The following is a 230,686-nucleotide window of genomic DNA, read 5'->3' on the forward strand; positions in this document are numbered from 1 at the left end:
ATCGTATTGTCCAGTTTCTATTAAGGCCTGAATCAGGATTTTCACATCCTCTTTTTTAATAGCAATCATTTCATCTGGACAAGGTGGTAAATCGAAGTAATCAATATTCGAATCACTGTCATATTTCTTTAAAGCTTCAATTTTTGACAAAAGCTGAGATGGCTTCGCTTTCAGATAGTACAAAATTTGCAAGGATGGAGAATCCTCATTTGAGTGAAAGTATAGTGATGTCGAATTAAATAATTCAAAATTTAAATAAAATACTTTATTTCCTTTTTGCGCCAGTTGTCTACCGATAGATGCAGCAAAAGTTGTTTTTCCTGTTCCTCCAGCAGGTGAGTATACGGATACAACCTTTGTTTTACCCGCATTACCAGCTATACCTGTTAAGCTTGCGTGATGTTCATAATAAGCTGACAAGGTGGATGATAAGAGTTGGTTTAGAGGTTTATATTTAAAAACCCCTTTTCTGTCTTTATTTTGTGCACTCTCATCTTCTAGTAAAAACAGGACTATACCCTTATATTCTAAAAATTGTTCCCTATCAAAGAGATTAGGTTGAATAAGGATTATATCAATTGGCTGTTCTGACTCTATGTATTGTTTTAAACTATCGGAATTTGAAAAAAGTTTAATATCAAACTTCTGATTCAATTTAGAAGATAGAATATACTCCCCGAATGACCTTAGATATAAGGAATCGGTATCTGCAATAATCAGCTGAAGCTTTTTCATTCTATTCACCCACTCCTTTTATCATAGTAAAATCATACCTTAATGTAGTATCGACCCATGAAACTGATTACAATTATAACAATATTATCCATAAATCAACTACAAAAGAATAAAAAACAGTAAAATATGTCTATTTTTGAATAATTATGTATAATAACGAATGAGTTATTAGGTAATTTGACTTATTTTCATTTTGTTTCAAAATAATTCAGGACAATAATTTATAGCTAACTAATAGAATAAGAGCACTAATAACTATAATAATAGGCCCAGTATCGATGAGTTTGTTTTTGTCCGTTATATAATCTCTTAACCTAAGAAACAATTGAGGTGTTTTATGGCTTGAGCTATTTAATATAGTTGTGTCATCATGTTTATCCATCCTTCTCCCTCCTACACTGGAAAAAACAAGACCTCTTTTAATAGGAATAATAACCCAGGAATTTTTTCTTATGTTTTATTACAAATAATATGGTAATCTATACCTGTATTTACAATAAACTACTTCTTTTTTACCGTTTTTAATATATCCCCCAATTAAAGGAAAAAATAACCTGTTTTTGTTAAAATTTTAAAAAAAAAAAAAATAAACTAACGAGGTGGAATTATGAATTGTCCAAATTGCGGACAAACAACAGAAAAGCATGCTGAATTTTGTCCAGCATGCGGGTATAAATTAAGTAATCAAAGACGAAAAGGAAGATTACCGCTCCGTAAAAACGGAATTATTATCATTTCAATTTCTTTATTCCTCATTTTGGCCGCAGTGATTGCTTACCAAACTGGTAAAAGTGCATCTTCTCCAAGTAAGGTTGTCGATTCTTTTCATAAAGCACTAGATGCGGAAGATAGCACTACAGTAACAAAATTATTGGTTTCTGATGTTGATGGATGGAAAGTTAAGAATAAAGATTCTCAAAAACTTTTAGATTATTATAAAGAAAATTCTTCTGACAAGGATCAATTAATCAGGCAATTGAATGAACAGGCAGAATCAGCCGAGGCTGGCCGGAATACTACTATTTATCGAGACGAAGATTATGCGGTCTTTTCTCTAAAGCAAGACGGGAAGAAATGGCTTCTATTTGATCAATATGTTATTACAGTTACCCCAGTGTATTTAAAAGTTAAGGTAGATCAAGATAATGCTCGAATCTTGGTCGATGGGAAGGAACTAACAGCAAAATCCACAAAAGATAAAAACTATAGCTCAGGACCAATAGGACCTGGAAATCACGAAATAAAATCTGTCCTTCCCGGAAAATTCGTCTCTTCCGAGAAGAAAGAAGAAATCTCTATTTATAATGAAAAATATGATGAGGTATTCAAAGAGATTACATTCGACGTAGATGCGATTAAAGTGAATTCTTTTTACGAGGACTCTATTTTATTCATTAATGGTAAACGTACTGATATTGTACTTAACCCTGAATTTACTGACCTTGGCTTGCTTCCAATAGACGGTACGGTCAAACTCCATATTGAAAAGGAACTTCCATGGGGGAACTTTAAATCCGATGAAATAACAGTGAAGGAAGACAATTATATTAAATTTGATGACCTTGCTGTGCTAACGGAGGCAGAGCAAGAGCCCATTATGAACATGCTCAATGAGAATTGGAAGCAATATACAGAAACGCTCAATACTTTGGATGAAAAGAATATGAAGCTCATGCCAGAAAAATCAAGAAAAGGTGTAATGAAGTATGCCAAACGGCTTAAAGGTTTGTCTGGGGGGTATGAGGCCGAATTCGTTAAGGCGGTTTACGTTGTAGATTCATTAAAGATGCCTGTATATAATGCGGATCAAAACCGCTTCGAACTAAAGGTAAAGGCAGAATATACATTAAATGAGCCTCTAAATCATGGCTACTGGGTGCTTATCGATGGAGATAAAGCCACGACAACTTACTTTTTAGACCTCTATTATGATGAAGATGATAAAAGTTGGAAGATTGAAGAGTATAAAGATGGTAGTTTTTATATAATCAGCAGCGATGTTACCAAAACTTATGAATTTTAATCAAACTATTAAAGGAGGCATCTGATGGTTGAGACTCTTTTAAACTATGGACTTTTCTTTATTGGATTTCTCTTATTTATCATATTGCTTGCTGCAGCAAAAAAGTTTCCCATTCTCGGTTATTTTCTTTCTGCTTTAAAATGGATATTTATCGTCGGCTTTCTACTCATATATGGATTGCTCATCATCTTCAGTGTTTCCTTTCTTGCCGCACTCTATATTTCGCTCATCTCTTTATTCGTTACTGAACCTCATTTCTTTGCAGAGGGAAAGCGGCTGGATGTTTTATTGGGTGACCCTATAAATATGTTAGCGTTAGTACGTTTTTCAATTATGTATGGTGTCCTTTATTTTGTCTCTTACATGGGGGCTGGCTTATTTTTGGCATCTTTCAAACTGAACGTATGGGTTTACAATGGCCTCACCTATCTCATTACGATTTTAGCAACCATCTTCGGGTATCCATTGCTCATTCATACTTTCTTCCCTACTTTAGAGGTTACTTATTTAGGGGTCACTTTTCTATTGGCTTGTATCTTTACCATTATGATTAAACAGTTTATTAGAAAAGAATACCGTGCATACCAACGAAGTAGACCGATTTACTACATTATCTACAGACTGATTCCTTGGATAAAAAAAGGGAGTCCTCCTGATAATGAACCATATTTAGATAACTGAAACGGGGAGTTATAAAGATGCGTGGAGAGTTTGTGTATTTAAGGCCTGTTGAGAAAGTGGATATGGATAGTTTTTACCAGGCAGTCCATGACCAGGAAATAAGGTATATGACCGGTACCAGGAATACCTTCACTATGGAACAATTGTATGCACATTATGAAGAAATCACCACTGATCCAACACGTTTTGACTTTGCCATTTGTTTAGTAGAAAGTCAGGAAATTCTAGGTGACCTATCCATTTTAGAAATAGACAAAATTAATCAAAAAGCAGGATTTAGAATATCCTTACATAATACAAACTATTTAAATAAGGGGTATGGCACAGAGGCTGTTCAATTGGCCCTGCAATTTACCTTTGAGGAGCTTAAGTTAAATCGGTTACAATTAGAAGTTTTTTCACATAATAGTCGCGGCATTAAATCTTATGAAAAAGCAGGATTTAAACAAGAGGGGATTATTAGACAATCGATTTATTTAAACAATCACTTTTCAGATGAGATTATAATGGGGATGTTACAAAAAGAATATTTTGACCTTATTCAAACTTTTGATAAAAAGGACAAGGAGTAAATCTCCCTTGTCCTTTTTACTTTTTCGAGAAAAAATAATACCTCAATCTTTTTCCCTTACTCTTTGTGTGTCTCTTATATTCTTTTGAACCGTTATAGCTGCAAATAAACTTAGAACGAATGCCATACCATAAAATCCTTTTTCGCTTAAAATTATACTTCCTGCATTGTATAAACCAATGGCCATTAATGCAATAGATACAATAAGTGCGAACCAACTAATCCCATAATAAATAGTAGTAACTGGCAGTCCTTCATCTTTATCCCTAACTGCTTTTTGTAGAGATATTGCGGCATAAAGTCCGAATACTAACACGGCAAAGTAATAGCCTTTTTCGTTCAATTGCATATTTGCGTTAAATAAACCGATAAGATAAGATGCAACACCTACTAATAGCGCTGCCCAAGAAGCACCCTTGAAGGCTGCAGTCGGTTCCCCTTCTCTCCTTTCTTCTTTTACTTTCAAATCATTTCGTTTTTCTTTTTCTAACGAAACTTCATTATCAATGGACATTAATGTTTTGCCCCCTTTCTTTACAATATAAAATGGAGCACCAGAGAAGTGTAGTACCCCCTTCTTTTATACTATCATATAGAAATAAATGGCAAAATAGATTAAAAATTATTAATTTCTATTTATTTTTCTAAACTGGTAATTTGCTTACCTGTTCGTAGTTGAATAGAGATCTAACAATGAACAGAGGTCGAATCGACCTGAGAAAGGGCCGAATGTTTACCATTTTGGGCCGAATAATCTGGGTTTTGGGCCGAATCATACCGAATTTGGGCCGAATAAAGTGGGTTTAGGGCCAAATGCCAGCCCGAATAGAAAAATAAATCATCAATCCGAACAAAGTAAGCAGGGTTTGTCCAAAAAGGTGTCACTACTAGGCAAAAGCGTATTCAGCTAAGTCAAAAAGAGAAAGATACTCTATTTTCCAAGACCCAACCCGAAAGCCGTCAGTATGGCGATGGCAGCAAGGGTCGAATATTATCGATTTTTGGCTGAACGCCAGCCCGAATAGAAAAATAAATCATCAATCCGAACAAAGTAAGCAGGGTTTGTCCAAAAAGGGTCACAAATAGGCAAAAGCGTATTCAGCTAAGTCAAAAAGAGAAAGATACTCTATTTTCACAAGACCCAACCCGAAAACCGTCAGTATGGTGCTGGCAGCAAGGGCCGAATCAGCTGCAGAATCAGCTGAATCATAGCCCCATAATGAAGGAATATACTCCGTTTTCAGGTCCTTACAATCCAATTCGATAACTAAAAAAAAGACTGTAATCAAACTCCATGATCACCCGAGTTTGATTACAGTCTGAAAGCTTTATTTGATAGATTTTAAGTAGTTCTGCGCATGCTGCTGGAACTCCGCATATTTAATGATTTCATTTGTGTAGGGTTGTTTCTCGAGTACATGATAACTGCTGTCTTTCTTGATGTCGACAGATGCCTGATAGATATAGCTGCCATTTCCAATGAGATCAATCCACGTTTTTGATTGATTATTATGAACAACACATTGTACTTTTCCACCATTATTGTAAACGGAGATTGGCGTTTCAGATTGATTAAGACCCAGCTCACAGGTTACAAGACTTGAGGCGGACATGGCGGTACCACAGGCATTGGTAAAGCCTACACCTCGTTCGTAGGTCCGTACAAAAATTTCGCCTGCTTTCAGCTGTTTAACAAAACTCATGTTGACACCATCTGGGAATAAATCATTTGGGCCGTTTACCTGTGAGGCCAGTTCCTCCTGCAGGTTAGAGTCTATTTCACTCCAGTCAACAAGTGCGATCGCATGTGGATTAGGGACTGCTAACGCGGTGAACGCTATCGTCTCTGACAACGTTGGAAGTGTTTCATTCCGTAATGTATCTTTATCAATAGAAAGCGGCAAATCTGACGCTTTAAAGCTGATTGGTGAAATTTCCACACTGAACGTCGGTATACCTTCATAGATATCAGCTGTTTTTGCTGCAGCTAGGTTCGCTTTCATTGTTTCGATAACCATCTGTTCAATGTTTAATTTCTCATAAACAAATCTAGCCACACAGCGAAGTCCGTTACCGCACATGGAGGCTTCTGTGCCGTCTGAATTGAAAACTCTCATTCTTGCATCAGCTGTATCACTTTTCATGACAAACAGGATTCCATCTGCTCCAAGTTCTCCATCACGTTTACATAATGTTAATGCAAGCTCGCTTCTTTCTGTTTCTGAGAAAGAAAGATCAGTCGTTAATTCATCAATTAAAAGAAAATCATTGCTCGAACCATGGCATTTGAGAATGTCGAGTAACATCGCTGCACTTCCTTTACGAATAATATAAACAATTGTGATAATATATTGGTATCATAGCATTTCAGAAAAGGAAGTGCCACAATTGAAAGTGAAATCCGCCTTCAAAAAATATACTTGCTGGTTTGAGTTTTTTATTAATCCTGATGAACTTTTTCCTGAAATATTCCCTGGGACTAAAAGTGTGGACGTTCGTGCAGCCATTTTATCCGAGCAGCAAGTTGTGTTATGGTCAGGTGTTGTGTCTGTTAAAGTTAATGAATTTGGTATCTTCCCAGAACCAAAACAAGCACGTGAGCTTCCTGTACCAGATACGATTAAGAAAATGTTTCTACTCGAACTCAGACGCTATATTAAACCACAAAAGGCGTTTTTATAAAGAAAGGAGCATTCAACAGTTTCCTGCTGAATGCTCCTTTTTCTATTTACGAGATAAAACTAAAAGAAAGATAGGCCAAGAAGAGTAGTCCAATTACGTACATTGGGACACTGACCTGTTTTCCTTTACCAAGTACTATTTGTATAAATGGATAGAGAATAAACCCAAAAGCCATACCGTCTGCAATGCTGTATGTCAATGGAATCATCGCGATGGTCATTAATGCAGGAATGCTCTCTGAAAGATCACTAAGATTCAAGTTCCGGAGATTTCCGAGCATTAAAAGACCGATCATAATGAGAATAGGTGCTATGGCACTATCAGGAATAATCTGAATGATTGGAAGCAAGAAAATGGAGAGTCCGAATAACACCCCAGTTACTACAGCCGTTAAGCCTGTTCTTCCACCTGAAGCGATGCCGGCAGCTGTCTCAACAGTCGCAACCGTCGGACTGGAGCCGAATAGCCCTGAAAGCATCGTTGAAATACTGGTTGCCTGTAAGGATTTCCGGTATTTGTCCGGACGATTTATGCTTGAAACATGGCCGTGTACTAGTCCGATATTTTCAAACACTAGTACCATGGTCATCGCAAAAACAGCCATCCAAAAATTCAACTGATTGATATCAGCAAATGAGAAGGCAGCGAAAACGCCCGCGTACGATCCCATATCGACCCGGCTAAAAGTGATTTCTGATACATCCAGTGTACCGAAGCAAAATGCAAGAAACGTTCCTCCAACAATCGTCAGTAAGAAGTTCCCTGGGACATTTTTCAGAAATAAGCCAATTGCCAAAAGAAGAGTCAAGACCATCACCAGCACTTCAGGATCATTTAAGTGACCCATCGCTAAAATCGAGCTGGAACCGCTGACGACTAGACCGCCTTTTTCAAGACCTAATAGAAGTAAAAATAGTCCAAGACCAATGGATATCGCTTCTTTTAGTGAATCCGGAATGGCCTCATTAATAATTCGGGCAAATGGAGTAAAAGCAATAACCACAAAGATAGCTCCTGAAAGGAACACAGCTCCTAAAGCTGATTGCCAAGTTAGCCCCATCGTTTGTACCATCGTATAAGCAAATAGAGCATTAACGCCCATTCCTGGTACAAGAATAATCGGCATGTTTGCCCAAAATCCCATTAGAAGACAACTTGCTGCTGACAATAAAACTGTCGCTGTGACTGCTGCTTCGAGCGGAATACCTGCTTCTGCAAGAATCATTGCATTCACAATCATGATGTACACAATCGTGAAATAACTAACTGTACCGGCGAGAACTTCACGTTTCGTTTTCGTCTGGTTTTCAGTCAGCTTAAAGGTCTTCTCTAAAAATCTGTTCTGTTTCATAGTAGTTCCTTTTTACTAGTATCCCTCGCCCGCCCGTTTGTTATATGTGACAAACTACACTCTGTGATTTTACCAGAAAATCTGAACTAATCAACTATCTTTTCTAAGATTTATACAATTTAGACAGATATAGGCTGCCAAATATTTTTGGCAGCCTGGTTGGTTCTATACAATTTATTTTTGTGTCAGCTCATATCCATCAACGATGACATCTAATTTTCCTGTATCAGGTGCAACTACCAGCCCATGAATGGGAATTTCCTTAGGAACAAGTGGATGGTTTCTAATCACACTCACACTATTTTTGATACTCTCTGAAACATCATCGAACCCTCTTAAAAAGTTGCGTAAATGAATACCCGAATGCTCAATTGTTTCAATTGTTTGTTCAGAAATTCCACGATCAGTCATCTTACTGATGATGGAATCCACATTTACGGATGACATGCCGCAATCATGATGACCAATAACAAAAATCTCATCTGCATGTAACTCATAAATAGCCACAAGTATACTACGCATCGCACTGCCAAATGGATGTGACACAATAGCACCAGCAGTTTTAAGGAATTTTACATCGCCATTTCTAATATTCATAGATTTAGGAAGCAGTTCAACCAGCCGTGTATCCATACAGCTTAGCACCAGCATCCGTTTATCTGGGAACTTATCTGTTTCATACTTCACGTATTCTTCGTCATTGACAAACTTTTTATTAAAGTCAACAATTTCATGTAACAATGTCATCTTACTCACCAGTCTTTCTATGTATTTTTTATTTAGTAAACATTATACTAATATTTAATTAATATTGTTCACATTTTGCTCAAAAATAAGTCTTTAGTTGGACCGGTGATTATAAACAGATGCCACATACCCGAGTACCACTATTTTATCATTGTTCTGCGCTGAAGAATGAAAGGTAAGAATAGGTGTGTTTAATTCTTTAAAAATCGCGCTCCATTCTCTTGGCATCCAGCCTTTTTGAAAAGTAACAATGTTAACGCCTGTCTGATTTTTTATTTCGAAATTTGAAAAGAACTTATTAGGATTGACAGTCATCCACTCACTTCCATTTTGCCCACTTATCTCACCTTTAAATGAAAACAAAGCTTCTTTATATGTTTGCCGAAAGGTTCCTATCGCTTCACCATTTACGATCATCGTTACACCCTGTTTGATTCCTCCCCTTAGGTTATATTCAGCCAACATTTCCCCATCCGCTCCATAAAGCCCATACTTTTTCGGTAAAATAATAGAAAGGGCGCTGGGAATTAGCCATAAATACCATTTCATGTTCTGATCGCGAACTTCTCCTACCAGATTGCCATTTGGCGCGAAAAGCAGCATTCGTAACGTTGGAGCTGGTAGAAAGGTTACAAGCAGGTTTTCTTCTTTAAATAAATCACTATTTTTTTGAAAAATCATTTCTGGAAAATTAATCAGCCGATTTTCATAAACTCGATAGCCAATGAAGTGAAAGATAGAAAGCAAAATAAAAGGTCCAGTAATGAAAAACACATTTGTATCGAGTACTTTCATGACCTTTAAAAGAAAAAAAAGAAAGGCTAGGCCTGTACAAGTCCAAGCTGCATAGAAACACATTTTAGCGATTTGATTATAGTAGGTTCGAATATCCATAGCAAACTCCCTTTGGACGTGTTTTTTCCTAAATGGATTACTCTATTAAAACTACTATATTCCTATAAGCACAAAGATAGAAGTATTTACTGTTTATTCGGACATTTTACCTAACAAGGTTCAACTGGGCAACTTTCAATCTGGTTGCTTAATTTCTTTAATTTCAACATTATTTTCCTTTGCCTGGGTAAGGATAGCACGTCGAATGCTCTTAATATAACCGTTCTCATTAACCTGTATTTGGTTTTTGTCATCAAAGGTAATCACGTACGCTCCAGTCTTTTTTTCTGTTTCTAGTGAATACGTTAATTCTTGTATATCGCTCCACTCATAACGATGCGTATCGTTTGAGAAAACCGTTTTATAGACAATCCCAGTTGTAGAAAATGACTGAAAGGTTTGTGAAGCACTATAGAACAGCCATAGACCAACACAGACACATATAAAACTAGCAGTTTTAGACCAATTGCTTCTGTCAAACCAAAATAGGAGAAATAAAGACATAACCAGCAGAAGAAAACCTGCTCCACACACAAAGTAGTTAACACGAGTTGCGACTGTCACCCAGGTATCTGTGGATTCTTGGAAGAGGTTGATCAAGGTCTGAGGAAGAATAAAAAGCAAAATAGGAGAAATAAACAGCAGGCCGACCGATAGAGCTAAGTAAATATGTCTCGGTTCTTCATTATACATCTTACCCCTCTTTTCTCAATTATTGGAGAGAAAAAAATGTCCGCAACTAGCCGGACATTTGAATTTTATAGAATTCGGAAAATAAATGGGATTCGATACTCCGTTCCCTCGTATGCTTTAACTGCGGCAATAATCGTGAAAACGATTTGAGCAATACATACGATAGGCAGCAAAATAAAACCAACTAAGAACAATAGTGACACCCCTGCCACTACACCATAAATCACATAGGAAATTAAGAAATTTAAATACTCTCTCCCATAATAATCTACATACTTTGAAGAATCCTTTTTTAACAGCCAGATAATTAACGGTCCTATAAAAGCAGTAAAAAAACTGGATACATAAATCAACATAGACAAAACCCGTTCGTCGTTACTAGGCATAAACTCCGCCTCCTTTTTAGCTAGTATAACTATTATACGATACATAGTCCTTAAGGTTTCAAAAAACATAAAAATAATGTATGTTCCTCTTTCACCAGCATACATTTGAAAACATGGTCAAGCTATTTAGATCGGAGATGAATTCTCATGTTAACTGAATTACAGGCATTTATACTTGGAGTGATTCAAGGATTAACAGAATTTTTGCCTATATCAAGCACAGGTCATCTATATCTTGGCAGGCATTTATTCCATCTCGATGAAGCAGGAATATTTCTTGATACCATGCTGCATATAGGAACACTGATTGCACTGGTTGTCGTTTATAAAGCTGAACTTGTTAAGATCTTGAAAAATCCTTTTTCAAAATTAACACTTTTGCTCATTGCCGGAACGATTCCTGCAGTCATCGCTGGCCTATTATTAAGTGATTGGTTTGACGATCTTTCAAAAAGCGGAGTAACAATCGGCTGGGAATTTCTAGCTACAGGATTCATACTTTGGTTCGCTGATCAAGCTGGTTCTGGAAAAAAGTCTCTTGAAGAGATCTCTGTCAAAGATGCATTAATCATTGGGAGTTTTCAAGCAGCAGCAATCATGCCTGCATTATCCCGATCGGGGCTGACCATTGCTGCAGGTTTATTTTGTAAACTCGATCGTGCCACAGCTGCTTATTTTTCTTTTCTATTATCTATTCCAGCTATTTCAGGGGGAATTATTTTTCAACTTAAACCGGTTCTAACCGGCGGTGCTGAAACTCTTCCCTTTTCATCGATGCTGATTGCTACTCTTGCATCTGCCATCTTTGGCTATATTGCAGTAGTGTGGATGATTAACTATTTAAAAAGCCGCTCCCTGAAAGTTTTTTCTTTCTATGTTTGGGGACTGGGCAGCTTAGTTCTCATCCTCCAATTTACCGGAGTCTTTTAACGAGTTCACTCTTGTCTCTAATCATTTTTTTTCGACTATTTTCGAGATTAGACAAGACGCTGTTTCTGACTGGTATGCCTGACTTTCCCGTACCTTTTACCCATATTTTTTCATGAAAGAAATAGAAATAAAAAAAAGTAGAAAAATGACGAAAAAATAATTAAAAAAACTATTTCCATTTTGGTTTTTTTTTAGTATTATACCTTCGTAAGGATATTTTATTTTGTTAATATTGCTTAAAAATAAAATAGGGAAGGCAAATGGTGCGCCACCGGTTTCCGGTTCTAGTGGGTTCGATTCCCACCCCGAAATTTTTTGATGCAAGACTAAAAAATTTCGAGGGTGGGCAGAGTTTACACACTACAACTGCCCTCAAAGCGGAGGGACGGAAATGTTAAAAAAGAGAGATTTTACCGATTGTTATCCTCTTTATGAGCTAATGACGCATCCAGATGTCTTCCCTTTCGTGCGCCAAAAAGTCCAATCATATGAAGAATATGTATTTGTTACTAAGACAACGCTCGAAGAAGAAGACCAAGGAAAACTAATTTCACGTACAATTACTGATGAATGGGATATGCCGATTGGGACTATATCATTGTTTGATATCGAAGACAATGCTGGTTTCCTTGGGACCTGGCTTGGAAAGCCATACCATGGTAAAGGCTATAATTCAATTGCTAAGGAAGCCTTTTTTAATGAATTGTTTTTTGATTTAGGCATTGAAACCGTCTATATGAGGATCCGCAAAACCAATTTACGGTCTTTGCATGCAGCTGAAAAATTGCCTTATGCTGTTCAAGCTAATGAATCAAGAAGATATATCTACGACCAGCTGAACGAAAAGGAAGAAATCTACGACTTATACGAAATTTCCAAAGATTTATATACCTTATATCTGCTTCGTAAGGATGATGAAGCAGGAGAACAGCTTCTTGAAGCCTAATGTGGACCGTATTCATACGGTCCCTTTTTATTATGTTCAAAACTAAAGGCAGCCCATTATGGGCTGCCTTTGAAGTGATCAAAGTATATTTTTCGAATTACATGTGTTCGATATAACTCAAGCTTCTTCCGCTCAATTGGGTGTTTCGTTATCCCAATCGTCTTTAACTGCTGGATAAACCAGCCCTTTGAATACGTATGCGCCACCTACTCCGCCACCTTTTTATATTGATTCCTTCAATATATGCGGTTAAAGCCGGGAGAATGATGCGGTAGACTGGGTTTATTTTTGCAGATCAATCAAAAGCTGATACATTTCTTCCGCCGTTTTGAATGGACGTTCTTGCTTCATTTTTGTTTTAAATGTAATTGAATTTTCATTCAGCTGATTTATGGCTTCTATAAACGCTGGATAGTTGATATCTTCTTCTTGAAGTACTTTACAAAAGCCTTGTTTTTCAAAGCTATTTGCATTTAAAATTTGATCGCCTCGGGAAGCATTGGCACTGAGCGGAATCAAGAGCATTGGTTTTTGCAGTCCAAGAAATTCAAAAATCGAATTCGATCCAGCTCTTGATACCACCAAATTAGCGGCTGCTAATAAATCAAAGAGTTCATCATGAACATATTCAAATGCCTGATATCCCTTACGTTCTATATCTATCAAGTTCCCTTTACCACAGATATGAATGATTTGATATGACTTTAGCAATTCATCAAGAGTCTCATGTATAACGTTATTAATTCGAACCGCTCCAAGGCTTCCACCCATTACAAGCACTATTGGTTTCATATCTGTAAACCCACAAATTTCTCTTCCTTTTACTGCATTGCCATGAAAAATCCCTTCCCTTAGAACAGCTCCAATATACAGTGCCTTTTCCTTAGGTAAAGAGCTGGCTGTTTCCGCGAAAGTCGTAAAAATCTTCGAGGAGAGCGGCATCGCAATTTTATTTGCTAATCCAGGTGTATAATCCGATTCGTGAATGAACACAGGGATTTTAAGCATTTTGGCTGCCAATACGACTGGAACCGAGACAAATCCCCCTTTTGAAAAAATAAAATCAGGACGGATACTTTTTAATATTCTTCTTGCATCAAAGATCCCTTTTACAACACGGAATGGATCCTTCATATTCTCTAATGATATATATCTCCGCAGCTTACCAACCGAAATGACACGGTAACTGATTTGTGGAAATTCTTTTTGAATAATTGTTTTTTCGATTCCTTTTTCAGAACCAATATAAGTAACATCCCAATTATTTTTAATAAATTCAGGAATAATTGCCGCGTTCACAGAAACGTGTCCCGCTGACCCTCCACCAGTAAATACGATTTTCTTTTTCAAAATAATCACCTTCCAAACAAAAAATAAGTTCCCCTCATCATACCATAGGTAAACGCAGATACTAGATAGGAATAGCTGAAATCATAAAAGAGATATCCTTTACCCCTACTTCATTTAGGAAAAATAATTTTTTTATATATAAATGCACTATTTTCGAACGAGGAAGATGAACAAAAAGTTATTCTGTGATAATATAATCCTTAATTAGGGGGAATGATGCTTGACTATATTATCATCGCTGTATAATTGGGAAATTTGGCTTCAGCTTGGAATATCAGCTGCCATATTCCTATTCTTTTTGGCCGTACGAAGTGCTTTTACTCGGTACCTATTTAAATACCTGCTCAGCTTAGCTAGAAGACGCAATATTACATTTGCTGCTAATTTAATGACTGTACTTGAAAAGCCTTTACGCTGGTTGATTGTTTTAATCGGCTTTATTATAGCCAGTCGATATTTTCCCTTTGAGGTTGTATCGCATGAAATCAGAATTCGGTTATTCCGTTCTGCTTTCATTATTCTTGCTACCTGGGCCCTTTTAAATATCAGTACGATCCTCACTTTGTTGTTTCCACAATTAAACAGCAAACTTGATTTAGGGGTCGATCAAATTGTTATACCATTTATTACAAAAATAATTAATATTATTTTTATTGCCCTTGGTGTTAGTATCGTAGCCGAAGAATGGGGATTTAATGTAAACGGATTTGTCGCCGGTCTAGGACTGGGAGGACTAGCCTTTGCTCTCGCAGCCAAAGATACGATCAGTAATCTATTTGGCGGGATTGTGATCATTACAGAAAAGCCATTTACCATCGGCGATTGGATTAAGACTCCAAGTGTTGAAGGTACGGTTGAGGATATCACTTTTAGGAGTACAAAGGTCCGAACGTTTGCACAAGCACTTGTAACGGTCCCTAATGCAACGTTATCTAACGAACCAATTATCAACTGGTCGAAGATGGGTAAACGTCAGATTGCCTTTCATCTGAGAGTTTCTTATCAAACATCAAGGACAAAGCTTGAAGTACTTACGAAACAACTTGAACAAATGCTTCAGAATCATGAAGGGGTTCATAAAGACACAATCATGGTAAGGTTTGACCAGTTCAGCAGTGCAAGTCTAGATATCTATTTGTATTTCTTTACTACTGTCACTGATTACGCTGGCTATTTGGAAACCAAAGAAAATATTAATTTTAAAATCATGGACATTCTAGAACAATATGATGTGGAAATGGCCATTCCAGCCCAAAATCTAATTTTCAAGAATGAATCGGCACTGCACGAAATGACTGATTTTAACACCTAATCAACTGCCAAGCTACCTTGGCAGTTTTTTTTGCATGCAGAACCTTCTGATTATGTTATACTACTTTCATTCGCAAAAAATAGTTCAGGAGTATGATATGATTCAAACTTACACAACACCACAGAAAATACGACAGCTTATTTTTATATTGGCACCCATTCTCATTACTCAATTAGGCATTTATTCCATGACATTCTTTGATATTATGATGGCCGGTAAATATCGGACCACAGATGTTGCTGGAGTATCAATAGGAAGTTCACTCTGGATGCCTGTTTATACGGGAATAAGCGGTATATTATTAGCCCTTACACCAATTATTTCTCAAAAACTTGGAGCGAAGGATACAAAGTCGATTCCACATTCCGTCATTCAGGCGTTATATTTAGGCCTTGTAATGGCAGCCGTCGTCATGCTCATTGGCTCCATTGTTTTAAATCCTATATTGGAACTTATGAATCTTGAGCAATCGGTCCATAATATAGCCCATGACTATTTAGTCGCTCTATCCTTTGGAATGATTCCTCTCTTCTTATATAATGTCCTCCGATCATTTATTGATTCTCTTGGACAAACCCGTATATCCATGTTCATCACCTTACTTGCTTTACCGATTAATGTTTTATTCAATTACTTATTAATCTATGGAAAATGGGGCTTCCCCGAGCTTGGAGGCGTCGGTTCAGGGTATGCAACGGCTATCACATATTGGGTCATTATGGTGATTGCCATCTTTACGATCGTAAAGGTTCAACCTTTTGCCGGCTATAACCTATTTTCTAAGCTGTATCGTGTTGCATGGAAAGAATGGCGGGAGCTTTTAATGATTGGACTGCCTATCGGCTTAACGATATTTTTTGAGACTAGTATCTTTGCAGCCGTTACCCTTTTCATGAGTAACTATAATACACTGACGATTGCTTCCCATCAAATTGCCATGAATTTTGCTTCATTCCTATATATGATTCCTTTAAGTATCTCGACGGGCCTAACCATTGTTGTTGGCTTTGAGGCTGGTGCAAAACGGTATAAGGATGCTCGGATTTATAGCATACTCGGAATTTCTGGAGCAATTGGTCTATCCTTACTCTGTGCCTCCGTTGTCTTTTTCTTCCGGGAGCAAATCGCTTCGATTTATTCGGTTGATTCAGACGTGATCCAGCTTACGGCACATTTCTTGCTATACGCAACCTTCTTCCAACTATCTGATGCGCTTCAAGCACCCATTCAGGGGATACTGCGCGGCTATAAGGATGTAACCATCAGCTTCTTCATGTCGTTTATTTCATATTGGATTATCGGACTGCCTATGGGGATTCTCCTTTCTAAGTATTCATCATTGGGACCCTTTGGATATTGGATCGGATTAATTGCGGGTCTCGCAATAGGAGCAGTCGGCCTTTTCATTAGACTCCTCTATGTTCAACGTTCGCATGACTCTAAAAGAATACAGCATCAAAAAAAGACAAAGAATCTCCTCATATAATGGAGATCTTTGTCTTTTTTATTGGAGAAATACTTTTCGTAAAACATCTTTTCCGCCTGTAATGGGAATCACGCTGCCTGTAATAAAATCAGATTTACTATCACATAAAAACGCAATCACTCTTGCCACATCTTCCCCTGTCCCAGGACGTCCTACGGGAACATCCGTGTCCTGCTCTAGTTGTGCTTCACTAATACTGCTTTCTTTCCATTCGCCGATAATATCACCGGGACAAACCATGTTGGCAGTAATTCCATAGGAAGCTTCTTCAAGTGCAAGGGTCTTAGTTAAGGAGGTCAACCCTGTTTTGGCTGCAGCAAAGGCAGAGCGGTAAATCCAACCAGGCGCCGTTTCCGAACGATCAAATCCTAAGGTAATAATTCTCCCCCAGCCATTATTCCTCATATGCGGCACAATTTCCTTTGCCATGTAGAAAAAACCCGTTAAATTACCATTCATTAAGTAATTCCACTCTTCACTCGAATACTCGAGCATCGGTTTTCGTTCATGAATATAAGGACCTGCGTTGTGGATAAAAACATCAATTCGCCCAAATGATTGAATGACTGTATTCACCACTGAATGACAATCCTTTTCGTCTGCTGCATCACCACGAATTGCAATTGCTTGTACACCATAAGATTCAATTAGTTCAGCTGCTAATTGCTCAGCCTGAACCTTGCTTTCTTTATACGTTACCGCAATATTCATTCCCGTTTCTGCAAGTACACAGGCGGTTTTCCGTCCAATTCCAGTTGCTCCTCCAGTTATAACAGCTACTTTTATCTTCACAAAATTTTACCTCTTCATATAAAGTATTTAGATACAGTATATTATACATAATTATTCTTCAGACACTAAATTTAAGAATTATCCGGCTTCCCACTCATTAACGGTCAGTGGGGCAAATGCATACAATGGTATGACTTGAAACCTAACGAAAGGAGGAAGAAATGATGTTTCCCTGGAATATGCTTTTTTCCAAAAATAAGCAAACAGATTTTACAAATAAGATGAATCCCAATGACGTTCAATCGTTTATTAATCAATTATTTTCTCAGGTCATTCCAGAAAACATGCAGCAAATGATGAATCAGAAGCAAGCGGAAGGTTTCCCCTCTTTCCAGGGAGCTGAGCAGGCTGCAAAAGAACAACAACAGCAACCTTCCAATCCCCTTCAGGCTACCGTTTTCGAAACACATACAGACGTGTATGTACGTATTCCATTAAAAGATCCAGCTTCAGTTAAACAGATGAAAATCTATCATACATCTAATCAATCAATTGTTGAAGGTTTCCCAGAACCAGGTGACCGGCATGTCATTACCCTTCCTGCTACCGTGAAGAAAAAAGGAGCTTCCGCTCACTATAAAGATGAAACATTGGAAATAAAACTACAGAAGAATAATGATCTTCAATATTCTGAAATTGATGTGTCAGGATTATAACCCTATCCAGCTGTCCGTTTAGAGTGAGAACAGATCGGAAACATCAAAAAAAAAAGCCAGACCAATTTGGCCTGACTTTTCTAACTTTCCAAGCATTATTTTCCGATGAACATTTGAGTCCAGTAGTTTCCTGATTCTACGTGTCCAACACCAATGTGAGTAAAGTTTGCACTTAAGATGTTCGCACGGTGACCTTCACTATTCATCCAAGATGTTACTACTTGTTGAGGTGTTGTTTGTCCCATTGCAATATTTTCTCCTGCAGCACTATAGTTGATTCCGAAAGACTTCATCATATCAAACGGAGAACCATACGTTGGGCTTGTATGATCAAAATAATTCTTATCTTTCATATCTTGTGATTTGATGCCTGCAACTTTACTAAGTTCAGTATCCATTTCTAATGCTTTTAGCCCTTGTTTTGACCGTTCAGCATTTGTCAATGCAACAACTTCTTTTTCAAATGCACTGATTTCAGAATTCACAGCTTCCTTAGGAGCCGCTTCTTCTTTAGTTGTTTCTTGTTTTGCCGGTTCTTGTGTTGTAGTTGTTTCAGGTGTTTCTTCTTTTACCGGTGCTTTTACTTCTTCTTTCACTGGTGCTTTAACTTCTTCTTTCACTGGTGCTTTTGCTTCTTCTTTCACTGGCGCTTTTACTTCTTCTTTAACTGGTGCCTTAACTTCTTCTTTCACTGGTGCTTTTGCTTCTTCTTTCACTGGTGCCTTAACTTCTTCTTTCACTGGTGCTTTTACAGATGGTTCTTCTGCTTTTACTGTTTGTTCTTGTGCTTTTACTTTTTTCATTACTTTAGTGATTGTTTCTTCTGGTGATACGTTGAATTGATGTACAAGAACTTTAAACTGTTCCGGTGAAAATGTTTTAGTAGTTTTTGCAAAATATTGTTCGATCAACTTTTGCATTTCTTGATTCGTTGCATTCTGGATGCAGATTGACTTGTATTCTTTGTTTACACTAGCAGCCTCAGTTGTTTGAGCCCCAGTTCCTGTAAAGATTAGAGCAGCTGCTGCTGCAACAGTAATGATTACTTTTTTCATTTAAAATTCCTCCTTGTTTCTAGTAGCCTTGCCTCTGAAACTATCATAGCATGGCTTTTTCTGTAACATTTGGACCAAGAATTCCCTAGAAAACAAGAATAAAATCTTTCGCTTCTTCCTCTGAAAAATGAGGCGAGAAATCCGCTGTTTATCCAATTTTTATGTAAAAGTAGCTTGTTCAATAAATAATCTTGCCGATTGTCAATGGTAGTTGCCACCTATAGAAGAAATAAACAACCAGTATTCTAGTATTGACAACTCTTAAACTAGCTTTCTTATGTAACAGATTTTACGTATATATTACGACTATTAAAAATTATTAACGAGATAAATGAACATAAAAAAAAACACTTCGCGAAGGTTGTTCCGCAAAGTGTCATGCTTGATTAATGATGCTCTGAACTGTCGTGTTCACTCGAATCCTTGTCTTTCTCCATATTCTCCATTTGACTGTTGCCGCCATCTTCCGGGTCACTTGGCTTGCCGACGATAAATTCCTTTTTCGGCATACTGTGCATTCCGCGGGCAGTCACATGTGCGTATACATAATAAGTTCCCTCTTGGTCAAATGTTTTTTCTATTTTATAACTGCCATCCTTATTATGTTTGGCAGCTATCATTTCGTGCTGTTCATCTTTTGACCGCCATATTTCAAATTTCACTTCATCTGCATCCGCAACGGCTTCATCCCCTTGGCTGACCCTGGCATCAAACGTAATGGATTGATTTACCTCACTTTTATCAGGAGTTAGTGAAAGTTCAACTTCTAACAGCTTTGGAATTTCCGTTTCTTGGGTATCTTCTTTTCCACAGCCTGCGATAATGGCAGTTACTGCTAGCAGTATAAATAAAACTCGTTTCATCATCATCATTCCTCTTTCCTGCTCTATTAGCTTACACTCGGAAAAGACAGCCGTACGGTTGTACCTTTTCCTACTTCACTTTCAATTGTAGCTGTGCCTTTTTGAAGAACAACCATTTGCTTTACAATGGCTAAGCCTAATCCTGTTCCACCGTCATACCTGCTTCGTGCCTTATTTACTCGATAAAAACGGTCCATAACGTGCGGGATATCTTCTTTAGGAATCCCAACGCCTGAATCTTTAATCTTCAGGACTACCTGTTCACTCTCACTGGTTAGCTGGACATCGATTACACCGCCAGAAGGGGAATACTTCATTGCATTGTCCAATACATTATAAAGGATTTGCTTTAGCTGACTTTCATCCGCAATAATAATTGAATCTGGGTCAAGGGATAAGGAGAGGCTAAGTCCGCTTTCCTCCATCTTCAAAGAATACTGCTCAAAGAAATCTTCTAAAAATTGCGCTAAGGCAACGGGCACCTGATTAACAAGTTTTTCATTGTTCATTTTTGCTAAATCCATTAAGTTTGTAACAAGTTTTTCTAAACGATTGCTTTCAGACAAAATAAGCGTAAGGTATTTATCTTGATCTTCAGCTTTCACTACATCATCGAGAATGGCTTGCGTATAGCCGGTCACATAACTCAAGGGTGTTCTTAACTCGTGTGAAACGTTCTCAATGAATTCCCTTTTTTTCGCTTCTTCTTGATAAATGGAACTGGCCATTTCATTAAACGCTGCAGCGAGGTTTCCTATTTCATCTCTGCTGTTTACCTTCACTTTTATAGAATAATCACCATTTGATACTTTTTTGGCCGCTTCCTCTATTTCTTTTATCGGTTTATACAGCCGTTTTAGCCACTTTGTACCAAGAAAAATAGCAGCGATGACAAAGATAAGAGCCGCTGCCAGCCATTTATACGCAAACTCTTGTAAAACTTCTTTTATCGAATCGACTGTAACATATGTATAAATGATTCCCTCAAGTCTTCCCTCATCGACAAGCGGCGTAACCGCAGCGACTATTTTACGATTAAACCGTTCTTCATATTCCTCTTTTTGAATCACTTCTCCATTAATTAATTGCTGTCTTTCTTCCTCAGATATAAGGGAATCATAATCGATTTCGAAGGGTAGACAGGCACTTAACTCTCGAGGGTTGCTGACAATAAAAATTTCACTGTCTATTTTTGTATTTAACCATTCTATCTGCTCTTTATATGCTTCAGAAATTTCTCCGCCTTGATACTCTGCAGCAAGCTTGCCAGCAACTTCGACCATATTCGTCTTTAACTTTTCAACATATAAGTGCTTATAATAATACTGTGACAGGGAGTATGCAAATACGATGGAGAAAACAATAGTTATCAGAATCGTGATCCACAGTTTAAAGGATAGAGAAAAGAAATTACGCTTCATATTCTTCTTCAATCTTATAACCGATTCCCCAGACAGTTTGAATATAATCTGCACTTTTTAACTTCATCCGTAGTGTCTTAATATGCGTGTCAACCGTTCTCAAAGAACCTTCATAACTCACGCCCCAAACATGAGCAAGCAACTGTTCTCGGCTCAACGCCTGTTTTTTATTTGTGATGAGGTAAATCAGCAATTCGTACTCCTTTAATGTCAGATTAACTGCATTTCCTCCAATCGCTGCCGTTCTCGATCTTAAATTCATCTTAATTTTTCCTAAAGAAATGGTTTCATTTTCTCTTTGTTGTTTTTTCCCACTGCGGCGCAGGACTGCTTCGACCCTTGCCACTAGCTCGCCCGGATGAAAGGGTTTTACAACAAAGTCATCGGCGCCTAGTTTAAGTCCCTTTACTTTGTCCCATTCTGCGCCCTTAGCACTGACAAATATAACAGGAAGATCCCATTTTTGATGAATTTTTTCACATACAGTAAATCCATTGTCACCAGGCATCATAATATCTAAGAGAATCAAATCGACCTCATGTTTTTCCAATAAGGAAATGGCCTGCTTACCATCAGGTGCTTGGAGACAGTGATAGCCTGAATTAAGTAAATACATTTCCATCAAGGTCCGCATATTTTCTTCATCGTCAACGATCAAAACGGTACAATTCTTCATTTCCTCTACTCCCTAATCATCAATTGAAATGGACCCTTGCCAGTTTTTACAGTGGACAGCACCTTTCCTGATGTAGAATTGACTACATACAGTTCATTACTATCATAGCCTGCCACTAATAAATCACCATTAAATAGCTTCATTTCAAAGGGATTTGCTCCAATAATGGAACTTGCTGTCTGCTCATAGCTGTGATTGAATGTATAAATCATGCTGCTGCCATGACTGGCTATAAAAATTCCATCCTCATTTTCTATAAACTTAATAGGCATGGTAGGAGCTTTCAATGTTTTTATCAGTTTTCCTGATTGCGTAGAATAGATATGAATTGTATCTTCCACCTCACTGCCGCTTCCGTGGCCGCCTATCCAGATTTCAGATTCTTTTTCTCTCAATAAGCCGCCTGATGACGAAGATGGAATCTCAATTTCTTTCTCGACCTTCATGCTGGACGTGTTAAGTACCGACAATTTAGCATCACCAAAATTAATAACATACAGCCTTTCACCACTTTTATCTGTAATTAAAGATTGGGGCTGCTTACCGACCTTCACTTTTTTTTCAATTTCGCCGGTCGATGCTAAAAAATAGACCTCGTTGGACTCTTGATTGACAGCTGCCAGTTCACCTGTCTGTAACTGAGTCATGCTCACAATACCGCGTCCCACATTCCAGCTCTCCAGCTTTTTTCCTAGACTCAGGGAATAAACACTGATTTTCTCCATGTCCTTCCCATAGATGAGCATCGTATCTCCGTCATCTACTAACAGCCCGCCTAGAAATGGATCTGATAGATCCCATTGTGCAAACTTCTGATACTGCTTATCTATAAAACTAATGGTTGTATCTTTTAAGTTAAGTGTTGCTGCAAATGATTGATTGGCAGGGATCTTAGAATAGGATTCTTCACTGCAGCCCGTTACAAACAATAGCAGCAGCACAATGAATGCTTGTTTCATCTCTTATCCCCTCTGTTCTCTATACTAACCAGAATTGTATACTCTTTCTGTGAAGATTGTGTGAATTTAATAAAAGAAATTACATTATTACCCTATGTTAACTGTTCCATTTCAGAAAGATACACAATGGTTAACGCGTGTATTTTATCGGTGGATAGGTCAGATTCCGCCAGTCTTTTCATACTATAATAAAATTTTTCGAATACTGATTTTCGTAAACGGGGATGAGTATTTTCATCAAGAAGCTCTCTACGAATCAATTCTGAAAGGGTTCCTTCTTTATCCTGTTGGTGTACAGGTTGAACACTTCGGTTATTCCATATGCTTAAATAAGCCTGTAGGAGCTTCTCAGAGGTATCATTTTCAATCATTGTATCCCCTTCTTTCTTTTACATAAATTGGTGAAAAAGAGACATCCTATTCTATAAAACGAAAGGAGTGAATTACATGTCCCAAGTATATCGATGCCCTAACTGTAAAACGAATAAAACGCGCTTTAATCTCATTCAACAAATGGCTACCTCAGTCAAAATGGATCCAAATACAGGTGACGTTGTCGAGGAATATACCAATGAGACACTTGATGCCTTTCATCTTCCTTATCAAGGTCCAGAAGTCCGAGTGCAATGTGCCGCCTGCGGTTTAATTGAAGACGAAAAAACATTCGCTGCGTTCGGTGACATGAACACGAACTGACCGTTTTTAGTATAAAGCTTATTTATGAAGAAAGGTAGACAAAAAACAACACCATTCCACTTCGGGAAAGGTGTTGTTTTTCCAATTTCATCTACTTTTCTTCATTAAGAGCCTTTTTCGCGGTGTCTATCGCGATTGGGATTGCTTTGCCTTCGTCATTCCCGTCATCAAGCAACGCATTAGCAATTTCGATTGCCTTCATTCTGACATCTTCGTCTAAATTTTTCATAGCGGGTGGATAATCATTTTTTGACCAGGGCAAATCATTACCTCCTTATTGATAATGAATTGTCTTATTTTTACCCGTTACGAGAAAAAGAAAACGTATTATTGTTTCTCTAGGGCCATTAGTTGATCATGAATCAGCCCTTCATCCAATTCTTCGCCAATAATCACCATATTTAAAGGCATTTTCATCATTTCATTCATAAACAACGGCATCCCATAGGAATATTGAAAAAGACAGGGATAAGGAGAATGTGTAAAGGAAACATAGCCCTTCATTCGGTATACCGTTTCTGGAAGACTTCTGAGCCAGTCTTCAAATTCATTTTGATCTACCTGATTTGTAAATGTATGGACAATCGCTTGTAGATGTAGATGATTATGGACGTCCAGTTTTTGGTGAATACCCTTTGCTTTCATTTTCAACTTTCGAATGCTTGCTAAAGATACTTTTGCTTGAGTAGTCAAAAGGATGACTGCACCAGAATTAATGGCTTGCACAGAGTATAGAAGTTGACTGGCTTCCATTTCAGTGACTAAATCCTGCTTATTCAATAAAATAAAGTCAGCATGCTGAATTTGTTCAACCAGCAGGTGACGGAGCTGTGGGGAGAGTTCACTCCGATCCTTCCAGCGCAGCAAATCTAAAACCGTGATGATTCCTTTATATTCAAGACGTTCAGCAAATAATGGGGACATAATTCCGTCCAGTACTTCAACAGGATGTGCTGCACCAGTCGTTTCAATGTAGATCGCATCTAAATCCTCAATCAGTAATTCTTGGAGCTGTGCCTCAAGCTTGTCCTGAATGGTACAGCAAATACAGCCGCCAATTAATTCTTTAATAGGGACTTCATCACCTAGAATTGAAGTATCAACAGAGACACTACCCAGTTCATTCATTAATACTGCGGTTTTTCTGCCGGCCTCATTTTCTTGATTAATAATTTGTTTCAACAGGGTTGTTTTGCCGCTTCCAAGAAAGCCCCCTAAAATATATATTTCCGTTCTTTTTGTCATTTTTATAACTCCCATTTACAATAGTCTTCTTATGAGTGTATCATATGATAAACACATCATATCATGTTAAATTCCTTTTATAAAAGGATAGCTTAACTATACATATCCCAGTAAGGCATCTGGAGATTTCAAATAGGAGAATACTATATGTCAATTGGACACGTACCAGCGGATCTCGAATTTACAGATATTCTTGAACACATTGATGAGACCATAATTATTGCAGATCTTTCTCATACAATCATTTGGATGAACGAGGCTGCAGTAAAAACCTTAGGTCCGTTGTATCCTTTATTTGGTGTTGCAGAGAATGAAAATCTAATCGGAAAGCATATGGACTTTTTTCATAGCCATCCAGCGCATCAAAAAAAAATTATGCATGAATTAAATCATACACACCGTACAGTGATTACCATTAAAAATTCCTATGTAGCTGAAACAGTTATTGCGCCTATCTATAATAAGCAACAAGTAAAACAAGGGTATATCCTTATGCTTTTGGATGTAACAGAAAAAGCCCAACAGGAAAAAGAAAAAGAGCAAACCATTGCTCTATTATCTACTCCCATTCTTAAAATATGGGATTCAGTACTCGCCATACCCATTTTAGGAAATCTTACGAACGAGCGTGCAGATCGGTTACTTGAAACGATCTTAAAAAAATGTGTGGAAGAAAGAGCCGAATTTTTCCTGCTCGATCTTTCATCATTGTCCAAAATTGATGAAAGCAGCGGCTATTATATTAATAAAATAGGTCAGTCCTTACGGTTAATTGGAACTGAGTGCTTTGTTGTAGGTGTTTCTCCATCGCTGGCATCGTCGATTTCAAAGTCTAATTTCCATTGGACAACTTATTTGCATGTTCAGCAGGCTATTCAGGAAATCATGACTCGTCGAGGAGTCTCTTTCTCCTATACCACCTAAAGTCTAAAGGCGTCCTAGGAAGGACGCCTTTTTGTATTTATGTAGGTGCTTCTCATCGTGTACGTCCTCGTTTTATCTGCTGTTTGTTTTCGGTCTAGAGGTATTGATTTTAATAGGAGACCGATTATTACCGAATTCAGTAGTCGCTGCTTTTTTCACCGTATTCGTCACTGCGTGGATAGCTTCCCCCACATCTTGAGCAGAATCGAGCAGCGGGTCTACCGCCTTCATTTTACTTTTAACATCTACCGTTATCTCGTTGGCTGTTCGAAGGAGTTGCTTGGATTCGTCTGAAAGATCGTGGATAGCGTTTCTGACATCTGCTAATGTTTTATTCGCTTCTCCTAAAGTAGTCATCCCTTTTTGAAGAGTCGTAATTAAATAGACAACTAACCAAATAAAAGCAAGCGCGATCGCTGCGACACTATATTGAATAATCATGTTTTGCTCCCCCTCAGTATTAAAATCGTTGCACTATACACAGTAGAAAACAATGATGAATTCCCGGGGTGTCTAGACATGGTTTTATTTTAGTTTTATATGGACTCCCTCTTGCTGTACCAATGGAGCTGATGGCTTTGATGGAACTGTCGGTGTACTTGGTACACTTGTTGAATCTGACGGAGTCTTCCCGCTCTTACTAGCTTCCTTAATCGAATGAGTCACATTATGAATCATCTCTCCAACATCCTGTGCAGATTCTAATAACGGATCGACATTTCTAATTTTCCCCTTAACATCAACGGTAATTTGATTGGCGGTATGAATTAATTGTTTCGACTCCTCTGTTAATCCATGAACGGCATTTCTAACTTCAGCGAGTGTCTTATTGGTTTCTTCGAGTGTCCCCATCCCCTTTTGCAGTGTCTGGTTTAGCGTATAAATTAAATAGACTACTGCCCCTGATATCGTGCCAATACTTATTTTTTTTAACATGTCCTACCCACTCCTCTCCATAAAAAGTATGCAAAAGAGGCTGATTTGATTCCCTGTAAGCAAAAAAAAAACAGCACCATTAGTAGAATGGAACTGCCTGTAACCCTTATAAAGGAGTGGTTTCTATGCCATACTGATCAGCCAGCTCCATTAGCTTCTCTTCATATTCCTGGTATTGCTCTTGAGATTGTTGAAAATCATTTTGGGCTTCTTGAGCAAGACTTTGGTCGTTTGTTTCGATGGCTTTCACATCTTTAGTTAACGCTGCGGTCTCACTATTTAAATAGCCGAGAAATAGTTTATGTACATCTACAATAGACTGTGATTTCGGATCAATCGCTTTTGCTTCATTGACCTTTTTCGCGAATTTTGGATTATAATCATCTTCCAGATAGCTCAAAGCTGCATCACTATCCGTTTCCTCCATATATTTAGTCCTATATTCTTCATCAAGAGAATTCATTTCCATAATCACTTCATTAACTGTCACCATATAGGAGGCTAATTCAGCTGCTACTGGATCTGAAGTCGTTTCCTTTTCTTTAGTTGTTCCGTCCGTTGCTGTTGTATCCGTACTTTCATCTGCTATGACTTCCTTTGTTTCTTCTGTATTCTCTTTTGCTTCTTTCTCTTGGCAGCCTGTTAACATCAAGAATGCCGCTCCTGTCAATAACCATATTTTTCTGTTCATCACTACGATACATCCTCCTTAATCCATTACCACCTAACAAAGAACTCCTTCCCTCTAATTAGAAAAATAAAACATTTAAGGAACATGGTTACACTTTACTTCTACTCTTGAAAGTTTGTTCCGTTCTACGAAATTCAATGAGCAAAAAGGTCTAATGCTTTTATTCTTTTTACTGCTTCTCTCAGCCTGTCTTCAGAACAAAGCAGTCCAACTCTCACGTAGCCCTCGCCGAATTCTCCAAACCCATTCCCTGCAGCAACTGCTACGTGTGCTTTCCTGAGAAGAAGATCAGCGAATAGCTCTGAAGTATAAGGCTTAGGAACTTTTAACCAAGCAAAAAAAGATCCTGCTGGTGCAGTTACGTTCCAGCCAAGTGATTGTAGTCCATCGATTAATACCTCGCGCCTGGCTTGGTAACGATCTATCATTTCCACCACACATGTTTGTGAGTCAAGTAGTGCAGCGGCGGCTGCTTCCTGAATAGCAGGAAACAAACTAACATATAAATGATCCTGCAGTAGATTAATAGCTTCAATAACGCTTTTATTGCCTACAGCAAAGCCGACACGCCACCCAGCCATATTATATGTTTTTGATAATGTATAAATTTCAATACCGATTTCTTTTGCTCCAGGGGTTTGAAGAAAGCTGAGCGGTTTATTTCCATCAAATCCTATCGCACCATAGGCAAAGTCATGAACCACACAAATAGAGTGTTTCTTTGCTAATTTCACAGTTCGTTCAAAAAAGTCGGAAGTGGCTGCTGCACCGGTAGGATTATTGGGATAATTTAAATACATCAGCTTAGCAAGATTCAACGTTTCTACTGAAAGAGCCTGATAATCCGGGAGGTACTGTTTCTCTTCCAGAAGAGGCATAATTGCCGTATTCACTTGGGCCAGCATGATTCCAGATAGATAATCCGGGTACCCTGGGTCTGGGACGAGTACGGTATCACCGGGGTTTAACAGGCATTGCGGAAGCTGCACCAATCCTGCCTTCCCTCCGAATAAGATGGCTACCTCTGACTCCGCATCAAGCTCGACTCCATATTCTCTTTGATAATAAGCTGCAGCCGCCTCTTTTAAATACGGGTATCCTCTAAACGGGGAGTACTTATGGTTCTTAGGATTCTTGACCGCTTGCTGAAGCTTTGCGACAATATGAGGAGGAGTTGGTTAATCAGGATTTCCTTGTCCTAGATTAATGACATCATGACCTTTTGCCTTTTCAGCTTCTACTTGAGCCGCAAGTGAGGCAAAGAATTGTTTGGGAAGCGAGTTTAGTAAGTTCGATTTAATAAAGTCAACCATATAAGCACCTTCTCTGAAATTTTTATGTAACAAGTTTACTAGAAATGAGGGATGATCATGAAATGGAAAATCGCCTGCATTCAAATGGACATTGTTTTTGGTAACCCAGAAGAAAACTATCAACGAATAAGGCATCAAATAACAATGGCTGCAGCATCAAAACCTGATATTGTCGTCCTCCCCGAGCTTTGGACTACTGGTTATGACCTGACGAGACTAGATGAATTAGCCGATCATGAAGCGGATCGAACCATTCGTTTTTTACAGGAATGTGCATTAGCTCATTCCATCCATCTTGTCGGTGGATCTGTTGCTCGGTCTACACCGGAGGGCATATATAATACCCTCATTATTGTTTCCAACAAAGGAAAAGTAGTTAAATTGTATGACAAACTTCATTTGTTTCAATTAATGAATGAGCATCATTTTCTATTGCCTGGACAGAAAGATGGTGCCTTCACTTTGGATGGACAACACTGTGCCGGGTTCATTTGTTACGACATTCGTTTTCCTGAATGGCTTCGTGTTCATTCAGCTGGCGGAGCTGGTGTCCTATTTATTGCTGCAGAATGGCCGGAACCTCGGATTTCTCATTGGCGCGCGTTATTGATTAGCCGAGCAATTGAAAACCAGGCCTATATTGTTGCTGTCAACAGAGTTGGGTCAGATCCTGCAAATAAATTTGGCGGACACTCTATGGTCATCAACCCCTGGGGAGAAATTATCGCTGAAGCCGGAGAACAGGAAGAAATACTTTTAGCAGCGATTGACCTAGAAATCATCGATCGTGTGCGAAAACAAATACCTGTTTTTCAGGACAGAAGACCAGAATTTTATTAATAAATCAAATAATTCGATTATTTCTGTATTTACTATATCATGATTTTCTGCCTTGAACTCAAAGTCCCTTTCTAAGGAAGTAAAAAAAACAGGCTGCATAAGCAATTAATTGCTTGTGCAGCCTGTTTAGGTTAGTTGATTTCTTTTTCTAAAATGCTTTCTGCTTTTTTCACTTGCGTATCATTATTGAGAATTTTATCACGCAGCATTTCCATTAATGCTAACGTGGTCTCCCCTTCTAATACACCAGTTACTTTAAGATTTTTTTCTTTTTGAAGGTCAGAAACAGCTTTTTTAGTTGCTTCATCGTAAAAACCATCCGCTTTACCAGGGTCGAATCCGGTTGCTTCAAGCATTTGTTCTGCTGTTTTAATCTCAGTAGAAGTATCTGATTCCTTCATCTTTTTATCTGGAGAAATATACGCAAGGCTGGCATATTTCGGTAATGATACTTTCACATCAGGCTCGATGCCTTTACCATGAATCCAATTACCATCTGGTGTCAGCCATTTGTATGCAGTGAATTTAAAATTAGAACCATCATCATATTCATCTGCAGTTTGGACTGTCCCCTTACCAAATGATTTCTCACCAACCAATTGAATGTCAGCTGACTCACTTACAGCTGCAGCGACAATTTCAGATGCGCTGGCACTACCGCCGTCAATTAAGACAACGACAGGTTTATCAAAAACAGTTTTATTATCTGATTTTGTAATTTCTTTTTGACCGGCACGATTTTCTACCTGGTAAATATTCTCACCCTTAGGAACAAAGAGGCTGGCAATTTCCTGTGCTTTGTTTAATAAGCCGCCTGGATTTCCACGAAGATCAAGAATAACTCCCTTCATACCCTTTTCTTCCATCTCAGATAGTGCTGTTTTTAACTCTGCTGTCGTGTTATCAGAGAAACTCGTAACCTGTATTTTTGCAATTTTACTTGGAAGCAATTCTGCATATACAGTTTCAATCGGAATCGTATCTCGAACAATCGTAACTTTTAGAGGATCTGATGTTCCGCGGGATATCATCAACTCTACCTTTGTCCCTTTTTTTCCTCGAATTTTCATAACCGCTTCAGTTGAGCTCAACCCTTCTAGACTGTCTCCATCAACGCTCAAAATAATATCATTTGGCTTAATCCCAGCCTTTTCTGCTGGAGCGCCCTTAATCGGTGATACGACCATGATTTGTTTATCATGTTCTTGGATTTCAGCACCAATTCCCTCAAACGAAGATGAAATGCTTTCATTAAAGCTCTTAGCTTCCTCTTCATCCATATAAGTAGAATACGGATCATCCAATGCTTGAATCATGCCATTGATTGCCCCATCAACAAGCTCATTATCATCGACATCTTTATAGAAGTTCTTTTTCAGGGTATCGTATGTATCATACAACTTTTGGAATTCCGCATGTTCTGTTTCTTCAACAGGTGCTAGGGACTCTACCTTTTCATCGCCAAAGGTTAAGGCGATTGTGGTTATACCTGCTGTTAAGAAAACAATTAAAAATATCCCCATAATAAACGGAAACTTTTTCATTTTAATCAATTTATTTTCTGTTTTCGGTTCTTGCTTATTATGATCTTCCTCCACTAATTGTTCACCACTTTCATGTATCCTATCTCCTAAATGAATATTTAGGAATGTTTTATCTATTTTATCAGGTTTACACCGAAACGAAAATAAAAAGTATGTCTAACGAGTAAGAACCTAGTGAAAATCATATCTAAAAATCCCTATATTTAAGCCTGTATCAATGAAGATACAGGCTTACCTTTTTATTCTTGTATGGCTGCTTCGAGTGCTACTTCAATCATTTCACCAAACGTTGATTGACGTTCTTGTGAAGTTGTCTCTTCACCAGTTAGAAGATGATCACTTATGGTTAGAATAGACAGCGCCTGACGATCAAACTTCGCTGCGATGGTATATAGTGCAGCGGATTCCATCTCGATTGCAAGAATCTTATATTTAGCCCATTTTTCAAGCTCGCTGTTGTCATTATAGAACTGATCGGCTGTAAAAACGTTTCCAACTTTCAGCTTCAATCCTTTTTTCAATCCAGCTTCATAGGACTTTAATAATAAATCAAAGTCAGCAGTCGGTGCATAATCCACGCCGCCAAAAGTCAGACGATTCATTTGAGAGTCTGTTGATGCACTCATTGCCAAAATCACATCACGAACTTTAACATCCTTTTGAATAGCACCTGCTGTTCCTACACGAATCAGCTTTTGAACATTATAGCTGCTAATTAATTCGTTCACATAAATAGAAATCGAAGGAACACCCATGCCTGTACCTTGTACAGAAATACGTTTACCTTTATAGGTTCCAGTATAACCAAACATGTTTCTAACATCATTATATTGAACTGCATCTTCTAAGAACGTTTCCGCAATATATTTAGCCCGCAGCGGGTCTCCTGGTAATAATACCGTATCCGCAATTTCATTTTCTTTTGCATTAATATGTACACTCATTTAAATTTCCTCCTTAAAAAGACTGTGAAATATTGACACAGTTTACTATACCATACTGACCATCCTAAAGGGAACCATCCACAAAAACACGGTATTTATTCCATGAAAAAACGACGGGGGTGTCCGTCGTTTCTTAACGCTTATGGGTGTGCAGGGTCCGTTGTTACCGGGCGTTTATTCATCCGTCTCTTCATCGATGATACACTTCTCCAATAAATAGTCGAATGTGATATCTGCAAGATCTTCGAGTTCAGATTCAGCCGGAATATATCCCCGTTTCATCAGCTCTTGATAGAAAAATTCTGCAATTTCTTCCGTATCAATAAAAACCTCAATCTCCCGCATATCATCGCCCCCTTGTTACAGGTGTATGAACAGCTTTAGACAATTATGCCTGTATTCCAGCTGTCATCAGGTTTCGGCCTATATTCTACTGTCAATTTGCTAACTTTTTATTTGAATAGAGTTCACTCGCCGTTTTTTTTATCTTCACCATGGCAACGCTCATCACATGTTTATAGTCCTCATCGCCAAAGAGAGTGAATAGAATTTGATAGTCATTGTATAAATCGAGCAGGCCATCGATCAGCTGTTTTTTTTCCTCCATATTTTTTCGCCTTTCCCCTTCTGTTATAGCAGGTTTTTTTGATAAGGCGTCAGGATCAAGAACCACATTTTTCTTTGGGCTGCTAGCATGCATTCCCATATTTTTTATGAAGCTTTCTGCTTTTTCAGCATCTGCTATCAATTCCATTTCTTCTTCATGTGTTTCCAGCCACTCGCCATCGGAAATCCGTGAAAGTTCATAGATGACATCTTCCCATGCATGCTCTTGGTAACGCCAGATCTCAGTACGAAATCCGATAACCTTAAAATAGTCCTGCTCATATCCCTCTACCTTTACCAAATCTCCAAAGATAAACTTATACTCAATATCGATTTGTTCGGCTTCAGTATGAATTTCACCCTCATATTCAAAGATATGCTGCAAAGTCGTTTCTAAATATAACCCTTCGCTATGGTTAACTTCATAAATAAATACTCCATCCAAATACTTAACATCTGTTATATTCCCTACTGTGCCGTACATTGAAATGACGACTGTGTCGCCTTTCTTAAATTTCGGCTGTTTTTTTTTCCCCATAAGAGACATCCCCTCAACATAGGTCCTAAATGTTTATTACTAAAGTATATGCATATCCAAGCCATATGGTTAAGAAACATTGAGGATATATGATAAATCCCGCGCGGAAATATGGAGGAGTCGAACATGTATCTCAAGAAGACCTATTTTCAGGGATGATTAATGAAGAAACGCGGGTAATCAATAATATCGTTAGAGACTTTCTTGATAAATTTCCCACGCTTCGTCAAAGACGGCCATATTCGGTAAATAACTTCCGTTCATTTCAAGGTATCTGCTCACTTCATCATAATCAGTTGATTGTTTTGGAAACTCGTGATCTTTAAAGGCTTCATTGGCAAATCTAGTGATTTCATCTATAATTTTCGGTTGTCTGTATGTCATCAAAAACAAATAAAAAGGTTTCATGGTTCCTCCTATATATAATGCGTCATTTATTGTGTACTAAATATAACGAAAGTTCCGGAAGACGTCAAAAAACAACACAAAAAACGCACCATTATAGGTGCGCCAATTTAAGATAACTGTTCAATTCGTCCAACGGCCTGTTTTCGCCATTTCCAGCAAGGCCCATATTACATTAAACATTAAGAGTGCAATCGTAATCGGGATGGCGTGCAGCCATGATCTACCGTATTTCCTATTGATGACTGCTACGAAGTATCCACAGCTAAATAAGCCACACATCGCCGCTATCATCATGATTGTTAATGCCCAGTACATTGTCCTCTCCCCTTTACCCCTTACTCACTTTATTGTAAGTGAACCACCTTGAGCAGCGATGGAGAAGAATGAACATTTCGTGAATAATTGGAGACTACTATCTGATTTCATTATGTGTGAACTGGCTGCTGTACAATTGATTATAAAAACCATTCTTCGATAGAAGTTCCTGATGGGTCCCACTTTCAATGATTTCTCCGTGGTCAATAACTAAAATTCGATCGGCATTCTCAACTGTTTTTAAGCGATGGGCAATCACAAAACTTGTCCGTCCTTCTGTTAATCGATTCAAGCCTTTTTGGATTTCTATTTCCGTTCTCGTATCAATACTCGATGTCGCTTCATCCAAAATCAAAATATCTGAATCTGCTAAGATGATTCGCGCTATCGCAATTAATTGACGTTGTCCCTGACTTAAATTGGACCCGCTGGACGTGATGATTGTTTGATATTGGTTAGGTAAATGCTTGATGTATCCATGGGCTGAAGCCAATTTCGCCGCTGCGATGACTTCTTCATCACTTGCTTCTAAACGGCCATAACGAATATTCTCCATGATCGTCCCGGAAAAGATAAAGGTGTCCTGAAGTACAATGCCTACTTTTTTCCTGATTGCACTGATTTTATACTCCTTAATTGACGTATCATCAATTCTTATCTCCCCTGAATTACTATCATAAAACCTCATTAACAGATTAATTATAGTCGTTTTACCTGAACCAGTTGGACCTACCAAGGCAACTTTTTCTCCTGCTTTTACATGAAAATTAATATTTTTCAAGATGGTTTTATGATCGTCATAGCCAAAGTACACATTAGTAAATTCTACATTCCCTTTTAAGGAGTCTATGTCTTTTGCGTTTTCCTGATCCTCTATATCCGGAGTTTCATCCATAATTTCAAAAACCCGTTCAGCACCAGCTATGGCAGACTGAAACATATTTAATAGACTTGATAACTGGTTAATGGGCCGAAAGAATTGACGGGAATAGGCGACAAAAGCTGCGATAATCCCTACCGTTGCACTACCTTGAAGCGTCATAAATGCACCTGTTCCAATTACTAATCCAAGCCCCAAATTATTAATAAAGTTGTTGATTGGACCGAGAAATCCTGAAACGGTATCTGCTGCAATGCTAGAGGTACGTAGTCTTTCATTGACCACAGAGAATTCAGTAAACATCTTCTCTTCTTTTCCAAAAAGTGAAATGACTTCGTTCCCCGATATGGACTCTTCAATAAAACCATTCAACTCACCCAAATCCCGCTGGCGTTTAATGAAGTTACTGCTGCTGTATGTAATGATTTTCTTGGTCGAATAGACCATCACAGGGATAATCAGCAGTGTCACAATAGCCAGCACCCAATTTAGTGAAAACATGGCGATGGTCACCCCAGCGACCATTAAGATGGACGAAAATAATTGAATGACACTTTGGCTGAGTGCATTGTTCAAGCTGTCGATATCATTTGTTACCCGGCTCATCAAATCACCATGTGAATGTTTATCAAAAAACTTGATCGATAATGTCTGAAGTTTGGTAAATAAATCTTGGCGTATGTTCCGAATTGTCTGTAAGGAAACTCGAACCATCAAATAAGTTTGCAGCCAAGTAAATATGGATGATGCCGTATAGACTACAGCAAGAATGATTAAATACCGAAATGTGCCTGCCATATCTTTTGGAAGAATGTATTGATCAATAATTAGTCCAATTAAATAAGGTCCAAGTAACCCTAATAATGTAGAGATGATGACAAAGATAATGGTTGCAATCAGTGCTGCCTTTTCCTTCGCCATATACCGCCATATCCGCTTCATGGTTTGTTTTTTATCCTTTGCTTTAACGACCGGACCGCCAAAACCTCTTGGTCCGCGAGCACGACCAATTACATCCGGAGCCTGCATAGTCGTTTTACTCATAGGAGACCTCCTCCTTCCCGTTTTGTGTGGCAAAGATATCCCGATAAATGCTGCTTTCAGCGAGTAAATCTTCATGGTTTCCTTTTGCTGCAACCATTCCATCATCTATAACGAGAATCTGATCAGCATCAATTAGGGATGAAATTTTGGCAGAGACGATGAACACCGTGGTATCCGGATGATTTTGTTTTATTGCCTGTTGCACCGCTGCTTCTGATATGGCATCAATGGCTGATGTTGAATCATCTAAAATCAATATTTGAGGTTCACGAATAAAGGCCCGAGCCATTGATAAACGCTGTTTTTGCCCGCCAGACAGATTCGTTGCGTCTTGCATGATTTCATGATTATATGTATCTTCAAATCGTTCAATAAATTCCAGTGCAGACGCAGACCGTGCTGCCTGTTCCATTTCTACATTTGTTGCCTGTTCTTTCCCAAAAAATAAATTCTCTTCAATGCTTCCAGAAAACAGCGTGGCATTTTGCGGCACAAAACCAATCGCCTTACGCAGTTTGTCTAAAGGGTATTCCTTAATGTTTACGCCATCAATAAGAATCGCTCCAGAATCAGGGTCATATAGACGGGGAATCAATTTTACGAGTGTTGATTTCCCACAGCCTGTGGACCCAATAATACCGATTTTCTCACCTGATTTGGCTGCAAATGATATATTCTTCAACACATATTCTCCATTTTTACTATAACTGAAATTGACATCTTTGAATTCCACCTCACCTCGAATACCAGGCAGTGAAGCAGGATTTGCAGGTTCTGTGATATCAATGTTTGTATCAAGCACCTGTCCAATCCGATCCGCTGATGTGAAGGAACGAGTTATTTGCATCAATACATTGCTGCTTGACATCAACCCATTCATCATAATATTCAGGTAATTAATAAACGCTAAAATCACACCAATTTGAAGAGCACCTGCATTAACTTTTATTGCTCCCATCCAGATCCCCGCAACCATGCCGATGTTCACCACGAACAAGATTATTGGCATTAGAGAAAGAATAACTTGCTCGGCTGAGAGATTTCTCTCCATTAAGAAATCATTCATACTTTTAAACTGTTTTTTTTCATACTCCTCATGATTAAATGCTTTTATGACACGAATCCCTGCCAATGTCTCCTGAAGCTTTATATTAATCCGGTCCATCCCTTGTTGCACTTTTATAAATAATTTTCCCGATCTAGAAGAAAAATAATAAATACAAACAATAAGAATCGGGATCGTAAGGAGTAATACAGGGAATAACTCACGAGCAGTCAACCAGACAATAACGACAGATCCGATAAACATTAACGGTCCTCGCACAAAAATCCGCAAGATCATCATGACTGCCTGCTGAACGGCTGCAATATCGTTCGTCACGATGGTGATTAATTTCCCAGTACCAAAAGTATCTGTATTTTGGTTAGAGAATTGTTTTGTTTTCCTGAACACATCCCGGCGTATATCTGCTGCGAAATTTACAGCTGCCTTCGTACTATAAATCGAACTTCCCACCCCGCCGATTAATCCAACAAAAGCAGTCAATAACATGAGCAGTCCGAGTTTCAAAACATAGCCATTGTCATTTTCAGCAATTCCCACATCGATTATATGCTGCATAATGGTCGGCTGCAGTAAATCCATCCCTACTTCTATACACATTAGTAACGGTCCCAAAATGGCAAAAAGCGTATAGGGTTTTATATAAGGAAGCAGTTTCCTCAAAGACTTCATGGAAATCCCTCCTCTCTATCTGTTAGCTATCTTCAAACGCTCTGTCATTTCAGTTAAAAAGGCACTCATTTCTGCAGCGATGTCCGGATTACTTCGTACTCGTTTCATCGCTTTATGCATTTCTTCTTCCCACTGATCAACAGCAGTCTTTAACTGAACAAATTCTTTTGAGTTCCGCCAAATCATTCGTTCCTTCCAACTTACCCAGAAATCTCCCTCTTCTCGTTTCCGAAGCTCCTTTAGACGTTCCTTTCCTTCTTCCGTAATAAAATAAGTCTTTTTCTCTAAACCAGACTCAAGATTTATCAATTCCTTTTCCAATAATTCCTGAAGGGCAGGATAAATCGTACCCGCACTTGCTGAATAAAGTCCGTCAGAACGACTCTCTAATTCCTTCATAATTTGATAACCATGCATTGATTCTTCTTTAAGCAAATGCAAGATCGCTGACTTTATAAACCCTCTTCTCTTTTTCATAAATCTCACCACCTATCTATATCGAAAATTTTAACCGATATAACGGTTAAAAACAAGCGATACATCTATCATAAGTATCCATTTCTAGAAACTACAAACAAAAAAAAAGAAACACTCGTAATGTATCACTTTAAGTGCTAGTTTGGACATGCAAAATAACCCAGCTACCTTAAAAGAAGCTTAGCTGAGTTTCTTCATTAATCAAATAGTATGATAGGAGTAAATTAACTTCTAAAGTGATACCCAGTAGTGAGAAGTCTTTTTCTTACGTTATGTTAACTTACCCCTTGAAATCGGAAGGTGACCTCCTGCCGGCTTTTTAACGTGAATAAAAAAAAGAAAAATAAATGGATATTTATGTATAGTAAATATAAAATTGTTACTGGAGGTGAAAAACTTTTATCTCGGATTTTTGGAACTCTCTTATTAGTGGCGGGAACTATAGTTATCCTATTGCCATTTTTAATATCATAATTCTACGTGAATTTGAATGAATGATTTGTGTAAGAATCATACATTCAGAGACCCCCTCATTTTTCCCTTTGAGGATATTTTCATCATGCTTTAATTCTTCGATGATTAACTCTAAGAAGTGTTTCCGAAAAGCAAAAGCTCCTTTCCCTATTAACATTTTGATTATTGATAGTTACGAACTTTAAAAGGTTTAGTATCAGTCTAAAGGAAGGAATCGTGAAAAAAATATGAGCTCTTTATTCATCTTCTTATTTGCTCTATGTGTTGTAGTAACATTGTTTATAAACTTGCATCCAGGATTCGGTGGAAACCCAAATAGCGAGCAGAATGAACGATACAGTAAGTTTGATAATTACGTTAATGGGAAGTTTGTTAATCAGGTGCCGACCAAGATGGACATGAGTGCATCTGATTACTTCTCTATGATTAAGGATTTTATTTCAGGCGCAAAAGACCGCAAGCCTGCAGATCAATTGCCTGTTTCCAAAATTGATTGGCAAAAAATCGAAGGTGAGGAAGATAGTTTAACTTGGTTTGGTCATTCAGCATTTTTACTAAGTATCGATAATAAAAAGATACTTGTAGATCCCATGCTAGGTTCAGTTTCTTCACCTGTTTCTTTCGTAGGAAGCAAACGTTACAGTGAAGATATATTGCATCTTATTGATAAAATGCCGCCAATTGATGCTGTTTTCATTACTCATGATCATTACGACCACTTAGATTATCCATCGATTAAAAAATTAAAGAACAAGGCCCGCCATTTCTTTGTTCCTCTTGGTGTAAGCGCGCACTTGATTAATTGGGGAGTTAAAAAAGAAAAAATAACAGAACTAAATTGGTGGGATGAAACAAAGTTTCAAGGATTAACTGTAGCATTCACTCCTTCAAAACATTTTTCTGGAAGAGGACCGTTAAATAGTAATTCCACCCTTTGGGGCGGTTGGATGATTCTTGGAGAAAAGACACGTTTCTATACAAGTGGAGATGGTGGTTATGACACACATTTTAAAGAAATTGGGAAGAAATATGGACCTTTGGACATTACTTTAATGGAAGGTGGACAATATGACCGACGTTGGTCCTGGGTTCATATGACACCTGAAGAATCTGTTCAAGCTCATTTAGATGTAAATGGTAAGAATATGATGTTAATTCACTGGGGAGCCTTTACCCTTGCTTATCATGGTTGGACAGAACCTATAGAAAGAGCATTTAAAGCGTCTGAAAAATCTGGAGTAACTATGATAGCTCCTACTATTGGCGAAACAGTTCTGTTAGATGGAGATTTTTCCATTTCTACTTTATCATGGTGGAAATGATTGGTCTCAAAATACTAAAACTAGTGGCATTAATACATTCAAATTAAATTTAGAAAGACAGTTGAAGTGGAGGGCGTGAAGACTCCTGTGGGAATAGCGGGACAGGCGAGACCCCGCAGGAGCGTAAGCATTGATGCGGCTCACCGCCCGCCTGCGGATAAGCGCAACGCCTGGAACGGAAATCAACACCCATTTTTAAATTAAAATAGTAGATAAAAGAGGTACGGAATGATTTTATTCCGTACCTCTACTGGTGTTTTGAACACATTTCATGTCATATAATAAAAAAGAAGACTGTAGATTGTCTACAGTCTAAAACACGCGTTAGGAGTGTTTCTTTAACTAAAATCAAAATAATTTCGTTTCAACAAACGCTTCATATTCATCAGTTCATCATAAGTGGTCTTTTTTTCAAGAAGCTTGGTATCGATTAGAAATAGTTGATTTTCAATTTCCTTTACAGTTTCGTCACTTTGAAATCTTGCCTGACAATTTGTACAGGCTAACGAAGGGGTTTCGGTGATTTCCACTGCTCTTGTTCCGTCTGGTAATTCCCAATAGACCGTGTCCGCTACAGAAGTAATCGTTCCTGCTTCACACCAAGGACAAATGGCCATCCTATTCCCCTCCCTCTGTAAATGAAGTGAATTTTTTCTGCTGTGCTTGAAATTTCTTTTCTTTTAGCTGATCTCGTTTTTCACGTTGATTTTTTAAGGAAGCATGTTCGGGATTTGTGACATATTCCTCACGGCGATTCATCCGTTTTAAGCCCTTTGGAACGAGATTCAATTGTTTATCATTCATGATCCCTGCAATTCCAATATCAGACTGTTTATCCACGACATCTGGATAAAGCCCTTTAAAGTATTCATCGGCACGGCCTGGTGTATAGTGTTCCGGTTCAGGATAGGTGGTAATGACACCTTCGAAATTACGAAGTACCGTTTTAGTAGGCGATTGAGAAAGAATATAGTTAGGCTGCAGTGTAATTTTACCGCCGCCCCCTGGCGCATCGACGACGAAAGTTGGCACAGCATAGCCCGAAATATGTCCCCTTAGTCCTTCCATAATTTCGATCCCTTTGGAAATAGGTGCTCTAAAGTGGCCAATCCCTTCTGATAGATCACATTGATAAATATAATAAGGACGGACTCGAATTTTGACCAGATCATACATCAATTTTTTCATAATCGGAACGCTGTCATTAATACCTGCTAGAATAACAGATTGATTGCCCACAGGGACCCCAGCATTTACGAGCATTTCACAGGCAGTTTTAGACTCTTCTGTGATTTCAACACTCGTGTTGAAATGGGTATTAAGCCATACTGGATGATATTTTTGTAAGATGGTACACAGATCCTCCGTAATTCGCTGTGGAAATACAACAGGAGCTCTCGTACCAATGCGGATAATTTCTACATGGGGAATGGCTCGCAGGTTTTTAAGAATATACTCTAAAATCGTGTCATTGATTAGTAAGCCGTCCCCACCGGAAAGGAGTACATCTCGAACAGCCGGTGTTTCCCTGATATATTGGATGGCTGCATCCAGCTGTTTCTTAGGAACGCCCATACCTATTTGGCCTGAAAACCTGCGTCTTGTGCAATAACGGCAGTACATGGAACATTGATTCGTTACTAAAAACAAAACCCGGTCAGGATATCGATGAGTCAGACCAGGCACAGGCGAATCTTCATCCTCTTCAAGCGGATCTTCCATATCATATTTCGTTTTATGCAATTCATCTGATACTGGGACAGACTGCATTCTGATTGGACAGCGTGGATCATCAGGATTCATTAATGACGCATAGTAGGGTGTTATATTCAGCGGAATGGTCTTGGTGGATATTCGGACGCCTTCTTCTTCATCAGGGGTAAGATTAATGACTTTTTTTAAATCGTCAAGTGTTCTTATCGTATTGGTTAACTGCCAAATCCAGTTTCCCCATTGCTCTTCTGTAACGTCTTTCCATAGCTCAATATCCTGCCATTTTCGATCAGGTACATATAGGTTATCAAACATCTAATTACCTCCAAAAACTTGATAGTAATATTAGATGCAAGTAGTATGCCAAAGTTAACCCAAAATCGTATTTCCCGAAAATAGTCATTTTTGTCTTTTTTGGATTTTATATTGCAGAGTCTGTCTGGGGATATCCAGCAGCTTAGATGCCTGAAGGACGTTCCCATTAGCTTGGAGAAGCGCTCTTTGTATATACGTTTCCTCCATCTGATTTAATGCATCCCGAAGTGGTTGAATGCCCTGGTTGCGCTCGCTATTTTTCTTTAGAAATACCGGTAAGTCTGTAGCCTGAAGCACAGTACCCTCGGTATGATTCATCATAAACTCAATCGTATGTTTTAGTTCTCTAACGTTCCCTGGCCAGTGATGGGTTAAAAAAATGGCTTGGACTTCTTCACTAATCCCTTCCACGACTCTCCCTAGTTGTATGTTGAAGTGACGAATGAAATGAGTAACTAAAAAGACGACATCTTCTGGACGTTTATGAAGGGGCGGCAGTTCATAGCTCAATACATTCAGCCGATAAAATAAATCGGGCCGCAGGGTCTTTTCCTGAATCGCTTTTTCAGGATGAGTATTCATCGCCGTGATAATTCGGGCATCGACAAACGTACTTTTCGACCCGCCTATTCGTCTGACTAACCCATCTTCAAGCACTCTCAGCAATTTTGCCTGAAGCTCGATAGGCATTGATTGCAATTCATCCAGAAACAAGGTTCCCCCGTTTGCAAGTTCAAATAACCCTTGCCGTTCAACTGCACCCGTGTAGCTGCCCTTAGCTGTTCCGAAGAGTAAACTTTCGAGAAGAGATTCAGGAAGAGCTGCACAATTTTGGGCAATAAACGGTGCCTTCCGGCGTGGTGAAGCATTGTGGATCCCTTGAACGAACAACTCCTTACCGACTCCGCTTTCGCCAAAAACCAGGACGGCTGATTCCGATTCTGCCGCTCGTTTTCCCTGACGAATGATTTGTTGAAAATCAGGATTCTTAGTCAGAATGTCATTAAAGGTGTAGACCGCTCCATTGTTCACATTTTTTTTAGAGATCTTCGGCTTTTTTACCGTCGTTTCTAAATCGAGTAACCGCTCTGACAGGTTCTTCAAACGCGAATAATCCTTGGCAATTTCTATTGCGCCAATCATCTGGTTCTCCACATGAATCGGCAGAGTCGTATTTAGGGTTTCAATCATCTTGCCATGAAGATTGAGATAAGACTGCCGTTTATCAAAGATGGGCTGTTCCGTTTCAATCACTTGAAGCAGGGTAGAAGACTTCTGATTTAAAGAAGGAAATGCCTTCAGAAGTGGTTTACCGAGTACCTCTTCGACTTTCATGCCATCATGTCCACCCGCTACTTCATTATAAAAAATCGTCCTGCCGCCATTATCGATGACATGAATTCCTTCATCAATACTTTTTAAGATTGCTTCCAGCACTTCACGAGTATTAAAAAAATCTTCCGTCTTCACCCACTCCCTTCTGCCAATAATCAACAAAACCAAAGTGCCGAAAATCCGCACCATTAGTGCCCATTTTCAGGCACCTCAGCAGGTTTTGACCCACATATTCATGTCCTCAAGCTTATCAAAAATATAACAGTTATTGGCCAGCCTCCCTTTATATGTGTAGCCAAGTCCATAAAATGCCGCATTCATTCCATAAGAAAGGCTTCGGGCGATTGAGTATAAACAAAAAATCTGTTCTTTCCGTAAATCGTCTTCAAGCGCCTCAATTAAACGTCTCATTAAGCCGAACTGTCGATGAGCAGCCAAGGTAGCACAATCCGTGATTTCTGCATTAAACTCATTCATATCGATTTCAGCGGACGCTGCACTGACAATTTCTTTTTCATATGTATATACATAGAAGACCGTACCTTTCTTCATGCATTCGGTAATATAGTCGGGATTATTCATCGGTGTCGGGTAAATTTCAAAGACCGTCTCATATAAGGCCGCGAGCTTTTTGGCATCATCTATAGTCGCTTTACGGATTTCATAGTCATGAGGTGGAACAGCTGGGGAACCTTTTTTCTTGAGCGTCGTTACGCTATCAAGAATTCGATCGCCTTCCTCCCAATTTACACTGTTGCGGCGTTCGTTTTGATAAAATTTTGCCATAAAGAAACAGTCGCTTCCTCGGTAGAACCGATCAATGGAAGCTTCATATATAAACCCTTCAGCTATCAGCTTTTGAACATCACCTGCTCTTGCCTTAACAATTAGTTTTTCTGCTTGGATCTCTTGGGCTGCATCTACCGCGATTTGTAGACAGCTCTCGGTATGGCCGCGATAATCTTCCACTCTGACTCGTTTATTAAATGGATCAATTGTTAGCTTCATTGTATAGCGATCTGTTGTTATCTCTTTAACGTGTGCGATCTCTTCCAATTTGATATCCCCCTTTTTTTAAGTATCTCCTCCTTTATTGTACCAAAAGGGCTGAATCATTTGAATCAGACCCATATCCTGAAAATTGTTAGGCATCATCCATTCCACACCATTCCAGAATAGTCAGCGCAATGACATGTGCAGCTTCGGTTATTTTTCTGAGCTCAATATGTTCATTCGCGTCATGGGCCATTTCCGTTATACCTGGTCCAAAGACCATGACTGGAATTTTGCCTACAACTGATAAATAGCCGCCGTCCGTCCCCCATGGTGAGGCCTCAATCACTGGTTCTTTATTAAACACAGTTATAAATTTATCTGTTAGAACCTGCGTGAGCGGATGGTTTTCTTCAAGTTGTCCTGGCAGCCATCTAGCGCCAAACCATTCCCATTCAACTGGTTTGATCTGAAACCATTCATGTTCACTATTTAATTCACTCAAACATTCAGTTAGTGACAATTGTGCCGCTTCAATACTCTCATTAGGTGCTACCCCAAAACGTCCTTCAAGAATAACTGTATCCGGTACAGAAGATGGCCAATCTCCACCTGAAATTTTGCCCAAATTAATCGGTATTGGGATAGGAATGGTCTCATAAAGCGGGTGATCCAGCGCATCATTCCGTTTGGTCTCTAGCTTTCGAATGGCATCCATGACAACCATGGCCTGTTCAATGGCATTCACCCCTGCATATCGAGTACCGCCATGAGCTGATTTCCCTTTTACGGTTATACGAAACCACATCGAACCTTGCTGAAGCGGAAAAAATTTCAGATTCGTCGGTTCAGGAATAATGGCCCCATCTGCCCGATATCCCCGCAATACAGCAGCAAGTGTGCCGGCGCCCCCGCTTTCTTCTTCGATAACACTTTCAAAAATTACATCCCCTTTTAACCGAATGCCTAGCGATATAATAGCATCCATGGCCATAAGTAAGGAGACCGTACCGCCTTTCATATCTGTGGTTCCTCGGCCATACATTTTGCCGTCCTTTATGATACCGCTGAAAGGATGTTCTACCCAATCGTGAAGATTCCCCTCTGGAACCACATCAATATGTCCATTAAGTAGAATCGATTTCCCCCCTCCACTCCCTTTTAAAACCGCGGCTAAGTTAGGATTCCCGCTAAAATCACTCCGGTCACAATGAAACTGGGGATGCTGACGCAACGTATCGCCCTCCAATTCCCAGCAATCAATTTCCAGATTAAGTTGTTTGCATTTCTCCTCAATAATAGCCTGTGCCTTCGCTTCGCGGCCGCGTTTACTAGGCGCCTGAACCAGTTTCTGAAGTAAATCTATTCCTTCTTGTTCGTGGTTATACAGCCATTGCTTAATACTCGCTTCAACGTTCAATCTTATCCCTCCCCCTGCTTCTTTATATAGCGCAGATTTTCACTAATGGAAAATGATGCATCTGTATTTTCTCGGATATCGATTAATGTGTAGGGTGCAAACAAATCCGTCAAAAGTAACCCCTCTGCAGTGACTGTAAAGACAGCTTGTTCCGTAATGACCGTATGTACGCATTTTCTCGCTGTCAGCGGAAGTGAGCATTCTTTTACAAGCTTAGGCGCACCTGACTTTTCCAAATGATTCATTAAAACAATTACTTTTTTAGCTCTAGCCGCAAGCTCCATGGCCCCGCCCATTCCAGGCACTCTTTTGCCTGGGACAATCCAATTAGCCAAATCTCCTTCCCCGCTGACCTGCAAAGCACCTAAAATGGTTACATCAATTAAACCGGAGCGAATAATTCCAAATGCCGCAGCACTGTCACAATACGAAGCACCGCCTCTAATAGTGACCGGATAACCTCCTGCATTGCATAAATGAGCATCTTCCTCGCCGGCTTCAGGTGTAGAGCCAATCCCAATAATGCCGTTTTCTGAATGAAACATCACTTGATGATGGTCAGGCAGATGATTGGGAACAAGCGAGGGTATCCCTATTCCAAGGTTCACCAGCATGCCATCTTTAATTTCCTCAGCTGCACGCTTCGCCATTTTATCCCTTATCTCGGTTCCCAAACCCATTTCCAGTTCACCCCCTCCGACTGAACTACATAATCCACAAATACACCGCTCGTAATGATGGCTTCAGGATCCAGTTCCCCAACTGGAACAATTTCTTTTGCTTCAACGACAGTAATTTTACCTGCCATCGCAACTAATGGATTCGTATTTCGAGCACTTTTGTCATAAATTAAATTACCAAACTCATCCGCTTTTTCGGCATAAACGATTGCAATATCTGCCGTCAATGCCGGTTCTATTAAGTATTCGCTGCCACTAACAGTAACCCGCTGTTTATTCCGTTTGACAATGTCCTCATCTAGTCCGATATCACATAGAACTCCGCCGAGTCCCATTCCCCCTGCCCGAATGCGTTCAATCAACGTACCTTGAGGGGAGAATTCGATTTCTAATTCTCCGTTAGACATGAACGTTCCGGCGTTCGGATTAGACCCAATATGAGAGACAATTAGTTTTTTGGCTCGTCTATTGGAGACAAGTTTCCCAATGCCGATATCGGGAAACCCCGTGTCATTTCCTATCAAAAGTAAGTCACGACTACCCGCTTTCATGAGTACATCTACCAGTCCGCTCGGTGTTCCAATACCGCCGAATCCACCAAACATAATACTTTGTTCATCCTGAAACAATGGCAAAATATCATCAAAACTGCACACTTTACTTAATACAGCCAAATTATTACCTCCTCTATCCTAACCCGGCAGTATCTTTAAAGGCCTGTAACGTCTTTCTCCACCTATGTCCCAATTCTATGAGTTCAGCTGGGCGTATTGTAAGCGGGGGAGCGATGATAACGGCTGCTCCTGTAATGCCTTCTTCCCCAGCCGCAGCGGGATAAACGATTAACCCATGTTCCATCCCTTGTTTAATGATCTTATTGGTTACATCCATTTGAATGGGAAACGGCCTCTTCGTTTTTTTATCCATGACAAATTCTATTCCATAAAGCATTCCTTTTCCGCGAACATCGCCAATAAATGAAAATTCCTCTCCAATCTTACTCAATACATTCCCGAGAACTTTCCCTGTTTTCTCCGCTTTTTCAACCAGGTCATTTGTATCGAGATAGTCGAGCACCGCTAGTGACACGGCACAGGATAACGGATTTGCACTAAAGGTATGACCCCCCATAATGGATTTCGATCCATTCATAATCGGCTCAAGGACTTTTTCTGTCACAATTGCTGCTGCGATAGGAGAATACCCGCCGCTCATCCCTTTACCAAGCGTAACAATGTCAGGCTCTACACCCCAATGTTCTGAAGCAAGTACTTTTCCAGTCCTCCCCATTCCCGTCATCACCTCATCAGCAATGAAAAGAATGTCATATTTTTCACATATCTGTTTTAACTTTTGAAAGTACCCATCCGGTGGAACAATAGCTGCACCAGCTGCACCAATGACAGGCTCGGCTATAAACGCAGCAATGTTGTCAGCACCAATTCGGAGAATAGACACCTCTAATTCATTCGCACAAGCAAGCCCGCAAGTACCAGGTTCTAACCGCAGCGGACACCGATAACAATAGGGAGCTGGTATCGAAGGATACGATTCAAGAAGAGAGGTAAATCGCTCTCGGCGGAGTGGATGACCAGACATTGATAACGCACCTAGTGTGATGCCATGATAGCTCATCCATCTCGAGATGATTCGATTTTTTCTTGGCTGCCCTTTTTCCTGCCAATACTGAATCGCAATTTTCAATGCTGTCTCAGTCGCTTCCGATCCACTATTGACAAAGAAGCTCCATTGCAGATTGCCCTTAATTAGCTGAGCTAGTTTATCTGCAAGCTTTTCTGCCGCATCACTTGTGAATTGTGATCGATATACAAAAGAGACCTTCTCTGCCTGTTCAAGCATTGCTTGATTAATTTCTTCCACACCATGGCCGATGTTTGCTGTGACAGCCCCAGAAGATGCATCTAGATAGTCCTTACCGTCTTTGTCATATAAAAAAACGCCTTTCCCATGACTGATGACAGGATACACCGCACTCAGAACCGGTTTAATTAATGATGTGGAATTCACGTTACGCTCCAGCTCCCTTCAAAACATCCATTCTAGTAAAGTGTATGTGCCTTATAGAAGAATCTTTCATCTAAAACACTTAATATACGAATAAAATACTTCTACTGTATTCATAACGTCGTTATTCTTTCATTTATAGAAACAAACAAAATAAAAAAATACCCTATCAGTTTTGAAAGGGTATTATATGGTCCTTCGTAAATTCCTGAAAACCACTCAGAACAAAACAAAACCATCTTCCTGATGCAGAAGATGGTTTGTGTATTACAGCACGTTTATAGTTGCCTTGCCATGAAAAGCTTCAATAATTGCCCTTCCGCCAATTGGGATCGTCGCAAATGGTGATACATGTCCAAAATTAGCATTGGTAATCACGGGAATCCCCTGTAATTCTCGTTTTGTGGAAATAATTTGTTGTAATGCATATTCAGTCATCCCAGATTCCTTTTGAAAGCGTCCAATGACGACCGCTTTTATACCACGTGCACCGGGTTGATGCAGAAGAGATTGTAAATCGCGGTCAAAGGTAAATGGATGAATTTCATTATCATCCTCAATAAATAGAATACTATTATCAAGCGAAGGCATGAATTCAGTACCTTGTAATAGATTCATTGTACATAGATTACCGCCAATGATTGTCCCCTCAGCACGTCCTTCCTGTAGAACACCATAGCCATTATTAACATGAAATGTACGGTTTTCTTGATCCAGGTACCAGGAATCGTCACTCCATGTTTCACTAGGTTCAATGAGATACTCATTTTCTGTCATCGCTGCTTGTTTAAAAGAATTTAACGTATATTCAAAACCTGATTTCATTCCGAATGAAGAAAAATGCGGTCCAGAATAGGTTATTAATCCCGTTTTTTGATAAATCGCGAGTGTGATTGCCGTAATATCACTGTAACCGATTAGGAGCTTGGGATTATTTTTAATTAATTCATAATCAAGATAACCCAATAATTGATTGGCATTGTACCCTCCAATTGCGGTAAATATCGCTTTGACATTTTGATCAGCGAATGCTTCATGAATGTCAGCAATCCGATCTTCCACTGAATTGGAGAAAAAATCATCATGCTCCATTGCTGTTCTTCCATACGTAACGACAAAGCCTAGCTCTGTTAAACGTTCTTCTGCAATCCGCCTTTGCTCCCCCTTAACAATGGCTAAACTTCGTGATGGTGCAAGTACACGAATCTCATCTCCAGCTTTCAATCTTTCAGGCAGCATGTCTCTCCAGCTCCAATTTCTATATGTATTTTTACCATTCCACTATTTCCAAGTTTAGGTTATTATAGCAGAAATCAAGCAGTCAAAAAAGACACACAGATGTGATTTTTTAAAAGAAATAAAGCCAGCACATAGTAAATGGCTGGCCTTAAACCTACTATTAGTTACAGAATGAAGCACCAATGATGATTAAAAGAATGAACAATACAACGATTAAAGCAAAGCCGCCGCCGAAGCCGCCGCCGCCGTATCCGTAGCCACCGCCACAGCCGCCGCCGTATCCTCCGCCGTAACCTCCGCCGTATCCGCCGCCATATCCTCCGTACATATACTTCCACTCCTTTGTTAATATCTCACTACATCCTTACCATATGTAAACACGCCTGCATCGGACTGTGCATTCGCCCATTTTTGTAATAAGAAAAATATGCACCTCTTTAGCTAGGTAGATATTACCAAAGAACTTAATGATAAAAGTACATGTTTACATATACCTATTTTCCTTTTTAAGGTTATAATAGATGGAATAATATGTTGGGGGAAAAATGTTGCCTAAAAGAAAAAGATTACTGCCGCTCGTCTCTTTTGTCATGCTCGTATTTTTATTTAGCTTATTTCTGTTTCAAGATATGGTTGAAACATATGGTTCCAATGGAAATAAGACTGGATACGAGAAACTGCTTAACGGTAAGCCTATACGCTATTTAATTATTGGAGACAGTATTGGACGTAGTTCAGGGGCAGAAACTCCTCAACAAACATGGTTTACCATGCTTGAAAAGAAAATCAAATCGACATATGGTTCTTCTAGTAAACGTGATAAAATCGTCCAAAGTGGTTCAACTGCTTTTGAAGGTTTTTATAAATTCTCAATAAGTGATACCTCTCCTAATCAAGACTTCGTTTTCATTGTTTTTGGTGAAAATGATCGAAAATATATGTCAGCTGATCAGTTTAAGCAGCAATATGAAGGGTTAATCCGACACGTTAAAAAAACCTTTCCACGAGCTGATATCGTTACCATAACGGAAAGCTCTTTGAAAAACGACCAGTTTGCACAAGTAATAAACGTACTTTCCGCTCATTATCACACAACCCATATCGATATGAGACCTATTTTCGCTAATTCAGGCCAAACGGAAAAACAGTTAACTAAAGACGGGATTCATCCAAATAGCGCTGGGTATCAGCTCTATACAGATTCCATTTTTAAAGCGTTAGAAAAAAATGCATCTGTTAATAAACAGATTTCCAAACTGCCAAGTCCGTTAGGCCAGGATGTTGATTTCTCATTCAAAACAGTGGAAAATCCTGACGTCATTGACGGCTTTTTCAAGCATGGGAGCTATTTACAAGGTGAAAAAAAAGCCACTTCCGTGACCTATCACTTTACAGGGACAATGCTTGGTCTACAGGTGCTGCGCAGCCCTGATGGGGGTGAAATCACTGTATTTATCGATGGTAAAAAGACCGCAGAGCTTAGTACGTGGTGGCCGTTTGCCCGAGAACGATTTATATATGTGGCCAGCTCCCTTTCTGAAGGTCCGCATACCGTACGTTTTGAGGTCTCAGGAACACGGTCAGGGTTTAATGAAAGTAATCAATCCGTGGTACGTATTGCTGCCATAATTACAAATAAAAATCCCTGACATATACTTGTCAGGGATTTTCTTTGTACATCTATTTACATAAAGTACTTTTTATACGCACTGTAGCCTTCTTTTTCAAGGTCAGCAACTGGTACAAAACGAATGGCTGCTGAATTAATGCAATATCGCAAGCCGCTCGGACCCGGCCCATCATTGAACACGTGACCTAAATGTGAATCAGCCGTTTTGCTGCGTACCTCTATCCGGCGCATTCCATAGCTTGTATCGCTTTTTTCGATAACCTCTTCGTCTTCAATTGGCTTCGTAAAACTCGGCCATCCGCAGGACGAATCAAATTTATCCTTAGAGGTAAACAGTGGATTGCCGGAAACAATATCTACATAGATTCCTTCACCCTTATGATTCCAGTATTCATTTCTGAAGGCCGGCTCTGTTCCATTATTCTGAGTTACTTCGTATTGGATAGGTGTTAACTTCTGCTTTAAATTATCTTTATCAGTCATTTCATTTCCCCCAATGTCTTTCAATATAGCCCGCTCTGCCTGAACCGATTCGATACGCATTATAATGAGCTGGTTGTTTTTTATAATAATCCTGATGATAGGTTTCTGCTGGATAAAAGACTGAAGCCGGCAAAATAGGTGTAACAATCGATTTTGAGAAACGTCCGCTTTGACTCAATTTTTCCTTAGAAGCCTCAGCCGTTTGTTTTTGTTGTTCAGAGTGATAAAAGATGGCTGTTTGATACGAACTTCCTCGATCCCCAAATTGTCCCCCCTCGTCAGTTGGATCAATCTGCTGCCAAAATAAGTCCACTAGCTTTTCATAGGGAAATACCTCTGGATTATACGTAATTTGTACGGCCTCATAATGGCCAGTTCGATCACTGCAAACTTCTTCATAAGTTGGGTTTTCAGTGGAACCGCCTGTATATCCTGAGTAAACAGCTTCTATTCCTGGCTGTTCATGAAAAGGCTTCACCATACACCAAAAACAGCCGCCCGCAAAGGTTGCTTTTTCTAAATTTGGCAAGAATCTTCATCCTCCATTCCTATTCCCAGCCAATTCTGGCTTTTAAAGCATTTTAACGCTTTTTTACCTGCGTGTAAAATAATCTGCCGTTCCGCTTCTGAGAAAGGCTTCTCTTTGTTCACAACTTTGGAAAGTTGGGCATATGCTGGGTACGAAAAGATGGAAAGATAGGAGCGAGAGTAATGCCGAATAGAAATATGGATGAGTACCTTCATAAAGCTGCCAAATACGATACGCTTTCAAACTATTATAAATACAGTAATCCCAATCTGCATATTCAATATTATTACAAACATTTAGAAAACATCGCTAAGGCTCTTGAACAAGACCGAGACCACATAATGCATAACCCAAACCAACCAGGGAATCTTCGGATTTTACATGCGGCTCCAAACGCAGGCAATGTTGATATTTATGTTAATGAAACAAAGATCTTCAGTAATTACCCTTACCAAAGACTAAGCGAATACTTGTCACTTCCCGCAGGCAAATATCAAGTGGACGTCTATCCTGCCGGTAATCAAACAAGTACGGTTCTAAGCCAACGAATCATGGTAGAGCCCCGTCAATCTGTTACGCTTGCGGTTACAGTGAAAGACAACAAATTCAAACTAGTATCCATACCAGATACCATTCAAGTACCTATGGGAGAAGCCGCACTGCGAATTGTTCACCTTTCACCAGATGCTCCTGAGATCGATATAGGCATAAAAGATGGTGCAGCTATTTTTAAAGAATTAGCTTATCGAAAAAACACAAACTATCTTGCCATCACCCCAACGACAGCAGATTTAGAAGTAAGAGCTGCTGGAACAAAACAAGTCGTTCTACCGCTTAAAAATATAGCATTCAAACCTGGTACACCGTATACAATCTACATTATTGGTCTTGCAAGCGGAGGGACTCCGAATCTCGAAGCTGTTATTACAAGTCCTTAATCCTATACCTAATTAACACCAGTTTTGTTCCCTTTACCCGGCTAAAACAAAAAAAAGAATGCCATCCTCTAGGACAGCATTCTTTTTTTGTTTATTAAACTATCGTCCCTTTATTCTCTTAGAGAGATGGGACAGAAAGAATAAAGGAGATATCATCATTTTCAAGATCAAATTTTTTGGCTTTTACTTTGATATCACTTTTGAGTTTCATATTTTGCAAGGACACATAGATTTGCTTTTGATTCGGTTGAATGGTAACCCAGTCAGGTGTTTTAAACTGTTTGTTAATAAAGTTCATGACATATGAAACTGGCAGTCCCATCTGTCCGAGACTAATTGTTTTTTGAACCAGTACAAGATCGCCATTTTTTTGAGCAATCGGTTCAAAGGTCAGTTTCAGCTCAACATCTCGCCCAAACATCTTTACCGTTCCGAATAACTCTACTTCATCTGTTAATAACACTTCATAATTTATAATACCTGTGAAGCCTTCCTTTTCCAGATACTGAGCAATCAGCAAATTAAGATCTTCTCGATTAGCATGGACCTGAAATTCGATATCTTCGTTCTCTACAAGTTTCTCTGAAATAGGTTCATCTTTTACAGGTAAACTAATTAGCAAGAATACGGTTATGATTCCGATAATATTCAAGGCAGCTAACGTGATAAATAATGTTTTCCATTTTCTAGTTGTCATCGTTCTCATCCCCTTTAGCGCCTGCAGCCAGCGCATCATACCCTAAAGACATGATATCTAAATTTCTGTAAATACGATCAGCAATCAATTGATACCCCAGGTCATTCGGGTGAAAGTAATCTCCTGTATATAATACTTCGGCTGTTGTACCCTTAAAAATATCACCGATATTCACATAATACGCCTCGTCATATTCGTTGACGATCCGTTCGCTGCTTTTATTCCAATCCTCCATAATCGTATCAAATTCACCAAAACCTGTGAACCATTGTGAAAATGGATTATAGACGCCTACTAGATATATATGTGTATCCTGATTATATAAACGAACTTTTTCAATGATTTGTTTTAATCTTAATTCATACCCTTTTCTGGCATCGTTAAACTGAGCCATCTTCAACTCAGAAAAATGGTTACGGACAACCTTCATAATATCATTGCCGCCTATGGTAATCACAACGGCATCCGCTTTTTCAATACTCCCTTTAATAGCGGTTGAATCCAACCGTTCCAAAAGCTGATCAGATCGATTTCCTTTTACACCGAAGTTATCCATCTTTACTGAGGTGATTGTCGGTTCGCTTTCAAGACTTTCTTTCAAATAAGGAAGATACCCGCCTGCATCTTTACTATCTCCAACTCCTGCTGTTAACGAATCTCCCACTGAAACGATTTCAACTGGATCAGGAAAGAATGTAACCGGAATGTTTTTCTTTTCACTTAATTCAAGCTGACTCTTTGGAACATTCTTCTCTGAATCTAATGCAAGCCGATTGTGTGAACAAGCTGAAATCAGAACTAAACTAACTAACAGACTGATGTATTTACTCTTCATCCTCTTCCACCACCCCTTATACTCCTATTATTATATCACGAAAAAACAATACGAACCGCCCATTAACACTGACTTTTCCCAACAAGGCAAACAAAAAAACAGACCCAAGGGCCTGTCCTAATAATTCTGTAAGATCTTAATGTGTTTAATGATCTCTTCGTATGGCACATCCTTCGCCCCTGAATAATCCTGAATGATGGTCCCCTCTTGATCCACCAAATAGAACGTAGTACCATGGATAACTTGATCTTCATTTTCTGGTTTTTTCACCAATGTTTTAAAATTATCCAAAGCAAATTTTTCTATTTCAGCTTGGCTGTATCCTGTGAGAAAATGCCAATTCGAAAGATCCGCATTCATCTTTGTTCCATAGTTTTTTAATACCTCAGGCTTATCCGTTTCAGGATCAACGGAAAAAGAAACGAATTCAACATCCTTAATCCCTTCATCCTTTAATTGCTGCTGAAGTTTAATTAAATTTGCCGTCATCGGCAGACAAATCGTAGTACAGTTTGTAAAAATAAAATCTGCAACCCATACTTTTCCTTTTAAATCCGATTTAGAGAATTCCTCCCCATTCTGATCAACGAAGCTAAAATCTTCCGTTTCCCAGTTATTCGCATTAGGAACTTCTTTTGAACCGCATGCCGACACCAGCAATGTCATCGCAAGTATCATGAGCATTGGGAGCTTTTTCATATTTTCCCCGCCTTTAATAGTCTATATTCTACTATACTTTCTCATTCTATCAGAGTGCTGCACCACAGGAAAGAACAATACAATTACGCTGCACATCTTGCTAATAATAAACAAACATGGCAGTAACTATGATACGATATATTTTCAACAAGTAAAAAGGAGAAAAAGCATGAACATTCAATCAACGATCATTACCAGTTTATTCACAATCTCCATTCTATTAAGCGGCTGTGGAACACAATCAAGCTCTGATTCTACAGATACTGACAGTCACTCTCACCACGCTGAAAATGGAGACCTGCAAGAAGAGACTGCATCCACTACTATACTACCTGCTTTTCTTGAAAAAAAAGATAAAGCAATTAAAACCATCTATGCAGAAGCCGGACAGCACAAACGTCTATTAGAAAACATGCCTTGTTATTGCGGCTGTGGAGAGTCAGCAGGTCATCTGAATAATTATGACTGCTTCGTCTTTGAAAACAAGAAAAATGGCCAGGTAGTCTGGGATGATCATGGCACCCGATGCGGTGTTTGTCTGCAAATTGCTGCTGATTCCATAGCCATGGAAAACGAAGGTATAACCGTTAAAGAGATTCGACAAGCTATCGATAAAAAATATGCTGACGGGTATGCAGATCCGACTCCCACTCCGATGCCAAAATAACGATCAAAAAGAACGTCCGGTTAAGAAACCGGACGTTCTTTTTGAATCAATCCCAATAATACATAATAGCAAAGGCGCCCTCACCTGTATGTGTACTGATTACAGGAGTGGTATCTTCTAGCAAAATCTCACCGAATCCAGATAATTCAGCAACTGCTTTCCTGACTTTATCGGCTATTTCAAATCCATTTACATGGACGATTCCGATTCCTTTAACTACCTTGCCGCTTGTATCTGCCGTGATCTTTTTCGCAATGTATTTCACAACTTGAGCCTGACTTCTTGCTTTTGATACGGGATTCAAGACACCTTCATCAAGGATAGCAATTGGCTTAATATTAAGAAGCGAACCAATAAAAGCTGATGCTTTTCCAATTCGGCCGCCCTTAACTAAGTTTTCCAACGTATCAATGACAATAATTAGGCCTGTCTGATTTCGGATCATCTCTAAACGTTCCAAAATTTCAGCAACGCTTTTTCCTGCCTCTGCCATTTTAGCAGCTTCTATAACCTGGAAGGATAATGCTTTTGAAATGAATTTAGAATCCACAACATGAACAGTTGCGTCTGACATGCTGGCAGCGCTCTCTGCAGATTGAACAGTACCGCTCATACCACCTGTCATGTGAATAGAAATGATTTCACTTCCATCCTGACCTAATCGATCGTAGACTTCCATGAAGACCCCAGCAGGGGGCTGCGAGCTTTTCGGGAGCTCTTTTGATTTTCTCATTTTTTGTAAAAATTCATCTTGTTCTATTTCTATTTTGTCTAAAAATACCTCGTCATTAATAGAAATTGATAAGGGTACCATTTCAACGTCATATTTTTCTAGTTCTTGAGGAGTCATATCAACCGTCGAGTCCGTGACTATTTTTACCTTGCCCACAATTTCACATCCTTATGATAACAATACACTATGTATTATACCTGTTCAGTAGGTCCATTCAAACAAAATGTTAGACAATTGTATGTATTTCGTGTCCATCTTAAAAAAAAGGCCATCGTTCCGTCCAACATAACGGAAAAAAGGAATCAAGATTGATACCTTTTTTCCATTATGAAGGAAAAAACCATGACGTTTCACCTTAAGCATTATGCTGCAGCTCATCTGCAAAGAGCTCTTTGTACTCAGGCCATCTCAATACAGATAACAAGTACTCCTTAAAGGAATAACAGACTTTATATTCTTTCTTCTTATAAATCTCATTCACAAACATTTCAAGACGAGCATTCACCATAAAGCAAGCGCAATTCTCGGATAGTAAAACTGGTATTTCTGTAATAGTCACCTTATGTCCAAGACAATTTCTGAACTCTAGGCTTTTGAACAGCACAGTATCAATCCTCATTTTCTCCCGATTACTCATTATTATACACAATCAAGGAGGACCATTACATGAAATCCGTAATAAAATTCAAAATTTATCGCTTACTATTCCCCAATAACCTCTTGTTCTGCCTTAGCTTCTCGCCTTTGTTTTCGTCTGAAAACAACTTTAGACAGCGATATACTGATTTCATATAGTAATAGCAACGGCACTGTAACAATAAAATCAGACATAAAGTCCGGTGGAGTAATCGTGATTGCTATAAGGACCAACACAAAGTAAGCGTATTTACGCAGTTTTTGCAGAACGAAGGGATTAATAATCCCTATAGATGTCAAGAACATGGTTACAACCGGCAATTCAAATAGAATGGCAAATGGCATCGTCATATTTAAGACAAACCCGAAATACTTTTCTGCAGTGAAGGTAGTCTCGAACATTCCCTCACCTAATTCGAGAAGAAAATCAAGAATCATCGGCAAGATAGCAAAATAGCCAAATGCAAGTCCGCCAAGAAACAGAAGGAACAAAGCAGGTATATAAGCTAGGGTTGCTTTCACTTCATTCTCCAAAAGTGCTGGTTTCACAAAAAGCCAAACCTGCATGGCCAGAAAGGGTATTGTGATTGCAATAGCTATAACGGTCGCCAGCATAAAATAAATCCAGATAATTTCACTAGGTCCAAGCACTAGTAATTTAACGTCTAGGTCTTTGACCAGCCATTTGTATATATCTTCTACATAAATAAAACCGATAATAAAAGATAGAAGAAAAATGGAAACTGTAATAATTAATCTCTTTCTGAGCTCCTCAAGATGTTCAATGAGGTTTAGATCTTTTTCTGCCACATTAATCACGCCTTTAATTAATCTACATTTCATACCATCCAGTAAAAAGGGTGTAAGATTAGTCATCTCACACCACATTATCTATAATTATTTTACTACGTCTTTCTTTTCATCCTTCACATCATCATCATCTTTAGTTAGTTCACGGGTAGACTTTTTGAATTCCTGTAAGGTTTGACCGAAGGCTCGTCCGATTTCAGGAAGTTTTTTTGGTCCAAAAATAATAAGTACCAAAACTAATAGAAGAATCAATCCTGGTATACCAATATTTGAAAACATTCATACATCCCCTTTGTTTCTTTTTAGCATATTCATCCAAAAAAAGAAGCAAAAGCCTGATGCTCCTGCTTCGTATCTATAATACTCTAACTCCAAGATGAATTCCACCTTTAATTAAATGAGCAAGTTAAATAAACGAGTATCATTATTCACATCCACAAAAGGAAAACCCTTCTTTGTCATACGATTGATTAACTGATCATGGTCCTCTTTATGCTTCAATTCAATACCAACCAATGCAGGTCCATCTTCTTTATTATTCTTCTTAGTATATTCAAATCGAGCAATATCATCTTCTGGACCCAGTACTTCATCAAGAAATTCTCGCAATGCTCCAGCCCGTTGTGGAAAGTTCACGATAAAATAATGGAGTAACCCTTCATATAACATCGATTTTTCTTTAATTTCTTGCATTCTTTCAATATCGTTATTGCCGCCGCTGATAATACAAACGATATTTTTTCCTTTTATTTGTTCCTTATAAAAATCCAGGGCTGCCACTGAAAGAGCTCCCGCAGGTTCAGCAACAATAGCATGTTCATTATATAGTTCCAAAATAGTTGTACACACTTTTCCTTCCGGTACTGAAATGATTCCTGAAAGAAGTTCTTTACATATATCAAATGTCTTTGCACCCACATATTTCACGGCTGCACCATCAACGAACGTATCAATGTGTTCAAGACCTGTCGGCTTCCCTTGCTCAAACGAATAACTCATTGAGGCTGCCCCTTCAGGCTCTACGCCTATACATTTCGTACTTGGCGATTTTGCATTAAAATAGGAAGACACACCAGACATTAAACCACCGCCGCCAATTCCGCCTAAAACAAAATCAATCGGTTCTTCGCAATCATTTAAGATTTCAACAGCAATTGTTCCTTGTCCAGCAATCACCATCTCATCATCAAATGGGTGGATAAATGTCCGCTTTTCTTCTTCCGCACAACGTTCAGCTTCTGCAAAGGCATCATCAAACGTATCTCCTGCTAAGATGATTTCAACAAAGCCTTTACCAAACATCTTCACTTGCCCGACCTTTTGACGAGGGGTGGTTGCAGGCATGTATACCTTACCCGAAACCCCCATTTGTTGACAGGCAAATGCCACACCCTGCGCATGGTTTCCGGCACTGGCACATACGACGCCATTTTTTGTTTCCAGTGACGTTAAGGTTTTCATTTTATAGTAAGCCCCTCTTAGTTTAAAGGAGCGTACATGCTGTAAATCTTCTCTCTTTAAAAAAACATTGCATTGATATCTTGCTGATAGGCGCTCATTTTTTTGGAGTGGAGTATGAGAAACTATGTCTTTTAACTCGTGATGAGCAACCAAAATATCCTCAATCTGAACCCATTTTCTGATAGATGTTATTTGATTCATCCTATCTCCTCGCCTCTTCCTAATAGATAATTCATAAATTATATCATTTAATCTATGATTATCAACAGATTTTTCTAAAAATTCTATTTATTTTTCAGAAATAAGTAAGAGTGCATCATAGCCCTGTTCAACTCATGTGCACTCCTGGTTCTAAGTTAGATAGAAACTTGTCTTATTCGATTCTGTAGGTCCGCTGTGAGGTCCTTTAAATCTTGTTTCTCATACTCATGCGGCATAATTGGATCCAAAACCTGAACCTGAACGAGATCAGGTTTTATCCATCCTCCGTTTTCCTCCATGAGCTTTGATGTTCCACGAATGGAAACCGGGACAATCGGAACATTTGAATTCTTTGCTAATCGAAGACTGCCTGATTTAAAATCCCCCGGCTTACCGCCCTTACTTCTAGTTCCTTCTGGGAATACGAGTATAGAGTGTCCGTTTTTTAATAGCGCGGTACCTTCATGAATGGCTGCTATAGCCAATCGCCGGTTAGACCGATCCATAAACACACAAGGCATTATCCTCATCCATTTAGCCACGATTGGGATCTTTTTAACTTCCTTTTTTGAAATAAAACCAAAGGGTTTCGATAAACTCCCAAGTAAAATCGGAATATCAAAGTTGCCTTCATGATTCGCAACCAGTAATACAGCTCCCTTGGGCATTTTATCCGCTCCACTGACTGATACATCTGCTCCTGCAATTCCGTTCAGTTTCCCTGCCCATTGTTTTGGAATTTGATGAATGAGGACATTGTCTTCTTCTGACCTGTCTTGTTTTTGTGCCAGTCTCTTTAATTTCTGTAATGGAAGTAAACTATAAACTAAAAAGCCAAAAAAATAGACATAAAAATAGATTGTACGCATATTCAAGTTGTCCCCCAGTATGTAAAAAAAGCCGTTAGATACAAGGATTCAGATCCCGCTCTAACAGCCGAAATGTAAATATAAAAAATCTAGAGTCGTTCTAGTATGATAAAGTCATGCTGATAGATATTCTGATCGTCTACTATCCCTTTAACAGAGGAACTAACTCGCCACTGACTCGTATCAATTTGCGGGAAATACGTATCTCCCTCAAAGGTTTGATGTATTTGTGTGATATACAATTTGTCCGTTTCCGGAAGAATCTCCCTGAATATCTCGGCTCCGCCTATCACAAATACTTCTTTTTCACAATTGTCGGCGTATTCTTTAATATCAGCGACATTATGCAGCATTACAGCCCCTTTAACTTGATAGCTTGTGTTACGGGTAATAATGATATTTTCCCTTCCTGGGAGCAGACGGCCAATGGATTCATACGTTTTCCGTCCCATAACAATAGGGTGACCCATCGTTACTTTTTTAAAATATTGCAAATCTGCTGGAAGATGCCAAGGCAGCTGATTATTCTTGCCGATTACTCGATTTTCATCCATGGCAAGCATCAGGGAAATCATATACTGACCACTCCCTTGATATGTGGATGTGCATCATAATTTTCGAGTGTAAAATCTTCATATTTAAATGCAAAGATATCTTTCACTTCAGGATTCAGCTTCATGACTGGCAGCGGCAGCGGATCGCGAGTCAGCTGCAGGTTAACTTGATCTAAATGATTATTATAGATATGTACATCTCCAAATGAATGAACAAAGTCTCCAGGTTCTAGATCACATACCTGTGCAACCATCAGGGTTAATAAGGCGTATGAGGCAATATTAAACGGGACACCTAAAAAGACATCAGCGGACCGCTGGTATAGCTGGCAGCTTAGTTTTCCATCTGCAACATAAAATTGAAAGAATGCATGACAAGGCGGCAGCGCCATTTCTGGTAACTCACCAACATTCCAAGCATTCACAATCAACCGACGAGAATCCGGATTGTTCTTTATTTGATCAATGACCTCTGAAATCTGATCTATTTGTTTTCCATCTGCAGTTCCCCACGAACGCCATTGATGTCCATAGATAGGGCCTAAATCACCAGATTCATCTGCCCATTCATTCCAAATTCGTACATTATTTTCTTGAAGGTACAATACATTTGTATCTCCCCGTAAAAACCATAGCAGTTCATGAATAATTGCCTTTAAGCTTAATTTTTTTGTTGTTAGGAGCGGAAATCCCTCTTTAAGGTTAAATCGCATTTGGTATCCGAAGGTACTAATTGTTCCTGTCCCCGTACGATCACCTTTTTCAATCCCATTTTGTAGAACATGATTGCATAAATCTAAATATTGTTTCATAATATCCCACCCTTTTCACTAACATTCGTCTCTATTTTACCAGTTAGCAGATAAATCTACAATTTCCCGATAAAGATGTAAGTGAGCGGGGCTTTACGCTTAAGGAGTTCTTTTTCTTCTGGATTCAGATAATACATTGCAAAGGTTTCTGCAAAATATTCCTCTGGGTAGCTATGAAAATAGGACTGTCCGGGAAATAAGCTAGTAACCTCTTTTTTCCAAGCACTTAAAAAGGCTTCCTTATCATGAATTTCTCCGTACACCATTTTATCAATGGTATGAGCAAGTTCATGAAGTTCTAGGTTAACAGAACCATGCCCCTGACCCTTCCCACTTGCCCCAATTTTCACATAAACGATTCTAGACCCGCCCATTCCAGGTACGTCATCCCAAGTTGTTTCTTGATTAAGGTACCCGCGCGGAGTCGTTCCCTTTAAATAGCGAGCCCCCGAATTATCCGTTAAATCACCTGTAAATAACTGAATCTTAATTCGATCCTGATTTAATTTATTTATTAAATCTTCTGGAAGATAACTGACCCTCTCAACGATGGAAAGCGCTCCCGCTGTATTAAAATTTCCTTTTGGAAATAAAAAAAGCTTCTGAAGTCCAGTATTTCTCTGAAGTATCGGAGAAGTTTTCAAAGCATGTTTACCAGGAAGGTCGGACCAGCTGACGCCATTTCCCGACGCAGAGGTAAAGGAATAGATTGAAAATATTGAAAATAAAATAATGAAAACTGTTAACAAAAAAACAATCAATCTCCTTTTCATACCGGACTCTCCTTAGTATTCTTTAATTCTATAAGTATACCATGGCTGCGGAAGTCCTTAATTCGTGAATTTTTGGAAATTCTCATCTTCGTGTAACACTCCTCGCCTAGTTGACATATGAATGAGTATAACAACGGATGTGGTGATACTATGAGACTATATAACAAACAAAAAATGCTTCAAGACCACCCTGATTTAGCTCAAGAAGTAGTGGATGTCTTTTCATTAAAAATTTTCGTGTTTCTGGATTTGTTTATTTTTTCTATTATTTTAGGATTACTGCTTTATCCATTAGTTGATTCTGTTCGCATTTCTTACATCATTCCTATTACCTTTTTTTTATCATTTACAGCATTATATTTTTACTTTTGCAAACAGCTGCCCGACGACAAAAAGAGCTGATCCACTCGGATCAGCTCTTTCATGTTAGATTGCCTTTTTTCTTTCATTTTTAAAGTGAATGAAGAAAGTAATCCCGAATGTAATAATGAGGAGAATAAAGAAAGCGACATGAGAAATATCAATTCCTACGACAGAAAGCAGCATTTTCGCAGCTATAATGGCAATTAATACATAAGCAGCTGTCTCAAGTTCTGGTATTTTCTCAATTAATTTAAGAAATACACCTGCAATTCCTCTCATCATTAGAACACCAATCATACCGCCTAATAGGAGTACCCAGACTTGTTCACTTACTCCAAAAGCAGCTAAAACACTGTCAACAGAGAAAGCAATATCCATCATTTCAACCATGATCACGGTACCCCAAAGCGCGCCAAATGTACGGATTAAGAACCCTTCCTTACTCATACCTTTGGTTTCATCATCTTCACCGCTGCCATTACGTTTATCGATAAAGTACTTAATGGCCAGCCATGCAAGATACGCTGCTCCCAGTACTTTAACAAACCATAGCTTAATAAGATAAACGCCAATTCCAATCGCAATAAATCTGAATACATATGCGCCCAGTAATCCGTAAAACAACGCTTTTTTACGCTGCTTTTCTGGTAAATGTTTTACCATAACGGCCAGTACAAGTGCATTATCCGCTGAAAGCAGACCTTCTAACACAACCAGTGTTCCTATTAGTCCCCAACTTACAGGGTCAGTTAATACTTGTACCCACATACTCCAGTCAAAAAATTGAGCGTATGTGTCTATAATACTTGATATCATGCCTGCCTTACTCCCTTGTAATAGATTGTCCAGGTTTTATCGAATGTGCGAATTAACCTAGAAGGAATCACAATTATCATACTCCTGCTTAGTTAAAAATTCAAATCGGATTTTTTATTAATCTATTAAGAAAGGATTTTTTCTCTGTTTTCCCATTTCGGAGGCGTATTTTTATCCCAATATATTTTCCCAAGCTCATGGTGCTCCACAAAATTATCATGGTACGTATGGTAATGAAAATCAAACCAATATCCCTCTTGCGGAGGATTCTCCTGCCGTACATGGAAACGAATCGTATCTTCACCGTTTGTTTGGTTATAAATGTGGAAAATCTTTTCCCCTCTTCCGGAAGCCGGCTCTTCAGTTATGGATAAGGCTGTAAGTTTTTCTTCAGGGTATTGCTCAGCCATTTCTTGAATAGCATTCTCTATTTTCGGAAGAATAGCAGACTTAAATTCCAGTTCAATCTTCGGTTTAATCTTTTCTCCAAATTTCATATATGCATTTTCTTCTGCTTTTATCATCATCGATTCAATAAATTGATCATATGGAAGCTCCGTTTGATAATTCTCTATGCTAGCTTCATATTGAAATGTTTGAGATTCCTCTATAGCATCCTTTTTTTGAGCTTTAGCACTGTCATCCTCACCGAACCACGTCAGATCGGCCGGTGAAACCATTCCGAAAGTTAAAACAGAAATGAGAACTACAAGGCTTTTTTTCAACCATTTAGTATTTTTCATAACAAGACTCCTTATGTAGAGGAATATTGAATTACCATATCTACTAATTTTTTAACAATTCTTACAATCTAGTATACTTCGATTTTCGTTAAAAAACGAATATTTTTTACAGAGGTTTTAAATATCTTGTAAAAGGATATAAATAAGAGAGAAAGAAACTGTAATCAGCTTGCGCTCCAGCTGTCTTCGGACAACAGAAATACATACTGCACAACTTCTGCAGTTTTTACTGGCGAACAAGGAGGGGTAGCTATGGACGGGTCTATCATCATCGCAATTTTATGTATTGTTATGTTAATGTATTTTGTTTACTTAACCATTACAGACTAAATTTCAATGTGTGATTCGTACAAAAACCCCTGTCCTCTCGACAGGGGTTAGTTAATTCTATCCTTTCTCGCAACTTACTAACCCAATCGCATCCAGGAGGTTTATATAATGGAATCTAATGAAAAAAAGTATATGGGCAGGTCTACTAATTGCTCTTACGAAAGAGAGACTGATACCGGGAATGCTGGAATGGTTGTTTCCGCTCATCCTGTCGCATCAAAAATCGGAGAAAAAATTCTCCTTCAAGGCGGGAATGCTGTTGATGCTGCTGTCGCTATTCAGTTTGCCCTTAATATCGTTGAACCCATGATGACTGGTATTGGAGGCAGCGGATTTATGATGGTTTACCATCAAGAAAAAGATACCGTAAAGATCTATGACGGTCATGTACGTGCTCCACAGGCTGCTACACCAGATTTATTTTTAGATGAACAGGGTGAAGTCATCCCCTTTCGTGAGCGTTCAACCAAAGCAAACGCAATCGGAATTCCAGGTATTCTGAAAGCGATGGACGCTGCACTAAAAGATCACGGTACGATGTCACTTAAAGATATAATTGAACCATCGATAAAGGTTGCTGAAGAAGGAGTACCCGTTAATTGGGTGTTCTGTGATGCTGTTGAAAACTTTACCTACCGGCTAGGTGACGATGCAAAACAGTTATTCATGCCAGAAGGACGGAAAATGAAAGAAGGCGACGTGCTAAAAAAAGAAAAACTAGCAGATACCTACCGCATACTTCAACGTGATGGGATTGATGCCTTCTATAGTGGGGAAATCGGAAAAGCCATTATTTCAACCATTAAAAAGCATGGCGGAATTATGGAATTATCCGATTTAGAAAATTATCAAATTACGATTGACGATCCCCTTTGGGCTGACTATAAGGGCTACCAAATAGCCTCAACAAATGCACCAAGTGCAGGTGGTTTTTCTGTACTGCAAATCTTGAAAATTCTTGAAGAGTTCAAGATTGAACAATACGAACCTAGATCATGGGAACGTTACTACCTAATTGCCGAAGCAATGCGACTCGCATTCTCCGATAAAAAAGCATTTTTAGCTGACCCTGAATTTGCAGAATTGCCCTTACAAGGTCTGTTTAACAAAGAGTATATTGAAAAACGCCGCAGCTTCATTAACTTTAAAAACCGAAATAACAAAATTGACTTTGGAAACCCTTGGAAATACGACACTGTCACTCAGCGAGAAGTCGTTCCTCAGCCTGACGATAAGGAACAAAGCGAAACCACTCACTTTACGGTAATGGATCGTTGGGGGAATATCGTTGCTTGTACCTCCACTGTTGAACATCCATTTGGTTCCGGAATCATGGTTTCTGATTACGGCTTTATTCTCAATAATGAACTGACTGATTTTGATTCTGTTCCCGGCGGAATGAACCAGGTAGAACCAGGAAAACGACCGGTAAGCGGAAAAAGTCCTACCATAATATTTAAGGATAAAAAACCGGTTCTTACATTAGGTTCACCCGGCGGATCGACCATCATTAGTTCAGTTTCACAGACGATCCTCAATGTACTTGATTTTAATATGGATTTAAAATCAGCAATAGAAGAACCGCGGATCTTTACACCAATGGGCCCGCATATTGAATGGGAAGCAGGAATGGATATGGACAGCAAAGGACATCTTGAAGGAATGGGCTTTGCCTTTAATGAAAAACCTCACTCCATTGGGAATGTTCAAGCAATCCAAATCGATCCTGAAACTGGCCTCATGCACGGTGCAGCCGATTCAAGTCGTGAAGGAACTGCCATTGGTTTAAATAAAGAAGATTATAAATAAGCCCAAACGGCTGTCGAGAAACTCGACAGCCGTTTTCTTTGTATAGCTTGGCGCATATCACTCAAGCTGAAACGATGGCTTTGGCTTTGCACAGAAAAACGCTTGGTTTGCACACGTTTTGGCTTATTTTGCACAGAAATGAGCTGCATCTGCACAGAAACGACTCTGTTTTGCACACTTATCCTACTATTCTGCACAGTTAAGTTTACTAGAGCTGAATATTCAACTTTAACTTGAGCACTTTATCAATCAAAAAGAGGCTGGCTGCATACGCAGCCGGCCTCTCTTAATTGTTCGTTTCTATAAACCCATAATGAAATGTTGATGTTTTTCTTTTCATGACGCTAAAGCCAAATTGATTAAAACGTGTGCTTCTATAATGATCTTTTAACACGACTCTGTTTACGGCCACTCGTTTCGCTTCATTTAACGCAGCTTCAGTTAGATCCTCTCTCGATGCAAAGTGAGTTAATCCTCGGATTCCGTTGGATTCAAGTACACTTTCTTCAAACATTGGATCAAAATATACAACATCAAAACTTTTATCCGGTATAGTTTTTAAGATATCGAGGTGATGACCTGTTTTAATTTCAATTCTTTTCATGGCTTCTTGAATTTCATTTTGAACGTCCTGCCAATGGTTCAAGCCGTTTCTGACAATGCAGGCGATGGCTGGATCCGCTTCAACAGCAACAACTGACCCATTTTCTCCAGCTGCAAAGCTCGCGATAATTGCGTCCGAACCAAGGCCAAGCGTACAATCCAGCACCCTGCTCCCTTTATGTATCCCGGCTGCTGCCAAATAAGGATCTGCTTCTCCTTGCAATAGACGTTTTAAGCGAAGCATTGCGAGGTTAGGATGGAAAAAGAAAGGCTCTGCCGTTCCTAATTTATGAAGTTCCAGCCTGTTTTTCCCTACAACTAAACACTCATCACCATGTTGATGCTGTAAGTCCTTTATCGAACGCTTTTCCCGTTTTATGTACAGGACACTTAACTCATCTGCCAAACTCTTCGCATGGTCAACCATTTCAGGATTTGTTCGCCCAGCGGTCGTTACAAACATATTGCCACTCCTTGCTTCTCTGGCATAGCAAAGGAGAATGGACTCCCCATTCTCCTTTGCAGAATCTTATTTAACTTGATTAAACGCCGTTAGTAAATTCCCCATAATCTCTTCCATTGGTTGTCCTTCAATATCATAACGAGGAATAAAGTGAACTACTTCTTTCCCTTTCAATAATGCCATTGACGGAGAAGATGGCTCGATATCACCAAAGACCTCACGCATTTTAGCTGTTGCTTCTTTATCCTGACCAGCAAAAACTGTCACCAAATGATCTGGTTTTTTCTCTGATTGCAGAACAGCCTGTGTGGCCGCTGGACGTGCAAGACCGGCAGCACAGCCGCACACGGAATTCACTACAACAAGCGTTGTTCCTTCTACACCTTCAATAAAGTCTTCTACAGCTTCAGGTGTTGTCAGTTCCTTAAACCCTGCATTCGTTAACTCGGCACGCATGGGCTTTACGACTTCTTTCATATATTCATCATATGCACTTGACATAATTATTTCTTCCTCCTCAATTCCTACTATATCTTTAGCATACCGTACAACAAGCATGGAATACAAGAAAAGTGCAAGCTCATCTAGGTGTTAAAAAAAGGCGCCCTTTGATTGGACGCCTTGCCTTTACTTAACCTTTTGTGGTTCTGGTGCTGTTTCATCTTCAAAAGCATCTGTTACTGCACCTTTTGAAGCAGAAGAGACTAGACGGGCAAATTTAGCAAGCTGCCCTCTAGCAACTAGCTTAGGAGCTTTCCAATCTAATTTCCGCGCTTGTAATTCTTGTTCAGAAAGATTAACTTCAAGCAATTGTTTATCAGAATCTATTGTAATAATATCACCTGTTTGAATGAGCCCAATTGGACCTCCAACTTGTGCTTCTGGTGCAATATGACCGATAACCAAACCATGTGTGCCGCCTGAGAAACGCCCATCCGTCAACAAGGCAACCGATTCTCCTAACCCTTTTCCAACTAAAATCCCGGAGATTGAGAGCATCTCTGGCATTCCTGGGCCGCCCTTAGGTCCTTCGTAGCGAATGACAACCACATCACCGGCAACGACATCATCATTTAAAATGGCTTCAGTAGCACTTGGCTCGTCATCAAATACTTTAGCTGTCCCCGTTAAGCTTCTCACCTTAAGACCGGAAACTTTAGCAACCGCACCCTCTGGGGCCAGATTCCCTTTCAAGATAACAAGCGGACCATCTGGGTACAGCGGCTGTTCTACAGGTGTAATGATTTTTTGGCCTTCCTCAAAATCAGGGAATTCTTCTAAGTTCTCAGCAATGGTTTTCCCGGTTACGGTTAAACAGTCACCATGAAGTAATCCTGCTTTCAATAAATGCTTCATCACAGCGGGAATTCCACCGATTTTATGAAGGTCTTCCATAACATATTGTCCGCTTGGACGTAAGTCAGCGATATGCGGTACCTTTTTCTGAAGACGGTTAAAGTCTTCCAGTGATAAATCGACTTCAGCAGAATGGGCAATCGCCATCAGATGAAGAATAGCATTCGTTGATCCGCCAAGTGCCATAACAATCGTGATGCCATTTTCAAAGGCTTTTTTCGTTAAGATATCCCGCGGGTAGATGTCTTGCTCAAGCATTCTATACACTGCCTCGCCGGCACGGTAACAATCGTCTTGTTTTTGATCTGTTTCAGCTGGATTAGACGAACTTCCCGGCAAACTCATTCCCATCGCTTCAATTGCACTAGCCATGGTGTTAGCTGTGTACATTCCTCCACATGATCCTGCACCAGGGCAAGCGTTACATTCTACCTTTTTCAATCCTGCTTCATCCAGCTTACCTGCATTGTATTCGCCCACGCCTTCAAAGGCTGAAACGATATCAATATTCTTACCGTTGATAGTACCTGGGCGAATGGTTCCCCCATATACGAAGATGGATGGCAGATTAATACGGGCAATCGCCATCATACAGCCTGGCATATTCTTATCACAGCCGCCAATGGCGACAAATCCATCCAGGCTTTCACCACCAACTACTGTTTCAATTGAATCGGCAATCAAATCACGGCTTGGAAGAGAATATCTCATTCCCTCTGTTCCCATTGATATACCATCGGAAACGGTGATTGTATTAAAGATCATAGGCGCTCCGCCAGCGTCACGCGCCCCTTTTTTGGCTCTTCTAGCTAATTCATCAATATGTATATTACACGGCGTCACTTCACTCCATGTGCTCGCAATGCCAATCATCGGTTTTTTAAAATCCTCATCCGTAAATCCGACTGCTCGAAGCATAGCCCGGTTAGGTACACGGGTTGGTCCTCCCTCACTGATGACTTTACTGCGGATTCTTAGGTCTTTTTTCATTGTGTCTCTCCCCCTTGTTTTCTTATCAATATAGAAAACTTTTCGAAGAATTTCAAGAAAATTCGTATATTTTAGCAAATTATTTTTCTGAATAAATAGAAAACACCGATAATTAAAGCAGATAAAAAAGGACTCCCCTCCCATTTATGGAAAGAAAGAAAGTCCTTCTATTACTGTCGTGAATCCGTCATTTGCTTCCATACAGATCCTTTTGCTTCTTCTCCGTTTTCAATCCGATTAATCGCCATCTTTACTTGCATCGCTACTTCGAATTCAGGATCATTTTCTGCTTCTCTTAACGCTTCAATGACCGATTCATCACCAGATTCATACAAGAACATGGCAGCTCTCCAGCGAACTAGCTTATTTTTATCTTTAAGTGCTTTAGCCATCTCAGTCATAGCCTCAGGGAAACCTAGATCTGATAAGCAGTCTCCAGCCGTTCTGCGTACACCAGAATTTTTATCTGTCAGGCCTTTATAAAGATATGGTAATACGATTGGATCTTCAATCATTCCCAAATAAACTACGGTTTGTCGGCGGATCGATACCTTTGTATCTGCTAAAGCCTGGTTAAGTAATGGCAAATCTTCAACCGTTGGATCTTCCATTTGAACAAGAGCTTGGTAGCGTTTTTCCCAACTTTCATCTTCAAGCATTTCTGCTGTAAGCTTTACCTTTTCCCTCTTTATAGGCGCTGATGTTTTATCTGTACTCTTCTGTCCAATCTCAACCAGTTGATTCAAACGCTCTTGTGGATAAGCAGCGACCAATTCTTCCATCACTTCTGTACCAATCGCATCTAGTTCACCATAGCGGACCCCGTAATCTTTCCACTTTCGGAGCATGACGACATTGTCCTCTAGATTCTGAGCCATCTTTACTGCCACAACAAAGTGTTCAGGCATAGCAAACCTTTTTTCACTGCTGCCATCATTCAGTTTTATTTGCATGGGAATCCCTTTAAATTGCTGAATTAAAACCGATACTTCACCAAAATGATCAAGAATTTTTTGGGCCGATTCATCCGTTATTTCTTCACCAAAGATTTTCCGTATTTGAATTAAGATATCCTGCCAATCATATTTCGCATTGCGTTCTACTGCAAGGAAGTCGGCAACGTGGTAGACGCCCGTAACTCCATCAATTTTTAATATATCCTGAATTAATGGCGGCGCTTGGTCAGCAAAGTTCTTTTTAAAATTATTGCTTCTGCCCGCCGGCAGTTCTTCGGATAAGTTGACTTTCATCGTATTTGGACTTGGTGTTGGTTCAATCGATAATATATTCACATTAATCTCTCCTTTATTGCTTCGAAACATCTATATGTCTCGATTTTAACATACTCCTTTCGTGAACACATATAATCCGCATGAGTTGAAAATATTGTCATTCACCTTGTCTTCAAAAAAAATACGACCTTCCAGAACAAGTCTAGAAAGCCGTTTTCACTTATTGATCCTCTTGCTTCTCAGCTAGGTATTCCCATCTTTCCATCGTTTGCTCTAATTTTTCGGTTAGCTGGGCCTCTTCTTCAAGCAATAGTCGGATTTTCTCAAAGTCACTGCCGGCGACCGCCATTTCAGACGTGATTGCAGCCAGTCGTTCTTCAATTTTCTCCATATCTTCTTCAATGGTTCCCCATTCAATCTTTTCTGCATATGTTAATTTTTTCTTTTTCTCCGTACGTTCTTGAACAACGGGACGCTTCACTGGTGCAGGTGCTTGTTCTGCTTTTTCATCTTCAAGAAAGTCCGTATAACCGCCATAGTAGAAATCTATGGTACCTGCTGCTCTAAATACAAAGAGATGATCACAGGTTTTATCGAGGAAATAGCGATCATGCGATACTGTCACAACGACGCCCGGGAAAGTTTGGAGGTAATCCTCAAGTACGGTCAATGTTTGAGTATCTAAATCATTCGTCGGCTCATCTAAAAGCAGAACATTTGGAGATGACATTAAAATTTTCAATAAAAACAGTCTGCGTTTTTCGCCGCCGGAAAGCTTGCGGATTAGTGTACCATGCGTATTAAGCGGGAACAAAAACTTTTCAAGCATTTGTGCGGCCGTTATAATGCTGCCATCTTTCAACGTGATAGCATCAGCTGTTTTTCGAATGTATTCAATCATTCTCAAACCTGGATCAATCTCTTCGTTCACCTGTGTATAATACCCGATTTTAACCGTTTGACCAATTTCGATTTCACCTGAATCTATTGGAATCGTGCCAGCTAAAATATTTAATAATGTTGATTTTCCCGTACCATTTCTTCCGACAATCCCAATTCGATCGCCTGGTTTAAACAGGAATGAAAAAGACTGAATAAGAGGATCGTTGGTAAATGATTTAGAGATCTCCTTTAATTCAATCACTTTTTTACCTAGCCGTGTTCCGCTGAGCCCAATTTCTAAACTTTCTTGTTTCGTCTTATTTTTCACATTTTCTTCAAGTGTCTCAAACCGTTGAATCCGAGCTTTTTGTTTGGTCGAACGTGCTTTCGCGCCTCTGCGAATCCAAGCAAGTTCTGTTTTAAATAAGTTTTCTTTTTTCGCTCTATCCTGCGATTCGTTTTCTTCGCGGATCGCTTTGGCTTCAAGAAAATCAGCATAATTCCCTTTGTATTCATAAAGACTTCCTTGTTCGATTTCCCAAATCTTCTTAGCTACATTATCTAAGAAGTACCGATCATGTGTAACAAATAAAACTGAACCAGGATACTTTGCCAGATATTCTTCCAGCCATTTAATACTTTCAAAATCAAGATGGTTGGTCGGTTCATCTAGAATAAGCAAATCAGGCGTTTCTATCAGTGTTTTAGCAAGCGCTGCCCGCTTTTTTTGACCGCCTGATAGTTCCGATAACGATCTTGAAAAGTCAGGCAGCCCAAGTTTAGTCAAAAAAGTCCGGGCATCTGCACTGGTTTCCCAAGCGCCCATTTCATCCATCTTTTGCTGTAGATGTAATAGACGATCCTGTACGGCTGAATCTTGAGGATTTTCTTGTAGAACTAATAAGGTTTTTTCGTAGTTCTTAATTAGGGTAAATACTGGCGAGTCACTAGCGTATAGGTACTCCATAATCGTTAAATCTTCATTAAAAACCGGATCCTGATCTAGGTAGGAGATAGAATAATCGTTTGGATGATCTTTCATTCCCTCATCGTAGTCTTCAGTTCCTGCAATGATATTTAATAATGTTGATTTTCCCGTTCCATTAACACCCAAGACACCGATCTTGTCACCTTCTGAAATGGAAAAGGCAATATTATTAAAAATCGTTTTATCACCTTGTGTTTTTTTAATTTTCTCCATGCTGAATACTTTCATAGTAATACATCCCATTCCTTATTAAATTGCTGTAAAAACTCTTCCATATATTGTTGACGTTCCTTGGCTATCGCTACTGCTGTATCGGTATGAAGCATGTCAGACAACTTCAATAGCTTTTCATGGAAATGATGAATGGACGTACTTGTTCCATTTCGATATTCCTCTTTGTTCATTGAATCTCTTACAGAAATCGCTGGATCATAAAGCAGTTGCCCTTTTTTACCCCCATAGGCAAAAGTTCGGGCAATCCCTATGGCCCCAAGTGCATCAATTCGATCAGCATCTTGAACAATTTTAGCCTCTATCGATGGAAGATCCGTCTGCCCTTTGCTATATGAAATACTATCAATTATCTGTTTAATCTCTTTCACTTGGCAGTCGGCAAGATTATTCCTTCTAAACCAACTATCTAAAAGAGCCAGTCCCGTTTCTTCATTGTCATGCAGCTTGTCATCCGGAATATCATGCAAGAGTGCAGCTAATTCAATGATGAAGCTATCACCTAGTTGTTCTTTTTTCGCTATATGTACAGCTATCTTTCTCACTCGATCTGAATGATACCAATCATGACCAGTACTATCTTGACCAAGGTTTTCTTTAACAAACTGTTCGGCATCTCTAATTGATTGATTCATAAGTCTGCTCCTTTTTGATACCTTACCTATTCTACCATGGAAGGCACTTTTTAGCCCAGAACAGAACGATGTCCTTACTTTTCATTGAACCAGCTGATTCCAAGCGTTTCAGCTCCAGTATGAACAGAAATAGCACTGCCTAATGGATAAATATGGACCTTCATATTCGGTGTGATTGAAAGAATTTTCTCACGCCACCGGCCAGCCTGTTCAGGAGTTGATCCGTATAAAATACAGCATTCCCGAATACTTTCACTTGCTGCTCGATACCATTCAAATATAAGGTTCTCCGCTTTTAACTCACTTCTCGCTTTTTCTTTTGTTTCCAAGCTGCCCTTTTGGATAGAAATAATCGGCTTCAACTTTAATAAGCTTCCAAGAATATACTTAGCACTAGACAATCGTCCGCTCCGGTGCAGCTGTTCAAGCGAACCAATTAACACATACGTTTCATGATTGCTTCGATAGGTACGTGCTAGGTGTAAGGCATCTTCAATTGTTGAGCCGTTTTCTATTTCATTGATTAACTTTTTTAAGATCAGTGTCATTGGATAAGAGATTAGTTCTGAATCAAAGACATGTACCGGAATCGAAACAAGTTTTGCCGCTTGAAGGCTCGAATTAACCGTTCCGCTCAAGCGGCCAGAAACATGAACCGAAATAATTCGATCAAAATTTTGTTCAAGCTTTTTATATAACTCAGTAAAGGTTCCAATCGACGGCTGAGAAGTTGTAAGGATAGAAGAAGTATTTTTCATGATTTGAGCTAAATCGTTAGGAAGAATATTAATTCCGTCCTCATACTCTTGTCCATCAATAATAACAACCATTGGAACGATAAATAGATCATTCCTTTTTTTTAGTTGTTCATCTAAACAACCTGTACTGTCCGTTACCCATGCAATCCGTTCACTCATGTTTGTCCCCCCTCGCTCCTATTCACCTAATATGTTCGCTCACGGATTTCTATTTCCTCTAAAAAAAGTAAAAATCCCGATGCACAATGGGCACCGGGATTAAAACTTATTTAAGAAGGTTACTAATCTCATCTTCGAATTCAAATGGTTTTGTTTTTGGTGCGTAGCGATTTACAATATTCCCCTCGCGGTCAACTAGAAATTTGGTAAAGTTCCATTTGATTTTTTTCGAACCAAGCATACCAGGAGCATGTTCGGTTAAATACGTGAACAAAGGGTGTGCATGCTCTCCCTTTACATCTACTTTAGCAAACATAGGGAACGTTACACCGTGATTAAGTTTACAAAAAGCATCAATTTCTAGTTCATCTCCAGGCTCCTGCCCCATAAATTGATTGCAGGGAAAACCTAAAACGGTAAATCCTTGATCTTCATAACGTGAAAATAGTGTTTGCAGTTCTTCGTATTGAGGAGCAAATCCACACTTACTCGCTGTATTAACAATGAGCAGGACATTACCCTTATATGCCTCAAGAGAAATCGTTTCTCCGGTAATTTTTTTCGCTTCGAAATCGTAAATAGACATCAAGCAACACTCCTTCTATGTTTGCTTTAATTTTACTTCATTCCCATTATTAAAACCATTATCAGTGTTCCGAAACAACCCTATCCAGCACACTTTACATAGGGGTTGACGTCTTCAAAAAACCATCCGTTTTCTTTAACGATTCAATTAAGGTATCCAGCATATCCGTGAGATCGTCCATTTGTTCTTCTTTAATTAAACGTCCAAATGAAATTTTACATTCGGTTGTATAGGTTAGTTGACTATTCTTATTATCTCGGTATGTATGATTGATTAACTCTATATGGCGATCGCTTCCCCAAATCCCTTCAATGATCGTAAGAAGCTGCCCGCCTTGAATACCTTCCAGCTGCCGTGCCATTTTTAGAGCCACTGTAATCGTAGAACCTTCGTTAAATGGCGACTGATTTGGAAGCAGTTCTGCACTTAGATTTTCTAAGTTAGCACCTAGACTGACCACTCCTACTACAGGGGTATCCGAAAGAGGGGATTTTAATTCCATTTCCATTATAAATTGCCTGGATAGATGAGCAAGATTAACGAGATCTTGTCGATTTGTGACAACTATATCCCCATAAAAATCATGATCGTAAACAGCTCCTTCTACCACTACTTTCATATTTTCAAATGCTGTTGGATCAAACAACGCACGAACACCTCACATTCTAAGATTTAACTTACATCCATTGGCCCCTATTTAAATTGCGCCTATTTTATCATTTTGCTGAAAATGAGAAAGGTTGGACGCTAACTTTCCCAAAAAAGGTTACAATCGTATGAATTTTCTATATAATACAACTATTGATTTTTCTTTAATTCTAATGAAAAAGGAGGCTTCCCATTGCCTATTAATATACCACCTGAACTGCCTGCTAAGGAAATACTTGAGAGAGAAAATATTTTTGTGATGACGGAAACTCGTGCCACCCAACAAGATATTCGGCCGCTGAATATCATTATTCTCAATCTTATGCCGGAAAAAGAAAAAACGGAAGCTCATCTCCTCCGTTATCTAGGCAACACACCCATTCAAATTAATATTTCCTTTTTAAAACTAACAACTCATGAAGCAAAAAACACCAGTAAACTTCACCTCGACCAATTTTACGAACCTTTTTCAGAAATTAGAAATAAAAAATTTGATGGAATGATTATTACGGGGGCACCTGTTGAAAAGTTGGCATTTGAAGAAGTGGATTACTGGGAAGAAATGATGGAGATTATGAATTGGAGCACAACAAACGTTACCTCTACTCTGCATATTTGCTGGGGAGCACAGGCGGCCCTGCATCATCATTACCAAATTAATAAATATGAACTGCCCAATAAATGTTTTGGAGTATTTTCTCATGAGGTATTGCATCCAAACGAGTTCCTTGTCAGAGGATTTGATGACCACTTTTTGGCTCCGCATTCTCGATACACGGACATCGACTTTAACGCTTTAAAACAACACCCTGAATTAACCGTTCTCGCAGAATCAGAAAGAGCAGGAATTTTGTTGATTGCTTCGAAGGATGGGAAAAGAATTATGAGCACCGGCCATTTTGAATATGACTCTGATACGCTCGGGGCAGAATATGTAAGAGATCACGAACGGGGAGTTCCCACGCAGCTTCCGGAAAATTATTATCCCAAAGATGATTCATCGAAGATCCCATTACATCGCTGGAAAAGCCACTGCAGTCTGCTGTTCTCCAACTGGCTGAATTATTACGTCTATCAACAGACTCCATATGAATGGAAATAGCAAGTAACCGAATAAAATGAAAAATGGCTGTCCGAGCGAATTACGCAAAGACAGCCTTTTTATTTGGTTATGCTTTTTTTAGCTCATCCTCAAAGTAAAAAGTGGAGGGATGTTCATTCACAACATATGAAACCTTCTTCATATTTACAACATAATGCCACTTTTTGATCGTAACTTCTTCACCTGTGCTAGTAATGTTAACCCGTTCTCCAGCCTCGAATTTGTTTTTATTACTCACGATACCACTCCCTCTCAATACTATTATACCACAAAATCTTCTCTTTTCTGCTTACCTTCAAATGGAAAGATACACTTAATTACTTAGTTCCAGTTAATTGGAAGTACCTTCCTGAAATCATGCCATAATTAACCCAGTTTACCGCATAATATACCCATTTCTGTTCCATACGTCCACGGTTCGACTTTTTTCTCAGATTTACTACTGTACTTCATGCCCAGAAATATCAAAAACGTTTGGAAAGATCCAAACGTTTCATTAATCAAACTATTCTTTGCCACACGAATAACACCGGAGATCATGATCATGATCTCCGTACATTCGCAGTTCTTTCTTAAGTCCACACATTCCACAAACCTCAACGTCAATTTGTGGAATAATACCTGCTTCTGCTAACGGAACCCAAGAGTTTGTATATAAATTTTTACTCATACCGTAATCAATAAAGGTAAGTTTGCCTTGTTCATTCATCCCGTAATTTGAACTGTCCTTTAAATCAAAACAATCAAAATCCTGGTCTAATAACTCTAACACTTCTTCATACAAATCCGGAATGAGTTGTGCATCAATGTTCCCATCAATTTCAAATGATTGATGATTCTTTAATTCCAACGGTTGATAATATTTTTGAATCGAAATAGTTTCGTCTACATAATAAACTTTAGCAAACAATTCATGCAGCCCTTTTTTCGCCATTACATTGTAAATATGTAATTCATTTTGGGATTGCTTATAACCAAGTTTATGTAAATGTAATTTAATCACATATTCGTCGACTCTATATACTTTTCTCGTCGAACCAATTCCGATAAAATTTTCTTCACTGCAATACTTATTCCAATTTTCACTTAATTCTTTCAGCATATTCTCTCACACCTACTCACAGCCAAAATAATTTATTGTTTTTCTGAAAAATAGACTTCCTCAAAAGGCTGTACGACAACGAATCCAGATCCTTCGAATTTCATTTGTACGGATTCCCCGCTTCCACGTCCAAAAAATGTCTTTAATGATACGTCAGTTACGAATTCCGGCGTAAGATGGCCTGACCACGCGACAGTTGCATTGGGGTCCGTATAGACGGCATCTCCCGGCTCAACTAATAAAGTGAGCGGTTCATAGTGTGTGGTGAAAGCGACCATCCCGGTACCTTCAACTTTTACGTTGAACAGCCCGCCCGCTAACAGTCCCGCAATTTTCCGCATTAATTTAATATCCCACTTCAGCCTGGATTCAAAAGCCAGCAGATCATTGCCATTTATACAGATTGATTCATCAGCCAAATTTAGAATAGAGATTTTTTTTCCTTGATCTGCAACATATAATTTTCCTTGCCCTGTCGCTTTCATAATGGAAGCCCCTTCACCTGTGAACGCTTTTTTAAACATTTTTCCTAGTCCATGTTCTAGGATTCCCTCACGCTCAAACTTGATATTGCCGCGATAGGATATCATCGAGCCTGTCTTCGCCCAAATTTGATTTTCTAAATTAATTTCAAGGATCCGTTCTGTTTCTAATTCAAACAGGCCCTGCCCTTTATCTTGTTGTTTTGTTTTCGAAATAAACTCATTAATATGAAATTTCTCCACAACTTACATCTCCCTTTATTTGAATTGACTAGGGGGTATCTCCCATCCCCCAAATTGGATTCCATCTAAGGTACTTTTACGATGTCGGCTACTAAATCTCCGCTTTCTTAAGTACAAACAGCCACATAAAGGAGAGTGCTTGTTGTAACTCTTTTGAAAGGTGCGTTAGTTTTGTGTAGTCGACACCTTGCTTGGGTACTCCCGTATCGGCGACGAGTTCCCAGCCGTTTTCCTCTGCTAATTGAAGAAATTCCCAGGCCTGCATCGTGTTCATAATTACTTCTTTATTATAAAGCCGCGGATAGCTGTTTGCTCTTGGGCCGGATGTAGGTCCAAGGATCGCAAAGCATCCGTATCCGCCGGGTTTAAGAATCCGTTTAATTTCCTTTAGAGCATCGATTGGCTTTTCTGTCCATTCGATGGAATTAATGGCCATGACAGCATCCACTTCTTCCGTTTCAAAAGGCAGCGCTGTCAGATCCCCTTGAATAAAGGATAGATTATCTTGGTCCTCCGTTTTCTCCGCTGCTTCTGTAATCATTTTATGTGACAAGTCTAGACCTATCACGGGAAATCCAGCTCGAGCAAGCTTTAATGATCCGTATCCGTCACCACACCCTAAATCAACAACCTTGCCTAGAGGAATATGCTCTTCAAAGAATGGAATAATTGTTTTCCTGCTGCCTTCATCCCACATTTCTTTGGAATTGGCTGCCCAATTCTTTGCAGAATAGTCCCATTTGATTTGTGCTTCCTTATGCCAGCTATGTACCATTTATCGTCACACTCCCATCCATTACTTATTCTTACGAAGAAACAAAAGATAAGTTTCATGATTAAGCTATTTTTCCAAAAAAAAAAGCAGCTTAGGCTGCTTACTTTGTATTTTTCTTTTGTATGACTTCTAATTCTTCGATTCTTTTTGGCGATTCCTCAAAAAATTCGACTAAGTCACCAATTCGATCGATAGCATTCCAACTCAAATGATGTTCAATTCCTTCAACATCATGATAAATATTTTCTTCTTTCACGCCAATTAAGCGTAACATTTTTTCTAATAATTCATGGCGGTACACTAACCTTTTTCCAATTTTCTTTCCATTAGGCGTTAAGATGAGTCCGCGGTATTTTTCATAGACTAAATACTCTTCTTGGTCCAGTTTTTGTACCATTTTCGTAACAGAAGAAGGATGTACGGAGAGATTACCAGCAATATCGGAAACCCTGGCATATCCTTTTTCCTCGATTAATAAATAGATTTGTTCTATGTAATCCTCCATGCTCGGTGTAGGCATCAAGTTATCCTCCCATTCAAACGCATCTTAAAATTTTACTATATTCGTGAACCCGATTCAAGCAGGAGCCTTTTTTTATTGAGCAGATCAGGCCTTTAGGCCTGTCTGCTGCTTGCTTTTGTATTTCGGTCAGGGAATTTCATATTAATTTTCTTACTGTTTTCTTCCCAGGCTAGAATGGCTGCAAAGGTTTTTTCCCCTTTTTTAAATCCTTCGATTACGTCTGTTTCGCCTGTTTGCAGCAGCTTTTTAATATTTGCTTGAGTAATATTTTTTGATAAGATTTTTTTCGATATGGTAAACGAACACTTTGTTTTTGCGTAGCTGGCACACCCATAAAACTTTCCTTTATCAATGACCTTCCCGCCGCAAATGCGGCATGCACCCATTGATGTTGGGGACCTTCGATTCTTCGAAGTACCCTGAATGGATTCTGTATCCAGCCCTTCAAAATTCCAGTCATTTGAAGAAGCAACTGCATCATCAATAATTTTCATCGACAGCTTTTTCACATTTTCCATAAACGCACCTGGGGATGCCTTTCCTTCACCAATTTCCCGCAGTCGCTGCTCCCACTTTGCGGTCATTTCCGGTGAGGCAAGAATCTTTTCACCAATCGCATGAATAAGCACTTTTCCTTTGTCAGTTGCGTATACCAAGTTTTTCTTCACATCAATATACTTACGGTCTTTTAACATCGTAATAATCCCAGCACGAGTCGCTTCAGTACCGAGGCCTTCAGTCTTCATGAGGACCTTTTCAAGCTCTTCGTTATCCAGATGTTTACCAGCAGTCTTCATAAGCGTGATCAGCTGTCCTTCTGTATAGCGTTTTGGCGGCTGAGTTTTCCCTTCTTTGACCTTAACCTTTGCTACCACTCCCTGATCACCTTGGGAAACATTTGGCAGCAAAATATCTTTTTCTTCCTTCTCTTCCTGAAAAATAACCTTTCTCCAGCCGTCTTGGATTTGCTGTTTCCCTTTCGAGATGAACTCCGCACGCTTATCCACCATGGTTTTAATGGTCGTATAATCAAAAATAGCCGAGTCATAATGGGCAGCAATTAATCTTCGAACAATAAGATCATAGATATTTTTCTCCTCATTTGTGAGGCGGCTTGGATTTGTTACTTGCTCCGTTGGAATGATGGCATAGTGATCGGTAACTTTCTTCTCGTTCACAAACCGTTTATTATTCATAATACTTTCTTTTGGCAACGGAAAAAGTGATTCGTACTCTGTCAGCTTACTCAATTTACCCAGTATTTCTGGAAAACTTTCTGCCTCCCCTGGGGTTACATAGTTGGAATCGGAACGAGGATAGGAGACAATTCCCTTTTGGTACAGACTTTGTACAATATCTAAAGTCATTTTCGGAGAATATTTATAAATCTTATTAACTGTGGCCTGTAAGGATGATAGATTGAATAATAACGGTGGTTGAAACTCTTTTCGTTCTGTATCCATCTTCGTTATTTCTGCTTCTTTTCCCTTGCAAAAAGCAGCAATATTTTCTGCCATCTCTTTAGTATCTATTCTAGATTCGTCGTCTTTTTGCCATTTCCCTTGGTATTTCTTGCTGTCCATTTTAAAGTCAGCAAATACTTCCCAGAATGGCTTAGACTTGAATTGATCAATTTCCTGTTCACGTTTAACAATTAAGGCCAACGTGGGTGTTTGGACGCGGCCAGCTGAAAACACATCTGACATTCCTTGTTTCTTTAAGAGAATACTAAAAACACGTGAGGCATTCATGCCAACTACCCAATCAGCACACGCTCTCGTATACGCTTCATGATAGAGCGGACGCGTTTCCTCTTCTTGCAATAAATTTTCAAATCCCTCATAAATCGATTTAGGGGTCAATGAGGAAATCCATAACCGCTGCATAGGTTTCTTAACCCCGCTAAGCTGAATGACATTTCGCACAATCAGTTCCCCTTCACGCCCTGCATCACCTGCGTGAATAATATCAGTTACTTCAGACTTACGTAAAAGTGTTTTCACAACTTGAAATTGTTTTGCTTTTGAACGTGATACCTCATATTGGAATTTTTCAGGAATCATCGGCAGCGTATCAAGTGACCACTTCTTCCACTCAGGACGGTAGCTTTCTGGATTAATGAGCTGACATAAATGTCCGACAGCCCAGGTCACATAGGCCCCATCTGGAAAAAGCTCATTGGGGAGAATTTCAATAAACCCCTGTTGCTTCTTAGTTTTAAATTGGGAAGCCAATGTTGAACCCTGATCAGGTTTCTCGGCAATGACTAACTTCATGCAACTCACCTTATCTATCTTTTTTATGTCTAACGTCTATTCATTATACCGTTTCCTGCATAACGAAGTAAGAGTCAGATAATAAAAAAAGACTCTACACCTCAAAGATTTGTTAACCAGAGTTCCGTTAACCTGCTAATATTAAAGATCTAAGAAAGATGTTAAGCTAAAAAAAGAAGCAGTCATACCTATATTAAATTTGTATGACTGCTTATAGTTAGAATAGTCAACTTATAGTTTGGCTGCTGTTTCTTTAACTTTTTTCAAACCTTTAGCAATGATTGTTACAGGATTTTCAGGATCTTGTGCATGGCCTTCAATAATCACTTCGTCAATATTTTCAAAGCCGTAATAGTTTTTTTGACGGCACGCATATAATTCACAGACATTTCCATGGCATTCACTTCAGGTGTATTATAAACCTATGCCTCTGGTTTAAAAAAACCCGCAATTTGCTTCTAGTTCCGGTCATCGAGAACTAGCTGATTTATTGAATAATAATAATGAAATAATTGATATTTGTCATATAATAGATTTTGAAAAGATAGAAATTTATTATAACCAAGAAAATCAAAATTGGCTTGTCGATTTTTCTCCTAATTATGGCGATTATATTACCGTTTTAATCCCTCCTATTTTTTATGCGAGAAAACCGAATCAAGAAGAAGTTAAAGGGACTGTCCAGTTAATCAATTTATTAGGCCAATATATACATAGAGTGCAAAAAGGAGTGATTAGTTAATGGAGAAGATGTTTATCAATGGGAAATGGCTCCATTCAGTTAATAGAGAAACAAGAGATATTACTAATCCAGCAAATGGTGAAGTAATTACTAATGTAGCAGATGGATCAGAAGAGGATGTAAAATTAGCAATAAATGCTGCTCGATCTGCATTTGATAAAGGTGAATGGACAGAAACAAGTGCTCGTTCAAGAGCTGATTTACTTTATAAAGTGGCTGATAAATTAACTAATAGAGTTGAAGAGTTTGCTAAATTAGAAACATTAAATAACGGAAAGCCTTATAGGGAAGCTGAATATGATATTCAGGATGCAATCAATCAATTACAATATTTTGCAGGCCTTGCTACTAAACCAAAAGGACAAACTTTTGATGTACCAGAAGATATGCAGTCTATGGTTGTTCGAGAGCCGGTCGGTGTTGTAGGGCAGATAATTCCATGGAATTATCCACTGGTAATGGCTGTCCAAAAAATCGCACCAGCAATTGCTGCAGGATGTACAATCGTTATTAAACCGGCTGAACACACTCCGCTTACATTAATTAAGCTATTTGAAATATTCGATGAAAGTGGATTTCCACCTGGTGTTGTTAATCTCGTTTTAGGTCCTGGAGCTACAGTCGGAGCTGAGCTCGTGCGTAATCCGAAAGTAGACAAAGTTGCTTTTACAGGAGGAACAGAAACCGGTATTCGAATTATGAAGAGTGCAGCGGAAACGATTAAAAAAGTAGGACTTGAATTGGGTGGGAAATCTCCAAATATAGTATTCGCGGATGCAGATTTTGAAACAGCTGTTGATCACGCACTATACGCGATTTTCTCCAACCAAGGACAAGTTTGTTCTGCTGGTTCACGTTTACTGTTAGAAAAGTCAATATATGATAAGTTCGTTCCAGAGTTGGTACGACGAGCACAAAAAATTAAGGTTGGACCAGGATTAATGGAAGGTACTGAAATGGGACCGCTTATCAGTGAGAATCATATGAATCGAGTACTTAATTATATTGATATAGGAAAAAACGAAGGAGCTACATTGCTCTGTGGAGGATATAAACTAGAAGATGAAGAACTTTCAAGGGGATATTTTATTGCCCCGACCATTTTCACAGATACAACACCTGAAATGAGAATTGTTCAAGAAGAAATATTTGGTCCAGTTTTAGTTATACAAACTTTTGAAACTGAAGAAGAGGCTATTACTTTGGCTAATGGAACTAAATATGGTTTAGCAGGTGCAGTATTTACAGCAGATGGTTCAAAGGCATTACGTGTCATTCGTAAATTGCGCGCTGGAATTACATGGATTAATACCTATCATAATACATACAATGAAGCTCCTTGGAGTGGGTATAAACAAAGTGGGATTGGCAGGGAGCTAGGAACATACGGGTTTGAAGAATACTTAGAAACGAAACAAATAAATATTTCAATTCGTCCAAAGCCATCACACTGGTTTGGAAATGAAACTTCTTAAATATATACTTTAAGGAAGGGAAAATTTTCAAGACTAAAGACCAAAATCCCTATCGCAACTTAAATCAAGACCCAAGTGAGGATTATTCACTTGGGTCTTTTCTCGGCCGTCGCATTGCACGAGGATTACATAAAAGGACTCCTGCATAAAATGCAGGAGTCCTTAGCTTTTTCGTTATACCCGATCCACAATGATTAATATTTTTCCGTTGTTTACATCTTCTTCATAACGGCTTGCTTCTTCTGATGTGAGACCAGCGTTTTTAAATGCTCCGGACAAACCGCCGCCGACAACAGATCCAGCTGCTGCCCCGCCGAGCGTTGCGATGATTGGTCCTGCTGCTAACAATGGTCCGATTCCTGGAATAGCAAAACTGCTCATACCGACCAGCAAGCCCGTTAAGCCAATAGCTCCGCCTGTAGCTGCACCAGCGACTAGGCCATCTCCTGTTGTCGTTGTTACGTCATCAGCAGCTTCTTCAAGCTTTTTAGCGTTCTTTGCTACAATGGATATATCGTCTGTCTTGTATCCTTTATTCTTTAACTCTTCTAATCCAGCAAGTGCTTGTTCTTCTGTATCATATACGTTTATGGTATGAATTGACATATTTATCTATCTCCTTTTTAAGTAGGTATCTACTAAATACGTACCCAGGAAACAGCTGCCGTAACCTTCCATAAACACCCATCAGCACATTACTCGCGGATTTGTCCCGTACCATACACCAAATATTTACTTGACGTCATAGCCTGAAGTCCCATCGGTCCACGTGCATGAAGTTTCTGTGTACTGATCCCGATTTCAGCACCATACCCAAATTCAAACCCGTCAGTAAAACGAGTGGAAGCGTTATGATAAACAGCAGCCGCATCAACATTTTGTAAAAAGCGCGCTGCGTTACGTTGATCGTTCGTAATGATGGCTTCGGAATGTTTGGTTCCATATTGATTAATATGTTCTACGGCTTCTGCCGTATCTTTGACTACCTTAATGCTGATGGCAAGTGCTAAGTACTCTGAACCCCAGTCTTCTTCGCTTGCTAATTTAGCTTCTGGCAAGACTTTGCATATGGCGTGATCACCAAAAATCTCAACGTCTTTATTTACGAGAGATGTTAAAAGCTCCGCTCCATGCTTATTAAACCAGTTTTCATGGATCAACAAGCTCTCTATTGCATTACAAACAGATGGGCGCTGTGTTTTGCCATTTACAACAATTCGTTCAGCCATAGTTGGTTCTGCACTTTCATCAATATAAATATGACAATTTCCTGCGCCCGTCTCAAGAACAGGTACCGTTGATTCTCTAACTACTGTATCAATTAAGTTTTTGCCGCCCCTTGGGATGAGGACATCTAAATACTCTTTTAGGTGGAATAACTCTTTAGCGGTTTCCCTGCTTGTATCTTCAATCAACTGGACAGCGTCAACGGGAAGTTCTGTTTTACTCAACGCCTTGTGAATGGATGTAACTAGTGCCTTATTCGAGTAAAGGGCAGAAGAACTACCGCGAAGGATGACCGCATTCCCGGTTTTAAGCGATAAGGTTGCCGCATCAACTGTCACATTAGGGCGTGCTTCGTAAATCATTCCTATTACGCCAAGCGGCACCCGCGTTTTCTTTATAAGCAGTCCATTCTCTTTTTCAATCGTTTCAAGCGTCTCCCCAATTGGGTCTGGCAGCTCTGTGAGAAGGTTGATCGCCGAAGCCATATCTTTAATCCGCTTTTCGGTCAGCAAAATTCTGTCCAAAACAGATGAGGTAAACCCTTTTGCTTTTCCCGCTTCTAGATCTTTACTATTTTCATGTAAAATAATTTCTTGATCTTCTATTAGTTGTGAAGCAATGCTTTTCAATGCAAGATCCTTTGCTTCAGATGACATGCCGATTAATTGAAAACTTGCAGCCTTTGCAGCACGACCCTTTTCCATTATTTCGCTCATCCTATTCCCTCCCCGCTATTTTTACCCATTTATCTCTGTGAATGACTTCTACGATTGGATAGTGCAGATCTTTACTCCGTTTCCCCATCGCCTTCATTAATTCACTATCGGAGTATGCCACCTCACCCTTTCCGAGCAGTCCTGTTGACCCGTATACCTCTACCACATCTCCCGGGATAAAGGAGCCCTGCAGCTGATATATTCCTGCTGGCAGCAAGCTGCTTCCACAACTCACAAGTGCATGCTCTGCACCTTCATCAACAAATAATTTTCCAGCTACCTTTGAATGCAGTGAAATCCATTGCTTTCGGTTTGTAACGGCAGACATCACAGCTTGGCCGATATACGTCCCGTCACCCAAGCCCTCCATTATATCAATGAGCTTATGTTTGCCGCTTCCCGTTCCAATAAAGACTTTCACACCTAGAGACATTGCCGTTTGAGCGGCCGTCAATTTAGATTTCATACCGCCAGTGCCTACTTTTGAACCTGACCCTTTCGCCATTTCCATCATGTTATCGGTAATTTCTGAAAGATAATCAAATTTTTTCGCCGCTGGATTCGTAAGAGGATTTGAATCATACACCCCGTTTATATCTGTTAAAATCACTAGCTGATCTGCATGGACTAAGCCGCTGACAAGAGCAGAAAGCATGTCATTATCACCAAATGTAAGCTCAGCAATGGATACCGTATCATTTTCATTTACAATCGGTAAGATGCCTCTCTCCAGTAATTCGGTCAGGGTTGCATAGGCATTTTTATATCGGTCCTGACTGGAAAAATCATTTCTGGTTAACAGGATTTGAGCGGGAATAATACCAAACTGACTAAATTGCTCTGTATAAGATTGAATAAGTAAACTCTGCCCTACTGCTGCTGCCGCTTGTTTCCCTTTTAATGTAACTGGGCGCGATGAATAACCTAATTTCCTAAATCCCGTAGCCACTGCACCAGAGGAAACCATTAAGACTTCATACCCTGCTTGACGCAGCTCCGCAACCGCCTTGATATGATCAATAAATTTTTCTTGATCGATTTCTCCTTTACTATTCGTTAATGAGCTGCTGCCAATTTTTATTACAATCCGCTTATTTTCCAAAACGATTTCCTCCAAGTCTAAAAACACCAATTTATCCTTTTTTAGGTACAAAAATAACCCTATTCATCCTTATGAAAGGACGAAAAGAGTTTTTCCGTGGTACCACCTTAATTGAACGCAGACTTCCTGCATCCCACTTTACCTATAACGCAGGCAGCGCCCAGATTTTTAATCTGAGACTCAAGAAGCAGGTTCTGCATCCTTTTTTGTGGCGGGTCTTTCAGCATTTAACACCGCTCTCTGTCACAACAGGACATGCATACTAATCTTCCTTCAACATTCGGTCAATTATATTGTACATTATCGTACAAAATATCATCCGGTATGTCAATATCTGTTGCTGCTTAAAAATCAAAAAATTTGCAATGATGTCATCCACCTAAAACTCGATCGATTTGGATATCTTTTTGAAAACGCAGGTCGATGATTTGATTATCACTTTGTATTAAGGAATTTATTGGATCATAAGGATCAATCATGATTATGCGTCCAATTCTCTGATTGGTTAAGAGGACTTCTTTTCCTACCAGCGACTTCATGATTTTGTTTAAGAAAATAAGTAACAAGGATGGATCAAACGTTCCGAAAACATCCTCTTTCATTTGCTTAATTACTTTATAAAATGGCATAGCATCATGATAGACACGTTTAGAGGACATCGCATGGAACACATCTGCAATCGCCACAATTTTAGCATAAAGGTGGGTGTTAGCTCCTTTTAACTGTAAGGGATAGCCTCCGCCATTCTCTCGCTCATGATGCTGTAAGGCAGTTAACGCAATACTTGGGGGCAGATTGGGAATTTTCTTTAACAAACTATATCCGAACACTGTATGCTGCTTAACTTGTTCATATTCTGCTGCTGTCAATTTCCCAGGTTTATGCAAAATCTCCTCTTTCACCATCATCTTCCCGACATCATGAAGAGTCGCAGCAAGTGTCAGTTCAGACAATTCCTGTTCCGTAAGTCCTGCCCATTTCCCAATATAAGCGGCTATCACCCCGACACAAATATTATGCCTATAGGTGTATTCATCTCGTTGTTTCATCTCATCGTATAAAAAAAATACATGAGGAAATTCTGCTGCTTGACTGATGATTGGGATAATATCATGTTTAATCGCAGCAATAGGTACGTTTCCTGTCCATTTTACCGTTTTAAAAATATCACGTAATTGGTGGGTTGCTTCTTCAACTTTTAGTGTAATCTCTGCAATTCGTTCTTTTAAACTTCTAGAATGACCGTTCATCGAGATGGAAGGCAATTCCTGTGGTTTCATGGTTAATTTAGCTATCAATAAATCGATATCAGATATCGAGAGTGGTACGCCATGGTTACTAAGGGTTTGGTTAGTCATTAGCACTCCTCTTTCATGGTGCTTTTTTTAACAATAATAACAAAAATTAGTAATTAATGTAACTAAAATTTATTAATTCCCCTCGGTCTAACCTTAACCGCCTAATTTATTGCCTATCATCTTTAACTTTTCGCCTACCGTACATTCAGAAATACAAAATTTATGAGCGTACCGTTTACCTTTTTCCTTTTTAAAATGCTTATATACAAAGCAATCTTTACAATCAAAGGAAAAGATGTCCTCTACTTCATCAAAATATTTTTTTCGTTCCATTTGTCGTTCAAACTCCTTCTGCTCGTACTTAATCAGTCTCCCTGCTATTTGCAGTCAGGTTAAATTTACTGCTGATTTCTTCTCCATTCAGGGCTTGAGTAGCCAATTTATCAGCTTCCGTGTTTTCTTTTCTTCCAATAGGTTCAAATACTGGGATAATTCCGAGCTGTTTCAGCTTATTTTCAATCCGATCGAGCCACTGGTTTAATACTTCTTCGAAACAGGCCCATTCACCGGAAAGCTGGTTAAGGACTACCTGAGAGTCTCCTTTAAAGGTAACACTCTGGTGACGAACACCTAATTCCTCAAGCTGTGTCACTGCCTCATAAAAAGCAGCATATTCTGCTTCATTATTCGTATCAAGCTCTTGCAGCAGACGATTTATTCTTACTCTCCATTGCTCTTTTCCTTGTCGATAGTAGATAACAACGCCAAGTCCGGACAATTTAGAGTTTTTTTGATAGCCTCCATCAAAGTATACGGTGGCTTCTTGGGGTTCTTCTTCCACTTTGGCAAGTAATTTCTTCAGTTCTTTCTTTGACCAGGTAGTGCCCAGTTCATCACTTACTTCGACTTCTTTCATTCTTCCTGCTTTTTCAAGATCATCAATAATCGTTAAGGCATCTTGTGCATCCATCCATTCAGAAGTAAAAACTGCGTTTGGTTTTCTTGCTGCACCGTATTTCCAATGCATGATTACCTTCATATTGAGTAACTCCTTAACTATATTTTTCGTACCTATTTTCCGTCTTAGCGTCTATACTATTTAGTGTATAAAAAAATCAATTAAAAATCCATTTACTCTCTATTTAGTATAGCAGAGAGTGCGTATTATTAAACAACGCGTACATGATAACAGCAGGAGGCGTAAGTATGATTGAGGTATATATTGATGGTGCTAGTGCAGGGAATCCAGGTCCAAGCGGGGCTGGAATTTTCATCAATAATAATGGAGATGTACACCGGCATTCGATCCCGCTTGGCAGTCTAGAAAATCATGAAGCAGAATATCAAGCTCTCATACATGGGTTAAAAATTTGTCTGCGCCATGAGTACAAAGTGGTTTCATTCCGGACCGATTCGCAGTTAATTTCTCAGGCCGTTGAAAAAGAATTTGTAAAAAACAAACGATATTCACCATTGCTTTCCGAAGCGCTTGAGTTAGCTGAACAGTTTGACCTGTTCTTTCTGAAATGGATTCCTAGTTCAGAAAATAAGGCAGCAGACCAATTAGCCAGACGAGCCATTCGTTTGAACGAAGGAAATGAAGAATGAAGAAACAGTATTTAGCCGACGTTAGTTTACTGTTGGTCGTATTTATTTGGGGAGCTACTTTTGTTATGGTACAAGATGCCCTAGCCTTCCTTAAACCATTCAGCTTTAATGCAGCACGCTTTTTTATTGCTTCGCTTACTCTCTTAGCAGGGTATTTGTTAGTTGCTCACAAAAAGAAAGATAAAGTTTGGACCAAACCACTTATCCTATCCGGAATCAAAATTGGAATCTGGCTGTTTCTAGGGTATGCCTTTCAAACCACTGGTCTACTGTATACAACACCTGCTAAAGCAGGTTTTATCACAGGGCTGAGCGTTGTCCTTGTGCCAATGTTTTCATTGCTTCTGTTAAATCAAAAAATTCCCGTACAAGCGGTCGCTGGAATTGTTCTAGCTGCCATCGGTTTATATTTAATGACAATGGGAGGACCTTCTTCTCTCTCTATTGGTGATGTTCTCGTCTTTTTCTGTGCTGTTAGTTTTGCCATGCAGATTATTACGACAGCCGCATACGCAAAACTATATAATGCCTTACCCTTAACCATTATTCAACTGATAACCGTCGCTGTATTATCCACCGTATCGGCTCTATTATTCGAGGATACATCTGTATTTCTTACTCCTAGTATTATGCTGCGAGCGGAAGTATTATCAGCTTTGTTAGTCACATCTTTACTCGCCACAGCTTTTGCTTTTTTTGCTCAAACACATTTTCAAGCAAAAACCTCACCAACCAGGGTGGCATTAATTTATGCGTTGGAACCGGTATTTGCTGCATTAACCTCATATGTACTGATTAACGAACAATTAACGAAAGCTGCGATTACTGGATGTGTATTGATCTTAATCGGTATGGTCACGGCAGAGTTCCCTTTTAAACGCAAAAAAGCCGAACCCATCGATTCAGCTGCTTAACCACCTTGCATTAGCTCAATAATCCAAGCTCCCGGGCATACGCTTCCGCCTGGGGTTTGTTCGTAATATTTTTTTGCTTTAAATTTTCAAGTAAAGATACATAAAAACTGCCATCAAAATTCTTTTGAGCTTTTAACGTAATTTCGATCGCAATGTTAACAAGAATATCACTCGCTTCTGTATAACGTTTACCAAAGAAAATAAAACCGATGGCATCTTCACCAAATGTAAAGCCTTTCGTTTCCAAAAAAGAAACATACTCTTCTACTGAATAGTCCACAAATCTGTCCTCCTTTGCAGCTATTTCCTCCTACATATTACCTTATCTAACCGTTTTTGCCTATTAATTTATCGACAAATTTCGCATTCGATACACATTTCTTGTAAATAGTAAGTACTGAGGAGGTGTCTATCATGCCTAAACATAAAAATCGCGGCAATAAAAGCAGAAGCGGAGTCCCGCCGCAAGGAAATATCCAAGGTGACACTAGTCCAAAAAGCGAATTAGAAAACAAAGCTAAATATTCCAATACGAAAAGATAGACTAATACAACTCTCCGCTACCCCCTACCTAAAAAAAGCCAAAAGGCTGTCCAAACCTGCGGACAGCCTCTTTCGTTATTTTAGACTAACAAGCGTTGAAGACCTTTTAATTCATGAGTTTCAGCCATTTTCGTAACACGTTCCTTATCATATCTAAACACAGATGTCTCTAAAGGGCAGGCGATCGGTACATCGCATTTAATGGCCGCTAGACTTCTAGATAGGTGCAGCATTTCGACAGCATCTTCTATTTTAGTCCGCTGTGTTTTCGTTAGATTTTGCAGATTTTCGAGAATCCCTTCAATCGTCCCGTATTCAATGAGCAGCTTTAGTGCGGTTTTTTCACCTATGCCTTTGACACCAGGGTAGTTATCCGCTGTATCTCCCATTAGAGCCTTTAAATCGACCATTTGGGCAGGGGTTATGCCTTTCCAAGTGAAAAAGCTATCATGATCATGCACTTCGTAATTACCAAAGCCCTTACGCAGTAAAATAACCGAAATACGATCTTCTATTAATTGAAGCATGTCTTGATCCCCGGTCAAAATAGATACGTGACTATGGCTTTGTGAAGCTTTAGCAATAGTACCAATGCAATCGTCCGCTTCAAACCCCGTGAGGCCGATGTTAGGAATATCAAAGGCCTCCACTACTTCTTTCACTAAATCAAATTGTGGAATCATTTCCACTGGAGCAGCTGAACGATTGGCTTTATACTCTGGGAAAAGCTCGTTACGAAACGTTTTGCTTCCCATATCCCAACAAACCGCTACGTGGCTTGGTGAGAAATGGTTGACTGCTGTAAGCATATGCTTTAAAAAACCTTGGACCGCGTTTGTCGGCAGGCCTTTTGAATTAATCATGAACTGGCCGGTAACGGCTGTTGCATAAAATGCTCTAAATAAAAGGGCCATTCCATCAACAAGCATGAAGGAAGGCATCTGATTGTTTTCATCCAATTTCACGTTTACTCACCTCAAAAGATTGTCTGCTAGTATCTTATCATAAGAATCTCTGAAAGGGAGTTTTTTCATCCTATTCATTCTATTTAAACATCAGTAATGACTGGATTATCTTCATAAGAAATCCAATCACTAAAGCTGCCCGTATAGAGTTTCACACGTTTAAACCCTGCTTCCTTTAGAGCCATAAAGTTAGCCGCTGCAGTGATACCCGATCCACAATACACAATAACTTCTTGATTGGGATCTAATTGTCTAAAACGCTTTTTCTGCTCTTCTCTTGGTAGAAAGTATCCATTGCTAAAGGAATCTTCCCAATAATAGTTGATGGCACCAGGTATATGTCCAGCTTTTTTATCAATGGGTTCCTCACGTCCTATATACCGTTGATTTTCTCTTGAATCAATCAGAACGGTTTTGGAATCGTTTTGCGTGAGGCGAACAACCTCATCATAACTTGCCGCTAGATTTTCATTAATCTCGACAAGAAAATCAACTCGGTTGAATGAAGGAATGTCACTTGTAATTGGATAATTGCTTTCTTTCCAAGCTGAATAACCGCCGTTTAGAAGAAACACGTTAGAATGACCCAGATACATCAAGATCCAGATGAAACGAGCAGCCCCTGCAGAGTGTCCATCATCATAAGCAATGACAGTGGTCGAACGACTAATACCTGAATCCTCTAATCTTTTTTTTAGTACGCTGATGTCAGGTATAGGATGTCTCCCGCCGTGAACCTGAACGCTTCCAGATAAATCACGCTCCAAATCAAAGAACACAGCCGAAGAAATATGATCACGATCATATTCGATTTTTCCCATGTCAGGCTTACCAAGTGCAAACCGGCAATCAACAAGTCTAACATTCGGTTCATTCAGTTTTTCCATTACTTCATGTGCATTAAGAATCATCTTCATTCCCCTTTACTACTTAGTCCTGTACGATCTGTTGAACCTTCTCGATTATGTCCTCGAAATAGTCAGCATCAACGGTTTCTTCCAAGCCCGCCTTCAGTCCGGCGAATATATCCTCCGTTTCTGCCATCGTCGCCTCCTTAAGAGACGCTATTTCATTGTGAAGATGCACGGAATACTCTTCATATAGACGATTCCCCTGTTCATTTACATAGGCAAGCGCTAAGGGATCTAAGCGTTCCTGAAGTGCCTGGCTCATGATAACTTTTTCATTTTTTTCAAAGAAAGCTTTTGGATTTTTAAACAACCCTAGTTCTTTTCTAAACTCTTGATCGGAAAGATTATGAAAGGCTGGTTGAAATTCAAGTGTTTCTTTTTTCTCAGGATCATATGGCTGTAAGGTTACTGTTTTTTTAACACGTTGAGCCTGTTCTATAAAGGAAGCTTGTTTTTCTCTCACCAACTTATGAACAGTCATTTCCGTTCTAAAGGAAGTTGCTCTCATTTCTTGCCCAAAATCGAAACCGATTGCGTTTAAAAAATTCCGAAGCGCTTCACGAAGTACAGCTTTAAGGTCTTCTCCTTCTTTAATGACCGCTGGGTTAAAAGATTCTTTAAAAAAGTCAGCAAATCGGAAGAACACGCGTTGCTTACTATAATAAATTAATTCATCTATTTCTTTCCTTAGTTTTTGCTGTTCTGCATCATCTTGTATGTCAGCAGCTGTTTGAAGGATTTGTTGATAATCCTTAGCTAACTGGCGAAGTGCCGCAGCCTTAGATGCTTCATCTTGTTTAGACGTCGTTACTACTTCTTGCAGCAGGGTTTCGGTTCTAGCGATTGCTGCCATTGCAGATACGATAGCCAAATTCGTTAAATCTTGTTCAATAAACGCATGAAATACGTTTTCAAAATGCTTCATCCCGCTATCCTGTAAAAAATGATGGGAGAAAGATTGTGCACCTTGTTTTTCTACAAGAGCCCCTTTACTTGTAACAGGAAATAATTTAGGAAAACGAATTCCGAATCCACCAAGTTGAGTTTGTACATAGTCAATTACTTCATCTAGTTCTTCAGCATCCTGAGCCAAATCGACTGCATTAACTACAAAAAACATTTTATCCATGGCAAAGGAATCCTTAACACGTCCGAGTTGTATGAGGAATTCCCGGTCTGCCTTTGAAAACGGATGATTATAATACGTCACAAAAAGGATTGCATCCGCATTTTTGATGTATTCAAAGGCAGCACCCGTATGACGCGCATTGATTGAATCTGCCCCCGGTGTATCAACTAGCACCATCCCTTGCTTGGTAAGGGCGCAGTCGTAATACAAGTCAATTAAATCAACAAAACAGGACTTTGCTTCTTCTGCGGCGTAAGCTTTAAAGCCTGTTAAGTCAACGGTTATTGTTGTACCTAAATCTCCGCTGTGCTCAGGATAGCCTTGAACAAATGCTCTGAGGAAAGATAAATGCGTCTTTCCTTTATCAATACTTGTTTCATTGAGTAAACGAGCAGCGGTTTCGTAAGCAGAATCCAGCGATACAGCTTTTTGCCCAAAAGCATCCAGAGCAATTGAAACATCCTCAAGCAGCATGTCAGCTGTTTTAAGTGTCACATTTGCTGTTCCATGATCATGATTATGGTCAGCTGCTTGAATCTTATTAATTGCCGCCGTAGTCGGATTCGGTGATACAGGAAGAACGGATTCACCAATTAGTGCATTAGCAAATGAGGATTTCCCGGCACTAAACGCGCCAAATAGAGCGACCGTAAAGGTTTGCTTTTCAAGACGTTCCGCTTTCTCAACTAACTCACGGTAAAGGGTGTGAAATCCAGTTAAAGGCTGCACCCAGCTTGATACCTGACGAAGATGATCAGCAGTTTCTTGTAATTTACCTTTTCCTCTTACTTGAACCTTCTCCGTTGCTGCTATCCTTACAGCAGTGACAGATTCTTTCGGTTTTTGTTTTGCGTCTTCCTTTATAGAAACATCCGAATGAATGGTAATCGCTGTTTCTTCCTCTGTCCATTCACGCAGCAATAGCTCAATATTAGATGCTGAAGCCATGTTTCCGTATAAAATTTCTTCGAGATGTTGTTTGACTGCGTGAGCTTCCATATCTTTCTGATGTATCAATTTAAGGGCATGCTCAAACTCAGTGTACTCGGCAAGCTGTTCTGATAGTGCCCCGAGACGAGTTACATTTACTTGTAAGAGCTTTTGTTTCATCATATCTAAAAAGGAATCAGCTGCTCGTTTAGCTTCTTTTTTCAACAATTCAGCAAGGTCTTTTGTATAATTCAGGACAAACTCTCCACTACTGTTTACGTCTGACTTAAGTGTATTCAATAAGAAATCAGCAGATAGCTGGATAGACAGCGATTGTGCAGCTCTCTCACACTCCGCATCGTGCAGTTTCGCCTCAATTAATGTTTTACCAGCAAGCTCCTTGATATGCCACTCCAACTGAGTTTTAACTTTCTCCTGTAAATCAGCTTCAAACGCTTTCAATCGTTCTTCTTTAACACTTTCCGTTTTTTTCTTGGCAAAAAATAACCCGATTTTAAAGTCTGGCTGATGAGCTTCTAGAAAATCTTTCGCCAGTTCTCGTGTCGGTGCAGGCATGAGATATGCGTTTTTCAAGATCACTTCGAGACTGCGTGTAAAAGAACGTTCAATGGCCGTTGTCGTTCCACCCAGCTTTTCTCTTTCCTGCATAAGGCTGCTTACATTGCTCTCTATAACCGATCTTTCTTCACTAGGCAATTCAAATAAAGGCTCCAAATCGTCTGCAAAAGCCTCATCAAATTCGTCCTTGACTGTTAGTACATGACGGTTAATTAAACGCTGAGCTGATAATAGCGCTGAGTCGTTTGTGTTTTGCTCCCCATTTTCAGCACTCTTGAAGATGAACTCACGTACTTCATCTAGTTGATTATTCGGATTCTCTAAATCACGGACAGAAGTGTAATATATTTTTTCTGGATAGACATTCCAATTTGCAAACGCGTTCTCTACTGATTTTTTAAAATCTACAAACGTAATTTCTGCTTCATCATGTTTATCAATCATATTGACTATCAGGTAGACCTTTTTCCCTTCATCCATTAAATCCTTCGTAAATAAAAAGTTAACTTCTGATTGAACATGATTGTAATCCATGACATAAAAAACAGCATCTGCTAAATGCAGCGCAGACTCCGTGGATACACGATGAGCATCATCTGTTGAATCTATACCTGGTGTATCCATAATGGAACATGTCGGCGGCAGCGGAAAGGTGCTTGAACTAATGGTGATTGACGAAATCGCTGCTCCATCTTTAGCAAAATTTTTAACTGTTTGATAATCATAAGGTGCAGGAAACAGGTTAGGTTCCCCTTCATGATAATAAACTAAGGCATAATCATCACCTTTTTGGAGCTTTACTGTATTGGCACTGGTTGGTATTGGGCTTGAAGGCAGCACTTGATCACCCAGTAAATAATTGATCATACTTGATTTCCCTGCAGAAAAATGACCGCAGAAAGCAAGAATTCGTTCTTCCTTAACTAGTTTAACTAGGAGCTGTTTCATTTTCTCAGCATTAACCAAATCGCCGCTAGTAAGAAACTGATGATATAACTCCATAAGTCCTGCAAGTTGTTCTCGTTGTTTTGTTGTTTGCGTATTCATCTATCTTTCCCCTTACCAAGTCGTAGTTCTTTCCATTGTAAACGATTTCTCTTAACAATTATATAACTATGCAAGGCAATTTTGAATAGTAAGAAAGCGGAGCACCTCATCAATTTGATAAGGCGCTCCGCTCGTCTTTTTTTGTATAAAAAAAACCAGATTATATTATCTGGTTGTGTGGACAGGAATTAAGTTATGATTTCGAACGCTCTCTCTGCTAATCGGCGCTGCAGCCAACTTCCGAACTGGTCTCTGAACATTGTTTAAAACATGTTTCATCACAAACCCATATGCAATAACCGTCGCAAGAATAAAGAACCAAACCATATTAAAACACCATCCCTTTTTTATTTATCATCTATCTATTTTTTAATTGATAATAGTTTTCATCTTCAATTAGAATCTTATCACGAACGATAATCATTTTCAACTAGAAGTTTTTATTTCTTATTATTTTTCGAATAATCCCCTGTATAGCTGGTTAAGTTGGACAATGCTCTCTCTTCTATTGGAATTCGAACACTCATCATCCAGGCATTTAAACAGCTGAAAATAATAGCCGTAAGGAATGCATTAAACAATAAGGCGATGACGATGATCTCAACTGCGACAATAATGTAATTAGGATGCTTGACATACTTATATGGACCTCTGCTGACCGGTTCTGCAGAGGGCATGACGATGATCTTCGTATTCCAATAGGGGCCTAGAGAGCTGATTACCCATACTCTCCCCACTTGGGCAAGTAAGAATAAAGAAAGCCAGATTTCCCAATACACGGATGGTGTATGATCAAGCAAGGTGTATTCTGCAAACAAGGAAACAAAAAAACCAAGATGCAATAACACGATCCATGGATAATGAGACGTCCCGAATTCGAGTCCTCCCTCCTTTTTCATCCGTTCCTCATTGTTTCGAGCTAAAACGAGTTCCCCAATACGCTGGGCAATTAATAAAATGATAAACAAATAAAAGATCATTGTTCCCACCTCATTAATAAAAGTTCCGAGCTAAAACCCGGTCCAAGTGCAGCGGCAAGAGCATATTCACCTGGATCAGCTCCATGCTCCATAAACCGTTCAAGTACGTATAGGATGGTTGCTGAGGACATATTGCCATATTCACGAAGTACATCCATTGAAATAGTCGTCATCTCACTCGTAAAACCGAGTGAATCCTGATACGCATCAATCACTTTTTTACCGCCAGGATGGGCAATAAACTGCCGGATTTCCTTCATTTCCAGATTCTGTTCCAGCAGAAATCCTTCTACAGTTGGCTTTAACCAATTTTTAATAATATACGGTATATCCTTTGAAAATACGACATACAGTCCATCCTTTACATCCCAGCCCATTACATCTAGAGAATTCAACATCAGGGTGGACTGGGAATCAAGTATACGGTACTGCCCTTTCTGCCGGGAAATGGCCTTGCGCTCCACTTCGTCGCCGCAAATCAACACACATCCAACTCCATCTGAAAATAGTGAAGTTCCGATTAAATTACTCTTTGAAGCATCATTTTTTTGAAAGGTCAGACTACACAATTCCACAGAGAGAACCAGAACCTTTGCTTTTGGAAATGCTCTGCAATATTCACTAGCACGAGCAAGCCCCGCTGCTCCTCCAGCACAACCGAGCCCCCAAATGGGAATTCGTTTTGTTCGAACAGAAGCAGGCAGTACGTTTAATATCCTTGCATCAATGGTCGGCGCGGCCATACCTGTACTAGAAATAAAATAAATCGCTTCGATTTCATCCATCGGAATCGACTCTAGTAAAAAGGTTTGATTATCTAAGCATTTCTCAATCGCTTCCACGCCAAATTGAGTTGCTTTATCAATATAAGAATTATTTCTTTCTTCGAATGAATGGTCTTCCTTATACCAATCAAGATCATTCACAAAATAACGAGATTCCACTTCCCCATTTTTAAACGCTTTTAAGAGCCTTTCGATATCTTTAAATGCTGTCCCAAATATTTCACGAGAAAAATCCATAACTTTTTCCTGTGAAAGTAAATAAGGTAATTGTATATGTGCAGCAGAAAGAATATATGGCAAAACCCCACACCCTTTTTCAGTAATTATGGTTACTATTTCCTAGTTTTGAAATACTATGCAGTGTAATCTTGAAAAAAACTCACTTATTTTTCGTCATTTTTCCCATTTATTCTCTATGGATAGGTACAAATATTTATTTATTTGCTATTATTAGACTATATAAATTTGGGAGGGCTTGTTGTGCTAACTACAAAGATCACTACAGTCTTAAATAGTACGATTCATGCCATTAATACTGTCATTCCGGTTGAAACCGAAATCAGCGAGCCTTCTATCATAGTTGAACCCCTCGAGCATGCTTCAATAGGTGTACTAATAGGTGTGACCGGTGACGTCCTGGGCCGGTTGTTTATTGAAATGGATAGAGAAACGGTTGGTCGTCTGGGGGAATTTATGTTTAATATGCCGCTGTCAGACGAACTCCTGGAATCATTTGCGGCCGAACTCGGGAATATGGTTGCTGGCAATCTTTCTACTCATTTATCCAATAAAAAGATTGATATGGAAATTACTCCGCCAACGGTAATCAGCGGTGAAAGTTTGATGTATGGCTTTAATAAAGCTTTTAACCTTACGTTTCAACTTAAGGACATTGGGAAATTGACCATGATCCTCATGATTGAAGATGAACCTAGTTAAACCATACAATGGGTTGTAGAAACCTTCATTTGCGTAAGCTATAACTTGACCCCGGCCATTTCGGGGTTATTTTTTTCAAGTTTCATACTAGACTAACTAATAGCAGGTGGAAAAACTCATCAGGTTATACTATCTGCAAATCATGTGAGGATGAGTGATGGATGGAAAAAAAAGAGAAATCCTCAAAAAAAATTGCGAGGTATTCACTATTTATTATGATCGCCGGCTTTCTTGCCACCCTTCCCTTTCAAGATTCCATTTGGGCAGAACTGATACGCGGGGGATTTGAAGCTGGGCTTGTTGGAGGGTTAGCGGATTGGTTTGCTGTAACTGCATTATTTCGTCATCCCCTGGGCATTCCCATCCCCCATACCGCTCTCCTGCCGGCTAATCGTAAGCGAATGACGAATGCATTAGTAACCATGTTAAAAACGAATTGGTTATCCAAGGAAAGTATTCAAGAGAAAATAAAACAAATTCCTTTCACAGAAAAACTAATTCACATCATAAGAAGAGAATTGGCTAAAGAGGCTGTTCAAAAGGGAATAGTTGAGCTGATCAAGAAAATGATTACCAATCTGCCGATTGAAAAAGCCGCACCCTTCTTAAGAAAACACCTTCTATCCGTGATTTCTAACATTGAAATCAAACACATCCTGCACACAGCAAGTGAACAGCTGCTTAAGGAAAGGTTTGATGAAAAAGCGTTGAATTATGTTTTAAATAAAGCGGATACGTGGTTACGCAATAAAGACACAGCACATCAGTTAGGCAGTGTTTCTATGAATGTTCTTCGAAAGGTGGAAGCAGACGGCATTCTTCAGTTTGCATTGAAGTCTATTCAAAATTTACTGACAGCCGATAAACTCGGAGATATTCTTAGGAATATCTTACTCAATGTAGTAACGAACTTGAAACCCGAAAATGATGCTAATAGAAAAGCGTTACTTCTATATATTCGGAATGAACTGCAGAACATCGAAGATAACGCGGAATTCATTGAAGGGATAGACAAGTGGAGAAACAAACTGCTTGATACGTGGAACCCTGATCAAATGATCCATTCAAGTCTACAAGAGTTACAACAAAGTGCTGTCTCAATGGTTGAACAGGATGCCTTTAGAGATCATCTTCTCTCCGGTCTTACTTCATTCTTAAACAAACTAGCTGAAAAAGGGCCTGCCCTAGATGGCTGGATTAAAAATCAAATTGGGATTCTTGTAGACAATAATCACGAACAAATTGGTTTACTTGTCCAAGAGAACTTAGATAAGTTAGACAATGACACGCTCATTTATATGATGGAAAACAGCATTGGAAAGGACTTACAATGGATCCGTGTAAACGGAGCTGTCTGCGGTTTCTTTATAGGCATTGTTCTAACAGGCTTTCAGGCTTTTTTGCACCTTTTCTAACAAAAAAACAAACGACCATCTGGTCGTTTGTTTTTTTGTGTTAATCCGCCACAACTAACACATCGAGATGTCTGGTTTCTCTCAGCAGCCGGGCGACAATTGAACCCTGCTTTATTTCCTGCCACCTTGACCTGGCTGAATGGCCGATAATGACTTGTGTTGCTTGTTTGTCTACTAATTGCCGGGTAAGTTCTTGGATAATTAAACGTCTGTTTGCACTGGTATATTGTTCAAATGTTCCTCCTAAGCGTTCAGTAAGGCTTCTAATTTTACGGAGGTTGAGCTGCTCATCTTCTGACAGATTTGGATGATCTTTGACATAAACCACAAACCATTTCGCTTTCAGACGATAAGCAAGGCGGAACCCTCTTCTGATCAAACGCTCTGAATCTGCCCTAAGATTTACACAGACAAAAATGACTTCTTCCTTCCTCCATAATCCTCTTACACCTCCTTTTCTTACTAAAGACTCTAATCGCTCATCTACTTCATCTGCCAATTCTCGGAGCGCCAGTTCACGAAGAGCGATTAGATTTTGTATTTTAAAAAAATGACTGAGAGACTGCTCTATTTTATCCATTGCATATATATTTCCTTCTTCCATTCTCTGTCTAAGAGCATAGGGAGAAATATCTATTAGTTCGAGTTCATCAGCTCCCTGCAGTACCATATCGGGGACTGCTTCTCTGACGCGTACGCCAGTAATTTGCTCTACACTGTCATTTAAACTTTCTATATGTTGGATATTCATGGTAGAAATAACGGAAATGCCTGCATGCAGGATGTCTAAAACATCCTGATACCTTTTTTGATTTTTACTTCCAGGAACATTGGTATGTGCTAATTCATCCACAAGGACTACTTCAGGATTACGTATTAATATGGCTTCTGCATCCATTTCCTCTAATACAACTTGTTTATATCGCACCTGTTTTCTAGGTACAGTCACTACGATGCCGACTTGTTCAGCTGTCTCAGGTCGACCATGTGTTTCTAAGAACCCAATGACAACATCAATTCCGTTTTTTCTTAATTCATTGGCTTCCCTTAGCATCGTATAGGTTTTTCCTACGCCTGGGGCTGCACCAATATATACTTTTAGTGTTCCGCTTTTAACATCTTGTATTTTTTCTTTCACTTCATCTGGTGACAACCTTCGATAGGAGTTTTTCTCCTTACTCGAATGAATGGCCGTAATCACTCTTTCTCCATGCTCTTTGGCACGGTCTGCGACAATGCATATGTCAATATGCTTTGTTTTTCTTAGGATTCGATTAATAATTGAACCTTGAATGATTTCTTCCCATCTGGTCCTTTTTGATTGTCCCAGCGTAATCCGTGTAATATAATGCTGCATAGCATATTCCACGATTTCATCAGCGATATCTTCCCGGACGATCAAAACTTCTTCAAATTTTCCTTTTAATTTATGAATCAACTTTTGCATTGATTTTTTAAACATTTCTTCTTCTTTTGTCAAATTCTTTTGTTTTACGATAAAGCAAGCGATTAATAGTTCGCCGCCCAGTCGTTTTGCTATCTGATCTCCTCTTCTGATTAACAGGGACCCATTCCAATTATATTGTACGCATACCAGAATCCGTTCAGTAGCTCCAGAGGGTCCCACTAATCCTTCTTGCTCTCGAATTTCCGTCAAATCTTCTTCTACTTCACCTGCTAAAAATCGTAAGGACAGTTCCCTTAGAACAGCTAAATTATCCTTATTGTATAATTGCGCCTGTTCATTTTGTTGATGAGTTGCTTCAATATTCCCTTCTAGAAGTCGTTTTAAAATGGCTTCGGGTGTTACATCCAAGAGTCTAACCTCATCAGCCACCGTCAATGTATCTTCAGGAACAAATTCACGAATATTAATCGGGCATTTCATTAACCGTTCGGCAACCTCTTTAACCCCTTTTAATTCGTAGATATTGATGGTGGTAATCACACTAATCTTATTATTAATTAATTCTTTAACTTCTTCTAATCTAGTTCGATTTTCAGCTGAAGGCCGGTTAATGTGGGCTAATTGGTCAACTAACACTACTTCTGGATTTCTTTTGTAAATTTCTTGCATATTTAAATCATGTTTCAACTGACCATTATCCTCCCAATCAATTGAAGGAATAACTTCTAGACAGCCTAATTGTTCTAATGTTTTTGGGCTGTTGAGTGTACTTACTACACCAACAGCCACATCAATCCCGCGTTTTTTCAGCTCATTTCCTTCAAGGAGTAAATGATAGGTTTTCCCAGAGCCGCTTACCGCTCCGAGGATGATTTTGAGTCTGCCTTTTTTGATCGTGGAAATCGATTGGAGAATCTCTTCAGGTGATTTTCGGCGAAAGTTCTGGGACATGATCATACCTCCTAATCCAATTCAGCGTTAAGAGGAGAGTAACTATCACTCTCCTCCACTCTTTCACAATTCATCTAATGCTATATTTATCTCTAAAACATTGATTCTGGGTTCTCCAAATAACCCTAGCGAGCGGCCTTCCTTATGTGTATTGATAAGGTCATATAAACGTTCTTCTGAAATCCCGCGTTCTTTGGCTATTCGAGGTACCTGAATGTCTGCTCCTTGAATAGAAATATTTGGGTCAAGTCCTGAACCTGAATTAGTGACTAAATCGGCTGGTATCTCTGATTGTTTGACTGTTGGGTTTTCCTCTAGGAATTTAACCATCTCACTTTTTGTTCGTTCTATCATTTCTTTATTCGATGGAGAATAATTAGGCGTACCTGAACCAGCTGCATCATAATTAATAGAAGAAACACGACCATGAAAATAGCCGGGGTCTGTAAAAGATTGACCAATTAACCGCGAACCAATCAGCTCTCCTGCTTTATTTTCAAGTAAACTGCCCTCTGCTTTTGCCGGCATTATTACTTGGGAAACCCCTGTCAACAGCAGCGGATAAGCTAACCCGCAAATGACGAGCAAGACGAAAACTAAACGGATACTTTTTAACATGCATACCACACCTTTTTATAAGATTAAGATAATCCAGCTAATACAAGCAGTAAGTCAATTACTTTGATACCGATAAAAGGAACGATTACTCCACCCAATCCATAAATAAATAGATTCTTGGTTAACAATTTGGAGGCATTCATCGGAACATAGTTTACCCCTTTCATGGCTAATGGAATTAATAGGGGAATAATCAATGCATTAAATATCAAAGCCGCTAATATGGCACTTTGCGGTGTGTCCAGCCCCATAATGTTGAGGGCTTTCATTTCTGGAATAGCAACCATAAACATGGCTGGAATAATCGCAAAGTATTTAGCGACGTCATTCGCGATACTAAAGGTAGTTAAAGCACCTCTTGTCATCAGAAGCTGCTTCCCAATCGCTACGATTTCAATGATCTTTGTTGGGTCTGAGTCCAGATCAACCATATTCGCCGCTTCCTTCGCAGCATGTGTTCCCGTATTCATTGCCAATCCTACATCCGCTTGAGCCAAGGCTGGTGCATCATTTGTTCCATCACCGGTCATGGCCACAAGCTTACCTTCAGCTTGTTCTCGCTTGATCACCCTAATTTTGTCTTCCGGCTTTGCTTCAGCAATATAATCATCAACCCCAGCTTCTTTTGCAATTGTTGCCGCTGTTAATGGGTTATCACCGGTACACATCACCGTCTTTATCCCCATTTTTCGTAATTCATCAAAACGTTTTTTCATGCCTGGTTTGACTGTATCTTTTAAATAAATAACACCCAATATTCGTTTTCCTTCTGCTACAGCCAGCGGTGTTCCGCCAAGTGACGCGACTTCATCACTAATGTTTTCTAAATCAAGTGGAATTTTTCCTCCCTGCTGCAGGATATATTTCTTGATTGCATCAACTGCACCCTTTCTAACTTTGGTGCCATCTGCCAGATCCGTCCCGCTCATTCTAGACTCAGCTGTGAATTCTACTCCTTCCGATCCTTCCTTTATTAATTCCTCTTTGACTGTTCCATCCTTCTTAACAAAATCAACCACGGAACGGCCTTCTGGGGTTTCATCATGCAGCGATGAATAAGCAGCAAACCTATTCATCTCTTTCTGGGTTACCCCCTTAACCGGCAAAAGTGAAAATGCCATCCGGTTACCCAGTGTGATTGTTCCAGTTTTATCTAGAATGATCGTATTAATATCACCAGCCGCTTCTACCGCTTTCCCAGATTTTGCAATCACATTAAATTGTGTCACTCTGTCCATCCCTGCAATTCCAATCGCAGAAAGAAGACCGCCTATTGTTGTTGGAATCAAGCAAACTAGTAATGCCACTAATGTAGCAGTCGGCAAATTCACATTAATATAGGAAGCAATTGGGACTAGTGTGGTACAAACAAGCAGAAAAATAAGCGTCAACCCAACAAGCAGCGTGCTGAGTGCAATTTCATTAGGTGTTTTTTGTCTCTTAGCTCCTTCTACTAAACTAATCATCCTATCTAGGAACGATTCACCTGGGTCACTGCTGACTTTCACTTTAATGTAGTCACTAATCACTTTTGTCCCGCCTGTTACAGAACTGAAATCTCCTCCTGATTCTTTTATGACTGTGGCTGACTCGCCAGTAATGGCTGATTCATCTACTGAAGCGACGCCTTCAATAATATCTCCATCACTTGGTATGAAATCATTGGCTTCCACTAACACAATATCGCCTTTACGCAAGTCTGCGGCATCCACTACTTTTATTGAACCATCTTTTTGGATGACCTTTGCTTTCGTGTCCTGTTTCGTCTTCTTAAGACTATCCGCTTGTGCTTTCCCTCGTCCTTCAGCTAACGCCTCCGCAAAGTTAGCAAACAGGATCGTTAGCACTAAAATGAAGCTCACAGCCATATTATATCCTCTGTCTGAATCCCCCCCGAACAATGATGGAAATATCGATAGCAGTAAGGTCATAACAAAGCCTATTTCTACGACAAACATGACAGGATTACGAGCCATTAACTTTGGATTTAATTTTTTGAAAGCATCTTTGCCTGCTTCAAGCAAGATCGTACTAGTGATGTTCCCTTTACTCTTTCTACTCATCTGGAATACTCCTTTTCAACAGTTATCTAATGGTCAGCCACTCAGCAATTGGGCCAAGGGCAAGTACGGGAAAGAACGTTAACGCTCCTATTATTAAAACAGTGGCTAAAAGGATGATTAGGAACGTGCTATTATCTGTTTTAAGTGTTCCAATCGTCTCTGGCACACGCTTCTTAGTGAGTAAAGAACCAGCGACTGCGATCATGGCAATCATTGAAAGGTAACGGCCGAACAACATAACTAAGCCGGTAGAAATATTCCAAAAAGGCGTGTTATCTCCTAACCCTTCAAACCCTGAGCCATTGTTAGCCGCTGACGAAGTAAACTCATAGACCACCTGAGAAATCCCATGAAATCCCGTATTTGAAATGGCTGTGGTACCCATTTCAGTAGCTAACGCAATCGCCGATGGTCCTAAAATGATTAAAGGATGCAGGAGAATGACGATCGCAATTAATTTCATTTCTCTTGCCTCAATTTTTTTGCCTAAAAATTCTGGCGTTCGTCCAACCATCAGCCCAGCAATAAATACAGCCATAATCGTATACATCACAATATTGATTGTTCCTACTCCATCACCGCCAAAGACACAGTTCAACATCATTTGGGCGAGCGGTACCAGTCCTCCGAGCGGGGTCAGCGTATCATGCATCGTATTCACTGTCCCTGTTGTCGCCGCTGTTGTAACTGCAGTAAATAGAGCAGTTTGCGCGATTCCAAACCGAACCTCTTTCCCTTCCATACTCCCATTTTCTTGTGATAGACCTATTTTTTCTAACGCCGGATTCCCATTTAATTCACTAAAATAGGACACACTCAGGAAGACAAGAAATAGTAACCCCATCGCAGTAAAAAGGATCCAACCCTGTTTTTTGTTTTTCGCCATCCGCCCAAACGTTAAGGGCAGTGCAGCAGGGATTAAAAACATTGATAGTATTTCTAGTATGTTAGTAAAGCCAGTAGGATTCTCAAAGGGATGGGCCGAGTTAACCCCGAAGAATCCACCGCCATTTGTCCCTAAATGCTTGATTGATTCTAAAGCAGCAACTGGTCCTCTCGCGATATTCTGTGCAGCTCCTTCTAAGGTCGTCACGGCAGCGGTAGAACTAAACGTTTGCGGTACCCCTTGGGAAACGAGTATCAAACCTATAAGAATGGACAACGGCAGCAGTACCCGCGTAAGGGAACGGACTAAATCAACATAAAAATTCCCCATATTCTTTTGCCCTGTTATCCCTCTAAAGAAAGCCATACATAGAGCGAGCCCTGTGGCTGGGGTCGTAAACATCAAAAAGATAATCACAGTCATCTGTGATAAATAAGATAAACCGGATTCTCCGCTGTAATGTTGTAAGTTCGTGTTCGTAAGGAAGCTCACAGCCGTATTGAAGGCAAGTATCGGATCCATATTTGCTATATTACTAGGATTCCCAGGCAGCACTCCTTGAAAGCGGATGATCAGGTATGAAATGATAAACATGATGAGATTACTAAACAGCAAGGCTTTAGCGTATTTCTTCCAGTTCATTTCACTTGTTTGTATACCTGACAGCTTATAAATAATCCGTTCGATTGGTCCAAATACTCGATCTTGCTTGGTCGTTTCAAGGGAATAAACAGTCGTTAAATAGTTTGCCATTGGTATCGCTAGTACAAGAAGCAATACCAGCACCACACCGATTTGTAAAAAATCCATTTACATTTCCTCCGTTAGTCACGATTAATATTTTTCTGGGTTAAGCAATGCATGAACTAAATACAACGTAACCACTCCGACAATCATCAATAGAACCATTATTTACTCTCCCTCTTTTTCGATAACATTTTGACAAAAGTGAATAAATCCTAAAAAGAGTGAAAAAGAAACAGCTGTTAGCAGCACGGATACAACATCCATTTGACCTTCTCCTTTCAACTAGTTGATGAAAAAAACCTCACCACCTCCTTTCCGTATTGTCACTGTCAAACTATCAATCCATAAAAAAAAGACCAATGCGTACTCATCCCCCGATATGCAGCCGATGCAAAAAATCGATCCGAGTTTCAACAATGAAAAAACTTCATTGCAACAGAAACAGAATGATTTGCAAAAGCAAACATTAATTTGGAGAAAAAGTACTCATTGGTCTACTTAACGTCCAGCAAGCAGGGCTTCCTTTACGCTCAGTCATCCAAGAACAATTTTTCAATATAGGCATACTAAAAAGACCTACAGAAGGACAGGCTGCTCATTTTGCTGAAATCAACAAAAAAGCCCCCTGAAATAAGGTGGTCTTATGACCTCCTTCGCTTTAGCCGACGAAGTTAGCTGACGGGTAGGATGGCGAAAGAGTTCACATCCCTTCTGCAAAAGCAGAATTAACCCCAAAATACTGGGTCCTCCGTTCTCAAAATCTTTGAGATTTGGCCTTTATTAAATTGTTATGCTGTCGCTTATTTTACGCTTAACTAGAAACATTTGTAAACTAGGTAAACTAACCATATAAATCCAAAATCGATGAAATAGATTCATTTTTAACGATTTTTCAAATCAAATCACTTGTTTTCTCATTAATTCTTACTTTTTCAAACTTTTACAAATTTTCATAAAATTGATTGACAAGAAGTTAGGCAGCAATTATGCTGAATTCCAGCAATAGCCAAAATTAGTGGAGGGATTATGTTAAATTCTAAGAAAAAACTTGAAGCTGAGATTAGTGCTGCCTTCATCAAGTTTCAGCGTGAGTTGATTGGGAGAGGACCACAAGAGGCAAAAACGTATATTATTAATGATATGCTGATTACCCGATTTAAAGGTGTTCTGACTGTTGAAGAAAAACATCTGGCCAGCCGAAATGCAGGAAAGAAATTAATTAAGCAAATGCGTTCACTGCTACATGAAATGTACACCCAGGATTATGAAAAAATCGTGGAACAGTATACCAAATGTAAGGTTCTGTCCTCTCATCGAGATATTAGTACAAAAACTGGAGAACAGATTGAGGTTTATATTCTTGATAAAGATCTAGAAAAATGTTTTGAACCGCTCAAATAACTTGCATCTCTTACCTTCCCGTTAAAGGGCGTTGATTATGTGTATTAATAACAATATCTTGGAAGGTATTTCTGCCGCATATACAGAATACTTCCTCGTTTTTTAACAGCACATGGCAGTGCAGACAATACTTTTTTTTCATTTTCTTCAACTCTTTTCATAGATTCTGTATGTATGATATGCAGAATAAAAAAAGAGTTGCAGCACTGTGCAACTCTTTTTTTCTATGAGGCTTTTTGGACTGCTGTTAGTTGAGTCTGTTTTGTGCTGGGAACAATATTAAAAAAGATATTTAATACTATCGCTGTCATACTTCCAGCTACAATACCATTACTCGTAAGAATTTGCATGCTTTCTGGCAGATTGGTAAATAACGAGGGTACTACCGTAACCCCCATGCCCATTCCTACTGAACAAGCAATAATTAACAAGTTTTCTTGCGAAGAAAAATCTACGGTACTGAGCATCTTTATTCCATATGCGAGTACCATCCCAAACATCGCTACCATGGCTCCGCCCAGAACAGATGACGGTATGACAGTTGTGAATGCACCAATTTTCGGCACCAGTCCAATCAGTATAAGCATTCCGCCGGCCGTATAAATAACATTTTTACTTTTAACACCTGATAACTGCAGCACCCCGACATTCTGGGAGAAAGCTGTATAAGGGAACGAGTTAAATAATCCACCCAGTATTGTGGCTATCCCTTCTGCCCGGTATCCTTTGGCTAAATCCTTCTTTGTTACTTCTTTCTCACAGATATCACCGAGGGCATAATAAACACCTGTTGACTCAACAAGACTGACGATGGCAACTAATGTCATAGTAAGGATCGCCGCAGCATTAAACGTAGGCATCCCGAAATAGAAGAGATGCGGAATATGCATCCACGAGGCATCACCAACAGCTGAAAAGTTTACTTTTCCCATTAGTACGCCCGCTGCTGTTCCACAAAGAATCCCTATTAAGATCGCAGCAGACCGAATAAACCCATTAGAAAATTTATATAGTAATAAAATGAATAGTAAGGTTCCAAACGCAAGTGTAAGATTTTCAACTGATGCAAAATCAGCCGCTCCTTCTCCACCAGCCATATTATTCATGGCCACTGGGATGAGGGTAATGCCAATAATCGTAACGACTGATCCGGTCACAACCGGCGGGAAAAATCTAGCTAACTGGCTAAACCATCTACTAATGATAACGACTATTACCCCCGAAACGAGAATGGCTCCATAAATTGAGGTAATGCCAGATTCCTTACCGATAGCAATCATCGGTAAGACGGCCGTAAATGTACAACCGAGCACAATAGGAAGTCCTATACCAGACACTTTGTTTTTCCAAACCTGAAGAATCGTCGCAATTCCACACATAAAGATGTCAATAGAGATTAAGTACGTTAATTGTTCAGAAGAAAGTTTTAAGGCACTTCCTACGATCAATGGAATAATAATGGCACCTGCATACATAGCAATGACATGCTGAAATCCAAGAGCAGCTATTTTTAACGGTGATTTATTCATAAAGCTGTTACCAAGCTTTCCTCAACAAAAGTAATGGACCCTTGCTCTAATGCTTGAATTCTTGCTAATGATTCAACACGTACTCCCTGCTTCCGAAGTAGTGCGCCGCCTTCTTGGAAAGCCTTCTCAATCACAATTCCTATTCCTTGCACGGAAGCCCCAGCTTTCTTACAAATCTCCATTAATCCGAGCGCCGCTTGGCCGTTCGCAAGAAAATCATCGATAATCAACACTCGGTCACCTGATTCAATATAGTTCGTTGAAACAGTAATCGTATTCGTTTCTTTTTTAGTATAGGAATATACCGTTGCCGTCAGCAGCCCCTCTGATAGTGTTAGAGATTTCTTTTTTCTAGCAAAGATCATTGGAACGTTTAATTCTAAGGCAGCCATAAGTCCAGGTCCGATACCTGAGGATTCAATTGTTAAAACCTTCGTAATCCCTTCCTCAGCAAAACGAACAGCAAACTCCTTACCAATTTCTTTCATTAGGACAGGGTCCATTTGATGATTTAAAAATGAGTCCACCTTTAAAATTTGATCGCTGAGTGCTAAACCTTCTGCATTAATTTTGTCTTTTAATAGCTTCATTCTTTATTCCTCCTATGTAAACTCATTAATGCAAGTCTCCGTTTGTTTTAAAAAGTACATAAAAAAGCCCGGGAGATCTTGCTTACTCTGACTAAAGAGTAAAGCAATATCTCCCGGGCTATCACAAAGAAACAGCAAATAACACAGCTGATCTTACTAGTAGACGGAATAGTACTGCTTACCCATAGTCAGATTATTTACGGTAATCCGGTAGAAACTTGCAGGCCATATCCCTGCTATTATATGAGTAAAACTATGACGAAAAATAATATAGTTGAATTATAACAAGATTTATCGCCTTTGAATAGACCAAAAATGTTATTTCTAGATAACTTCCTCCGATTTCTAATTTTATCCTGACTGCCTTCCTCTTTTTTTAAAAAAAGTTAGTCAAAACGTCCTCCTTCACAAACCCTTCACAGAAAGTTCATTTATCGTCACATTTAAATTGGCAATTAAGCCTTTTCCTAAAGCTTTACCCTATTCTCACAGTGTTAACAGGGTCATTGAACACTTTATGACTTTGTTAAAAAATGCTAGTTTCTATCCAGTTCTTTTGTATGATGAGAAAGTACTCATACCATTTAACTAGGTCAGAAGGGAGTGAAATCCATGCCGTCTCCTCAAATAAAAAACAAAAAAAAGATATCAGTTAAAGAGGATTCCACATTAAAAGGCACATTTGCTGCCGTTATGATTTTAGGAGCCATTATCGTCATTACCTGGGCTAGTGTTTATTTCTTATATGTAGGACGTCTTTAGGAACAAAAAGGGGGAAAAATCATGCATATGCATAGGTTTGAAAAAATTTGGCTTATTTTCGGAGTTGGGGCACTCCTCATATTTTTAACTGTTTTAGGAGTAAGCGCATTCTATCTAGGTAACCAGCCGCCAAGCTGTTTAGTTACCATCGATCCTGAAGAAGTAGACACAACTGCACCATTTAATAAACCGGGATTGAACAAAGTGGAAGGAAAGGACTGGGATTATGAGCTCGTTTATGTCGCTTCCGCCTTTTCCTATAATCCTGTAAAAGTTGAAGTTCCATTAGGATCTACGGTCAAAGTGATGGCAACGACCAAAGACGTAATACATGGCTTTGAAGTAGCTGGAACAAACATTAATATGATGCTTGAGCCCGGATATGTCAGTGAATATGTCGCAAAGTTTGATAAAGTGGGCGAATTCCTGATTATTTGTAATGAATATTGCGGAGTCGGCCATCATATGATGAGCTCCAGAATTGAGGTCGTTGAAAAATGAACAAACTCGCTGTAACTAAAGTTGATCCACGTGATGCTAAACTTTCCATGGCACATTTCCATGTCGCCTTTATCGCACTGGCACTAGGAGGTTTTGCAGGTTTGCTGCAGGTCTTAGTTCGTTCTGGGACATTCGAACTTCCATTTGGTATTACTTACTATCAAGTGTTAACCGTACACGGTGTTTTACTTGGCCTTATATTAACAACATTTTTCATTATTGGTTTTCAATTTGCTGCCATCAGCAGGACAGCTGGCACATTATCGAATAAAGCCAGGTTGATCGGTTGGATTGGTTTCTGGACAATGACACTCGGTACCGCAATGGCTGCTACAATGGTGTTATTAAATGAAGCTTCCGTTTTATTTACCTTTTATGCACCTCTAATGGCACATCCAATTTTCTATATTGGATTGACACTTATTATTGTCGGCAGCTGGTTATCCAGCGGGTCCATGCTTTCATCTTATATTGGATGGCGCAAGCAAAACCCTGGTAAGGTCAGCCCGCTGTTAAGTTTCATGGTCGTGGTTAATACCTTGTTATGGCTGGTTGCGACGATTGGTGTCGCTGCTACTGTCTTATTCCAAATGCTTCCGTTATCACTAGGAATGGTTGATTCAATTAATGTATTGGTCAGCAGAACCTTGTTCTGGTATTTTGGTCACCCACTCGTGTATTTTTGGCTGTTGCCAGCTTATATGTGCTGGTATGTGGTGATTCCAAAAATTATCGGCGGGAAAATTTTCTCTGATTCATTAGCACGAATGTCCTTTATTCTATTTTTACTTTTCTCTATTCCAGTCGGTTTCCATCACCAGCTAACTGAACCTGGGATTGATCCTGCGTGGAAATTCCTTCAGGTTATCTTAACCTTTTTAGTAGTCATTCCATCTCTAATGACAGCATTCTCTATGTTTGGAATGTTTGAAAAGTATGGTCGTTCTAAAGGAGCAAAAGGATTATTCGGCTGGTTTAAGAAACTGCCGTGGGGAGATGCTCGATTTGTCGTTCCTTTCATCGGGATGGTTGCTTTCATCCCAGCAGGTGCAGGCGGTTTAGTTAATGCATCTAACCAATTAAATCAAGTTATTCATAATACCATTTGGGTAACTGGTCACTTCCATTTAACACTTGCTACATCTGTTGTTTTAACCTTTTTCGGAATTGCTTACTGGTTAATCCCACATTTAACAGGCCGTGTGTTAACGAAAAAAATGAACAAACTGGCTATTATCCAAGCCTGCGTTTGGGCGATTGGTATGACCTTCATGTCTGGTTCCATGCATCTTGCAGGCCTTCTTGGAGCTCCACGACGCTCTTCTTATTCTACGTACGGGGATTCGCAAACAGCGATTGACTGGATTCCCTATCAAATAGGTCAAGCAGTTGGCGGGTCTATCCTATTTATCGGAATTATCCTTGTTCTCGTCATCTTTATTAATCTGTCATTCTTTGCACCAAAAGGTGAACAAGAATTCCCGATAGGCGAAATGGATGAAGAAGCTGAAAAGACACCAATGGTATTTGAGAACTGGAAGCTTTGGATCGGTTTAACCATCGTTCTTATCCTATTCGCTTACACCATTCCATTTATTGATATGATACAAAATGCACCACCGGGCTCAAAAGGCTATAAATTTTGGTAATTAGTATTGAAAAAAGTGCTTAAACTTTCCGTTTAAGCACTTTTTTGCATTCTGCTGTTGAATGAAAAAGCAGCAGGCACTTTGCCTGCTGCTCATTTTTAATCAAGCTGATAAATTCGACTGTATTTCTCTTCAAGGTAGCTGATCAGATAAGCCGCATTCAAACCTTCACCAGTTGTAGCTTGGAGAATTTCAAGCGGTTTTTTTGTGCTGCCGTATTGATGAATATGTGTATTAAGCCAAGTCCTAATCGGTGTAATATCACCTTTTTGTAAATATTCATCAAAGTTTGGCAGCTCTTCGTTCATCGTATGCTTAATCTGTGCTGCATACATATAGCCTAGTGCATAGGATGGGAAATACCCGAAGCTGCCATCAGCCCAGTGGATATCCTGTAAAATACCTTCTGTATCATTTCTCGGCGTAATGCCTAGGTATTCTTGATATTTCTTATTCCAAGCATCCGGGAGGTCTTTAACTTCTAACGTTCCACTGAACAATTCTTTTTCTAATTCATAGCGCACCATGATATGTAATGAATAGGTCAGTTCATCAGCATCCACCCGAATAAACGACGGTTTAGATTCATTAATCCCCCGGTAAAAGTCTTCTAATGATACATTAGCAAATTGTTCAGATGCATATTCTTTAAGCACTGGAAACTGTTTTTCCCAGAAATGAATATTACGACCGATAAAGTTTTCAAAAAACAGGGACTGTGATTCATGAATTCCCATCGATGTTCCTGTATCAAGTAATGTCCCGGTTAACTCCTCTGATATGTTTTGCTCATAAATGGCATGTCCACATTCGTGAATGCTGCCAAATACAGCCCCGCGAAAATCATTTTCATCATAACGGGTTGTGATTCGGACATCTCCTCGATTAATTCCGGTTGCAAATGGATGAACTGTTTCATCCAAACGCCCCGCCTCGAAATCATAACCAAGCTGCTGAAGGATATTCAGACTAAATGCTTCTTGGGCTTCTTTCGAGAAATGAGTATACAGGAATGATGTATCAGGCTTATGTTTACTCTGAGCAATTCTTTGTACTAACGGGACAATCCGTTCACGAAGCTCTCCAAACACTCTATCCAAAATCTCAACTGTCATGTCGGGTTCATATTTATCCAATAGAGTGTTATAAGGATGATCCGTATATCCCCAATAGTCAACAAATTTCCGCGTATACGAAACCATTTGTTCTAAGTATGGTTCATAAATCGAAAAATCGTTCTTTTCTCGAGCTTCCATCCAAGCACTTTCAGATTTGGATTGTAAGATTACAAATTCCTTATATTCATGTGCCGGGATTTTCTTGTTACGATCGTATTCTTCCTTACTCTTTTCAATCATGCTTTTGGTCGTCACAGACAATCCGTCGGTTGAGGAAAGCAAGGTTATGAACCTTCCCATTTCTTCGCTCGTTGATAGTTGAAATACCTCTGCCGCTAACATGCCGATTACTTCAGACCGTTGTGCGACTCCTTTAGCAGGTGCACCTGTCCGTAAATCCCAAAAAATAACCGCCAATGCTTCGTTATATGCGGCAATTTTTTTTACGTACTCTCGATAAGCTGTTTCTACGTTTATTTGTTCAGACATTTATTTCCCCCCTATGGTTTACTCTTGGATTTTACCATATTTTTTCAGATTTTAGATAGTTGATGAAAAGAAAAAAAACCGAGGAAATCCTCGGTTTTAGGGTGCAGTTGGTAAAACAGCTAATATTTTTGAAAGTGTATCTTCCGTTAACTGTTTATCTGTCAGGATATGAATCGAACCCGTATCATCACTTGTACGGATTAATCGGCCGATTCCTTGTCTTAATCTAAGCAGCATATACGGCAGATCTACCTGTTCAAATGGCTGATCAGCTGCTTGACGTTTTGCTTGGAAGACTGGATCATGCGGAGGGAACGGCAGTGAGAAGATGATTACATTTTTCAATGAGTCACCTGGTATATCAAGGCCTTCCCAAAGATGATAAGAAAGAAGCACAGATTCTTCGTTCGTTTGGAATTTTTTCACCAGTTCACTAATTTCTTCGTCTCCTTCGTAATAGAATGGAAACTCAGTATCCTTCGCATGCTTTTTAAACCAAAGCAGTTCTTCCTTTGATTGGAAAAGCACAAGTGTTCTGCCTCCATTATCACGAATACTATTCATGCTGTAATCTAATTTATCCATTTGGTTTCCTGATTCAAATACTGGTATGGAAAGATCCATAACCTCATCATACTCAAACGGAGATGCTACAGAAAAACTGCTGTAGTCTTTGATACCCAAGCTTTCAGCTAGATAGTCAAATGACTTATTATCAGAGAGTGTCGCAGAAGAGAAAATATAAGGCATTTTCTTTGAAAACACTTCTTCTCCAAGAATATCTTGAACAAGCCTTGGCATGATAACCAGCGTTTTAGTATCTTGATTTTCTTCAAACCAGGTTACAGCCTGGCGGTTCTTCAAGAATAACGATAATGAATAGCCAAGCTGTTCTAGATATTCTTCCGTAACCTTTAAGTCATAATCATTAATCGTATAAAGCTCTGCCTCAAAGACAAGATTCTCTTCAAGCTTTTCCACCTTCTGATGGAGTTTGCCTGCTAAAGAGATGATGTCATCAGATTCAGGAATTTCGTAACGATTTGATCCTTCGACTGGAATTGAGAGGACATCAAGCAAAGTAAAGAATTCCTCATTGATATCGATTAAGTCTTCAATGATGTAAAGTGTTTCCTCACGAACTTGATTAGCCATTAATAATTCAAGAACATTCGCAAGCGCGGTTTCACTCACTTTATATGTTAATGCTTTTTGTGCTGAAATTTCTAGTAGATGTCCTTCATCAAACACCACACAACTATGCTCCGGCAATAATGGAAGCTGTCCTTCGCGTTTGCGTTTTTCCTTTGTCCACACATGTTCCATAAAGAAATCATGTGAGCAGATAATCAAATCCGTTGACTTCCGATAATGGTCACGTGACAACGTTTGACCACAGCGGTGTCGTTTATCACAGGTAAAACAGTTCTGCAGCTGATCCCAGCCGACTTTTGACCAATCCTCGTCATTTAAGTATGCATATTCTTTTCGTTCCCCATAAGGGCTATAAGAGGCCATGGAGCCGTTTCCGTAAACGAATTTTGGTAATTCATCATATACACGGTCGATTCCTTCTGAATCTTCATTTGTAACGGCGGTCTCTAATTTTTTTAAACAAAGATACTGATCATGGTATTTCGCAAGTCTTACATCGATGTCAATTCCCAGCATTTCTTTGATCTTTTGAATGTCGCCTTCTTCTTTAACAAGCTGTTCAATCAATGTTTCATCCGCACAGGAAATAATAGCGGGCTTATTCGTATATCGAGCGTAGCACAGCGCGTAGAGCAAATAAACCAGGGTTTTCCCGGTACCAACACCTGCTTCAGCAAACATTACCTCTTTATCTTTAAATGCTTTTTCAAGCTGAAAAGCCATAAAAATTTGTTCATCACGGAGCTCAAAGCCTTTTTCTGGAAGAATGTCATAAAAAACATCCCCTATCCATTCTGAAAGCTTATCGTAAAAAGAATCATCCTTGGTAACTGGAAAAGGCAGCGTTTGAAGCATCGTTTTCTCCCCTTATCTATCGTCAAATAAACTATACCGTTTCAATGCAAAATTACATTATCCCCTATTTTATATGCAGAGTCAAGGGAGAGTTTCCAACAGCGGTGATTCATCATTCCATTTTACTTACAAATAAAAAAGCATAATGAAAGGGGCTGAAATGCCTTTTCATTACACTAACTCTTTACGTCTATTCCTGCCGATAAGAAGAAGTTCCTTGAAGATGGAAAGCAAGTGCATGATAGAAATTCTCTTCCGCCTCTTTCAACCCGCTGATACCCTTTTCATTATGGACATCTCCCCTTATACATTCGTAAGAAGAAGATAAAGCTTTCGTAATACGGTAAAATTCTTCGACCTTTGAATTCATAGACACGTCTCCTTTACACAACTAGGATATAAATCTAGTTTATGCTGAAACGCCGCTTCCTATACCTTGTTTAGGACAACTCAGAATATAATAATGAATCCTTGCAGGGTATAAATGTTTCGCTTTAGTTGAGGTTAAAATTATAGCCGGGGATATACTCTATTTCCTTACCTTCTCAGCTTTTATTCCCGTCTAAAAGAGGCTTAATCCCGTCTGGGCACTATTTTCCGCATTTAATCATTCTTTCCAAGCCTCTTTTGTCTGCAAAAAAAAGCAGGCTCTTCTGATGAAGAGTCTGCTTTTTTCTTTGCATATAATTAAGCTTTTTGAACGTTAGAAGCTTGTGGTCCGCGTTGTCCTTGTTCCACTTCAAAAGTCACGTCTTGACCTTCTTCAAGTGTTTTGAAACCTTCGCCTTGAATAGCTGAGAAATGTACGAATACATCGTCTCCGTTTTCGCGTTCGATAAAACCAAAGCCTTTTTCTGCGTTAAACCATTTTACTTTACCTTGTTCCATTTGTTATTTCCTCCTAGTGTGCTAACCACACATTCTATTACTATCCTTGCTCTTTTTGATGATGAGGTAAAAAGTTTAGAAAACTTGTTTTTCCTTACATCCGAACAAAAATAATTCTCCTATAGAATAGCAGAAATGGGCACTTTTTGCAATACATTCGCACGAAAAAATTGGGAGGTTTTTTACATTTATTCACTTTTTTCAGTCTTGGAATTTCTTCCGATTTCCCCAGTACTGATAATAGTCTGTGCGGATAAATCCATTAAAAAGTTTCCGTTTCTTAGTAGCTTGTTTTCCAAACAGTAATTCAAAGTCTGGATGAGATGTAATGATGTAAATAGACCAGGTATCTAGATTACCGAAAACACGGCCCATATCTTTATAAATTTGTTCTACCTCAAATTCTTCACCAATTCGTTCGCCATATGGAGGGTTACCAACAATAATTCCAAAGTCCTTTTTCGTTGTAAAGTCACTTACCTGCATCTGTTTGAATTGAATTAAATCTCCAAGGCCCGCCTCAAAACTGTTATTTTGAGCGATTTCCACAAGTTTATGATCGATGTCGTATCCTGAGATATCCAAGTACTGATCATAGTCAGCAAGATCCTCAGCTTCTAGTCGAGCTTGTTCCCAGACCTTCTTATCAAACCATCCCCATGTTTCACTTAGGAAGTCACGATTAAAGCCTGGAGCAATGTTTTGGCCAATCAGGGCAGCTTCGATTGGAATCGTCCCAGAACCACAGAATGGATCAACGAAGGGCTTATCTGGATGCCAGCTGGTCAACATAACCAATGCTGCGGCCAGCGTTTCTTTAAGCGGAGCTTCACCTTGTCCAGTTCTGTATCCTCGACGATGTAAGCCTGTACCGCTTGTATCAAGCGTAATGGTCGCGATATCCTTTAAAATCGATACTTCAATTTTAAATAACGGTCCCGTTTCTTCGAGCCAAGATACCCTTTTGTAATGTGTTTGCAAACGATCAACTATCGCTTTTTTAACGATTGCTTGACAGTCCGGAACACTAAATAAAGTCGATTTAACCGACTTGCCGCTTACCGGAAATTCTGCATCTACAGGCAAAAAGTCTTCCCAGTTTAATGCCTTTGTATTTTCAAATAAATGATCAAAGGTTTTTACTTTAAATTCTCCAACCTTAATCTTAATTCTGTCTGCTGTACGAAGCCATAAATTCGAGCGGGCAATCGCCGTCATATCACCTTTGTACATGATTTTACCATTTTCTACTTCACATTCGTATCCTAGTGCTCGTACTTCTTTTGCTACTATTGATTCAAGACCCATAGCTGAAGTTGCTATAATATCAAATTGTTTCATCGTTCCACCAGCTTTCCTTCAAACCATACTCCCTAATTTGCAGTAAGCACATTTTCTGCTCAGAGCAGGTTTTAATCTTATAATTCTATTCTCACACTTATCTTAGAACTGTGCTGTATCTACCAAATATGTATGACATCTATTATACCCTTTAATTCGACTGGGTATCTATTTCCTGCTAAAAAACAACTTATATACAAACAAAAACTCTCCTCGCTAAAGGAGAGCTGTGTTTTTAGTTGTTTTGATATGAAAACGTTCTGTAAGCCATGTTTTGTTCCTCAGTACTGCGAACGGTGAATAATCACCTCGTACTTCGGCGGTAATCATCTATCTACAGAGAGCTAAGCCTCTGTCCTTCTCCTCGTTGAATTCCAAGGAAGAAAGCGCCCCTACCTTAATTTGGGTTTCTCGCTCGTGGGGTTTACCTCGTTCCACCCTTTTCATTTCTGAAAAGGCTACGTCACTGTGGCACTTTTATAGGTATTCACACCATATCCGAAGACTTAGGTATTTTCCCTGCCGTCAACAGTTAAAACTGCTGCCCAAGCTTATTTTTTCACCAGGCACGAACACTACCGGCATCTCAGCCAGTGCGAGCATGGACTTTCCTCTACAATATAAAATACTGCAGCAATTACCCAAACGTTTTTCATAACATTAACTAGTATAATGCAGTTCGTGAAAAACATCAATGGTAAATGTTATTCACTTTTCAATAAAGACGTTCTCATTCGTACAGCTTACTTCCAAACACATGCTTTTCCAGATTAGACAGCCTTTTTAAAATATCAAAGTTTGTTGTACCTGGTGTTGCCGAAGGAGCTGCCTGGCTGCGGCGTGTTGATTCCTCTGCCAGTTTTTTTAATTTGGTGTTCTCTTGACGTAAATCTTCAATTTCTTGATAAAAGGCTTCATAATCTTTAATAACAAGATCTAAAAATTCATCTACATCTTCGGGCTTGTAACCCCTCATACCTGTTTTGAAATCTTTTTCTAATATGTCTTTTGCAGTCAATTTTATCTTATCAGGTTGCATAAGATTCACCTCAATACTTTCGCCATCGACTTTTTATTATTTTTTCAAATAAGCATACATTTGTCAACATTCTTCATTAACTATCGTAAATCATTCAGCCCAGTTTTGCTCTTCCCCTGCTTGTTGAAGGTCGTCGAAGGAAATCTTGAAGACTGGATAATCCCTGTGTTTCCCCTGTTTCTTCGCCTCATTTAAGGCGAATTTCGGGCTTCCTTCTCTCTCTTCATCATAAAGCAGAAGCATAGCATCACTTTTTTTTACAAGGTATTCATTTTTCATTTTCAACTGATGCGGACCTTCATAAGGCTTCTTGTAAATAGAATCAACAAAATCGGCTCGTCTGATAACAGATTCGTAATATTCTTTATTATCTTCTTTCCAGGACTCCTCCTGATTTAGGTAGGGTGTAATCACACCCACCTGTGGTCTGCCGCCGAATTCTTCACGAATCTCATAGGCTGTTTCAGCAGCCCATAGCTCTGTTCCCAACTGGCCGGTAATAATGACCCATTCCAGCCCTTCTTCCACAAAAGGAATCAAACGCTGCTTAATTGCTTTCTTTATATAAGTGACACCTTCATGGTCATTCTTAAAAATACCATACTCAAACGGTTTATATCCAGTTATATACATCACTTTCAATGGATTCACTCCTATGTACAGGAACAAGGGCATAGCAGCCCTTGTATGATTATTATAAGTTAAAAATGATGTGGTCTTGGCGGGCAGCAAGGCTTATGCATAGGCATAGGCGGCGGGCTGCTGCAGATTAAGTCTTGAGTGTAGCATTCGTTGACAACAGATTCAGAATGCGGGAAATAATGTTGATTTTGAATAATATGCTTGTTTACAGTTGTATTATGCGTTGGGTGAACATATGGTACAACTGTTTTACTCACATTTGTATTTACTGTATTTTGAGTTGGTGAAACTTGTGCTGGTGCTACGTTTGTAGGACCTTGATGAACTGGTCCCATGCCGTAACCTGGTTGAGCTCCATAGCCCATCCCATAACTCGGCTGTTGTCCATAACCCATTCCCATTCCCATTCCCATTCCTTGTGAAGGCATACCATAACCTCCTGTTTGCGCGCCCATTACTTGAGATGGTGCTGCAAAACCTGCACCTTGAGTACCCATTCCTTGATTCGGCGCTTTATAGCCTTGGCTTAAAGATTGTGTTTGCTGTTGATATACATTAATTTTTTCCATAATAGCGAATATCCCCTTCCAGCATATTTTTTATTTTACATTTACAGAATATGACAAGGAGGGCATTCATGTACTAGTCAATAAACCTATCTTTAAAATTAAACACAGATTGTCGTGTAAATTGTTGAAAGAAATGAAAGGTCATACCAAAGTTTATCAAGTCCTAATGGGGTCTCTGCCGATTATTCTATCTTAACTCATCATTATTTCCCCCGAGATGTTCCTTCACTTGTTTTTTCTTCAATCGGATAAGCCTTTTATGAAGGTCTATTACTGATGAGGATGAAATATCCATGGAGATGGGCAGCTCGGCAAACGCTTTTTCTACATACTCGCAGGCTTTTGAATAATTCTTGTACTGGTGCTCGAAAAGCTTCGCACATTCCAGTGCCGCTTCCCTACGGTGCTTACTGCTTCCTTTTTCGCTGACCTCCTGCCAAATTTCACATGCACCATCGAAATCTTTTTCACGCTTTTTTTGAAAAGCAATTGCGTGCATGGCTGCTAAACGGTCTTCTTCTGTTCCTTCTTGGATAACCTGTTCATATGCCGCTATTGACTGCTTCTTTTCACCAAGATAGCCTAACCAGCGGGCAACTTCAAGCGATTCTTCACCATATCCATCCGCTTGAAGAATTTGGCGGGATAAATGAATATACAGGGTAATTAAGGATAAAACATCTAACTCATTATGTTTAAGAACCCCAAAGAGAATCTCCGGGTCTTGTCGTTCAACAAAGTCAAAGTATATGATGGGAGCTAAGTACCCTGGAATATCATCTTGACGAGAGAACCCTAGAATTTCAGATTCAACATTTGCTAATTTCACTCTTTCCAATTTGTTTTTCCATAGCCTTCTTGAAGCATGATACAAATCAAAATGCCCGAATTCGGGTAATAGTGGTACATGATTCTTAATTAACGTGTGCTGCGTTTTAACCTGCGGCCAATCAAAGGCCTTCCCGTTATAAGTGACAAGTGTTTCATAATTAATTTGCTCTAAAAAACTATGATAAAACGGAACTTCACTGCCCGGCTGCGGAAGAATATGCTGCCTGACAATCACTTCTTCACCGCTGAAAAAGGCGTAACCCAATAAGAAAATAGACGTACCTGCACCAGTTCCTAGGCCTGTTGTTTCTGTATCGAAAAAAAACAGGTCTTCGCCGTGCAAACCTTTGGCAGACAAGGGGTGATCGAGATTGCTGTCATTCCACAATGAAACGATTGTCTGAAAATCTGTAAAGGAATAGTTTCCATGTACTGTATGGATCGGGTAACGGACTTCTCGAATTAAACAATATTGTTCATCGAGATAATAAGCCGTCGTATGATGCTCATTCCATTTTTCTATGAAAGGAATATCTGTCGTTTGCGGCAATTGTTTTACTTTTTGTACCGATGGTTTTTCTTCAATATTGAGATGACCCTTCATTCGGTTCAGCTTATTCTTCATCGACAAATCTATCTCACCTCTATATGTTCAAGGCTTGCGTTGATCAGTCCCATTAAAACTGATCAAGTACCTCAATACTTCTTCGTTTAGCGCTTATCCCTTCTATTTCCGTGCCAATACACGAAGGACACCCATCTTTACATATGCACTTTTTGATAAGGTTCTTTGCCGCTTCTTTTACTTGATCAAATCGGTTATACACATCTTCTGCGAGTCCAATTCCCCCGGGATAATGATCATAAAGAAAAATGGTAGGTTTTTGTGTATGTGTTGCTTTAATCTGTGCAACAACATGAATGTCATTACGATCACACATAACATGGACCGGTACCACATGCTGCAGAACATTAGAAATCCCAAGCAGCAGCTGCTCTAGAACTTTTTCTCCTAGAGTTTCATCGATTTCTTGTAACTCTAACCAAGCCGCACTCGTATGCAATTCCTCTTCCGGTAAGTAAATCGGGCCAGATCCTATATTTTCAAACGTAGACAACTTAATCTTTTTAAAAATGCTCGGTAAGATGTTAATTGAGACATCACCATAGTGTATAGATGATTTCTCTTTCTTTTTCGTTTTGTCTATCTCTAACACCTTAAGCTGTACAGCAAGATTCGCATCTGTGTAGTATTCTACGTCTACTTGCCTAACGAACGCTTTTTTATGATCCCAGTCAAGCTTTTCAACCTGATACTGGACCCCTTCGTGCAGGTAAATGGCTTCGTCATGTAATAGGGTCATGGCACTGAATCGATCCATTTCTCCTATAATCTTAACATTTGCGGTTTCGGATTGGTCAATAATCACAACGTTCTCCTGTGAAGCAGATCGTAAACTAATATTTCCTGCAGGAAAGGATTGGTTAGCCCAGTAAAAGGTATCACCGTTTTGATGGATGACTCTTTCTTCAACAAGGTATTCCAAGATATCTTTAACATCAAGTGGTCCAAATTCTTCATGTTCCTTTACCGGTAGTTCATACGCCGCACACTTTAAATGATCAACTAAAATAATTAAATTCTCCGGGTTAATTCTAGCTGATTCTGGAGAACGATCAAAAAAGTATTCTGGGTTTTGGACAATATATTGGTCAATAGGCGTTGACCCTGCCACCATAAGAATAAGTGCTTCCCCGTGCCTGCGGCCTGCACGGCCAGCTTGCTGCCATGTACTCGCTACACTTCCCGGATACCCAGTCATTACGCATACCTGAAGCTGTCCAATATCTACCCCTAATTCAAGTGCATTTGTACTGACGACACCTATAATCTCACCTTGCCTTAATCCGCGTTCAATCTCTCTCCGCTGCTTCGGAAGATACCCGCCGCGGTACCCTCTAATTGCTTTTGAACTGATTTGATTCTTAACCAGTTCTTGCAGGTGACTTAAGATAATTTCGACCCTAACCCTGCTCCTGGCAAAAACAATCGTCTGAATTTTATTTTTCAAAAATTCTTTAGCTAAATGATTCACTTCAACCGTTGCACTTTTCCTGATGTTTAATGGTTGATTCACAATAGGCGGATTATAAAAAACAAAGTGTTTTCTTCCACTAGGTGCTCCGTTATCATCAATCAAGCGCATAGGTGCCCCGGTTAACTGCTCCGCTAACTCTTTTGGATTTGCTATCGTTGCCGACGTACATATGAATTGAGGATTACTTCCGTAAAATTCACAAATTCGCCGCAGCCGGCGGATCACATTAGCTACGTGACTTCCAAAGACTCCACGATACGTATGGAGTTCATCTATTACGACATATTTAAGGTTTTCAAATAAACTAACCCATTTGGTGTGATGCGGGAGTATAGCAGAATGCAGCATATCTGGGTTGGTTATCACAATATGCCCCGCTTTTCTCACTACCTGACGGATAGAAGGCGAGGTATCACCGTCATACGTATAACTTTTTATATCCATTCCCATTTCTTCAATAATTTCATTTAACTCGCTTTTCTGATCTTGAGCGAGTGCTTTCGTTGGAAAGATATAGAGCGCTCGATTACTGTCATCTTCAGCTACTGATTGTAATACCGGTAGATTGTAACAAAGGGTTTTACCGGAAGCTGTAGGCGTCACAGCAACAATGTTCTCACCCTTTTGTAATGTTTCATAGGCTGTATATTGATGGCTGTACAGTTCACCAATCCCGCGTTTTTGAAGAGCCGCTTTAATTCGTTCATCTACACTAGAAGGCATAGGTTTGGTTTTAGGCTCTTTCGGTTCAATTTCGTGCCAATTAATGATATTCTCATTCTTCCGTAACTCTTGAATTAACTCCGCAAGTGATTTCTTACCTATCAAACCTCTTCACCTCTTTACATTTCGCTGATTGATATAATAAATCTATCTGACCCCACATTCAATTAGACGGCAGTCAGTTTAAGATGATTCTTTACCGTTTCAATGTTTCCCTCATTCTTCTATTCTATCGAATATGCGTTCTGTTAAAAAGGAAAATCTCTTTTCCTTTTTAGGGAAATTCCATTTTAACATACAAAAAAACAGGGCATCCTCGCTGTCCTGTTCAGACTGTAGACAAACTCGGGTGAAAATTGTCTACAGTCTTCTTTTTTAGTTTTTTAAATGGGGCCGTTGATTGCAGTGAAAAGCGCTTCGCTTTCCGGTGGGAGTCTTCGCCCTCCTCTCCAATTAACTAAAGTTAATCCCTAAAACAAATTCAGGAGGACAAAAGTAATCTAAAAAGCGGAAAAGTAAAGTCATGAGCTGCCACGATAAGCAGAAAACATTCATGAAAAGTGTTCAAAATACCAAAAGAGGTGCGGAATGAAACATTCCGCACCTCTTTTGTCTACTAACTGAACAGGACGTCTTCGTGTCCCTTTTTATTCAGTAAAAGCCAAAATGGCTTCTGCCAGTTTTTCTGTTTCTTCAAACATCCCCATATGACCACTTTCCTTCAGTACAACTTCTTTGATTGTTGGTCCATGAACAGAAAATGTTTTTTCGCTTGAGATGACTTTATCTTTCTCGCCAGCAACAAGTAAGACAGGGACCTTTGCCTGTTTTAACACGTCACTTCGATCTTTTCGACTGCGCATCGCGCCAAGTGCCCCGACTGCTCCTGAAGCACTGGTGTTAAGACCAATTTGAATGGCTCTTTCGATATCTGTGTTTTCTTTATCCGCAAAGAGTTTGGGCACTAAACCTTCTACGAAACTCTTTACACCATTTTCTTTTATACTTTGGACAGCCTGTAATCTTCCCTCTTTGCCTTTTTCATCATCCGGTAAGGCGGTAGAGTGTATAAGGGAAAATCCAGCTAATTTATCTGGGTAGGTATCCGCAAAGGTAAGCGTAATATATCCACCGAGTGAATGTCCGAATAAATAAAAATCAGTGAGACCGAGTTCTTCTGTTAATTGATGAACATCTTCGGCTAGATCTTCAATTTCATACTCTTTCCCATTTGGTTCTGTATCTCCATGACCGCGAAGATCAAGCGCAATGACCCTTCTTTTTGATTCAAGTAATGGGATTAAATCCTGCCAATAATCTTTACTGCCGCAAAACCCATGTAAAAATACTAAAGGTGTCCCTTGTCCACTGTCTATGTACGAAAGTTTACTTGTCATCCTTATCCCTCTTTCTATTCCCTTTATTTATCCTAATAATTCCCTATCTAATTTTTTTCAAACCAACGTATTCAAAGAGCACATATCATTGAAAGCGGTCATAGCCTATTTAGAAGACTTTGAAAGGAGCGACATAGTGATGCCGTCGTCTAATAATGAAAAAAAGGAACCCTATCGACATGAAGTCCTCAATGAATTTGTTTCAAAAATGGATCGACTATTTGCAGATAAACCTATAAAGGGAATGCTGCAATCTATGGATGACTTCTTCACTTCATCCAATTCCAGCCGCAGCTTTCCTGTTGAAATTGTTGAGACGGAGCATGAATACCAAATATCAGCCTCACTTCCAGGTGTAAAAAGACAGCATATCGGTATTGAAGTTCTTCCACAGGCGATTATGATAAAAGTGAAAGTCCCAGATAAAGCAAATAACCCTCTACGAAACAATGGTTTGCGAAGAACGATTGATAGGCTTTCCCGCACTATATCCTTATACAAGCCATTTGATGATAAAAAAATAAATGCTCAGCATCGTGATGGCATTCTTCAGTTAACTGTTCCAAAATTGAAAGGTAAAACCATTTCAATTAATGAATAACTCTAAAAAAAACTGGCGTCAAATCCGTCTGCTGCTTGTATTAAGCATGCCAAAACCGGATATGGCGTCAGTTTTTTTATTTCACAAATGTAAAGATGCTTCCCATTCCTTTCACCATGGAAGAAACCTGGTTGACCGTATTCATCATCTGACCAGCTGTGCTCATCATTTTATTAACATCCAATGAACCATCCTGTGTTTTAAATTGATTCATCACAGATGAAATGCCAGAAGGCTGACTCTTTTGCATAAACTGCTGCTGTGGGTAAGGATTGGCTGTATTCCCTTGTGGCTGCTGCTGAGGATTTATCGGCTGCAGCGGATTAGCAAAGGGATTAAATGATTTTTTCACAGGAGGTCTGTTCGTCGGCTGCATCGGCATACCTGGAGCTGGAAAACCCCCACCAGCTTGAGGTGGAAATGGCTGATAGGGAAGATAGGGAGGGTAATTTCCAGTATAATTATACCCGGCTTGTTGAGCAGGTTCTGCTGGCATATACGGCTCATTCATCTGAACATACTGGGGCGGCGGCATGTAACCATTCCAGTAAGGCGGTTGTTCCATATAGTAACCCGTATTTCTAGTATTAACGTTACAGTAGGATGTCCTATTATTCATATGTGCTCTCTCCTCACATGGCATTAGCTGATATACTATATGACTATGTCTTCGATTGTGTGAGAGCCTTTCTATTACCTACAGGTTCGTAAGCTTACGATCAATTTCATCACGAACATTATGCAGAATGTAACGAACTGATTGTACATGACTTTTAAAACGTTTATAGCTTGTCTTTGGAAAGAATGCCTGAACCGCTACGTCAGACAGATTATTTGCTGTTTGTTCGATTTGAAGAGGAAATAGATGTGTAAAGGATTCCATCCCCATCCATTCCTTCATACTATCTTTCCACTCACTGCAGGTAGTGTGAACTTCATCAGCGAACGGTTTGACTTCACTATAAAAATCCTTTTCCTTCCCTGCTGCCCGAACTTCTTCATATATAACATCCGCTTGCTCATTAAATTGAATGAGTTTTTGCGTCAGCTCTTTTGCGTAGTTTTTATTTATCATAATTCCTCCGAATACTCTTTTTCCTTTAGTATAAAACACTTTCAGGAAATTTCATATGAAGGCATACTTCTCTTTAGATCTTCTCGATTCATTAAAGGATTCATCGACACTTTTTCAGCAAAGTCCACTCCAGCATTCCATTTACCTTCCGCCTTCACGAAATCGGCTTCAACAGTTTGAACCAGATGTTCCTGCGTACTCCATAAACTTGTGCTTTGTTTGTGTACAGATGCAGCTACGCCTTTTTCAAGTTGATCAAGGCCGGCATTTATTTCATTAAGAAGATCTAAGATCTCCTTACTGGCAATCTTGCAGCTTCCCATTGCTTTCCCCTCCCTTTTCGTTATATATAGAATTCTGTCTTTTTTTCCATTGCCCTTTCTCGTTGACAAAACTAGAAGGATATCGTCAAAGAAAGTGAAAATGCTTCATTTTTCTATCTTTCGACAAGTTAAGAATGATTAAGAGCAGAATTGCAGAAACTACTAGCAGGAGGTGACACCTTTTGAAAAATAATAACAGTAAAGACCAAAACCTTAAAAAGCAAAAAAACCAAGAAAATAAAAAATCAGGAACCGGTAATCCAAAAACTTCTGGTCCCGATCGTCCATCCACATAAGGCGTTTTAGAAAGTCTAGACTGAGCCCTATGCTTCAGGGAAGTGCAGCTTTAATCGCTGCAAATACCTGAAGCTGTTTTTGTTTCTTCTGGTACCATTTTGTCAGGTTAATGGTTTCGTGAAATTCTGGTGGATCATACCATTTACTCTTTACTAATACAGATCGATTCCATTGGATCGACTCATCCATATAGTGGGTAACGACAGGATAAATGCTTCGTAAATACGGAGTTTCACTAAATAGAATAGGTGAAAACCGCTGATAATCATGTCTTGACCCTGTATGTTCTGTCTTTCTTGAAAAAGCAAGGAACTCCGAATGAAGTAAGTCCGAAAATAAAATAGCGTATAGTTTTTTCCCTAACTCGATCCTGTTATCCAGCGTTCTAAAATTCGCAACGGAAGACCCATACCATTCCCCGTACCTATTTGGGAATAACACCGTGCTAAAATGGAGCATGTCTTGAAAGAAGAAATGAAACGAATGAAAGACAGTGTTATAGGGCCCTTTTTTGATTACAGGAAGATCAATGATATGCTGTTCATTGACAATCATGGAATAAACCAACCTTTTCTCGTCATGAACCCGCCAGAAATAATCCCATTCTGCCTCTATAAAGGAAGATATATAAAAATACTTACATAAATGAAACAAAGGACGATTCCATTTCGTCGAATAATGAAAGAGAAGTAATTGCGGATAGGCATCTCGAAAAATTAACCAGTTTGCCTGTTCATAGGTCAAGAAAAGAAGCTTTCTATAGGATGGCGTCAACAAAATTCCATAGTTTTTACTTGCTAAATCACACATATTCCAACCAGCATTTCTCGATACCATACCAGCTAAATAGGACCAGTGAACCGTCGGGTGCATGGCAAAAAAGGCTTCATATGCTTTTGTTCTAGTAATATTGTCCTTATTTTGATTATCTGTTTGTTTCTGGATGCTCCTAAGGAGTAATTGTTCTTCTCTTGGCAGCTCCTTTGGAATCGTACTACTCGTCACTTTTGCTCCCTCATTTCTGAACCAACCATTTTGCATTATCTATTAGCGTTTTGTGAAAATAGACATTTTATTCACTATTACCATTCTTTTTTTGCTATCATAGATAGATGAAAAAAAAGGAGGGACAAAAATGGCTTTCCACTATCCCAACGGTCGTAAATTTACTCCGCGGAAATCAGACCAATCTGTCCGCCCGCAAATTAAAGCAGGCTTCAGTAACCGCGGAAAAACGCTCGAGGATGACTTGAATGAGACAAATTCTTTCTATCTCGCCCAAGGGATCGCTGTTGTTCACAAAAAACCTACGCCCATTCAAATAGTGGATGTTCATTATCCAAAACGAAGCGCTGCAGTCATTAAAGAAGCATACTTTAAACAAGCATCCACTACGGATTATAACGGCGTTTACAACGGACACCATCTTGATTTTGAAGCAAAAGAAACCCAAAATACAACATCATTCCCATTAAAGAATTTTCATGAACATCAAATCTTACATATGATGAACGTGACCAAACAAGGCGGCATCGCCTTTGTTATTATTCGCTTCGCTGTCACGGATGAAATATACCTAATGAATTATCCTGAAATTCACTTTTTTTGGAAAAGGATGCAAGATGGTGGAAGAAAGTCAATTACAAAGGAAGAAGTAGAAACTGAAGCAAAAAGGATACCGCTTGGCTTTCAACCGAGAATTGACTATATTAAAGTAATAGATTCTATTATTAGAAATAGAAGCTGATTTGTTTATTAAGAAAGGCAGGTAAGCTGTAATGGCTGAGAAATATAACAGTAGACAAGAGAGAAGAAAGCAAGCGGAGAAGCAAAAGAAAACAAAGAAAAAACCTAAACAAGGAATGTTCAAACGGATCATCATGATTCTGGGTATTCTTGTAGGGATTGGACTTGTAGCTGGAGGAGTGACATTTGCCTATTTTGTCAGCGGTACTCCTGAGCTCGATGAAAGTCTTTTAAAAGACCCAATTGCCTCAAAAATATATGATAAAAATAAAAAATTATTATCTGAAGAAGGAATAGAGAATAGGGAATATGTCAATTACGAAGACATACCTGAGCTTGTCCAAGATGCAGTTCTAGCAACGGAAGATGTTCGCTTTTATGATCATCATGGGATTGATTTTTACCGGCTGGGTGCAGCGGTCCTATCAAACGTTACGGACGGCTTCGGATCTCAAGGTGCTAGTACCTTGACCCAACAGGTCGTTAAACGCTCTTACTTAACTCCTGATAAGACAATTAAACGGAAAGTACAAGAAATGTGGCTTTCGGTTAAACTAGAACAAAAGTATACAAAAGAAGAGATCTTTGAAATGTATGTTAATAAGATTTTCTATGGCAATCGTGCCAATGGAATTTCTACCGCAGCAAAAACGTATTATGGAAAAGAACTGAAGGATTTAACACTTAATGAAGTAGCCATGCTTGTCGGGCTGCCGCAGAGCCCAAGTAATTATGAACCATACGGACATCCTGATAAAGCGAAGAAACGTCGTGACGTTGTCCTTCACTTAATGAATAAACATGGCTTTATTTCGAAAGAAGAGATGGAAAAGAACCAAGCTATTGAAATTGAAAAAGGCTTGAAAGACAAGGATACGAGTAAAACGGATACAACTCCTTACGATGCTTTTATCGATGAAGTAATCGAAGAAGTTCAAAGTATGGGCGATTATAACGTCTATACAGACGGTCTAGAAATCTATACGACTATCGACCGTGATGCACAGGAATATGTATATAAATTATTGAATACCAATGAAGTTGTTCAGTACCCAAATGAAAAGTTACAAGCGGGTATTACCTTGCTTGATACCGAAACTGGTGAGATTCGGGCAATTGGCGGCGGGCGTAACACCACGGTAAAACGCGGATTTAATTATGCAACTGAAGCGAAGCGCTCACCAGGTTCAACCATAAAACCGATCATTGATTATGGACCAGCCGTTGAATATTTAAATTGGTCAACTTATCAACCAATCATTGATGAACCATATCAATATACCAATGGTACCCCAATTAAAAATGCGGGGGGCACATATAAAGGGCAAGTAACTGCTCGTGAAGCACTCGCCCGCTCATTAAATATTCCAGCCTTGAAGACCTATCAGGCAGTTGAGGAATACGGCGAAGGAAAAGGAAGAGAATTCGCAGAAAAACTAGGCGTACCTATTGATAATGTTAACGAATCCGCCTCTATTGGATCCATGGATTCCGGAATCTCTTCCATGGAATTAGCTGGAGCATACAGTGCATTCGGGAATAACGGAATTTATAATAAACCGCATACCGTGACAAAAATTGTTCTAAGAGACAAAACAGCCATTAAGCAAAAAGTTGAATCAAAAGCTGTAATGAAAGAATCGACTGCGTTTATTATTTCAGATATGTTAAAAAGTGTAATCAATGAAGACTACGGAACAGGAATCCGAGCGAAAGTTCCGGGCCTACCAATGGCAGGAAAAACCGGTTCAACAAACTTCACTCCTGAAGAAAAAGCAGCCAATGGCATTCCAGCTGATGGGGTCCGCGATAGTTGGATGGGTGCATACACCACCAATTATACTGTCGGAGTCTGGGCCGGATATGATAATAAGCCGAAGGAAAAACTAGACTACGTGGGCAGCAGCTCGCAAAGAATTCCTAAAGAAATTATTAAAAACTTAATGCAATATGTTGCAAAAAATAAAGAAACAAAAGACTTTAAACAGCCAAATAGTGTAGTTAAAGTACAGGTTGTTAAGGGATCAAACCCTGCCGTACTAGCCAACAGCTATACACCAAGTGAACGAATTACAAACGAGTACTATGTAAAAGGACATGAACCAACTCAAGTAACCAAGGAATACACTAAATTAGCTGCTCCTCAAGGGTTAACTGGTGCTTATAATCAAGAACTAAATGAAATCAATCTTAACTGGAGTTATCCAACACAAGACGAAGGATCACCTGAATTTGAGGTGAAAGTTTCAATTGATGGCGGAGGTTCGAAGGTACTCTCCTTGTCTAGTGATACAGGCTTGACTATTCAAAGTCCAACAGCCGGAGCCAGCTACTCCTTCAGCGTAACTGCGATTCTAAATGGCCAGCGAAGCGATGCAGCCACAACTTCTGTATCGGTACCAGCAGAGATAGAGGAAGTACCAGTCGAGGAACCTGAAGAAGAAGAGGAAATACCTGAACCAGAAGATCCAAATCAAGGAACAGAACCCGATACCGGTGATAACGAAGAAAATCCCGGGGATCAAGATAATGGAAACGGTAATGGAAACGGAAACGGGAATGGAAATGGAAATGAAGGCCCTCCTGAAACAGACCCAGGTACTGGTGAAAATGAACCTGGTGAAACACCAGGTACTGTACCACCAGAAAAACCAGGAGACACACCTCCTGAAGAAGATAGTGGTAATTAACCACCCAAAAAGGCTGTCGAGTATTTTTCTCGACAGCCTTTTCTTATGCCAAAAACATTCCATAATCACCAAGCAGAGCTAACAAAAAAATGCCCCCTCGCTTAAGAGCAGTGGCATTTTTTTGTATCGTTTATTCCTTGTTTCTCTTTTTCACTGCTTTCTGTAATGCGGCAAGCTTGTAGTATTGCTTTTCAATTTCTGTCATCAGTTCTTTCAACTGAATATATGAAGAGTAATGGCCGGGTCTTAAGAGGATGAAGGAGGCTCTCTCCTTTATATTAAGCGGATGCTTAGCGAGCTTATCCATTTGTTCCTGCCAATTTTTTAAATGTACTGGATGGTTATTCATCCAGAATAAACAGGTTAGAAACAAACTGATTCCCGCTTTCATAAACGGCAGAGCTTCTGGAAGATTACGATCTGCAAAACATTGAGCAGATTTTCCGCTGATCTTCCTCCACTCTGTAAACATCCATATTATCGCTTCATGTGGGTCTTCCCATGGGCGGCTGCCTTCTATGTTCTGATAATAAAGAACTTCATAGGGAAATCGGATATATTCAGCATCTCCCTTCCACTGCAGCCTTTCTTCCTGATTAACCAACACCGTATCTTCAGAATAAAAGAGTGGATGGGCAAGTTCCTCAGGAAGGGTAATACGCTTTGTCATATGCTACCTGCTTTTTTCATACGTTTTTTGCCTTCTCGGCAAAGATCAAGTAAAGGACAAACAGGGCATTGAGGAGATTGAGCCTTACAATGATAGCGACCGAAGAAAATCATCCGATGATGTGCGGCAGACCATTCTTCCTTTGGAATTTTAGCCATCAGGACTGTTTCAACTTCTGTTACACTATCTTTCCAACGAGAAATCCCTAGTCGTTTGCTGATCCGTTCTACATGCGTATCAACAGCAATCGCAGGTACCCCAAAAGCAACTGAAACCACTACGTTTGCTGTTTTTCTTCCTACACCAGGAAGCTTGGTCATTTCATCCCGATCACGAGGTACTTCACGATCATATTCATCGATCAGCATACGACACATCTTTTGAATGTTTTTTGCCTTATTCCGATACAACCCAATTGACCGGATATCATTTTCAAGCTCTTCCAGCGGCACACTCAAGTAATCTTCAGGGGTTTTATATTTTTGAAATAAATGTTCAGTCACTCTATTGACCAAAGCATCCGTGCATTGAGCAGATAATGCAACTGCAATGACCAGCTCGAATGGATTTGAGTGTTTTAACTCACAATGGGCGTCAGGAAACAACTCTCCCATCACATCCAAACAATAGCGAATCTGGCTTTTATTCAGCATAACAATCTCCTTTTTCCTTATTGTTCAAGCCAATTATAAAATGGAACGTCCTTCACTGGTTGATTATCCGGTTTCTTTTCGCGCTTTTGATAGGACCTGAATTTCTGGCTTTGAGCCTTTGCTTGCTCTACCGTCTTTATGCCGTTTTTCTTCCATTCAAATAGGATTCTATCGATATATCGGAAATTAATTTTTCCAGAAATGACGGACTCTCTTAGTGCACCTTTAATTAAATCAGGATGATGCTCATCATCCTGCCACATGGCTAAAGTTTCACACTCAAAGGGTGACAATGGACGGCCAAACTCTTGTTCAAATACCGTGTAGAGACTTTCCCCTTCCACTTGAACTTGAACTGCTTCTTCTTGTTTTTGACTTACTAAGTAACAGGTAATCATTTTTTCATATAAAGGCTGCAATGAATATCGTTCATCCCCTATTGTACGATCAACTTCCTCTTCAATCATAACAAATCCTCGCTGGATGAGACGCTGAATCATAAACAGGCATTCTGATTCTTCAAATGTCATTCGGTCAGCAATTTGTGAAGGAGCGGGGAAATTCTCTCCCTTATCTATGAAGTTCTGAAGCTGTAAAAGCAGCATAACTTCCTTTTCTTCAAGACCCATTTTCGGATAATGAGTTAACAAAACTGAAGGAATCGTAAGTGACCCTTCTTTAAACCAATCATATAATTTATCTTTTATCATGTTTACGGCACCTCATACACAGTATAACATGAATATCTTTGGGCATTGAAGTGAAATCAAATTGGTAATTTTCTTACAAACTTTGACTTGCCCGCTGCGAATGTTTCTCGAGGAACAAACAAAGGCTGTCGAGAGTCCTCGACAGCCTGTAGAATCATTATGGGTAAAGTCTGTTTAATAAACGCGGGAATGGAATTGTTTCACGTACATGGTCAACACCACTGATCCAAGCTACTGTACGTTCCAGTCCTAAACCAAAACCTGCGTGAGGTACAGAACCATATTTACGCAGCTCCAAGTACCAGTTATAAGCCTCAGGGTTTAAACCATGTTCAGCAATCCGCTGTTCCATAAGGGCTAAATCATGAATACGTTCTGAACCGCCGATAATTTCTCCATATCCTTCTGGGGCAATTAAATCGGCACAAAGAACAACTTCTTCACGTTCAGGATCCGGCTGCATATAGAAAGGCTTAAGGGAAGTTGGATAATGAGTAATAAATACTGGCTTATCATAACTTTCCGCAATGGCCGTTTCATGCGGAGCGCCTAAATCATCGCCCCATTTAATATCATCGAATCCTTTTTCATGTAAGAATTTCAATGCTTCATCATAAGTAATACGTGGGAACGGAGCCTGAATTTGTTCTAACTTAGTTAGATCACGGCCAAGTGTATTTAATTCAAGCTGACAATTTTTTAAGACAGATTGAACGATGAAGGATACATATTGTTCTTGAACTTGCAGGCTATCTTCGTGCTGATAGAAAGCCATTTCCGGTTCAATCATCCAAAATTCAATCAGATGGCGTCTTGTTTTTGATTTTTCAGCTCTAAACGTTGGACCGAATGAAAATACTTTACCAAGTGCCATTGCAGTCGCTTCCATATATAATTGACCGCTTTGGGAAAGGAACGCGTCTTCATCAAAATACTTAGTCGCAAATAATTCAGTCGTTCCTTCAGGTGCACTTCCTGTCAAAATCGGTGGATCAACCTTTACAAAACCTTCTTGATTAAAGAACTCGTATGTAGCACGAATGATTTCATTACGGATTTTCATTACAGCATGCTGACGCTTAGAACGTAGCCATAAATGACGATTGTCTAACAAGAATTCCGGACCATGCGCCTTTGGTGTAATTGGATAATCAACAGATTCATGAATGACTTCTACATTTGTTACTTGAAGTTCATATCCAAAAGGTGAGCGTTCATCGCTCTTCACGATTCCAGTAACATACATGGATGTTTCCTGCGTCAGTGATTTAGCACGAGCAAATAGTTCCTCGCCCACTTCTTCTCTTACAACGACTCCTTGCATGAAACCTGAGCCATCTCGTAATTGTAAAAACGCTATTTTTCCGCTGGATCGTTTATTAGCCAGCCAAGCCCCAATGACTACTTCTTGATTAAGGTATTTACTGACTTCTTTTATTGTAATTTTCAAAATTAGTTTCCCTCCAAAATGCTACAATACTTAGGAATTTACTTATTCATTATACATTTACCGACAATATCAGGCAAATATATTATTTGTATTTTTTTCCTATTCCCACCTGGAAACAGCAGTAAAAACGCTTCATGGCCGAACCCTTGAACATAAGGGAAACGGCCATGAACTAGAATTTATATTATCGAACCTGTGCCATTTTCTCAGAAACAAATTTGCTTATTCTTCCAACAGCTTTTTCAAGCTGTTCTAAAGACGTTGCGTAAGATAAGCGCATGTTATCAGGTGCGCCGAACCCAGATCCGGGAACGACAGCAACCAATGCCTCTTCAAGCAAAGCGGCAGCAAACTCATCAACCGTTGCAAAATTTGCAGCTATTGCGGCTTGCTTCACATTTGGAAAAAGATAAAACGCACCTTGAGGCTTCAAGCATGTTACCCCTGGTATGGCTGTTAATTGATCATAGATTGTATTCAAGCGCTGCTCAAACGCCTTACGCATTTCCTCTACAGGCTCCTGTGTGCCTGCATACGCTGCGATGGCGCCGTACTGGGCCGTCGTTGTTGGATTTGACGTACTGTGGCTGGCCAAGTTCGTCATAGCCTTCACAATCGCCTCATTACCTGCAGCATAGCCGATACGCCAGCCTGTCATAGAATGTGATTTCGATACACCATTAATGACCATCGTTTGACTCTTTAATTCTGGTGAAAGTTCAGCAATGGACACATGTTTTGCCCCTTGATAAACTAGTTTCTCATAGATTTCGTCAGAGATAATGAGAATATCATGCTTCAAACAAACTTCGCCAAGTTCTTGAAGTTCCTCTTTCGTATAGAGCATGCCTGTTGGATTACTTGGAGAATTAATAATAATTGCTTTTGTTTTAGATGTGATACTTTCTTCAAGCTGCTGTGCAGTGATTTTAAAGCTATTTTCTTCTGACGCAGTAACAAATATGGGAGTCCCCAATGCTAACTTTACTTGTTCAGGGTAACTTACCCAATAAGGAGTTGGAATGATTACTTCATCTCCCTCATCGAGTATTGCTTGGAACAAGGTATATAAAACATGTTTAGCACCGGAACCGACAATGATCTCTGATGGTTTATACTCCAAGCCCTGGTCTCTTTTCAGCTTTTTAGCAATTTCTGCTTTCAACTGAGGAAGCCCTGCAGATGGGGTATATTTTGTCTGTCCTTCATTCATCGAGTTAACGGCTGCATCGATAATATGCTGCGGCGTATTAAAATCGGGCTCTCCGGCTCCAAGACCAATTACATCGTATCCTTGTGCCTTAAGCTCCTTCGCCTTTGCCGTAATAGCCAATGTTGAAGATGGTGTTAATGCCTGTACCCGGCTTGCTAACTTTGTCATGAAAAAAAGCCTCCAATTCTATATGCTTCGGTAATATTTCAGCCACTCGCCTGTTTTAAAATCATAATAATCATAATTATAGCGATTCGCCTTATCTATATAGGTTACTTCCCAAAGCGCAACATTGCGCTCCATTCCAAGTTTAATGGAAATGATTTCTTCTGGTGCATGTTCTTTGACGACAATCTTACGGATTTCTTCCTTAGACTTACCATCACTATACTTTTCTACTTTAATCTTCTGTTTATCATCTTCAGGAATCCATACAGCCATCTTTTCCCTATCAGCATTCTCTCCAACCACTACAGAGAACGTTTCCTCGCCATTATACATATAAAAGCTATCCATAGTGACAAGTTCGCCTTCTTGCTTTGCTTTGTTGAAGGCTTCCGTGGATGCTTCTTTTTTGGGACCCATCGCATTCACATATACACCGGCAATCGTTCCGATTATACAAAGGACAACGATAGTAAAAATAATTACCCATTTTTTCAAGGCAGTCACTCTTTCTATGTACGATAAATCGTGAATATCGCTTTTTCTTGGTTTTCAGAATCTAACGCTAATCCGAACATTAAGTCACGGTCTTTCAATGTGCGGTTCAATGCATCAACTACTTTATATAATTCAGGTGAATGCTGCAATTTAACCGTTGAAATAATCTCAATCTTATTTTCCATTAAGAAGCACCCCCTAACACCTAAATAAACTATTGAAGCAGTAACAGCAACGTTTCTTTGCCTTTACTGCTTATCATATTATAGCAGTTTTTGATTGTTTCCGTTACTATTTCTTTGCCTATTCACGGAAACACTAAATCCACTCTTCAATCCGATACGTCATGTCATCCTCATTTACTTCCAGCCACTCTACAGGCGGTATGGCCTGACGGAATTCGGATCCATAAGAAGAAGTCATAATTCTTCGATCTAAAACGAGCAGAACCCCGCGGTCCGTACTGGTCCGGATCAGTCTGCCGAACCCCTGACGGAATCGCAGAATCGCTTCAGGAAGCGAATAGGCATAAAAAGGGTTTCTTCCTTCACGTGAATAGAGGTTGCATTTGGCTTGAATAATGGGATCGTCAGGCGGTGAAAAAGGCAATCTGACAATAACTAGACAGGAAAGATCCTCACCAGGTATATCTACTCCTTCCCATAAGCTTGTGGTTCCGAAAAGCACGGCTTTATCAAAGTTCTGGAAATTGCGGAGAAGTCGCATTTTGCTGCCGCCGGTTAACCCTTGTGCAAACAATGTGAACTCCTGCAAAAAGCCTGTAGCTTTAACCTTTTGATAAGTCGTCCGCAGCATATCGTGGGAAGTAAATAGTACCATCATTCTTCCATTGGCCGCTTGTGCTGCCGCAATAATATGTCTGGCTACCGCAATAGCATAATCATCTGCAGAAATAGTGTTAACCTCTGGAATATCGCTTGCAACAAGTACCCTGACATTTTCCTCATACTTAAAAGGTGATGGAAAGTTATAGGTGTGAACAGGAATGTTCTGCATCCCCAGCTGCTCAATAAAGAAACTAAACGTGTCCTTTACAGAGAGTGTCGCTGACGTCATAATGACGCTCTTTTGGTGAACAAAGCACGAATCCCAAAGGATCTTATTCCCTGATACTGGCTGCGAAGATAAGGTAATTCCATGCTGCGGAACGGATTTGGTAAATTCAATCCAGTAGATTGATTGGTCACTCGGATGAATAAAGAATTCAGCCAAGGACTGAATAATCTCGTTCATCCCGCTGATCAACAATTCCACATCGTTCATATAGAACAATTCATTTTTAGTGAGTTCTTCGTTTTTTAACATACATATCCGATCAAATAATGTCTTCTTGATGTCTGAAAGATTATCAATAAGCCTTTCAACCAGAAAGCTAATCCCCTGCCATTCCTTCACGTCCTTGATCTTTAACGGAATCCGATGGGGACCACTGGACTTTCCTGATTTATTTGCCTCTGATGAAAGCAATTGAAATAATTGCTCGAACTCATACATAAAGTCAGTAAGCTTTCCGTCAATAAAACTGCTCGTACGCTCAGGTGTAATCCCTTTATTACTTAGAATCTTTTCAAGCTTTCTTAACAGCTGCTTCTGATCCGATGTTCCCAGGCGATTAAGCATGGTTTTGACCGAAATATAATTTAATCGCTTTCCAAGGTATTTTGATGCTGCTTGCTCAATATGGTGCGCCTCATCTAATACTAAGTAGCCTTCTGGTATAATCCGGTTACTAGACATAATATCCGCCATTAAAAAAGCATGATTCGTTACAATGATATCCGCCTTAGAAGCGACCAATTTAGCTTTTTCATAAAAATCCTTCGACTTCCAAGGGATTTGAAGATCTGGAGAAGTGAATCCATCACTCTTAATTCTGTTCCAGAAAAGCTCTCCGCCGCTTGTTAAATGGAGTTCATCCTTTTCTCCGGTTTCAGTCTCCGTCAACCAAACTAAAATTTGCATTTTCGTTAGTGCGGTTTCATAATTATCTTCTTTTCCCCGAAGAGCCCGCTCAAATTTAGCCAAGCTAAGATAATTGGCTCGTCCTTTCAATAAAACAACATGAATGGAAAAAGGAAGGATTTCCTTTAATTTAGGCACCTCTGTCGAAAGCAGCTGTTCTTGCAGCTGTAATGTATACGTAGAGATTACGACAGGTGTATCCTGCTGTTTGGCAAAATAAGCGGCTGGCAGCAAATAACCAAGTGATTTCCCTATCCCAGTTCCAGCTTCAATAATACTGTGCTGTTCCTGAATAAAGGAATGATAGACTGTATCCATCATCGCCAATTGACCTTTTCTAGCTTCAAATTCTGGAAAAGCTCTCTTCATCCGGTCTACTTTTTCTTTCTCGCTAAACGGAAATTCCGGAATCTTTTCACTACAGGCTTTCGCTGGTTGGACCTTTTTAAAGGCTAAGCCGCGAAATGTTTCAATAGCTGGATTATGCAGCTCTGCTTTTGAAAGTTTAACCGTTAAGCATTCATCAATTAATTCAGCTATCTCACTTTTCAAAGAAAATGACAGTTTAGATAATTTCTTCAAGGTCATAACTGGCAGCGAATATAGTTTCTTCTTCAACTGCAATAGCAGTAATGCCGTAACATAGGCATCACTGTCTGCTTGATGTGGACGTGGATGCTCTAGATTCTCTTCCTTTGCCAATTGATTGAGCTTGTAACCATCCGCTGTTGGTTTTAATATTTTTGCAAGTTCAACTGTATCAATGGTTGATCCGTAAAACGGTTCATACCCGCAGCGTTCAAGTTCTTCCTTCAAAAAGGAGAGGTCAAATAGAACGTTATGCGCCACAAAACAAGCGCCTTCTAATAGTGCGCAAATTCGTTCGGCGACCTCTTCAAATAAAGGGGCATCCTTGACTGTATCATTATTTATTCCCGTTAATTCTTCAATAAAAATAGAAATACTTTGTTCTGGCTGTAGATAGGTTGAATACTCATCAACAATTTTATCATTTTCAATTACGACGGCAGCAAATTGAATAATTCGATCTCCTTTTTTAGGAGAGTTACCGGTCGTTTCTAAATCTATTACCACATAGCGTTGCGCCATTTTCTGTACACCTCTAATAGTTCACTTGAAGCTTCACTCACTTGTTCCTTATGTTTTTATACCATAATTCCGGTAATAAAGAAAATAAGGTCAACCAAAAAAGGAAATCACCAAGGCATTCTGTGCCTTGATCATTTCCCCATTTTTTTATTTAATTGTTGCTTCAGGTTCATGTGACAGGATCTCAACTATTTCATTCTTTTCATTCATGATTGCAACAATTGGTTTGTGAGTATGAATTTTTTCTTCTGCTACCATGACATATGAAATGATAATGACGATATCATCACGCTGAACAAGTCGTGCTGCTGCACCGTTGAGGCAAACGACTCCGCTGCCTCTTTCACCCGCAATGGTATACGTTTCTAAACGAGCTCCATTGTTGTTATTCACAATCGCTACTTTTTCATTAGGTAGTATCCCAACTGTATCGAGGATATCTTCATCAATAGTAATACTGCCGACGTAATTTAAATTGGCTTCTGTGACACGAGCACGGTGTATTTTTCCGTTCATCATTGTGCGAAACATCTGGAATCCCCCTTGATGATCTTAAATGGATAGAATTAAATTATCAATCAGTCTTGCTTTTTGAAACTTCACAGCAAGTGCAACTAAAATGGTTCCCGATAAAGTTTCCAGAGAAGTTAATTCAGGATACTGATATAGTTCAATATAATCAATCTCTCCACTGGTCGTAGTTTCAATATGTTCTTTAATAATCTTTATAATCGTATCTGTTTGTCGTTCTCCACGTTCTATGGCTTCTTTACCCAGCAAGAGTCCTTGGTATAATTCCTTCGCTTCCTCGCGTTCCTTGTTAAGAAGATAGACATTGCGCGAGCTTTTAGCCAAGCCATCTTCATCACGAACTGTATCAACTGCAGAGATTTTTATTGGAAAATTGAAATCTCTCACCAATGCGTCGACGATTGCTACTTGCTGTGCATCCTTTTTACCGAAATAAACAGTATCAGGTGTGGTTATATTAAATAGTTTTGTTAAAACGGTTACCACGCCATCAAAATGTCCAGGTCTGCGCTTTCCGCAAAGGACCTCTGTCCGTTTTACAGCTGTAGCTTTTACCACGGATTCTGAGCCATACATCTCAGCTACTGTTGGGCAGAACATATAATCTGCTCCCGCTTCTTCAGCTGCAGCTGCATCACGGTCCCTATCCCTTGGATACGACTCAAAATCTTCATTAGGACCAAACTGCAGCGGATTGACAAAAATGCTTACTATGACCGTATCGTGGTCCCCTCGAGCTTGCTTAATTAATCTCTGGTGGCCCTCATGAAGAAACCCCATCGTGGGCACAAAACCAATTGTCTTACCCTTTTGCTTATCTTCTCTAATATTTTGCTGTAATTCAGTAATCGTGGTGATGATCTTCATGATTTCCCCCCATAAAGCGCGTTGACTTCTTCATCATTCATAGTAAATGAGTGCTGTAAAGCTGGAAAATCTCTTGTTTTAACCTCTGAAACATACGACTCCAGAGCCTGTTTAATCAGCTCATTTGCATTTCCATATGTTTTAACAAATTTAGCCACACGGTCTACACCATAATTGATGACATCGTGATAAACCAAGACTTGTCCGTCTGTATCCGCACCTGCGCCAATTCCTATTGTTGGAATGCTCAATGTCTCGGTTACTAATTTTGCCACTTGATGCGGCACACATTCCAGTACAAGAGCGATAGCCCCAGCCTCTTCACATTTTTTGGCATCCTCAATTAATTTCTTAGCGGACTCCGCACTTTTGCCTTGAACCTTGTAACCGCCAAGAACTCCTACTGATTGTGGAGTTAAACCGAGATGCGCAATAATAGGAACGCCTGCTTTCGTTAAGGCGGATATCTTTTCCAGTACTTCATCTGCTCCTTCAAGCTTTAAGGCATCGGCATTTCCTGTCTGGATGATTTTTGCTGCGTTTTTCATGGTTTCTTCTAGTGAGGAGTGATAACTCATAAAAGGCATATCTGTAACGACGAACGTATCAGATGCTCCTCTCTTCACAGCCTTAGTATGATGGATCATATCATCAACGGTCACTGGAATCGTTGATTCATAGCCGAGAACAACCATTCCTAAAGAATCTCCAACTAAGATCATATCCACACCAGCCTGCTCCGCAAGCTTAGCAGAAGGATAATCATAAGCTGTCAACATAACTATTTTTTCATCATTTTGCTTCATCTTCAAAAAATGGCCCGAACGTTTCATTTTACTTCCTCCTTTTTTAGAGGGAGATGAACTAAAAAAGAGACCGACTCATATAGAACCCACCTCATTAGTTATTAAAAAACTAAACGAGAATAAGTTCGAACATGTAAGTCAGTCTCTTGTTTTTTTATAAATTGTTTCATCCCTCCGTCCCCGTCCAAATCATTGGATCAAGGCAGAAATTTTTTTTAGGTATTGGTTTTAGTCAGGTGCAGTTCTTCCGATACTGCCCATACGTAGTATAACAATTTTTTACGCAATATTCTATTATTTGTTAGGAGGAATTTCGATATCAGCCGAATAAATAGAATGGACTTTCCCCTGTTTGTCTTCAAGGAGTAGTACACCTGCATCAGTTATTCCTAGTGCTGTTCCAATCACTGTTTCATTCAGCATCGTTGCTTTAATTTCTTTACCGAGACTCATCGCATAACTCTCCCAGAGAGACTTAATCGGTGTAAAGCCTTCAATCAGATAGCGATCATATAATGTTTCAAAACACAAAAGCACTTCCGCAATTAGTTTAGCTCGTGAAACAAGTTGCCCCGATTCAATAAAAAGAGAGGTCGCAATATCTTCCAGTTCCTGCGGGAAATCAATGGCGGTTAAGTTCGCGTTAATCCCCATTCCGATTATCACAGAATGAATTTGATCTGATTCAGCCTGAAGCTCAGTCAAAATTCCAGTGATCTTTTTTCCATTTAGTAATAAATCATTCGGCCATTTAATTTCTGGCTGTAATGTAGTCACCCGTTCAATTGCTTGAGCAGCTGCTACTGCTGCAAGCAGTGTTAACTGAGGAGCTTCGTACAAGGGGATTTTCGGACGTAAGAGCAAACTCATCCAAACACCCGTATATTTTGGAGAGTGCCAGCTTCTTGAAAGTCTCCCTCTCCCTGTTGTCTGCTCTTCAGCCACCACTAATGTACCCTCAACGGCTCCACGATTGGCTAAAGAATGAGCAATCTTCTGGGTAGAATCTACACTTTCCTCGTAATGAATGACTCTTCCTAATCTCTTAGTCTCCAAAGCCATCTGGATTTCATTGGCGCTTACTTTTTCTGGGACCGATAGTAATCGATAGCCTTTACGCCGAACAGCTTCTAAGATATACCCATCATTCCTAAGATCCTCTATATGTTTCCAGACCGCCGTACGTGAACAACCTATAAAATCAGCCATTTCCTGACCGGAAACAAACTCTCCCTCTGCTCTTGAAAATGCCTCCATTACTTTGCTTCTTAAATCCGATTGCACTGCTCGAGCCACTCCTTTATTGCTGCTTTGTTATTATCAATCTCCCCGGATAGAACTGCTTTTAGAGCTGACTCCAATGCCTGCTTTATCCACGCACCTTGCTTTAGTGAAGACCATGCTAATAAATCCTTGCCGTTAACGTCCAATTCATTCATTGTTTTGATGACAAGCTTATCGTAGTTCATTTCAGCACGCTTCGCTGCTGCAGCAGGATCTCGTGCTTCGAGTACCGCTTGTACACGGGCTGCACTTTGAGCACCCGCACGACCAGCAGAAAAAAGAACGAATTCATCATCCCAGAACCCAGAATGATTTCTAATAAGATCACCGGTACGCTTAATGTCTTTCATTAACAGCACGGGCATTTTCCAGCTTCGGCAAAAGGCTTCTACATTGGGCGGTTGAATTGTCAATACCAGCACTGTCCATCGCTCATATAGATTAAGCTCCATATCCAATGAATTAAAAACCTTAAGTGCCTCTTCTTCATCTTGTAAGCCAGGCAGACTTTGATATAATCCAGTTTCAATTAAAAGGTGAATAGCGTCCTTTTGTTTTGGGCCATTTAGAATTTTCTCAAATTCAACTAGGAGCCGCTCTACTGAAACATTTTTAAGCAAGGATGCATTGTTCTTAATGGATGCAATCACTGATTCTTCAAGCCGGTAACCGAGTTGACTGACAAAACGAATGGCCCTGATCATTCTGAGTGCATCTTCCCCAAATCGTTCATCAGGATTTCCGACCGCTGTAATGACTCGATTCTGAATAGACGTCCTTCCATTAAACGGATCATATACGGTGCCATCCTTATCCATGGCCATTGCGTTCATCGTAAAGTCTCTTCGTTTTAAATCATCCTCTAAAGACCTGATAAACTGTACTTGGTCCGGACGTCGGTAATCACTGTATCCAGCCTCTGTTCGGAAGGTAGTAATCTCATAGGAATCTCCTCCAAAAAGCACAAGAACCGTTCCATGCTCAATACCGACATCAACTGTTTTTGGGAAGATTCCCTTTATTTCCTGAGGTGTAGCTGAGGAAGCAATATCAACGTCATTAATTTCCCTGCCAGCAAGAAAATCGCGGACTGAACCACCAACAAAAAAAGCCTCAAACCCGGCTTTTTCAATTTCAACTAGTAAAGGTGCAGCCTGTAAAAACGGACCATTCATGTCTGTACCTCGCTTTTTTCTTATTTCATTTGTCCAAAAGCCTTCTATAAATAGCTAAATACTCTTCCGTGATCGTTTCCGAACGGAACGAGGATTCCACCAGGCTCATTGCTGCCTCTGAAAAGGCATGGTGTTGTGCAGCATCTGTCAAAAGCTGAATCGATTTTTCTGCCACTTCATCAACATTGCCAAACTCGCAAATATAACCAGTTTCTCCGTCGATGATTACTTCGGGAATCCCGCCAATATTAGTGCCGATACAGGGAACACCACAAGCCATCGCTTCCAACAAAACAAGTCCAAAACTTTCTTTCTCTGAAAGAAGCAAGAGCAGGTCGCTTAATGAGTAGAGTTCCTCGAGTTTATCTTGTTTCCCTAAAAACAACACATGATCGTCAAGACCGAGTTTACTGACTAATTTACAGACTGGTGTCATTTCAGGGCCATCACCAACTAATAGTAATTTTGAAGGGACCGCTTCTTGGATTTTCGCGAAAGAAGCGACTACATCCTGTACTCTTTTTACACCTCTAAAATTGGATACATGTATAACTACTTTTTCGTGATCTAGTATTCCATACTCTTGGCGCAAATGGTTTGAGTCCGTCTTTTGATAGACTCGTTCATCAATAAAATTATAGACTGTTTCAATGGTTTTATCGGGATTTATGACTTCAATGGTTTGTTCAACCAGGGCATTTGAAACGGCTGTAACCGCATCAGATTTTTCAATCCCGAATTTTATTAAATCATTTAAGGAAGGATCATAGCCAAGAACGGTTATATCGGTTCCATGAAGCGTGGTGACGATTTTAACATCTGTACCAGCCATTTGTTTAGCCAAAATCGCACAGACGGCATGCGGTATCGCATAGTGAACATGCATGATATCCAGCTTTTCTCGTTTAATCACCTCAGCTATTTTACTGGCTAACGCTAAATCATATGGTGGATATTGAAAGACCGAATACGAGTTGACCTCTACTTGATGATAGTAAATATTATGGTACATTTTATTCAACCTAAAGGGCAGCCCGGAGGAAATAAAATGGATTTCATGTCCTTTTTCCGCTAGAAGTTTTCCTAGTTCTGTAGCGACTACACCAGATCCTCCTACGGTTGGATAACAAGTAATGCCTATTTTCATTGTCATATTACTCTCCTAGTAAATCATTAGATAGCAGAATCGGTTTTTTAGTCTTGAAGCCTTCTGCATATGGTACACCGACTTCTTTCCCAAATAAACGTTCTCTTGCCTCAACCGTCTCAATATATCCGTTCACCAGCGGTGTATCAACAGCCTCACCACTTCTTTCAAATTGGCTTTGATAGGCCCGCAGACTCTCTAGTTTCTTGTCTATAGAATCGGTTACGTCAATAACAAAGTCCGGTTTGTGAAAACCATTAATCATATAGAAATATACATTATCTGCTCTGTGAGCACCACCAGTCTCTTGTGCATACTTCTTCACACCTGCTGAAAAGACAGCTTCTTCAACGAGGTTCGCACAGTTCCCATGATCGGGGTGACGATCTTTATAATAGGGAGCAAAGACAATTGCAGGTTTATATTTTCTGATAACAGCCGTAATTTTTTGTAAATTTTCTTCGTTTATGTATAATCCACGGTCAGGGATATTAAGCGTTATACGTTCTACACCTAGTATAGTGGCTGCAGCAGCAGCTTCCTTCAGTCGTAAATCAACTGTTCCATTTGACGATAAATCCGCTTTTGTTAAATCACAAATGATTATTTTCTTTCCCAATTCAGCATATTTAGCCAGTGTACCGCCCATGCCTATTTCTACATCATCTGCATGTGCACCAAATGCCAGAATATCATACTTCGTCATTCTTGATTTCTCCTTTGTCTTCAATCAGCTCTCGCCACTCCATAAAGCCTTCACTTAATCCTTTTACCAGTACCTCTGCTGTTCCCATATTTGTTGCAAGCGGAACATTGTATACATCCGCTAGTCGAATTAATGCCGTGACGTCAGGCTCATGCGGCTGCGCAGTTAACGGATCACGGAAAAAGAGAACCATATCCATTTCATTCCGAGCAATTTTTGCTCCTATTTCCTGGTCACCGCCTAAAGGGCCGGAGTTAAAACGGAAAACGTCTAATTGAACTTCGGCAATCACTCGTTTACCCGTTGTTCCTGTTGCATATAAGTCATGCTGCGCAAAAACATCCCGATACGCTGTAACAAAACGAATGAGTTCGTCTTTCTTCTTGTCATGGGCAATTAACGCGATTTTCATACGTACATCTCCTATTCAATGATATTTTCAAGACCATAGACAAGCGTATCAATATTCATAACCGTTTCAACGGAAAGCTTAACGCCAGACATGAAGGATGCCCGGGTAAACGAATCATGGCGGATTGTCAGCAGCTGACCGTCTGCTCCAAACATAACTTGCTGATGAGCTACTAACCCCGGCAGGCGGACGCTATGGATATGCATACCATCTATGTTGGCTCCTCTTGCACCTTGAATTGTCTCTTTCTCGTTTGGGTGTCCTTGTTGTTTCGTATCTCTAACTTGCTTAATCATCTCTGCCGTTTTAACTCCCGTTCCTGATGGAGCATCCAGTTTACCGTCATGATGCATTTCTATCAGTTCAACATCCGGAAAATACTTAGCTGCCATTTGCGAAAATTTCATCATCAAGACTGCTCCAACCGCAAAGTTGGGAGCAATAATACAACCAATTCCCTTGTCTTTAGTCAAGCCTTCTAAATCTTCCAAGTCCTCAGCACTGAAACCCGTCGTGCCTACAACAGGGCGAATCCCATATGTCAGTGCTGTTTTTGTATGATACATGCCCACTTCAGGAGTCGTAAGATCAATCAACACATCACATTCTACTGAAGAAAAACATTGTTCAATATTCGAGTAAATGGGCGCACTAATTCCAGCAAACCCTGGAATGTTCTCTAAATTCCCACCATCATTCTTATGGTCAATGACTGCAGTCAGTTCAAATGATTCCGTTTCTTGAACTAAATGAACAGCTTCCTTGCCCATCCTGCCCCGGGGTCCTGCTACAATAATTTTAATTGTCTTCATCGGTAATGTCTCCTTCATCCTTAATTCTAGTCCATCTATCTTTATCTCGAGTAGTAAATTTGTGCATCACAGAATCATGCGTTTTTTCTAGGTCTATACCTAATGAATTAGCGAAGCATATTAATACAAACAACATATCGCCTAATTCTTCTGCGACCGTATTTTCATCCTCTGAGTCTTTTTTGGGTTTTTCCCCATGATAGTGGTTAACTTCCCTTGCAAGCTCACCCAGTTCCTCTGTCATTCTCGCAAGCATAGCGAGAGGCGAAAAATACCCTTCCTTAAATTGACTTATGTATTCATCTACTTCAGTTTGCAATTCTTGTACTGTCTTTCGTTTCTCCACTATATGCACCTGCCCTGACTTATACTTTGCTCTAATCATCTATATGTTAGCTAAAACCTCGTCGAAAGACAACCGTTACGCAAAAACGGCCAATATTGCCGAGGTCATTTTGTTCCTATATAATAGGAAAAGCGACAATATTCTACTTATCATATCTGGGGGCTAATTACATATGTTGAAAGGCATACGGTTTAAAAATGTATTCTTCATTCTTCTAGGGGCCGGTATCTTCGCCTTTGGTCTCGTTCATTTTAATATGCAAAATAATTTAGCAGAAGGAGGCTTCACCGGTCTTACTCTGATTATATATCAAAAAATCGGGATTAACCCTTCCTACACGAACCTTCTATTAAACGTACCTCTTTTTATTATTGGTCTAAAATACCTCGGACGTATTTCTTTTATCTATACGGTCATTGGCACAGTTGGACTTTCTGTCTGGTTATGGATATTCGAACGGTATCAATTCACCATCCAGCTTGGCGATGATTTGATGCTTGTTGCCCTATTTGCCGGAATCTTCGTCGGAGTTGGACTGGGAATCATCTTCCGTTACGGCGGAACCACTGGCGGTGTTGATATTATCGCTCGCCTAGCCCATCAGTTCCTTGGTCTTGGAATGGGACGAACCATGTTCTTATTCGATGCCTGTGTCATCGGACTCTCCATTATTACCTACCTCGGATATCGCGAAGCCATGTATACACTTGTAGCTGTTTTTATTGGTGCTCGAGTAATCGACTTTATGCAAGAAGGGGCTTATGCTGCAAGGGGCGCTATGATTATTAGTGACAAAAACACTGAAATTGCCGATAAAATTATGAAGGAAATGGATCGTGGGGTTACCGTATTAAGGGGATACGGTTCCTTTACAAAAACAGACCGTGAAGTCCTTTATTGTGTTGTCGGGAAAAATGAAATTGTCCGACTGCGTAACGTGATCACCTCCGTAGATCCACATGCTTTTGTCACGATGAGTGAAGTGCATGACGTCTTAGGTGAAGGCTTTACGCACGATGAAAATAAAAACCCTATTCAGCGCTAAATGCATAAACAAAAAAGGAAGACCTAAAGCCCCTTTGGCTCTAAGTCTTCCTTTTTTTGATCAATCATCACTTCTTGACATACCCGTATACATGAGTACAAGTCGGACCAATTCAAGGACAGCAACAAGGGCTGCGGCTACGTAAGTAAGGGCTGCGGCATTTAATACTTTCTTCGCATCCCGCTCTTCATCATTCCTGATAATTCCAAGTGAGACAACCTGATTCATCGCTCGCGATGAAGCATTGAATTCCACTGGCAGGGTAACGAGTTGAAAGACTACTGCAGCTGCCATAAAGACAATCCCCAGTAATAACAGATTGGGAATGGAAGCAATGATTCCAATCATAATTAATATCCAAGAAGCATTTGATCCTAAATTAGCAACTGGAACTAACGCATGACGTACACGAAGAAATGAATAATTCTGTTGATCCTGTATGGCGTGCCCTACTTCATGAGCAGCCACGGCAACACCCGCAAGAGAATGACCATGATAGTTACTAGTAGAGAGTCGAACCGTTTTCGTACGCGGATCGTAGTGATCACTTAAATGACCCCGAACTTCCTCAACAGAAACATTATATAGACCATTATCATCTAAAATTCTACGAGCAGCCTGCGCTCCAGACATTCCAGTAGATGATGCCACCTTCGAATATTTGTTAAAGGTTCTTTTTACTTTCCCCTGTGCAAATAAGGGGATTAAAATAATGATCGCAAAATAAATGATAAACGCCATTGTACCCTCCTATTATGTGGTTATCTTCATTGTATGTATTGCAGCGAGGGGTGTCAATCATCTTGTTCTTTTCGGGTTTTTCCAAACCGGGTACCCGTATACTTTCTCCAACCCACATAAGATAATGTACTAATGATAATACTCCCTGTGGTAATAATCACCCACCATAGTGATGGATCCGCATCGTCTTCTTCTGTCTGATCAAAGATCGTCTTAAAATCCTGTTCCAATACTTCCAATTCCTTTAGGCTTGTTTTATCCGTAAACAAGACTGGCTGAAACGTAGTGATATAGTTCATCCTAGCATCCAGCTCTTGGAAAGTCTCCGGTGCTAGATCCATTTTCAAACTAGGATAAAGCATGTCATAAAGTGCTGTTAACTGATTAATTTGCATCTGAAATTGATCAGAATCATCGTGAACAAGCGCAGACTTTGATTCAGCAAAGGTAGTCATAACCTGTTCTTCTAGGGCCGTCCACAAAGGATCATGATTTTTCTCAACTGCATCCATTGCAAGCCTCAACTTAGTAACAGCTCGGACCTTTTCTGCATCAGGCATGTCCTTATTCGTAACAGCCTGGACCGCATCGTCATACGCGACTGTAATGATTCGTAATTCATCCATTCCAAATAGCTGTTCACGGGCATTTGTCGCCAAGAATTGTTTTGAGAAAAATTGCAGCATACCCTTAGATTCTTCAAATCGATACTGTTTAGCAAACTCTAACGCCTTATCAGAAATGGTGTCCAGTTTTTCAAGACTTGAAGAGGATGCGGCGAAGACATTCGAAATAGAAGTAACCCAGAAGACGATCACTAACAGCAGGATTTTTTTTCTCATACCACTTGTCCCTCCCCATACATCTATTAAACAATATGTACTAGGGAGGCCAAGTAGACCAAAACCTATAAATTTAGAGCTTTAATGTAAACCGATTTTTTCTTACTCCTAGATAATAGCAAATAAAAATGGAGACGATACTCAGCCAAAATGTAAAATAACCGATTTCATTCATATAGACAGCAAGGTCACTATATGTGGGCATCATCTTAAACACATAATCAATGATGTCATTATGAAGTGTCCAAATGGCTGCAATAGCAAACTGCCAAGGTTTAATACGATAAAAAGGGGCGTATAGCAAACCCTGTACTGCCATGGCAAAATGAGAGGCCATCAGCATATATCCGACTCCGCCTAAGCTGCCAGTTGTCACTAACACCAATAAATTCATGACAACCGCCCATATCCCATATTTAAATAAAGTCATAATAGCCAGTGCTTCAACCAACCCCCAGCTTTTTCCGAGTAAAAAGGCAGCCAGCACGAACACAAAGAACAAGGTGGCAGTCGGACTATCTGGAACAAACGGTAAGAAAACTGCTGGAGTGTTAGACAGTTGATGTTCATACCAGTAATATCCGTATATGGTGCCAAATAAATTCACAAAAAATAATAAACGTAAAAAACTCCGGTTCCCAAGGTACCCATAAAGCATTTGCATACTATTCCCTCTTTCAACAAAATAAGACTCCCATTTATTCTATCTTGATTACCCAAATTAACCAACATTTAGATACAAAAAAAACTGACGGAGTAATCCGCCAGTTTTTTCAAAGCACCTGCATTATTCTGTTTTTGCATTAGAAACAAATTCAGCAAGTACTTTAAGCTCTTCATCCGTCCCTTTGAAAATGCCGGCTGGCATTGTGCCTTTACCTTTCACGGCAATTTCAGCGACTTCCTCAGGAGTTAGACCAGTATCGACAAGTGATGGTGCAGCGGGCCCGCCTGTCAGCTCAGCACCATGACAAGAAATACATGTGTTGGCTTCAAAAGACTTGTAGCCTTCACTTTCCTTATCAATATCTGCGCCTTCAACAATTGCCCCTTGCTTTTTAGAAGCTTCCCAGTCATGATGGGCAGCGGATTCCCATGTTAGATAGAAAACTGCTGCAATCCCAAGAAGCATAAATCCTGTCGCAAGCGGACGTTTAGTCGGTTTGCGTTCAGGACCTCTATCAAGAAATGGCGCTAAGAACAACGCACCAAACGCAAGACCAGGAACAATCATTGCTCCAACGATATTATAAGGACCTGATGCATACGTATACTTTAACAATTGGTATAAGAATAAGAAATACCAATCTGGAAGCGGTACATATGCAGTATCAGTCGGGTCAGCAATACGCTCCAATGGAGACGGATGCGCGGCTGTTAAGCATAGAAAACCTACAAGAAAAACTGCTCCAACTATCCATTCCTTCAACAGGAAATTCGGCCAAAACGCTTCCGTTTTACCAGGATATTCCGAATAATCTTTTGGTATATTCGGCTTACGATCCGTAGAAATACGTGAGTCCCCTACGAATTTCATACCTTTTCCACGATGCATAGAATAATCCCCCTCCTTTATGCAAAGGTGTTAACCTCAATTTTTTACAACGGTCCAGAAATACCTTGTTTACGAATCATTAAGAAGTGAGCCGCGATTAATCCAAGCAATGCAGCCGGTAAGAAGAAGACGTGAACAGCAAAGAAGCGTGTTAACGTTTGTGCTCCGACAATCGTTGGATCTCCGGCAACCAGCGTTTTAAGGGCTGGTCCAATCAATGGTACTGATTCCATAATAGTAAGCGTCACCTTCGTTGCAAACAATGCTTTCATGTCCCATGGTAATAAATAGCCTGTTAAACCTAAAGCAAGCATGATGAAGAAAATTAATACTCCAACCATCCAGTTAAGTTCACGAGGTTTTTTATAAGCACCTTGGAAGAATACCCGAAGAGTATGTAAAAACATCATGACGATTACAAGACTTGCACCCCAGTGATGCATTCCGCGGACAATTTGTCCAAATGCCACTTCATTTTGTAAATAGTACACAGATTCCCATGCATTTACAATATCTGGTACATAATACATTGTTAAGAACATACCAGAAAGAATTTGAATAACCGTGATGAAAAATGTTAATCCGCCAAAACAATAAACGAATGCAGAAAAATGATGCGCTGGATTAACATGTTCCGGAACCTCATGGTCAGCAATATCTCGCCACAATGGCGTAATGTCTAAACGTTCGTCAACCCAATCATAAATCTTGTTTATCACGTATTACGCCCCCCTTATTGTGGAATTAACTGACCTAAGTATAGAATTCCGTCTTTTTCCTTTGTTGCATACATATCCAGTGGTGCAATCGGCGGTGTACCTTTTACATTGACACCATCTTTAGTGTACCTGCCATAATGACACGGACAGAAAAATTGATTAGGATTCTCTTTATCCGTATTCCAGGCAACTGTACAGCCTAAATGTTTACAAATCGGCGATAAGGCAACAATCTTCCCATCATCTGTTTTGTAAACCCAAGCCGTATTCGTTTGCGAGGTTTCGTACCAACCATCCTTTTGGTCGAATGAATAATCGACACGGACAGGTTCTCCCGATAATTCTGAAACTTTCATCTTCGTTGCCACAAAATCTCCTGAAGCTTCTGCTTTTAACACAGGGTCGATAGCAAATCTGACCATCGGCATTATTGCACCTGCTGCCATAAATCCACCAACACCAGTAAGTGTGTAATTAAGGAACTGACGTCTTGTAACATTTTGTTTGCTCATGCTTTCTCCCCCCCTCTATCACTGAACTCAGCCCAACGGACCATTCAATAACAACACTATAAAACTAGGACATTACAATGATATATCATTCCTTGGTCAAGGTCAATATTTGTTAAAATTTTATGACAGTATTATTTTGCCTATTTTTTAGCTCATTATTCCAAATTTCCTTGAAGGATTCGCCAATTTCTTGTGCTTTTTCCTTTGCCAGCTCTCTGATTTCTCCAACTTCTGTTTCAGGATCAATTAATGGAACGAAAAACAACTCTGCTTCCAATTCATGTTCTGAACTCCAATCCTCATCAGAACTAAGAAGGAAAATATGCTTGAATCCATTCTTCGCTAAAACAGCTGTTATTGGTTTAATCAACTCAAGTTTATTTCCTGAATCCTTTAGGTACACGAGCTGCGGAACGATGAGGATTCTTCCTTTAAATTGCTTTTCAAGCTCATAGTTTAATCCAATCATAAATTCATTCATTACCGCCGATTGCTCCATCTCTTCACTAAATGAAAGTGGAACAGCCGTGAGCAGAGCACTGTCAACATATTCCTTTGCCTGCTTGTACATGCTGATATCTTTTGGAACCCATTTCATACACTCACTCCTTAAAATCCCATTTCTAACTATTTTACTATATCTTTTACCATTTTCTCTAGTTTTAGTAACACTTTTTACAAAACCAATGGAAACACTTTGATCGTATCACACTGTAGAGAAATGAATACTGAATAAAAAAATAAACTTCTCCAGATTATGGAGAAGCTTTATACATGCTTTATTTTATATACGTGTAAGACTTTTCAGTTGACCTGTTAAGGTATGAAAGGCCTCTTCATCATGCTGATCTAAAGCCGCGTCTATTTCTTGAAGGATTCGCTCACGCTGGAAAGAAACCATCGTGTTTTCAAGAAATTTTTCGGCCAGCATTTTATCTTTTTCATTCGCTTCCGAGCTTTTAGGCCGAAACGGATTATCCTCAAGTACGGCTGCGTATTGATAAGAAGAGTATGCAGATTTAAAATTCAACTGGATGTAAATATCTTCATCTCGATTAAGGCGGATATCGTGAAAGGATTTCTCAGCATCTGTTGTCATAATATTGGATTTGTAGAATCGAAAAGGTGCTTCCTCCACACAATGGGTAGACATAATTAAACCACGTGGACAATACTGGGCATGCTCAACAAAATGTACTTTTTTCATTAACTGGTCGTGGCTCATGAGGTAATTCAAAATCCAAACACATTCCCTGCGCTTCAATTGATAATGATTTAAAAACCAGCGGATAAAATCTTTCTTTTCATTCACAGATACAGGGGTAGCCACCATAATTTCCCTCCTCTGCCCATTTTTGATCTAGTTTTGGCTATCCAACTAGTGTTCCGGTGTTTCTTCTAGACGCTCCAGAACTAAGGCATATTCATCATTGGCTGGATCCATTTTTTGCAGCCTACTAAATATTTCTCTAGAGGTATGCCTGTCTCCTTCTTCAATTAAAAAGAAACCATAATCTTCAAGAAAATCTTGGTTGTTATTAAAAGAATTATATGCTGTATGGTAGCTGTTTAATGCCTCTTTATATTGCTCTAAATTTTGCTGACTGACCGCAGACAACCAATCAAATTGCGGATCATCTTCTCCGTATGATCGTATGCTTTCAATGGTTTCAAGGACATCTTCGTGTTTTTCAGCTTGACTTAGCAGTTTCAATAAAGTTAACGCAGCCTCTAGATAACCTGGATCAATGGCGAGTGCTTCTCGAAACAGTGTTTCCGCTTCTTCTGCTTTTCCTTTTTTAATTGAAATTTTTCCTGCGAATAAATAAAGTTCTTTATTAAATTGATCGGCACGAATTCCATCTTTAGCTGTTTCAAGAGACTTGTCCAGCTCTTCAAGTTGCTCGTACGATCTTGCCAGCGGCAGATAGAGGGAATGATATTCAGGGTCAAGTTCTTTTAGCTCAATGAACTTATTAATGGCTGTTTCAAAGAAACCTGCCTGATAAGCTGTAAGTGCATATTCAAACAGAGTATTAATTTCTAATTTTTCTCCTATAGCTGTTTCGTAATAAGGCATCGCTTCTTCAAAGCGTCCCGTACTGCTTAATGCTTCTGCAACTCTCTGATTAATATTAACTCCGCCAATTTCTGTTTCATGAGGAAGGACCAAATTATAACTTTCGATTGCTTTCTGGTCCTTCCCTTGTTGGAAGTATAATTCACCAAGCGCAAAATCAATCAAAACTTCATCTGGAAGCAGATCTTTCGCCATTAATAATTTTCTTTCGCTTACTTCTTCCATTCCTTGGAGCTGATACAAATCAGCCTCCAACAACAACGCACTCGGATAAACTTCATCCTTCGGATCAATTTTCTCTAAGAGAAGCATTGCTTCATCTTCTTGATCCATGTCAACAAGGATTTCTGCCAAAGAGACAATCAACTCTCCCTCACCAGGGTACATTGCAATTAAATGCTCAAATAAGTCCTTTGCTTCTTCCATAAAACCCAATTGAAACATTTCTTCAGCTAAAATCAATAGATCTTCCGCCGACTCAGAGGCCTTAATCCGGTTTATCAGGATTTTCGCTTGTTCAAATTCACCTTTTCTCAAAAGGTCTATGGCTTTTTCTACAGTATTCATTCGGGTAATTCCTTCCTTGCAATCAATTGACTATCAGTCAAAAACTTTTATAAAGTCTAATCTACGTATTTCTTTAATTAGTAACTATCACTATGTGGATAGTGACCACAATTTTATCATAATTCTTCCTATCAATGCTATTTAAGCAGCTTAATTATTCATCACATCTGCATCCACTTGTTTTAATCATATTCTTTCATCCTATAAGACGGTGCAGTTCCCCGGGTTTACTGGGAACTAACTTGTTAGTAAGATACAAGATTTTTATTCACCCTCATGAATACAGCAGATTAAGCCTACCTGCCATGAACCGTGATTATGCACCTATTTCCCTTACCCAGCAGATCCCCTCCTCCCCTAACCTTGTTATAACATATGGATAAAAGAAGAAAATAAGAATCGTTTTATAAAATTGCAGAACATACTTTTAAAACAAAAAACCCTCATAAGAGGGCTATGTTACTGAATTAATGTATGTAAATCTTCAAAAAATGTTGGATAGGACACCTGAATCGCTTCCGGGTCTTCTAAAATCAATTCGTCTTTAGCAAGCAATCCAGCTACGGCAAGCATCATTCCTATACGATGGTCTCCATGACTAGATACCTGACCGCCAGAAAGAGAACTTCCACCTTTAATAATCAAACCATCATCTGTAGGGGTAATATCCGCACCAATACTCGACAATTCATCTGCTACCGTATCTATCCGATTTGTTTCTTTTACTTTAAGTTCAGAAGCGTCCTTAATGATTGTAGTTCCATCTGCTTTGACGGCCAACAAGGCAATCACAGGGAGTTCATCAATCAATCGTGGTATTAGGTCGCCTTCAATAACGGTCGCTTTTAGTCTTGATGACCTGACGGTAATATCTCCATATGGTTCGCCATCATGATGAGTCATTTCAACCTGAATGTCCGCACCCATGTTTTTCATAACATCAATAATACCGGTTCGTGTCGGATTTAAGCCGACATTTTTTAAGACGACTTCACTATTTTCAGTTATAGCCGCAGCCACCATAAAGAAGGCAGCTGAAGAGATATCACCTGGAACATAGATCGATGTTCCTTTAAAGTGCTGATTTCCTTCGACGCTGATTTCATTTCCTTCTCTTAAAACTGTACCGCCAAATTCCACAATCATCCTCTCGGTATGATCCCTTGTTCTTTCAGGTTCGACTACGACTGTTCTTCCTTCAGCTTGCAGTCCTGCTAACAGAATAGCTGATTTGACCTGAGCACTAGCGACAGGCAGTTCATAACGGATTCCCTGCATAGTACTTCCAGTCACAGAAAGCGGGGTTAGTTCTCCGTTATGGCGGCCCTCAATCCTTGCCCCCATTTCTCTCAGCGGATTAACTACTCTCGTCATCGGTCGTTTAGCAATTGACTCATCGCCCATTAATACTGTATGAAATGGACGTCCAGAAAGAATCCCCATCATTAAACGAATGGTGGTACCTGAATTTCCAACATCCAGTACGCCTTCCGGTTCTTTAAGCCCATCTAGACCTTGACCTTCAATGTATACACTTGTTCCTTTTTGTTCAATGCTGACACCAAGATTCTTAAAACACGCAATTGTGCTCAAACAATCTGCACCGGGCAGAAAATTTTCGACCTTAGTGGTTCCTTCAGCAATCGACCCAAACATAATCGACCGATGTGAAATGGATTTATCTCCAGGTACAGAAACCATTCCACGTATAGATGCAACATTCGTCTTTAACACACGAGTATTCATGGAAGCCTCCTCCGCAGCAGTTTTTAACCTACGCTAATATAGTTTCGTAACTTGTATACTTCGCTATGCAATCTGCGGCTTTTTGACGGTCAGTTTCTGTTTGAAAACTGACGATCAAGACACCATAGATTTCTTCTCTAGTTTCAAGTATACGAATATTTGTTAAACTAATCGACTCTTTCGCCAAATATCCCGTAATTTCAGAAACGATACCTGGATAATCTGGGATATCAATATATAAGTCATAAAAAGCCGGAATGGCTCCTTTTCCGCCCGATGGAAGTTCATCACGGAAATCTTTAGCTTCTGAAAAAAAGCGAAGGATTTCATCGCTGTTCTCGCTCTTAATATGATGTTTAATGGCTTCCATTTCAACCTGCCATTCATTCATCAATTTAAGCAGCACATCTTTATTATTGATTAATATATCATGCCACATAACGGGATTACTTGACGCGATACGCGTAATATCTCTAAACCCGCCTGCAGCCAGCCTCGTGATCAAAGGATTATCACGGCTGTAATTCTCGGCCTGTTTAACAAGGCCGGCTGCAATAATGTGTGGAAAGTGGCTGACCACACCTGTAAGCAAATCATGTGTATTTGGATTAACTGTTAAAAAATTCGCCTTCGTTCCACTCAGCCACTCTTTTAATAACACTAATTGATCATCTTGTATGTTTTCAGGCGGTACTAATAAATAAAAGGCATTCTCGAATAAATGAAGTTTTGCCGCTCCTGCTCCGCTTTTATGAGATCCAGCCATAGGATGACCTCCGATAAAGGTAATCCCTTTATCGATCAGACTTTTTGCAGCAAGATGGATGGTCCCTTTCGTACTGCCCGCATCCGTGATAATAACATCTTGTTTTAGCGGCATGTCAGCCAAACGCTTAAGGATTTTCTCCGTTTCGACAACTGGGATTGCCAAGAGAATCAAATCAGCAGCTTTGACTCCCTCTTCAATCGAATCAACCGAGTCATCAATAATCCCAAGCAATTTTGCCAAGTTCACATTATTTTCATCTGTATCGAAGCCGGTAATGACAGCGGTTCGATGTTTATCTTTGATGGCCATGGCTAGGGATCCGCCGATTAAACCAAGGCCAATTACGAATACATTTCTGCCCATTCCATTCCCGCCTTCCATACCAGCTCACTTATTTTTCTAGGTTTTTTTGAAGAGCTAAAAACTCCTTAATAACGGCAATGATTTCCGCATTCTGTTCCTTGGAACCTACTGTTATACGCAGGCTGGTCGGAAAACCGAGGCCTTTTCCAGAACGTGTAATATATCCATGTTCAAGTAAATATTGAAAAATCTCATCTGAATCAATTTCAAAATCAATTAAAATAAAATTAGCCTGTGATGGATAATAAGATAGATTCTCTTCTTGACAGAACGCATAATATTGCTCGAGTCCTTGACGGTTTTCATCTCGGCAGCGCTCAATAAATGCCTGATCCTGAAGTGCAATTTTGGCTGCCATTTGACCAATTGTATTAGCATTAAACGGTTCGCGCGCAGGATCTAGTTTTTGAATAATGTCTTCATCTGCTATTCCATAACCAACTCGAAGACTAGCAAGACCATATGCCTTCGAAAAAGTCCGCAAAACAATAATGTTTTTATAGGTTTCAATCCATTTCTCTGTTTTCGGATAGTCCTCTGCGACTACATACTCACTATAGGCTTCATCCAACACCACAAGTACGTCTTCAGGTACTTGATTAAGAAATTGACGAAGTGATGCCTCATCGATGTAAACACCCGTTGGATTATTTGGCGTACATACCCAAACAACAGCTGTATGTTCATCAATCGCGGCAAGCATTCCATCAAGATTATGTGCCCCTTCAATTAACGGAATTTCTCTTACCTCCGCACCTTCAAGGATCGCATTATGACGGTATTGAGAAAAAGAAGGAGTAGCCATAACTGTATTCTTTGAAGAATCTAAAAGACTGCGAGAAATAATTTGGATATTCTCATCGGAACCATTACCAAAAATTAATTGTTTTCCATTTACTCCGACATGTTCAGCAACTGCTTCTCTGAGTAAAGTAGCATAGCCGTCTGGATAGATAGCAAACGAATCTGCATAAGCAGAAATCGCTTTTTTTACTTCCGCTGAACATCCGAATGGGTTTTCATTCGATGCAAGCTTCGTTATTTTTTCTAAACCATATTGCCTTTTCACTGCTTCAATTGATTTACCAGGTTGATAGGGTGTTAAAGATAACACCGCTTTATTCCATTTCAATCTTCTCACCTCATCTTAAGATTTTAAATTCATCGCTTTAAAGTGACAGAGTATATAGTTAGTATATCATACTCCGCACTTCGTTATAGGCAGATCGCTCATTATTGACTTTCTGTGAAAAGGTCTGGACGAAGCACTGTCGCACCTTCTTGATAAACATGTTGAATCTGAGTCTGCTCTTTATCCGTATTTAAATGAAGCATAATCCGAATACATAAAGGCAGCGAATTTACGATTGGGATTTCTTGCATACAAACAACAGGGACATATGTCCATCCATCAATTTTTCGGAGCGCTTTTGCTGGAAAAGCAGACCGCAAATCCTCCGTCATCGAAATAAATATTGACGCAACTTTTTCAGCCTCAATCGAATTCAGTTCAATCATTTCCCTTAATAATCGTTCAACAGCTGTCATGATCTCTATATCTGTATCAACTTGTACCGTCGTCGCTCCTCTTACGCCTCTTATCATGCTTCTGCCTCCCATTGCAGGGTTAAAAGTAACCTACTGCCTCTTTAGCTCTTCCATTACTGTTCGATCATCCACTTCAGTTAAATAAGGATTTCCAAGTTTAGCGAGAAGTACAAAAGTAATTTGTTCGCTAATTGTCTTCTTATCTTTTTTCATATTGCTGAGTAGTGTTTGCTTTTGCAGTGTTTCAGGAATAGTGGTTTGGTAGCCGAGTGATTGCACCCATTGAATAAATTCGTCTAGATTAAACGGAAAGTCTTGTTTTTTCAAACTTAAATTCAAAGCAAAAATAGTCCCGATTAATACGGATTCGCCATGAGTAAAGTTTCCGTAACCCATAGCTGCTTCAATGGAATGTCCTAATGTGTGGCCAAAATTCAAATAAGCTCGTACACCCTCTTCTCTTTCATCTGCTGCCACAATTGCAGCCTTAACTTCTATTCCTCTTTTGACGATGGTTAGAAACTGTTCATTTGTTATTGAATTTAAATTCGTGATGTTGGTAATTAACCAGTGATAAAAATCTGAATCATCAATTAAAGCATGCTTGATTACTTCAGCAAAACCTGAACGTAACTCTTTTTCCGGAAGGGTTTTAAGGAAATCTAAGTCATAGAACACGGCCTCAGGCTGATAGAATACACCAATCATGTTCTTCCCTTCCGGATGATTAATGGCCACTTTTCCGCCAACAGCACTATCATGTGCAAGTAAAGTAGTAGGTAGTTGAATAAATGGAATACCTCTCATAAAAGTTGAAGCCACAAATCCTGCTAAATCGCCAACAGCTCCGCCTCCTAAGGCAAGAACCAATGACTTTCTATTAAGATTATGAGCTAAAGCAAAGCTTTGACATTGATAAAACACTTCAAATGTCTTTGCATGCTCACCTTCAGGTACGATACATACTTCAACAGGCTTGCCAGTTTTCTCTACCAGTTCTTTTACTCTATGTAAATGAATGCCTGCAACCTTTTCATCTGTAATAAGTAAAATACGGCTTATATGACGATAGCGCCCAATAAATTCCGGCAGTGCTTCAATTGCGCCTTGTCCCACATAGACAGGGTAGCTTTTCGATGTGTTAATATCGATTATTTCCATTATTAAAACTCCCTTGTTTCTTTCCTGTAGGATTCAAGATAAGCTGCAAGTTGATCAAAACGGTCGGATGGGAATTGTTCCACAATCGCTGTTGCTAACTCCCATGCTACAGCGGCTTCTGCTACTACAGCTGCTGCAGGAACGGCACAGCTGTCAGATCGTTCAACGCTTGCTGTAAACACTTCCTTAGAATCAATATCCACACTTTTCAGCGGTTTATATAAAGTAGGGATAGGCTTCATTACTCCACGTACAATAATTGGCATTCCACTCGTCATTCCGCCTTCAAATCCGCCAAGACGGTTTGTTTTCCGGTAATAACCAGACTCCTCGTTATAGGCAATTTCATCATGAACTTCACTGCCAAAACGATGAGCAGCTTCAAATCCAATTCCTATCTCAACACCCTTAAACGCATTAATGCTGACAATGGCTGCGGCAAGCTTCGCGTCAAGTTTCCGGTCATAATGGACGTAACTTCCCACTCCTGCCGGCATTCCTTCAACAACCACCTCGACAATTCCGCCTATTGAATCGCCATTTTTCTTAGCAAGATCGATTGCATCCTTCATTTCTTGTTCTACAGAAGGATCAAAGCATCTTACTGATGAGGCTTCTGTTACCTCTTGTAATTCCTTAATAGAGGTGTAAGGAGCTGGATTGGCTTTTACTCCGCCAATTTCAAGAACATGTGAAGCAATCTCAATTCCTAATAAGGATAAAAGTTTCTTTGCTGCAGCTCCTGCTGCTACCCGAACTGTTGTCTCACGAGCAGAAGAACGCTCAAGTACATTTCGAAGATCACGGTGACCATATTTGATTCCGCCGTTTAGATCTGCATGACCCGGACGCGGTCTGGTAATTTTGCGTTTAATATCTTCCTCTTCTTCTTCAGATATGGGTTCACTGCCCATAATTTTTGTCCAATGTTTCCAATCGTTATTCTCGACAACGAATGTTACTGGAGAACCAAGTGTTAAGCCATGCCTTATACCAGACCCAATGAATACCTGATCTTTTTCAATCTGCATCCGTCTGCCTCGGCCATGCCCTTTTTGGCGCCTTGCTAATTGTTCGTTAATATCATCTGCTGTAATCGGCATCCCTGCTGGAAGACCCTCAATTATGGTCGTCAACTGCGGACCATGTGATTCACCTGCTGTTAAATATCTCATCTGTATTCTTCCCCCTTTTAAACCATTAAAGGATTTATGTATCAATATACCACAATTTTGTGAAAAGTGGGAACAAGATAAATAGAAAATAACCAGTCCCATTCTATCTCTTAATTTTACATGAACTTTCTCATTCCATACATGCTTTAAAGATAAAAAAATACGGACGTCTTTCACAAGACTGTCCGTACTTCCATGATCTATTATATTTTTTTATAAAAAAAAGTATCTTCTGTTGTTAAGTTAAATTGAGCTGGATTAAATATCTGTTCGGTGCTTCCAACAAAGAATACCCCATCAGATTTCAGCGCTGCACTAAACTTTTGATAAAGGTGGGATTTTGCTTCTTCTGTAAAATAAATTAACACATTCCGGCAGACAATCAAATCATAATGAGTCTGGAACTTTTCCGCCAGCAAATTATGTTTTTTAAACGTGACAGTTCGTTTAATATCATCTGTCACTCGATAAAACCCGTCTTCTTGAATGAAGAATTTGTTTTTTATGTCGATAGGCACTTCATTTAATGACCTTTCGGGATAGATTCCCCGTTTTGCCTTAACTAGAACATTTTCATCAATATCGGTTGCATATATTGAGAGGTTCGATAGCGGCAGGTACTTAGAAAGTATCATTGCTATGGTATAGGGTTCTTCACCGGTTGAACAAGCCGCACTCCATATTTTCAATGATGGTGATGATTTAAGCATCCTTGGTAAGATCTTGTTCTCAAAGATCTCCCAACGCTTATAATTCCGATAAAACTCTGACACGTTAATCGTCATTCGATCTAAAAATTCATTTAAAATGGCTGGTTCCATTTTAATATTTTTATAGTATTCGGTAAAAGAGGAATAGCCTTTTTTTTCATACAAGGAAGTTAATCTGCGCTTCATTTGTGACTCCTTATAAAGAGCAAGATCGATCCCTGTCAGGTTTTTAATATTTAAGGTAAACTGTTCATATTCGCTCGGCATTCTAACGACTCCTTCACCAAAATCCAACAATAGTAGTTATTGAGTATATCGGCACGTCATCAGGATACCTTAATAAAATGCCGCCAATTAGTCGGTTTTTTGGATTTTCCATACATTTTAACACAAAGAAAAAAGGCCTCGGATTCCGAGACCTTAACTTAGCAAGTAAAAATTAATAAACCCACTTGCTCATTAATTTCGAGTAATCAACTAGTTCTTCTTTATTAAAGAACAAGCCGATTTCACGTTCAGCGCTTTCACTTGAATCTGAACCATGAATGATGTTTTTTCCGACAGTTACTGCAAAGTCACCGCGGATAGTAGCTGCTGCTGCATCCTTAGGATTTGTAGCACCCATCATTTGGCGTGCAGTTGCAATAACATTTTCGCCTTCCCAAACCATTGCAAAAACTGGGCCAGACGTGATGAACTCTACTAATTCACCAAAAAATGGACGTTCTTTATGTTCGCCGTAATGCTGTTCAGCCAACTCTTGTGTGATAAGCATTAATTTAGCTCCAACAAGATTAAAACCTTTCGTTTCAAAACGGGAAACGATTTCACCGATAAGATTGCGTTGAACGCCATCAGGTTTAACCATTAAAAATGTTTTTTCCATTTGTATAATTCACTCCTAAAAGTATGTATGTATAAATTTGCCGCAAGACGACAAATCCCTCAAAAATATATCACTATTTTCCAGTTATTGCAACACCAAGTCAAAATTTACGATTACCTATGTTCTTTGCAATTTCTGCTAAAGTCTTTTTCGAACGTGAAGCAGGCAGACCTTCTAGCTGTGCAAAGGCCTTCTTCAGGTACATCTTGCTGACTTCCCCTGCCTTCTCGATAGAGCCAGTGGCTTTTATTGCTTCAATAATAACAGTCATTTCATCAAGCGATATCTGCTCATGTACTGTCTTAACCAGTGCTTTTAACTTTGGATCCTGCATTGCAATTAATACAGGTAACGTGATATTTCCTTGACGCAAATCGCTTCCTGCAGGTTTTCCAAGCTCCTTTTCTGAAGCTGTAAAATCCAGAATATCATCCGTGATTTGATAGGACATGCCTACATAATAGCCAAATCGAAATAATCTCTGATGAATGTCTGCACTAGTACCTGCAGTTAGTGCACCAAGTTGACAGCTCGAAGCAATTAGAAGCGCTGTCTTCCGTTTAATGCGTCTAAAATAGGTGCGCCAAGTTTGGTCAAAATCAAACTTATCTTTGATCTGCTCAATTTCACCTAGGCACAGTTCGACCATTGTTCGTGCTAGAATTTTATGTGCCAATGGATCTTCAATCCTTGCCATAACCTCCAGGGCTCTAGCAAACATATAATCCCCTGTATACATAGCTACACGATTATCCCATTTTGACTTAATCGTTGCCGAACCCCGACGTAAATCTGAATCATCAACAACATCATCATGAACAAGAGAGGCAGTATGAATGAGTTCAAGTGTGACAGCAGCATTCTTCACTACATGAATATCATAGTTGCCAAACTGAGCAGCCAGCAATACAAAAACTGGGCGAATTCGTTTTCCCCCGGATTGCAGTAAATGCAGCGATGCTTCTCTTAGAACTGGAGATTCAGCCTGTATAGCTGCTTCTAATTCTTTTTCAATTAATTGCAGATCCGTATTCAAGAAAGAATACAACATTTTAAGTTTCATACATTCCACCCAGCTTTGTATATGCTAACATCTTTTAATTAGATTTAGTGCCATAATGAGAAGCCGCAACTCCGAACGTGTGCGCCTTATAGCTGACATTCTTAAATCCGGCCGCCTTAAACATTTCTTCTAATTGCTTCATCCCTGGAAAATCACGAGCAGATTCTTGAAGCCATGAATACTCTTTAAAACTCTTAGCAAATAACTTCCCGAATACTGGCATCACAAAACGGAAGTAAAGCTGGTATCCTTGCTTAAAGACCGGCATCGTTGGTTGAGAGGTTTCAAGACAAACTGCCATGCCTCCTGGCTTTAATACTCGATTCATTTCTTTTAATACTTGCATATAATCCGGAACATTTCGTAGTCCAAATCCTATGGTTACGTAATCAAAGCTGTTGTCCTCAAAAGGCAGCTCCATCGCATTGCCATGCAGCAGCGTGACTTGTTGTAAATTCAGCTTATTAACTTTCTCTTCGCCAATTTTCAACATATTCTTGCTGAAATCAAGACCGTAAATTTCTCCTTCCGGTCCTGCTTGTTCAGCCATTGCAATCGTCCAATCAGCTGTACCGCAGCATAAATCCAAGGCTTTTGTTCCGCGTGGAATGTTCATCTTCGCCATCGTAGCTGAACGCCATTTGATATGCTGTTTGAAACTGATTAACGAATTCATTTTATCGTAGTTTCCATATATTTTTTCAAAAACATGATGAACTTTTTCTTCTTTAGATTGTCCCATAGTTTACCCTTCTTCCACAAATGAATTGGCTTTAATGGCTGTTTCATCAAGAATTGTATTAATCCATTGCTGGACGAAATCATTCTGGGAAGAAAGCTTCACTGCGGCCTTTTTTGTCATATGTTGTGCATCCATAATACACTTGTCCATTTTTGTTGAAAGGTAGTTTAATTCAATGCGGGTTAACTCTTTTTGTTGTGGGAAGTTTATTTCTGCTAACGCATCAAACACAAGAGATTGCCCTCCTGCTTTATATTGCATTTTTTCCAGATGCAGTCTGTTTACTAACAGCACAGCTCCTGCAAGCTCCATCCATTCTGGCTTGGCAAAGTATTCAGCAAGTTTTTGAATTAATGACGACTCAATAATTTTTATACCGGAAACCAGCTTATCTTCATCCGTAAAGGATTTTTGATAAAGCGAAATTTTATGTTCATTAATTTCTTTTATGCCGCTTGAAAGAATCTTAATTAAGACAACATTCCCGGACTCAGCCAAAAGCTGATAATACAGACCGCTGAAATAATCCCCAGCCAATACGTTCAGCTGACGATTTTTTAATTCATCCCCTGATTCAATTTCCTTTGAGGAAATCGTAACTAACTCATGCGTATCAAGAGCGACCTGCACCATCATAGTAGCAAGCATATCTGTATGAATCTCTTCAGACGATTTTTCTAATTCATTAAAAAGGCCCGCTAATAACAGCAGTTTATCTTCATCTATTTTCGGCTCATCAAGAATTTTTTGAAGATAAGGATGATAAGCTTTTGATTTAATGCTTTTCTTTAATTCAATTACTGTATTATTTATGTTTAACATGGAATCACCCTTGCATCCCCAAAAGATAATTTAATTTAAAGCATTTTTCTCCGTCTAAAACCAAACATCATTATATCATAAAACCTATAAGATAAAAGAAGAATGCTCTAATTTACCTATACCTTTATCGATGGAACCATAAAAACAGCACTATTTCTTTTAGACATCCATTTTCTGCAAGAGTGTATACCCTATTTATCAATCTTAGGCTGTTTTGACTCACTTTCCACTTCACCATAAGGCGTATAGATCATCGCGTGCCCGCGAACCTTAATGGCTGATGTATGTTCAGTAAACTGAGCAATCATCACTTCACCTGCATCCAGCTTTTCAGCGTGATGAAATTTAGTATCTGTTCCTCTTGTCAGCCCGATTACATTGACACTATCTTCGTATGCTTTTATTACGATAAAATCGTTACCTGATTTCTCATCCATCATTATCACCCCTGAGCGTATGATTCCTATTACCCTTTAATAAAGGCTAGTACCTCTGATCGAGTACGATAATCCTCAGCAAAGACACCTCTTACTGCTGAAGTTACCGTCTGTGCACCAGGTTTTTTCACGCCTCTCATCGTCATACACATATGTTCCGCTTCAACGACCACCATCACACCATGCGGCTCTAAGCTTTCCATGATAGAATTCGCAATTGTACTCGTAATCCGTTCCTGAAGCTGGGGACGTTTAGAAATGGCTTCCACTGCACGAGCCAGCTTGCTTAAACCCGTAACCTTACCGTTTTTCGGAATATAGGCTACATGAGCTTTTCCATAAAACGGAACAAGATGGTGTTCACAGACTGAATGGAATGTAATGTCCTTCACAAGGACCATCTCTTCATGTTCTTCTCCAAAAATTGTTTCAAAATATTGCTTTGGATCCTGATGTAGACCTGCAAAAATTTCTTCATACATTCTCGCCACACGTTTGGGCGTATCTAAAAGACCTTCACGATCTGGGTCTTCTCCTACTGCTTCTAAAATCATTTTTACTGCTTCTTCAATTTTGGCATGATCAACATTTGCCATTTTATTTCCCCCTAATATCATAAGTAATAATACATATCAGCACTAATAGCAGCATTTTAAGATGCTGCTGAATCTTTCATTTTAACTGTATTCTATATTAGCACAGAACGAAAATAGTAAGCAAAAAAAGGGACCACAATGTGGCCCCTTTTTACCCTTAAAGTACCGATATGTACTTACTTCACAGCATCTTTAAGTGCTTTACCTGGTTTGAATGCAGGTACTTTGCTTGCAGCGATTTCGATTTCGTCGCCAGTTTGCGGGTTGCGGCCTTTACGTGCTGCACGTTCGCGAACTTCGAAGTTACCAAAACCGATCAATTGTACTTTATCACCGCTTTTTAAAGCGTCTAAGATTGTATCAAAAACAGCATCAACGGCTTTCGTAGCGTCTTTCTTAGAAAGTTCGCCTGCTTCTGCAACTGAGTTAATTAGTTCTGTTTTGTTCATGCCATTCACCTCCTCCCAAAAGGATATTTATAAAAAATCAATATTACAAACACTGTATAATAGTGATTTGTTACTCTTGTCACCAATTTCTATCGGTCAATGATTCATTTGAAAAATCATATACCAGAAATTGATCGAAGCTTGTCTGAAAAAATATGTACATTCAGGCTGGAATGGCTTCTACATTGCGTTTTCTGTAAGTAGATTATCATAGAACCCGTTACCTTAGCAAGAAAAATACAAAAATAATGGGAATCTTTTCATAAAAATATGCATAATCTATACTTTTTGACTTTCTACACTCAATTCTTTCCCTATTCAAGAAATCTTAAACCTCTTTAAAAAGCGATAAATCAAGGTTTTCGAGGACTTTTCTATCCTACTCGAACATCTTAAATTTCGCAACACATAAGACTTGAATTCTTAATTAAGAACAAAATATTTGTCATCTTAACCAAATAATAGAAATATCCATCCGTTTCCCATCAATCTGACTAAGTAAAAAAAGCTGTCGAGGTTTTCTCAACAGCCAGCAAGTCTTAAAGAATAATGGCAATGAGACCGCCAGAACCCTCATTGATAATTCTTTCTAATGTTTCTTTTAATTTATAGCGGGCATTTTCAGGCATAAGTGATAACTTTGCCTGAATACCTTCTCTCACAATAGAACTTAAATTCCTGCCGAAGATTTCCGAATTCCAAATGGACAATGGATCATCATCAAAATCCTGCATTAAATAACGGACAAGTTCTTCACTTTGCTTCTCTGTACCGATTATCGGTGCAAATTCAGACTCTACGTCTACTTTAATCATATGAATAGAAGGTGCAACCGCCTTTAAGCGGACACCGAATCTGGATCCCTGTCTGATGATTTCTGGTTCATCCAAACTCATATCATTGAGTGTAGGAGCCGCTACCCCATACCCTGTTTGCTTCACCATTTTCAATGCATCTGATACCTGATCATACTCGGCTTTTGCATACGCAAAATCCTGCATCAAGGCGAGAAGATGATCTTTCCCTCTTATTTCTACACCAACAATTTCTTTAAGAATATCATCATACAGTTCATCTGGAGCAAACAAATCAATTTCAGCGATTCCCTGCCCCATTTCCATACCAGCTAAGCTTGCATGATCAATAAATTCAAATTCATTAAAGTGTCCTACAACCCGATCAACATCACGAAGGCGCTTTATATCCTTAACGGTTACTTTAACGGCCTCCTGATAGCTTTCCCGAAGCCAATGGTCTTCTCTAAGTACCATCACCCAACTTGGTAAATTAACGTTAACTTCAAGTACAGGGAATTCGTATAATGCTTCTCTTAAAACATTAAGTACATCCCCTTCGCGCATACTTTCAATACTCATCGCGATAACAGGGATATCATATTTCTCTTGAAGGCTTTCCCGAAGTGCCGCCGTATCCGGATGATGAGGCTGCACTGAATTTATGATGATAATAAAGGGCTTTCCTACTTCTTTTAGTTCAGATATAACCCTTTCCTCTGCATCGATATAGTCCTTTCGGGGTATTTCTCCAATTGTTCCATCCGTCGTGACGACTACACCCAGTGTAGAATGATCCTGAATGACCTTTCTCGTGCCAATTTCAGCGGCCTCATGAAATGGGATTGGTTCCTCATACCAGGGCGTATGAATCATTCTAGGTCCATTCTCGTCTTCGTACCCTTTCGCGCCGGGCACCGTATAACCAACACAATCAACGAGACGTATATTTACATTCAATCCTTCAGCCACTTCTATCGTTGCAGCCTGATTGGGGACGAATTTCGGCTCTGTTGTCATGATTGTTCTTCCAGCTGCACTTTGCGGCAATTCATCCTGCGCTCTTGCCCGATCTGATTCCGTATCCATGTTCGGAATGACGACTAACTCCATAAACTTCTTGATAAATGTGGATTTACCAGTACGAACTGCCCCGACTACACCTAAATAGATGTCGCCGCCGGTTCGTTCAGCAATATCTTTGAAAATATCTACCTTCTCCAGCAATATAACCCCTCCCGCTCTTAAGTCTTGGGATGATTTCCATCCACTTGACTACTTTATCTAGGACACTATTAGTTTATGATGTTGTCCTAAAAAAATATTCCTCTTTTATTTGCCCTCTAGTCCATCCCCCCGTGCATTCATCTATATAAGTTAATCATCTGCGCAATCAATTCAGGCGTAGGAGAAGAATAAAAAAATCCTTCTACTACACTATATTGTGCAGAAGAAGGATTATGCTTATTTCACTAAGAATATTGGTTTTTCAGATTCATCAATTGTATAAGGCAAAGAAAAAGCTGGAACAAAATCCGATTCTTCCACTAAAATCTTTCGAATGTCCTCACCCTTTTTAAAGGTGTGTTTGTTCTCTTTGAGGGCATCGTATAGATCCGGCGTATAATCAACGAATAATTCAGCTTTATTATTGACGATAATCGATAATGGCCGTTGTGAATACGGACTAGTCACTGTTGGGGCTTCTTTTAGACCCAGTTTCTTATAATCAAGCGTAAATACTTCATCTGAAAGCACCTCGCCGTATGGTGGATAACCATTGGCCTGACGATAACTCGTTAACCTAAGATTCAAATCCTGAATAGCTTGGGCCATCCTTACATCGAGTAATTTGACAGCAGGGTCAGTTTCAACATCGATAAGCACATATTGAAAAATGCCTCCAGCGTCAAACGAATTAGGAGGGGCTTCAGCTATGTATCTTGGTACGATTTTTTTAAAATCCACCACATATTTTTGATAAATAGGTGTTTCAGCTTCTTTTGTTATAATCGGCAGGATCCCTCCCCCGTTCGTTTGAAATTGATCAACCGCACTTTGTACCGATTGGATTTGTTCTTTGTAAGGGGTTTGGTTTTCTTTCAGTTGACTATCTGGATACATACACCCAGTTAGGAGTAATGGAATACAAAAAATAATAACTGCCCATTTTACTTGTTTCATATAATTCGCCTCGCTTAAGTGGTTGGTCCACTAAATACTACTACAAAGATGATTAAACCAGCGATAACCATAAGTATGTATGCAAAGATCGCCATAAAAGCCTTGAAGAAACCGCTTAATTTATACCGGCTTAGATAAATAGAAAAAATGGAGATTGCCATAAAGCCCATAGCAATAAAAGAGATCCACATTTTTTGCAATGCTGGTGTCACAAAACCTACTCCTTTATCGTAGTGTATCATCCACTACACATTTTAGTTTATGAGAGCTCGTCCTATTTTGATAAAACAGACTATTCTTCAAGTTAAAAAAGCAGAAGATATGTCTGTAGATATATCTTCTGCCATTTGACTAAACCCACCAGTTCCAAGTTAGATTACTAGTTTACTTTCGATGCATTGTATGCTTCCAAATCTAAAGGCGTATCAGCAAATGCCTATTTTCAGAAAAATATTTCACACATGACGTAATCCGTTTGAAAGAACCACAAATTATTCAGATTCGCGCTCTTCCATTATATTAAATAAATCTTCCATCTCACTTCGTTTATCTCGATTCATCAATAAATCAACGGAATCCTTTACGTCTTTTCCAGCAAACAAAACTCCGTAAAGTGCATTCGTAATCGGCATATCAACTTCATACTTTTGCGCAAGCTGATAAGCAGCCTTTGTGGTTCGAACACCTTCAACCACCATACCCATATTCGTAAGTACTTCGTCGAGATTTTGTCCTTTACCAAGCAAATTACCTGCCCGCCAATTTCTAGAATGGACGCTTGTACAGGTTACAATTAAATCACCAATACCTGTTAACCCTGAAAAAGTTAACGGACTTGCCCCCATTGCACTGCCTAAACGAGTAATTTCCGCAAGACCACGGGTAATAAGAGCTGCTTTAGCATTATCTCCATACCCTAATCCATCAGTAATCCCTGAAGCTAACGCAATGATATTTTTTAAGGCTCCGCCAATTTCCACACCAACGATATCTGGATTCGTATAAACACGGAAATATTGATTAATGAATAGATCTTGAATTCGTTCAGCAGCAGCCATGTTTTTTGATGATACAGCAACTGTTGTAGGATGGCGCAAGCTCACTTCCTCAGCATGGCTTGGCCCAGAAAGAACCACTAAATCCTTCAGCATACTGCTAGACATGTCAGCTTCAATCATTTCAGAAATCCGCATTAAGGAATCCGGTTCAATCCCTTTTGACACATGAACAACCGTAAGCGGCTGTTGACTGACTTGTTCAATATCCTTCAAAACATCACGAATCGCCTTGGTCGGTACCGCCAAAATGATAATATCAAGATCCCTAAGAGCAGAGTCTAGTGAGCTAAACCCAGTGATTCCTTCTGGAAGCTTAATATCAGGAAGATATTTATGATTGGTTCTTTGGGAATTGATTTCTTCAATCTGTGCTTCCTTATGACCCCATAAACGCACTTCATGTCCATTATCTGCGAGAACCATTGCTAAGGCAGTACCCCAGCTTCCTGCACCGATTACGGCTGCTTTTTGCTTTGTCCTTGTCATATTCAACCACCTTTTCTCTAAAAGGTAACTATTCTATGGTGAAGGAAGTCAGGACTAAGTGCATCCTAACAATCCCGCAGAACATAGGTAGCCTTCGATCTCTTGATGACTAACTAGATGTCATTATTTTCTTTGACGGCCAAAAATACGAATTGGTGTGCCATCAAACTCAAAGGCATCACGAATTCTATTTTCTAAGAATCTCTGATAAGAGAAGTGAAGAAGTTCTGGATCATTAACAAACACTACAAATGTAGGCGGTTTGATAGCTACTTGAGTGGTGTAGTAAATCTTCAGACGAGTACCATTATGGGTAGGTGTCGGATTCATGGCTACGGCATCCATTAACACTTCGTTAAGAATATTCGTTTGCACACGAAGCGCATGACTTTCACTAACTTTATCAATTACCGGAAGAAGCGTATGGATCCGCTGCTTTGTTAACGCAGACAAGTAAATGATTTTAGCATAGTCCAAGAATAAGAAATGAGCTCGAATATCTTCTTCGAATTTCTTCATTGTTTTATCATCTTTTTCTAATGCATCCCACTTATTAACGACGATAATAATTCCTCGGCCTGCTTCATGAGCATACCCAGCAATTTTCTTATCTTGTTCACGAATACCTTCTTCAGCATTTAATACCACAAGAACAACGTCAGAGCGTTCAATTGCACGCAAGGCTCTAAGTACACTGTATTTCTCAGTGCTCTCATAAACCTTCCCTTTTTTACGCATTCCTGCCGTATCAATAATGACGTACTCTTTGCCATTATATTTATAAGGGGAGTCAATCGCGTCACGGGTCGTTCCTTCGATTTCACTAACAATTACCCGCTCTTCTCCAAGCAAAGCATTAACTAATGAAGATTTCCCAACGTTCGGTCTTCCAATTAAACTGAACTTGATAACCTCATCATCATAATCCTGGCCGCTGAAATCTGGGAAATACTTAGCCACTTCGTCAAGTAAGTCTCCTAAGCCAAGACCATGTGAACCTGAAATTGGGAATGGCTCTCCAAATCCAAGTGCATAGAAATCATAAATTTGGTCGCGCATTTCAAGATTATCAACTTTATTAACAGCCAATACTACTGGTTTCTTTGACTTATAAAGAATTCTTGCAACTTCTTCATCTGAACCAGTCACACCTTCACGGCCATTCACCATAAAAATGATAACATCCGCTTCATCAATAGCTATTTCAGCTTGTGCACGGATTTGTTCAAGAAATGGTTCATCCCCAATATCTATTCCACCCGTATCAATGATGTTAAAGTCATACGTTAACCATTCTCCTGAACTATAAATCCTGTCTCTCGTTACGCCTGGTACATCTTCAACGATAGAAATTCTCTCTCCAACAATTCTGTTAAAGATTGTCGATTTTCCAACGTTAGGCCGTCCGACGATCGCAATTACCGGTTTTGGCATTGTATTCACCCTTCCACTCCATATATCTTTTAAGCTCATGAAATCCATGAATGCATTTATCTCCACTAAAAAATTGCACTGTTGATTTTCATATTTGCAGAAACTGCAGTTAGGCTTCGGTATGTATTTACCAGCTCTCTAACTATCATATAGTATCAAATTTTCCACCAATCAACAATGATTGTCTAAAAAACACTTTTATTATGATGTCACGCGATTCCTTTTATTAGGAATTAAATTTGGCCTGTGTTTGTTGATAAAGCACCTTACTAATCAGTTCGGCAGCAATACAGGCAAGTCCAACTGTGACAGACAATGTCACATTATCTAGCCACTCAAGGGAAATACTTTTGTAAGGCAAAGTGTGTACAGCCAATAATCCGGCAAACACACAATCACCCAGCACCATCCCAATTATGATGGCACTAATCCGCTGTTTCCAATCTTTAAATAACAAAAACGCTGTATAATTAATGGCTATGGCTTGCATCCAAGAAGCATCAAAAATTAATATAATGGGATCCAGCAAAGCAAATAATTGAAATGCCGCATACCCAATTCCAATGGTACAGAATTTAAATACAAAATAACTCGTATGAATGAAGGACAATTTCCGATTGTATATCAATAAACAAACCAACAAATAAAGACCGCCTAAACCTACCCGGTAAGGATAAACGGCTAACTCATATCCAGATAATATAATCAAAATGAGTATATGACATATTAACTGAGACCGAACCGGCGTTTTAGGCAAAAAAAACACCGCGACTACCCACCCCATCCAAATAATCCAATAGAAAAACAACCCATCCATAACGTTCACCTCCTCTAAAAGACATTATGTCTCCTTTAAAACAAGATTAAACACGCTATGGGCAGATGAATAAAAAATACAGATTACAGGGGAAAATAACAGATAAGGAAAGGGGGAGAAATAATGGGAAAAGATCGTCAAGAAAAAAAACTCAAAGAAAGCCGCCGAGTCGAATCTGACCGTGACCAATCACTAAAATACCCTGGAGCTACCAGACTCGAAGGACCAGTAGAAGCAAGAAAACGAAATTCCTAAACCTAAAGGAGGCTGTCCAAATCGGGCTGCCTCTTTTTGTGCATTTGTACTTAGCTGTTTTGGCACTTGAGGGTTGGTACTTGTGAAAGTAGGGTATCTTTCTGTTTTTTTGGTTGGCTGGATTACTTTTTGGTCAAACCCTACTCTACTCTGTTGGTTTTGACGTTTTATTTTCTCTATTCTGGGTGGCATTCGGCCCTTGCTGTTTTCGGCATCGCCTTTTAGGTTTGGCTCTTGTGAAAATAGTGTATCTTTCTCTTTTTTTGGTTGGCTGGATACACTTTTTGCGTTAGCGACCCCTTTTTTGGACAACCCTGCTCTACTCTGTTGGTCTTGTGGTTTCATTTTTTCTATTCGGGCTGGCATTCGGCCCAAACTTCACTTTATTCAGCCCAAACCTAGAAAGATTCGGCCCTTATTCGAGATCATTCGGCCCAAAAACAATAAGATTCGGCCCTTGCTGTTTTGGCATCGCCTTTTGGGTTTGGCTCTTGTGAAAATAGTGTATCTTTCTCTTTTTTTGGTTGGCTGGATACACTTTTTGCATTAGCGACCCCTTTTTGACAACCCCTACTCTATTCTGTTGGTCTTGAGGTTTTATTTTCTCTATTTGGGCTGGCATTCGGCCCAAACTTCACTTTATTCAGCCCAAACCTAGAAAGATTCGGCCCATATTCGATATCATTCGGCCCAAAAACAATAAGATTCGGCCCTTGCTGTTTTGGCATTGGCTTTTGGGTTTGGCTCTTGTAAAAATAGTATCTTTCTCTTTTTTTGGTTGGCTGGATACACTTTTTGCATTAGCGACCCTTTTTTGGATAAACAACTATCTACTCTGTTGGTCCTAAGGTTTCATTTTCTCTATTCAGGCTGGCATTCGGCCCAAACTTCGCTTTATTCAGCCCAAATCTAGAAAGATTCGGCCCTTGCTGTTTTGGGCATCGCCTTTTAGGTTTGGCTCTTGTGAAAATAGTGTATCTTACTCTTTATTGTTCAATTGGATAAGCTTTATCCCAGTAAGAGACGTTTTAAACAAAACCAGCTGCAGTGTGGATACTCGAGTGAGGCAGGTATTCGACCCTTGCTGTTTTGGCATTGGCGTTTTGGTTTGATACTTTGAAAATAGCAAAAGTCCCCAAACCAAAAAAACAAGTTTCCGCTAGGAAACTTGTTTTTTAAAGAACTATTATTTTAGTTTATTTAATGCGTCACCAATCATTTCACCAAGCTGGAATCCCTTTGTTTCTTCGGGGATGTCATAGTCATATGATGAAGCGGATTCGGCTTCTTCGAGTTCTTTAATGCTTAAGGATAGCCGCTGTTCAGCTTCGTTCACATCCAGCACCTTAACTTTAACAGATTGACCTTCTTTTAGTACTTCTTGAGGGGTGCCAATATGTTTGTGGGATATTTGAGAAATGTGAACTAATCCTTCTACACCTGGGAAAATTTCGACGAATGCGCCGAAGGTAACTAAGCGGCGGACGGTTCCTTCGAGTATGGAACCTTTAGCTGCCTTTTCGGATATTTCTGTCCATGGGCCCGGTAATGTTTCTTTAATAGATAGAGAGATTCGTTCATTATCACGGTCAATGGATAGGACCTTGACTTGAACCTGGTCTCCCTCTTTTACTACATCAGAAACTTTGTCCACATGTTCATGTGACAGCTGAGAAATATGGACAAGTCCATCTACTCCGCCAATATCGACAAATGCGCCAAAATCAGTAATACGTTGAACGGTTCCTGTGATCGTTTGTCCGCTTTCAATCGTATCAAGCACGCTTGATTTTTGTTTTTCTTTTTCAGCCTCAACTACAGCGCGATGAGAAAGGATTAAACGATTTTTATCTTTTTCTAGTTCAACAATCTTAAATGTAAGCGTTCGATCCTTATAATCAGCAAAGTCTTCAACAAAATAGTCTTCAACCAGTGATGCTGGAACAAATCCACGTACACCAAGGTCTACCACTAAGCCGCCTTTTACAACATCTTTAACTTCTGCTTCAAAGATTTCACCTGACTGGAACTTTTCTTCAAGATGATCCCAAGCCTTATAAGCGTCAATTTTGCGTTTGGATAGAATTAATGCTTCTTCTTCGACCTTGATTACTTCCAGTTCCAGTTCGTCACCTTCTGTAACAGCGTCTGAAGCTTTTTCCACATGCAGACTTGATAGCTCACTAATTGGGATAATACCGTCTGTTTTTGAATTCTCGACATCTACAATCACTTGCTTCTCTTCCACCTTTGATACTTTAGCTTTAACCTTGTCGCCAACCTCAAAGATGTTTACTTCCACTTGATTCATGTCTTCTGCCATTTCGAACTCCTCCTTAACCCATGACTGCTGTGCAGATTTCATCTTATACAGCTTGTGTATAAGACCTAAATACAACTTAGCTTCACTATTAATTAATAATTCGGAATTATACCCTTATTTACTAAATTCTAATAAAATGGTGTAATTGTCAAGCAAGAAGGGTTATTTATTTTCAGAAATAAGTTTTTGAATTTCAGCCATTATGACTTTTGTCGCAACATCTGCTGATACCTTTTGATCCCGATAAGGCTGGAAGTCAATTGGTTTTCCGTAGACAACTTTTACTTTACCAAGAAACGAATAAGGTCCAATAACCGCACAGGGAACAATGTGCGCTTTGGAGCGAAGTGCAAAGAAACCTGCTCCAGATAATCCTTCGCCTAATTCCCCGTTTTTACTTCTGGTTCCTTCAGGAAACAATCCTAAAACCCTGTCTTCCTTAAGTATGGCTAATCCTTTTCTTAACGCCTCCCTATCACTTAACCCGCGCTTAACAGGAAAAGCATTGATTTTAGGCATTATACCCTTTAACACAGGGGCTCGAAACAATTCTTCCTTAGCCATAAAGTGAATATCCCTTGGAGAGGTAGTTCCGACTGCAAGCGGATCTAAATTATTTATGTGATTCGCACAAATGAGAACTCCCCCTTCTTTTGGAAAATGTTCTTTACCGCTGGCTTTAATTCTATAAACGGGTGATAGTCCAATTTTTACCACGTTTTTTGCAAAAGTGTAAAAGTTCAAGCGCGCTCTTTCCTTTCCTCAATCAGAACAATAATTTTCTCTGCTACTTGTTCAATTGTAAGAGACGTTGTATCAATCTCTATCGCATCCGCGGCTTTCCTAAGAGGAGATACTTCTCTCTCGGAATCCAGCTTGTCGCGCAAGGCAATTTCTTCTTTTAATTTCTCTATATCAGCTGAAAATCCTTTTTGCATATTTTCTTGATACCGGCGATGTGCCCGTTCGTCTACAGAGGCTATTAAAAAGACTTTAACTTCCGCATCAGGAAGCACATGTGTTCCAATGTCTCTTCCATCCATTACAACGCCGCCGCTTTTGCCTAACTCCTGCTGTCTTCTGACCATCTCTTCTCGAACAAAACGATGTTTAGACACCTCTGAGACAGTACTTGTTACTTCATTATTCCGTATTTCTGAAGTCACATTTTCTCCATCAACGTAGACCAACTGACCTAGTTCAGAAGGTTGTAATTCTATTGAAGTATTTTCTAAAAGCTGCTTCAATGCCAGCTCATCTGACACATTTACACCTTGACGTAATGCTTTATATGTTAATGCCCGATACATTGCACCTGTATCGACATATATGTAATTGAATTTCTCTGCTGTTATTTTTGCTACTGTACTTTTTCCTGCTGCTGCTGGACCGTCAATAGCCACTGATAGTTTCTTTTCCATAAATCCTCCTAATGAATACATGCTGATCTGTTCTGTTCACTCTTATTTTATCATAAACTCTTTTGATACTCATGTATTCCTCACCTTATGTGAATATTACTAAACAAAAAAAAAGCGGGAATCCCACTTTCATTCATCGTTCAAGCGGTTAAACGTTTCAACCACCTTTTCATGGTTCGTGCTCGTAACACCTTCATAGCGAATTAACTTTTTAGATTCTAACAGAGATCCATCCTGATGTAAAAAGGCTTGAAAGGCCAATAAGCAAATAAATTGAATGATAATAAGCTTGATAAGCAGGCGCTCGATTGATTTCACTTGAATCCCTCCATATGTTCCTAGTACAAGTATGGAAGAATATCTTTTAATTCATTCATCTTTTTTTATTTACTGTGCTAATTCCTTTTTCTTTCGCTCCAGCTGCTTTTCAAAGATAAACCTAAACAAGGTTTGTGTATCACTTTCTGTGTTATCTACAAATTGTACAGACAGCATCATTCTCCCGTCCTTTTCTTCAGAAAGCCGGATGACTTCACTTTTTAGTCGTAAGTAATGAATCTCACCTGATTTAAAAGGTAACACAAGCCATATGTAAACCTTAGAAGCTAGGTCAATTTGAGTTTTTTTGGGAACGACTAAAGCTGCTCCACCAGCACTAATATCATCTGTTATGGTTGTAAAGGGCGTAAACTCCCGGGCTTCTGGATGAACCGCTGCATCCATTACCGTTCCTATCCTAACAAAATGTCTTCTCTGGATTTTGAGGAATCCATCCGTTGCTGGACATGACAATTGAACCATAGGAATATTTGCTTTTAATCTTCCCAGCACTTCTGACTCAAAAATATAAACAGCATTTTCTGAATCCGTATACGTCACTTTTAATTGTGTACCATCCATTAAGAATGAGATCTTACCAGTTTCGATATTCACTGGATAATCTATGAACACACAGCCCTCATCCTGTTCAACAACCATACATTTATATTTTTCTTCATGTTGGGCAAATTTAGGTTCAAGAATCAATGTTTCTCCAACTTTAATCATTCTCTTCACTTCCTGGATGTTATTTCTATTGTTAACTCTAGTATAAAGTACCCACTACATAAGAAGTTAAATCCTGCCATTATTATTGCATGAAAACAGAAAAAGGAAAAGCACATTCCGTACCTTTCCCTTACATTTTAGAGAATATTTTCATAAACTGGTTCTGGATTTTTTAATTTTTCAACCTTTTCTTCGTTGCCGTTATCGGCATTAATGAAGATTCGATACGTATCATTATCGATTGTTCCTAGATATTCATAACACAGTGTTTCTTTGCCTAAGTCATTAATAATTAACGCTTTTCTTTCTTCCATAATTGTCACTTTGTGATTTATCTTCTCTTTTGCTTCTTCCATGCTTAAACGCGCCTTATTAATCTTCCTGTTCACGTTATGCGTTTTCAAATAGTCAGCTGCAGAGAAACCAATCACACCGCCATCATCAAGAGCTATCTTAAGTTTTACCGAATCAGGGTAAATTCGGACTCCATCCACTACCGCTACAAAATTGAAAAGACCGATATGATCATACTCTGAGCTTTCGTATAATTCAAATTGATCAAAATCGTGATCCTTCAAGAATTTCTGTGCCTTTAAATTGGCATCGTTTAACGAAAGTTTTGACTCATTAATGTCACGATTATTAATCAGCCAGATGGGGAATCCACCTTTTTTGGTAATATCCATATTTACTTCTGCTTTGGTCTCACGATCGACTAAACTGACACTATAAAATCCATAATTCGCACCTTTACCATTTTTTTCGATTTTGACTTCAGGATTACCAGAGAACCCTGAATAGTGTTTCGCAATCTGAATGGCTTCTTCTTTAGTGATTTTCTTCCCTTTTAATTTTTGATAATTTTCATCTTCATATTTGGTACTTGAAAAGCTAGGATTAAGGGAGTTTTCAGGATAACCTGTTACCTTTTTCTCTACCGTTTTAAAACCGTCTATAATGGTATTGTCGCTATTTTCTTTCTCTGAAGCGAGGGCCGTTTCAACATCCATCCACCGCAAATTATTTTTTATAACAAGATATTGAACCTTACGCAGTTCCTTTTGGATGTCGCCAGCTTGAGTATATAACGTGGCCATTTTAGCATATTCATCATCATTCAGCGGTTCCTTATCCAAATCTCTAACAGCTGTTTGATAACTGAATGTTCCGATCTCTGATAAGAATTCCTCCGTTTTATTAAAGGGAAGAAGTGTAAGCGGCAGCTGTCCAACATCATGCTGGGCTTCAGAGGTAATCCTCCATACATCCGTAAGTGCCGGACTGATCGATTTCTTTGAATTCATCGCCAATGTATTCCCAATTTTATCTTGTAGGAGATCCACATGGTAAGACAGGTCATGGAACGCCCGCTGATAGGTATTTTCCGCATTAATCAAAATCGCATTTTTTTCTTTATGTTCTTGATAGCCCCAAAAAGAGGTTCCAGCCACAACAACTAGCAAGCATACAATCACAATGTTTCTAATCAAGATCGTTCACCTCCTTATTTACAGAAAATATGTTTCCCAATTTTTTTTATTTGCGGTCTTGTCCAAATCCATTTACTGGTTGCTGTATCCGGATTAAAATAATATTCTGCTTGTCCAGTTGGATCCATTCCATTCATCGCATCAATCACTGCATTTTTAGCTTGTTCATTCGGCGTCAGCCAGATTTGGCCATCCGCGACGGCAGTAAAAGCGAGCGGCTCAAAGATTACTCCTGAAATCGTATTTGGGAATGAAGGACTTTCCATACGATTTAAAATGACTGCAGCCACCGCTACCTGTCCTATATAAGGCTCTCCTCTAGCTTCACCATATACGGCATTGGCCATTAGCTGGATGTCATTTTGCGAATATCCTCCAGGCACACTTGCAGATTTAGTAGTCTCCGTTTTCTCTGATTCTGGTTTCGATTGAGTCTCACTTTGTTTAATCTGTTTATCCACATCAACACCTGAATAATAGGTGAATTCATTGCCTTTATTAATTTGCTCATGCACGAATGCTTTATTATAGTTGGATGCATTCGTCAATTTCTTTTTAGTTGATTCACCTGCTAATCCGTCTATGGGCAGACCAAATGCTTCTTGAAAATTACGAAGTGCCCAATATGTACCCCAGCCATAAGCACCGTCTATTTTCCCATGGTAATAACCAATATTCTGCAGCCGTGCCTGCAGTTCAATGACATCATCTCCCTTTGCTCCTCTTTGGATAATCTGATTCGAGAAAGCCTCTTTCGATGCAGGAGCGGTAACCAAACAGAACGATACTACACATACAGAAAGCAGGCCTTTCCATTTTGACGAAATTCCTTTCATCAAAAAACACTCCCTTTTTTCTAATTGGATTTACACCTATTTTCTTCTTTAACATTATTTTTATCCCATAAATTAATCACTGCTAGCTTCTTCCACAAAAAAAAAGAAACAGAATATTATCCTGTTTCTTTTCGTGAAAATAGTTTGCTTGTATGAACAACAGAATGATCCCGGGCTTTTTTTGCCTTTTTTAAAGCCAGCCACCAGAGAAAGCCCATAAATGGTAAAATCCAATAGATCCATAGTTTTAACGTTAGAAGAATATAATCATACACACCATGCAGAATCACCGGCACGATTAGTGCCGAAAATATGAAAACACGCTTATGGGAATGAGAGAACTTCGCTTTTCCGATATAATACCCCATAATGACCCCAAATAGAGCATGACTTGATACAGGCAGCATGGCTCTAGTAAAGGCATGTTCGACTCCGTTAGCCACTAAATAAAAAATATTTTCTAAGGTAGCAAACCCTAGAGAGATTCCCGCTCCGAAAATGATCCCATCATAGGGTTCATCAAAATCTACATGAGGATAGATGATATACAGCAGAAAAAACCATTTCACAAATTCCTCAAGCAAGGATGCTTGCAGGAATGCTTGTGCAAACGGACCGTTAAGGACTTGTTCTACTTGAAGGATATATTGAAGAAACATAATCGGCAGGACTAGACACACGCCATAAAGGAATGTTTTTAACACAGTTTTAAAGGTTTCTTTCTCATATTGATCTTTAAGATAGAAGTAGCTAAGCAAGGCCAAACCTGGAGCCGTGCCAGCTGACAAAATGACCAGCATAGGCTGACCCCTTTTCATTCTTTTTATTTAATCGTATCATGGAAACATGAAAAAGAAAAACACCAACATCACCTTATTTTACCAAATAATAATGTGAAATACTTTGCCGGTGACCCAGTTAGCAGGAGGAATGTACAATGACAAAGCGCATCTTAGTTATTCATACAGGCGGAACGATCTCCATGGAAGAAGATTCTGAGACAGGTGCTGTGGGACTATCCATCGAAAACCCAATCAAAAACCACACGAATGGATTTTTCGAAGATGTCGATTTCTTGATTGAAGAACCTTTTAATCTTCCTTCACCGCATATTACGGCAAAAGAAATGCTGCACATAAAAAAAATAATTGAAGCCAGAATAAAAGATTCGCATATTGAGGGAGTTGTTATTACTCATGGTACAGATACGTTAGAGGAAACAGCCTATTTCTTAGACCTGACCGTTGCTTCATCCATACCTATTGTGGTTACTGGCGCCATGCGCTCAAGCAATGAAATTGGATCGGACGGGTTGTATAATTTTATCTCATCAATTAGAGTGGCCACAAGTAATGAGGCTTCAGGAAAAGGCGTTTTAATCGTTTTGAATGATGAAATACATACAGCAGGAAATGCGACCAAGACACATACAAGTAATGTTTCAACCTTTCAAAGCCCGCAGTTTGGACCAATCGGCATTGTCACCAAACGGAGTGTGATTTTCCACCACAATCCACTCTATGAAGAAAAGTATCTGCTCGATACAGTAGCTAAGCGAGTGACCTTGCTTAAGGCTCATGCTGGAATGGATTCGTCTCTTTTCTTCATCTTAAAAGAAATGAAGATTGATGGCTTAGTTATTGAAGCGCTAGGGCAAGGCAATATGCCTCCTCAAACCATCCCAGGTATCAAAGCTCTCATTGCGGCTAATATACCGGTAGTCATTGTTTCTCGCTGTTTTAACGGGATTGTTCAAGACACCTATGGATACGATGGGGGCGGCAAGCAATTAAAAGAGCTTGGTGTGATTTTCTCGAACGGCTTAAATGGCCAAAAGGCTAGGATTAAATTATTAATTGCATTACATATCACGACGAATCATCAGAAAATCCAAGAAATATTCGCTTTCTAAGAGTTAAATATCATTCTATACATATGACAAAAGCGACGTATCCATTCCGGAACGCCGCTTTCTATTTTTATTTTGACAGGTTCTCAGCAATTAATCCTCCATGAAAACGGCCATTTTCAATAAAAATGGAATTGGCATTATTACCGGCTGCAATCACACCCGCAATATAAATCCCTTTCACATTGGTCTCCATGGTTTCAGGATTATGTACGGGCGCACCATCTTCTCCATTAATCTCTACACCCATTTCCGATAAAAAACCGCAATCTGGATGATAGCCAATCATAGCAAATACATAATCATTTTTAATTTCCTTCGTTTTGTCTTCCACATGGTAACTCAAGCTGTCTTCCGTTATGCTGTCAACACAGGCTCCAAATTCCATGGTAATGGTCCCATTACGTACCAGTGATTCAAATTCTGGCAGGATCCAAGGCTTAATACTTGGCGAATACTCCAATCCTCTGTATAGAACAGTTACTCTTGCGCCGGACTTAATCAATTCAAGCGCTGCGTCAATACTTGAATTCTTACCGCCGATTACAGCTACATCAGTATCAAAGAAAGGGTGACCCTCTTTAAAATAATGAGACACTTTCGGAAGGTCTTCACCTGGAATGTTCAAGTAGTTCGGCTGGCCGTAATAACCGGTAGCGACCACAATAGCTTCAGCTTGATACTCATCTTTTGTTGTGATGACATGGAAATTATTTTCACCGAGCTTCTTCACACTTTTCACTTCTTCAAAAGAATTAACCCGTAAATTCTTCCGTTTCACTACTTCTCGGTAATAAGCAAGGGCTTGGCTGCGAACAGGTTTCCTGTTTTCCGTAATAAACGCCACATCACCTATTTCTAATTTTTCACTCGTACTAAAAAATGTCTGGTGTGTTGGATAATGATAAATTGCATCAACAATATTCCCTTTTTCAAGAACAAGTGCTTGCTTACCTATATCATTTACGGCTATGGCCGCAGCGAGTCCACAGGGACCTCCTCCAATAACGATTACACTTTCTTTTTTCATAATATGCGCTCCCTATCACGGTTTCCCGTATTTTTCATGCTGTTATAGTTAGTATGGGTTGCCGTCTAAAAAAAATCTCCTATCACTTAATGATAGGAGATTTTTTGCACCTATTCAACTAGTAAGGCTTGAGTGTTTATACCCAGCCGCGGAAACGTGAGGCCTCCGCCATCTTCCTGACACCGACCATATACGCTGCGAGACGCATATCAACTCGGCGCGAATGGGCGAGCTCATAGACATTATTAAAGGACTTAACGAGGATTTTTTCTAGTTTCTCTTCAACCTCTTCTTCACTCCAATAATACCCTTGATTATTTTGAACCCATTCAAAATAAGAAACGGTCACACCACCAGAAGACGCTAGTACATCAGGAACAAGCAGGATTCCCCGTTCTGTCAGTATTTGCGTTGCCTCGATCGTTGTTGGACCATTTGCTGCTTCTACAACGATTTTCGCTTTGATATTATGGGCATTTTCTTCCGTAATTTGGTTCTCAATTGCAGCTGGAACAAGAATATCACATTCTAGTTCTAATAATTCTTTGTTTGTTATGGTATTTTTAAACAGCTTCGTTACTGTACCAAAGCTATCACGACGATCAAGGAGATAATCAATATCGAGACCCTTCGGATCATATAAACCGCCGTATGCATCAGAAATACCTACAACAATTGCACCCGCGTCATGCATGAATTTAGCCAAGAAACTCCCTGCATTGCCAAATCCTTGAACAACAACACGCGCTCCTTTTACACTAATGCCCTTCTTCTTCGCTGCCTCATTAATACAGATTGTTACACCTTTTGCAGTAGCTGACTCCCTGCCATGAGATCCACCGAGTACAAGAGGTTTACCCGTAATAAAACCAGGAGAATTCGAACTGTCGAGACGACTATACTCGTCCATCATCCAAGCCATAATTTGTGAATTAGTAAATACATCAGGTGCTGGGATATCTTTTGTTGGTCCAACAATTTGGCTGATTGCACGGACATACCCACGGCTTAGCTTTTCCAATTCACGGAATGACATATTGCGAGGATCACAGACGATTCCGCCCTTCCCTCCGCCATATGGCAAGTCAACAATGCCGCATTTCAGACTCATCCAGATTGAAAGAGCTTTCACTTCACGTTCGGTTACATTAGGATGAAAACGGATTCCACCCTTTGTCGGACCTACTGCATCGTTATGCTGAGCTCGGTATCCTGTGAAGATCTTTACAGCACCGTCATCCATTCTAACTGGAATTTTCACCGTTAACAGTCGTAGAGGCTCTTTAAGGAGCTCGTAGACTTCCTCCGGGTATCCAAGTTTGTCTAATGCTTTATGTATTACAGTTTGAGTCGACTTCAGCACATCATTTTTCTCCTGTTGGCTGTCATGGTCAGTACCTTTTTCGGCTACCATCTGTGTACCTCCTAAAAATCATCATTTAATAGGCTATCGGCCAGCTTTCATGACATAGTATACACCTTTGCCGATTATCTGAAAAGCCATAAAAAAATGAAATAGTCAAATTCCCCCAAACAATTGTAACCGTTACCAATTATTTAAGAGTTATTTATTCTCCTATTCATATCTTCCCGATAGCCCTCTCTTCTAAACTGATTTAATTCCTACCTGTAGTCTATTGAGTTTTCAACGTCCCGCTTCCTATTTGCGAAAGTATCCGGTTAAGGTGGTGATCGCTTCTTTAGGGATCAAACATTTTCCATATTCATTAATCCTAAACAAGGTAAGTGTAGAAGCACGGCCATACTCTGCTGCTAAAGAACTAACTGCATCAATTAGATTGTCTTGGATATCCTCCAGTAGTAAATAATATTGGTTATCGTATAAATAGAGGGAACTTACAGAAATCTCCTTTAGGCATAAGCGATAACAAAGCTGTATTACGTCTTCAATGTCATGAAAGAAAAACAGTATATGCGGACAATCGTCCATTTTGACTTTTAGATTTAAATAGTCCTCTTCGTCTGTCAACGTATCTTCTTCTTCCTTAGTCACAATGATGACGAGACCTTGAGCCTGTAGTGAAATAATCTCAATGGCTATGGACCCGCTCATATCAAAGTCAAGTTCCTCACAAGCTTCCTCCACCATATCTTGAAAGAGCTTATGGACCTTTATAGAATTACCTCTAATCTCTTCTTTAGTTACTCCTCGGTCGAAAAGATCATCAAACGTAAAAAAAATTTTAATTTTATTGTTGGATAATCGCTCAAGCCTCATAAAAAAATGCCCCCCGGGAAAACCTTCTTCATCCATACTATGAAGTCGGCCGCACGGGGTGCATATTTTATCTTTATCTATTCAACCACTTATTCCATTCTGTCGGCGTGTCTCCTACGAACAAATCTTCTTCGTACCCAGCAAATCCTGTTCCTCCCAGACCTATTTTAAGCTGGGGATATTTTTGCTTGATAAGAGGTAACATCTTCATTGTTTTTGTATAGCACGCTGGCATTGTACACGATAGGAATAGGTAGCCCGGATTGACAGCATCAAGGACGGTTTCTAAATCATTTTCAGCGATGCTCGGTCCCAAATAAATGGTCCCATAGCCTTTTCTCCTCAAGTAAAGCGTGAATATAAGTAACCCTAATTCATGTTTTTCTTCAGGACCACATACCATTATAGCTTTTGGCATCATGGGATTTGAAGGCTGAGTATGCATAATAAAACTAATTCGCGCCTGTAAAATGGAAGAAGCAAAGTGCTCATGTGCCGTGTTAATCTCACCATTCTCCCACATATCTCCTATTTTAACGAGCGATGCGCCTAAAATATCAATAACAGCAATTTCTACTGTAAACATACTGAATACTTGATTGATTATACTATGTGCTTTATCCTCTTCAAAAGCCAGAAGAGCCTTAATCAGTTTTTCAGAATAATCCTTTGTCTGATTATCGGTTATGATTGATTCTTCTTCTACAGCTTCTGTGCTTCCCTCACGATCAAGTAAGGCAACTGCTTGACTAATCGTAAAGCCCTGCTTTGTTTTTTCAATTAATCCTTTTAAGGTTTGAATCTGTTTATCTGAATATAGACGATGCCCTGATTCATTTCTGTCTGGAGCGATAAATTGATACCGACGCTCCCATGCGCGCAGCGTACCCGACGGAATACCTAGAATGGTTGATGCTGCTTTAATATTATATTTACCTTCATGCATGCGTACCTAATGCCTCCATTTAAAGGAATAGTCGATTTCTTAAAGTATAGGACATTACATGTGGTCTGTAAAATTCGGATATGTAAAAAACCGTTAAAGAGTATGTACCTTGGGATATCGTGGTGGACTATCCCCTTTTTTCAGAATCAGCAGATGGGTTTCAGGCTTGGCACCTAACCTAAACGGCACAGCACTTGTTCCATACCCATTACTCGTCAACAACAGTGTATCACCTTGTTTTTCGATGCCTCCTGCTTTATATGGACCAAACCCAAAGATTCTAATTTGTCCTCCATGAGTATGACCAGCTAAAACTAGCTTAATCGATTGTTCCTCTTTTAAATAGTGGCGTATTTCAGGGTTATGACTGACTAATATGCGAAATACTTGTTCAGCATCCTCCACAGCCATCGTAAGTTTAGCGCGGTTATCACTCATATCATCCACACCTATCAATGAAAGACGATCCCCTTCGCTGGATTCAAAACTAACCGCTGTGTTATCTAGAATTTTCACGCCTTTCTCAAGCAGCATCGCATCTAATGCATGATAATCTCCTTCATAATCATTGTTACCCCAAACAAAGTACAAGGGACCAATTTTCTTTAACTTACTAATATTCTCTTCCACTTGTTTAAGGGATATCCCGTCTTCACGAAGATCTCCTCCAATAATCACGATATCTGCTTTTCCAATAGTAAAGTTAATGATTCGATCATCAATGGTTCTCCTATGTATATCAGATATAAAAAAGATTTTCATTTCACCAAAGGATTCGGGGAAATCGGGGAAATACAAAGTTTGTTGTAATACCCTATTTTGGTATGCCTGCCTCCACATTATGAAAACAAGAATTACCACTGCTCCCAGTACACCCGCTAAACTATAGACTACCATCTTGCGCCAACCTTTCTCTTGTTGCTTTTTATCTGGATAAATACTACCATTTATCGCCATATTTGTATAGGTAGATATAACTCTAAAAAAGAGCAAGGAGGCCGCATCCTGCCTGCCCCCTTGCCCTGTTTATTCATCTTCTTGAATATCAAGAATACCGAACCCTGCATCTTCTAATTTTTTAATGAACTTTTGAGTGTTTGATTTTTTTTCAACTTTCATAACAATGCGGCGTACAAGCTTGTCCGTTTCATCGAACGTAACGAGGGAAATGATATGCTCACGGTACTGATGAGCAATCTCAGACAGCCTAGCAATTCGGCCTTCTGTTTCAACCGTCGTGAACGCGATCCGAATCCCTGGTCTCAGCATACCGAAAGCACTTTTGAATTGTTCGACCACATCGCTTCTCGTCACCACCCCAAGAAACTCGCCTTTTTCATCAACCACAGCCAAGATTGGGAAATCTTTAAGATCTATAAGTGTTCGTTCAAAAATTTCTTTTCCTGTTAAGAAACTTTCTTGATGTGTAGCAATATCAGCAGCGAGGGTTTCATGTACGTATGTTTCCCTCGACGATTCTGATTCAAAATAGTGTTTATAAATAAGATACCTAGTAATGATTCCTTTATAACTATTTCCTTTTAAAACAGGAAGGCCGTCCACATCGTGCTTTTTTAACTTTTCTAATGCAGTGTGAATTGTATCATCATGTTGAATAACATGACAATGAAACTTTGGTATCATTATACTTTTTGCAAACATGTCTATCACCCCATTAGTGTAATAACTACCTATTCCATACTTTTACTGAAATACCTTTATTTTTTAATACTTACTTATTTTCATGGTAAAGGTTTATGTCGAATTTTTTCTTCATCATTTCGAACACTTTGTGACGGCTTTTCCAACTTTCTTCCTGTTCCCACAATATATTGCTTTTACTAATAATTTCAGTTCGAAGTCCCTGATATTCTTTTTCTGCTTTATCCATTTTCTTTTTCATTAAAACCATATATCCATTTGCGCCCAATGCCAGTCCTAACAAAATAAAGTGGCCGAATCCTTCCACAAAAACCGTAAACATTTTTGCAAATGAATAAGAATATGGAACAGCAATATAAAAGTAAACATCAAAAAGAAGCATAAGTGTTGCCGTCAATGCAGCCCAAACCCATTGTAAATATTTTTTCTCTAATGCCTCAAATTTTCTTTTTCTCATTACAACATTATGCAGCATCTGTTTGGTTGTCTGATCTGTCAAATTATCTAATAAAATAATTGCCGATTCCATCGTATGCCCCTCCGCTCACTTGTTTTAAGGAAGACTAAGTTTCTCACTTCTATACCTATGTATGTCCACTTTGACTTTATGCTTTATTACAAAAAAAACCCGTAAATCGCGAGGAATCGCATTTACAGGTTTTCGTTATTCTTTTACTGGGACTTTTAACTTCTGCCCTAGCTGAACTTCATCGCTGTCAAGCTTATTCCAATCACGGATGATATCCATCCCCTCACTTGAATGATAATAGGTGATGGCAATGGTAAACAAGGTATCGCCAGGCACCACCACATGATACCTTTGTGTAATCCCATCCGTCTTGTCTGCCACAGTTTTTTGTTCTTCGGTTCGTCCGTCTTTACCCGCATCCGAGACAACTGTAGTCTGCTCGGACACCTCATGATCTTCTTTTAGAGGTTCTGTTGAATGGGGGACGACACTAACTGTCTCATAACCGTTACTGATTTCCTTTATTAACGGCAGGGTCTTTTTCTCAATAATATCCATAAACAGAATGACTGCAAGCGGCACAAAAATAAAAAAAGCGGCAAGAATCTTTATTAATGGGAAGCCAGACTTCTTTTTACGTATTTTCTTTTTCTTGTTCTTTCGACGTTTAACTTCGCTTCTACTCGGCAGACTGCCTGGAGAAGGGGGATCCGCCTCTACTTTAACTCGTTGATGTCTTTTTTTTCTTGGCATAGGTACATCCCTCTCTCTAAACTATTGTTTCTCTTTGGCTTTCACTAAAAAACCAAGGATGCAATCAATCACAAAATGCATCACAATCGTCGCAGTAAGACTCCCTGTCATTTCAAATATGAAGCCAATAAAAAAGCTGACCATCACAATACTGATAAATAAAAAACCATTAAATAAATAACGATAATGAACCAAAGCAAAAATCAAGCTCGCCCATATCAGCCCGAAGTTAACCTGAAGAACCCCGCGAAAAAGAATCTCCTCACTAACAGCAACGACCAACGCGACCACTACGATCATTGGATAAGAGAGACTTTTAAAGATACGTTCATTCACTCCACCGTCATCCTGCCAAGAATCCGGTACTCTTTTCATCATATAAAGGTCAATCAAAACTACAGCTATTCCAGCTGCCAATCCAATCAACAGTTGACTAGATCGAACATGAAAAAGAGATAAAAAAGAAGCTGGCTGGTTATGTAGAAACAAACCTAATACACATGCAACAATAAGTATGATTATCTGTGTGACAAGAAGATTCAAAAGCAATTCTCGATTAGAAAGCTGTTTAATTAATGCTGCTTGCTTATTTTTCATACCGTTCAGTATCCTTTACTAACATAGCGGTCAATTCTTGTTTCCATTCAAATGGAAGGACCTGATTGGGTGGGGTTTCTTTCAAGTTCTCCATCAATTCTTTCACATGAACCCCACACCGATCACAGCATATGGAATTGGGCTTCATTAAATCTTCTTCAAAGTATTGAAGGATAGCCGTACGTCTGCATTGATTGGTTTTCACCCAATTAAAAAGACCAGCAAATCGATTAATGTTATATTGCCTTCTAGTTTTACTGTATCGTTTTAATTGTTCAATCATAACCGACATCTCCACTTGCTCCTGATGCTCCTTTACAAAATGCTGAATAAAATTCCACTGTCCTTCAGATAAAAAATAGCGTTGTCTGAGCACATCAGCAGACTGGTGACTTTCATTTTCTTCGCTCATCTTGGTACATACGCCCTCTATTTGATTATCTTCAGGAATCTGTTGATCTAATAAATGAAGCGGTAACCCTTCATCTCCTTCACAATAAAGCAAAACAGCCATACTTTGTTTCCCGTCTCGACCAGCTCTTCCTACCTCTTGAACATACGATTCCATAGAAACCGGCATATGAAAATGAACGACAGCTCGAACCTCTTCTTTATTCACTCCCATACCAAAAGCACTTGTCGCACAGATTATACGCAGCTGACCAGTAAGGAATTGCTGCTGAATCAATTTTCGCTGTTCCTGTTCCATGCCCCCATGATAAAAGTCAATGCTTTTGACCCCATTTTCTTGCAGATAATGCGTAACGGTTTCCGTTGTTTTTTTACTGGAAAAATAGATAATAGCTGATCCTTTGATTTCTTTGGCCAGCTCTAACAAGCGATTTAATTTATTCTCATAGTTCGAAAAGTTTTCAACGATATACGCAATATTGCTTCTATCGACAGATGAGACAACCTCTTTAGCTTCTGTAAGGTTGAGTTTAGCCTTGATGTCCATACGCACCGCTTCTGTAGCTGTTGCTGTCAATGCCACAGTAAGCGGGTTATTTAACCTCTCTCTTACGCTGCCCAAATGTAAATAGTCCGGTCGGAAATCATACCCCCACTGTGAAATACAATGGGCCTCATCAATGACAAACAACCCTATATCGAGCTTTTTCACCTCTGTAATCACTTGATCGAGCATCAGCATTTCAGGTGAAAGGAAAATAAACCGATAGCGACTCAGTTGACTTAGGGCAGCCTGTTTTTGCCTTGGTGTTAAGAATGAATTTAGGGCTAGTACACTTTTTTCACCACGCACCTTAAGCTGCTCCGCTTGATCTTCCATTAAGGAGAGCAACGGGGAAATAATGATGACGTGTTTATTTAATATATAGGCTGGTAGTTGATAACATAAAGATTTCCCCGTACCGGTCGGCAGCATCCCTAAGGTATGGTTACCCTCAAGCAATGAAGTAATGACTTCTTTTTGTCCTGGACGGAAAGTAGAAAAGCCAAAGTGCCGATAAAGAGTTTCCTCCAAATTCATATGATCCCCCCCGATTTAGCCAGCACCAGTCGAATTTGGAAGAAGCTGATATCATCATCTTCTAGTGCACGTTTTATAGGTGTCAGCTGTCTAGTACTGCAAGATTTAACAGCTTCGGCAATTCTTTGTTGAGTCTCCGCCGAAACATATGAATCAATAGGAAATGACGAATCTGTAAGGACAATTTCGACAATATGATCTTCTATTGTGTTTACCTTCAGTCGTCGGAATCCGGCGATTTCTTCAAGTTCCATTCCCTTTAAAACATAATCTAATGTGGCCTTGGTAGACTGGGTCAGCTGTCTTTCACTTTCTTTATGTAAATCTTTTACTACACCTCTTAGTATGGGAAAACGGGCAGGTTCTTCCATACACGCTTTGATTAATCCGTGAAGTGTTCCAAGAAATACGTATCGTATATAGACTTCGTCCAATTTCAACTCTCCAGCTAACTGAGGAAAAGTACTTCCGATTCTTCGATTACCCGTTAACCTCCATACAAAAACGTTTTGTTCAAGCGGCTCTCGAGTTTCTAGATATCCGGTTAATTCTGAGAGTAAACATGCCGCAAGTTCACTGCGATTTTTTTGATTCACGGCTAAAAAATGCTTTACCCACCCTTGAATTTGTAAATTCCGCTGGATGGGATAAAAGCGATTTTCACTGTGAACAATATGAGAGAGTGTTTGAATTAAGAGGCTTAATCGTTCCCAAAAGGGTACTGTACTATCTCGAAACTTTATTCCATTCAAATCTTCTGGTAACGGGAAATGTGTAAATGATTCTAATAAATGTCCGTTTCCCGAATCAGTGATTTGGTAACGGTCCTCTCGAGGTAGGTTTTTTATAAATTTATCTCGAGCAAAGCGAGTAATCGTTTGCTCGAGATCTTTTCTTAAAATACTCGGAAGCGTTCCAAATAAAGGGCTTAACCCAAACAAATGTGCATCCTGAATTGTTTGTGACGATTTTTTTCCCTTAAGCATATGATAAATAGCATAAATTGAACGTTCGCCATCAAAAACCTTTACTCCATATAAAACAATAATTTCGAAATACGTCAGCATTCTTATCCCCCGCCGGCAAAATGATTTGAACCTACTGTTCTATTGTAACAAAATGCCTTTCATTCATGGTATTATAAACATAAGCGTACTAAAAATATAGTGTCGCCTATGACTGACAATTCAAAAAAATAGATTCTGCGTAACAATTTCTATTGACTTTTCTTATTTGATAAAGATTCTCAGGTATATTTATATTGAAAAGTTACTATATCAGTTTTACAATAGATAAGAGTATATGGTTTTCGTGGCAAAGGAAGCCAGAGATAAAACATATCGGGAGGTCTTTATTCATGGCAAAATATACAATCGTTGACAAAGAAACGTGCATTGCCTGCGGTGCATGCGGAGCTTCTGCGCCTGACATTTATGATTATGATGATGAAGGTATAGCTTTTGTAACACTGGATGATAATGAAGGTATTGTTGAAATTCCAGACGTTCTCATAGATGACATGATGGATGCATTTGAAGGTTGTCCAACAGATTCCATTAAAGTAGCAGATGAAGCATTTGATGGAGATGCACTTAAATTTGAATAGTCATTAAAAATCCATCTTCCTTTGGAAGATGGATTTTTAATTTTTTAAATGGAATTGTTGATTTCCGTTCCAAGCGTTCGCTTTCCACTCCAATCAACAGTCTTTCTATATTTAATTTGGAATTAAATCAGACGTTCAAAAGGAAACACGTGCTACCCTACGAAGATAACTCTTTCCGATAACGTTCGAACAAGAAGAATCAAAAGATTATTAAGTAAAACACAAATAATCAGTTTTACTCCTTCTATTTTTAAACAAAGTGACTCGAGTATATCTAAAAGGTAAAACAAAGTTATTGGAACGGAAGGTACGAGACTCCTGCGGGATAAGCGTGTCTAAGTGAGACCCCGCAGTTGAAAGCCGAGGAGGCTCACCGACCGCCCGCGGAAAGCGAGTGCCTGGAGTGGAAATCCACCGTCAATTTATAGAAGCCCATAAAAATAGACAAACTCGATTTTCACCCGAGTTTGTCTATTTTTATTGATTATTCTTGTTTAAGCACTTTTATATTTTTTATATAGTGACTGCTTATTAATCCATGTTTGAAGACGGACAAACAGCAGCATAAATACGACAGTAATTAAAATTCCTTTTACGATGTTGAATGGAAGAATGGCTGTAGTAATCATTTGTCTGGTTTCAGCACCTGACAAGGCTGTTGCTCCCGCGAAAATTGTATAAGCAGGCAGAATAACATAATAATTAAGGATACTCATAAATGCAGCCATTACGACTGTACCTGTAATCAGACCAAACGTCATTCCTCTTTTTGTCTTCTTAAGCAGCTCATAAACATAATAAGTCGGTAAGATAAACAGGATCCCGGCAGCAAGATTAGCCAGATGGCCGACTGGTACACCTGTAGGACTTCCTGTCATAACAAAATCCAGCATGTTTTTGATTAATTCAACTATAATCCCTGCCAGCGGTCCAAAAATCAACGCAGCAATGAGTGCAGGAATGTCACTGAAATCAATCTTTAGAAATGGAGGCAATCCTGGAAATGGAAAATTCAACAGCATTAGCACATAAGCTATGCTCCCTAACATTGAAAGTATAACTAATTTTTTCACACGCGTGTTGCTCATAATAGCTCTCTCTCCTTCTTTTTGTGTACTAATCTACCCCACGAAAAGAGGATTGGCACCAAATGCCATTTCACAAAAAACCCTTTGATCAACAAGATGATCAAAGGGAGAGTTAGCGGCATCAACAAATAAACGTCACAAATTATTACATTTGGCACGGCATTTGGAACCTCCATCTTCTCCCATCCAGACTATACTGTCGGCTTTGGAATCACACCAAATCCTGCCTTGTAAGGCTCGCGGGCTTAGAAGGGATAATCCTTCATCACCGCCGGTGGGGAATTACACCCCGCCCCGAAGATAGACCTATTAAATTTTATTGCATAAAAAGAGTATATACGATATAGGTATGTTTGAAAAGCTTTTTGGCTTATTTTCTGAAAAGTTAGTTTTTAATTATTAGTTCCCCCTTATTTTCTCAAACTTCTCCTTAACTTCTTCCTAATACACTATATCGCGGTACTTCGCTAAAATAATTTTACCTCCTGCTTTTGTGAATCGAAAAACCCATCATAATGCATGTTGACACCGTTTATTCACAAAGATATTCTATTTGGAAACGATTACATAAAGAGAGATCAAATTGACAGAAAGATAAAATGTCGAGTAGAATTAACTGAAAATTCTAGAGAAAAACTTGGTTAGGAAGGTGTTTCTACGTGTATCGAATTTTAGTTGCAGATGCTATAAAACCAGAGGGATTGGGTCCCTTATTAGAGTCATCTCAAGTCACCCTTATTCAAAAAACCATCCAAGAAGCAAAGGATGAGCTTAATGAAATGGACGCGATCCTTGTAAGAAGCGCGACCAAAGTAACGGAAGAATTGATGAGTCAAATGCCTAACTTAAAGATCATAGCCCGAGCCGGGGTAGGCGTTGACAATATCGATGTCCCTGCTGCCACTAAAAGAGGGATTGTCGTTGTCAATGCACCTGATGGCAATACGATTTCAACTGCTGAGCATACGTTTGCAATGATGGCTTCCTTAATGCGTCATATCCCTCAAGCCTATTCTTCCTTAAAAAATGGTGAATGGAAACGTTCATCCTTTACCGGTACAGAACTTTACGGAAAAACGCTGGGGATTGTCGGTATGGGCCGTATAGGAACTGAAATTGCTAAGCGTGCAAAAGTATTTGGCATGGATGTTCATGTATTTGATCCCTTCTTAACAGCTGATCGCGCTAAAAAAATTTCTGTCACTTCCCTGCCGCTTTCTGAAGTCCTAACCAGTTCAGATATTATTACTGTACATACACCTTTAACTAATGAAACAAGAGGCTTATTGAATAGAGAAAACCTGCAGACTTGTAAAAAGGGTGTTTATTTATTAAATTGTGCGCGAGGCGGCATTATTAATGAAGATGATTTATACGAGTTGATTGTCGAAGGCCATATTGCAGGAGCAGCTATAGATGTCTTTACAGAAGAACCCCCACTTGGACATAAGCTTCTAGAATTAGATCAAGTAATCGCCACCCCTCATTTAGGTGCTTCAACAAAAGAAGCCCAGTTAAATGTGGCTACACAGGTTGCCCAAGAAGTGCTTGTATTCTTAGAAGGAAAACCAGTATCTAATTCAATTAATCTACCAGCCATCTCTAAAGAGGTCTTTGAGAAGGTTCAGCCATTTTATGAACTAATTAAACAAATGGGAGCGATTGTTTCCCAATGTATGCAAGAAGGTGTACAAGAAATTTCTGTTTCGTATGCCGGAGACGCCCTGGACTTTGATACATCAATTTTAACGAAGAGCCTTATATCCGGTTTCTTTAAATCAAGACTAGACGTACCCATTAATGAAGTTAATGCATTGTTGATCGCTAAGGAACGCGGCGTATCGATTGGTGATAAAACCTCTCATGACACATTGGGTTATTCTAACTTAATCACAGTAACTGTAACTGGAGATAAACAGCAGCTTAATATCAGCGGTACATTTATTCCTAACTATGGTTCTAGAATCGTGAACCTTAATGGGTTTAAGATTGATTTCCATCCTGAAGGAAACCTGCTTTATATACAACACACCGATAAACCTGGTGTAATCGGACGCGTAGGGAAAATCCTAGGTGATAACGATGTCAATATTGCCACCATGCAGGTTGGCCGTAAACAAGCCGGCGGTGAAGCAATCATGGTACTCACGTTTGATAAACCACTACAGCCCAGCTTAAAAGATAAACTTAAAGAAAATACCGATATTACATCCATGTATAAAATAACATTATAAACCTCTGTACGAAGAAAAGACTGTCGTGTACTCAACGACAGTCTTTTCTATTATTCATTCCATCATTACTTTATAAAATTAGGTGCTGCTGGAATAGTAATCGGCTCAGACAAGTCCAGCTCCTGTACCTGGTTTACGGAAGCATTAAACAATTGCACCTGCTCAAAGCCAAAATCTTTTGCTGTAAAAAGAATAGCTTCTATAGCTGTTCTTGTTTCTTCCGTATCTTCTATACGCGTATCAGTAGACAAATCAATTTCAAGGGTGCTCTTATGCTCCCTAACGTTGTCCCAGCCGATTGTTTGAGGTACTGAAGGGTAAATGCCTTCAATACCCGGATCTTCCTTTAGTGACGCTAATGCGTCGGTAATAGAATCATAGCTGATGTTTGATGGTGCAAGAAACCTCCGGCTGGTTTCATTATGCTGATACAAAAGAAAAGATTTTTTATCAAATTTACTAATCTCCAAGGTCTCTAACATGCCTGCATGAGAAAACGGTATCCCTGGCTGCCCATTTGTGGTAAAAACGACCTGTTCAATTTGGTTATATTTCACTGTTTCTTGCAAAGCGGCTAAGAACGTACTATCTAACGTAATCAATGGTGAATCGTTAGGCAGGTCAATGATAATTTGATTATTCTCTGGACCATCACTAATTGTGATGTCCAGCGGATAGTAATCAGTCAGGCCCCACACTTCTTCCTCTGCATTAGTCATCGCTTCATCTAATGCCTGAGCAAGTGAAGCAGAGACACTTGAAACGGTTACGGGAATAATGTAATTAGATTGGTCATCAGGTACACCTATTGTAACAGCCTCACGGTATGCCGCTTGATCACTTTCGTTTGCTTCGGCCCTACTAGCGTGGTCTTCATTAGTTAAGGTTTCTTTTTTATCTTCTGTTGCATCTGATTCTACTGCTGCTTTATTCTCTGGGGATTTTTCTGCGTTATACTCCGACTCATTAGGCTCTCGGTCTTCCTTTATTTCTACTCGATCCATCGATATAAACTGACTGCTGGATGATTTCTTATCTGCACTTTCACTGTTCAAAATGGAAGCACCTAGTACAGCCATGAGGAGCAGAGCTGCTGCTGCTGAAAACAGAGGAATCCAATGTCTCTTCTGTTTCCTTTTCCTTATGGATCGGTTATTAACATGCTGATAAACTTCTGAACGCGAACGTTTATCTTCTACTTCCGGCAGTTTTTGAAGAAGCTTGATAAGCTCGTACTCATTCCATTGGGATCTTTTCAATTGAATTCCCCTCCTCCCTGCCCTTCTCTTCCATTTTCTTTTTAATGGCCTTTAATGCACGATGTTGTGTGGTTTTCACCTTACTCTCCGTCCAGTCCAAAACAGCCGCCGTTTCAATAATCGATAATCCTTGAATATATCGAAGAATGATTACACTACGTTGATCAAGCGTACATGAATGTAAGCTTTGATAAATCCCTTGAACTTCTGCATTTTGTATCGCTATTTCCTCAGGTAACGGCTGAACATCCTTGACAGGCTGCTTTTCCAAATCAAAATTCTCCAGCAATCGCTGTTTCCAGCCTTTTTCTTTCCTAAAATGATCAATTGCTGCATTTCTTGCAATTGAATACAACCATGTTTTCTCACTGCTTTTCCCTTCAAAGCGGTCATATGACTTTAAAACGCGAATATATACTTCTTGAACAATATCTTCTGCCACTTCATGTTTTTTCACCATATAAAATAAAAATTGATATAAATCCTTATGATATTTTTCATAGAGTTCCTGAAAAACGGAGTCCATTTTTTTCTCCCTCCGTTCATATATAGTAGTCGTAATTTCCCGGAGAATAGTTACAAACTAACTATAGTATTTTTATGGAGAAAAAGGAATAGATTTCCGAAAAGAAACCGGATACCCCTGCGAAAGAAATAGACTCCCCTTAGAGATATCTTTTCTTTTCGCAGCAGTATCCGGCTCTTAAAACAGGCGTTTCTTATGAAACAAGATTTTCCGTCATCATTTTATATCTTTACTCATTTTCTTCCAACATTCGTGGCAAAGAAAAAGTAAATGTTGTCCCTATATCCACCAGACTATGTACAGAAATATAGCCTGCATGTGCGTCCATAATGTTCTTAGCAATAGCAAGACCAAGCCCCGTTCCAGATTTACCACGTGTTCTCGCCTTATCCGCTTTATAAAAGCGTTCGAATACATAAGCAAGATCTTCCTCAGGTATACCGGTTCCAGAGTCTTTTACCTCCATGACTAACCCATTTCTCTCTTCTATCCATTGAGACACTTCCACGGTGCCTCCTGTAGGCGTGTGGCGTATGGCATTATCAATTAAATTAGTCAGGACCTGCTCGATTCGATCATGGTCAAAATCCCAATACGTTTCTTCACTAGCAGTTTTGGCATATAATTGAATTCCTTTTTCCTTCGCAAGGCCATTAAACTTGTACACGATCCGTTCAATATAACCGGTTACTTCAATTCTTTCATATCTTAAAGTAACCTTCCCTGACTCCATTCTTGCCAGATCCAGCAAATCATTAACAAGCCTGCCCATACGAAGCGATTCATCATAGATGACTTGTGCCATATCCTTCTTATCTTCTTCGGTGCCTGCTACATCATCAATAATGGCTTCACTATAGCCCTGCAGCATGGAAATAGGCGTTCTCAGTTCATGAGAGACATTGGCAATAAAATCCGTACGGAGTTTATCGGTTTTCCGTTCTTCTGTCATATCTCGAAGAATGGCTACTGCGCCTCTAATACTGCCGGCTCCATAGAGCGGACTGACGATCAGTACCCAATCATGACCCTGAAGACTAATTTCACCAATTTGCTCCTTATCAAGGATATCTGATTGGTTAAATAGGGTCATTAACACAGCTGGAACATCATTACTTTCATCTTGCTTCTCAAAATACCAGCTTTGAAGAAATCGTTCTGCCGGTGGATTGGTTTCAAGGATCGTTCCATCTTTATTAAAGGTAATAACCCCGTCAGCCATACTGCTCAATATACTCGCTAGATGTTCTTTCTCTTGGCTAAGTGCACTCATATTGAATTTAAGCTGTTTCCCCATTTGATTAAACGCCATTGCCAGCTCGCCTATTTCATCTTGCGTCACAATTGGTACCTTCGTATCAAACTTGCCTCGAGCCACTTCAAAAGCAGCTTCCTTCATCTTATTTAAAGGAGCATTAATACGAGTGGAAAGGAAAAAGGCAAAAATGGTTGTTAAGATAATCGCAACACCGGCAGCTAAAAGAATAAATTTAGTCGTGGAGCCGATTGCCTCTTCCATTAACTCGGATGATTGATATAAAAACAACTGATGCTGCTTGCCATTTAACTCCAGCGGCATCCCTATAACGATTGCTTTTACCTTTTCTCCATCCTCCCCCTTTTGCGGGTGAGTAATTTCTTTTTCAACGGTTTTCGCCTCTGTAAAAACGCGATGAAAATCGGAGTCGTTTTCTAAGAATTTATAGGAAATACCAGAATGATCGCCTTCATTTGAAGAATAAACAACAGCGTCCTTTTGAAACACAACGATTTTTGTTTCATCACCAACAAGTTCTGAACTGATCTTCAGCACTTCTTCCGTATTACTGTGTTCATTAGTAATTTGTACAATACGATGAGCTGTTTTTGTTAAATTATTCTCCACTTCTTCAATTTGGAAGTTTTCGAAAAACTCAACTAAAAAAACAGTCAGAATCAATAGAACAAATGTAACCAGCAATAGAATGGTTGCCCATAGTTTCCCTACAACACTTCTCCAAAGCATCAGTCATTGTTCACTTCAAATTTGTATCCAACGCCCCAAACAGTAACAATCATTTTAGCAGCATTTTCAGAAATTTTATTCAATTTCTCCCGCAAGCGTTTAACGTGCGTATCTACTGTTCGAAGATCTCCAAAAAATTCATAATGCCATACTTCTTTCAATAACTGTTCTCTATCAAAAACCTTATCGGGTGTTTTTGCCAAGAAGTATAATAATTCATATTCTTTTGGTGTCAGCGAGACTTCTTTCCCATCTGCTGTTACACGATGCGCATCGTTATCAATCATTAAATCAGGGAATACAATAACATCTTTTGAAGCTGATTCTGCCTGTAAGAATCCATTTGAAGACGAACGGCGCAAGAGCGCTTTCACACGCAAGACCACTTCTCTTGGACTAAACGGCTTCACTATATAATCATCCGTTCCTGCTTCGAAGCCTTGAACTCGGTTAACTTCTTCACCTTTAGCAGTCAGCATAATAATTGGTGTTGATTTAATTTCTCGTATTTCCCGACAAACCTCGATTCCGTCTTTCCCTGGCATCATTACGTCAAGAAGAATTAAGTCATAATCATTTTCACTTGCTTTCGTTATCGCAATATCTCCATTCTCAGCTTCATCAATCAAGTAATCTTCTCTTTCAAGGTACATTCTTAAAAGCCGGCGTATTCTATCTTCATCATCAACCACTAGAATTCTCAATTCATTATCCATTTTACTCATCCTCTCTATCTCTTCTCTATAGTTTATCAAAAAAGAGCAGAATTTCTATAATTTTTCGTTTTCTCTCATGAAGTGAACAGAAAATAGACATAATATCGTCACTTCCATTACTAAATTCGCCTAAAAAAAGACAAATTAGCCATACTCGTTCAATAAATCTATAAATAAAGGCCATTAATTTTTATCCCAAAGTACGAATAGAAAAAAAGCGCTGTTTTAAGTAACGGGCAAGCCGTTAACAAAAAACAAACGCTATGGTTCATTATGCGTATGAATGTAGTCCTTTAATCACTAAATTCACAACAATAAGATTAAACAGGATAATACCAAAACCGATTACAGCAAGCCAAGCAGATTTTTCGCCCTGCCAGCCTTTTGACAATCGTAAATGTAAAAATGCTGCATAAAATAACCATGTAACAAGTGCCCAGACTTCTTTAGGATCCCATCCCCAGAACCGGCTCCAAGCAATTTGAGCCCAAATCATAGCAAATATCAGTGCACCTAAAGTGAAAACTGGGAAACCAATCATAACTGCACGATAACTAATTTCATCCATCAAATCGAGATTGACGTTCTTAACCATCGGTTGAAGAAGAGCGCCCACACGTTTCCGGAATATGAGACGATAAAGTCCATAAAGGACAATTCCTGCCCCAAGAGACCAAATCACTGTATTCGCCTTTCTTCCGCTTAGTATAGGCGGGAGGTCAAAAAACGGTTCGAATGCATCTGGTGTCTCAAGTTTACTATCATGTGGTCCTACAAGAGCAGGCATGGTATATTCCATGACATCTGTTTGTCCACTCTTATCTACCCATGTAAATTCTGCTTTATAGTCCATTGCTTTAAACCCGCTTGATACAAGTACAAAGCCGACGGTACATATCAAAAAGAACATTATTGCTTCCAGCCAAAACGTCTTCTTGCTTCTCTTTGACTGATCCACTGATTTAATTAGATAAATTAAACCTGCTGCAAAACTGACAGCTAATATGGATTGACCAATGGCAGCAGTCGTTACATGGATATGCAGCCAATCACTTTGCAGAGCAGGAATTAACGGGGAAATTTCCCTTGGGAACATGCTTGCATAAGCAATAATTAATAAAGCAACTGGAAGAGTAAAGACGCCTAAAACAGGTGTTTTATACATATAATAAATGCCGATAAAAGCCCCCACCAGCATCATTCCAAAGAAAGTAGTAAATTCAAAAAGGTTACTAACGGGCGCGTGTCCGCTGGCAATCCATCTTGTAATAAAATAGCCGATTTGCGCAATAAATCCGATTGTTGTTACCCAGATGGCTAGAAGTGCCCATTTACTTTGTTTCTTTTCCATTTGTCCTTTTTTTTGTTTAATCGCTCCACCGAATAAGACTGTTGCCACTAAATATAAGAAAAATGCTGCATATAATAAAGTACTGCTTAATTCAGCCATTGAAAACGTCCCCCTTTTTGGAAGATGGCTCATCTTGAGCTTGATCCACCGGTTCTTCTATTTCTGTCCCTTTAATTACTTGTTCGATATCTCTTTTCAGGCCGTGCCAGTTTTTATTTGTATGACCGGCAAGCCAAATCTGGCCATTTCTTCTTTGAATCCATATCCGACGATGATTCCAGTAACTCCCCTGAATTACTCCAATCATAAAGATCCCGCCGCCAATGAATAACAGCCAAAGTGTCATATCTTTTCTAACAGCTAAGCCTGCTGCATTTCGCGTTTCTATACCCGCAAACGCAAGTTTATAGGTGTTTTCCCCAAGTGGTTCTAATGTTTGTTTAATAGCAACAAAGCTCGTCTCGCCTTTTGGCTTATCAGGTGTATACATAGTAAATACGAAAGCAGGATTATCTGGTATTTTGGATTTAGTGATAGGGGTTCCCTTATCATCAAATTCAAAATCCGGGAAGTAGCTTTCAAGCTCTACTGAATAGCCTTCTTTTAAGTCATATTTGGGTTTGGGGTCATTAAGATCGACCGTCATACTGCCAAACGATTCTTCGGTTTTTTTATTCACCAAATCAAAACTCATCGTATTTAATTCATCTTTTTTATAATCCATTTGATACAACGCATAATGATCATGCTTCAATGGAATATTGACTTTGATTTGTGCATCTTTTATTTTCTTCAAATTGACTTCTTCCCCTGGAAGTGTTTCACCGTCTTTTTCATACAGCGTGACATTAGATTGATAGTTCTTCGCTACTGTACCGGTACGTTCAATAGCTTCAGAGAAATCTTTATCATCTTTATCATAGACTTCGAGAATGAATTCATCATTTTTAAGAAAATACTTACCATCTGTACCAGGGATTGATTTCGTTTCTCCTTCACGAATCCAGAGGATTTCATCCACATACATTCCGGGTACAAACCGCAGCATACCGCCGAGTAAAAATAAGATTAAGCCCAAATGATTGACATATGGACCCCATCTGGCAAAACGACCTTTTTCTGCAAGCAGGCTGCCATTCTCTTCGCGGACTTTATATCGCTGTTTTTCCAAACGTTGGGTAAGGTCCTGGGTATCTGTTTGGTCCGTGTCAGTTACTCCAAATATCCGCTGTCTTTTCATAAACCCTTCATGCCGCTCCACCTTTTGTTTCGTAAGTGAGCGATAAAGCGGTACAATTCGGTCAATACTAGCAATCGTCAGCGACATGCCTAGGAACGCAATCAAAGCTAGATACCACCAAGAACTATATAAATTATGGAACCCTAAGAGATAATAAAGTTTCCCAAACCAGCCGTATGTTTCTTCATAATATTCTGCTGCTGTCATCGTTTTAGGTATGTACATTTCTTGAGGCAATATGGTGCCAATGGCAGACGCAGCTAATACGAGTACAATCAGCCAGATTCCAATTTTTACAGAAGAAAAGAAATTCCATATTTTATCAATAATCGTTTTGTTATACGTTTGAGACCGTCTGGCTCCGCCTTCATATCGCATATCAATGAGCTTACTGTCTTTTTGTGTTTCATCAAGCAAACGTCCGCATTTCTCACAAAGAATGGTGCCATACGGATTGACATGCCCGCATTCACATTTAATATCATTCATGTTTAAAACTCCCCATTAAGGCTTAATACTCTCCATATGCTGTTGAATAGCAGTTTCAGACAAGCTTCCCGAAAGTACATCTACTACTTTCCCTTCTTTATCTATTAAGAAAGTAGTAGGCAGTGGATCCACACCATAAGCTGCTAAAACTTGGCTGCCTTTATCAATCGCTACTGGGAATGTAAGGTTATGCCTTTTGACGAATTTTTCAACAGCTAATGTTGATTCATCCACATTGACGGCCAAAATCTGCACTCCTTGATCCTTATAGTGTTGATATTGGTTTTCCATATATGGCATTTCGTATTCACATGGTTTACACCATGTAGCCCAGAAATTCAGAAAAATCCCCTGTCCCTTATAATCTGATAGCTTATGTTTGTTTCCTTCTAAGTCAACCAGTGCAAAATCAGGAGCTGTATCTCCTTTTTTTATCGTCTGGTTGCTGTCTTTGGTAAAGTTAGCATAAAGCGTATACACCAAAGCTAGAGCCAATATTGCCAAGATAATGGTTCTCATGATCAGACGTCGTTTTTTCTTATTCATTTGTGTCCCCCCGCCGTACAGTAAAAATTCCCTTCTATTATACCATTTAACAACACGGTGATAGTGTTAACAAACGTGAAGAATCTGTGACATATCTTACCATACTGCTGTTATTTTTCCTTCATCGCCATTGAACGAAGCAGTTTAACTTCATGCGGTGTCAGTTCTCTTGAATCACCGGCAGATAAACCATGTAATGTAAGGAATCCATATTGTTCACGCTTAAGCTTTATAACAGGATAGCCAACTGCTTCAAGCATACGGCGAATTTGTCGGTTTTTACCTTCGTGAATCGTGATTTCAATTATTGAAGTTTGTTTTTGTTTATCAACTGAAAGTACTTTAGTCTTGGCCGGAGCTGTCACTCCATCCTCTAGCTTAATTCCTTTTTCCAGTTTTTTAAGATCTTCACGGAATGGCATTCCTTTAACTTTCGCCACATAGATTTTTTCTACTTCATGTTTCGGATGCATCATAATATTTGCAAATTCACCATCATTCGTTAAAATCAGCAAACCTGATGTGTCGTAATCCAAACGTCCAACCGGATAAATTCTTTCTGGGATCTCTGGGAAGAAATCTGTTACAACTTTTCTATTTTTATCGTCCGTTACAGCTGAAATTACACCACGTGGTTTATAAAATAAGAAATACACTGATTTTTCTTTTTCCATTGGCACTCCATTTACTTCAACTTTATCATGAAGGCCGACTTTCACACCCAACTCTTTTACTACCTTACCATTAACCTTTACTTTTCCTTCGGTAATCATTTCTTCTGCTTTTCGTCTTGATGCAAGCCCTGCATGGGCAATAACTTTTTGTAATCTTTCCATCTATCTTCACCTCTAATAGTTTCCTTTTGATTTGTAAATCCGTTAGTGCAATCATACAATTATTACACATTGAAGCAAAAAAACAAACGCTTTTTATTATATACTAACTGTTCCCTAAAAAACGGACCCTTATGAAGTGTACCACAAGGACTTTTGAATCTTCAAAAAATGTACTGCTGAATAATTTGACAGAACGCAAAAAAGAGCTGGTATCTTCCAGCTTCTCATGCATTTACTTCGTTCCAAATACAAGAACCACAACAACGATTGCAGCAATAAGACCAACCAAATCTGCCAATAAACCAACCTTAACCGCGTCCCCCATTTTCTTAATTCCCACAGCTCCAAAATAGACGGTAAGGACATAAAAGGTCGTATCGGTGCTTCCTTGAATCGTAGATGCCAGTCTGCCAATGAAGGAATCCGGACCATGAGATAAAATTAAATCACTTGTCATACCAAGAGCCGCTGTTCCTGAAATTGGCCGAATAATAGCAAGCGGCAGGATTTCAGGCGGAACATGAATAGCTGTTAGAACGGGCCTTAACAGTTCGACAAGAAAGTCAAGTGCTCCTGAGGCACGAAAAACCGATATCGCTACAAGCATCCCTACTAGGAAAGGAATAATAGAAAATGATATCTCTATTCCCTCTTTTCCCCCTTCAACAAAGGTCTCATAGGTAGGAATCTTTTTAAACGTTCCATACAGTAAAATAATACAAATTAAAATAGGAATCATCCATATAGATATAGCTGCCATCCATTCAATCATCTATTCCACCCCGTTCCGTTTACGTCGGTAATAAAAATATCGGTCAATGGCGATTCCGCCGATTGCAGATATAATCGTAGCAATAATCGTTGGGAATACGATGTCAGTTGGAGAAGCGGAGTGATAGTTCAATCTAATAGCAATGACCGTTGTTGGAATTAGTGTGACACTTGATGTGTTTAGTGCTAGAAACGTTATCATCGATCGACTGGCGGATGACTTGCCTCCATTAAGCAGCTTCAGCTGTTCCATCGCTTTAATCCCGAGTGGTGTTGCCGCATTTCCAAGGCCAAATAAATTGGCCATCATATTGGATAAGATATACCCCATTGCCGGATGCTGAGGAGGAATATCAGGAAACAGCCAGGTAATCAACGGTTTAAACAAGACAGAAAGCTTGTCTAACAATCCTGCAGCCTCCGCAATTTTCATCAGTCCAAGCCAGAAGACGAGGATGCTCATTAAACCCAGACAAAGTGTAACAGCCTCTCTGGCACTAACAAATAACGCTTCATTGACCTGTTCCATTGTTCCATTTACCATAGCGAATAAAACACCTATTAAGGTCATCCCAACCCATATATAATTAACCATTATTGATTCCCAGTACAGAAAGGAACATTTCCTTCCATACAGCACCCAAACTAGTTGAACTCATAACTTCTTTAGGTTTACCATAAAAAACAGTTCGTCTTCCTATTTCTTTGCCATCAAGAAAAATCACAGCTTTACCCACCACCTCAGGAATATCACGTTCGTCCTTCCAATGAGGCTTCAGCAAGAGATAATCAATTTTCACCTTGTCTTCTTCATCTTTCATTAACGGATAAACAAATTTCGTTTTAAGATATAAATTATTTTTGTATTGTTTAATCCTGACTTTCTTTACTTCCCCAGCAGAAAGAATTTCTTCTTGATGATAAGAAGTAAACGTAGATTCAAACATATTAATATGATCGTTCCAATCATCTGGACCATTTAACGTAACGGCAATTAAATTCATATTATCCTTCGTGGCCGTCGAAACAAGGGTCCGTTTTGCCAGTTTAGTATAGCCAGTTTTCCCCCCGGTACTATATTTATATAAACTTGTCAGCAATCTATTTTTATTGGTCCATTTATAATCCCAGTTTTCCATAGAATTCGGCGCCCGATGGACCTTGGTTCCAGCTATTTTTTTATATTCGTTATTATGCATAGCGTATCGAGTTAAAAGAGCCATATCATAAGCAGTAGAAAAATGATCTTTCGTGTTATCCAGTCCATGAGGATTGGTAAAATGACTATTGGTCATTCCAATTTCCTCGGCTTTCTTATTCATCAAAAAGACAAATCCCTCCGGACTGCCGCCAACTTCTTCTGCAATCGCTGCTGCTGCATCATTGCCTGAACGAAGCATTAACCCATAAACCAGATCTTCCAGTTTCATTTTTTCACCATGCTTTAAAAAAAGTGAAGACCCTTCTGTACCAACAGCATCATCACTTATTTTCACGGTCTTATTCATTTTTCCTGATTCAATAGCTAGTAGTGCGGTCATGATTTTCGTAATACTTGCAATCCGGCTTATCTCATGAATATTCTGTTCAAATATTACACGACCGCTGTCTTGATCCATTAAGATGGCACTTTTCGCACTAACAACGGGTTCTCCGTTCACCTTTTCAGGCAGTACTCCCGTACAGAGCAAACAAATTAATAAAAGGGGCAGCACCCTATTTAGAAATCTCAATGTATTCCCCTCGTCCCTTTAGTGGTTTTGTACAAGTTTATGCAAAGAGACAAGGGTTATTACAAGAAAAAATCGAGCATCTTATTCATGTATCTCTAATTTGATTAATAAGGCTTCCATTTAAGTGTTTTTGCTTTTTCAAAGCGTTCACTTACATTGTTCCAGTTAACCACATTCCACCAATTATCCACATAAGCATCTCTTTTGTTTTTATATTGTAAATAATAGGCATGTTCCCAGACATCAAGGGCAAGCAGTGGGATTGTATCCCATTGAGTTAAAATCATATGTCGCTCTGTCTGCAGAATTTCAAGCCGGTGTGCCCGCGGGGACCAGACAAGGATTGCCCAACCTACTCCTTCTACTTGCTTAGCTGCCTCACTGAAATGCTTTTTAAATGCATTAAAACTGCCAAAATCCTTCTCTATTTGCGCGAGCAGCTTGCCAGTTGGTTTTCCCCCGCCCCTTGGTTTCATACTTTCCCAGAAAAGCGTATGCAAATAATGGCCAGAGCCATGGAATGCAGCTTCTCGTTCCCAGTGCTTTATTAACGAAAAATCATTTGTTTTTCGTGCTTTTTCCATCATTAATTCCGCTTTATTTAACCCATCAACATATGCTTGATGATGCTTATCATGGTGTAGACGCATCGTTTCTTCCGAAATAGCAGGTTCTAACGCATTATAAGGATATCCAAGCGGCGGAAGCTGATGTTTGCCAATAGGCACACTCATCTGTTCCCTATTCAGTTCATTCGTACATTGCTCAGCAAACAGACGTAATTCATCATTTAACATGACCAGCTCTGCCTCAGTTGCTTGACCTGCTTCGATTTTATCAAGCAGTACATGAATCCTTTCGTTACAGTAAAGCATTTCACTCTCTCTGAACTTACCCGGTATTAATTGAGATGTCTCTTTCAGCCACTCTCGAATATCTGCTACGTACTTCTTCCATTTCTTCATTTTCTCTACCTCCTCTAGGCAACTAGCAAGCTATTTTATGAATCCTAAGAGGGATAGGTGCACAAAAAAAGCTTTATAAAATCCACTCTGTATAGCAGCGGAATTTATAAAGCTTTATCAACTATTTTGATTGCATCATTTTTGTTCGGTAATCCGTTTCATAGAATTCCAATTCTTCACGAAACGTTTGGAAGTTTGCTTCAAGATTCTTTAGAACCTGTATGATGCGATCTGGAACCTCACCATGGAACTTAATCGAATTTTTCCCTGTATACGCGGCACGGCTGTCTTCAAACCAACGATCAGATTTCGGTGAGAAATATTCCTCAATACATTGATGGTAAACTCTGTATAAGGTTTTTTCTGCGGCACCTTTATGAAAGATCTCATTATTAAGAATGATCTGGCAGGTTTCTAGATTCTCCTCACAGTTAACAAGTAATCTTCTAAGCCCAGATAGGATGCCCTTATAATAGAGGTCATCTCCTGGCTTCTCTTGTTGAAGCTGTGAAAGAGTGGTTTCATTCAAGAACTCCTCAAGTCTGCTTACCGTACCGCCTAAAAACGTTCGCACATCATCAAGCTGAGATTTAACCATTGAATTACCCAACCATGAACCCTCCTCAGTAAGTTTTTGCAGGTATTCTGTTTATCTGTTTACAATCGTACTTTGTCCCTGATCCAGACGTTTCATTGTTTGTTCTAGAGAATCAAAGTCGAGATTATTGAAGTAAGCGGAGAATTCTTCTTGGGAATTCAGATATAATCGTTTTCGTCTCGATAAATTGCCATCATGCATTAAACAAACTAACGCTACAATATCATAAAAATAGAAATTCCTAGTTGTTCCTTTATAAAGAGGATGTTCCGTGAATGGTGTCAACTCTCGCATAAGCTCATCAAAAATACGCAAATACACAACATGTAACCTTTTTTCTTCTTTTCCTTCTTTAAATCTGACGGATGAACGATTGAAAAGATCCTCTGGTGAATTTGACTTTTCTTTTTCAAGCTCAAGACCTGCACATTCGAGAATTTCCACAACCACACCTCGATATCTCAAATATTGTAATATTAGTAGTATATTAACACATTTTCAATGAAAATGTTATTCGATTGAGCCTTTAAATGTCTCGAAAAATAAATCTGCTTCCTCTTGTTCGAAATCCTGGTCATTTTGGGCTTCTAAAGCAGGCAGTTCATCTATTGCTTTAAGGCCAAAGTAGTCAAGAAATTCTTTGGTTGTTCCATATAGATAAGCTCTTCCGGAACCTTCCATTCTGCCAACTTCTTTAATCAGCGCCTTCGAAACAAGGGTATGAATCGGTCTTTCAGTTTTTACTCCTCGAATTTCTTCAATCTGTGCCCTGGCAATCGGCTGTTTATAGGCTATAATGGCGAGTGTTTCCAATGCAGCTTGAGATAATCCATGTGAACTTGATGTCTCAACCAGCTTTTTTAGATAATCTGAATGTTCCTTTTTAGTAACAAGCTGAAAAACACCCGCAAGCTCCACTAATTGAATGCCTCTTGATTCTTGCAGATATTCTTCCTGTAATTCAGTAATAATGTCTTCTGTTGCTGACTCAGTTAATTCTAGTACTGAGGCCATTTGCTTTAATGCTAAGCCTTCATCTCCGGCTGCAAAAAGCATAGCTTCTAAAACGCCTTTCCAATTACCCAACTGCTCCTACACCTTCCTTAGCTGCAACAAAGATCTCTGAAAAGTTATTATCTTGTTCAACCTGAATTTGATTTAGTTTCATTAATTCTAATACCGCCAAAAAGGTAATAACAATATGTTCCTTTTGAGGTTCTGGGAAAAGAGAAAAGAAGCTTGTCCTTCCACTTAAGGAACGTAGACTGGTTAATATTTCACCCATTCTCTTATCTATAGAAATTTCTTGTCTAGTCACCTTGGTATGTAAAGGCTTCTGTAATTTCTGCCGGCGAAGTAATTTCTGAAGAGCGCCCAGCATATCATACAAGCTGATATTCAGCTCTGGCTTAACGGTTTCCGCTTCCTTAGAGAATTCCGAAAAATCACTCGGTGGTTTTGAGAAAAATAAACTCCGCTCTTCTTCTAACGTTTTAAACTCCACCGCAGCCTGCTTATATTTTTTGTATTCGAGAAGCTTTTCAACGAGCTCCTCACGAGGATCCTCTTCCAGCTCCATGCCGTCTTCATCATAAGCTGTCTCGTCCTCATGTTTAGGCAGCAGCTGCTTACTCTTAATAGCCAGTAAGGTAGCCGCCATTACTAAATATTCACTTGCGATATCTAGTTCCAAGCTCTTCATCGTATGGATATACCCGAGGTATTGTTCGGTAATTTCAGCCATCGGTATATCATAAATATCAATCTCCAGCCGATTAATTAAATGCAGAAGCAAATCCATCGGTCCTTCGAATGCATCAATTTTTATATTATAACCCACTATAAAACCCCACTATAAATCATGATTGTCTTGTTTGTTCATTGAGTTCCATCCCTTAGTATAGAGGATTGCCTTGTTTTATCCAATAACAATCTTCGTTTTCAGCTATTGAAAAATTTCCTAGCCCGTCTTTTATAAAATACAGGCCGGAGCCCATACATAATTTTCTCCACTGCATATTTTAAAAAGGTAAGCAGTAAGAAGTTAAAGGAGGTACTTACATGGGAGAAGGCGGATTCGGTTTCGGAGGCGGCTTTGCATTAATCGTAGTACTGTTCATTTTGTTAGTCATCATAGGTGCATCCTGGTTATAAACTAATCGGGGTATCAAAACCTGTTTGTCATAATGGCAAACAGGTTTTTTTGTACCCATTCAAGCTCAAGAACTCATATGATACAATTAGGGTAGATTTTTTTCGGAAGGGATGTTTGCAAATGAGCTATCCAGCTGAATATATTGATTACTTAGTCGAATTTCATGGAAGCCGTGATTATTTTGAGTGTCATGAAATCCTTGAGGAATATTGGAAAGAGGTTTCACCTGGGGAACGTGATTCCCATTGGGTCGGATTTATCCAGCTTGCTGTCGCACTCTACCATCAACGGCGCGGGAATTTCAATGGTGCAGCAAAAACGATTAAAAAAGCGAGAGAAATCCTTTCAAAAAAAGAAGATGTGATTACTGAACTCGGAATAAACCCGCTAGAACTGCTCGATATGATTACGTTAATTGAAAAACATATACATAACCAAACCCCTTATCAGAGCATCACTCTGCCATTAACTGATACAGAATTAATAAAAGCCTGCCAGACTTCCTGTGAGAATGCTGGATTTTCCTGGTGTATGCCAAGCAATTTAAACAATAATGAGCTCATCCATCGTCACACTTTACGAGACCGCACAGAGGTCATAGAGGAAAGAAACAGGCAGTTGCGTTTACGCAGGGAAAAGCCATAAATATAAACATAAAAAAGAAGCGATCCCTATAGGAATTGCTTCTTTTTTTGATAGTCAATAAGCAAAAGAAAAAAGCTATCCATTACCAAGAACAGCATCTTTTCTTCTATTTATGCAGGTGTTTCATTTCCAGGCAGATCACATTTACCAAAAAACTCCGCTACATCATCTGTCGGTTGAACCTCTTTATCGGGATACTGCTCGATAATCGCTTTCACCATTGCCTTACCCACACCTTGGGCTCTGAAGGAAGGATTAACAGAAATATGCTGAATTTTAATGATTCCTTCTTGAGAAAGATTAAGACCAGCCACACCAATTATTTCTTCTTCTTTCCATAGCAACAGCTGCAAACTTTCATCAGATTCGTAATCCTTCATTGTCGTCTGTAATTTTTTTATGTCCTTTAAATCCGGCATAAACGACAATAAGCCCATTGCAATTTTTTCATGATTTTTTTTATATCTTATAAACATAGGATCCCTCGTCACTTAAGTACGTAGTATTTTTAAGAATATAGTACATCATACATAATAATACCTGTTCTTTCAATGCTACCCTAATTAGCATTTTCCTCGGTCAAACGATGAACACCCAGTAAATAATTCCCCAAACCAATCCCATTACTAGCAGGAGCGCAAGCAAGATATAGTTATTTTTTTTCATAACAGCATAGCTCTCCTTCACCCGGTAAGTTCACGCATCAACTTTTATATGTCGGTTCCATTCTACTATAACAAGCCTTTACTGACAAATCAGGTTCTTATCTTTTTGTAAAATACGATAGAAAAGTCTAGACTTTTTAGTTCGGATTCTATATTTTTCTTTGTAACTTTTGGTGAATCTGCTTATACTAGATAGCAGCTAGAAATTTCCTTTTAAAGTGAATCTTTTTGCATGAATTTTCGTCTAGCATATTAAGGAGGCAGACTATGAAACAGACAATGATAAAAAAGTATTGTATTATTGCTTTAATTTTATGCTTATTCTTCCCAATTCGTGCTTTTGCTGATGCGGCAGTTGGGGATCAAGTGGTAACACTAGGTGAAAACTTAACCACTGAACAAAAAAACATGCTGCTTGCTGAAATGAAAGCACCAGCAGATGTAGAAATCTTAACCGTTACTAATCAAGAAGAGCATGAATATCTTGGGAAGTATATTGCTAAACGTTTAATTGGAACCAAGGCAATATCCTCTTCTTCTATCACACTAGAAAAAGCAGGTACGGGATTGACCGTTGAAACAAAGAATATTAATTGGGTTTCAGAAGAAATGTTTATCAATGCATTAGCAACAGCAGGCGTAAAGGATGCAGCTATTTATGCGACCGCACCCATTCCCGTATCTGGTACAGCTGCACTAACTGGAATTATTAAAGCCTATGAATTATCTGCCGACACAGCCATACCTGAAGACGTAAAACAAGCAGCCAATGAAGAAATGGTGAAAACGGCTAAGCTTGGTGATGAAGTCGGCGCTGAAAAAGCGGCCGCTCTTATGACCAGAATTAAAGAACAAATGGCAGAAAATCCACCTAAAACAGATAATGATATTCGTACAATCATTGAAACTTCTTCTAAAGAACTCGGCTTGAACCTTACAGAAGATCAGATTCAGAGTCTGCTAGATTTATTCAAAAAACTAAAAGACTTAAATATCGATTGGAACCAAGTAGGCGGCCAATTGGATAAAGCGAAGGAGAAATTAACCACCTTCCTTGAATCTGAAGAAGGTCAGGGTTTCTTAGATAAATTAAAAGGATTCTTCTCAAGTATCATTGACGCAATCAAAGCGTTGTTTTCCTAAAGCGGATAGAGTTTAGACAAAAAAGCGGGAGTCATTTAGGCTCCCGCTTCCGACTGTAGATAAACTTGGTTGAGATTTGAAATTGAGATGTTGATTTCCATTCCAGGCGCTTCGCTTTCCGCGGGCGGGCGGTGAGCCTCCTCGTCGCTTACGCTCCTGCGGGGTCTCACCTGTCCCGCTGTTCCCGCAGGAGTCTTCACGCCTTCCATTTCAATCAACTGACTTTTTAAACTTAAAAGAAAAGGCCTATTTGGTCCAAAAAATGCAAAAGAGGTTCAGAATGAAATCATTCCGAACCTCTTTTGTCTACAAACTGAAGCTGAAGTCACTTGTACTCTCCCGCTTTTTTGTGTTATAGAAACTGACAGTAACTTACTTTGTTGATACTTCCTGTAGAGCTAGATCATAACGGACTAAGTCTTCATAGGTTTCCCGTTTAATAACTAATCTGGACTCTGCATTTTCAGTAAATACGACAGCTGGTTTAGGAATACGGTTATAATTATTCGCCATGGAATAACCATACGCCCCTGTGCAAAAGACAGCAAGTAGATCTCCACGCCCAGACTTTGGCAATGGTAAATCCCAAATCAGCATATCGCCGCTTTCACAGCATTTCCCTGCAATCGCCACAGTCTCTTCTACAGGGTCAAGTGGACGGTTTGCCAACACCGCTTCATATTTTGCTTCATACAGAGCTGGCCTGATGTTATCACTCATTCCTCCATCAACAGCTAAGTATTTCCGAACCTGCGGGACATCTTTTTCTGAACCGACTTTATATAACGTGATTCCGGCATCTCCGACCAGTGAACGTCCTGGTTCAATCCAAATCTCTGGCATCATTAATCTGGATTGATTAATATGATTTTGTACTTCTTTAACGATTTCTTCTACATAATAAGCTGGGGGCAGCGGGTCATCTTCTTTTGTATAGCGAATACCAAATCCTCCGCCTAGATTTAAAACTTTAGGCTGATAGTCAAATGCTTCATACCAAGCCTCTAGTTGTCCCAGAATTTTTTGCGCAGCTAAAATAAAACCTGTTGTTTGGAAGATCTGGGAACCGATATGACAATGAATTCCCAGCACATTAATATTTTGGTTTGACAGCGCGGTTTTCAAGGCATGTTCAGCCTGACCGTTTAATAAATCAAAACCAAATTTTGAATCTTCCTGACCTGTCAGAATATAATCATGTGTATGAGCTTCAATTCCCGGTGTTACCCGCAGCAGAATATTAACCTTTTGGTCTCGAGTTCTACAAAGCGTTTCAAGTAATTCAAGCTCCGAGAAATTATCGACCACAATACAACCGACGTTTGTATCAAGAGCCATGATTAATTCTTCTTCACTTTTATTATTGCCATGGAAATGAATCCGTTCAACCGGGAATCCTGCTTTTAAAGCCGTATAAAGTTCTCCCCCCGAAACAACATCGAGTGACAAACCTTCTTCCTCTGCTAACTGAATCATTGCAATAGAAGAAAAAGCTTTACTTGCATAAGCCACCTGTGCCGTAACGCCGAGATCCTCAAATGTTTGTTTAAAGCCCCTAGCCCGTTCTCTAATTAACGTCACATCATAGACATAAAGAGGCGTGCCGTATTCTGCAGCAAGATCTACTGTATCAACGCCGCCGATTTCTAAATGCCCTTGTTCATTTACTCGTTCAGTTCCATAGAAGTGCATATTCCCTCTCCCTTTCTTGAAAAAGGTATCTAAATAAATGAGGCAGACTAGAAAGAGTCCGCTCCTTTTGTAAAGGGAATCTTTTTACCCCTTCCATCAACCTCATATTGTGTAATTTAGCCTTTTAACGCTTTATTTGAATAAATTTAAAATTACCACAACTTTTCGACAACATCAATACAAAATCCTACTTCGTCTGCCGATACTTATTCTGCGGATGGACCACACTTGGTCTAATTCTTGAACCAGGTAGTGTCCTTCTTATTAAGATATGCGACAAGGCCTTAGGACGAAATGGGATAAATGGCCAAAGATATGGTGTATTCAATGATTTTATACTTGCCAGCATAATTAAAAACAAGGTCATTCCTCCAACTAAGCCAGGCAAATGGAAGATTGCGACCAGTAAAAGAATCACTAAACGGGCAATTTTATTTGCTACACCAAGCTCTAAACTCGGGGTTACAAAGGTTCCTATTGTGGCGACTGATACATACAGAATAACCTCTGGTACAAATAATCCGACATCTATCGCAATTTGACCAATTAATACGGCAGCAATTAACCCCATTGCAGTCGACAGAGGGGTAGGTGTATGAATGGCGGCCATTCTGAGAAATTCGATTCCGATTTCAGCGATGAACAGTTGAACAATGATTGGGATATTCGTGTGTTCACTAGGCCCGATAAACGCAAGTTTTTCAGGAAGCAGTGAAGGTTCTACAACAAACAAAAACCAGATAGGCAATAGAAAAAGAGATGCGATAATCCCTAAAAATCTAACCCATCTAACCATCGTACCTACAGCAGGAGACTGCCGATATTCCTCTGCATGCTGCATGTGATGAAAGATGGTCGTAGGAGTAATGATAACGCTTGGCGAGGTATCAACGATAATAATGACATGGCCCTCTAAAAGATGTGCTGCTGCGACATCGGGTCGTTCTGTATAGCGCACAAGTGGATAAGGGTTATATCCTTGTTTAACAATAAATTCTTCAATCGTTTTATCAGCCATCGGCAGTCCGTCCATATCAATGGCTTCTAATTCTTTACGGATGACGTCAATTAAATCTGGATCAGCAATATCTTTAATATACCCAATAGAGATATCCGTTTTTGAACGTTCCCCTACCTTCAGCATTTCAAAACGCAGATTCTCATCACGAATTCTGCGTCTCGTTAACGCGGTATTCAGAATGATATTTTCTACGTACCCATCGCGTGATCCCCGGACGACTTTTTCTGTATCCGGCTCTTCCGGACTTCTCCCTGGATAACTTCTCACATCCACGACTAAGGCAATCGGTGTACCATCAACGATAACAGCGATTAGACCAGACAAGACCTGATCAACCATTTCATCTAGTGTTTCAACTCGGCTGACCGATTGGTTCACCAATCTATTTTCTATAATCTCAAAAACTTTCGCCTTATTCGTTTCTTTATCATTAATTGTAACAAGCTGACTAAGAATATCCGTAATGAAACTCGTTTCACAAAGCCCATTGACATAATACATTTGAATATCCGTTTTTAAGATAACAAACTTGCGGACACCCAGGTCAAAGCTGGTTCCCAGTCCGACATTTTTTTTGAAATAAGCTTCTACTTGATCTGCGTCCTTATAAATCTTCGTCTTGTTCTCGTTTTCCGAACTCACGATACCCGCTCCTTTCTAAAATAAGTTCCACCGCTAACCTGGTAATGGGTGCTCCTTTACGATAATCGTCCCTGCTTGCCATTTTCCCAATGTCTCCGATTCCAACAACCAACGGTGCATGTAAGTCATCAATACAGTACACTGTGTCTCCCGTAATTCTTCCAAGTTCAAATTCAGCTGTGCCATTTTTATCGACGCCTTGAGGAGTTAAATTCCCTTCTCGATCAATACTTACATCCACTCTTGTCCACTCTGCGTGTCTAGTCCTTGATGCAACAGCGATAATCCCAAGAACTTCAATTCCTTCATCAAGAGCCACATAGCGCATCGCTGTTTCACCTGCTCCTTCACCGACAATTCCACTATCATCAAACATAACTAAAACAGGATCATAGGGCGTCTTCTTGATCATTCTGACTAATTCGGCACCCGAATGAACCGATGGATTTCCATATGACATTGAAATACATCGACCGCCAATCTCCTTCGCCACAAGCTCTACCACTCGCTTTGCATATTCATCACCATCTGTAATTAAGATTACTTTTCTTTTTGCATCCATCAACTTGTTCCTTTCAGCACTTTGTTATAAATCGACAAAATAGAGCCATTGAAACAATGAACCGGCCACTTTTCCTAGTACAAGGGCCATCACCAAATGAATCACTTTATCCTGAAGCCCAATGCGTTTTGAAAGAATCGGAAAAACATTAATAACCTCCGTAAGCGCAGCTGCCAGCATTCCATTAAAAATCCCATCCGCCAGTCCGATTGGCAGCAGGATATACGCATGTATGTAAAACGATACACCTTGTAATTCGTTCCATCCAAAGAACACGATCCCTAAAACGATGGCCGCTTCATAGGCCGGAAGCCTCTTTTCTGTTTTGGTGAGCTGAGCAAGCCTTGGGAGAACTCCTAGCACAGTTAGGAAGGCTACAAACCCAGCACCCACGGACAGACCACCAGCAAGTCCGACAAACATACAGAAGAGAATACTACCTGTCATCAAGATGCCTAATACTTTCCTTATTTTCATGCATAATTACGTATTGATCGAGGTCTTGCTGGTAGTTGAAAATTTCAACCTCAAGCGGACTTGGTTCTTCATTAAACCTTTTTTTAAAGAATTGATTAAAGAAGAGAATCATTCCAAGTCCTAAGCCAAAACTATAGGGAATTTGGATAAGCAGAGGCTTCGTATCCTCCCTTCCTGTAATCATCTTGAATAATTTTTGATGTACTTCTTGCATACTGACATCCACATGAAAGTTCATAATAGTGATGCCTGCCCCTATAAATAAAAGAAACCAAACGGCTAGAAAAGATAGAATGGAGAATCTTCTTTTCTCATAAATAACTTCAATAATCGTTTGTGCTGGTCCAAGGGTTTGCACTTCAATGGTTGGATCCACATTACGGATACATTGAATCATATGGATAAGATCGATAATGATGATATTGTTATCCGCTCTCGATACCTTTAACAGTTTCGTTTGTTCTAAGGTCTTAACAATATCGTCCGGACCTATAATTCGGGCAACATCTTTTACGAATAATTCTTGCTCTTGACGAACATGTACCCTGTTTCTCATACGAACATAGACTAGTTCCATACATTTCACACTCCGCCCATTGATTTCCGTATAAAACTAGTATGGATTGCGAAGACAAGGAACATACAAGGCACTTTACAAAGTGTAAAAATTCCCATAAAAAAAAGCTGTCCCTGCAGGTCATGTAAAACATGATCTGCAGGGACAGCCGATTCTATATACTTAAGTCGTTGGGAAAAAAATCATTTGAAGAAGGAAGATTACACCGAATACTAAAATTAATGGATGAACTTCTTTCCATTTTCCACTGACAATTTTCAATAAGGGATAGGTAATGAACCCAATTGCAATCCCTGTGGAGATACTAGAAGTCAACGGCATCACCAGGATAATCGCAAAAGCAGGAAATGCTTCATCAAGTTTCATCCAATCAATCTTAGATAGACCAACCATCATGAAACTGCCGACAATAATTAACACTGGAGCTGTAATTGACGGCAATCCCGAAATTGCGCTGATCAGCGGAGAGAAAAAGGCGGTTATTGCAAAGAGAATAGCAATGACAATAGCCGTTAATCCAGTTCGTCCTCCCGCCGTAACACCAGCGGTTGATTCCACATAAGCTGTGGAAGGACTTGTTCCAAACAGCGAACCGACAGTCGTTGCTACCGCATCGCCAAGGAAAGCGGTTTTAGCGTTTGGAAGTTTCCCATCTTTCATTAAACCAGCTTGTTCCGTTACACCAATCATCGTACCCGTTGTATCAAAAATAGTGACAAGTAAAAAGGCAAATACAACCGCATATAAACTGTTTGAGAATACACCAGAAATATCAATGTCTAAGAAGACTGGTGCTGGTGGTGTTGACACGACATCAGTAAACTGAAGCATGTTGAAGAAATAACCAATAACTGCCGTAACCAGCATTCCAAGGAACAATGCCCCTTTAACATTCCTTGCCATCAAGATAAGAGTAATAAATAAGCCAACAATCGATAAAACCGCTATAGGCGAACTTAGGTCACCTAAGGAAACAAACGTTTCCTTATTTGGAACAATAATTTGACTATTTCTTAACCCCATAAACGCAATAAATAGCCCAATACCAGACGTAATACCATATTTAAGCGAATTAGGGATCGCTAAAATAATCATTTCACGAAGCTTTGTAACACTTAATAATAAAAATAGAAGACCTGCAATAAAGACGGTACCTAATACAATTTGATAAGAAAGTCCTTGTGTACCGACAACACTTGCAAAGTATGCATTTAACCCCATACCCGGTGCTACAGCAATTGGGTACTTAGCGAAAATACCCATGATTAAGGTACCTATGACAGCGGATATAATCGTTGCCATAAACACCTGATCAAAAGGTATTCCGGCAGATTTAAGGATAGCGGGATTCACAATTATAATATAAACCATTGTAAAAAAAGTTGTAAACCCTGCAATTAACTCGGTTCGGATAGTCGTTCCATGTTCTTTCAGGGAAAAATATTTCTCAAGCATCTTAATACCTCCACATTTTCAAAAAAGCGAATAAAATCAACAGCATTTCTTATAATATTCGTTTTTCCATGTTATTTCAACTAAAATCTATCATATTTTTATATTTTTTTAACAAAAGAGGCCATTTTGACTGCGAAGCCGCTTTCATTCTTCATTAGTATTGCTTAGACAGCAAAAGTAATGCTTGTTACGTGATTTTTCAGAAATATTTTTAAGTTCAATCATTGACATATGTACACAAAAAAGAACACATGAATCATCGATTCATGTGTTCTTTCATTTGCTGTAAGATTTTTTTTTCAAGCCGTGAAACTTGAACCTGTGAAATACCGAGCCGACCGGCAACCTCAGATTGGGTTTGATCTTTATAGTAGCGTAAATAAACGATTAGCCTTTCCCGTTCATCTAACTCCTCTATGGCTTCTTTTAAGGTGATTTTATCAAACCATTTTGTATCATTATTGTCGGCCATTTGATCCAGCAAGGTAATGGGATCACCGTCATTTTCATAAACGGTTTCATGGATGGATGAAGGTGTCCTGCTCGCTTCTTGAGCAAGAATCACTTCTTCAGGAGTCAACTCTAGAAATTCGGCAAGTTCGTTAACAGTTGGTACTCTTCCAAAATTTTTGGAAAGCTCTTCTTTAGCACGGCGAATTTTATTGGCCATTTCTTTTAATGACCGGCTCACCTTTACTGTTCCGTCGTCACGGATAAAACGTTGAATTTCGCCAATAATCATAGGAACTGCATAAGTTGAAAACTTGACCTCGAATGATAAATCGAACTTATCGACGGATTTCAGAAGTCCAATACAGCCAATCTGATATAAATCATCAGGCTCATATCCTCTATTAAGGAAACGTTGAACAACAGACCATACCAGTCTCAAATTACTTTGGACAATCAGGTCCCTCGCAGCCTGATCACCGCTCTGACTGCTCTGAATTAACCGCCGTAATTCATCATCCTTCAAATGGGTTTGTTTCTTCTTATTTTTAACCTCCACATCCATATGCAAATCTCCCTTAATTGCACACTTTACTTTTGGTTAAGTGCTTTTTTAAACGAATGATTGTTCCTTCGCCTTTATGGGAAATGACATGCATCTCGTCCATGAAATTTTCCATGATTGTGAAGCCCATACCGGAGCGTTCAAGCTCAGGCTTTGTTGTATAAAGCGGCTGTGTGGCTTCTCCGACATCATCTATACCGAGACCCTCATCTCGGAAAATTATTTCAACTACATCGCCTTCAATCATGACTGAGATATAGACCATACCGTTCGGATCATTTTCATAACCGTGAATAATTGAATTTGTTACGGCTTCAGACACAACTGTCTGAATCTCAGTCAGTTCATCCAAGGCAGGATCCAGCTGAGCAATGAACGCGGCTACTGTCACTCTGGCAAAGGACTCGTTTTGGCTTAATGCGGTAAATTTAATTTCCATGTTATTTTTCATGGTTAGGCAACCCCCAATCTTTGTAAAGCGTTTTCCTCAGAAAGTTCCAGCTTAATAATCTTAAACAACCCGGACATCTCAAATAGTCGCTTTATCGTTGGGGAAATTGCACACACAACCATTTCACCCTTCTTTTCCTTAATTTGCTTATAGCGTCCTAGAATGACTCCTAGTCCTGAACTATCCATAAAGGAAAGCCCCCCGAGGTTTAAAATAATATGCTGAATGTTATGCTTTATAATCGCGGATTCAGCCTGTTTTCTTAATTTTTCTGCCGTATGATGATCTAATTCTCCCTTTAAGCGTATGCATAGGACTCGATCCTTTGCTTCCATATCAATGATAAGACTCACAATATACAGCCTCCTTATCTGTCGTTATAGAAGTCAAATTCTCCTTTTGTCCAATAGAATCCTTCTCTCTGGCAAAACTAGTGTCCTTTCGCTGAAAAAAGTTTATATACGCATTCTTTTGACAAATTATGCTAATTGGTTTGTGTGAACATTCCAAAAACCCGTTTATACAGCTCCCACCAGCTTGCTTTTTCAATCTTTTCCTTTGCTACGATTGGGGATTCAACGACCAGCTTCCCATCTTTGATAATTTTCAGCTTACCAATTTCTTCTCCTTTAGCAATTGGTGCCTTTATCTGTTTGTCCATTTCGATACTTCTCGTAAAATCCTTTGCTAATCCGCCTTTTTTAGTCAATACAGAGATGGGTTCACTTGTAACGCCTGTGACAGTCTTTTTACTGCCTTTACTTACTGGTGCTTTTTTTAGTATTACGCCTCTTTCATAGAGGGGATGGGTCATATATTGCGAGAAGGCGTAATCGAGCATTTTTGTCACCTGTGCATTACGAGTCTTTGGATTCGGCGCACCAAACACAACGGCAATCACGCGCATATTCCCTTTTTTCGCTGTAGCCGTCAAGCAATATTTTGCTTCATTTGTATAGCCTGTTTTTAATCCATCAACACCTGGATAAAATTTCACCAATCGGTTGGTGTTTACAAGCCAGAACTTTTTGTCGGTATCTTCACGCAGGTAGGATTCATAAACTCCTGTAAAGTTTGTAATCTTTTCATATTTAAGTAATTCCTTTGCCATAATCGACATATCATGTGCTGTGCTGTAGTGATCCTCTACAGGTAAGCCAGTAGGGTTTTGAAATTTTGTGTTTTTCAATCCCAACTGTTTAACCTTTTCATTCATTTTTTTAACGAAGCCTTCTTCTGAACCACCTAGTCTTTCAGCCATTGCCATTGATGCGTCATTCGCAGATCCAATTGAGATTCCCTGAAGCATCTGCTCCGTTGTCATTTCCTCTCCTGGTTCTAGAAAAATTTGTGATCCACCCATTGAGGCAGCATAATCACTTGTTCGAATTTTCTCATCAAACTTTAAATCTCCTTTATCAATGGCCTCCATGATCAACAGCATCGTCATAATCTTAGTCATACTTGCCGGAGGGAGTTTTTCTTGTGAGTTCTTTTCATATAAAACAGTCCCGGTATCTCTTTCTATTAATATCGCCGATTTTGCACTATCAGCCAATTCAACGCCTTTTTCTTCAGCTGCCTTAACAGGTGATACCACGCTAAAGCTCATTACAATGATGCACAGAGAAAGAATACGCTTCATCTCTAAACCTCCATTCGTTATAGAAACATCATTTCCAATAAACCCATTTTTATACAATAAAAACCGGAATATTGCATTCCTGTTTCAAGCCTTAGTTCTAAGTTTAGAGATAAAACATCTATGTAGTTTTAAGCAAAAAAAAAAGCCAATTTCCAGAGATAGAATGAAACATTCTATCTTAGGAAATTGGCTATACATAATCTCATTCAGTAATTGATTGATGAATCAATACAGGTTTTTCAACTTTCTCATTTGAAAGGATAATGTTTTCATATAATTTCTCTTTTACTGCCGACACATCTTCAAAGTTACTGTAAATCGTTACAAGTGAATCACCTTTTTTAACTTGATCACCAATTTTTTTACGTAACATCAAACCTGCTGCCAAGTCTATAACTGAATCTTTCGTAGCGCGTCCTGCACCAAGAATCATTGCAGCTGTACCTACTTCATCAGCAACGATTTCAGAAACATATCCATCTTCCTTCGCTTCCAGCTCAAACGTATATTTTGCTTGTGGAAGTTCTTCCGGACGGTCTACCACAGATGCATCGCCGCCTTGTGCTGCAAGGAAGACTTTGAATGATTCAAGTGCACTTCCATCTGCAATAGCTTTTTCAAGCATAGCACGTGCTTCTTCTAATGAATCCGCTTTTTTAGCCAGATAAACCATGTTGCTGCCAAGCGTTAGTGATAGTT

The 230,686-nt window shown here is 39.4% G+C and carries 244 protein-coding genes, 1 other RNA gene, 2 pseudogenes and 3 riboswitches (2 of these 250 only partly in view); of the genes and pseudogenes, 41 read left to right on the top strand and 206 right to left on the bottom strand.

Features of this window, described 5'->3' with window-relative positions:
• Positions 1–735, bottom strand: the 5' portion of a protein-coding gene (locus MHI18_RS03830) for an AAA family ATPase (protein ID WP_340846091.1). Its footprint begins 387 nt before the window's first position; the window shows 735 of its 1,122 coding nt (coding positions 1–735); its start codon is at positions 733–735; its stop codon lies beyond the left edge, outside the window.
• A 607-nt stretch (positions 736–1,342) separates the two neighbouring features.
• Here MHI18_RS03830 and MHI18_RS03835 point away from each other — a divergent pair.
• Genes MHI18_RS03835 through MHI18_RS03845 form a run of 3 tightly spaced genes read left to right on the top strand, consistent with a single transcriptional unit; the run spans position 1,343 to position 4,011 of the window.
• Positions 1,343–2,758 (top strand): TcaA second domain-containing protein, encoded by a 1,416-nt coding sequence (locus tag MHI18_RS03835; protein ID WP_340846092.1) that lies wholly within the window; start codon positions 1,343–1,345, stop codon positions 2,756–2,758.
• 24 nt (positions 2,759–2,782) lie between these two features.
• Positions 2,783–3,439, top strand: coding sequence for a hypothetical protein (locus MHI18_RS03840; protein ID WP_340846093.1), 657 nt, complete (start codon positions 2,783–2,785; stop codon positions 3,437–3,439).
• Between the two features lie 17 nt (positions 3,440–3,456).
• On the top strand, positions 3,457–4,011 hold the full coding sequence (locus MHI18_RS03845) for a GNAT family N-acetyltransferase (protein WP_340846094.1): 555 nt from the start codon (positions 3,457–3,459) through the stop codon (positions 4,009–4,011).
• 42 nt (positions 4,012–4,053) lie between these two features.
• Here the strand turns inward: MHI18_RS03845 and yiaA are convergent, their stop codons facing one another.
• From yiaA to dapF, 3 genes are all read right to left on the bottom strand, one after another.
• The gene (gene yiaA / locus MHI18_RS03850) at positions 4,054–4,524 is read right to left on the bottom strand and encodes an inner membrane protein YiaA (RefSeq protein WP_340846095.1); all 471 of its coding nucleotides are present in this window, start codon (positions 4,522–4,524) and stop codon (positions 4,054–4,056) included.
• A 562-nt stretch (positions 4,525–5,086) separates the two neighbouring features.
• The gene (locus MHI18_RS03855; protein WP_340846096.1) at positions 5,087–5,299 is read right to left on the bottom strand and encodes a hypothetical protein; all 213 of its coding nucleotides are present in this window, start codon (positions 5,297–5,299) and stop codon (positions 5,087–5,089) included.
• Between the two features lie 39 nt (positions 5,300–5,338).
• Positions 5,339–6,316, bottom strand: coding sequence for a diaminopimelate epimerase (gene dapF / locus MHI18_RS03860; protein WP_340846097.1), 978 nt, complete (start codon positions 6,314–6,316; stop codon positions 5,339–5,341).
• An 82-nt stretch (positions 6,317–6,398) separates the two neighbouring features.
• On the opposite strand from dapF, the gene MHI18_RS03865 reads away from it, so the two are divergent.
• Complete coding sequence (locus MHI18_RS03865) at positions 6,399–6,692, top strand: hypothetical protein (RefSeq protein WP_340846098.1); 294 nt, start codon at positions 6,399–6,401, stop codon at positions 6,690–6,692.
• Between the two features lie 46 nt (positions 6,693–6,738).
• Here MHI18_RS03865 and MHI18_RS03870 read toward each other — a convergent pair whose 3' ends face one another.
• From MHI18_RS03870 to MHI18_RS03890, 5 genes are all read right to left on the bottom strand, one after another.
• Positions 6,739–8,043, bottom strand: a complete 1,305-nt coding sequence (locus MHI18_RS03870) for an NCS2 family permease (protein ID WP_340846099.1) — start codon at positions 8,041–8,043, stop codon at positions 6,739–6,741.
• A 174-nt stretch (positions 8,044–8,217) separates the two neighbouring features.
• Positions 8,218–8,790, bottom strand: a complete 573-nt coding sequence (locus tag MHI18_RS03875; protein ID WP_340846100.1) for a beta-class carbonic anhydrase — start codon at positions 8,788–8,790, stop codon at positions 8,218–8,220.
• A 93-nt stretch (positions 8,791–8,883) separates the two neighbouring features.
• Positions 8,884–9,684 carry a hypothetical protein gene (locus tag MHI18_RS03880; RefSeq protein WP_340846101.1) on the bottom strand — a complete coding sequence of 267 codons (801 nt, stop codon included), beginning with the start codon at positions 9,682–9,684 and terminating at the stop codon, positions 8,884–8,886.
• A gap of 135 nt (positions 9,685–9,819) precedes the next feature.
• Entirely contained in the window at positions 9,820–10,377 is a 558-nt protein-coding gene (locus MHI18_RS03885) for a hypothetical protein (RefSeq protein WP_340846102.1), read from the bottom strand.
• Positions 10,378–10,442: 65 nt separating this feature from the next.
• Positions 10,443–10,763, bottom strand: coding sequence for a DUF4870 domain-containing protein (locus MHI18_RS03890; protein ID WP_340846103.1), 321 nt, complete (start codon positions 10,761–10,763; stop codon positions 10,443–10,445).
• A 147-nt stretch (positions 10,764–10,910) separates the two neighbouring features.
• Between MHI18_RS03890 and MHI18_RS03895 the strand changes: the two genes are divergently transcribed.
• Both MHI18_RS03895 and MHI18_RS03900 read left to right on the top strand, forming a co-directional pair.
• Positions 10,911–11,693, top strand: a complete 783-nt coding sequence (locus tag MHI18_RS03895; RefSeq protein WP_340846104.1) for an undecaprenyl-diphosphate phosphatase — start codon at positions 10,911–10,913, stop codon at positions 11,691–11,693.
• Positions 11,694–12,084: 391 nt separating this feature from the next.
• On the top strand, positions 12,085–12,639 hold the full coding sequence (locus tag MHI18_RS03900; RefSeq protein WP_340846105.1) for a GNAT family N-acetyltransferase: 555 nt from the start codon (positions 12,085–12,087) through the stop codon (positions 12,637–12,639).
• A 56-nt stretch (positions 12,640–12,695) separates the two neighbouring features.
• On the opposite strand, the gene MHI18_RS03905 is transcribed toward MHI18_RS03900, so the two are convergent.
• Complete coding sequence (locus MHI18_RS03905; RefSeq protein ID WP_340846106.1) at positions 12,696–12,845, bottom strand: YflJ family protein; 150 nt, start codon at positions 12,843–12,845, stop codon at positions 12,696–12,698.
• Between the two features lie 76 nt (positions 12,846–12,921).
• A complete protein-coding gene (locus tag MHI18_RS03910) occupies positions 12,922–13,989 on the bottom strand; it encodes an undecaprenyldiphospho-muramoylpentapeptide beta-N-acetylglucosaminyltransferase (protein WP_445669948.1) in 1,068 nt (355 codons plus the stop codon).
• Between the two features lie 220 nt (positions 13,990–14,209).
• Between MHI18_RS03910 and MHI18_RS03915 the strand changes: the two genes are divergently transcribed.
• A complete protein-coding gene (locus MHI18_RS03915; protein ID WP_340846107.1) occupies positions 14,210–15,301 on the top strand; it encodes a mechanosensitive ion channel family protein in 1,092 nt (363 codons plus the stop codon).
• A 97-nt stretch (positions 15,302–15,398) separates the two neighbouring features.
• Entirely contained in the window at positions 15,399–16,787 is a 1,389-nt protein-coding gene (locus MHI18_RS03920) for an MATE family efflux transporter (RefSeq protein WP_340846108.1), read from the top strand.
• 18 nt (positions 16,788–16,805) lie between these two features.
• Here MHI18_RS03920 and MHI18_RS03925 read toward each other — a convergent pair whose 3' ends face one another.
• Complete coding sequence (locus MHI18_RS03925; protein WP_340846109.1) at positions 16,806–17,579, bottom strand: SDR family oxidoreductase; 774 nt, start codon at positions 17,577–17,579, stop codon at positions 16,806–16,808.
• A gap of 164 nt (positions 17,580–17,743) precedes the next feature.
• Here MHI18_RS03925 and MHI18_RS03930 point away from each other — a divergent pair, with 164 nt between their 5' ends.
• Entirely contained in the window at positions 17,744–18,235 is a 492-nt protein-coding gene (locus MHI18_RS03930) for an Hsp20/alpha crystallin family protein (RefSeq protein WP_340846110.1), read from the top strand.
• Positions 18,236–18,330: 95 nt separating this feature from the next.
• Here the strand turns inward: MHI18_RS03930 and MHI18_RS03935 are convergent, their stop codons facing one another.
• From MHI18_RS03935 to MHI18_RS03960, 6 genes are all read right to left on the bottom strand, one after another.
• Positions 18,331–19,290: a CAP domain-containing protein gene (locus tag MHI18_RS03935; protein ID WP_340846111.1), complete on the bottom strand. Its 960-nt coding sequence runs from the start codon at positions 19,288–19,290 to the stop codon at positions 18,331–18,333.
• Positions 19,291–19,676: 386 nt separating this feature from the next.
• Positions 19,677–20,156 (bottom strand): FixH family protein, encoded by a 480-nt coding sequence (locus tag MHI18_RS03940; RefSeq protein WP_340846112.1) that lies wholly within the window; start codon positions 20,154–20,156, stop codon positions 19,677–19,679.
• Positions 20,157–20,179: 23 nt separating this feature from the next.
• Positions 20,180–21,574: a sensor histidine kinase gene (locus MHI18_RS03945; protein WP_340846113.1), complete on the bottom strand. Its 1,395-nt coding sequence runs from the start codon at positions 21,572–21,574 to the stop codon at positions 20,180–20,182.
• Positions 21,564–22,250, bottom strand: a complete 687-nt coding sequence (locus MHI18_RS03950; RefSeq protein WP_340846114.1) for a response regulator transcription factor — start codon at positions 22,248–22,250, stop codon at positions 21,564–21,566. Before MHI18_RS03950 ends, MHI18_RS03945 begins: the two co-directional genes overlap by 11 nt.
• Positions 22,251–22,255: 5 nt before the next feature.
• The gene (locus MHI18_RS03955; protein ID WP_340846115.1) at positions 22,256–23,209 is read right to left on the bottom strand and encodes a YncE family protein; all 954 of its coding nucleotides are present in this window, start codon (positions 23,207–23,209) and stop codon (positions 22,256–22,258) included.
• Between the two features lie 92 nt (positions 23,210–23,301).
• On the bottom strand, positions 23,302–23,580 hold the full coding sequence (locus tag MHI18_RS03960; RefSeq protein ID WP_340846116.1) for a hypothetical protein: 279 nt from the start codon (positions 23,578–23,580) through the stop codon (positions 23,302–23,304).
• 76 nt (positions 23,581–23,656) lie between these two features.
• Here MHI18_RS03960 and MHI18_RS03965 point away from each other — a divergent pair, with 76 nt between their 5' ends.
• Positions 23,657–23,905, top strand: a complete 249-nt coding sequence (locus MHI18_RS03965) for a DNA alkylation repair protein (RefSeq protein ID WP_340846117.1) — start codon at positions 23,657–23,659, stop codon at positions 23,903–23,905.
• Between the two features lie 91 nt (positions 23,906–23,996).
• Here MHI18_RS03965 and MHI18_RS03970 read toward each other — a convergent pair whose 3' ends face one another.
• Positions 23,997–24,167, bottom strand: coding sequence for a hypothetical protein (locus tag MHI18_RS03970; protein WP_340846118.1), 171 nt, complete (start codon positions 24,165–24,167; stop codon positions 23,997–23,999).
• Positions 24,168–24,232: 65 nt separating this feature from the next.
• Entirely contained in the window at positions 24,233–25,150 is a 918-nt protein-coding gene (locus MHI18_RS03975; RefSeq protein WP_340846119.1) for a CobW family GTP-binding protein, read from the bottom strand.
• A gap of 147 nt (positions 25,151–25,297) precedes the next feature.
• Here MHI18_RS03975 and MHI18_RS03980 point away from each other — a divergent pair, with 147 nt between their 5' ends.
• The gene (locus MHI18_RS03980) at positions 25,298–26,074 is read left to right on the top strand and encodes an STAS domain-containing protein (protein WP_340846120.1); all 777 of its coding nucleotides are present in this window, start codon (positions 25,298–25,300) and stop codon (positions 26,072–26,074) included.
• Positions 26,075–26,146: 72 nt separating this feature from the next.
• On the opposite strand, the gene MHI18_RS03985 is transcribed toward MHI18_RS03980, so the two are convergent.
• The 4 genes and pseudogenes from MHI18_RS03985 to MHI18_RS04000 form a co-directional block, all read right to left on the bottom strand.
• The gene (locus MHI18_RS03985) at positions 26,147–26,515 is read right to left on the bottom strand and encodes a DUF948 domain-containing protein (RefSeq protein ID WP_340846121.1); all 369 of its coding nucleotides are present in this window, start codon (positions 26,513–26,515) and stop codon (positions 26,147–26,149) included.
• Between the two features lie 84 nt (positions 26,516–26,599).
• Positions 26,600–27,010 (bottom strand): DUF948 domain-containing protein, encoded by a 411-nt coding sequence (locus MHI18_RS03990; RefSeq protein ID WP_340846122.1) that lies wholly within the window; start codon positions 27,008–27,010, stop codon positions 26,600–26,602.
• Between the two features lie 106 nt (positions 27,011–27,116).
• Positions 27,117–27,701, bottom strand: a complete 585-nt coding sequence (locus tag MHI18_RS03995) for a hypothetical protein (RefSeq protein WP_340846123.1) — start codon at positions 27,699–27,701, stop codon at positions 27,117–27,119.
• A 134-nt stretch (positions 27,702–27,835) separates the two neighbouring features.
• Positions 27,836–29,014, bottom strand: a pseudogene (locus MHI18_RS04000) (pyridoxal phosphate-dependent aminotransferase).
• Between the two features lie 57 nt (positions 29,015–29,071).
• Here MHI18_RS04000 and MHI18_RS04005 point away from each other — a divergent pair.
• Positions 29,072–29,854 carry a carbon-nitrogen family hydrolase gene (locus MHI18_RS04005; protein WP_340846124.1) on the top strand — a complete coding sequence of 261 codons (783 nt, stop codon included), beginning with the start codon at positions 29,072–29,074 and terminating at the stop codon, positions 29,852–29,854.
• Positions 29,855–29,985: 131 nt separating this feature from the next.
• On the opposite strand, the gene MHI18_RS04010 is transcribed toward MHI18_RS04005, so the two are convergent.
• The 9 genes from MHI18_RS04010 to MHI18_RS04050 all read right to left on the bottom strand — a co-directional run bounded on the left by MHI18_RS04010 (position 29,986) and on the right by MHI18_RS04050 (position 38,345).
• Positions 29,986–31,452: a lmo1851 family serine protease gene (locus MHI18_RS04010; RefSeq protein WP_340846125.1), complete on the bottom strand. Its 1,467-nt coding sequence runs from the start codon at positions 31,450–31,452 to the stop codon at positions 29,986–29,988.
• A 185-nt stretch (positions 31,453–31,637) separates the two neighbouring features.
• Complete coding sequence (gene deoD / locus MHI18_RS04015) at positions 31,638–32,342, bottom strand: purine-nucleoside phosphorylase (RefSeq protein ID WP_340846126.1); 705 nt, start codon at positions 32,340–32,342, stop codon at positions 31,638–31,640.
• A 174-nt stretch (positions 32,343–32,516) separates the two neighbouring features.
• Positions 32,517–32,687: a YozD family protein gene (locus MHI18_RS04020; protein WP_081704733.1), complete on the bottom strand. Its 171-nt coding sequence runs from the start codon at positions 32,685–32,687 to the stop codon at positions 32,517–32,519.
• A gap of 91 nt (positions 32,688–32,778) precedes the next feature.
• Positions 32,779–33,486, bottom strand: a complete 708-nt coding sequence (locus MHI18_RS04025) for a hypothetical protein (protein ID WP_340846127.1) — start codon at positions 33,484–33,486, stop codon at positions 32,779–32,781.
• Positions 33,487–33,678: 192 nt separating this feature from the next.
• Positions 33,679–33,894 (bottom strand): YozE family protein, encoded by a 216-nt coding sequence (locus tag MHI18_RS04030; RefSeq protein ID WP_201647744.1) that lies wholly within the window; start codon positions 33,892–33,894, stop codon positions 33,679–33,681.
• Between the two features lie 120 nt (positions 33,895–34,014).
• Positions 34,015–34,209 carry a hypothetical protein gene (locus MHI18_RS04035; RefSeq protein ID WP_340846128.1) on the bottom strand — a complete coding sequence of 65 codons (195 nt, stop codon included), beginning with the start codon at positions 34,207–34,209 and terminating at the stop codon, positions 34,015–34,017.
• A 97-nt stretch (positions 34,210–34,306) separates the two neighbouring features.
• Positions 34,307–36,031: an ABC transporter ATP-binding protein gene (locus MHI18_RS04040; protein WP_445669981.1), complete on the bottom strand. Its 1,725-nt coding sequence runs from the start codon at positions 36,029–36,031 to the stop codon at positions 34,307–34,309.
• Between the two features lie 94 nt (positions 36,032–36,125).
• Complete coding sequence (locus MHI18_RS04045) at positions 36,126–37,868, bottom strand: ABC transporter ATP-binding protein (protein WP_340846129.1); 1,743 nt, start codon at positions 37,866–37,868, stop codon at positions 36,126–36,128.
• A gap of 15 nt (positions 37,869–37,883) precedes the next feature.
• Entirely contained in the window at positions 37,884–38,345 is a 462-nt protein-coding gene (locus tag MHI18_RS04050) for a PadR family transcriptional regulator (RefSeq protein WP_340846130.1), read from the bottom strand.
• A 701-nt stretch (positions 38,346–39,046) separates the two neighbouring features.
• On the opposite strand from MHI18_RS04050, the gene MHI18_RS04055 reads away from it, so the two are divergent.
• Positions 39,047–40,141 carry an MBL fold metallo-hydrolase gene (locus MHI18_RS04055; protein WP_340846131.1) on the top strand — a complete coding sequence of 365 codons (1,095 nt, stop codon included), beginning with the start codon at positions 39,047–39,049 and terminating at the stop codon, positions 40,139–40,141.
• Positions 40,142–40,479: 338 nt separating this feature from the next.
• Here MHI18_RS04055 and MHI18_RS04060 read toward each other — a convergent pair whose 3' ends face one another.
• From MHI18_RS04060 to MHI18_RS22120, 10 genes and pseudogenes are all read right to left on the bottom strand, one after another.
• Complete coding sequence (locus MHI18_RS04060; protein WP_340846132.1) at positions 40,480–40,758, bottom strand: YokU family protein; 279 nt, start codon at positions 40,756–40,758, stop codon at positions 40,480–40,482.
• 1 nt (position 40,759) lies between these two features.
• The gene (ablA, locus tag MHI18_RS04065) at positions 40,760–42,169 is read right to left on the bottom strand and encodes a lysine 2,3-aminomutase (protein ID WP_340846133.1); all 1,410 of its coding nucleotides are present in this window, start codon (positions 42,167–42,169) and stop codon (positions 40,760–40,762) included.
• Positions 42,170–42,253: 84 nt separating this feature from the next.
• On the bottom strand, positions 42,254–43,693 hold the full coding sequence (locus tag MHI18_RS04070) for a sigma-54 interaction domain-containing protein (RefSeq protein ID WP_445669949.1): 1,440 nt from the start codon (positions 43,691–43,693) through the stop codon (positions 42,254–42,256).
• Between the two features lie 21 nt (positions 43,694–43,714).
• On the bottom strand, positions 43,715–44,560 hold the full coding sequence (ablB, locus tag MHI18_RS04075; RefSeq protein WP_340846135.1) for a putative beta-lysine N-acetyltransferase: 846 nt from the start codon (positions 44,558–44,560) through the stop codon (positions 43,715–43,717).
• An 88-nt stretch (positions 44,561–44,648) separates the two neighbouring features.
• Positions 44,649–45,917 (bottom strand): peptidase, encoded by a 1,269-nt coding sequence (locus MHI18_RS04080; RefSeq protein ID WP_340846136.1) that lies wholly within the window; start codon positions 45,915–45,917, stop codon positions 44,649–44,651.
• Positions 45,918–45,919: 2 nt separating this feature from the next.
• Positions 45,920–46,597, bottom strand: a complete 678-nt coding sequence (locus tag MHI18_RS04085) for a 3-oxoacid CoA-transferase subunit B (protein WP_340846137.1) — start codon at positions 46,595–46,597, stop codon at positions 45,920–45,922.
• Positions 46,576–47,271, bottom strand: coding sequence for a CoA transferase subunit A (locus MHI18_RS04090; RefSeq protein ID WP_340846138.1), 696 nt, complete (start codon positions 47,269–47,271; stop codon positions 46,576–46,578). The genes MHI18_RS04085 and MHI18_RS04090 overlap by 22 nt, the downstream gene beginning before the upstream one ends.
• A gap of 13 nt (positions 47,272–47,284) precedes the next feature.
• Positions 47,285–48,625, bottom strand: coding sequence for an aspartate aminotransferase family protein (locus tag MHI18_RS04095; RefSeq protein WP_340846139.1), 1,341 nt, complete (start codon positions 48,623–48,625; stop codon positions 47,285–47,287).
• Positions 48,626–48,889: 264 nt separating this feature from the next.
• Positions 48,890–49,861: a S66 family peptidase gene (locus MHI18_RS04100; protein WP_340846140.1), complete on the bottom strand. Its 972-nt coding sequence runs from the start codon at positions 49,859–49,861 to the stop codon at positions 48,890–48,892.
• Between the two features lie 160 nt (positions 49,862–50,021).
• A pseudogene (locus MHI18_RS22120) lies at positions 50,022–50,105 on the bottom strand (YjcZ family sporulation protein); the annotation flags it as partial.
• A 304-nt stretch (positions 50,106–50,409) separates the two neighbouring features.
• Here MHI18_RS22120 and MHI18_RS04110 point away from each other — a divergent pair.
• Positions 50,410–51,510 (top strand): GDSL-type esterase/lipase family protein, encoded by a 1,101-nt coding sequence (locus MHI18_RS04110; protein WP_340846142.1) that lies wholly within the window; start codon positions 50,410–50,412, stop codon positions 51,508–51,510.
• Positions 51,511–51,545: 35 nt separating this feature from the next.
• On the opposite strand, the gene msrB is transcribed toward MHI18_RS04110, so the two are convergent.
• The gene (gene msrB, locus MHI18_RS04115) at positions 51,546–51,974 is read right to left on the bottom strand and encodes a peptide-methionine (R)-S-oxide reductase MsrB (RefSeq protein WP_340846143.1); all 429 of its coding nucleotides are present in this window, start codon (positions 51,972–51,974) and stop codon (positions 51,546–51,548) included.
• A gap of 1 nt (position 51,975) precedes the next feature.
• Positions 51,976–52,503 carry a peptide-methionine (S)-S-oxide reductase MsrA gene (msrA, locus tag MHI18_RS04120; protein WP_340846144.1) on the bottom strand — a complete coding sequence of 176 codons (528 nt, stop codon included), beginning with the start codon at positions 52,501–52,503 and terminating at the stop codon, positions 51,976–51,978.
• A 182-nt stretch (positions 52,504–52,685) separates the two neighbouring features.
• Here msrA and MHI18_RS04125 point away from each other — a divergent pair, with 182 nt between their 5' ends.
• Complete coding sequence (locus MHI18_RS04125; RefSeq protein WP_340846145.1) at positions 52,686–53,441, top strand: DUF4397 domain-containing protein; 756 nt, start codon at positions 52,686–52,688, stop codon at positions 53,439–53,441.
• Between the two features lie 118 nt (positions 53,442–53,559).
• Here MHI18_RS04125 and MHI18_RS04130 read toward each other — a convergent pair whose 3' ends face one another.
• From MHI18_RS04130 to MHI18_RS04140, 3 genes are all read right to left on the bottom strand, one after another.
• Positions 53,560–54,138 carry a YpmS family protein gene (locus MHI18_RS04130; protein ID WP_340846146.1) on the bottom strand — a complete coding sequence of 193 codons (579 nt, stop codon included), beginning with the start codon at positions 54,136–54,138 and terminating at the stop codon, positions 53,560–53,562.
• Entirely contained in the window at positions 54,128–54,973 is an 846-nt protein-coding gene (locus tag MHI18_RS04135; RefSeq protein ID WP_340846147.1) for an SGNH/GDSL hydrolase family protein, read from the bottom strand. The genes MHI18_RS04130 and MHI18_RS04135 overlap by 11 nt, the downstream gene beginning before the upstream one ends.
• Before the next feature lie 117 nt (positions 54,974–55,090).
• Complete coding sequence (locus MHI18_RS04140) at positions 55,091–55,672, bottom strand: SCO family protein (protein ID WP_340846148.1); 582 nt, start codon at positions 55,670–55,672, stop codon at positions 55,091–55,093.
• 169 nt (positions 55,673–55,841) lie between these two features.
• Between MHI18_RS04140 and MHI18_RS04145 the strand changes: the two genes are divergently transcribed.
• Positions 55,842–56,339 carry a PCYCGC motif-containing (lipo)protein gene (locus MHI18_RS04145; protein ID WP_340846149.1) on the top strand — a complete coding sequence of 166 codons (498 nt, stop codon included), beginning with the start codon at positions 55,842–55,844 and terminating at the stop codon, positions 56,337–56,339.
• A 46-nt stretch (positions 56,340–56,385) separates the two neighbouring features.
• Here the strand turns inward: MHI18_RS04145 and MHI18_RS04150 are convergent, their stop codons facing one another.
• The 9 genes from MHI18_RS04150 to MHI18_RS04190 all read right to left on the bottom strand — a co-directional run bounded on the left by MHI18_RS04150 (position 56,386) and on the right by MHI18_RS04190 (position 63,188).
• Positions 56,386–57,228, bottom strand: a complete 843-nt coding sequence (locus tag MHI18_RS04150) for a DegV family protein (RefSeq protein ID WP_340846150.1) — start codon at positions 57,226–57,228, stop codon at positions 56,386–56,388.
• 199 nt (positions 57,229–57,427) lie between these two features.
• A complete protein-coding gene (locus MHI18_RS04155; protein ID WP_340846151.1) occupies positions 57,428–57,676 on the bottom strand; it encodes a DUF2535 family protein in 249 nt (82 codons plus the stop codon).
• A gap of 98 nt (positions 57,677–57,774) precedes the next feature.
• The gene (gene tatC, locus MHI18_RS04160; RefSeq protein ID WP_340847565.1) at positions 57,775–58,518 is read right to left on the bottom strand and encodes a twin-arginine translocase subunit TatC; all 744 of its coding nucleotides are present in this window, start codon (positions 58,516–58,518) and stop codon (positions 57,775–57,777) included.
• A gap of 87 nt (positions 58,519–58,605) precedes the next feature.
• Positions 58,606–58,797 (bottom strand): twin-arginine translocase TatA/TatE family subunit, encoded by a 192-nt coding sequence (tatA, locus tag MHI18_RS04165; RefSeq protein WP_340846152.1) that lies wholly within the window; start codon positions 58,795–58,797, stop codon positions 58,606–58,608.
• Between the two features lie 114 nt (positions 58,798–58,911).
• Positions 58,912–60,180 carry a threonine ammonia-lyase IlvA gene (gene ilvA, locus MHI18_RS04170; protein ID WP_340846153.1) on the bottom strand — a complete coding sequence of 423 codons (1,269 nt, stop codon included), beginning with the start codon at positions 60,178–60,180 and terminating at the stop codon, positions 58,912–58,914.
• 155 nt (positions 60,181–60,335) lie between these two features.
• On the bottom strand, positions 60,336–61,049 hold the full coding sequence (locus MHI18_RS04175) for a lysophospholipid acyltransferase family protein (protein ID WP_340846154.1): 714 nt from the start codon (positions 61,047–61,049) through the stop codon (positions 60,336–60,338).
• An 89-nt stretch (positions 61,050–61,138) separates the two neighbouring features.
• Positions 61,139–61,624, bottom strand: coding sequence for a dihydrofolate reductase (locus MHI18_RS04180; RefSeq protein ID WP_340846155.1), 486 nt, complete (start codon positions 61,622–61,624; stop codon positions 61,139–61,141).
• A complete protein-coding gene (locus MHI18_RS04185; RefSeq protein ID WP_340846156.1) occupies positions 61,621–62,415 on the bottom strand; it encodes a thymidylate synthase in 795 nt (264 codons plus the stop codon). Before MHI18_RS04185 ends, MHI18_RS04180 begins: the two co-directional genes overlap by 4 nt.
• 56 nt (positions 62,416–62,471) lie before the next feature.
• A complete protein-coding gene (locus MHI18_RS04190; protein ID WP_340846157.1) occupies positions 62,472–63,188 on the bottom strand; it encodes an anthrax toxin lethal factor-related metalloendopeptidase in 717 nt (238 codons plus the stop codon).
• 150 nt (positions 63,189–63,338) lie between these two features.
• Between MHI18_RS04190 and MHI18_RS04195 the strand changes: the two genes are divergently transcribed.
• Positions 63,339–63,590, top strand: coding sequence for a hypothetical protein (locus tag MHI18_RS04195; RefSeq protein WP_340846158.1), 252 nt, complete (start codon positions 63,339–63,341; stop codon positions 63,588–63,590).
• Between the two features lie 24 nt (positions 63,591–63,614).
• On the opposite strand, the gene MHI18_RS04200 is transcribed toward MHI18_RS04195, so the two are convergent.
• The gene (locus MHI18_RS04200; protein WP_340846159.1) at positions 63,615–64,367 is read right to left on the bottom strand and encodes a TerC family protein; all 753 of its coding nucleotides are present in this window, start codon (positions 64,365–64,367) and stop codon (positions 63,615–63,617) included.
• Positions 64,368–64,492: 125 nt separating this feature from the next.
• Positions 64,493–65,110, bottom strand: a complete 618-nt coding sequence (locus tag MHI18_RS04205; RefSeq protein ID WP_340846160.1) for a YpjP family protein — start codon at positions 65,108–65,110, stop codon at positions 64,493–64,495.
• Positions 65,111–65,548: 438 nt separating this feature from the next.
• Between MHI18_RS04205 and ggt the strand changes: the two genes are divergently transcribed.
• Positions 65,549–67,249 carry a gamma-glutamyltransferase gene (gene ggt, locus MHI18_RS04210; RefSeq protein WP_340846161.1) on the top strand — a complete coding sequence of 567 codons (1,701 nt, stop codon included), beginning with the start codon at positions 65,549–65,551 and terminating at the stop codon, positions 67,247–67,249.
• 286 nt (positions 67,250–67,535) lie between these two features.
• On the opposite strand, the gene MHI18_RS04215 is transcribed toward ggt, so the two are convergent.
• From MHI18_RS04215 to MHI18_RS04255, 9 genes are all read right to left on the bottom strand, one after another.
• Positions 67,536–68,315 (bottom strand): class I SAM-dependent methyltransferase, encoded by a 780-nt coding sequence (locus MHI18_RS04215; protein WP_340846162.1) that lies wholly within the window; start codon positions 68,313–68,315, stop codon positions 67,536–67,538.
• Positions 68,316–68,381: 66 nt separating this feature from the next.
• Complete coding sequence (locus tag MHI18_RS04220) at positions 68,382–68,816, bottom strand: BrxA/BrxB family bacilliredoxin (RefSeq protein WP_040375612.1); 435 nt, start codon at positions 68,814–68,816, stop codon at positions 68,382–68,384.
• A gap of 126 nt (positions 68,817–68,942) precedes the next feature.
• On the bottom strand, positions 68,943–70,661 hold the full coding sequence (ilvD, locus tag MHI18_RS04225; RefSeq protein ID WP_340846163.1) for a dihydroxy-acid dehydratase: 1,719 nt from the start codon (positions 70,659–70,661) through the stop codon (positions 68,943–68,945).
• 170 nt (positions 70,662–70,831) lie between these two features.
• The gene (locus MHI18_RS04230) at positions 70,832–71,953 is read right to left on the bottom strand and encodes a conserved virulence factor C family protein (RefSeq protein ID WP_340846164.1); all 1,122 of its coding nucleotides are present in this window, start codon (positions 71,951–71,953) and stop codon (positions 70,832–70,834) included.
• A 160-nt stretch (positions 71,954–72,113) separates the two neighbouring features.
• Positions 72,114–73,991 carry an ABC-F family ATP-binding cassette domain-containing protein gene (locus MHI18_RS04235; RefSeq protein WP_340846165.1) on the bottom strand — a complete coding sequence of 626 codons (1,878 nt, stop codon included), beginning with the start codon at positions 73,989–73,991 and terminating at the stop codon, positions 72,114–72,116.
• Positions 73,988–74,629 carry an HD domain-containing protein gene (locus MHI18_RS04240; RefSeq protein WP_340846166.1) on the bottom strand — a complete coding sequence of 214 codons (642 nt, stop codon included), beginning with the start codon at positions 74,627–74,629 and terminating at the stop codon, positions 73,988–73,990. The genes MHI18_RS04235 and MHI18_RS04240 overlap by 4 nt, the downstream gene beginning before the upstream one ends.
• 74 nt (positions 74,630–74,703) lie before the next feature.
• Entirely contained in the window at positions 74,704–75,546 is an 843-nt protein-coding gene (locus MHI18_RS04245) for a DegV family protein (protein WP_340846167.1), read from the bottom strand.
• Between the two features lie 106 nt (positions 75,547–75,652).
• The gene (locus tag MHI18_RS04250) at positions 75,653–76,132 is read right to left on the bottom strand and encodes a glutathione peroxidase (protein WP_340846168.1); all 480 of its coding nucleotides are present in this window, start codon (positions 76,130–76,132) and stop codon (positions 75,653–75,655) included.
• Positions 76,133–76,226: 94 nt separating this feature from the next.
• Positions 76,227–76,778, bottom strand: a complete 552-nt coding sequence (locus tag MHI18_RS04255) for a hypothetical protein (RefSeq protein ID WP_340846169.1) — start codon at positions 76,776–76,778, stop codon at positions 76,227–76,229.
• 195 nt (positions 76,779–76,973) lie between these two features.
• On the opposite strand from MHI18_RS04255, the gene metA reads away from it, so the two are divergent.
• Positions 76,974–77,882, top strand: coding sequence for a homoserine O-acetyltransferase MetA (metA, locus tag MHI18_RS04260; protein ID WP_340846170.1), 909 nt, complete (start codon positions 76,974–76,976; stop codon positions 77,880–77,882).
• Positions 77,883–77,949: 67 nt separating this feature from the next.
• Here metA and MHI18_RS04265 read toward each other — a convergent pair whose 3' ends face one another.
• The 6 genes from MHI18_RS04265 to MHI18_RS04290 all read right to left on the bottom strand — a co-directional run bounded on the left by MHI18_RS04265 (position 77,950) and on the right by MHI18_RS04290 (position 83,283).
• On the bottom strand, positions 77,950–78,120 hold the full coding sequence (locus MHI18_RS04265; protein WP_169732064.1) for a hypothetical protein: 171 nt from the start codon (positions 78,118–78,120) through the stop codon (positions 77,950–77,952).
• Between the two features lie 267 nt (positions 78,121–78,387).
• Positions 78,388–78,984 carry a protein kinase gene (locus tag MHI18_RS04270; protein ID WP_340846171.1) on the bottom strand — a complete coding sequence of 199 codons (597 nt, stop codon included), beginning with the start codon at positions 78,982–78,984 and terminating at the stop codon, positions 78,388–78,390.
• Positions 78,985–79,016: 32 nt separating this feature from the next.
• Positions 79,017–79,709 (bottom strand): AIM24 family protein, encoded by a 693-nt coding sequence (locus MHI18_RS04275; protein ID WP_340846172.1) that lies wholly within the window; start codon positions 79,707–79,709, stop codon positions 79,017–79,019.
• A 91-nt stretch (positions 79,710–79,800) separates the two neighbouring features.
• A complete protein-coding gene (locus tag MHI18_RS04280) occupies positions 79,801–80,484 on the bottom strand; it encodes a class I SAM-dependent methyltransferase (RefSeq protein ID WP_340846173.1) in 684 nt (227 codons plus the stop codon).
• A 100-nt stretch (positions 80,485–80,584) separates the two neighbouring features.
• Positions 80,585–81,004: a transcriptional regulator MntR gene (gene mntR, locus MHI18_RS04285; protein WP_340846174.1), complete on the bottom strand. Its 420-nt coding sequence runs from the start codon at positions 81,002–81,004 to the stop codon at positions 80,585–80,587.
• A 95-nt stretch (positions 81,005–81,099) separates the two neighbouring features.
• Complete coding sequence (locus MHI18_RS04290; protein ID WP_340846175.1) at positions 81,100–83,283, bottom strand: DNA topoisomerase III; 2,184 nt, start codon at positions 83,281–83,283, stop codon at positions 81,100–81,102.
• A gap of 490 nt (positions 83,284–83,773) precedes the next feature.
• Between MHI18_RS04290 and MHI18_RS04295 the strand changes: the two genes are divergently transcribed.
• Together MHI18_RS04295 and MHI18_RS04300 are read left to right on the top strand one after the other, a co-directional pair.
• Positions 83,774–84,025: a hypothetical protein gene (locus MHI18_RS04295; RefSeq protein ID WP_340846176.1), complete on the top strand. Its 252-nt coding sequence runs from the start codon at positions 83,774–83,776 to the stop codon at positions 84,023–84,025.
• Positions 84,025–85,500: an aldehyde dehydrogenase family protein gene (locus MHI18_RS04300; protein WP_340846177.1), complete on the top strand. Its 1,476-nt coding sequence runs from the start codon at positions 84,025–84,027 to the stop codon at positions 85,498–85,500. The genes MHI18_RS04295 and MHI18_RS04300 overlap by 1 nt, the downstream gene beginning before the upstream one ends.
• A 174-nt stretch (positions 85,501–85,674) precedes the next feature.
• Here MHI18_RS04300 and MHI18_RS04305 read toward each other — a convergent pair whose 3' ends face one another.
• The 6 genes from MHI18_RS04305 to MHI18_RS04330 all read right to left on the bottom strand — a co-directional run bounded on the left by MHI18_RS04305 (position 85,675) and on the right by MHI18_RS04330 (position 90,882).
• The gene (locus MHI18_RS04305; RefSeq protein ID WP_340846178.1) at positions 85,675–86,106 is read right to left on the bottom strand and encodes a general stress protein; all 432 of its coding nucleotides are present in this window, start codon (positions 86,104–86,106) and stop codon (positions 85,675–85,677) included.
• 89 nt (positions 86,107–86,195) lie between these two features.
• Entirely contained in the window at positions 86,196–87,443 is a 1,248-nt protein-coding gene (locus tag MHI18_RS04310; RefSeq protein ID WP_340846179.1) for a glutamate-5-semialdehyde dehydrogenase, read from the bottom strand.
• Position 87,444: 1 nt separating this feature from the next.
• Positions 87,445–88,545: a glutamate 5-kinase gene (proB, locus tag MHI18_RS04315; RefSeq protein WP_340846180.1), complete on the bottom strand. Its 1,101-nt coding sequence runs from the start codon at positions 88,543–88,545 to the stop codon at positions 87,445–87,447.
• Between the two features lie 371 nt (positions 88,546–88,916).
• A complete protein-coding gene (locus tag MHI18_RS04320; RefSeq protein ID WP_340846181.1) occupies positions 88,917–89,903 on the bottom strand; it encodes an HD-GYP domain-containing protein in 987 nt (328 codons plus the stop codon).
• Positions 89,904–89,996: 93 nt separating this feature from the next.
• Positions 89,997–90,176 (bottom strand): zinc-finger domain-containing protein, encoded by a 180-nt coding sequence (locus MHI18_RS04325; RefSeq protein WP_040374786.1) that lies wholly within the window; start codon positions 90,174–90,176, stop codon positions 89,997–89,999.
• Between the two features lie 28 nt (positions 90,177–90,204).
• Complete coding sequence (locus MHI18_RS04330) at positions 90,205–90,882, bottom strand: reverse transcriptase-like protein (RefSeq protein WP_340846182.1); 678 nt, start codon at positions 90,880–90,882, stop codon at positions 90,205–90,207.
• A 167-nt stretch (positions 90,883–91,049) separates the two neighbouring features.
• Between MHI18_RS04330 and MHI18_RS04335 the strand changes: the two genes are divergently transcribed.
• Both MHI18_RS04335 and MHI18_RS04340 read left to right on the top strand, forming a co-directional pair.
• Positions 91,050–91,451: a reverse transcriptase-like protein gene (locus MHI18_RS04335; RefSeq protein ID WP_340846183.1), complete on the top strand. Its 402-nt coding sequence runs from the start codon at positions 91,050–91,052 to the stop codon at positions 91,449–91,451.
• Positions 91,448–92,365, top strand: a complete 918-nt coding sequence (locus MHI18_RS04340; protein WP_340846184.1) for a DMT family transporter — start codon at positions 91,448–91,450, stop codon at positions 92,363–92,365. The genes MHI18_RS04335 and MHI18_RS04340 overlap by 4 nt, the downstream gene beginning before the upstream one ends.
• 10 nt (positions 92,366–92,375) lie before the next feature.
• On the opposite strand, the gene MHI18_RS04345 is transcribed toward MHI18_RS04340, so the two are convergent.
• Positions 92,376–92,645, bottom strand: coding sequence for a DUF6123 family protein (locus tag MHI18_RS04345; RefSeq protein ID WP_340846185.1), 270 nt, complete (start codon positions 92,643–92,645; stop codon positions 92,376–92,378).
• A gap of 134 nt (positions 92,646–92,779) precedes the next feature.
• Between MHI18_RS04345 and MHI18_RS04350 the strand changes: the two genes are divergently transcribed.
• Complete coding sequence (locus MHI18_RS04350; RefSeq protein ID WP_340846186.1) at positions 92,780–92,908, top strand: small, acid-soluble spore protein L; 129 nt, start codon at positions 92,780–92,782, stop codon at positions 92,906–92,908.
• 80 nt (positions 92,909–92,988) lie between these two features.
• Here MHI18_RS04350 and MHI18_RS04355 read toward each other — a convergent pair whose 3' ends face one another.
• The 6 genes from MHI18_RS04355 to MHI18_RS04380 all read right to left on the bottom strand — a co-directional run bounded on the left by MHI18_RS04355 (position 92,989) and on the right by MHI18_RS04380 (position 100,534).
• The gene (locus MHI18_RS04355) at positions 92,989–93,849 is read right to left on the bottom strand and encodes a 5'-3' exonuclease (protein WP_340847567.1); all 861 of its coding nucleotides are present in this window, start codon (positions 93,847–93,849) and stop codon (positions 92,989–92,991) included.
• A gap of 107 nt (positions 93,850–93,956) precedes the next feature.
• Entirely contained in the window at positions 93,957–94,784 is an 828-nt protein-coding gene (locus tag MHI18_RS04360; protein ID WP_340846187.1) for a sulfurtransferase, read from the bottom strand.
• A gap of 19 nt (positions 94,785–94,803) precedes the next feature.
• Complete coding sequence (locus MHI18_RS04365) at positions 94,804–98,469, bottom strand: dynamin family protein (protein ID WP_340846188.1); 3,666 nt, start codon at positions 98,467–98,469, stop codon at positions 94,804–94,806.
• A gap of 165 nt (positions 98,470–98,634) precedes the next feature.
• Positions 98,635–98,796, bottom strand: a complete 162-nt coding sequence (locus tag MHI18_RS04370) for a hypothetical protein (RefSeq protein WP_340846189.1) — start codon at positions 98,794–98,796, stop codon at positions 98,635–98,637.
• Positions 98,797–98,909: 113 nt separating this feature from the next.
• On the bottom strand, positions 98,910–99,449 hold the full coding sequence (locus MHI18_RS04375) for an isoprenylcysteine carboxyl methyltransferase family protein (protein WP_340846190.1): 540 nt from the start codon (positions 99,447–99,449) through the stop codon (positions 98,910–98,912).
• The gene (locus MHI18_RS04380) at positions 99,446–100,534 is read right to left on the bottom strand and encodes a type III polyketide synthase (RefSeq protein WP_340846191.1); all 1,089 of its coding nucleotides are present in this window, start codon (positions 100,532–100,534) and stop codon (positions 99,446–99,448) included. Before MHI18_RS04380 ends, MHI18_RS04375 begins: the two co-directional genes overlap by 4 nt.
• A gap of 180 nt (positions 100,535–100,714) precedes the next feature.
• Here MHI18_RS04380 and MHI18_RS04385 point away from each other — a divergent pair, with 180 nt between their 5' ends.
• Both MHI18_RS04385 and MHI18_RS04390 read left to right on the top strand, forming a co-directional pair.
• A complete protein-coding gene (locus MHI18_RS04385; protein WP_340846192.1) occupies positions 100,715–101,173 on the top strand; it encodes a chemotaxis protein CheX in 459 nt (152 codons plus the stop codon).
• A gap of 161 nt (positions 101,174–101,334) precedes the next feature.
• Positions 101,335–102,588, top strand: coding sequence for a DUF445 domain-containing protein (locus MHI18_RS04390; protein WP_340846193.1), 1,254 nt, complete (start codon positions 101,335–101,337; stop codon positions 102,586–102,588).
• Positions 102,589–102,628: 40 nt separating this feature from the next.
• On the opposite strand, the gene MHI18_RS04395 is transcribed toward MHI18_RS04390, so the two are convergent.
• From MHI18_RS04395 to MHI18_RS22125, 5 genes are all read right to left on the bottom strand, one after another.
• Positions 102,629–104,947, bottom strand: coding sequence for a universal stress protein (locus MHI18_RS04395; protein WP_340846194.1), 2,319 nt, complete (start codon positions 104,945–104,947; stop codon positions 102,629–102,631).
• Positions 104,948–105,010: 63 nt separating this feature from the next.
• Positions 105,011–105,565, bottom strand: a complete 555-nt coding sequence (gene kdpC, locus MHI18_RS04400; protein ID WP_340846195.1) for a potassium-transporting ATPase subunit KdpC — start codon at positions 105,563–105,565, stop codon at positions 105,011–105,013.
• Between the two features lie 23 nt (positions 105,566–105,588).
• On the bottom strand, positions 105,589–107,628 hold the full coding sequence (kdpB, locus tag MHI18_RS04405) for a potassium-transporting ATPase subunit KdpB (RefSeq protein WP_340846196.1): 2,040 nt from the start codon (positions 107,626–107,628) through the stop codon (positions 105,589–105,591).
• A gap of 22 nt (positions 107,629–107,650) precedes the next feature.
• Positions 107,651–109,324 carry a potassium-transporting ATPase subunit KdpA gene (gene kdpA, locus MHI18_RS04410; RefSeq protein ID WP_340846197.1) on the bottom strand — a complete coding sequence of 558 codons (1,674 nt, stop codon included), beginning with the start codon at positions 109,322–109,324 and terminating at the stop codon, positions 107,651–107,653.
• A gap of 24 nt (positions 109,325–109,348) precedes the next feature.
• Positions 109,349–109,423 (bottom strand): potassium-transporting ATPase subunit F, encoded by a 75-nt coding sequence (locus MHI18_RS22125; protein WP_445669982.1) that lies wholly within the window; start codon positions 109,421–109,423, stop codon positions 109,349–109,351.
• 483 nt (positions 109,424–109,906) lie between these two features.
• Positions 109,907–110,047: riboswitch (cyclic di-AMP (ydaO/yuaA leader) on the bottom strand.
• Between the two features lie 240 nt (positions 110,048–110,287).
• Here MHI18_RS22125 and MHI18_RS04415 point away from each other — a divergent pair.
• A complete protein-coding gene (locus tag MHI18_RS04415) occupies positions 110,288–110,662 on the top strand; it encodes a DUF2294 domain-containing protein (RefSeq protein WP_340846198.1) in 375 nt (124 codons plus the stop codon).
• 224 nt (positions 110,663–110,886) lie between these two features.
• On the opposite strand, the gene MHI18_RS04420 is transcribed toward MHI18_RS04415, so the two are convergent.
• Together MHI18_RS04420 and MHI18_RS04425 are read right to left on the bottom strand one after the other, a co-directional pair.
• Positions 110,887–112,191 carry a nucleobase:cation symporter-2 family protein gene (locus MHI18_RS04420; RefSeq protein ID WP_340846199.1) on the bottom strand — a complete coding sequence of 435 codons (1,305 nt, stop codon included), beginning with the start codon at positions 112,189–112,191 and terminating at the stop codon, positions 110,887–110,889.
• Entirely contained in the window at positions 112,188–112,781 is a 594-nt protein-coding gene (locus tag MHI18_RS04425) for a xanthine phosphoribosyltransferase (RefSeq protein WP_340846200.1), read from the bottom strand. Before MHI18_RS04425 ends, MHI18_RS04420 begins: the two co-directional genes overlap by 4 nt.
• Positions 112,782–112,946: 165 nt before the next feature.
• Positions 112,947–113,048, bottom strand: a riboswitch (purine riboswitch).
• A 345-nt stretch (positions 113,049–113,393) separates the two neighbouring features.
• Between MHI18_RS04425 and MHI18_RS04430 the strand changes: the two genes are divergently transcribed.
• From MHI18_RS04430 to MHI18_RS04440, 3 genes are read left to right on the top strand one after another with little or no spacing between them, the layout of a single operon-like run.
• Positions 113,394–113,543, top strand: a complete 150-nt coding sequence (locus MHI18_RS04430) for a cytochrome c oxidase subunit 2A (protein ID WP_340846201.1) — start codon at positions 113,394–113,396, stop codon at positions 113,541–113,543.
• Between the two features lie 21 nt (positions 113,544–113,564).
• Positions 113,565–114,044, top strand: a complete 480-nt coding sequence (locus MHI18_RS04435) for a cytochrome c oxidase subunit II (protein ID WP_340846202.1) — start codon at positions 113,565–113,567, stop codon at positions 114,042–114,044.
• Positions 114,041–115,693 carry a b(o/a)3-type cytochrome-c oxidase subunit 1 gene (locus MHI18_RS04440; protein WP_340846203.1) on the top strand — a complete coding sequence of 551 codons (1,653 nt, stop codon included), beginning with the start codon at positions 114,041–114,043 and terminating at the stop codon, positions 115,691–115,693. The genes MHI18_RS04435 and MHI18_RS04440 overlap by 4 nt, the downstream gene beginning before the upstream one ends.
• 98 nt (positions 115,694–115,791) lie before the next feature.
• Here MHI18_RS04440 and MHI18_RS04445 read toward each other — a convergent pair whose 3' ends face one another.
• The 12 genes from MHI18_RS04445 to MHI18_RS04500 form a co-directional block, all read right to left on the bottom strand.
• Positions 115,792–117,300, bottom strand: coding sequence for a carboxypeptidase M32 (locus MHI18_RS04445; protein WP_340846204.1), 1,509 nt, complete (start codon positions 117,298–117,300; stop codon positions 115,792–115,794).
• Positions 117,301–117,396: 96 nt separating this feature from the next.
• On the bottom strand, positions 117,397–119,310 hold the full coding sequence (locus tag MHI18_RS04450; RefSeq protein ID WP_340846205.1) for an ATP-dependent DNA helicase: 1,914 nt from the start codon (positions 119,308–119,310) through the stop codon (positions 117,397–117,399).
• A 190-nt stretch (positions 119,311–119,500) separates the two neighbouring features.
• A complete protein-coding gene (locus MHI18_RS04455) occupies positions 119,501–119,680 on the bottom strand; it encodes a hypothetical protein (RefSeq protein WP_340846206.1) in 180 nt (59 codons plus the stop codon).
• A 317-nt stretch (positions 119,681–119,997) separates the two neighbouring features.
• Positions 119,998–120,198 (bottom strand): cold-shock protein, encoded by a 201-nt coding sequence (locus MHI18_RS04460; RefSeq protein ID WP_040376247.1) that lies wholly within the window; start codon positions 120,196–120,198, stop codon positions 119,998–120,000.
• A gap of 201 nt (positions 120,199–120,399) precedes the next feature.
• A complete protein-coding gene (locus MHI18_RS04465; protein WP_340846207.1) occupies positions 120,400–121,539 on the bottom strand; it encodes a THUMP domain-containing class I SAM-dependent RNA methyltransferase in 1,140 nt (379 codons plus the stop codon).
• A 258-nt stretch (positions 121,540–121,797) separates the two neighbouring features.
• An RNA gene (gene rnpB / locus MHI18_RS04470) (RNase P RNA component class B) lies at positions 121,798–122,188 on the bottom strand.
• Positions 122,189–122,269: 81 nt separating this feature from the next.
• Entirely contained in the window at positions 122,270–122,578 is a 309-nt protein-coding gene (gene gpsB, locus MHI18_RS04475; protein ID WP_340846208.1) for a cell division regulator GpsB, read from the bottom strand.
• A gap of 90 nt (positions 122,579–122,668) precedes the next feature.
• A complete protein-coding gene (locus MHI18_RS04480) occupies positions 122,669–123,220 on the bottom strand; it encodes a DUF1273 domain-containing protein (protein ID WP_340846209.1) in 552 nt (183 codons plus the stop codon).
• Positions 123,221–123,279: 59 nt separating this feature from the next.
• Positions 123,280–123,789, bottom strand: a complete 510-nt coding sequence (locus tag MHI18_RS04485) for a CotD family spore coat protein (RefSeq protein ID WP_340846210.1) — start codon at positions 123,787–123,789, stop codon at positions 123,280–123,282.
• A 187-nt stretch (positions 123,790–123,976) separates the two neighbouring features.
• Complete coding sequence (locus MHI18_RS04490; protein WP_340846211.1) at positions 123,977–125,245, bottom strand: ribonuclease H-like domain-containing protein; 1,269 nt, start codon at positions 125,243–125,245, stop codon at positions 123,977–123,979.
• Between the two features lie 52 nt (positions 125,246–125,297).
• Positions 125,298–127,544, bottom strand: a complete 2,247-nt coding sequence (locus tag MHI18_RS04495; RefSeq protein ID WP_340847569.1) for a DEAD/DEAH box helicase — start codon at positions 127,542–127,544, stop codon at positions 125,298–125,300.
• 545 nt (positions 127,545–128,089) lie between these two features.
• Positions 128,090–128,839 (bottom strand): alpha/beta fold hydrolase, encoded by a 750-nt coding sequence (locus MHI18_RS04500; protein ID WP_340846212.1) that lies wholly within the window; start codon positions 128,837–128,839, stop codon positions 128,090–128,092.
• Between the two features lie 139 nt (positions 128,840–128,978).
• Here MHI18_RS04500 and MHI18_RS04505 point away from each other — a divergent pair, with 139 nt between their 5' ends.
• On the top strand, positions 128,979–129,440 hold the full coding sequence (locus MHI18_RS04505; protein WP_340846213.1) for an Hsp20/alpha crystallin family protein: 462 nt from the start codon (positions 128,979–128,981) through the stop codon (positions 129,438–129,440).
• A 76-nt stretch (positions 129,441–129,516) separates the two neighbouring features.
• Here the strand turns inward: MHI18_RS04505 and MHI18_RS04510 are convergent, their stop codons facing one another.
• The 4 genes from MHI18_RS04510 to MHI18_RS04525 form a co-directional block, all read right to left on the bottom strand.
• Positions 129,517–130,059, bottom strand: a complete 543-nt coding sequence (locus tag MHI18_RS04510; RefSeq protein WP_340846214.1) for a YppG family protein — start codon at positions 130,057–130,059, stop codon at positions 129,517–129,519.
• 78 nt (positions 130,060–130,137) lie between these two features.
• Positions 130,138–130,515 carry a YppE family protein gene (locus MHI18_RS04515; protein ID WP_340846215.1) on the bottom strand — a complete coding sequence of 126 codons (378 nt, stop codon included), beginning with the start codon at positions 130,513–130,515 and terminating at the stop codon, positions 130,138–130,140.
• Between the two features lie 41 nt (positions 130,516–130,556).
• On the bottom strand, positions 130,557–130,838 hold the full coding sequence (locus MHI18_RS04520; RefSeq protein WP_340846216.1) for a hypothetical protein: 282 nt from the start codon (positions 130,836–130,838) through the stop codon (positions 130,557–130,559).
• A 330-nt stretch (positions 130,839–131,168) separates the two neighbouring features.
• Positions 131,169–132,176: a DUF2515 family protein gene (locus tag MHI18_RS04525; protein WP_340846217.1), complete on the bottom strand. Its 1,008-nt coding sequence runs from the start codon at positions 132,174–132,176 to the stop codon at positions 131,169–131,171.
• Positions 132,177–132,270: 94 nt separating this feature from the next.
• Here MHI18_RS04525 and recU point away from each other — a divergent pair, with 94 nt between their 5' ends.
• Both recU and MHI18_RS04535 read left to right on the top strand, forming a co-directional pair.
• Positions 132,271–132,882, top strand: coding sequence for a Holliday junction resolvase RecU (gene recU / locus MHI18_RS04530; protein WP_340846218.1), 612 nt, complete (start codon positions 132,271–132,273; stop codon positions 132,880–132,882).
• A gap of 31 nt (positions 132,883–132,913) precedes the next feature.
• Positions 132,914–135,571: a transglycosylase domain-containing protein gene (locus tag MHI18_RS04535; RefSeq protein WP_340846219.1), complete on the top strand. Its 2,658-nt coding sequence runs from the start codon at positions 132,914–132,916 to the stop codon at positions 135,569–135,571.
• A gap of 130 nt (positions 135,572–135,701) precedes the next feature.
• Here the strand turns inward: MHI18_RS04535 and MHI18_RS04540 are convergent, their stop codons facing one another.
• The 18 genes from MHI18_RS04540 to MHI18_RS04625 all read right to left on the bottom strand — a co-directional run bounded on the left by MHI18_RS04540 (position 135,702) and on the right by MHI18_RS04625 (position 152,109).
• Positions 135,702–136,241, bottom strand: coding sequence for a YpoC family protein (locus MHI18_RS04540; protein ID WP_340846220.1), 540 nt, complete (start codon positions 136,239–136,241; stop codon positions 135,702–135,704).
• A complete protein-coding gene (gene nth, locus MHI18_RS04545; protein ID WP_340846221.1) occupies positions 136,238–136,894 on the bottom strand; it encodes an endonuclease III in 657 nt (218 codons plus the stop codon). Before nth ends, MHI18_RS04540 begins: the two co-directional genes overlap by 4 nt.
• Before the next feature lie 17 nt (positions 136,895–136,911).
• Positions 136,912–137,604 (bottom strand): DnaD domain-containing protein, encoded by a 693-nt coding sequence (locus tag MHI18_RS04550; protein ID WP_340846222.1) that lies wholly within the window; start codon positions 137,602–137,604, stop codon positions 136,912–136,914.
• Between the two features lie 157 nt (positions 137,605–137,761).
• Positions 137,762–139,054 carry an asparagine--tRNA ligase gene (asnS, locus tag MHI18_RS04555; protein ID WP_340846223.1) on the bottom strand — a complete coding sequence of 431 codons (1,293 nt, stop codon included), beginning with the start codon at positions 139,052–139,054 and terminating at the stop codon, positions 137,762–137,764.
• 184 nt (positions 139,055–139,238) lie between these two features.
• Positions 139,239–140,435, bottom strand: a complete 1,197-nt coding sequence (locus MHI18_RS04560; RefSeq protein WP_340846224.1) for a pyridoxal phosphate-dependent aminotransferase — start codon at positions 140,433–140,435, stop codon at positions 139,239–139,241.
• An 18-nt stretch (positions 140,436–140,453) separates the two neighbouring features.
• The gene (locus MHI18_RS04565; RefSeq protein ID WP_340846225.1) at positions 140,454–140,930 is read right to left on the bottom strand and encodes a cell wall elongation regulator TseB-like domain-containing protein; all 477 of its coding nucleotides are present in this window, start codon (positions 140,928–140,930) and stop codon (positions 140,454–140,456) included.
• Between the two features lie 14 nt (positions 140,931–140,944).
• Complete coding sequence (locus tag MHI18_RS04570) at positions 140,945–141,115, bottom strand: YpmA family protein (protein ID WP_081704985.1); 171 nt, start codon at positions 141,113–141,115, stop codon at positions 140,945–140,947.
• Positions 141,116–141,248: 133 nt separating this feature from the next.
• Complete coding sequence (dinG, locus tag MHI18_RS04575) at positions 141,249–144,023, bottom strand: ATP-dependent DNA helicase DinG (protein WP_340846226.1); 2,775 nt, start codon at positions 144,021–144,023, stop codon at positions 141,249–141,251.
• 147 nt (positions 144,024–144,170) lie between these two features.
• Complete coding sequence (panD, locus tag MHI18_RS04580; protein ID WP_340846227.1) at positions 144,171–144,554, bottom strand: aspartate 1-decarboxylase; 384 nt, start codon at positions 144,552–144,554, stop codon at positions 144,171–144,173.
• Positions 144,555–144,575: 21 nt separating this feature from the next.
• Positions 144,576–145,421: a pantoate--beta-alanine ligase gene (panC, locus tag MHI18_RS04585; RefSeq protein WP_340846228.1), complete on the bottom strand. Its 846-nt coding sequence runs from the start codon at positions 145,419–145,421 to the stop codon at positions 144,576–144,578.
• Positions 145,418–146,254, bottom strand: a complete 837-nt coding sequence (gene panB / locus MHI18_RS04590) for a 3-methyl-2-oxobutanoate hydroxymethyltransferase (RefSeq protein ID WP_340846229.1) — start codon at positions 146,252–146,254, stop codon at positions 145,418–145,420. The genes panC and panB overlap by 4 nt, the downstream gene beginning before the upstream one ends.
• Before the next feature lie 267 nt (positions 146,255–146,521).
• Positions 146,522–147,511, bottom strand: a complete 990-nt coding sequence (locus MHI18_RS04595) for a biotin--[acetyl-CoA-carboxylase] ligase (RefSeq protein ID WP_340846230.1) — start codon at positions 147,509–147,511, stop codon at positions 146,522–146,524.
• Positions 147,496–148,686 (bottom strand): CCA tRNA nucleotidyltransferase, encoded by a 1,191-nt coding sequence (locus tag MHI18_RS04600; RefSeq protein WP_340846231.1) that lies wholly within the window; start codon positions 148,684–148,686, stop codon positions 147,496–147,498. Before MHI18_RS04600 ends, MHI18_RS04595 begins: the two co-directional genes overlap by 16 nt.
• A gap of 25 nt (positions 148,687–148,711) precedes the next feature.
• The gene (gene bshA, locus MHI18_RS04605; protein ID WP_340846232.1) at positions 148,712–149,839 is read right to left on the bottom strand and encodes an N-acetyl-alpha-D-glucosaminyl L-malate synthase BshA; all 1,128 of its coding nucleotides are present in this window, start codon (positions 149,837–149,839) and stop codon (positions 148,712–148,714) included.
• Position 149,840: 1 nt separating this feature from the next.
• Complete coding sequence (gene bshB1 / locus MHI18_RS04610) at positions 149,841–150,539, bottom strand: bacillithiol biosynthesis deacetylase BshB1 (RefSeq protein WP_340846233.1); 699 nt, start codon at positions 150,537–150,539, stop codon at positions 149,841–149,843.
• Complete coding sequence (gene mgsA, locus MHI18_RS04615; RefSeq protein ID WP_340846234.1) at positions 150,526–150,951, bottom strand: methylglyoxal synthase; 426 nt, start codon at positions 150,949–150,951, stop codon at positions 150,526–150,528. Before mgsA ends, bshB1 begins: the two co-directional genes overlap by 14 nt.
• An 11-nt stretch (positions 150,952–150,962) precedes the next feature.
• Positions 150,963–151,763 carry a 4-hydroxy-tetrahydrodipicolinate reductase gene (gene dapB, locus MHI18_RS04620; protein ID WP_340846235.1) on the bottom strand — a complete coding sequence of 267 codons (801 nt, stop codon included), beginning with the start codon at positions 151,761–151,763 and terminating at the stop codon, positions 150,963–150,965.
• The gene (locus MHI18_RS04625; RefSeq protein WP_340846236.1) at positions 151,750–152,109 is read right to left on the bottom strand and encodes a nucleotide pyrophosphohydrolase; all 360 of its coding nucleotides are present in this window, start codon (positions 152,107–152,109) and stop codon (positions 151,750–151,752) included. Before MHI18_RS04625 ends, dapB begins: the two co-directional genes overlap by 14 nt.
• Positions 152,110–152,281: 172 nt before the next feature.
• Here MHI18_RS04625 and MHI18_RS04630 point away from each other — a divergent pair, with 172 nt between their 5' ends.
• Positions 152,282–153,154: a YitT family protein gene (locus tag MHI18_RS04630; RefSeq protein ID WP_340846237.1), complete on the top strand. Its 873-nt coding sequence runs from the start codon at positions 152,282–152,284 to the stop codon at positions 153,152–153,154.
• A gap of 60 nt (positions 153,155–153,214) precedes the next feature.
• On the opposite strand, the gene MHI18_RS04635 is transcribed toward MHI18_RS04630, so the two are convergent.
• The 29 genes from MHI18_RS04635 to MHI18_RS04775 form a co-directional block, all read right to left on the bottom strand.
• Positions 153,215–153,895 (bottom strand): zinc metallopeptidase, encoded by a 681-nt coding sequence (locus tag MHI18_RS04635; RefSeq protein ID WP_340846238.1) that lies wholly within the window; start codon positions 153,893–153,895, stop codon positions 153,215–153,217.
• Between the two features lie 53 nt (positions 153,896–153,948).
• Complete coding sequence (gene ypjB, locus MHI18_RS04640) at positions 153,949–154,737, bottom strand: sporulation protein YpjB (RefSeq protein ID WP_340846239.1); 789 nt, start codon at positions 154,735–154,737, stop codon at positions 153,949–153,951.
• A gap of 73 nt (positions 154,738–154,810) precedes the next feature.
• A complete protein-coding gene (locus MHI18_RS04645; RefSeq protein ID WP_340846240.1) occupies positions 154,811–155,401 on the bottom strand; it encodes a DUF1405 domain-containing protein in 591 nt (196 codons plus the stop codon).
• 123 nt (positions 155,402–155,524) lie between these two features.
• Positions 155,525–156,292 carry a menaquinol-cytochrome c reductase cytochrome b/c subunit gene (locus MHI18_RS04650; RefSeq protein WP_340846241.1) on the bottom strand — a complete coding sequence of 256 codons (768 nt, stop codon included), beginning with the start codon at positions 156,290–156,292 and terminating at the stop codon, positions 155,525–155,527.
• A gap of 44 nt (positions 156,293–156,336) precedes the next feature.
• Positions 156,337–157,011 (bottom strand): menaquinol-cytochrome c reductase cytochrome b subunit, encoded by a 675-nt coding sequence (qcrB, locus tag MHI18_RS04655; protein ID WP_040376274.1) that lies wholly within the window; start codon positions 157,009–157,011, stop codon positions 156,337–156,339.
• A 14-nt stretch (positions 157,012–157,025) separates the two neighbouring features.
• Complete coding sequence (locus tag MHI18_RS04660; RefSeq protein WP_340846242.1) at positions 157,026–157,523, bottom strand: ubiquinol-cytochrome c reductase iron-sulfur subunit; 498 nt, start codon at positions 157,521–157,523, stop codon at positions 157,026–157,028.
• A gap of 112 nt (positions 157,524–157,635) precedes the next feature.
• Positions 157,636–158,121, bottom strand: a complete 486-nt coding sequence (locus MHI18_RS04665) for a DUF2487 family protein (protein ID WP_340846243.1) — start codon at positions 158,119–158,121, stop codon at positions 157,636–157,638.
• Between the two features lie 186 nt (positions 158,122–158,307).
• Entirely contained in the window at positions 158,308–158,853 is a 546-nt protein-coding gene (locus MHI18_RS04670) for a ReoY family proteolytic degradation factor (protein ID WP_340847571.1), read from the bottom strand.
• A 48-nt stretch (positions 158,854–158,901) separates the two neighbouring features.
• On the bottom strand, positions 158,902–160,170 hold the full coding sequence (locus MHI18_RS04675; RefSeq protein WP_340846244.1) for a tetratricopeptide repeat protein: 1,269 nt from the start codon (positions 160,168–160,170) through the stop codon (positions 158,902–158,904).
• Positions 160,171–160,629: 459 nt separating this feature from the next.
• Complete coding sequence (aroA, locus tag MHI18_RS04680) at positions 160,630–161,916, bottom strand: 3-phosphoshikimate 1-carboxyvinyltransferase (protein ID WP_340846245.1); 1,287 nt, start codon at positions 161,914–161,916, stop codon at positions 160,630–160,632.
• A gap of 28 nt (positions 161,917–161,944) precedes the next feature.
• A complete protein-coding gene (locus MHI18_RS04685) occupies positions 161,945–163,048 on the bottom strand; it encodes a prephenate dehydrogenase (protein ID WP_340846246.1) in 1,104 nt (367 codons plus the stop codon).
• 28 nt (positions 163,049–163,076) lie between these two features.
• Positions 163,077–164,180 carry a histidinol-phosphate transaminase gene (hisC, locus tag MHI18_RS04690; protein WP_340846247.1) on the bottom strand — a complete coding sequence of 368 codons (1,104 nt, stop codon included), beginning with the start codon at positions 164,178–164,180 and terminating at the stop codon, positions 163,077–163,079.
• Between the two features lie 101 nt (positions 164,181–164,281).
• Positions 164,282–164,653 carry a chorismate mutase gene (gene aroH, locus MHI18_RS04695; protein WP_340846248.1) on the bottom strand — a complete coding sequence of 124 codons (372 nt, stop codon included), beginning with the start codon at positions 164,651–164,653 and terminating at the stop codon, positions 164,282–164,284.
• A 33-nt stretch (positions 164,654–164,686) separates the two neighbouring features.
• Entirely contained in the window at positions 164,687–165,757 is a 1,071-nt protein-coding gene (aroB, locus tag MHI18_RS04700) for a 3-dehydroquinate synthase (RefSeq protein WP_340846249.1), read from the bottom strand.
• A gap of 2 nt (positions 165,758–165,759) precedes the next feature.
• Positions 165,760–166,932, bottom strand: a complete 1,173-nt coding sequence (gene aroC / locus MHI18_RS04705; protein ID WP_340846250.1) for a chorismate synthase — start codon at positions 166,930–166,932, stop codon at positions 165,760–165,762.
• Between the two features lie 203 nt (positions 166,933–167,135).
• Entirely contained in the window at positions 167,136–167,909 is a 774-nt protein-coding gene (locus MHI18_RS04710; RefSeq protein ID WP_340846251.1) for a CheR family methyltransferase, read from the bottom strand.
• A 172-nt stretch (positions 167,910–168,081) separates the two neighbouring features.
• Positions 168,082–168,528 (bottom strand): nucleoside-diphosphate kinase, encoded by a 447-nt coding sequence (gene ndk, locus MHI18_RS04715; protein WP_040376285.1) that lies wholly within the window; start codon positions 168,526–168,528, stop codon positions 168,082–168,084.
• Positions 168,529–168,628: 100 nt separating this feature from the next.
• Positions 168,629–169,591, bottom strand: a complete 963-nt coding sequence (gene hepT, locus MHI18_RS04720) for a heptaprenyl diphosphate synthase component II (RefSeq protein ID WP_340846252.1) — start codon at positions 169,589–169,591, stop codon at positions 168,629–168,631.
• A gap of 34 nt (positions 169,592–169,625) precedes the next feature.
• A complete protein-coding gene (locus MHI18_RS04725) occupies positions 169,626–170,333 on the bottom strand; it encodes a demethylmenaquinone methyltransferase (protein ID WP_340846253.1) in 708 nt (235 codons plus the stop codon).
• A 3-nt stretch (positions 170,334–170,336) separates the two neighbouring features.
• The gene (locus tag MHI18_RS04730; RefSeq protein WP_340846254.1) at positions 170,337–171,155 is read right to left on the bottom strand and encodes a heptaprenyl diphosphate synthase component 1; all 819 of its coding nucleotides are present in this window, start codon (positions 171,153–171,155) and stop codon (positions 170,337–170,339) included.
• 191 nt (positions 171,156–171,346) lie between these two features.
• Positions 171,347–171,592, bottom strand: coding sequence for a trp RNA-binding attenuation protein MtrB (gene mtrB, locus MHI18_RS04735; protein WP_340846255.1), 246 nt, complete (start codon positions 171,590–171,592; stop codon positions 171,347–171,349).
• A gap of 29 nt (positions 171,593–171,621) precedes the next feature.
• On the bottom strand, positions 171,622–172,188 hold the full coding sequence (gene folE / locus MHI18_RS04740; RefSeq protein WP_040373307.1) for a GTP cyclohydrolase I FolE: 567 nt from the start codon (positions 172,186–172,188) through the stop codon (positions 171,622–171,624).
• A 176-nt stretch (positions 172,189–172,364) separates the two neighbouring features.
• Positions 172,365–172,637 (bottom strand): HU family DNA-binding protein, encoded by a 273-nt coding sequence (locus tag MHI18_RS04745; protein ID WP_040373308.1) that lies wholly within the window; start codon positions 172,635–172,637, stop codon positions 172,365–172,367.
• 539 nt (positions 172,638–173,176) lie between these two features.
• Entirely contained in the window at positions 173,177–174,655 is a 1,479-nt protein-coding gene (spoIVA, locus tag MHI18_RS04750) for a stage IV sporulation protein A (protein WP_340847572.1), read from the bottom strand.
• Positions 174,656–174,895: 240 nt separating this feature from the next.
• Positions 174,896–175,615, bottom strand: a complete 720-nt coding sequence (locus MHI18_RS04755; protein ID WP_340846256.1) for a hypothetical protein — start codon at positions 175,613–175,615, stop codon at positions 174,896–174,898.
• Between the two features lie 14 nt (positions 175,616–175,629).
• Positions 175,630–175,827, bottom strand: a complete 198-nt coding sequence (locus MHI18_RS04760; RefSeq protein ID WP_340846257.1) for a DUF2768 domain-containing protein — start codon at positions 175,825–175,827, stop codon at positions 175,630–175,632.
• A gap of 279 nt (positions 175,828–176,106) precedes the next feature.
• The gene (locus MHI18_RS04765) at positions 176,107–177,159 is read right to left on the bottom strand and encodes an NAD(P)H-dependent glycerol-3-phosphate dehydrogenase (RefSeq protein ID WP_340846258.1); all 1,053 of its coding nucleotides are present in this window, start codon (positions 177,157–177,159) and stop codon (positions 176,107–176,109) included.
• Between the two features lie 123 nt (positions 177,160–177,282).
• Positions 177,283–178,593, bottom strand: a complete 1,311-nt coding sequence (der, locus tag MHI18_RS04770) for a ribosome biogenesis GTPase Der (RefSeq protein WP_340846259.1) — start codon at positions 178,591–178,593, stop codon at positions 177,283–177,285.
• Positions 178,594–178,819: 226 nt separating this feature from the next.
• Positions 178,820–179,410 carry a YphA family membrane protein gene (locus tag MHI18_RS04775; RefSeq protein ID WP_340846260.1) on the bottom strand — a complete coding sequence of 197 codons (591 nt, stop codon included), beginning with the start codon at positions 179,408–179,410 and terminating at the stop codon, positions 178,820–178,822.
• 123 nt (positions 179,411–179,533) lie between these two features.
• Here MHI18_RS04775 and MHI18_RS04780 point away from each other — a divergent pair, with 123 nt between their 5' ends.
• Positions 179,534–179,665 (top strand): YpzI family protein, encoded by a 132-nt coding sequence (locus MHI18_RS04780; protein WP_340846261.1) that lies wholly within the window; start codon positions 179,534–179,536, stop codon positions 179,663–179,665.
• A gap of 575 nt (positions 179,666–180,240) precedes the next feature.
• Here the strand turns inward: MHI18_RS04780 and MHI18_RS04785 are convergent.
• The 9 genes from MHI18_RS04785 to prsW form a co-directional block, all read right to left on the bottom strand.
• Entirely contained in the window at positions 180,241–180,393 is a 153-nt protein-coding gene (locus MHI18_RS04785; protein WP_340846262.1) for a hypothetical protein, read from the bottom strand.
• A 458-nt stretch (positions 180,394–180,851) separates the two neighbouring features.
• Positions 180,852–181,988 (bottom strand): 30S ribosomal protein S1, encoded by a 1,137-nt coding sequence (gene rpsA, locus MHI18_RS04790; RefSeq protein ID WP_340846263.1) that lies wholly within the window; start codon positions 181,986–181,988, stop codon positions 180,852–180,854.
• A gap of 162 nt (positions 181,989–182,150) precedes the next feature.
• Positions 182,151–182,732: a lysophospholipid acyltransferase family protein gene (locus tag MHI18_RS04795; RefSeq protein WP_340846264.1), complete on the bottom strand. Its 582-nt coding sequence runs from the start codon at positions 182,730–182,732 to the stop codon at positions 182,151–182,153.
• Positions 182,729–183,409, bottom strand: coding sequence for a (d)CMP kinase (gene cmk / locus MHI18_RS04800; RefSeq protein WP_340846265.1), 681 nt, complete (start codon positions 183,407–183,409; stop codon positions 182,729–182,731). The genes MHI18_RS04795 and cmk overlap by 4 nt, the downstream gene beginning before the upstream one ends.
• A 129-nt stretch (positions 183,410–183,538) precedes the next feature.
• On the bottom strand, positions 183,539–183,727 hold the full coding sequence (locus tag MHI18_RS04805) for a YpfB family protein (protein ID WP_340846266.1): 189 nt from the start codon (positions 183,725–183,727) through the stop codon (positions 183,539–183,541).
• 69 nt (positions 183,728–183,796) lie between these two features.
• Positions 183,797–184,456, bottom strand: coding sequence for a flagellar brake protein (locus MHI18_RS04810; RefSeq protein ID WP_340846267.1), 660 nt, complete (start codon positions 184,454–184,456; stop codon positions 183,797–183,799).
• A 137-nt stretch (positions 184,457–184,593) separates the two neighbouring features.
• Positions 184,594–185,946 (bottom strand): germination protein YpeB, encoded by a 1,353-nt coding sequence (ypeB, locus tag MHI18_RS04815; RefSeq protein ID WP_340846268.1) that lies wholly within the window; start codon positions 185,944–185,946, stop codon positions 184,594–184,596.
• 14 nt (positions 185,947–185,960) lie between these two features.
• Positions 185,961–186,782, bottom strand: coding sequence for a spore cortex-lytic enzyme (gene sleB / locus MHI18_RS04820; protein ID WP_340846269.1), 822 nt, complete (start codon positions 186,780–186,782; stop codon positions 185,961–185,963).
• A gap of 116 nt (positions 186,783–186,898) precedes the next feature.
• Positions 186,899–187,582, bottom strand: a complete 684-nt coding sequence (gene prsW, locus MHI18_RS04825; RefSeq protein ID WP_340846270.1) for a glutamic-type intramembrane protease PrsW — start codon at positions 187,580–187,582, stop codon at positions 186,899–186,901.
• A gap of 137 nt (positions 187,583–187,719) precedes the next feature.
• Here prsW and MHI18_RS04830 point away from each other — a divergent pair, with 137 nt between their 5' ends.
• Positions 187,720–188,694 (top strand): asparaginase, encoded by a 975-nt coding sequence (locus tag MHI18_RS04830; RefSeq protein ID WP_340846271.1) that lies wholly within the window; start codon positions 187,720–187,722, stop codon positions 188,692–188,694.
• A 67-nt stretch (positions 188,695–188,761) separates the two neighbouring features.
• Here the strand turns inward: MHI18_RS04830 and MHI18_RS04835 are convergent, their stop codons facing one another.
• The 11 genes from MHI18_RS04835 to MHI18_RS04885 form a co-directional block, all read right to left on the bottom strand.
• A complete protein-coding gene (locus tag MHI18_RS04835; RefSeq protein WP_340846272.1) occupies positions 188,762–189,721 on the bottom strand; it encodes a YpdA family putative bacillithiol disulfide reductase in 960 nt (319 codons plus the stop codon).
• Between the two features lie 136 nt (positions 189,722–189,857).
• Entirely contained in the window at positions 189,858–191,135 is a 1,278-nt protein-coding gene (locus tag MHI18_RS04840; RefSeq protein ID WP_340846273.1) for a Glu/Leu/Phe/Val family dehydrogenase, read from the bottom strand.
• Between the two features lie 246 nt (positions 191,136–191,381).
• Positions 191,382–191,960 carry an adaptor protein MecA gene (locus MHI18_RS04845; protein WP_340846274.1) on the bottom strand — a complete coding sequence of 193 codons (579 nt, stop codon included), beginning with the start codon at positions 191,958–191,960 and terminating at the stop codon, positions 191,382–191,384.
• Positions 191,961–192,033: 73 nt separating this feature from the next.
• Positions 192,034–192,906 carry a MerR family transcriptional regulator gene (locus MHI18_RS04850; protein ID WP_340846275.1) on the bottom strand — a complete coding sequence of 291 codons (873 nt, stop codon included), beginning with the start codon at positions 192,904–192,906 and terminating at the stop codon, positions 192,034–192,036.
• A gap of 93 nt (positions 192,907–192,999) precedes the next feature.
• A complete protein-coding gene (locus MHI18_RS04855) occupies positions 193,000–193,899 on the bottom strand; it encodes a metallophosphoesterase (RefSeq protein ID WP_340846276.1) in 900 nt (299 codons plus the stop codon).
• Positions 193,900–193,932: 33 nt separating this feature from the next.
• Complete coding sequence (locus MHI18_RS04860) at positions 193,933–194,550, bottom strand: CBS domain-containing protein (RefSeq protein ID WP_340846277.1); 618 nt, start codon at positions 194,548–194,550, stop codon at positions 193,933–193,935.
• Positions 194,551–194,638: 88 nt separating this feature from the next.
• The gene (locus MHI18_RS04865) at positions 194,639–195,097 is read right to left on the bottom strand and encodes a YpbF family protein (RefSeq protein ID WP_340846278.1); all 459 of its coding nucleotides are present in this window, start codon (positions 195,095–195,097) and stop codon (positions 194,639–194,641) included.
• A gap of 135 nt (positions 195,098–195,232) precedes the next feature.
• A complete protein-coding gene (locus tag MHI18_RS04870) occupies positions 195,233–195,790 on the bottom strand; it encodes a LysM peptidoglycan-binding domain-containing protein (protein WP_340846279.1) in 558 nt (185 codons plus the stop codon).
• A gap of 21 nt (positions 195,791–195,811) precedes the next feature.
• Positions 195,812–196,387: a CPBP family intramembrane glutamic endopeptidase gene (locus MHI18_RS04875; protein ID WP_340846280.1), complete on the bottom strand. Its 576-nt coding sequence runs from the start codon at positions 196,385–196,387 to the stop codon at positions 195,812–195,814.
• Positions 196,377–197,879: a RecQ family ATP-dependent DNA helicase gene (locus MHI18_RS04880; RefSeq protein WP_340846281.1), complete on the bottom strand. Its 1,503-nt coding sequence runs from the start codon at positions 197,877–197,879 to the stop codon at positions 196,377–196,379. The genes MHI18_RS04875 and MHI18_RS04880 overlap by 11 nt, the downstream gene beginning before the upstream one ends.
• Positions 197,876–198,946, bottom strand: coding sequence for a helix-turn-helix domain-containing protein (locus MHI18_RS04885; RefSeq protein ID WP_340846282.1), 1,071 nt, complete (start codon positions 198,944–198,946; stop codon positions 197,876–197,878). Before MHI18_RS04885 ends, MHI18_RS04880 begins: the two co-directional genes overlap by 4 nt.
• A gap of 290 nt (positions 198,947–199,236) precedes the next feature.
• Here MHI18_RS04885 and MHI18_RS04890 point away from each other — a divergent pair, with 290 nt between their 5' ends.
• Complete coding sequence (locus MHI18_RS04890) at positions 199,237–199,485, top strand: ferredoxin (protein ID WP_340846283.1); 249 nt, start codon at positions 199,237–199,239, stop codon at positions 199,483–199,485.
• 494 nt (positions 199,486–199,979) lie between these two features.
• Here MHI18_RS04890 and MHI18_RS04895 read toward each other — a convergent pair whose 3' ends face one another.
• A complete protein-coding gene (locus MHI18_RS04895) occupies positions 199,980–200,573 on the bottom strand; it encodes an ECF transporter S component (protein WP_340846285.1) in 594 nt (197 codons plus the stop codon).
• A 170-nt stretch (positions 200,574–200,743) separates the two neighbouring features.
• Positions 200,744–200,879: riboswitch (FMN riboswitch) on the bottom strand.
• Between the two features lie 353 nt (positions 200,880–201,232).
• Between MHI18_RS04895 and serA the strand changes: the two genes are divergently transcribed.
• A complete protein-coding gene (gene serA, locus MHI18_RS04900; RefSeq protein WP_340846286.1) occupies positions 201,233–202,807 on the top strand; it encodes a phosphoglycerate dehydrogenase in 1,575 nt (524 codons plus the stop codon).
• 65 nt (positions 202,808–202,872) lie between these two features.
• On the opposite strand, the gene MHI18_RS04905 is transcribed toward serA, so the two are convergent.
• The 16 genes from MHI18_RS04905 to MHI18_RS04980 all read right to left on the bottom strand — a co-directional run bounded on the left by MHI18_RS04905 (position 202,873) and on the right by MHI18_RS04980 (position 217,682).
• Positions 202,873–204,066 (bottom strand): hypothetical protein, encoded by a 1,194-nt coding sequence (locus MHI18_RS04905; RefSeq protein WP_340846287.1) that lies wholly within the window; start codon positions 204,064–204,066, stop codon positions 202,873–202,875.
• Entirely contained in the window at positions 204,044–204,592 is a 549-nt protein-coding gene (gene sigX, locus MHI18_RS04910; RefSeq protein WP_340846288.1) for an RNA polymerase sigma factor SigX, read from the bottom strand. Before sigX ends, MHI18_RS04905 begins: the two co-directional genes overlap by 23 nt.
• Positions 204,593–204,821: 229 nt before the next feature.
• Entirely contained in the window at positions 204,822–206,600 is a 1,779-nt protein-coding gene (locus tag MHI18_RS04915; protein ID WP_340847574.1) for an ATP-binding protein, read from the bottom strand.
• Positions 206,597–207,313 (bottom strand): response regulator transcription factor, encoded by a 717-nt coding sequence (locus MHI18_RS04920; protein WP_340847576.1) that lies wholly within the window; start codon positions 207,311–207,313, stop codon positions 206,597–206,599. Before MHI18_RS04920 ends, MHI18_RS04915 begins: the two co-directional genes overlap by 4 nt.
• Before the next feature lie 271 nt (positions 207,314–207,584).
• Positions 207,585–208,763: a c-type cytochrome biogenesis protein CcsB gene (ccsB, locus tag MHI18_RS04925; protein ID WP_340846289.1), complete on the bottom strand. Its 1,179-nt coding sequence runs from the start codon at positions 208,761–208,763 to the stop codon at positions 207,585–207,587.
• Positions 208,756–210,393: a cytochrome c biogenesis protein ResB gene (gene resB, locus MHI18_RS04930; protein ID WP_340846290.1), complete on the bottom strand. Its 1,638-nt coding sequence runs from the start codon at positions 210,391–210,393 to the stop codon at positions 208,756–208,758. Before resB ends, ccsB begins: the two co-directional genes overlap by 8 nt.
• A 15-nt stretch (positions 210,394–210,408) precedes the next feature.
• A complete protein-coding gene (gene resA / locus MHI18_RS04935) occupies positions 210,409–210,939 on the bottom strand; it encodes a thiol-disulfide oxidoreductase ResA (protein WP_340846291.1) in 531 nt (176 codons plus the stop codon).
• Between the two features lie 110 nt (positions 210,940–211,049).
• Positions 211,050–211,775 (bottom strand): pseudouridine synthase, encoded by a 726-nt coding sequence (locus tag MHI18_RS04940; RefSeq protein WP_340846292.1) that lies wholly within the window; start codon positions 211,773–211,775, stop codon positions 211,050–211,052.
• A gap of 232 nt (positions 211,776–212,007) precedes the next feature.
• Positions 212,008–212,547, bottom strand: a complete 540-nt coding sequence (locus MHI18_RS04945) for a spore maturation protein (RefSeq protein ID WP_407951442.1) — start codon at positions 212,545–212,547, stop codon at positions 212,008–212,010.
• On the bottom strand, positions 212,548–213,141 hold the full coding sequence (locus MHI18_RS04950; protein WP_040374481.1) for a nucleoside recognition domain-containing protein: 594 nt from the start codon (positions 213,139–213,141) through the stop codon (positions 212,548–212,550).
• Positions 213,134–214,279: a D-alanyl-D-alanine carboxypeptidase family protein gene (locus MHI18_RS04955; protein ID WP_445669950.1), complete on the bottom strand. Its 1,146-nt coding sequence runs from the start codon at positions 214,277–214,279 to the stop codon at positions 213,134–213,136. Before MHI18_RS04955 ends, MHI18_RS04950 begins: the two co-directional genes overlap by 8 nt.
• A 104-nt stretch (positions 214,280–214,383) precedes the next feature.
• Positions 214,384–215,244: a superoxide dismutase gene (locus MHI18_RS04960; RefSeq protein WP_340846293.1), complete on the bottom strand. Its 861-nt coding sequence runs from the start codon at positions 215,242–215,244 to the stop codon at positions 214,384–214,386.
• Positions 215,245–215,365: 121 nt separating this feature from the next.
• Positions 215,366–215,854, bottom strand: a complete 489-nt coding sequence (locus tag MHI18_RS04965; RefSeq protein ID WP_340846294.1) for a YpuI family protein — start codon at positions 215,852–215,854, stop codon at positions 215,366–215,368.
• A 39-nt stretch (positions 215,855–215,893) separates the two neighbouring features.
• Positions 215,894–216,286, bottom strand: a complete 393-nt coding sequence (locus MHI18_RS04970) for a hypothetical protein (protein ID WP_340846295.1) — start codon at positions 216,284–216,286, stop codon at positions 215,894–215,896.
• Between the two features lie 66 nt (positions 216,287–216,352).
• Complete coding sequence (gene scpB / locus MHI18_RS04975) at positions 216,353–216,928, bottom strand: SMC-Scp complex subunit ScpB (protein ID WP_340846296.1); 576 nt, start codon at positions 216,926–216,928, stop codon at positions 216,353–216,355.
• Positions 216,921–217,682: a segregation/condensation protein A gene (locus tag MHI18_RS04980; RefSeq protein WP_340846297.1), complete on the bottom strand. Its 762-nt coding sequence runs from the start codon at positions 217,680–217,682 to the stop codon at positions 216,921–216,923. The genes scpB and MHI18_RS04980 overlap by 8 nt, the downstream gene beginning before the upstream one ends.
• A gap of 221 nt (positions 217,683–217,903) precedes the next feature.
• Here MHI18_RS04980 and MHI18_RS04985 point away from each other — a divergent pair, with 221 nt between their 5' ends.
• Together MHI18_RS04985 and MHI18_RS04990 are read left to right on the top strand one after the other, a co-directional pair.
• Positions 217,904–217,996: a YjcZ family sporulation protein gene (locus MHI18_RS04985; protein WP_081704860.1), complete on the top strand. Its 93-nt coding sequence runs from the start codon at positions 217,904–217,906 to the stop codon at positions 217,994–217,996.
• 121 nt (positions 217,997–218,117) lie between these two features.
• Positions 218,118–218,642, top strand: a complete 525-nt coding sequence (locus tag MHI18_RS04990) for a DUF309 domain-containing protein (protein WP_340846298.1) — start codon at positions 218,118–218,120, stop codon at positions 218,640–218,642.
• A 110-nt stretch (positions 218,643–218,752) separates the two neighbouring features.
• Here the strand turns inward: MHI18_RS04990 and MHI18_RS04995 are convergent, their stop codons facing one another.
• Entirely contained in the window at positions 218,753–219,118 is a 366-nt protein-coding gene (locus tag MHI18_RS04995) for a GNAT family N-acetyltransferase (RefSeq protein WP_040374489.1), read from the bottom strand.
• 456 nt (positions 219,119–219,574) lie between these two features.
• Between MHI18_RS04995 and MHI18_RS05000 the strand changes: the two genes are divergently transcribed.
• Positions 219,575–220,450, top strand: coding sequence for a DUF1002 domain-containing protein (locus tag MHI18_RS05000; protein WP_340846299.1), 876 nt, complete (start codon positions 219,575–219,577; stop codon positions 220,448–220,450).
• A gap of 372 nt (positions 220,451–220,822) precedes the next feature.
• Here MHI18_RS05000 and lysA read toward each other — a convergent pair whose 3' ends face one another.
• The 11 genes from lysA to MHI18_RS05055 form a co-directional block, all read right to left on the bottom strand.
• Entirely contained in the window at positions 220,823–222,142 is a 1,320-nt protein-coding gene (gene lysA, locus MHI18_RS05005) for a diaminopimelate decarboxylase (protein ID WP_340846300.1), read from the bottom strand.
• A 187-nt stretch (positions 222,143–222,329) separates the two neighbouring features.
• Complete coding sequence (locus MHI18_RS05010; protein WP_340846301.1) at positions 222,330–223,805, bottom strand: spore germination protein; 1,476 nt, start codon at positions 223,803–223,805, stop codon at positions 222,330–222,332.
• Positions 223,768–224,367: a stage V sporulation protein AE gene (locus MHI18_RS05015; RefSeq protein WP_340846302.1), complete on the bottom strand. Its 600-nt coding sequence runs from the start codon at positions 224,365–224,367 to the stop codon at positions 223,768–223,770. Before MHI18_RS05015 ends, MHI18_RS05010 begins: the two co-directional genes overlap by 38 nt.
• A 24-nt stretch (positions 224,368–224,391) precedes the next feature.
• Entirely contained in the window at positions 224,392–224,814 is a 423-nt protein-coding gene (locus MHI18_RS05020; protein ID WP_201647716.1) for a stage V sporulation protein AB, read from the bottom strand.
• A complete protein-coding gene (locus MHI18_RS05025; protein ID WP_340846303.1) occupies positions 224,804–225,421 on the bottom strand; it encodes a stage V sporulation protein AA in 618 nt (205 codons plus the stop codon). The genes MHI18_RS05020 and MHI18_RS05025 overlap by 11 nt, the downstream gene beginning before the upstream one ends.
• A 162-nt stretch (positions 225,422–225,583) precedes the next feature.
• Positions 225,584–226,876, bottom strand: coding sequence for an NCS2 family permease (locus MHI18_RS05030; RefSeq protein ID WP_340846304.1), 1,293 nt, complete (start codon positions 226,874–226,876; stop codon positions 225,584–225,586).
• A 256-nt stretch (positions 226,877–227,132) separates the two neighbouring features.
• Entirely contained in the window at positions 227,133–227,891 is a 759-nt protein-coding gene (gene sigF / locus MHI18_RS05035) for an RNA polymerase sporulation sigma factor SigF (RefSeq protein ID WP_040375297.1), read from the bottom strand.
• A 13-nt stretch (positions 227,892–227,904) separates the two neighbouring features.
• The gene (gene spoIIAB / locus MHI18_RS05040; RefSeq protein WP_340846305.1) at positions 227,905–228,342 is read right to left on the bottom strand and encodes an anti-sigma F factor; all 438 of its coding nucleotides are present in this window, start codon (positions 228,340–228,342) and stop codon (positions 227,905–227,907) included.
• A 2-nt stretch (positions 228,343–228,344) separates the two neighbouring features.
• The gene (spoIIAA, locus tag MHI18_RS05045) at positions 228,345–228,695 is read right to left on the bottom strand and encodes an anti-sigma F factor antagonist (protein WP_040375295.1); all 351 of its coding nucleotides are present in this window, start codon (positions 228,693–228,695) and stop codon (positions 228,345–228,347) included.
• 131 nt (positions 228,696–228,826) lie between these two features.
• Complete coding sequence (locus MHI18_RS05050) at positions 228,827–229,987, bottom strand: D-alanyl-D-alanine carboxypeptidase family protein (protein WP_340846306.1); 1,161 nt, start codon at positions 229,985–229,987, stop codon at positions 228,827–228,829.
• 202 nt (positions 229,988–230,189) lie between these two features.
• Positions 230,190–230,686, bottom strand: the 3' end of a protein-coding gene (locus MHI18_RS05055; RefSeq protein WP_340846307.1) for a pyrimidine-nucleoside phosphorylase. It continues 808 nt past the right edge of the window; only the last 497 of its 1,305 coding nucleotides appear in the window; its start codon lies off the right edge, out of view — the gene reads right to left on this strand; the stop codon is at positions 230,190–230,192.

The organism is Peribacillus sp. FSL H8-0477 (assembly GCF_038002765.1).
GTDB lineage: Bacteria > Bacillota > Bacilli > Bacillales > DSM-1321 > Peribacillus.

Excerpts from the sequence above, each read along its gene's own strand:
- MHI18_RS03835 (WP_340846092.1), top strand. The coding sequence starts at position 1,343 with ATGAATTGTCCAAATTGCGGACAAACAACAGAAAAGCATGCTGAATTT.
- MHI18_RS03840 (WP_340846093.1), top strand. The coding sequence starts at position 2,783 with ATGGTTGAGACTCTTTTAAACTATGGACTTTTCTTTATTGGATTTCTC.
- MHI18_RS03845 (WP_340846094.1), top strand. The coding sequence starts at position 3,457 with ATGCGTGGAGAGTTTGTGTATTTAAGGCCTGTTGAGAAAGTGGATATG.
- yiaA (WP_340846095.1), bottom strand. The coding sequence starts at position 4,524 with ATGTCCATTGATAATGAAGTTTCGTTAGAAAAAGAAAAACGAAATGAT.
- dapF (WP_340846097.1), bottom strand. The coding sequence starts at position 6,316 with ATGTTACTCGACATTCTCAAATGCCATGGTTCGAGCAATGATTTTCTT.
- MHI18_RS03870 (WP_340846099.1), bottom strand. The coding sequence starts at position 8,043 with ATGAAACAGAACAGATTTTTAGAGAAGACCTTTAAGCTGACTGAAAAC.
- MHI18_RS03875 (WP_340846100.1), bottom strand. The coding sequence starts at position 8,790 with ATGACATTGTTACATGAAATTGTTGACTTTAATAAAAAGTTTGTCAAT.
- MHI18_RS03880 (WP_340846101.1), bottom strand. The coding sequence starts at position 9,684 with ATGGATATTCGAACCTACTATAATCAAATCGCTAAAATGTGTTTCTAT.
- MHI18_RS03885 (WP_340846102.1), bottom strand. The coding sequence starts at position 10,377 with ATGTATAATGAAGAACCGAGACATATTTACTTAGCTCTATCGGTCGGC.
- MHI18_RS03890 (WP_340846103.1), bottom strand. The coding sequence starts at position 10,763 with ATGCCTAGTAACGACGAACGGGTTTTGTCTATGTTGATTTATGTATCC.
- MHI18_RS03895 (WP_340846104.1), top strand. The coding sequence starts at position 10,911 with ATGTTAACTGAATTACAGGCATTTATACTTGGAGTGATTCAAGGATTA.
- MHI18_RS03900 (WP_340846105.1), top strand. The coding sequence starts at position 12,085 with ATGTTAAAAAAGAGAGATTTTACCGATTGTTATCCTCTTTATGAGCTA.
- MHI18_RS03920 (WP_340846108.1), top strand. The coding sequence starts at position 15,399 with ATGATTCAAACTTACACAACACCACAGAAAATACGACAGCTTATTTTT.
- MHI18_RS03930 (WP_340846110.1), top strand. The coding sequence starts at position 17,744 with ATGTTTCCCTGGAATATGCTTTTTTCCAAAAATAAGCAAACAGATTTT.
- MHI18_RS03935 (WP_340846111.1), bottom strand. The coding sequence starts at position 19,290 with ATGAAAAAAGTAATCATTACTGTTGCAGCAGCAGCTGCTCTAATCTTT.
- MHI18_RS03940 (WP_340846112.1), bottom strand. The coding sequence starts at position 20,156 with ATGATGAAACGAGTTTTATTTATACTGCTAGCAGTAACTGCCATTATC.
- MHI18_RS03945 (WP_340846113.1), bottom strand. The coding sequence starts at position 21,574 with ATGAAGCGTAATTTCTTTTCTCTATCCTTTAAACTGTGGATCACGATT.
- MHI18_RS03950 (WP_340846114.1), bottom strand. The coding sequence starts at position 22,250 with ATGAAGAATTGTACCGTTTTGATCGTTGACGATGAAGAAAATATGCGG.
- MHI18_RS03955 (WP_340846115.1), bottom strand. The coding sequence starts at position 23,209 with ATGAAACAAGCATTCATTGTGCTGCTGCTATTGTTTGTAACGGGCTGC.
- MHI18_RS03960 (WP_340846116.1), bottom strand. The coding sequence starts at position 23,580 with ATGATTGAAAATGATACCTCTGAGAAGCTCCTACAGGCTTATTTAAGC.
- MHI18_RS03965 (WP_340846117.1), top strand. The coding sequence starts at position 23,657 with ATGTCCCAAGTATATCGATGCCCTAACTGTAAAACGAATAAAACGCGC.
- MHI18_RS03975 (WP_340846119.1), bottom strand. The coding sequence starts at position 25,150 with ATGACAAAAAGAACGGAAATATATATTTTAGGGGGCTTTCTTGGAAGC.
- MHI18_RS03980 (WP_340846120.1), top strand. The coding sequence starts at position 25,298 with ATGTCAATTGGACACGTACCAGCGGATCTCGAATTTACAGATATTCTT.
- MHI18_RS03985 (WP_340846121.1), bottom strand. The coding sequence starts at position 26,515 with ATGATTATTCAATATAGTGTCGCAGCGATCGCGCTTGCTTTTATTTGG.
- MHI18_RS03990 (WP_340846122.1), bottom strand. The coding sequence starts at position 27,010 with ATGTTAAAAAAAATAAGTATTGGCACGATATCAGGGGCAGTAGTCTAT.
- MHI18_RS03995 (WP_340846123.1), bottom strand. The coding sequence starts at position 27,701 with ATGAACAGAAAAATATGGTTATTGACAGGAGCGGCATTCTTGATGTTA.
- MHI18_RS04005 (WP_340846124.1), top strand. The coding sequence starts at position 29,072 with ATGAAATGGAAAATCGCCTGCATTCAAATGGACATTGTTTTTGGTAAC.
- deoD (WP_340846126.1), bottom strand. The coding sequence starts at position 32,342 with ATGAGTGTACATATTAATGCAAAAGAAAATGAAATTGCGGATACGGTA.
- MHI18_RS04020 (WP_081704733.1), bottom strand. The coding sequence starts at position 32,687 with ATGCGGGAGATTGAGGTTTTTATTGATACGGAAGAAATTGCAGAATTT.
- MHI18_RS04025 (WP_340846127.1), bottom strand. The coding sequence starts at position 33,486 with ATGGGGAAAAAAAAACAGCCGAAATTTAAGAAAGGCGACACAGTCGTC.
- MHI18_RS04030 (WP_201647744.1), bottom strand. The coding sequence starts at position 33,894 with ATGAAACCTTTTTATTTGTTTTTGATGACATACAGACAACCGAAAATT.
- MHI18_RS04035 (WP_340846128.1), bottom strand. The coding sequence starts at position 34,209 with ATGTACTGGGCATTAACAATCATGATGATAGCGGCGATGTGTGGCTTA.
- MHI18_RS04040 (WP_445669981.1), bottom strand. The coding sequence starts at position 36,031 with ATGAAGCGGATATGGCGGTATATGGCGAAGGAAAAGGCAGCACTGATT.
- MHI18_RS04045 (WP_340846129.1), bottom strand. The coding sequence starts at position 37,868 with ATGAAGTCTTTGAGGAAACTGCTTCCTTATATAAAACCCTATACGCTT.
- MHI18_RS04050 (WP_340846130.1), bottom strand. The coding sequence starts at position 38,345 with ATGAAAAAGAGAAGAGGGTTTATAAAGTCAGCGATCTTGCATTTGCTT.
- MHI18_RS04055 (WP_340846131.1), top strand. The coding sequence starts at position 39,047 with ATGAGCTCTTTATTCATCTTCTTATTTGCTCTATGTGTTGTAGTAACA.
- MHI18_RS04060 (WP_340846132.1), bottom strand. The coding sequence starts at position 40,758 with ATGGCCATTTGTCCTTGGTGTGAAGCAGGAACGATTACTTCTGTAGCG.
- ablA (WP_340846133.1), bottom strand. The coding sequence starts at position 42,169 with ATGTTTGATAACCTATATGTACCTGATCGAAAATGGCAGGATATTGAG.
- MHI18_RS04070 (WP_445669949.1), bottom strand. The coding sequence starts at position 43,693 with ATGGTGCGGATTTTCGGCACTTTGGTTTTGTTGATTATTGGCAGAAGG.
- MHI18_RS04085 (WP_340846137.1), bottom strand. The coding sequence starts at position 46,597 with ATGGGTTTGGGAACCGAGATAAGGGATAAAATGGCGAAGCGTGCAGCT.
- MHI18_RS04100 (WP_340846140.1), bottom strand. The coding sequence starts at position 49,861 with ATGCTGCCTGAAAGATTGAAAGCTGGAGATGAGATTCGTGTACTTGCA.
- msrB (WP_340846143.1), bottom strand. The coding sequence starts at position 51,974 with ATGACTGATAAAGATAATTTAAAGCAGAAGTTAACACCTATCCAATAC.
- MHI18_RS04125 (WP_340846145.1), top strand. The coding sequence starts at position 52,686 with ATGCCGAATAGAAATATGGATGAGTACCTTCATAAAGCTGCCAAATAC.
- MHI18_RS04130 (WP_340846146.1), bottom strand. The coding sequence starts at position 54,138 with ATGACAACTAGAAAATGGAAAACATTATTTATCACGTTAGCTGCCTTG.
- MHI18_RS04135 (WP_340846147.1), bottom strand. The coding sequence starts at position 54,973 with ATGAAGAGTAAATACATCAGTCTGTTAGTTAGTTTAGTTCTGATTTCA.
- MHI18_RS04140 (WP_340846148.1), bottom strand. The coding sequence starts at position 55,672 with ATGAAAAAGCTCCCAATGCTCATGATACTTGCGATGACATTGCTGGTG.
- MHI18_RS04145 (WP_340846149.1), top strand. The coding sequence starts at position 55,842 with ATGAACATTCAATCAACGATCATTACCAGTTTATTCACAATCTCCATT.
- tatA (WP_340846152.1), bottom strand. The coding sequence starts at position 58,797 with ATGTTTTCAAATATTGGTATACCAGGATTGATTCTTCTATTAGTTTTG.
- ilvA (WP_340846153.1), bottom strand. The coding sequence starts at position 60,180 with ATGAATCAAATAACATCTATCAGAAAATGGGTTCAGATTGAGGATATT.
- MHI18_RS04175 (WP_340846154.1), bottom strand. The coding sequence starts at position 61,049 with ATGCGTACAATCTATTTTTATGTCTATTTTTTTGGCTTTTTAGTTTAT.
- MHI18_RS04180 (WP_340846155.1), bottom strand. The coding sequence starts at position 61,624 with ATGATTTCCCTGATGCTTGCCATGGATGAAAATCGAGTAATCGGCAAG.
- MHI18_RS04185 (WP_340846156.1), bottom strand. The coding sequence starts at position 62,415 with ATGAAACAATATTTAGATTTATGCAATCATGTTCTACAAAATGGGATT.
- MHI18_RS04190 (WP_340846157.1), bottom strand. The coding sequence starts at position 63,188 with ATGAAAAGGAGATTGATTGTTTTTTTGTTAACAGTTTTCATTATTTTA.
- MHI18_RS04195 (WP_340846158.1), top strand. The coding sequence starts at position 63,339 with ATGAGACTATATAACAAACAAAAAATGCTTCAAGACCACCCTGATTTA.
- MHI18_RS04200 (WP_340846159.1), bottom strand. The coding sequence starts at position 64,367 with ATGATATCAAGTATTATAGACACATACGCTCAATTTTTTGACTGGAGT.
- MHI18_RS04205 (WP_340846160.1), bottom strand. The coding sequence starts at position 65,110 with ATGAAAAATACTAAATGGTTGAAAAAAAGCCTTGTAGTTCTCATTTCT.
- ggt (WP_340846161.1), top strand. The coding sequence starts at position 65,549 with ATGGAATCTAATGAAAAAAAGTATATGGGCAGGTCTACTAATTGCTCT.
- MHI18_RS04215 (WP_340846162.1), bottom strand. The coding sequence starts at position 68,315 with ATGTTTGTAACGACCGCTGGGCGAACAAATCCTGAAATGGTTGACCAT.
- MHI18_RS04220 (WP_040375612.1), bottom strand. The coding sequence starts at position 68,816 with ATGTCAAGTGCATATGATGAATATATGAAAGAAGTCGTAAAGCCCATG.
- ilvD (WP_340846163.1), bottom strand. The coding sequence starts at position 70,661 with ATGAAAAAAGACCTAAGAATCCGCAGTAAAGTCATCAGTGAGGGAGGA.
- MHI18_RS04235 (WP_340846165.1), bottom strand. The coding sequence starts at position 73,991 with ATGAAAGTATTCAGCATGGAGAAAATTAAAAAAACACAAGGTGATAAA.
- MHI18_RS04240 (WP_340846166.1), bottom strand. The coding sequence starts at position 74,629 with ATGAATCAATCAATTAGAGATGCCGAACAGTTTGTTAAAGAAAACCTT.
- MHI18_RS04245 (WP_340846167.1), bottom strand. The coding sequence starts at position 75,546 with ATGAGTGAACGGATTGCATGGGTAACGGACAGTACAGGTTGTTTAGAT.
- MHI18_RS04250 (WP_340846168.1), bottom strand. The coding sequence starts at position 76,132 with ATGTCTATTTACGATTTCGAAGCGAAAAAAATTACCGGAGAAACGATT.
- MHI18_RS04270 (WP_340846171.1), bottom strand. The coding sequence starts at position 78,984 with ATGCTGAAAGAATTAAGTGAAAATTGGAATAAGTATTGCAGTGAAGAA.
- MHI18_RS04280 (WP_340846173.1), bottom strand. The coding sequence starts at position 80,484 with ATGGTACATAGCTGGCATAAGGAAGCACAAATCAAATGGGACTATTCT.
- mntR (WP_340846174.1), bottom strand. The coding sequence starts at position 81,004 with ATGCCTACACCGAGCATGGAGGATTACATAGAACAAATCTATTTATTA.
- MHI18_RS04290 (WP_340846175.1), bottom strand. The coding sequence starts at position 83,283 with ATGAAGTTAGTCATTGCCGAGAAACCTGATCAGGGTTCAACATTGGCT.
- MHI18_RS04300 (WP_340846177.1), top strand. The coding sequence starts at position 84,025 with ATGGAGAAGATGTTTATCAATGGGAAATGGCTCCATTCAGTTAATAGA.
- MHI18_RS04305 (WP_340846178.1), bottom strand. The coding sequence starts at position 86,106 with ATGTCAATTCATACCATAAACGTATATGATACAGAAGAACAAGCACTT.
- MHI18_RS04310 (WP_340846179.1), bottom strand. The coding sequence starts at position 87,443 with ATGAGCGAAATAATGGAAAAGGGTCGTGCTGCAAAGGCTGCAAGTTTT.
- MHI18_RS04320 (WP_340846181.1), bottom strand. The coding sequence starts at position 89,903 with ATGACTAACCAAACCCTTAGTAACCATGGCGTACCACTCTCGATATCT.
- MHI18_RS04325 (WP_040374786.1), bottom strand. The coding sequence starts at position 90,176 with ATGGAACGAAAAAAATATTTTGATGAAGTAGAGGACATCTTTTCCTTT.
- MHI18_RS04330 (WP_340846182.1), bottom strand. The coding sequence starts at position 90,882 with ATGAAGGTAATCATGCATTGGAAATACGGTGCAGCAAGAAAACCAAAC.
- MHI18_RS04335 (WP_340846183.1), top strand. The coding sequence starts at position 91,050 with ATGATTGAGGTATATATTGATGGTGCTAGTGCAGGGAATCCAGGTCCA.
- MHI18_RS04340 (WP_340846184.1), top strand. The coding sequence starts at position 91,448 with ATGAAGAAACAGTATTTAGCCGACGTTAGTTTACTGTTGGTCGTATTT.
- MHI18_RS04350 (WP_340846186.1), top strand. The coding sequence starts at position 92,780 with ATGCCTAAACATAAAAATCGCGGCAATAAAAGCAGAAGCGGAGTCCCG.
- MHI18_RS04355 (WP_340847567.1), bottom strand. The coding sequence starts at position 93,849 with ATGCCTTCCTTCATGCTTGTTGATGGAATGGCCCTTTTATTTAGAGCA.
- MHI18_RS04360 (WP_340846187.1), bottom strand. The coding sequence starts at position 94,784 with ATGATTCTTAATGCACATGAAGTAATGGAAAAACTGAATGAACCGAAT.
- MHI18_RS04365 (WP_340846188.1), bottom strand. The coding sequence starts at position 98,469 with ATGAATACGCAAACAACAAAACAACGAGAACAACTTGCAGGACTTATG.
- MHI18_RS04370 (WP_340846189.1), bottom strand. The coding sequence starts at position 98,796 with ATGGTTTGGTTCTTTATTCTTGCGACGGTTATTGCATATGGGTTTGTG.
- MHI18_RS04375 (WP_340846190.1), bottom strand. The coding sequence starts at position 99,449 with ATGATCTTTTATTTGTTTATCATTTTATTAATTGCCCAGCGTATTGGG.
- MHI18_RS04390 (WP_340846193.1), top strand. The coding sequence starts at position 101,335 with ATGGAAAAAAAAGAGAAATCCTCAAAAAAAATTGCGAGGTATTCACTA.
- MHI18_RS04395 (WP_340846194.1), bottom strand. The coding sequence starts at position 104,947 with ATGTCCCAGAACTTTCGCCGAAAATCACCTGAAGAGATTCTCCAATCG.
- kdpC (WP_340846195.1), bottom strand. The coding sequence starts at position 105,565 with ATGTTAAAAAGTATCCGTTTAGTTTTCGTCTTGCTCGTCATTTGCGGG.
- kdpB (WP_340846196.1), bottom strand. The coding sequence starts at position 107,628 with ATGAGTAGAAAGAGTAAAGGGAACATCACTAGTACGATCTTGCTTGAA.
- kdpA (WP_340846197.1), bottom strand. The coding sequence starts at position 109,324 with ATGGATTTTTTACAAATCGGTGTGGTGCTGGTATTGCTTCTTGTACTA.
- MHI18_RS04415 (WP_340846198.1), top strand. The coding sequence starts at position 110,288 with ATGTTAAATTCTAAGAAAAAACTTGAAGCTGAGATTAGTGCTGCCTTC.
- MHI18_RS04420 (WP_340846199.1), bottom strand. The coding sequence starts at position 112,191 with ATGAATAAATCACCGTTAAAAATAGCTGCTCTTGGATTTCAGCATGTC.
- MHI18_RS04425 (WP_340846200.1), bottom strand. The coding sequence starts at position 112,781 with ATGAAGCTATTAAAAGACAAAATTAATGCAGAAGGTTTAGCACTCAGC.
- MHI18_RS04430 (WP_340846201.1), top strand. The coding sequence starts at position 113,394 with ATGCCGTCTCCTCAAATAAAAAACAAAAAAAAGATATCAGTTAAAGAG.
- MHI18_RS04435 (WP_340846202.1), top strand. The coding sequence starts at position 113,565 with ATGCATATGCATAGGTTTGAAAAAATTTGGCTTATTTTCGGAGTTGGG.
- MHI18_RS04440 (WP_340846203.1), top strand. The coding sequence starts at position 114,041 with ATGAACAAACTCGCTGTAACTAAAGTTGATCCACGTGATGCTAAACTT.
- MHI18_RS04445 (WP_340846204.1), bottom strand. The coding sequence starts at position 117,300 with ATGTCTGAACAAATAAACGTAGAAACAGCTTATCGAGAGTACGTAAAA.
- MHI18_RS04450 (WP_340846205.1), bottom strand. The coding sequence starts at position 119,310 with ATGCTTCAAACGCTGCCTTTTCCAGTTACCAAGGATGATTCTTTTTAC.
- MHI18_RS04455 (WP_340846206.1), bottom strand. The coding sequence starts at position 119,680 with ATGAATTCAAAGGTCGAAGAATTTTACCGTATTACGAAAGCTTTATCT.
- MHI18_RS04460 (WP_040376247.1), bottom strand. The coding sequence starts at position 120,198 with ATGGAACAAGGTAAAGTAAAATGGTTTAACGCAGAAAAAGGCTTTGGT.
- MHI18_RS04465 (WP_340846207.1), bottom strand. The coding sequence starts at position 121,539 with ATGAAACAATTTGATATTATAGCAACTTCAGCTATGGGTCTTGAATCA.
- gpsB (WP_340846208.1), bottom strand. The coding sequence starts at position 122,578 with ATGCAACCTGATAAGATAAAATTGACTGCAAAAGACATATTAGAAAAA.
- MHI18_RS04485 (WP_340846210.1), bottom strand. The coding sequence starts at position 123,789 with ATGGAAAAAATTAATGTATATCAACAGCAAACACAATCTTTAAGCCAA.
- MHI18_RS04490 (WP_340846211.1), bottom strand. The coding sequence starts at position 125,245 with ATGAAGAATAAGCTGAACCGAATGAAGGGTCATCTCAATATTGAAGAA.
- MHI18_RS04500 (WP_340846212.1), bottom strand. The coding sequence starts at position 128,839 with ATGACAAGTAAACTTTCGTACATAGACAGTGGACAAGGGACACCTTTA.
- MHI18_RS04505 (WP_340846213.1), top strand. The coding sequence starts at position 128,979 with ATGCCGTCGTCTAATAATGAAAAAAAGGAACCCTATCGACATGAAGTC.
- MHI18_RS04510 (WP_340846214.1), bottom strand. The coding sequence starts at position 130,059 with ATGAATAATAGGACATCCTACTGTAACGTTAATACTAGAAATACGGGT.
- MHI18_RS04515 (WP_340846215.1), bottom strand. The coding sequence starts at position 130,515 with ATGATAAATAAAAACTACGCAAAAGAGCTGACGCAAAAACTCATTCAA.
- MHI18_RS04520 (WP_340846216.1), bottom strand. The coding sequence starts at position 130,838 with ATGGGAAGCTGCAAGATTGCCAGTAAGGAGATCTTAGATCTTCTTAAT.
- MHI18_RS04525 (WP_340846217.1), bottom strand. The coding sequence starts at position 132,176 with ATGCAAAATGGTTGGTTCAGAAATGAGGGAGCAAAAGTGACGAGTAGT.
- recU (WP_340846218.1), top strand. The coding sequence starts at position 132,271 with ATGGCTTTCCACTATCCCAACGGTCGTAAATTTACTCCGCGGAAATCA.
- MHI18_RS04535 (WP_340846219.1), top strand. The coding sequence starts at position 132,914 with ATGGCTGAGAAATATAACAGTAGACAAGAGAGAAGAAAGCAAGCGGAG.
- MHI18_RS04540 (WP_340846220.1), bottom strand. The coding sequence starts at position 136,241 with ATGACAAAGCGTATTACCCTTCCTGAGGAACTTGCCCATCCACTCTTT.
- nth (WP_340846221.1), bottom strand. The coding sequence starts at position 136,894 with ATGCTGAATAAAAGCCAGATTCGCTATTGTTTGGATGTGATGGGAGAG.
- MHI18_RS04550 (WP_340846222.1), bottom strand. The coding sequence starts at position 137,604 with ATGATAAAAGATAAATTATATGATTGGTTTAAAGAAGGGTCACTTACG.
- MHI18_RS04560 (WP_340846224.1), bottom strand. The coding sequence starts at position 140,435 with ATGACAAAGTTAGCAAGCCGGGTACAGGCATTAACACCATCTTCAACA.
- MHI18_RS04570 (WP_081704985.1), bottom strand. The coding sequence starts at position 141,115 with ATGGAAAATAAGATTGAGATTATTTCAACGGTTAAATTGCAGCATTCA.
- dinG (WP_340846226.1), bottom strand. The coding sequence starts at position 144,023 with ATGGCGCAACGCTATGTGGTAATAGATTTAGAAACGACCGGTAACTCT.
- panD (WP_340846227.1), bottom strand. The coding sequence starts at position 144,554 with ATGTTTCGCACAATGATGAACGGAAAAATACACCGTGCTCGTGTCACA.
- panC (WP_340846228.1), bottom strand. The coding sequence starts at position 145,421 with ATGAAGATCATCACCACGATTACTGAATTACAGCAAAATATTAGAGAA.
- panB (WP_340846229.1), bottom strand. The coding sequence starts at position 146,254 with ATGAAACGTTCGGGCCATTTTTTGAAGATGAAGCAAAATGATGAAAAA.
- MHI18_RS04600 (WP_340846231.1), bottom strand. The coding sequence starts at position 148,686 with ATGAATGGTCCGTTTTTACAGGCTGCACCTTTACTAGTTGAAATTGAA.
- bshA (WP_340846232.1), bottom strand. The coding sequence starts at position 149,839 with ATGACAATGAAAATAGGCATTACTTGTTATCCAACCGTAGGAGGATCT.
- bshB1 (WP_340846233.1), bottom strand. The coding sequence starts at position 150,539 with ATGACGAAGTATGATATTCTGGCATTTGGTGCACATGCAGATGATGTA.
- mgsA (WP_340846234.1), bottom strand. The coding sequence starts at position 150,951 with ATGAAAATCGCGTTAATTGCCCATGACAAGAAGAAAGACGAACTCATT.
- dapB (WP_340846235.1), bottom strand. The coding sequence starts at position 151,763 with ATGAAGACAATTAAAATTATTGTAGCAGGACCCCGGGGCAGGATGGGC.
- MHI18_RS04630 (WP_340846237.1), top strand. The coding sequence starts at position 152,282 with ATGTTGAAAGGCATACGGTTTAAAAATGTATTCTTCATTCTTCTAGGG.
- MHI18_RS04635 (WP_340846238.1), bottom strand. The coding sequence starts at position 153,895 with ATGGCGTTTATCATTTATTTTGCGATCATTATTTTAATCCCCTTATTT.
- ypjB (WP_340846239.1), bottom strand. The coding sequence starts at position 154,737 with ATGAGAAAAAAAATCCTGCTGTTAGTGATCGTCTTCTGGGTTACTTCT.
- MHI18_RS04645 (WP_340846240.1), bottom strand. The coding sequence starts at position 155,401 with ATGCAAATGCTTTATGGGTACCTTGGGAACCGGAGTTTTTTACGTTTA.
- MHI18_RS04650 (WP_340846241.1), bottom strand. The coding sequence starts at position 156,292 with ATGCATCGTGGAAAAGGTATGAAATTCGTAGGGGACTCACGTATTTCT.
- MHI18_RS04660 (WP_340846242.1), bottom strand. The coding sequence starts at position 157,523 with ATGAGCAAACAAAATGTTACAAGACGTCAGTTCCTTAATTACACACTT.
- MHI18_RS04665 (WP_340846243.1), bottom strand. The coding sequence starts at position 158,121 with ATGAAATGGGTTCCAAAAGATATCAGCATGTACAAGCAGGCAAAGGAA.
- MHI18_RS04675 (WP_340846244.1), bottom strand. The coding sequence starts at position 160,170 with ATGAATACTGTAGAAAAAGCCATAGACCTTTTGAGAAAAGGTGAATTT.
- aroA (WP_340846245.1), bottom strand. The coding sequence starts at position 161,916 with ATGAATACTCGTGTGTTAAAGACGAATGTTGCATCTATACGTGGAATG.
- MHI18_RS04685 (WP_340846246.1), bottom strand. The coding sequence starts at position 163,048 with ATGGGCAGAAATGTATTCGTAATTGGCCTTGGTTTAATCGGCGGATCC.
- aroH (WP_340846248.1), bottom strand. The coding sequence starts at position 164,653 with ATGATAAGAGGCGTAAGAGGAGCGACGACGGTACAAGTTGATACAGAT.
- aroB (WP_340846249.1), bottom strand. The coding sequence starts at position 165,757 with ATGGAAATAATCGATATTAACACATCGAAAAGCTACCCTGTCTATGTG.
- aroC (WP_340846250.1), bottom strand. The coding sequence starts at position 166,932 with ATGAGATATTTAACAGCAGGTGAATCACATGGTCCGCAGTTGACGACC.
- MHI18_RS04710 (WP_340846251.1), bottom strand. The coding sequence starts at position 167,909 with ATGCCGAGCGAATATGAACAGTTTACCTTAAATATTAAAAACCTGACA.
- ndk (WP_040376285.1), bottom strand. The coding sequence starts at position 168,528 with ATGGAAAAAACATTTTTAATGGTTAAACCTGATGGCGTTCAACGCAAT.
- hepT (WP_340846252.1), bottom strand. The coding sequence starts at position 169,591 with ATGAAACTTAAAATGTTGTATTCTTTCTTGAATACGGATCTGCAATTA.
- MHI18_RS04725 (WP_340846253.1), bottom strand. The coding sequence starts at position 170,333 with ATGGGACAATCTAAAGAAGAAAAAGTTCATCATGTTTTTGAAAAAATA.
- MHI18_RS04730 (WP_340846254.1), bottom strand. The coding sequence starts at position 171,155 with ATGTTAAACATAAATAATACAGTAATTGAATTAAAGAAAAGCATTAAA.
- mtrB (WP_340846255.1), bottom strand. The coding sequence starts at position 171,592 with ATGGATGAGAAATCAGGTAACGATTTTATCGTAATAAAAGCATACGAA.
- folE (WP_040373307.1), bottom strand. The coding sequence starts at position 172,188 with ATGGCAAATGTTGATCATGCCAAAATTGAAGAAGCAGTAAAAATGATT.
- MHI18_RS04745 (WP_040373308.1), bottom strand. The coding sequence starts at position 172,637 with ATGAACAAAACAGAACTAATTAACTCAGTTGCAGAAGCAGGCGAACTT.
- MHI18_RS04755 (WP_340846256.1), bottom strand. The coding sequence starts at position 175,615 with ATGAAACAAGTAAAATGGGCAGTTATTATTTTTTGTATTCCATTACTC.
- MHI18_RS04765 (WP_340846258.1), bottom strand. The coding sequence starts at position 177,159 with ATGACAAGGACAAAGCAAAAAGCAGCCGTAATCGGTGCAGGAAGCTGG.
- der (WP_340846259.1), bottom strand. The coding sequence starts at position 178,593 with ATGCCAAAACCGGTAATTGCGATCGTCGGACGGCCTAACGTTGGAAAA.
- MHI18_RS04775 (WP_340846260.1), bottom strand. The coding sequence starts at position 179,410 with ATGGATGGGTTGTTTTTCTATTGGATTATTTGGATGGGGTGGGTAGTC.
- MHI18_RS04780 (WP_340846261.1), top strand. The coding sequence starts at position 179,534 with ATGGGAAAAGATCGTCAAGAAAAAAAACTCAAAGAAAGCCGCCGAGTC.
- MHI18_RS04785 (WP_340846262.1), bottom strand. The coding sequence starts at position 180,393 with ATGCCAAAACAGCAAGGGCCGAATCTTATTGTTTTTGGGCCGAATGAT.
- rpsA (WP_340846263.1), bottom strand. The coding sequence starts at position 181,988 with ATGGCAGAAGACATGAATCAAGTGGAAGTAAACATCTTTGAGGTTGGC.
- cmk (WP_340846265.1), bottom strand. The coding sequence starts at position 183,409 with ATGGAAAAGAAACTATCAGTGGCTATTGACGGTCCAGCAGCAGCAGGA.
- MHI18_RS04810 (WP_340846267.1), bottom strand. The coding sequence starts at position 184,456 with ATGATTAAAGTTGGAGAAACATTGATTCTTGAACCTAAATTTGCCCAA.
- sleB (WP_340846269.1), bottom strand. The coding sequence starts at position 186,782 with ATGAAAGGAATTTCGTCAAAATGGAAAGGCCTGCTTTCTGTATGTGTA.
- prsW (WP_340846270.1), bottom strand. The coding sequence starts at position 187,582 with ATGCTGGTCATTTTGTCAGCTGGCACGGCTCCAGGTTTGGCCTTGCTT.
- MHI18_RS04830 (WP_340846271.1), top strand. The coding sequence starts at position 187,720 with ATGACAAAGCGCATCTTAGTTATTCATACAGGCGGAACGATCTCCATG.
- MHI18_RS04835 (WP_340846272.1), bottom strand. The coding sequence starts at position 189,721 with ATGAAAAAAGAAAGTGTAATCGTTATTGGAGGAGGTCCCTGTGGACTC.
- MHI18_RS04840 (WP_340846273.1), bottom strand. The coding sequence starts at position 191,135 with ATGGTAGCCGAAAAAGGTACTGACCATGACAGCCAACAGGAGAAAAAT.
- MHI18_RS04845 (WP_340846274.1), bottom strand. The coding sequence starts at position 191,960 with ATGAGGCTTGAGCGATTATCCAACAATAAAATTAAAATTTTTTTTACG.
- MHI18_RS04850 (WP_340846275.1), bottom strand. The coding sequence starts at position 192,906 with ATGCATGAAGGTAAATATAATATTAAAGCAGCATCAACCATTCTAGGT.
- MHI18_RS04860 (WP_340846277.1), bottom strand. The coding sequence starts at position 194,550 with ATGATACCAAAGTTTCATTGTCATGTTATTCAACATGATGATACAATT.
- MHI18_RS04865 (WP_340846278.1), bottom strand. The coding sequence starts at position 195,097 with ATGGAATCGGCAATTATTTTATTAGATAATTTGACAGATCAGACAACC.
- MHI18_RS04870 (WP_340846279.1), bottom strand. The coding sequence starts at position 195,790 with ATGCCAAGAAAAAAAAGACATCAACGAGTTAAAGTAGAGGCGGATCCC.
- MHI18_RS04875 (WP_340846280.1), bottom strand. The coding sequence starts at position 196,387 with ATGAAAAATAAGCAAGCAGCATTAATTAAACAGCTTTCTAATCGAGAA.
- MHI18_RS04880 (WP_340846281.1), bottom strand. The coding sequence starts at position 197,879 with ATGAATTTGGAGGAAACTCTTTATCGGCACTTTGGCTTTTCTACTTTC.
- MHI18_RS04885 (WP_340846282.1), bottom strand. The coding sequence starts at position 198,946 with ATGCTGACGTATTTCGAAATTATTGTTTTATATGGAGTAAAGGTTTTT.
- MHI18_RS04890 (WP_340846283.1), top strand. The coding sequence starts at position 199,237 with ATGGCAAAATATACAATCGTTGACAAAGAAACGTGCATTGCCTGCGGT.
- MHI18_RS04895 (WP_340846285.1), bottom strand. The coding sequence starts at position 200,573 with ATGAGCAACACGCGTGTGAAAAAATTAGTTATACTTTCAATGTTAGGG.
- sigX (WP_340846288.1), bottom strand. The coding sequence starts at position 204,592 with ATGGACTCCGTTTTTCAGGAACTCTATGAAAAATATCATAAGGATTTA.
- MHI18_RS04920 (WP_340847576.1), bottom strand. The coding sequence starts at position 207,313 with ATGGATAATGAATTGAGAATTCTAGTGGTTGATGATGAAGATAGAATA.
- ccsB (WP_340846289.1), bottom strand. The coding sequence starts at position 208,763 with ATGGCTGAATTAAGCAGTACTTTATTATATGCAGCATTTTTCTTATAT.
- resB (WP_340846290.1), bottom strand. The coding sequence starts at position 210,393 with ATGAATGATATTAAATGTGAATGCGGGCATGTCAATCCGTATGGCACC.
- resA (WP_340846291.1), bottom strand. The coding sequence starts at position 210,939 with ATGAATAAGAAAAAACGACGTCTGATCATGAGAACCATTATCTTGGCA.
- MHI18_RS04940 (WP_340846292.1), bottom strand. The coding sequence starts at position 211,775 with ATGGAAAGATTACAAAAAGTTATTGCCCATGCAGGGCTTGCATCAAGA.
- MHI18_RS04945 (WP_407951442.1), bottom strand. The coding sequence starts at position 212,547 with ATGATTGAATGGATGGCAGCTATATCTATATGGATGATTCCTATTTTA.
- MHI18_RS04950 (WP_040374481.1), bottom strand. The coding sequence starts at position 213,141 with ATGGTTAATTATATATGGGTTGGGATGACCTTAATAGGTGTTTTATTC.
- MHI18_RS04960 (WP_340846293.1), bottom strand. The coding sequence starts at position 215,244 with ATGAAGAAATGGAAGAAGTACGTAGCAGATATTCGAGAGTGGCTGAAA.
- MHI18_RS04985 (WP_081704860.1), top strand. The coding sequence starts at position 217,904 with ATGGGAGAAGGCGGATTCGGTTTCGGAGGCGGCTTTGCATTAATCGTA.
- MHI18_RS04990 (WP_340846298.1), top strand. The coding sequence starts at position 218,118 with ATGAGCTATCCAGCTGAATATATTGATTACTTAGTCGAATTTCATGGA.
- MHI18_RS04995 (WP_040374489.1), bottom strand. The coding sequence starts at position 219,118 with ATGTTTATAAGATATAAAAAAAATCATGAAAAAATTGCAATGGGCTTA.
- MHI18_RS05000 (WP_340846299.1), top strand. The coding sequence starts at position 219,575 with ATGAAACAGACAATGATAAAAAAGTATTGTATTATTGCTTTAATTTTA.
- lysA (WP_340846300.1), bottom strand. The coding sequence starts at position 222,142 with ATGCACTTCTATGGAACTGAACGAGTAAATGAACAAGGGCATTTAGAA.
- MHI18_RS05015 (WP_340846302.1), bottom strand. The coding sequence starts at position 224,367 with ATGGATGCAAAAAGAAAAGTAATCTTAATTACAGATGGTGATGAATAT.
- MHI18_RS05020 (WP_201647716.1), bottom strand. The coding sequence starts at position 224,814 with ATGACAGGTAGTATTCTCTTCTGTATGTTTGTCGGACTTGCTGGTGGT.
- MHI18_RS05025 (WP_340846303.1), bottom strand. The coding sequence starts at position 225,421 with ATGGAACTAGTCTATGTTCGTATGAGAAACAGGGTACATGTTCGTCAA.
- MHI18_RS05030 (WP_340846304.1), bottom strand. The coding sequence starts at position 226,876 with ATGCTTGAGAAATATTTTTCCCTGAAAGAACATGGAACGACTATCCGA.
- sigF (WP_040375297.1), bottom strand. The coding sequence starts at position 227,891 with ATGGATGTGGAGGTTAAAAATAAGAAGAAACAAACCCATTTGAAGGAT.
- spoIIAB (WP_340846305.1), bottom strand. The coding sequence starts at position 228,342 with ATGAAAAATAACATGGAAATTAAATTTACCGCATTAAGCCAAAACGAG.
- MHI18_RS05050 (WP_340846306.1), bottom strand. The coding sequence starts at position 229,987 with ATGAAGCGTATTCTTTCTCTGTGCATCATTGTAATGAGCTTTAGCGTG.